Source organism: Burkholderia sp. AW49-1 (genome assembly GCF_053427845.1).
In genome coordinates this window covers 1-229917 of sequence record NZ_JBSAXF010000006.1, presented here as the reverse complement: position 1 = coordinate 229917, position 229917 = coordinate 1, and the positions used below count along the sequence as shown (strand labels likewise).

Annotated in this window: 195 protein-coding genes and 4 pseudogenes (1 of these 199 only partly in view); 120 read left to right on the top strand and 79 right to left on the bottom strand. The window is 67.4% G+C overall.

Annotated elements, in window-relative coordinates; genetic code table 11:
- The 3 genes from ACV22W_RS12705 to ACV22W_RS12695 form a co-directional block, all read left to right on the top strand.
- Window positions 1–639: the 3' portion of a potassium channel family protein gene (locus ACV22W_RS12705; RefSeq protein ID WP_448019581.1), read on the top strand. 456 nt of this gene lie to the left of the window's left edge; only the last 639 of its 1095 coding nucleotides appear in the window; the start codon falls outside the window, past its left edge; the stop codon is at window positions 637–639.
- Window positions 640–781: 142 nt separating this feature from the next.
- Complete coding sequence (locus tag ACV22W_RS12700) at window positions 782–2260, top strand: sensor domain-containing diguanylate cyclase (protein WP_448019580.1); 1479 nt, start codon at window positions 782–784, stop codon at window positions 2258–2260.
- A gap of 145 nt (window positions 2261–2405) precedes the next feature.
- A complete protein-coding gene (locus ACV22W_RS12695) occupies window positions 2406–2738 on the top strand; it encodes a cupin domain-containing protein (protein ID WP_448019578.1) in 333 nt (110 codons plus the stop codon).
- 18 nt (window positions 2739–2756) lie between these two features.
- Here the strand turns inward: ACV22W_RS12695 and ACV22W_RS12690 are convergent, their stop codons facing one another.
- Window positions 2757–3515, bottom strand: coding sequence for an SDR family oxidoreductase (locus ACV22W_RS12690; protein WP_448019576.1), 759 nt, complete (start codon window positions 3513–3515; stop codon window positions 2757–2759).
- A gap of 79 nt (window positions 3516–3594) precedes the next feature.
- Complete coding sequence (locus ACV22W_RS12685) at window positions 3595–4557, bottom strand: LysR family transcriptional regulator (RefSeq protein WP_448019574.1); 963 nt, start codon at window positions 4555–4557, stop codon at window positions 3595–3597.
- Window positions 4558–4739: 182 nt separating this feature from the next.
- Between ACV22W_RS12685 and ACV22W_RS12680 the strand changes: the two genes are divergently transcribed.
- From ACV22W_RS12680 to ACV22W_RS12665, 4 genes are all read left to right on the top strand, one after another.
- Window positions 4740–5954: an FAD-dependent monooxygenase gene (locus ACV22W_RS12680; RefSeq protein ID WP_448019572.1), complete on the top strand. Its 1215-nt coding sequence runs from the start codon at window positions 4740–4742 to the stop codon at window positions 5952–5954.
- A gap of 394 nt (window positions 5955–6348) precedes the next feature.
- A complete protein-coding gene (locus ACV22W_RS12675) occupies window positions 6349–7635 on the top strand; it encodes a c-type cytochrome (protein ID WP_448019570.1) in 1287 nt (428 codons plus the stop codon).
- Between the two features lie 15 nt (window positions 7636–7650).
- The gene (locus ACV22W_RS12670; RefSeq protein ID WP_448019569.1) at window positions 7651–8184 is read left to right on the top strand and encodes a sugar dehydrogenase complex small subunit; all 534 of its coding nucleotides are present in this window, start codon (window positions 7651–7653) and stop codon (window positions 8182–8184) included.
- Window positions 8185–8211: 27 nt separating this feature from the next.
- Window positions 8212–9813: a GMC family oxidoreductase gene (locus tag ACV22W_RS12665; protein WP_448019567.1), complete on the top strand. Its 1602-nt coding sequence runs from the start codon at window positions 8212–8214 to the stop codon at window positions 9811–9813.
- A 66-nt stretch (window positions 9814–9879) separates the two neighbouring features.
- Here ACV22W_RS12665 and ACV22W_RS12660 read toward each other — a convergent pair whose 3' ends face one another.
- The gene (locus ACV22W_RS12660; protein WP_448019565.1) at window positions 9880–10824 is read right to left on the bottom strand and encodes an alpha/beta hydrolase; all 945 of its coding nucleotides are present in this window, start codon (window positions 10822–10824) and stop codon (window positions 9880–9882) included.
- Between the two features lie 64 nt (window positions 10825–10888).
- Complete coding sequence (locus tag ACV22W_RS12655) at window positions 10889–11989, bottom strand: OpgC domain-containing protein (protein ID WP_448019563.1); 1101 nt, start codon at window positions 11987–11989, stop codon at window positions 10889–10891.
- Window positions 11990–12371: 382 nt separating this feature from the next.
- Here ACV22W_RS12655 and ACV22W_RS12650 point away from each other — a divergent pair, with 382 nt between their 5' ends.
- Complete coding sequence (locus tag ACV22W_RS12650) at window positions 12372–13526, top strand: porin (protein WP_448019561.1); 1155 nt, start codon at window positions 12372–12374, stop codon at window positions 13524–13526.
- Window positions 13527–13574: 48 nt separating this feature from the next.
- Here the strand turns inward: ACV22W_RS12650 and ACV22W_RS12645 are convergent, their stop codons facing one another.
- Window positions 13575–14486, bottom strand: coding sequence for a LysR substrate-binding domain-containing protein (locus ACV22W_RS12645; RefSeq protein WP_448019559.1), 912 nt, complete (start codon window positions 14484–14486; stop codon window positions 13575–13577).
- A gap of 141 nt (window positions 14487–14627) precedes the next feature.
- Between ACV22W_RS12645 and ACV22W_RS12640 the strand changes: the two genes are divergently transcribed.
- Window positions 14628–15644 carry an aldo/keto reductase gene (locus tag ACV22W_RS12640; RefSeq protein ID WP_448019557.1) on the top strand — a complete coding sequence of 339 codons (1017 nt, stop codon included), beginning with the start codon at window positions 14628–14630 and terminating at the stop codon, window positions 15642–15644.
- A 135-nt stretch (window positions 15645–15779) separates the two neighbouring features.
- Window positions 15780–16520: a sulfite exporter TauE/SafE family protein gene (locus tag ACV22W_RS12635; RefSeq protein ID WP_448019555.1), complete on the top strand. Its 741-nt coding sequence runs from the start codon at window positions 15780–15782 to the stop codon at window positions 16518–16520.
- Between the two features lie 102 nt (window positions 16521–16622).
- Here the strand turns inward: ACV22W_RS12635 and ACV22W_RS12630 are convergent, their stop codons facing one another.
- The 3 genes from ACV22W_RS12630 to ACV22W_RS12620 all read right to left on the bottom strand — a co-directional run bounded on the left by ACV22W_RS12630 (window position 16623) and on the right by ACV22W_RS12620 (window position 20517).
- Window positions 16623–18767: a hypothetical protein gene (locus tag ACV22W_RS12630; protein ID WP_448019554.1), complete on the bottom strand. Its 2145-nt coding sequence runs from the start codon at window positions 18765–18767 to the stop codon at window positions 16623–16625.
- Between the two features lie 413 nt (window positions 18768–19180).
- Entirely contained in the window at window positions 19181–19567 is a 387-nt protein-coding gene (locus tag ACV22W_RS12625; protein WP_448019553.1) for an ester cyclase, read from the bottom strand.
- A 53-nt stretch (window positions 19568–19620) separates the two neighbouring features.
- Window positions 19621–20517, bottom strand: a complete 897-nt coding sequence (locus tag ACV22W_RS12620) for a LysR substrate-binding domain-containing protein (protein ID WP_448019551.1) — start codon at window positions 20515–20517, stop codon at window positions 19621–19623.
- 535 nt (window positions 20518–21052) lie between these two features.
- Here ACV22W_RS12620 and ACV22W_RS12615 point away from each other — a divergent pair.
- The 3 genes from ACV22W_RS12615 (at window position 21053) to ACV22W_RS12605 (ending at window position 23995) form a co-directional block, all read left to right on the top strand.
- Window positions 21053–21892, top strand: coding sequence for a peptidoglycan DD-metalloendopeptidase family protein (locus ACV22W_RS12615; protein WP_448019550.1), 840 nt, complete (start codon window positions 21053–21055; stop codon window positions 21890–21892).
- Between the two features lie 207 nt (window positions 21893–22099).
- Window positions 22100–22999, top strand: coding sequence for a class A beta-lactamase (gene bla / locus ACV22W_RS12610; protein ID WP_448019548.1), 900 nt, complete (start codon window positions 22100–22102; stop codon window positions 22997–22999).
- 123 nt (window positions 23000–23122) lie between these two features.
- The gene (locus ACV22W_RS12605; protein ID WP_448019546.1) at window positions 23123–23995 is read left to right on the top strand and encodes a LysR substrate-binding domain-containing protein; all 873 of its coding nucleotides are present in this window, start codon (window positions 23123–23125) and stop codon (window positions 23993–23995) included.
- Between the two features lie 25 nt (window positions 23996–24020).
- On the opposite strand, the gene ACV22W_RS12600 is transcribed toward ACV22W_RS12605, so the two are convergent.
- The 13 genes from ACV22W_RS12600 to ACV22W_RS12540 form a co-directional block, all read right to left on the bottom strand.
- Window positions 24021–24356 (bottom strand): type 1 fimbrial protein, encoded by a 336-nt coding sequence (locus ACV22W_RS12600; RefSeq protein WP_448019545.1) that lies wholly within the window; start codon window positions 24354–24356, stop codon window positions 24021–24023.
- A gap of 362 nt (window positions 24357–24718) precedes the next feature.
- Window positions 24719–24973 (bottom strand): GlsB/YeaQ/YmgE family stress response membrane protein, encoded by a 255-nt coding sequence (locus ACV22W_RS12595; RefSeq protein ID WP_448019543.1) that lies wholly within the window; start codon window positions 24971–24973, stop codon window positions 24719–24721.
- A gap of 145 nt (window positions 24974–25118) precedes the next feature.
- On the bottom strand, window positions 25119–25880 hold the full coding sequence (locus ACV22W_RS12590) for an ABC transporter ATP-binding protein (RefSeq protein ID WP_448019542.1): 762 nt from the start codon (window positions 25878–25880) through the stop codon (window positions 25119–25121).
- Window positions 25877–26791: an ABC transporter ATP-binding protein gene (locus ACV22W_RS12585; RefSeq protein ID WP_448019540.1), complete on the bottom strand. Its 915-nt coding sequence runs from the start codon at window positions 26789–26791 to the stop codon at window positions 25877–25879. The genes ACV22W_RS12590 and ACV22W_RS12585 overlap by 4 nt, the downstream gene beginning before the upstream one ends.
- A gap of 1 nt (window position 26792) precedes the next feature.
- Window positions 26793–27707, bottom strand: coding sequence for a nickel transporter permease (gene nikC, locus ACV22W_RS12580; protein ID WP_448019539.1), 915 nt, complete (start codon window positions 27705–27707; stop codon window positions 26793–26795).
- Window positions 27708–27773: 66 nt separating this feature from the next.
- On the bottom strand, window positions 27774–28844 hold the full coding sequence (locus ACV22W_RS12575; RefSeq protein WP_448019538.1) for an ABC transporter permease: 1071 nt from the start codon (window positions 28842–28844) through the stop codon (window positions 27774–27776).
- Window positions 28845–28854: 10 nt separating this feature from the next.
- Entirely contained in the window at window positions 28855–30456 is a 1602-nt protein-coding gene (locus ACV22W_RS12570) for an ABC transporter substrate-binding protein (RefSeq protein ID WP_448019537.1), read from the bottom strand.
- 64 nt (window positions 30457–30520) lie between these two features.
- Entirely contained in the window at window positions 30521–31084 is a 564-nt protein-coding gene (ddpX, locus tag ACV22W_RS12565) for a D-alanyl-D-alanine dipeptidase (RefSeq protein WP_448019536.1), read from the bottom strand.
- A gap of 15 nt (window positions 31085–31099) precedes the next feature.
- Window positions 31100–31981: a sap1 transcriptional regulator SapR gene (sapR, locus tag ACV22W_RS12560; protein WP_448019534.1), complete on the bottom strand. Its 882-nt coding sequence runs from the start codon at window positions 31979–31981 to the stop codon at window positions 31100–31102.
- Window positions 31982–32237: 256 nt separating this feature from the next.
- Window positions 32238–33827 carry an ABC transporter substrate-binding protein gene (locus ACV22W_RS12555; protein WP_448019532.1) on the bottom strand — a complete coding sequence of 530 codons (1590 nt, stop codon included), beginning with the start codon at window positions 33825–33827 and terminating at the stop codon, window positions 32238–32240.
- Between the two features lie 138 nt (window positions 33828–33965).
- A complete protein-coding gene (locus tag ACV22W_RS12550; protein ID WP_059607188.1) occupies window positions 33966–34298 on the bottom strand; it encodes a hypothetical protein in 333 nt (110 codons plus the stop codon).
- A 247-nt stretch (window positions 34299–34545) separates the two neighbouring features.
- A complete protein-coding gene (locus ACV22W_RS12545) occupies window positions 34546–34875 on the bottom strand; it encodes a hypothetical protein (protein WP_059691307.1) in 330 nt (109 codons plus the stop codon).
- Window positions 34876–35099: 224 nt separating this feature from the next.
- Complete coding sequence (locus tag ACV22W_RS12540) at window positions 35100–37424, bottom strand: FdhF/YdeP family oxidoreductase (protein ID WP_448019530.1); 2325 nt, start codon at window positions 37422–37424, stop codon at window positions 35100–35102.
- Window positions 37425–37576: 152 nt separating this feature from the next.
- On the opposite strand from ACV22W_RS12540, the gene ACV22W_RS12535 reads away from it, so the two are divergent.
- Window positions 37577–38998, top strand: a complete 1422-nt coding sequence (locus tag ACV22W_RS12535) for an aminotransferase-like domain-containing protein (RefSeq protein ID WP_448019529.1) — start codon at window positions 37577–37579, stop codon at window positions 38996–38998.
- 67 nt (window positions 38999–39065) lie between these two features.
- Here the strand turns inward: ACV22W_RS12535 and ACV22W_RS12530 are convergent, their stop codons facing one another.
- Entirely contained in the window at window positions 39066–40307 is a 1242-nt protein-coding gene (locus ACV22W_RS12530; RefSeq protein WP_448019527.1) for a mechanosensitive ion channel family protein, read from the bottom strand.
- Window positions 40308–40592: 285 nt separating this feature from the next.
- Here ACV22W_RS12530 and ACV22W_RS12525 point away from each other — a divergent pair, with 285 nt between their 5' ends.
- Complete coding sequence (locus tag ACV22W_RS12525) at window positions 40593–40775, top strand: hypothetical protein (protein WP_448019525.1); 183 nt, start codon at window positions 40593–40595, stop codon at window positions 40773–40775.
- A 28-nt stretch (window positions 40776–40803) separates the two neighbouring features.
- Here the strand turns inward: ACV22W_RS12525 and ACV22W_RS12520 are convergent, their stop codons facing one another.
- The 6 genes from ACV22W_RS12520 to ACV22W_RS12495 form a co-directional block, all read right to left on the bottom strand.
- Window positions 40804–42258, bottom strand: a complete 1455-nt coding sequence (locus tag ACV22W_RS12520) for a DHA2 family efflux MFS transporter permease subunit (protein WP_448019523.1) — start codon at window positions 42256–42258, stop codon at window positions 40804–40806.
- Complete coding sequence (locus ACV22W_RS12515) at window positions 42255–42818, bottom strand: isochorismatase family protein (RefSeq protein ID WP_448019522.1); 564 nt, start codon at window positions 42816–42818, stop codon at window positions 42255–42257. The genes ACV22W_RS12520 and ACV22W_RS12515 overlap by 4 nt, the downstream gene beginning before the upstream one ends.
- Window positions 42819–42885: 67 nt before the next feature.
- Window positions 42886–43341: a MarR family winged helix-turn-helix transcriptional regulator gene (locus ACV22W_RS12510; protein WP_448019720.1), complete on the bottom strand. Its 456-nt coding sequence runs from the start codon at window positions 43339–43341 to the stop codon at window positions 42886–42888.
- A 152-nt stretch (window positions 43342–43493) separates the two neighbouring features.
- The gene (locus ACV22W_RS12505; protein ID WP_448019521.1) at window positions 43494–43730 is read right to left on the bottom strand and encodes a DUF7661 family protein; all 237 of its coding nucleotides are present in this window, start codon (window positions 43728–43730) and stop codon (window positions 43494–43496) included.
- A gap of 46 nt (window positions 43731–43776) precedes the next feature.
- Entirely contained in the window at window positions 43777–44838 is a 1062-nt protein-coding gene (locus ACV22W_RS12500; protein ID WP_448019519.1) for a serine hydrolase, read from the bottom strand.
- Window positions 44839–45035: 197 nt separating this feature from the next.
- Window positions 45036–45272, bottom strand: a complete 237-nt coding sequence (locus tag ACV22W_RS12495) for a hypothetical protein (protein ID WP_448019518.1) — start codon at window positions 45270–45272, stop codon at window positions 45036–45038.
- Window positions 45273–45365: 93 nt separating this feature from the next.
- Here ACV22W_RS12495 and ACV22W_RS12490 point away from each other — a divergent pair, with 93 nt between their 5' ends.
- Window positions 45366–46241 (top strand): LysR family transcriptional regulator, encoded by an 876-nt coding sequence (locus ACV22W_RS12490; protein WP_448019517.1) that lies wholly within the window; start codon window positions 45366–45368, stop codon window positions 46239–46241.
- A gap of 71 nt (window positions 46242–46312) precedes the next feature.
- Entirely contained in the window at window positions 46313–46597 is a 285-nt protein-coding gene (locus ACV22W_RS12485; RefSeq protein WP_448019515.1) for a transcriptional regulator, read from the top strand.
- 72 nt (window positions 46598–46669) lie between these two features.
- On the opposite strand, the gene ACV22W_RS12480 is transcribed toward ACV22W_RS12485, so the two are convergent.
- The 3 genes from ACV22W_RS12480 to ACV22W_RS12470 all read right to left on the bottom strand — a co-directional run bounded on the left by ACV22W_RS12480 (window position 46670) and on the right by ACV22W_RS12470 (window position 52624).
- Window positions 46670–47416 (bottom strand): transporter, encoded by a 747-nt coding sequence (locus tag ACV22W_RS12480; RefSeq protein ID WP_448019513.1) that lies wholly within the window; start codon window positions 47414–47416, stop codon window positions 46670–46672.
- A 67-nt stretch (window positions 47417–47483) separates the two neighbouring features.
- Window positions 47484–50255, bottom strand: coding sequence for a magnesium-translocating P-type ATPase (mgtA, locus tag ACV22W_RS12475; protein ID WP_448019512.1), 2772 nt, complete (start codon window positions 50253–50255; stop codon window positions 47484–47486).
- A gap of 716 nt (window positions 50256–50971) precedes the next feature.
- Window positions 50972–52624, bottom strand: coding sequence for a S8 family peptidase (locus ACV22W_RS12470; RefSeq protein ID WP_448019511.1), 1653 nt, complete (start codon window positions 52622–52624; stop codon window positions 50972–50974).
- A 413-nt stretch (window positions 52625–53037) separates the two neighbouring features.
- Between ACV22W_RS12470 and ACV22W_RS12465 the strand changes: the two genes are divergently transcribed.
- Window positions 53038–53934 (top strand): glutamate/aspartate ABC transporter substrate-binding protein, encoded by an 897-nt coding sequence (locus ACV22W_RS12465; protein ID WP_448019509.1) that lies wholly within the window; start codon window positions 53038–53040, stop codon window positions 53932–53934.
- A 302-nt stretch (window positions 53935–54236) separates the two neighbouring features.
- Window positions 54237–55484: a multidrug effflux MFS transporter gene (locus ACV22W_RS12460; protein WP_448019507.1), complete on the top strand. Its 1248-nt coding sequence runs from the start codon at window positions 54237–54239 to the stop codon at window positions 55482–55484.
- Window positions 55485–55530: 46 nt separating this feature from the next.
- Here the strand turns inward: ACV22W_RS12460 and ACV22W_RS12455 are convergent, their stop codons facing one another.
- Entirely contained in the window at window positions 55531–56223 is a 693-nt protein-coding gene (locus ACV22W_RS12455) for a hypothetical protein (RefSeq protein ID WP_448019506.1), read from the bottom strand.
- A gap of 88 nt (window positions 56224–56311) precedes the next feature.
- Between ACV22W_RS12455 and ACV22W_RS12450 the strand changes: the two genes are divergently transcribed.
- Together ACV22W_RS12450 and ACV22W_RS12445 are read left to right on the top strand one after the other, a co-directional pair.
- A complete protein-coding gene (locus ACV22W_RS12450; protein ID WP_448019505.1) occupies window positions 56312–57892 on the top strand; it encodes a TPM domain-containing protein in 1581 nt (526 codons plus the stop codon).
- 80 nt (window positions 57893–57972) lie between these two features.
- Complete coding sequence (locus ACV22W_RS12445; RefSeq protein ID WP_448019503.1) at window positions 57973–58593, top strand: LemA family protein; 621 nt, start codon at window positions 57973–57975, stop codon at window positions 58591–58593.
- Window positions 58594–58609: 16 nt separating this feature from the next.
- Here the strand turns inward: ACV22W_RS12445 and pbpC are convergent, their stop codons facing one another.
- Together pbpC and ACV22W_RS12435 are read right to left on the bottom strand one after the other, a co-directional pair.
- Entirely contained in the window at window positions 58610–60847 is a 2238-nt protein-coding gene (pbpC, locus tag ACV22W_RS12440) for a penicillin-binding protein 1C (protein WP_448019502.1), read from the bottom strand.
- A gap of 10 nt (window positions 60848–60857) precedes the next feature.
- Window positions 60858–66890: an alpha-2-macroglobulin family protein gene (locus ACV22W_RS12435; protein ID WP_448019500.1), complete on the bottom strand. Its 6033-nt coding sequence runs from the start codon at window positions 66888–66890 to the stop codon at window positions 60858–60860.
- A 310-nt stretch (window positions 66891–67200) separates the two neighbouring features.
- Between ACV22W_RS12435 and ACV22W_RS12430 the strand changes: the two genes are divergently transcribed.
- The 5 genes from ACV22W_RS12430 to ACV22W_RS12410 all read left to right on the top strand — a co-directional run bounded on the left by ACV22W_RS12430 (window position 67201) and on the right by ACV22W_RS12410 (window position 72361).
- Window positions 67201–67707, top strand: a complete 507-nt coding sequence (locus ACV22W_RS12430; protein ID WP_448019498.1) for a sugar dehydrogenase complex small subunit — start codon at window positions 67201–67203, stop codon at window positions 67705–67707.
- Window positions 67707–69326 carry a GMC family oxidoreductase gene (locus ACV22W_RS12425; protein ID WP_448019496.1) on the top strand — a complete coding sequence of 540 codons (1620 nt, stop codon included), beginning with the start codon at window positions 67707–67709 and terminating at the stop codon, window positions 69324–69326. Before ACV22W_RS12430 ends, ACV22W_RS12425 begins: the two co-directional genes overlap by 1 nt.
- A 2-nt stretch (window positions 69327–69328) precedes the next feature.
- On the top strand, window positions 69329–70606 hold the full coding sequence (locus ACV22W_RS12420) for a c-type cytochrome (RefSeq protein ID WP_448019494.1): 1278 nt from the start codon (window positions 69329–69331) through the stop codon (window positions 70604–70606).
- 168 nt (window positions 70607–70774) lie between these two features.
- The gene (locus tag ACV22W_RS12415) at window positions 70775–71194 is read left to right on the top strand and encodes a DoxX family protein (protein ID WP_059533874.1); all 420 of its coding nucleotides are present in this window, start codon (window positions 70775–70777) and stop codon (window positions 71192–71194) included.
- A 63-nt stretch (window positions 71195–71257) separates the two neighbouring features.
- Window positions 71258–72361 carry a porin gene (locus tag ACV22W_RS12410; RefSeq protein WP_448019493.1) on the top strand — a complete coding sequence of 368 codons (1104 nt, stop codon included), beginning with the start codon at window positions 71258–71260 and terminating at the stop codon, window positions 72359–72361.
- 195 nt (window positions 72362–72556) lie between these two features.
- Here the strand turns inward: ACV22W_RS12410 and ACV22W_RS12405 are convergent, their stop codons facing one another.
- Together ACV22W_RS12405 and ACV22W_RS12400 are read right to left on the bottom strand one after the other, a co-directional pair.
- The gene (locus ACV22W_RS12405; RefSeq protein WP_448019491.1) at window positions 72557–73876 is read right to left on the bottom strand and encodes an MFS transporter; all 1320 of its coding nucleotides are present in this window, start codon (window positions 73874–73876) and stop codon (window positions 72557–72559) included.
- 43 nt (window positions 73877–73919) lie between these two features.
- A complete protein-coding gene (locus ACV22W_RS12400; protein WP_448019489.1) occupies window positions 73920–75104 on the bottom strand; it encodes a M20 aminoacylase family protein in 1185 nt (394 codons plus the stop codon).
- A 181-nt stretch (window positions 75105–75285) separates the two neighbouring features.
- Here ACV22W_RS12400 and ACV22W_RS12395 point away from each other — a divergent pair, with 181 nt between their 5' ends.
- The 4 genes and pseudogenes from ACV22W_RS12395 (at window position 75286) to ACV22W_RS12380 (ending at window position 79514) form a co-directional block, all read left to right on the top strand.
- Window positions 75286–76188, top strand: a complete 903-nt coding sequence (locus ACV22W_RS12395) for a LysR substrate-binding domain-containing protein (RefSeq protein WP_059819254.1) — start codon at window positions 75286–75288, stop codon at window positions 76186–76188.
- Between the two features lie 177 nt (window positions 76189–76365).
- On the top strand, window positions 76366–76686 hold the full coding sequence (gene ppnP / locus ACV22W_RS12390; RefSeq protein WP_448019488.1) for a pyrimidine/purine nucleoside phosphorylase: 321 nt from the start codon (window positions 76366–76368) through the stop codon (window positions 76684–76686).
- A 209-nt stretch (window positions 76687–76895) separates the two neighbouring features.
- Entirely contained in the window at window positions 76896–77921 is a 1026-nt protein-coding gene (locus tag ACV22W_RS12385; protein ID WP_448019486.1) for an IS110 family transposase, read from the top strand.
- Window positions 77922–78192: 271 nt separating this feature from the next.
- A pseudogene (locus tag ACV22W_RS12380) lies at window positions 78193–79514 on the top strand (IS4 family transposase).
- Window positions 79515–79578: 64 nt separating this feature from the next.
- On the opposite strand, the gene ACV22W_RS12375 reads toward ACV22W_RS12380, so the two are convergent.
- On the bottom strand, window positions 79579–79911 hold the full coding sequence (locus ACV22W_RS12375; protein ID WP_448019484.1) for a hypothetical protein: 333 nt from the start codon (window positions 79909–79911) through the stop codon (window positions 79579–79581).
- Between the two features lie 542 nt (window positions 79912–80453).
- Between ACV22W_RS12375 and ACV22W_RS12370 the strand changes: the two genes are divergently transcribed.
- Entirely contained in the window at window positions 80454–81776 is a 1323-nt protein-coding gene (locus tag ACV22W_RS12370; RefSeq protein WP_448019483.1) for an integrase, read from the top strand.
- 193 nt (window positions 81777–81969) lie between these two features.
- On the opposite strand, the gene ACV22W_RS12365 is transcribed toward ACV22W_RS12370, so the two are convergent.
- The 3 genes from ACV22W_RS12365 to ACV22W_RS12355 all read right to left on the bottom strand — a co-directional run bounded on the left by ACV22W_RS12365 (window position 81970) and on the right by ACV22W_RS12355 (window position 85480).
- On the bottom strand, window positions 81970–83757 hold the full coding sequence (locus ACV22W_RS12365; RefSeq protein ID WP_448019481.1) for a chloride channel protein: 1788 nt from the start codon (window positions 83755–83757) through the stop codon (window positions 81970–81972).
- A 30-nt stretch (window positions 83758–83787) separates the two neighbouring features.
- Complete coding sequence (locus ACV22W_RS12360; RefSeq protein WP_448019479.1) at window positions 83788–84201, bottom strand: MarR family winged helix-turn-helix transcriptional regulator; 414 nt, start codon at window positions 84199–84201, stop codon at window positions 83788–83790.
- Between the two features lie 103 nt (window positions 84202–84304).
- Complete coding sequence (locus tag ACV22W_RS12355; RefSeq protein WP_448019477.1) at window positions 84305–85480, bottom strand: HPP family protein; 1176 nt, start codon at window positions 85478–85480, stop codon at window positions 84305–84307.
- A gap of 365 nt (window positions 85481–85845) precedes the next feature.
- On the opposite strand from ACV22W_RS12355, the gene ACV22W_RS12350 reads away from it, so the two are divergent.
- The 10 genes from ACV22W_RS12350 (at window position 85846) to ACV22W_RS12305 (ending at window position 96873) form a co-directional block, all read left to right on the top strand.
- The gene (locus ACV22W_RS12350) at window positions 85846–86814 is read left to right on the top strand and encodes a LysR family transcriptional regulator (protein ID WP_448019475.1); all 969 of its coding nucleotides are present in this window, start codon (window positions 85846–85848) and stop codon (window positions 86812–86814) included.
- A 154-nt stretch (window positions 86815–86968) separates the two neighbouring features.
- Window positions 86969–87259, top strand: a complete 291-nt coding sequence (locus ACV22W_RS12345) for a hypothetical protein (protein ID WP_448019724.1) — start codon at window positions 86969–86971, stop codon at window positions 87257–87259.
- 33 nt (window positions 87260–87292) lie between these two features.
- Window positions 87293–88201, top strand: a complete 909-nt coding sequence (locus ACV22W_RS12340) for a LysR substrate-binding domain-containing protein (protein WP_448019473.1) — start codon at window positions 87293–87295, stop codon at window positions 88199–88201.
- A 241-nt stretch (window positions 88202–88442) separates the two neighbouring features.
- Window positions 88443–89471, top strand: a complete 1029-nt coding sequence (locus tag ACV22W_RS12335) for a TRAP transporter substrate-binding protein (protein WP_448019471.1) — start codon at window positions 88443–88445, stop codon at window positions 89469–89471.
- 3 nt (window positions 89472–89474) lie between these two features.
- Window positions 89475–91361 (top strand): TRAP transporter large permease, encoded by a 1887-nt coding sequence (locus tag ACV22W_RS12330; RefSeq protein ID WP_448019470.1) that lies wholly within the window; start codon window positions 89475–89477, stop codon window positions 91359–91361.
- 8 nt (window positions 91362–91369) lie between these two features.
- Window positions 91370–92446 (top strand): LacI family DNA-binding transcriptional regulator, encoded by a 1077-nt coding sequence (locus ACV22W_RS12325; protein WP_059698418.1) that lies wholly within the window; start codon window positions 91370–91372, stop codon window positions 92444–92446.
- Entirely contained in the window at window positions 92443–93465 is a 1023-nt protein-coding gene (locus ACV22W_RS12320) for an NAD(P)-dependent oxidoreductase (protein ID WP_448019468.1), read from the top strand. Before ACV22W_RS12325 ends, ACV22W_RS12320 begins: the two co-directional genes overlap by 4 nt.
- A complete protein-coding gene (locus ACV22W_RS12315) occupies window positions 93462–94316 on the top strand; it encodes an amidohydrolase family protein (RefSeq protein ID WP_448019466.1) in 855 nt (284 codons plus the stop codon). Before ACV22W_RS12320 ends, ACV22W_RS12315 begins: the two co-directional genes overlap by 4 nt.
- Window positions 94317–94948: 632 nt before the next feature.
- Window positions 94949–95719: a hypothetical protein gene (locus ACV22W_RS12310; RefSeq protein WP_448019464.1), complete on the top strand. Its 771-nt coding sequence runs from the start codon at window positions 94949–94951 to the stop codon at window positions 95717–95719.
- A gap of 20 nt (window positions 95720–95739) precedes the next feature.
- Window positions 95740–96873 (top strand): transporter substrate-binding and LysM peptidoglycan-binding domain-containing protein, encoded by a 1134-nt coding sequence (locus ACV22W_RS12305; protein WP_448019462.1) that lies wholly within the window; start codon window positions 95740–95742, stop codon window positions 96871–96873.
- A 93-nt stretch (window positions 96874–96966) separates the two neighbouring features.
- Here the strand turns inward: ACV22W_RS12305 and ACV22W_RS12300 are convergent, their stop codons facing one another.
- A complete protein-coding gene (locus tag ACV22W_RS12300; RefSeq protein WP_448019461.1) occupies window positions 96967–98055 on the bottom strand; it encodes a calcium:proton antiporter in 1089 nt (362 codons plus the stop codon).
- 546 nt (window positions 98056–98601) lie between these two features.
- Here ACV22W_RS12300 and ACV22W_RS12295 point away from each other — a divergent pair.
- The 4 genes from ACV22W_RS12295 (at window position 98602) to ACV22W_RS12280 (ending at window position 103173) form a co-directional block, all read left to right on the top strand.
- Complete coding sequence (locus tag ACV22W_RS12295; protein WP_448019459.1) at window positions 98602–100155, top strand: 3-hydroxyacyl-CoA dehydrogenase; 1554 nt, start codon at window positions 98602–98604, stop codon at window positions 100153–100155.
- Window positions 100156–100214: 59 nt separating this feature from the next.
- Entirely contained in the window at window positions 100215–101537 is a 1323-nt protein-coding gene (gene paaK, locus ACV22W_RS12290) for a phenylacetate--CoA ligase PaaK (RefSeq protein ID WP_448019457.1), read from the top strand.
- 40 nt (window positions 101538–101577) lie between these two features.
- The gene (locus ACV22W_RS12285) at window positions 101578–102378 is read left to right on the top strand and encodes an enoyl-CoA hydratase-related protein (protein ID WP_448019456.1); all 801 of its coding nucleotides are present in this window, start codon (window positions 101578–101580) and stop codon (window positions 102376–102378) included.
- Window positions 102379–102498: 120 nt separating this feature from the next.
- A complete protein-coding gene (locus ACV22W_RS12280; RefSeq protein ID WP_059819240.1) occupies window positions 102499–103173 on the top strand; it encodes a MarC family protein in 675 nt (224 codons plus the stop codon).
- 195 nt (window positions 103174–103368) lie between these two features.
- On the opposite strand, the gene ACV22W_RS12275 is transcribed toward ACV22W_RS12280, so the two are convergent.
- The 3 genes from ACV22W_RS12275 to ACV22W_RS12265 form a co-directional block, all read right to left on the bottom strand.
- Entirely contained in the window at window positions 103369–104235 is an 867-nt protein-coding gene (locus ACV22W_RS12275; protein ID WP_448019455.1) for a CPBP family intramembrane glutamic endopeptidase, read from the bottom strand.
- 72 nt (window positions 104236–104307) lie between these two features.
- Entirely contained in the window at window positions 104308–104964 is a 657-nt protein-coding gene (locus ACV22W_RS12270; protein ID WP_448019454.1) for a VC0807 family protein, read from the bottom strand.
- Between the two features lie 219 nt (window positions 104965–105183).
- Window positions 105184–106248 carry a 2,3-butanediol dehydrogenase gene (locus ACV22W_RS12265; RefSeq protein ID WP_448019719.1) on the bottom strand — a complete coding sequence of 355 codons (1065 nt, stop codon included), beginning with the start codon at window positions 106246–106248 and terminating at the stop codon, window positions 105184–105186.
- Window positions 106249–106742: 494 nt separating this feature from the next.
- Here ACV22W_RS12265 and ACV22W_RS12260 point away from each other — a divergent pair, with 494 nt between their 5' ends.
- A complete protein-coding gene (locus ACV22W_RS12260) occupies window positions 106743–107225 on the top strand; it encodes a DUF3331 domain-containing protein (RefSeq protein WP_448019718.1) in 483 nt (160 codons plus the stop codon).
- Window positions 107226–107248: 23 nt separating this feature from the next.
- Here ACV22W_RS12260 and ACV22W_RS12255 read toward each other — a convergent pair whose 3' ends face one another.
- Window positions 107249–108448 carry a GNAT family N-acetyltransferase gene (locus ACV22W_RS12255; protein ID WP_448019453.1) on the bottom strand — a complete coding sequence of 400 codons (1200 nt, stop codon included), beginning with the start codon at window positions 108446–108448 and terminating at the stop codon, window positions 107249–107251.
- A gap of 208 nt (window positions 108449–108656) precedes the next feature.
- On the opposite strand from ACV22W_RS12255, the gene pdxR reads away from it, so the two are divergent.
- Window positions 108657–110129, top strand: a complete 1473-nt coding sequence (gene pdxR / locus ACV22W_RS12250) for a MocR-like pyridoxine biosynthesis transcription factor PdxR (RefSeq protein WP_448019452.1) — start codon at window positions 108657–108659, stop codon at window positions 110127–110129.
- A 53-nt stretch (window positions 110130–110182) separates the two neighbouring features.
- Here pdxR and ACV22W_RS12245 read toward each other — a convergent pair whose 3' ends face one another.
- Window positions 110183–111436, bottom strand: a complete 1254-nt coding sequence (locus ACV22W_RS12245) for an MFS transporter (protein WP_448019450.1) — start codon at window positions 111434–111436, stop codon at window positions 110183–110185.
- A 132-nt stretch (window positions 111437–111568) separates the two neighbouring features.
- On the opposite strand from ACV22W_RS12245, the gene ACV22W_RS12240 reads away from it, so the two are divergent.
- Together ACV22W_RS12240 and ACV22W_RS12235 are read left to right on the top strand one after the other, a co-directional pair.
- Window positions 111569–112444, top strand: a complete 876-nt coding sequence (locus tag ACV22W_RS12240; RefSeq protein ID WP_448019448.1) for a LysR family transcriptional regulator — start codon at window positions 111569–111571, stop codon at window positions 112442–112444.
- Window positions 112445–112679: 235 nt separating this feature from the next.
- Window positions 112680–114290: a trypsin-like peptidase domain-containing protein gene (locus tag ACV22W_RS12235; protein WP_448019446.1), complete on the top strand. Its 1611-nt coding sequence runs from the start codon at window positions 112680–112682 to the stop codon at window positions 114288–114290.
- 127 nt (window positions 114291–114417) lie between these two features.
- On the opposite strand, the gene ACV22W_RS12230 is transcribed toward ACV22W_RS12235, so the two are convergent.
- On the bottom strand, window positions 114418–115230 hold the full coding sequence (locus tag ACV22W_RS12230; protein WP_448019717.1) for a DNA-binding transcriptional regulator: 813 nt from the start codon (window positions 115228–115230) through the stop codon (window positions 114418–114420).
- Between the two features lie 164 nt (window positions 115231–115394).
- On the opposite strand from ACV22W_RS12230, the gene ACV22W_RS12225 reads away from it, so the two are divergent.
- The 10 genes from ACV22W_RS12225 to ACV22W_RS12180 all read left to right on the top strand — a co-directional run bounded on the left by ACV22W_RS12225 (window position 115395) and on the right by ACV22W_RS12180 (window position 126812).
- On the top strand, window positions 115395–117242 hold the full coding sequence (locus ACV22W_RS12225) for a bifunctional 3-(3-hydroxy-phenyl)propionate/3-hydroxycinnamic acid hydroxylase (RefSeq protein WP_448019444.1): 1848 nt from the start codon (window positions 115395–115397) through the stop codon (window positions 117240–117242).
- A 1-nt stretch (window position 117243) separates the two neighbouring features.
- Window positions 117244–118197 (top strand): 3-carboxyethylcatechol 2,3-dioxygenase, encoded by a 954-nt coding sequence (locus tag ACV22W_RS12220; protein WP_448019443.1) that lies wholly within the window; start codon window positions 117244–117246, stop codon window positions 118195–118197.
- A gap of 4 nt (window positions 118198–118201) precedes the next feature.
- Window positions 118202–118990: a 2-keto-4-pentenoate hydratase gene (mhpD, locus tag ACV22W_RS12215; protein ID WP_448019441.1), complete on the top strand. Its 789-nt coding sequence runs from the start codon at window positions 118202–118204 to the stop codon at window positions 118988–118990.
- A 17-nt stretch (window positions 118991–119007) separates the two neighbouring features.
- Complete coding sequence (locus ACV22W_RS12210; protein WP_448019440.1) at window positions 119008–119955, top strand: acetaldehyde dehydrogenase (acetylating); 948 nt, start codon at window positions 119008–119010, stop codon at window positions 119953–119955.
- A gap of 15 nt (window positions 119956–119970) precedes the next feature.
- Complete coding sequence (dmpG, locus tag ACV22W_RS12205) at window positions 119971–120993, top strand: 4-hydroxy-2-oxovalerate aldolase (protein WP_448019716.1); 1023 nt, start codon at window positions 119971–119973, stop codon at window positions 120991–120993.
- A 58-nt stretch (window positions 120994–121051) separates the two neighbouring features.
- Window positions 121052–122305, top strand: coding sequence for a 3-(3-hydroxy-phenyl)propionate transporter MhpT (gene mhpT, locus ACV22W_RS12200; RefSeq protein WP_448019439.1), 1254 nt, complete (start codon window positions 121052–121054; stop codon window positions 122303–122305).
- Window positions 122306–122319: 14 nt separating this feature from the next.
- Window positions 122320–123192, top strand: a complete 873-nt coding sequence (locus tag ACV22W_RS12195; RefSeq protein ID WP_448019437.1) for an alpha/beta fold hydrolase — start codon at window positions 122320–122322, stop codon at window positions 123190–123192.
- Window positions 123193–123421: 229 nt separating this feature from the next.
- Complete coding sequence (locus tag ACV22W_RS12190) at window positions 123422–123637, top strand: hypothetical protein (RefSeq protein WP_448019435.1); 216 nt, start codon at window positions 123422–123424, stop codon at window positions 123635–123637.
- Window positions 123638–124044: 407 nt separating this feature from the next.
- Window positions 124045–125451, top strand: coding sequence for a cysteine--tRNA ligase (cysS, locus tag ACV22W_RS12185; protein WP_448019434.1), 1407 nt, complete (start codon window positions 124045–124047; stop codon window positions 125449–125451).
- Between the two features lie 149 nt (window positions 125452–125600).
- Window positions 125601–126812, top strand: a complete 1212-nt coding sequence (locus ACV22W_RS12180) for an MFS transporter (RefSeq protein ID WP_448019432.1) — start codon at window positions 125601–125603, stop codon at window positions 126810–126812.
- A 123-nt stretch (window positions 126813–126935) separates the two neighbouring features.
- Here ACV22W_RS12180 and ACV22W_RS12175 read toward each other — a convergent pair whose 3' ends face one another.
- The 7 genes from ACV22W_RS12175 to cobA all read right to left on the bottom strand — a co-directional run bounded on the left by ACV22W_RS12175 (window position 126936) and on the right by cobA (window position 132950).
- The gene (locus tag ACV22W_RS12175) at window positions 126936–127634 is read right to left on the bottom strand and encodes a fumarylacetoacetate hydrolase family protein (RefSeq protein ID WP_059537530.1); all 699 of its coding nucleotides are present in this window, start codon (window positions 127632–127634) and stop codon (window positions 126936–126938) included.
- Window positions 127635–127763: 129 nt separating this feature from the next.
- Window positions 127764–128705 (bottom strand): helix-turn-helix transcriptional regulator, encoded by a 942-nt coding sequence (locus ACV22W_RS12170; RefSeq protein WP_448019430.1) that lies wholly within the window; start codon window positions 128703–128705, stop codon window positions 127764–127766.
- A 126-nt stretch (window positions 128706–128831) separates the two neighbouring features.
- Window positions 128832–129617, bottom strand: a complete 786-nt coding sequence (locus ACV22W_RS12165) for a YkgJ family cysteine cluster protein (protein ID WP_448019428.1) — start codon at window positions 129615–129617, stop codon at window positions 128832–128834.
- 32 nt (window positions 129618–129649) lie between these two features.
- Window positions 129650–130249, bottom strand: a complete 600-nt coding sequence (locus ACV22W_RS12160; protein ID WP_321849907.1) for a uracil-DNA glycosylase family protein — start codon at window positions 130247–130249, stop codon at window positions 129650–129652.
- A 122-nt stretch (window positions 130250–130371) separates the two neighbouring features.
- Entirely contained in the window at window positions 130372–131415 is a 1044-nt protein-coding gene (locus ACV22W_RS12155) for a CmpA/NrtA family ABC transporter substrate-binding protein (protein ID WP_448019426.1), read from the bottom strand.
- 5 nt (window positions 131416–131420) lie between these two features.
- Entirely contained in the window at window positions 131421–132017 is a 597-nt protein-coding gene (locus ACV22W_RS12150; RefSeq protein ID WP_448019424.1) for an ANTAR domain-containing response regulator, read from the bottom strand.
- Between the two features lie 171 nt (window positions 132018–132188).
- Entirely contained in the window at window positions 132189–132950 is a 762-nt protein-coding gene (cobA, locus tag ACV22W_RS12145) for a uroporphyrinogen-III C-methyltransferase (RefSeq protein ID WP_448019423.1), read from the bottom strand.
- Window positions 132951–133619: 669 nt separating this feature from the next.
- On the opposite strand from cobA, the gene ACV22W_RS12140 reads away from it, so the two are divergent.
- The 7 genes from ACV22W_RS12140 to ACV22W_RS12110 all read left to right on the top strand — a co-directional run bounded on the left by ACV22W_RS12140 (window position 133620) and on the right by ACV22W_RS12110 (window position 147050).
- Complete coding sequence (locus ACV22W_RS12140; protein ID WP_448019422.1) at window positions 133620–134945, top strand: MFS transporter; 1326 nt, start codon at window positions 133620–133622, stop codon at window positions 134943–134945.
- A gap of 21 nt (window positions 134946–134966) precedes the next feature.
- Complete coding sequence (gene nirB, locus ACV22W_RS12135; protein ID WP_448019420.1) at window positions 134967–137540, top strand: nitrite reductase large subunit NirB; 2574 nt, start codon at window positions 134967–134969, stop codon at window positions 137538–137540.
- 37 nt (window positions 137541–137577) lie between these two features.
- A complete protein-coding gene (nirD, locus tag ACV22W_RS12130; RefSeq protein ID WP_057925008.1) occupies window positions 137578–137925 on the top strand; it encodes a nitrite reductase small subunit NirD in 348 nt (115 codons plus the stop codon).
- Window positions 137926–137941: 16 nt separating this feature from the next.
- On the top strand, window positions 137942–142132 hold the full coding sequence (locus tag ACV22W_RS12125) for a molybdopterin-dependent oxidoreductase (protein WP_448019419.1): 4191 nt from the start codon (window positions 137942–137944) through the stop codon (window positions 142130–142132).
- 220 nt (window positions 142133–142352) lie between these two features.
- Window positions 142353–142787: a hypothetical protein gene (locus tag ACV22W_RS12120; protein WP_448019417.1), complete on the top strand. Its 435-nt coding sequence runs from the start codon at window positions 142353–142355 to the stop codon at window positions 142785–142787.
- 391 nt (window positions 142788–143178) lie between these two features.
- Window positions 143179–145773 (top strand): bifunctional lysylphosphatidylglycerol flippase/synthetase MprF, encoded by a 2595-nt coding sequence (gene mprF, locus ACV22W_RS12115; protein WP_448019414.1) that lies wholly within the window; start codon window positions 143179–143181, stop codon window positions 145771–145773.
- Complete coding sequence (locus tag ACV22W_RS12110; protein WP_448019412.1) at window positions 145770–147050, top strand: virulence factor family protein; 1281 nt, start codon at window positions 145770–145772, stop codon at window positions 147048–147050. The genes mprF and ACV22W_RS12110 overlap by 4 nt, the downstream gene beginning before the upstream one ends.
- 70 nt (window positions 147051–147120) lie before the next feature.
- On the opposite strand, the gene ACV22W_RS12105 is transcribed toward ACV22W_RS12110, so the two are convergent.
- From ACV22W_RS12105 to ACV22W_RS12090, 4 genes are all read right to left on the bottom strand, one after another.
- A complete protein-coding gene (locus tag ACV22W_RS12105) occupies window positions 147121–147567 on the bottom strand; it encodes a DUF934 domain-containing protein (RefSeq protein WP_448019410.1) in 447 nt (148 codons plus the stop codon).
- Complete coding sequence (locus ACV22W_RS12100) at window positions 147564–149348, bottom strand: nitrite/sulfite reductase (protein ID WP_448019408.1); 1785 nt, start codon at window positions 149346–149348, stop codon at window positions 147564–147566. Before ACV22W_RS12100 ends, ACV22W_RS12105 begins: the two co-directional genes overlap by 4 nt.
- A gap of 198 nt (window positions 149349–149546) precedes the next feature.
- Window positions 149547–149948 carry a hypothetical protein gene (locus ACV22W_RS12095; protein WP_448019406.1) on the bottom strand — a complete coding sequence of 134 codons (402 nt, stop codon included), beginning with the start codon at window positions 149946–149948 and terminating at the stop codon, window positions 149547–149549.
- Between the two features lie 83 nt (window positions 149949–150031).
- On the bottom strand, window positions 150032–151465 hold the full coding sequence (locus tag ACV22W_RS12090; RefSeq protein ID WP_448019404.1) for an aminotransferase-like domain-containing protein: 1434 nt from the start codon (window positions 151463–151465) through the stop codon (window positions 150032–150034).
- 511 nt (window positions 151466–151976) lie between these two features.
- On the opposite strand from ACV22W_RS12090, the gene ACV22W_RS12085 reads away from it, so the two are divergent.
- Window positions 151977–153101, top strand: coding sequence for an extracellular solute-binding protein (locus ACV22W_RS12085; protein ID WP_448019403.1), 1125 nt, complete (start codon window positions 151977–151979; stop codon window positions 153099–153101).
- The gene (locus tag ACV22W_RS12080; protein ID WP_448019402.1) at window positions 153098–154873 is read left to right on the top strand and encodes a diguanylate cyclase domain-containing protein; all 1776 of its coding nucleotides are present in this window, start codon (window positions 153098–153100) and stop codon (window positions 154871–154873) included. The genes ACV22W_RS12085 and ACV22W_RS12080 overlap by 4 nt, the downstream gene beginning before the upstream one ends.
- Before the next feature lie 102 nt (window positions 154874–154975).
- Here the strand turns inward: ACV22W_RS12080 and ACV22W_RS12075 are convergent, their stop codons facing one another.
- The 3 genes from ACV22W_RS12075 to ACV22W_RS12065 all read right to left on the bottom strand — a co-directional run bounded on the left by ACV22W_RS12075 (window position 154976) and on the right by ACV22W_RS12065 (window position 156708).
- Window positions 154976–155275, bottom strand: coding sequence for a DUF4148 domain-containing protein (locus ACV22W_RS12075; protein ID WP_448019400.1), 300 nt, complete (start codon window positions 155273–155275; stop codon window positions 154976–154978).
- Between the two features lie 247 nt (window positions 155276–155522).
- A complete protein-coding gene (locus tag ACV22W_RS12070) occupies window positions 155523–155783 on the bottom strand; it encodes a hypothetical protein (RefSeq protein WP_006760082.1) in 261 nt (86 codons plus the stop codon).
- Between the two features lie 76 nt (window positions 155784–155859).
- Window positions 155860–156708: a sulfite exporter TauE/SafE family protein gene (locus ACV22W_RS12065; protein WP_448019399.1), complete on the bottom strand. Its 849-nt coding sequence runs from the start codon at window positions 156706–156708 to the stop codon at window positions 155860–155862.
- Window positions 156709–156997: 289 nt separating this feature from the next.
- Here ACV22W_RS12065 and ACV22W_RS12060 point away from each other — a divergent pair, with 289 nt between their 5' ends.
- Together ACV22W_RS12060 and ACV22W_RS12055 are read left to right on the top strand one after the other, a co-directional pair.
- On the top strand, window positions 156998–157894 hold the full coding sequence (locus tag ACV22W_RS12060) for a LysR family transcriptional regulator (protein WP_448019397.1): 897 nt from the start codon (window positions 156998–157000) through the stop codon (window positions 157892–157894).
- A gap of 131 nt (window positions 157895–158025) precedes the next feature.
- Complete coding sequence (locus ACV22W_RS12055; protein WP_448019395.1) at window positions 158026–158658, top strand: LysE family translocator; 633 nt, start codon at window positions 158026–158028, stop codon at window positions 158656–158658.
- Window positions 158659–158868: 210 nt separating this feature from the next.
- On the opposite strand, the gene ACV22W_RS12050 is transcribed toward ACV22W_RS12055, so the two are convergent.
- A complete protein-coding gene (locus tag ACV22W_RS12050) occupies window positions 158869–160554 on the bottom strand; it encodes a purple acid phosphatase family protein (protein WP_448019393.1) in 1686 nt (561 codons plus the stop codon).
- A gap of 296 nt (window positions 160555–160850) precedes the next feature.
- Between ACV22W_RS12050 and ACV22W_RS12045 the strand changes: the two genes are divergently transcribed.
- The 9 genes and pseudogenes from ACV22W_RS12045 (at window position 160851) to ACV22W_RS12005 (ending at window position 167518) form a co-directional block, all read left to right on the top strand.
- Window positions 160851–161150, top strand: a complete 300-nt coding sequence (locus tag ACV22W_RS12045) for a YXWGXW repeat-containing protein (RefSeq protein ID WP_124660376.1) — start codon at window positions 160851–160853, stop codon at window positions 161148–161150.
- 216 nt (window positions 161151–161366) lie between these two features.
- Complete coding sequence (locus ACV22W_RS12040) at window positions 161367–162110, top strand: RNA polymerase sigma factor (RefSeq protein WP_448019392.1); 744 nt, start codon at window positions 161367–161369, stop codon at window positions 162108–162110.
- Window positions 162107–162532, top strand: coding sequence for a hypothetical protein (locus tag ACV22W_RS12035; RefSeq protein ID WP_448019390.1), 426 nt, complete (start codon window positions 162107–162109; stop codon window positions 162530–162532). Before ACV22W_RS12040 ends, ACV22W_RS12035 begins: the two co-directional genes overlap by 4 nt.
- The gene (locus ACV22W_RS12030) at window positions 162529–163032 is read left to right on the top strand and encodes a periplasmic heavy metal sensor (RefSeq protein ID WP_448019389.1); all 504 of its coding nucleotides are present in this window, start codon (window positions 162529–162531) and stop codon (window positions 163030–163032) included. The genes ACV22W_RS12035 and ACV22W_RS12030 overlap by 4 nt, the downstream gene beginning before the upstream one ends.
- A 145-nt stretch (window positions 163033–163177) precedes the next feature.
- Window positions 163178–164023 carry a GNAT family N-acetyltransferase gene (locus ACV22W_RS12025; protein ID WP_448019388.1) on the top strand — a complete coding sequence of 282 codons (846 nt, stop codon included), beginning with the start codon at window positions 163178–163180 and terminating at the stop codon, window positions 164021–164023.
- 562 nt (window positions 164024–164585) lie between these two features.
- A complete protein-coding gene (locus tag ACV22W_RS12020) occupies window positions 164586–165854 on the top strand; it encodes a M20 family metallopeptidase (RefSeq protein ID WP_448019387.1) in 1269 nt (422 codons plus the stop codon).
- Window positions 165851–166345 (top strand): annotated as a pseudogene (locus ACV22W_RS12015) (trimeric intracellular cation channel family protein); the annotation flags it as partial. The gene ACV22W_RS12020 and the pseudogene ACV22W_RS12015, both read left to right, overlap by 4 nt.
- 160 nt (window positions 166346–166505) lie before the next feature.
- The gene (locus ACV22W_RS12010) at window positions 166506–166892 is read left to right on the top strand and encodes a hypothetical protein (RefSeq protein ID WP_240327526.1); all 387 of its coding nucleotides are present in this window, start codon (window positions 166506–166508) and stop codon (window positions 166890–166892) included.
- A gap of 230 nt (window positions 166893–167122) precedes the next feature.
- The gene (locus ACV22W_RS12005; RefSeq protein WP_448019385.1) at window positions 167123–167518 is read left to right on the top strand and encodes a hypothetical protein; all 396 of its coding nucleotides are present in this window, start codon (window positions 167123–167125) and stop codon (window positions 167516–167518) included.
- A gap of 380 nt (window positions 167519–167898) precedes the next feature.
- Here ACV22W_RS12005 and ACV22W_RS12000 read toward each other — a convergent pair whose 3' ends face one another.
- On the bottom strand, window positions 167899–168606 hold the full coding sequence (locus tag ACV22W_RS12000; protein WP_448019384.1) for a succinate dehydrogenase iron-sulfur subunit: 708 nt from the start codon (window positions 168604–168606) through the stop codon (window positions 167899–167901).
- A 409-nt stretch (window positions 168607–169015) separates the two neighbouring features.
- On the opposite strand from ACV22W_RS12000, the gene ACV22W_RS11995 reads away from it, so the two are divergent.
- Together ACV22W_RS11995 and ACV22W_RS11990 are read left to right on the top strand one after the other, a co-directional pair.
- The gene (locus ACV22W_RS11995; RefSeq protein ID WP_448019382.1) at window positions 169016–170101 is read left to right on the top strand and encodes an NAD(P)/FAD-dependent oxidoreductase; all 1086 of its coding nucleotides are present in this window, start codon (window positions 169016–169018) and stop codon (window positions 170099–170101) included.
- 277 nt (window positions 170102–170378) lie between these two features.
- Window positions 170379–171005, top strand: a pseudogene (locus ACV22W_RS11990) (tyrosine-type recombinase/integrase).
- A 99-nt stretch (window positions 171006–171104) separates the two neighbouring features.
- On the opposite strand, the gene ACV22W_RS11985 reads toward ACV22W_RS11990, so the two are convergent.
- The 3 genes from ACV22W_RS11985 to ACV22W_RS11975 all read right to left on the bottom strand — a co-directional run bounded on the left by ACV22W_RS11985 (window position 171105) and on the right by ACV22W_RS11975 (window position 173106).
- On the bottom strand, window positions 171105–171338 hold the full coding sequence (locus ACV22W_RS11985) for a hypothetical protein (protein ID WP_011549124.1): 234 nt from the start codon (window positions 171336–171338) through the stop codon (window positions 171105–171107).
- 371 nt (window positions 171339–171709) lie between these two features.
- Window positions 171710–172366, bottom strand: a complete 657-nt coding sequence (locus tag ACV22W_RS11980) for a DsbA family oxidoreductase (protein WP_448019380.1) — start codon at window positions 172364–172366, stop codon at window positions 171710–171712.
- Between the two features lie 14 nt (window positions 172367–172380).
- Window positions 172381–173106 (bottom strand): SDR family NAD(P)-dependent oxidoreductase, encoded by a 726-nt coding sequence (locus ACV22W_RS11975; RefSeq protein ID WP_448019379.1) that lies wholly within the window; start codon window positions 173104–173106, stop codon window positions 172381–172383.
- Window positions 173107–173194: 88 nt separating this feature from the next.
- Here ACV22W_RS11975 and ACV22W_RS11970 point away from each other — a divergent pair, with 88 nt between their 5' ends.
- The 4 genes from ACV22W_RS11970 to ACV22W_RS11955 all read left to right on the top strand — a co-directional run bounded on the left by ACV22W_RS11970 (window position 173195) and on the right by ACV22W_RS11955 (window position 176643).
- Window positions 173195–173590 carry a winged helix-turn-helix transcriptional regulator gene (locus ACV22W_RS11970; RefSeq protein ID WP_448019377.1) on the top strand — a complete coding sequence of 132 codons (396 nt, stop codon included), beginning with the start codon at window positions 173195–173197 and terminating at the stop codon, window positions 173588–173590.
- 208 nt (window positions 173591–173798) lie between these two features.
- Window positions 173799–175193 (top strand): DUF1800 domain-containing protein, encoded by a 1395-nt coding sequence (locus ACV22W_RS11965; RefSeq protein ID WP_448019375.1) that lies wholly within the window; start codon window positions 173799–173801, stop codon window positions 175191–175193.
- Window positions 175194–175195: 2 nt separating this feature from the next.
- Entirely contained in the window at window positions 175196–176359 is a 1164-nt protein-coding gene (locus tag ACV22W_RS11960; protein ID WP_448019374.1) for a DUF1501 domain-containing protein, read from the top strand.
- A gap of 65 nt (window positions 176360–176424) precedes the next feature.
- The gene (locus ACV22W_RS11955; protein WP_059537645.1) at window positions 176425–176643 is read left to right on the top strand and encodes a YXWGXW repeat-containing protein; all 219 of its coding nucleotides are present in this window, start codon (window positions 176425–176427) and stop codon (window positions 176641–176643) included.
- Window positions 176644–176662: 19 nt separating this feature from the next.
- Here ACV22W_RS11955 and ACV22W_RS11950 read toward each other — a convergent pair whose 3' ends face one another.
- Entirely contained in the window at window positions 176663–177856 is a 1194-nt protein-coding gene (locus ACV22W_RS11950; protein ID WP_448019373.1) for a tyrosine-type recombinase/integrase, read from the bottom strand.
- A 163-nt stretch (window positions 177857–178019) separates the two neighbouring features.
- Window positions 178020–179195 (bottom strand): helix-turn-helix transcriptional regulator, encoded by a 1176-nt coding sequence (locus tag ACV22W_RS11945; RefSeq protein WP_448019371.1) that lies wholly within the window; start codon window positions 179193–179195, stop codon window positions 178020–178022.
- Between the two features lie 241 nt (window positions 179196–179436).
- Between ACV22W_RS11945 and ACV22W_RS11940 the strand changes: the two genes are divergently transcribed.
- A complete protein-coding gene (locus ACV22W_RS11940; protein WP_448019369.1) occupies window positions 179437–179817 on the top strand; it encodes a DUF4377 domain-containing protein in 381 nt (126 codons plus the stop codon).
- Window positions 179818–179842: 25 nt separating this feature from the next.
- Here ACV22W_RS11940 and ACV22W_RS11935 read toward each other — a convergent pair whose 3' ends face one another.
- A complete protein-coding gene (locus ACV22W_RS11935; RefSeq protein ID WP_448019368.1) occupies window positions 179843–181231 on the bottom strand; it encodes a DHA2 family efflux MFS transporter permease subunit in 1389 nt (462 codons plus the stop codon).
- 282 nt (window positions 181232–181513) lie between these two features.
- Window positions 181514–181864, bottom strand: coding sequence for a VOC family protein (locus tag ACV22W_RS11930; protein ID WP_448019366.1), 351 nt, complete (start codon window positions 181862–181864; stop codon window positions 181514–181516).
- Between the two features lie 259 nt (window positions 181865–182123).
- Here ACV22W_RS11930 and ACV22W_RS11925 point away from each other — a divergent pair, with 259 nt between their 5' ends.
- From ACV22W_RS11925 to ACV22W_RS11890, 8 genes are all read left to right on the top strand, one after another.
- Complete coding sequence (locus ACV22W_RS11925) at window positions 182124–183263, top strand: LLM class flavin-dependent oxidoreductase (protein WP_059537661.1); 1140 nt, start codon at window positions 182124–182126, stop codon at window positions 183261–183263.
- Window positions 183264–183434: 171 nt separating this feature from the next.
- Window positions 183435–184628: an acyl-CoA dehydrogenase family protein gene (locus tag ACV22W_RS11920; RefSeq protein WP_448019365.1), complete on the top strand. Its 1194-nt coding sequence runs from the start codon at window positions 183435–183437 to the stop codon at window positions 184626–184628.
- A 10-nt stretch (window positions 184629–184638) separates the two neighbouring features.
- On the top strand, window positions 184639–186396 hold the full coding sequence (locus ACV22W_RS11915; protein WP_448019363.1) for an FAD-dependent oxidoreductase: 1758 nt from the start codon (window positions 184639–184641) through the stop codon (window positions 186394–186396).
- Entirely contained in the window at window positions 186396–186914 is a 519-nt protein-coding gene (locus tag ACV22W_RS11910) for a flavin reductase family protein (protein ID WP_059451250.1), read from the top strand. Before ACV22W_RS11915 ends, ACV22W_RS11910 begins: the two co-directional genes overlap by 1 nt.
- 88 nt (window positions 186915–187002) lie before the next feature.
- Window positions 187003–187143 (top strand): hypothetical protein, encoded by a 141-nt coding sequence (locus ACV22W_RS11905; protein ID WP_448019362.1) that lies wholly within the window; start codon window positions 187003–187005, stop codon window positions 187141–187143.
- A gap of 10 nt (window positions 187144–187153) precedes the next feature.
- Complete coding sequence (locus ACV22W_RS11900; RefSeq protein ID WP_448019360.1) at window positions 187154–188203, top strand: 2Fe-2S iron-sulfur cluster-binding protein; 1050 nt, start codon at window positions 187154–187156, stop codon at window positions 188201–188203.
- Window positions 188204–188249: 46 nt separating this feature from the next.
- Entirely contained in the window at window positions 188250–189836 is a 1587-nt protein-coding gene (locus ACV22W_RS11895) for a FadD3 family acyl-CoA ligase (protein ID WP_448019358.1), read from the top strand.
- A gap of 37 nt (window positions 189837–189873) precedes the next feature.
- Window positions 189874–190524 carry an SDR family NAD(P)-dependent oxidoreductase gene (locus ACV22W_RS11890; protein ID WP_448019357.1) on the top strand — a complete coding sequence of 217 codons (651 nt, stop codon included), beginning with the start codon at window positions 189874–189876 and terminating at the stop codon, window positions 190522–190524.
- Here the strand turns inward: ACV22W_RS11890 and ACV22W_RS11885 are convergent.
- Window positions 190448–191482 carry an acyltransferase family protein gene (locus ACV22W_RS11885; protein WP_448019355.1) on the bottom strand — a complete coding sequence of 345 codons (1035 nt, stop codon included), beginning with the start codon at window positions 191480–191482 and terminating at the stop codon, window positions 190448–190450. The two genes, ACV22W_RS11890 and ACV22W_RS11885, sit on opposite strands and share 77 nt — an antisense overlap.
- An 886-nt stretch (window positions 191483–192368) precedes the next feature.
- Between ACV22W_RS11885 and ACV22W_RS11880 the strand changes: the two are divergent.
- Both ACV22W_RS11880 and ACV22W_RS11875 read left to right on the top strand, forming a co-directional pair.
- Window positions 192369–193055: pseudogene (locus tag ACV22W_RS11880) on the top strand (hypothetical protein).
- A 168-nt stretch (window positions 193056–193223) separates the two neighbouring features.
- The gene (locus ACV22W_RS11875) at window positions 193224–194402 is read left to right on the top strand and encodes a glycosyltransferase family 87 protein (protein WP_448019354.1); all 1179 of its coding nucleotides are present in this window, start codon (window positions 193224–193226) and stop codon (window positions 194400–194402) included.
- Between the two features lie 88 nt (window positions 194403–194490).
- Here the strand turns inward: ACV22W_RS11875 and ACV22W_RS11870 are convergent, their stop codons facing one another.
- The gene (locus ACV22W_RS11870) at window positions 194491–196020 is read right to left on the bottom strand and encodes a hypothetical protein (RefSeq protein ID WP_448019353.1); all 1530 of its coding nucleotides are present in this window, start codon (window positions 196018–196020) and stop codon (window positions 194491–194493) included.
- Between the two features lie 622 nt (window positions 196021–196642).
- Between ACV22W_RS11870 and ACV22W_RS11865 the strand changes: the two genes are divergently transcribed.
- The 22 genes from ACV22W_RS11865 (at window position 196643) to ACV22W_RS11760 (ending at window position 219360) form a co-directional block, all read left to right on the top strand.
- Window positions 196643–197539, top strand: coding sequence for a VOC family protein (locus ACV22W_RS11865; RefSeq protein ID WP_448019351.1), 897 nt, complete (start codon window positions 196643–196645; stop codon window positions 197537–197539).
- Between the two features lie 9 nt (window positions 197540–197548).
- Window positions 197549–198442, top strand: coding sequence for a CoA transferase subunit A (locus tag ACV22W_RS11860; RefSeq protein WP_448019350.1), 894 nt, complete (start codon window positions 197549–197551; stop codon window positions 198440–198442).
- 10 nt (window positions 198443–198452) lie between these two features.
- A complete protein-coding gene (locus ACV22W_RS11855; protein WP_448019349.1) occupies window positions 198453–199250 on the top strand; it encodes a CoA-transferase subunit beta in 798 nt (265 codons plus the stop codon).
- An 8-nt stretch (window positions 199251–199258) separates the two neighbouring features.
- Entirely contained in the window at window positions 199259–200185 is a 927-nt protein-coding gene (locus ACV22W_RS11850) for an enoyl-CoA hydratase (RefSeq protein WP_448019348.1), read from the top strand.
- The gene (locus ACV22W_RS11845) at window positions 200182–201270 is read left to right on the top strand and encodes an NAD(P)H-dependent flavin oxidoreductase (protein ID WP_448019347.1); all 1089 of its coding nucleotides are present in this window, start codon (window positions 200182–200184) and stop codon (window positions 201268–201270) included. The genes ACV22W_RS11850 and ACV22W_RS11845 overlap by 4 nt, the downstream gene beginning before the upstream one ends.
- A gap of 25 nt (window positions 201271–201295) precedes the next feature.
- The gene (locus ACV22W_RS11840) at window positions 201296–202105 is read left to right on the top strand and encodes an enoyl-CoA hydratase family protein (protein ID WP_448019346.1); all 810 of its coding nucleotides are present in this window, start codon (window positions 201296–201298) and stop codon (window positions 202103–202105) included.
- Complete coding sequence (locus ACV22W_RS11835; RefSeq protein WP_448019345.1) at window positions 202102–203271, top strand: acyl-CoA dehydrogenase family protein; 1170 nt, start codon at window positions 202102–202104, stop codon at window positions 203269–203271. The genes ACV22W_RS11840 and ACV22W_RS11835 overlap by 4 nt, the downstream gene beginning before the upstream one ends.
- Window positions 203272–203306: 35 nt before the next feature.
- Window positions 203307–204374, top strand: a complete 1068-nt coding sequence (locus tag ACV22W_RS11830; protein WP_448019344.1) for an acyl-CoA dehydrogenase family protein — start codon at window positions 203307–203309, stop codon at window positions 204372–204374.
- A complete protein-coding gene (locus tag ACV22W_RS11825) occupies window positions 204374–205525 on the top strand; it encodes an acetyl-CoA C-acetyltransferase (protein ID WP_448019343.1) in 1152 nt (383 codons plus the stop codon). The genes ACV22W_RS11830 and ACV22W_RS11825 overlap by 1 nt, the downstream gene beginning before the upstream one ends.
- 41 nt (window positions 205526–205566) lie before the next feature.
- Window positions 205567–206445, top strand: coding sequence for an SDR family oxidoreductase (locus ACV22W_RS11820; protein ID WP_448019342.1), 879 nt, complete (start codon window positions 205567–205569; stop codon window positions 206443–206445).
- Between the two features lie 3 nt (window positions 206446–206448).
- Window positions 206449–207690 (top strand): acyl-CoA dehydrogenase family protein, encoded by a 1242-nt coding sequence (locus tag ACV22W_RS11815; RefSeq protein WP_448019340.1) that lies wholly within the window; start codon window positions 206449–206451, stop codon window positions 207688–207690.
- Window positions 207687–208889 carry an acyl-CoA dehydrogenase family protein gene (locus ACV22W_RS11810; protein ID WP_448019338.1) on the top strand — a complete coding sequence of 401 codons (1203 nt, stop codon included), beginning with the start codon at window positions 207687–207689 and terminating at the stop codon, window positions 208887–208889. Before ACV22W_RS11815 ends, ACV22W_RS11810 begins: the two co-directional genes overlap by 4 nt.
- Window positions 208886–209686 carry an SDR family oxidoreductase gene (locus tag ACV22W_RS11805; RefSeq protein ID WP_448019337.1) on the top strand — a complete coding sequence of 267 codons (801 nt, stop codon included), beginning with the start codon at window positions 208886–208888 and terminating at the stop codon, window positions 209684–209686. Before ACV22W_RS11810 ends, ACV22W_RS11805 begins: the two co-directional genes overlap by 4 nt.
- Complete coding sequence (locus ACV22W_RS11800) at window positions 209686–210171, top strand: MaoC family dehydratase (RefSeq protein WP_448019714.1); 486 nt, start codon at window positions 209686–209688, stop codon at window positions 210169–210171. Before ACV22W_RS11805 ends, ACV22W_RS11800 begins: the two co-directional genes overlap by 1 nt.
- A 23-nt stretch (window positions 210172–210194) precedes the next feature.
- Window positions 210195–211400, top strand: a complete 1206-nt coding sequence (locus ACV22W_RS11795) for an acetyl-CoA C-acyltransferase (RefSeq protein WP_448019335.1) — start codon at window positions 210195–210197, stop codon at window positions 211398–211400.
- A 131-nt stretch (window positions 211401–211531) separates the two neighbouring features.
- Window positions 211532–212491, top strand: coding sequence for a WD40/YVTN/BNR-like repeat-containing protein (locus ACV22W_RS11790; protein WP_448019333.1), 960 nt, complete (start codon window positions 211532–211534; stop codon window positions 212489–212491).
- A 102-nt stretch (window positions 212492–212593) separates the two neighbouring features.
- Window positions 212594–215065: an efflux RND transporter permease subunit gene (locus tag ACV22W_RS11785; RefSeq protein WP_448019331.1), complete on the top strand. Its 2472-nt coding sequence runs from the start codon at window positions 212594–212596 to the stop codon at window positions 215063–215065.
- Window positions 215066–215134: 69 nt separating this feature from the next.
- On the top strand, window positions 215135–216214 hold the full coding sequence (locus ACV22W_RS11780) for a Rieske 2Fe-2S domain-containing protein (protein ID WP_448019329.1): 1080 nt from the start codon (window positions 215135–215137) through the stop codon (window positions 216212–216214).
- A 288-nt stretch (window positions 216215–216502) separates the two neighbouring features.
- A complete protein-coding gene (locus ACV22W_RS11775; protein WP_006483056.1) occupies window positions 216503–216706 on the top strand; it encodes a cold-shock protein in 204 nt (67 codons plus the stop codon).
- A 462-nt stretch (window positions 216707–217168) separates the two neighbouring features.
- Window positions 217169–217432, top strand: coding sequence for a translation initiation factor IF-1 (infA, locus tag ACV22W_RS11770; RefSeq protein ID WP_006483034.1), 264 nt, complete (start codon window positions 217169–217171; stop codon window positions 217430–217432).
- Between the two features lie 417 nt (window positions 217433–217849).
- Window positions 217850–219115 carry an alkaline phosphatase family protein gene (locus ACV22W_RS11765; RefSeq protein WP_448019327.1) on the top strand — a complete coding sequence of 422 codons (1266 nt, stop codon included), beginning with the start codon at window positions 217850–217852 and terminating at the stop codon, window positions 219113–219115.
- Window positions 219112–219360 (top strand): hypothetical protein, encoded by a 249-nt coding sequence (locus tag ACV22W_RS11760; protein WP_059691331.1) that lies wholly within the window; start codon window positions 219112–219114, stop codon window positions 219358–219360. The genes ACV22W_RS11765 and ACV22W_RS11760 overlap by 4 nt, the downstream gene beginning before the upstream one ends.
- Before the next feature lie 216 nt (window positions 219361–219576).
- Here ACV22W_RS11760 and ACV22W_RS11755 read toward each other — a convergent pair whose 3' ends face one another.
- From ACV22W_RS11755 to ACV22W_RS11725, 7 genes are all read right to left on the bottom strand, one after another.
- Entirely contained in the window at window positions 219577–220965 is a 1389-nt protein-coding gene (locus ACV22W_RS11755) for an MFS transporter (protein ID WP_448019325.1), read from the bottom strand.
- Between the two features lie 256 nt (window positions 220966–221221).
- Window positions 221222–222262 (bottom strand): 4-hydroxy-2-oxovalerate aldolase, encoded by a 1041-nt coding sequence (dmpG, locus tag ACV22W_RS11750; protein ID WP_448019323.1) that lies wholly within the window; start codon window positions 222260–222262, stop codon window positions 221222–221224.
- Between the two features lie 16 nt (window positions 222263–222278).
- Window positions 222279–223178 carry an acetaldehyde dehydrogenase (acetylating) gene (locus ACV22W_RS11745; protein ID WP_448019322.1) on the bottom strand — a complete coding sequence of 300 codons (900 nt, stop codon included), beginning with the start codon at window positions 223176–223178 and terminating at the stop codon, window positions 222279–222281.
- 13 nt (window positions 223179–223191) lie between these two features.
- Window positions 223192–223974: a 2-oxopent-4-enoate hydratase gene (gene dmpE / locus ACV22W_RS11740; protein ID WP_448019321.1), complete on the bottom strand. Its 783-nt coding sequence runs from the start codon at window positions 223972–223974 to the stop codon at window positions 223192–223194.
- A 98-nt stretch (window positions 223975–224072) separates the two neighbouring features.
- A complete protein-coding gene (locus tag ACV22W_RS11735) occupies window positions 224073–225455 on the bottom strand; it encodes a DUF1329 domain-containing protein (protein WP_448019319.1) in 1383 nt (460 codons plus the stop codon).
- A gap of 41 nt (window positions 225456–225496) precedes the next feature.
- Window positions 225497–227062, bottom strand: a complete 1566-nt coding sequence (locus ACV22W_RS11730; RefSeq protein ID WP_448019317.1) for a DUF1302 domain-containing protein — start codon at window positions 227060–227062, stop codon at window positions 225497–225499.
- 150 nt (window positions 227063–227212) lie between these two features.
- On the bottom strand, window positions 227213–227992 hold the full coding sequence (locus ACV22W_RS11725) for an SDR family oxidoreductase (protein WP_448019316.1): 780 nt from the start codon (window positions 227990–227992) through the stop codon (window positions 227213–227215).
- Between the two features lie 138 nt (window positions 227993–228130).
- Between ACV22W_RS11725 and ACV22W_RS11720 the strand changes: the two genes are divergently transcribed.
- Together ACV22W_RS11720 and ACV22W_RS11715 are read left to right on the top strand one after the other, a co-directional pair.
- Complete coding sequence (locus tag ACV22W_RS11720) at window positions 228131–228976, top strand: alpha/beta fold hydrolase (RefSeq protein ID WP_448019315.1); 846 nt, start codon at window positions 228131–228133, stop codon at window positions 228974–228976.
- 62 nt (window positions 228977–229038) lie between these two features.
- Entirely contained in the window at window positions 229039–229827 is a 789-nt protein-coding gene (locus ACV22W_RS11715; RefSeq protein ID WP_448019314.1) for an SDR family NAD(P)-dependent oxidoreductase, read from the top strand.
- Window positions 229828–229917: the final 90 nt, after the last annotated feature.

The window sequence follows — 229917 nt, the reverse complement described above, 5'->3', positions numbered from 1 at the left end:
GTCGTATGTGGCTACGGCCTGTCGGGGTCGATCGCCGTGCGCGAGTTGCTCGAAAGCGGCGTCGATCCGTCGACGATCATCGTGATCGATGCGCAGCAGCAGGCGCTCGAGGCCGCGACTTCGCTCGGCGTGACCGGGCTGCTCGGCGATCCCGCGCACGAGGATCTGCTGCAGCAGGCGCAGGTGCGCGCAGCGAAGGCCGTGATCATCTCGGTGACCGACGACCCGACCGCGATCCTGTTGACGCTGTCGGTGCGCAGCATCGCGCCGGAGACGAAGATCGTCGTGCGGATCCAGGAGAACTTGTACCAGCGGCAACTGCGGCAGGCGGGCGCGGACGTGATCGTGTCGTCGACGAAGATCGGCGCGCTGCTGCTCGCGGATGCGGTGCATAGCCGCTACATCGTGCCGTTCGTGAACGACATGCTGTCGACGCGCGGGCGGGCGACGCTGCTGGAGCGCGAGGCATTGCCGCACGAGATCGGCTGCATGACGAACGTCGTGCCGGGTGCGATCGTCGTCGGGCTCGATCGCTGCGGGAAGATCCATTCGTTCTACGAGGATCCGCCTTGCCGGATCGAGGCGGGCGATACGCTGGTCGTGATCCAGTCGGCGAGGATTCCGGACCCGGACGTGTGAAGGACGGATGGGCAACACGCGGCATCGCATGCCACTGGCGCGCCGTGACCGTTGCATCCCCGCTTGATATGCCACCGCGCGTTATTTAGTATGAAGTAATCGCGTCGTGCGCCGCGCATGAGCGTGATCATCGAGGAGACACATGCAATTCAGGTCGGCGGCTCCCCAGACGATCGTCGCGATCGGTATCGTGATCGCCTGCGCGCTCATGGGTCTGTGCGTGCTGCAATTGTTCCAGAGCCGCAACGACGCGCTCGAGCGGGCGAGCGAAACTTCTCGCAATCTGGGACTGATCGCCGAGCGCGACATCGAACGCAATTTCGAACTCTACGACCTGTCGCTGCAGGCGGTCATCGCCCGGCTTCAACGTCACGACGTGATGGCGGCGCCTGCGAGCCTGCGGCGCGCGGTGCTGTTCGATAACGCGATGACGGCACAGTTTCTCGGCTCGATGCTGGTGCTCGACGCCGGCGGCAACATCGTCCTCGATTCGGCCAACGACGTGCCGCGCCACGGCAATTTCGCCGATCGCAAGTACTTCACCGTTCACCGCGACAATCCGGATGCAGGGCTCTATGTCAGCGACCCGTTCACGTCCCGCCTGCGGGGTGGTTCGCCCAGCATCGGGCTCACGCGGCGGATCTCGAACCCCGACGGCTCGTTTGCCGGCATCGTGCTCATCGCGGTCAACCTCGAGTATTTCCATCACCTGTTTGCCGGCCTGTCGCTCGGACAACATGGATCGATCTCGTTGATCGGCAACGACGGCGTGATGGTGATGCGTCAGCCGTACGACGTCCACACCATTGGTCGCAACATCAGCCAGGCCGCGACGTTCAAGCGGTTCCAGGCCGCGCGTGAGGGCGTGTTCTCCGAAACCTCGGTGCTCGACGGCGTGCGTCGTCTCTACTACTTCAGGCACTTGCCGAAGCTGCCGCTGATCATCATGGTCGCGGAAGCGGAGCAGGATATCTATGCGGCATGGCGGCACCGGGCCATGACGATCGGCGCGCTGGTGGCGACGTTCGGCGCCGCGTTCATCGCGGTGTCCTTCATGCTCGGCACGCAGCTCCGGCACCGGATCCGCGCCGAGTCGGAACTCGTGCTGCTCGCCCGCACCGATGGCCTCACCGGCCTGAACAATCGCCGCAGCTTCGCGGAAGTGCTGGATCGCGAATGGCGTCGCGCGCGGCGGGCGCGATCGGTTTTCTCGTTGCTGTTCGTCGATGTCGATCGCTTCAAGGCCTACAACGATACCTACGGCCATCAGGCGGGCGACGACGCGCTGGCTGCGGTGGCACGCTGCATCGGCGACAACATCCGCCGGCCCGCCGATACCGCGGCCCGCTATGGCGGAGAGGAATTCGTCGTGCTGCTCCCCGATACGTCCGAGCCGGGCGCCGCCCAGATTGCCGAGCGGATTCGCGCGGCGATCGACGGGCTGCCGCTCGAACACGCCGGCAGCGAACACGGGCACGTCACGGCCAGTATCGGCCTGGCGAGCTGGACGCCCGAGCACGATGGGGAGGCCGACGCCGTGATCAAGGCTGCCGACGAGGCGTTGTACTACGCGAAAGCGACCGGCCGGAACAAGGTCGTCGCCTTTCAGCCGCCTGCATGACGCGCATCACGACGTGCGGCCGGAAGACTTCGTGACGTACACCAGGCGTTGCCGACGCACGTAAAACAAGTTCGCCGCGATGTCGGCCTTCGCGCTACAGTGGGCGTCATCCGCCTTCCGCCGAAGGCCGACTCGAGGTCGAACGATGCAACTTCAAACCGGCAATCTGTTCAGTGTCGAAGGAACGCGCGGCGACGACGAGCGTGTCGACGTGCTCGTCACCGGCGCGCGCCTGAACGTCGAGCGGATCGTATCGATGGGGCATACGAGCCCCGACGGGTTCTGGTATGACGATTCGCGCGCCGAATGGGTGGTGCTGTTGTCGGGCGCAGCGGTGCTCGAGTTCGAAGCGGACGCGACGCTTCACGACATGCGCCCCGGCGACTACGTGCTGATCGAACCGCATTGCCGGCATCGCGTCGCGTGGACGCACCCCGACGAGCCGAGCGTCTGGCTCGCGATTTATTACGACCGATGAAACGCGCGGGGCGCCGCGTTATCCACGCCCCACGAACGGCATCGTGGTCGCCATGATCGTCATGTTCAGTATGTTCGTATCCAGCGGAAGGTTCGCCATCTGAACGACCGCATTCGCGACATGCGTGACGTCCATCCGCGCCTCGGGCGCCATGCGTCCGTCGGCCTGCAGCACGCCTTCCGTCATGCGATCCGTCAGCGACGTCGCCGCGTTGCCGATGTCGATCTGACTGCACGCGATGCTGTATGCACGGCCGTCGAGCGCGAGCGACTTGGTGATGCCGGCCACCGCGTGCTTGGTGGCCGTGTACGCGATCGTGTTCGGGCGCGGCGTATAGGCGGAGATCGAGCCGTTGTTGATGATCCGGCCACCCTGTGGCGTTTGCGTCTTCATTACGCGCCACGCGGCCCGCGCGCACAGAAAGACGCCCGTCAGATTCGTCGCGACGACGTCGTTCCATACGCCGAAATCGTATTCGTCGAGCGGAACGGCCGGTGCATTGCGGCCGGCATTGTTGAAGAGGACGTCCAGCCGCCCGAACTGCTGCGCGATTTGCGCGAACGCGTGGTCGACCGATGCTTCGTCGGTGACGTCGGCCGGAAAAACATGCGCGTCGCCGCGTGCGGCGACGATCGCCTCCTTCGTCTCACGCAGCGAGGCTTCCTTGCGTCCGATCAGCGCGACGGTATATCCGGCGTTCGCGAGTGCGATTGCCGCGGCGCGACCGATGCCGGATCCGGCGCCCGTGACGGCGGCGAATTTCATCGAGACAGACATGGCTTGATTCCCTGCGGGTTGGATGAGGAAAGCGGCGGCGCGCGCGATGCACTCGCCGTGCGCCGGTCGAAGCGACATGCTACCGCGCACGCCGGACTTCGCGACGCACGCGACTATTTCCTGCGCGCAGGCGCGGCCTTTCGTCCGCGAACAGGCTGACCACGACCTCCCGCAACCAGCGATTGCCTTCGTCCTGATTCACGCGCGCATGCCACAGCATGTGAATCGGCGCGCCCGGCAGCGTGACCGGCAACGCGCGCCAGCCCAGCGAAAACGGCGCCGCGAGCTGCAGTGCAAGATGTTCCGGCACGGTCGCGATCAGGTCGGTGCGCTGCAGGATGTAGCCGACGCTCATGAAATGCGGCACGGTCAGCCGCACGCGGCGTTTCACGCGGCGCCGCTTCAGCCATTCGTCCACCTGCCCGTGACCGGTGCCGGCCGACACCACGACCAGATGCTCGGCGTCCCGCCATGCGTCGACCGTCAGCGGCGCATCTTCGAGCGGATGTCCGCGCCGGAACAGGCACACGTATCGCTGATCGAACAGCCGGCGTTGATAGAACCCGCCCTGAAGCTGCGGCAACAGCCCGATCGCGAGATCGACGCGGCCGTCGGCCATCTCGTCGCTGAGGTTGACGCTCGTGTTGCGCACCGTATTGAGCGCGATGCCCGGCGCTGCGCGCGACAGGCGTTCGAGCAGCGCGGGCAGGAACACGACTTCGCCGATGTCGGTCATCCCGATAGTCATCGTGCGTGACGCGCGCATCGGATCGAAGCCGGTCTCGGGGTTGAGCGCGGCATGCAGCGTCGACAGCGCGTGCGCAACCGGCTCGGCCAGGCGCAATGCGAACGGCGTCGGGACCACACCGCCCGGGCCGCGCACGAAGAGCGGATCGCCGAGCCGGCGGCGCAGCTTCGCGAGCGCGTTGCTGACGCCCGGCTGGCTCATGTTCATCTGCTCGGCGACGCTCGACACGCGCCGCTCCTGCATCAGCCGCTGAAACAGCAGCAACAGATTGAGGTCGATCTCGCTCAGTTCCATGGTTCGGCATGGCCTCCGGTCATTCCGTTCAGTGATGAAACAGATTCCCTGCATTTTATTGTGGGATGACGAGGTGCTGCTGAAAATACCGATACGGCGCGGCATTCGACAGGCGCGCCGGGCAGGTCACGCGCGCCGCGGCCTCGCCCCTTCATTACTTGAATATCGGAGACACGTTCATCATGCAGACGAAACAGAGGATCGCGATCGTCGGCGCCGGAATCGGTGGCCTGACGCTGGCGCTTGCATTGCGCGAGCAGGGCATCGACGCGCAGCTGTACGAGCAGACCGATGCGCTGCGCGAGGTGGGGGCGGCCGTCGCGCTGTCCGCCAACGCGACGCGTTTCTACGAACGGATGGGATTGCGCCCGGCGTTCGACGCGGTGTGTGCCGAGATCCCGGGTCTCGTCTACCGCGACGGACGCAGCGGCGTCGTGATCGGCCATCATCGCGGCGAGCCGGACTATCGCAGGCAATTCGGCGGCTCGTACTGGGGCGTGCACCGCGCGGACCTGCAGGCGATCCTGTCGAAGGCGGTCGGGGGCGAGCAGATTCGTCTCGGCCATCGGCTCGTCGATCTCGCGCAGCATCCGGATCGCGTCACGCTGACCTTTGCCAACGGCGAACGTGTCGACGCCGATCTCGTGATCGGCGCGGACGGCGCGCGTTCGATCACGCGGCGCTGGATGCTCGGCTACGACGACGTGCTGTATTCGGGTTGCTCGGGATTTCGCGGCGTGGTACCGGCCGAGCGGATGGACCTGCTGCCCGATCCCGAAACCATTCAGTTCTGGATCGGGCCGCACGGTCATCTGCTGCATTATCCGATCGGCGGCAACGGCGATCAGAACTTTCTGCTGGTCGAGCGTCATCCGTCGCCGTGGCCGTCGCGCGACTGGGTCATGCCGGCGGAGGAGGGCGAGCAACTGCGACTGTTCGGGAACTGGCATCCGGCGGTGGTGCAGATGATCACCGCCGTGCCGATCAATCAGCGCTGGGGGCTGTTTCACCGGCCGCCGCTCGGCCGCTGGAGCCGCGGGCGCGTGACGCTGATCGGCGACGCCGCGCATGCGCTGGTGCCGCATCACGGGCAGGGCGCGAATCAATCGATCGAGGACGCGATGGTGCTGGCCGCGCAACTGGCGAAGGCGGGGCCAGGCAACTGGCGCGAGGCGCAGAAGGCTTACGAGCGGCTGCGGCGCGGCCGCACGCGCAAGGTGCAGTACGCGTCGATTTCAGCGGCCGACGTGCTGCATCTGCCCGACGGGCCAGCCGCGCAGGCGCGCAATGCACGGCTCGGCGAGCGCGACAGCGTGCTGCATCACCTGGACTGGATTCACGATTTCGATGCGCTCGCCGACGAGCCGAACGAGCGGCAGGGCGGGACGTGGCTTTGACCTGACAGGCGCGGTGCAAGCGACGGCGATGCGCCGGGCGACCGGTGCGGCGCTGACGCGGTCGTCTGTCGGGAATGCGGTACGGCCACATTGCCGTCACGCGTAGTCGGCCACCTGTTCCCGCGGCCACGGCTTGCGCGCGCACGTTGGCGACATGACGCGCAAGTTGCCGCCGCGCCCACGCGGCGTTCGACCGTCCTCCGACATCCAGCGACGCTGATCCGGCATCCACCGATTATTACCCGAATGGTGATTCTGTATCGATTTAGTGTATCGATACAGAAGGTGATATAGTGCGGCCACGCCACGCGAGCGATTCCTCCGCAAGATAGAGGGTTGTATCGCGAGGCCCCCCGAACCGCTTTGCTAACCGGATTCCTCACGGACGATTTCCATGCGCTTACCCGGCCTTTGCGCGCTTGTCGCGCTTTTCCTCATCGCGACGGCCCCCGCATCGGCGGCCGTGCAGGCCGCGGATCGCGTCGCTGCGGGCAAGGCGCTGGCCGTCGCGGCGGACTGCGTCGCATGCCATACGGTGCCGGGCGGCCAGCCGTTCGCGGGCGGCCTCGCGATGCCGTTGCCGATGGGCGACATCTACTCGACCAACATCACGCCGGACAAGCAAACCGGGATCGGCAACTACTCGGCGCAGGATTTCGCGAACGTGCTGCGCAAGGGGCTTCGGCGCGACGGCGGCAACCTGTATCCGGCGATGCCGTATCCGTCGTACACGAAGTTCAGCGATGACGACATCGCGAACCTGTATGCGTATTTCATGCACGGCGTCACACCGGTGCACCAGCCGAACCGCCGGCCGGATTTCCCGTGGCCGCTGACCATGCGCTGGCCGCTGAAGATCTGGAATGCGCTGTATCTGCGCGAAGGCGCGTATGTGCCGAAGCCCGGGCGGGACGCCGAGTGGAATCGCGGCGCCTACCTGGTGCAGGGCGCCGCGCACTGCGGCACCTGTCATACGCCGCGCGGCGTCGGGATGCAGGAGCTGGCCTACGACGAAACCGGCGTCGGCTATCTCGCCGGCGCGACGCTCGCGGGCTGGCAGGCGTTCAACATCACGCGCGACCGCGACGCGGGCATCGGCACGTGGACGACCGCGCAGATCGTCCAGTACCTGCGCACCGGCAACGTGCCGGGCAGGGCGCAGGCGGCCGGCCCGATGGCGGAAGCGGTCGAACACAGCTTCAGCCGCATGAGCGACCGCGATCTGAACGCGATCGCCGCATATCTATCGACCGTGCCGGCGGCCAAGGGCGCCGACACCGCACCGCGTTCCGCGCAGGGGCGCAAGACGGACGACTACGTCGCGGTACGCGCCGCGGCCGCGGCCGGAGGCCCGGCGCCGGCTGGCGCGTCGCTCTATCTCGATCATTGCGCGAGCTGTCACGGGATGACGGGCGCCGGCACCTCGGACGGATTCTTCCCGTCGCTGTTCGCCAACAGCGCGGTCGGCACCGCCACCGTGTCGAACTTGCTGCAGGTGGTCATGCACGGCGCGAGCGTGAACAACGGCGCCGCGCACTATTTCATGCCGCCGTTCCAGACCGAACTCAAGGATGACGAAGTGGTGACCCTGGTGAACTACTTGAGCGACCGGTTCGGCAATGGTCGGACTCGGGTGAGCGCGGCGGATGTCGCGAAGATCCGCACCGCCCCCGCCCGCTGACAGGAGATGCATGCGATGAACGAATTCGACGTGACCGACGACCCGGACGCGCAGCGTCGCCGCTTCGTGAAGCTGTCGGCCGGCGCGGCGCTTGCCGCCGCACTGCCTGCCGGCGTGCTGATCGCACGTGCGGCGGCTGCGCCAGAGGCCGTGCCGCTGCGGGATTTTTCCGGTGTGGCGACCTATCTGACGCGCCGCTCGACGCTTCCGTCACGCTATGTGCAATCCGTCTACGACGGTCTCGTCGCTCAGGACAGCGAATTTCCAGGACGGCTGCGCGCGCTCGCCGTCGCGATCGACATGGGCACGCAGCCGCTCGACGCTTTCGTGCGCACGCTCGGCGTCGCGGCCCCCGAATTGCGCACCGCCGCGCTGGCCATCATCGAGGCCTTCTACACGGGCAGCGTCGGCCATGGCGGGCAGGCGCGCATGGTCGGCTACGAGACCGCGCTGATGTTCGAGCCGACCGCCGACGTCACGGTCATTCCGACCTACATCCGCGCGCGCCCCGAGTACTGGACCGCGCGTCCGACCGCCGACGCCGGCTGACCGGCCTTTCGAACGAGGATCGAAATCATGAGCAGTACCTATGACGCGGACGTCATCGTAATCGGCGCCGGCATCCTGGGCGGCGCCGTTGCACAATCGCTGACGCAGCAACGCAAGTCCGTTATCGTGCTCGAGGCGGGGCCGGAGGTGAAGCGGGCAGAGCTGGTGCGCGCGTTCCGCGACTACGGCAACAAGTCGGACTACAACGGCCCGTATCCGGATCTGCCATGGGCGCCGAAATCGTCCACCGGACGCTACTCCGACCGCTACATCGACAGCATCGGCCCGGTGCCGCAGAAGCCGTCGTTCCTGCGGCTCGTCGGCGGCACGACGTGGCACTGGGGAGGGGCGACGTGGCGCATGCTGCCGAACGATTTCCGGCTGCGCAGCCTGTACGGCCAGGGGCGCGACTGGCCGATCGGTTATGACGAGCTTGAGCCGTGGTACCAGCTCGCCGAAGAGCAGATCGGCGTATCGGGCTCGGATACCGACGACCAGAGCGGCCAGGGCGGCGCGCCGTTCCCGCCGCGCTCGAAGCCGTATCCGATGCGGCAGCAGCCGTGGTCGTACCTGACGCAGCAGGTCGCGGACAAGGTCGCGACGATCGGTCATCGTTTCGTCGACGAACCCAACGCGCGCGCGACGCGGCCCTACGAGGGCCGACCGACCTGCGCCGGCAACAACAACTGCGCGCCGATCTGCCCGATCGGTGCGCAGTTTTCAGGCGATCGCCCGGTGCTGCGCGCCGTCGCGCAAGGCGCGCGGCTGCTGACGAACGCGGTCGTCTACAAGATCGAGCGCGGCGAGAATCGCAAGATCGCCGCGATCCATTACATGACGCCGGACGGCAAAGGCACGCGCCTGACCGCGCGGACCTTCGTGCTCGCGGCGCATGGCGTGGAGATTCCGAAGCTGCTGCTGATGTCGGGTGTCGCGAATTCGTCGGACCAGGTCGGCCGCAACATGATGGGACACACCGGCCGCGCGATCGCGATGCTCGCGCGCGAGCCGGTGTGGGCGGGGCGCGGCCCGACGCAGCAGGGCAGCATCAACACGCGGCGCGACGGCGCGTTTCGTCGCGAACACGGCGCGATCCGGCATTTCCTCGACAACACGGTGCCCAACGAGGTCGTCACGCGGCGGCTGATCGCGCAAGGTGTCGTCGGCGACGCGCTCGATGCGCGGATCCGCCACGACGCGGCGCGCTATCTGAAGATCGCCAGCTACGTTGAGATCCTGCCCGACCCGCGCAACCGCGTGACGCTGAGCGATCGCAAGGATGCGCTCGGGCTGCCGACGCCGCGCACCGATTACGACGTGTACGACTACGCGTTGCGCGCGGCATCGCAAGTGCTCGACGACTATCGCGATTTCCAGCGGGTGTTCGGTGCGACCGAGGTCGTCAACGACATCCATGCGTGGGTGCCGAGTTCGCACATCATGGGCACGACGATCATGGGCAGCGATCCGGCCGATTCCGTCGTCGACCGCGATTGCCGTACGCACGATCACCCGAACCTGTTCATCGCGAGCACGGCCGTGCATCCGAGTTCGTCGGTGGTCAATCCGACGCTGACCGGATATGCGCTGGCGCTGCGGATGGCAAGGACGATCGCCGCGGAAGTCTGACGCGAGCAAGGCGGCCGGCGGCGCGCGCATACCGCCCGCCATGGTGGGGCCGTGCTCAGGCCCGCATCATTTCACGCATTCCAGTGCGTACTTCAACCCCTGTCCGAGCAGCCCGCGCCACACTTCCCACGTGTGCCCGCCGTCGACGATGCGCAGTTCCGCCGGGTTCTGCGCGCGGCGCAGATGCGTGTACAGCACGCTCGATTCGGCCTGGATCGTCAGGTCGTCGTCGCCCGCCGCGATGAACATCGGCACGCGCCAGTTGCGCGCGAAATAGCCGCGCAGCAGTGCCGGGTAGTTCAGCTCGTGCCATACGCGCGGGTCGAACTGCCGGTCGCCGAATACGCCGACGTAACGCGCGGCGGAATTGAGCGGCGGCTCGTTTGCGTAGATCGCGGGGCTCAGCAGCATCGCGCCGCAGAACAGGCCCGGCTCGAGCAGCGAGAAACGCAGCGCGCCGAAGCCGCCCATCGACACGCCCCCGATCGCGCGGCCCGCGCGCTGGTTCGACACCGCGAAGTGCGCTTCGACTTCGGGCAGCAGGTCGTTGAGGAACGCGCTCTGCATCTTCTCCTTGCGGTCGACGTACCAGTCGGTGCCGCCTTGCGGCATCACGATCACGACGGGCGGGATCTCGTGGTGCTCGATCAGCGTGTCGGCGGTGGCCTGCAGCCGGCCCTGGGTGATCCAGTCGTTTGCGTTGCCGGCGTTGCCGTGCAGCAGGTATAGCACCGGATAGCGCGCGCCTTCCGGGTTGTAGCCGGGCGGCAGGTAGACCGTGTAGGACCAGTCGCGCTTCAGCGACGCCGACCGGAAGGTGCGCAGCGCGACGCTGCTGCCCGGATTGACCGGCGGTTCCTGGGCGGCCTGCGCGATCGTTGCGGGCGGGACGGTCGCGGCCGCGGGCGCGGACGACGCCGTTGAAACCGCGGGCCCGCCCGGCGTGGCGTGGGCAGTGGCGATGGCGCCGGCGATCAGGGCGGCGGCGAACGGAAGGGCGAGTCGGCGCATGGTGAATCGTTTCAGGAGAGGCGCCCGCTATCGTAGCAGCGGTGCATGACGGCGCGGCGCATCATCACCGCGAACGGAACGGGAACGGCAGCCGCGACACGAGCGGCGCGTAGAGCTTCGCGACGAGGTACAGCAAGCCCATCGCGACGGCGTCGGCGGCCAGGCCGAGCGGCACGTTCAGATAGCCCTCGGTCGCCTGGTAAAGCAGCGAGTCGACCGCGAGCGAGATGCCGGTGCCGGCGACGAAGCACAGCAGCCCCTGGCGGCCGATCGTGCCGATCCACGGCATCGCGTGCGCGACCTTCTTCATCCATCCGAGGTGCACGAGCTTGGCCGCGAGCCACGCGATCGCGAGGAAGTTCGCGAGCCGCAGCGCGCCGAGATTTTGCTTGATCGACGGATCGGTCGGGAACGGCTCGATGCGCAGCCGGTAATACGCGCCGGCCGCGACGATCGCGAGCGACACGGCCGTCAGCAGCCAGCCCTGCGGTTTCGGCGCGAGCGTCTGGTAGACGGGCTGGCAGCGCGCGATCACGCCGAGCACGAACAGGAACTGCCACGCGAACGGATTGAAGTCCCACGGCGCGCCTTCGACGGTCGGCAAGAAGCGCGCGATGTGCGGCGCCGCATACCAGAGCGAGCCGCTGAACGCGAGCATCAGCCACGGCTGCGTGCGCGCGAGCGGCAGCGCGAGCGGCACCAGCAGCGCGAAGAACGCATACATCGGCAGCACCGACGCGAGATACGGCTGGCGACGGAACAGCAGGATGTCGCGCAGCGCGGCGAGCGGCTTGTGGAGCAGGCCGTCGAGATCGTTGGTCGGCATGTTCGGGCCGTCGATCGAGAATGCGTTCAGCACGGCGGTGATGAGCAGCATCAGGCCGGCCGTCACGAGGAAAGCACGGTAGATCTCGAAGGCACGGCGGATGAAGCGCTGGCGCGCGGCAGCCTCGTCGTGGCGCTCGGCGAGCGAGTTGTACGCGATGGCGGTCGCGAAACCGCCGAGGAACACGAACACCTCGGCCGCATCGCACAGCGCGTACGCATGCAGCGTCACGCGCGACAGGATGCTGCCGCCGATGTGGTCGACGACGATCACCAGCAGCACGAGGCCGCGGAAGAAATCGAGCTCGGCGTAGCGGCCGGCCCGGGCGGCGGCGGTCATCGGGCCGCCTCCGGGCGCGCGCCGCGTGCGCGGCCGGCACCGGCCGTGCATGAATCGGGGTGAAGCATGACTTCGTGAAGAAATGACGAACGGATGCGCATTGTGCCACCGATGTGACGCCGTCCGGGTTTACGCGGATGGCGGGCCCGCCAGCCGTTGCAGGCAAGCCTGATCGGGCCATGGTGAGAACCGGGGCAGTTGGACGAGCGCAACGCTTTGCGCGCCGTGCCCATGCCCCGATGGACGGGCGATTTGCGACGTGACACCATTTTGTCCTCGCGGCCGCACACCGCGCAGTCCGCCCTGCGGGCCACCTCTATAAAACAGTTCAAACAATCGCCGGGCGCATGGCCTGCCCGGCACCCGGCTCCGGAGATCCGTCATGAAGAAGCACGTCATTATTGCCGCCGCGCTGGCCGCTTTTGCCGCGCCGGCCTTCGCGCAGGACAGCGTGACGCTGTACGGCCTGATCGACGAGGGCTTCAACTACACGAACAACGTCAACGTAAACGGGGTCGGAAAAACGAATTACCAGCTCGCGAGCGGCTACGCGCAGGGCAGCCGTTGGGGCCTGAAGGGCAGCGAGGACCTGGGCGGCGGCCTGAAGGCGATCTTCACGCTGGAAAGCGGCTTCGACGTGAACAACGGCCGGCTCAACCAGGGCGGCCGGATGTTCGGCCGCCAGGCGTTCGTCGGGCTGAGCGCGTCGCGCTTCGGCACGTTGACCTTCGGTCGCCAGTACGATTCCGTCGTCGACTATCTCGCGCCGCTCACCGCGAACGGCAACTGGGGCGGCACGCTGTTCTCGCACCCGTTCGACAACGACAACACGGACAACTCGTTCCGCGTCAACAACACGGTCAAGTACGCGAGCCCCGACTGGAACGGGCTGTCGTTCGGCGGCACCTACAGCTTCAGCAACAGCACCGGCTTCGCGACCAACCGCCAGTACAGTATCGGCGCGCAGTATTCGCTGGCCGGCCTGCAGGTCGCGGCGGCATACCTGCAGGCGAACAGCCCGGGCGTCGGCAACGCGGGCGCGATCGCGGCCGACGATGCGAACTTCGTCGCCGACCGCCTGCGCATCTTCGGCGGCGGCATCAACTACACGTTCGGCCCGGCGACGGTCGGCTTCGTCTATACGAAGACCGACGTGAAGAACCCGGTGTCGACCGTCTACCTGCCGGCGTCGACGTTCTCCGGCCTCGGGCTGAGCGCGACCAAGTTCCAGAACTTCGAGATCAACGGCAAGTACCAGCTCACGTCCGATTTCTATCTCGGCGCGCAGTACGTGTACACGGACGGCAAGTTCGACGCCGCGGCCGGTTCGTTCAAGCCGAAGTACCACACCGTCGGACTGATGGCCGACTACAGCCTGTCCAAGCGCACCGACGTCTACCTGCAGGGCGCATGGCAGAAGGTCGCCGGCGACAAGACCGGCACTGCGGCCGATGGCGGCTACGTGGTCGGGACGGACGGTCCGTCGTCGTCCTCGAACCAGTTCGCGGTGCGCGCCGCGATCCGCCACAAGTTCTGATATTGACCTGCCGGTGCCCGGGGCGAGTTGCCCCGGCGCCGGCCTTCGTCATGCCGGTCGGTGCGCGTCGTCGAGCGTTTGCGCGAGCCAGTCGACGAAGATCCGCACGCGCGGCGCCAGATGCCGGCCGTTCGGAAACACGACCGACACCGGCAGCGGCGCGGCATGCCACTCCGGCAGCACCTCGACCAGCGAGCCGTCCTCGAGCAGCGGCGCGAGCCCGTCGCGCGGCGCCTGGATCAGCCCGAGGCCCGCGATGCAGCACGCGAGATATGCCTGCGAGCTGTTCACCGCGACCACGCTGCGCATCTTCACCGTCTGCAGCGCGCCCGAATCCATGTCCGCATATTCCCAGTCCAGCTCGCGGCCCGTGCGGCTCGAGAAATAGCCGACCGCGACGTGGTCGGGCAGATCGTCCGGCGAGCGCGGCGTGCCGTATCGCGCGAGATACGCGGGCGACGCGCAGTTGATCTGCGCCATCTCGCCGACGCGGCGCGCGACCAGCGACGTGTCGGACAGCACGCCGACCCGCACCGCGCAGTCGATGCCGTCGGCGACGAGATCGACGAAGCGGTCGGTCGTGCTCAGCACGACGCGCAGGTCGGGATAGCGCGCGTGGAAATCCGGCAGCGCCGGAATCACCTTGTTCAGCGCGAAGCGTTCGGGCAGGTCGACGCGGATCACGCCGCGCGGCGCGGCGCCGGCGTCGTCGAACAGCGTCTCGGCATCGTCCAGATCGGCCAGCAGCCGGATGCAGCGCTCGAAGTAGGTGGCGCCCTCGGCGGTGAGCGCGACGCGCCGGGTGGTTCGCTGCAGCAGGCGCACCCTCAGGTGTCTTTCCAGATACTGGACGGCATTGCTGACCGTCGGGCGCGGCAATTGCAACTGCTCGGCCGCTTTCGTGAAGCTGCCGAGGTGAGCGACGCGCGCAAAGATGCGCATTGCATGCAGATGGTCCATGCGGGGCGGGAGCGTGGGCGAATTGGGACAGGCTCCATTGTTAATCAGCGTCGAATGAATTGGTTGGGCGTTTCGCGTTTATCGCGCGCCGCGATGCGCCCAGAATCCGGTTCATTCACTCACCACCGCGAGGAAACGGACATGGACAAGCGTCAACTGGGCCGCACGGGCCCACAGGTGTCGGCGATCGGGCTCGGCTGCATGGGGATGTCGGATCTGTACGGGCCGGCGGATCGCGACGAAAGCATCGCGACGCTCCACGCGGCGCTCGACAACGGGATCACGCTGCTGGACACGGGCGACTTCTACGGGATGGGCGACAACGAGATGCTGATCCGCGACGCGCTGCGCGGCCGCACGCGCGACCAGGTGCTGATCAGCGTGAAATTCGGCGCGCTGCGCGACCCGGCCGGCGCGTTCGTCGGCTACGACGCGCGGCCGCAGGCGATCCGCAATTTCGTCGCGTATTCGCTGAAGCGGCTCGGCACCGACCACATCGACATCTACCGGCCGGCGCGCGTCGATCCGACGGTGCCGATCGAGGAGACGGTCGGCGCGATCGCCGATCTCGTGAAGGCCGGCCATGTGCGCCATATCGGCCTGTCGGAGGTGGGGGCCGACACGATTCGCCGCGCGGCGGCCGTCGCGCCGATCGCCGACCTGCAGATCGAATACTCGCTGCTGTCGCGCGGGATCGAGGCGGACATCCTGCCCGTGTGCCGCGAACTCGGGATCGGCGTGACCGCCTACGGCGTGTTGTCGCGCGGGTTGCTCGGCGGCGGCTGGAGCGCGGCGCGGCAGGGCGAGCGCGACTTCCGCGCGGCCAGCCCGCGCTTCCAGGGCGAGAACCTCGCGCACAATCTCGCGCTGGTCGACGCGCTGCGTGCGATTGCCGGCGAGAAGGGCAGCAACCCGCCGCAGATCGCGATCGCATGGGCGCTGTCGCGCGGCGACGACATCGTGCCGCTGATCGGCGCGCGCAAGCGCACGCAACTCCAGGACGCATTGCAGGCGTCCAAGTTGCAACTAACGGTCGAAGATCTGGCGCACATCGAAACGGCGGTTCCCGCCGGGGCGGCGGCGGGCGAGCGTTATCCGGCACCCCAGATGGCGCACCTCGACAGCGAGCAGGGCCGGGGGCCGGCGCACGGAGCCTGAACGGTGGGCATGGCGGGATGACGAGCAACGAGCCCCGCCGGACGGGCCCGAGCCAGCCTCAGGCAAAGCCAGATGGCCCGCGGCGCGACGGTGGTTCATCATCGGCGCCGTCTTCAACCGGACGGAACGCGCTCCATGCAAACCGATACGCTGATCGTCATCGTGCTGGTCTTTCTGCTGGCCGGCGCGGTCAAGGGCATGATCGGCCTGGGGCTGCCGACGATCGCGATGGGGCTCTTGACGCTCGCGATGCCGCCGTCAGCCGCCGCGAGCCTGCTGCTCGTGCCGTCGTTCATCACCAATGTGTGGCAGCTGTGGCTCGGCCCGTCGTTCGGGCCGCTGCTGCGGCGTCTGTGGCCGCTGCTCGCCGGGCTGACGATCGGCACGCTGACGGGCGGGCTGCCCGCGCTTGCCGCCGGCAGTGCGTGGACCCACGCGTCACTCGGCGTCGTGCTGGCCGCATACGGCTGCTGGGGGCTCGCCGGCGCGCGATTACCCGCGCCGGGCCGATACGAGAAGTGGCTGTCGGCCGCGGTCGGCTATCTGACGGGCGTCGTGACGGCCGCGACCGGCGTGTTCGTCGTGCCGGCGGTGCCGTACCTGCAGGCGCTGCGGCTGTCGAAGGACGACCTGATCCAGGCGCTCGGGCTGTCGTTTACCGCGTCGACGATCGCGCTCGGGCTGCAGTTGCGCGTGACGGGCGCGCTGCAGGCGGTCGATCTCGGCGTATCGGCGCTGGCGCTCGTGCCGGCACTCGCGGGGATGATCGGCGGGCAATATGCGCGGCGCGTGATGAGCGAGAAGGCGTTCAAGCGCTGCTTCTTCGTCGGGATGATCGCGCTCGGCGCCTACATGGCCGCTTCGGCGTGGTTGTGAACGGGCATCGCCGACACGTGCGCCGCGCGCCCGGCGTGAATGCCCCGAAGCCGGTTTCGAGTGTCGGCGTCGAGGACGCTCACGGAGCGGCGGCCATGCCGCTCAGGCCGGGTCGGCGTACTTCAGCGTCCACCCGAACGTGCGGGTGACGCCCGCACCGAGCGCGAACGGACTGGTCTTGCACGCGAAGTTCGAATGCAACTGGCCGATCGGCGTCGTCGACAGCGGGTTCGCCGTGCCGTTGACCGTGTCGAAGGCGGACAGCGCGCAGGTGTCGAACCCGGACGCCGCATAGCCGGTCGCGGTGCTGTTCGCGTACGTCACCGACGTGCCGTCGCCGTTTGCTTGCGCGGACGCGAAGTCCGCGAACGATGCGAAGTCCGTCTCGACCGACAGGTTGCCGGCGAGCGTGCCCGAGGCAAGCGTGTCGCTGCGCGAGATCGTGCCGTGCGCGAACGTCAGCACGGTATGCACCTGCAGGTCGAGATCCGTCGTGTACGCCGCGTTCTTCGACGCGAGACGGAACTTCGCCGTGTCGAACGACACGACCACCTGCCCGTTGGCCTGCTGCACGTCGAGGTTCTTGTAGTACGTGACGGGAACGTAGGTCTTCCCGTTGTACGACACTTGCGGCACCAGCAATGCGTAGCCCAGATCGGTCGTCCCGTAGATCAGTTTGTCGGAGAACGGCACCGGGTAGTACGGCGTGAACGAGTTGTAGTCGGGCGCCTGGCTGAGATTCAGGTTGATCGCGCGGCGGCCGTCGCGCACGGTGAGCAGCGCCGCGTTGTACGGATGCGCCGTATCGCCGGGCTGGTTGTACCAGGTGAGCGTATAGCGCGGCAGCGCGTCGAGCCACGCATCGTAGGCCGCATCGTCCATCGGCGCCTTGCCGCCGAAGCCGAGCTTGTTCCACCACGCGTTCACGTACAGGTACTGATGCAGCAGGCTGAAATTCTCGCCCATCACGCGCGGCTTGCCGCGATAGGCGTCCGTGCCGCGACCCTTGACCCACATGTTCACCGACGGCGTCGGCAGCGACGGGTCGTACCAGTACGTGTCGAAGCGCCGCGCGGCCCGGTAGATGAACGCGTACGCGACCTGCTTTTCCTGATCGGTCAGCACGCCCGCGTTGGCGGCCGCCGTCAGCACCTCCATGAATGCGGAATCGCCGTACGGGCCGATCGAGCGGCCGTAGTTGAAGCCCTGGCCGTCGGCGTTCAGCTGCGGCAGGATCAGGTCGACCGACTTGCGCAGGTAGCCCTTCAGTTCCGGCGTGAGGTTCGCCTCGTTGTCCATCTCGAACGTGCGCTCGGCCACTTCGCCGATCAGCAGCGTGCTGTAGCGGTCGTAGCGCGCCTGGTCGTAATAGGTCGTGTGCGTGTTCGACGCTTCGTCGGAGAACCCGCCCGACGAATCCTTGCGGATGTGCTTCGTCACCGTGTAGAGCAGCGCATCGCGCGCGCCCATCGTCGCGACGGCCGGATCGGTAGCCGACGAGAACGACGGATTGCTCCAGCCGAGTTTTTGCCGCAGCCCGGCAATTCCGTAGGACACCGCATAATAATTCTGCGCGGTATTGAGCGACGCAATGTCGATCGGCGTGCCCGCGGCCGGGCAGGTGCTGGTCTTGCCGCTTCCATCGGGGCCGAACATGTCGCAGAAGGTGAGCCGTTGCTGCAGCGTCGCGAGCATCGCGTCGCTGAAGACCTCGTTGAGCATGCCGTGCGCCTTCAGGTTGTTCAGCGCGACGAGGTAGTAATACTCGCCCCACGACGTATTCGCATACGTATAGTTGCTGCCTGACTGCGCCATCATCGCGGTCGTGATCGTCTGGTACGTCGCGAGATAGCTCGCGTATTGCGGGTCGCCCTTCGACTTCATGTCGATCAGGATGTACGACAGGCCGAGCGCGAGCTTGCCGGGCAGGAATTTGTCGCCGGTGTTCGTGTCGAGCACGTGAACCGGCGAACCGTCGCCGAGATCCATGACGACCTGCGTGAAGTCGGGTGACTTCCGGATCAGGTCGAACAGCGCGCTCATCTGGCCCATCATCGTGACCGGAATGCGCGTGCCCGCCGGCACGCTGGTGTCGGGTGCGCCGTAGACGAGCGCCTGCAGCGAGTTCGGCGCGAGCGCGGGGGTAGGCGGCGGGGAACTCACGTCGTTGCCGCCGCATGCGCTGACGAACAGGACGGAAAGGGCGCTGAACGTTGCGCCGAGCGCGAATCTGCTGCGCATATGCATCGTGTCTCCAGGTTCGAATAGTGATGAAGGCTTGAATCGCAACTCGAGCAGGCAAGCGTTCTCCCTGCGCGGGCCATGGTCGCGTCGCGCTGACAATGCTGGAAAACGTTTTCCAAATTTAGGCATCGATTGCTTCGATGTCAATGCGCTTTCACGCCGGATGCGACGGTGAAAACCCGGATGGTCAAAGCAGGAGGTGCGATGGAGATGGGCTATGCGTGCGGGAATTTCCGCGATTTATGATTATTTTCGCTGCGGCGCAGCGTGGCATATCGGCAGTGACGGCATGCATCGGAAAGGCGTCCGTGCGGCGTGCCTTCCGGTGAGATACGCGAGAAAACGTTACCCTGGAAAATCGAATCAAGCCGGATATCGACTCGTCGATCCCGTCCGATGGCCGTCCCGCGGCGATGCTAAAGCTGCGCTTCGATCGCGGCCTTGTCGATCACCGACCACACCTGCCGGATCTTGTCGTCGTGAAATTCGTAGAACACGTTCTCGGCGAACGTGACGCGCGTGCCGTCGACGGCGAGCCCCATGAACGTCCCGCTCGGCGCACATGCGAAGCGCAGCCGGCATGCGATGCGCGGCGGTTCGCACACCAGCAGCCGGATCTCGAAATGGAGATCCGGAATGTCGCGGAAATCCTGCTCCAGCATCGCGCGGTAGCCGGCCAGGCCGAGCGGCCGGTCATTGTGGATCACGTTGTCGGCGACGTACTGGCCGAGCGCCGGCCAGTCCTGGCGGTTCAGGCAGTCGATGTAGGCGCGGTAGTGCGTGGCGAGATCGGGTGTCGTCATGGCGGCGGTGCCTCCTCGTGTATCGCCCGGCCGTTTCGGATGGCGCGCGGCGTTCAGCGCGATGGCGTTTCGCCCGACAGATACGACACGAACGCCTGCGTATATCTGGGCAGCGCATCGAACGATCGCGCGCAGAGCGTCAGCTTGCGGTGGCTCCACGCGTCGGACAGCTCGACGAGCCGCACGTCCATCGTCTGCATCGCGCGCTCGGCCGCGTGGCGCGACACGATGCCGATCCCCACGCCGCTTTCGATCACGCGGCAGATTGCATCGAAACTCTTCAGCTGCACACGGTAGCGGATCCGCTTGCCGAGCGCACGTGCCTGGTCGCCGAGATGGACCTGCAGCGCGCTGCCGTCGGTCAGCCCGATGAAATCCGCGTCGGCGATCTCGTCGAATGCGACCTTGTTGCGCACGGCGAGCGGATGCCCGGCCGGCACGACCGCGATCAGCCAATCCTCGCGGAACGGCTTCTGCTCGAGTCCGCCGAGCCCGACCGAATCGGCGACGATGCCGACCTCGGCCGTCTTGTTGCGGATCGCGTGCACGATTTCCTGGCTCGAGCGCTCCTCGACGCTGATCGACAGTTTCGGATGATGCGGCAGATACGCGGCGAGCGCGTCGGGCAGGTATTCGCTCAGCGACGCCGTGTTGCAGAGCAGCCGGATATGCCCGCGCAGCCCCTGGCCGTATTGCTGCAGTTCGCCGCGCATGTGGTCGATCTGCTGCAACACCGTGCGCGCGTGGTGCTCGAGCGCGCGGCCGGCGTCGGTCACCTGCGCGCCGGACTTGGTCCGGTGCAGCAGCGGCACGCCGAGTTCGTCTTCCATCCCGCGAATGCGCTCGCTTGCTGCCTGCAGCGTGATGTGTGTGCGCTCGGCGCCGCCCGTGATCGTGCCGGCCTCGCAGATGTTCAGGAAGAGCCGCAGGTCGGTCAGGTCGAAGCGCATGGCGGGGTGAGGGCGCGTAAGAATGGATATGGCCGATAAGTTAGCAGGAACCGCCGCGCCGGTCTCAGGCTGCGCCTGAGACCCCGTTCGCCGGTTCCGCATTTTCGGGGCGGGATCGATGCCGGATCATGGCCGCATATCAACCGGGGGAGATTGTCATGCGGGTCGATTCGTCGTGGGGCGTGTCGTTCAAGATCGCGTTGCACCTGCTGTTCCTGTGCATCGGCGTCGCGTGGGCCTGCGCGGAGCTGGTCGACTGGCTGCGCTGAGCGGGCGGCCGTCGCAGGCCGCCTCGGCTGTCCGGCGCGGCCATGGGAGATTGAAAGCCATTCGAAATACCGGCAGATCCTGAAATTTCTTCCGCATCTCGCGTCCAAAACCGTCAAGTTTTTCCGAAATCGACCGTATTACCGGTAACGAGTGTCCGCCGGCGCCCGGTTCGTGATCGTTTGTCATCATTGTTTGCATCCGGTTACACGTCGGCCGTTCCGTTTTTGAGATGCTTGAAAGATTGTCAAACCGGAGTCGATCGTCCATGAATCAGCGCGAGATTTGCCGCAAGTCGGCGTGGCTGTCCGGCCTGGCCGCGGTGCTCGTCATGGCCGGTTGTGCCAGTACGCCGCCCGTCCCGCCGAGCGACACGCTGGCGGGCTCGCCGTCGGGCCAGCCCGCCGCAACGCCCGCGACGCCGCCGCCCGCACCCATTCTCGTCGCGCAGAAGTACGTGGTGAAACGTGGCGACACGCTGTCGGGCATCGCGTCCGCGAACGACTGCAGCGTCGCCGACCTGCGCACCTGGAACAAGCTCGATGGGCGCGGCAGGCTGCGCATGGGACAGGTGCTGCGCATCGTCCGCCAGCAGCCGTTGCAGGCATCGGGCGGGAATGGCAGTGCGCAGGCCGCCGCGCCGGCCGCCGCGAGCAATGCGGCGGGCGCTTCGCAGGCGAGCGCGTCGACGGCGAGCGACCGGCAGGTCGTGAAGGAAACCAGGCGGCATGCGGGTGGTGTGGCGCTCACGTGGCCTGCGCGCGGCAAGATCGTCGACGCGTTCCGGCCGGGGCAGAACCGCGGCATCCAGATCGCCGGCCGGCCCGGCGACCCGGTTCGCGCGGCGGCCGACGGCCGCGTGATGTACGCGGGTAGCGGCCTGAACGATTACGGCACCCTGATCATCGTTCAGCACAACGCGGACTTCATCACCGCCTATGCCCACAACCGCAAGGTGCTCGTGAAGACGGGCGACATCGTGCGCCGGGGCGACGAGATCGCCGAGATGGGCGACCTCGACAACTCGCGTGTCGCGCTGCTGTTCGAAGTGCGGCGCGACGGCAAGCCCGTCAATCCGATGCCGTACCTGCCTTCGTCGCAAGGCTGACGCGGGCCGCGCCGCTGGAACGCGGGCGCGCTCGCTGCTACGCTAGGGTCTGTTCACGTGCGTCCCGCCGCATGCGGGGCCGACGGGCGTCTTCGGGGATGCGCGGCGTATGCCGTCGCGAGCCGGCCGTCGGCATGAATGCGTGTGCATGTCGATGCGCACGTGTGTTGCTCCATGCCACCGTTTCCGACAGAACACCCTTCATCCATGGAACATTCTCCGACACGCCGCTCGCTGTTGCTCGCCGCCGTCGCCGCGCCGTTCGTCGCCGCGTGCTCGTCGGCACCCGTCGCCGACCAGGGGCGCGCACATGCCGCCCAGACCGAACTCACCGCACTCGAAAAAGCGTCGAACGGCCGGCTCGGCGTCGCCGCACTCGATACGTCGAGCGGCACGCGCATCGCGCATCACGCGCGCGAACGCTTCCCGCTGTGCGGCACCTATGCGGTCGTCGCCGCCGCCGCGATACTCGCGCGCGGCTCGCTCGACGCGTCGCTGTTGCCGCGCCGCATCCTGTATCGCCGCTATGAAGTCGTGGCCGGCTCGCCGGTGACGGAAAGCCACGTCGACACGGGGATGACGATCGCGCAGCTCTGTGCGGCGATGCTGCAGTCGGGTGACAAGGGCGCCGGGAACCTGCTGATGGGCGTGCTCGGCGGTCCGCAGGCCGTCACGTCGTTCGCACACGAAAGCGGCGACACCGTGTTCCGGCTCGACCGCTGGGAACCCGAACTGAACCAGGCGGCGCCTCGCGACGAGCGTGATACGTCGACACCGGTCGCGATGGTCGACACGCTGCAGCGGTTGCTGCTCGGCGATACGCTGCGCGAACCGCAGCGTGCGCAACTCACGGAATGGATGGCCGGCGGCGCGCGCGGCGCGACCGGGATCGCGGCCGGCGTGCCGCCCGGCTGGCGCATCGCGGACAAGACCAGCACCGGCGGCTACGGCACGACGACCGACGTCGCGGTGCTGTGGCCGCCGTCTCGCGCGCCGATCGTGCTGGCCGTGTCGTTCACGCAGCCGCGTGCCGACGCGGCCGCACGCGCGGATGTCGTCGCGTCGGCGGCGCGCATCGCGACGGGCGCGTTCGCCGCCACGGCCTGAGCGCGCGACGCACCTCGCGTAAAGCCGGCGTTTGGCTTATCGTGTCGATCAGCGCGCGCCGGTGTCGGCGCGCGGCCTTGCCGCGCCGTCGTTCGGTGCGGTCGATCCGTCTACCCCTTCGTCATGCGCCGACTTCCGCCCCTGCACGCGCTGCAGATCTTCTCGACGGTGGCCCGCCACCGCAGCTTCACGCGCGCGGCCGAGCAGCTGTGCCTCACCCAGGGCGCGGTGAGCCGACAGATCCAGACACTCGAGGCGCACTACGGCTTTCCGCTGTTCAAACGGCACGCGAAGGGCCTCACGCTGACGGCGGAGGGCGAGCAATTGCTGCCGGTGGTCAACGAGAGCTTCGCGCGGATCGAGGACATCTCGATGAAGCTCACACGTCAGCGCACCGATCTCGCGTTGAAGGTGCCGACCTGCGTGATGCGCTGGATGCTGCCGCGCATCATGCGCTTCCAGGGCGAGCATCCCGAGCTCCACGTGCAGATCACGACCGCATGGCAACACGTCGTCGATTTCTCGACCGAGCCGTTCGATGCGGCGATCGTCTACGGTACGTCGCCGGGCGCGGGCGTATTCGCGCTGCCGCTGTTCGACGAACGCTTGACGCCGGTGTGCGCGCCCGAACTGCGGCAGGCCGCGCCGCTCGATGCGGTCGGCGATCTCGCGCACCATACGCTGCTGCATCCGACGCGCGACCACCGCGACTGGCGCGCGTGGCTCGATCACGCGGGCGAGCGTGCCGTCGACGCGGAGCGCGGGCCGACCTTCGACACGCTCGATCTCGCGACGAACGCGGCGATGCAGGGATTCGGCGTCGCGATCGGCGACGTGACGCTCGTCGACGACGACGTCAGCGCGCGCCGGCTCGAGCGGCCGTTCGACATCGTGCTCGAGACCGGCGCCCGATATTTCTTCGTCTACCCGGAGAGCATCGGCAGCCAGCAGAAGATCCGCGCGTTCAGCGACTGGATCGCCTGCCATCGCGACTGACGCGCGACGCCTCCGGCAGCGGACGCTATTGGTACGTCACGACGGCGATGATCGGCGCGTGCGCGTTACCCGCACGATCAGGCAAAACGATTGCGCGCGAGGCCTGAGTAAAGGTCGTGGTCTTGATCGTGCGCAGGCTGGCGGCGTCGACGAACGCGACTTGCCCGCTCGCCGGGCGCGGGCAGTCGGGGCGCACGTGTGCGTGCGCGGCGTCGGCCGTGTCGAGCACGAACGAGCACGGCGGCTCGACGATCATGCCGGTGAAGTGGATGACGCCGGACGCGCCGGCGGCAAAAGATGAGGACGACGCCAGAAGCGAGGCAGCCAGGGCAAACGAGGCGGCAAACAGGCGATGCTTCATGACAGGCTCCAGAGAGGAAGCGCGTCGCAGCGGGGCCGCTCGAATGGCAGTCCGTCAACGCTGCAATGCTGTATGCGTAAACGGCAATTCCATTGGACCTCTTGAATGAAAAACGGGAAATAACGGCAACGATCAAATGAAGTCGTATTCCTCCAATCAATTTATCTCAAATTTGTGCGACCGCAAGTCAGGGTATTGCCGATGGCGTAAGGGCGCGGCAATCCGGCCAGTGAACCGGGGTTTTGCGAGTGAATCGTTGAGGACTCAACGATTCGACGAAGATGCGAATTGCGGCGTGCATAAAGAAAACGGCCGCTCGTGTGACGAGCGGCCGTTCCGTATCGACGCGGGTGATGCGGCGGTCAGCCCGCGCGCTTGCGCACCGCGCCGACGACCACGAGCAGCACGATCGCGCCGATGATCGACGCGATCCAGCCGGCGCCCTGGCCCGGCGCATACCAGCCAGCGGCGCGGCCGACGTAGCCCGCGATGAGCGAGCCGACGACGCCGAGCACGACGGTCATCAGGATGCCCATCTTGTCGTCGCCGGGCTTGAGCGCACGGGCGAGGAGGCCGACGATGAGCCCGACCACCAGGGTTTCGATGAATTGCAGCATGAACGCCTCCCTATTGCTGTTGAGCTGTTGACGAAAGGAAATGGACCCGCGCGGCGCGCGAGGGTTCCATTCTGCGGCGCGCCGGTGCACTGGCGCGCCGACGCACGGGGTGCCGAGTATCGCACGCCCGCGCGTCGCGCACATGTCAGGCAACCGGATCGAGGCGTCGGTAGCCTTCGGTCGCGCGCAGCAGCGTGCGCGTGTAGTCGCGTGCGACCTGCCCGGAGCGAACGTCCTCGATCCGCAGCTGTTCGACGATCTCGCCATGCTGCATCACCGCGACGCGCTGGCACAGGAAGCCGATCACCGCGAGGTTGTGGCTCACGACGATCATGGTCAGGTTGCGTTCGCGATGCAGGCGGCGCAGCAGGTTCAGGATCTCGGCCTGCACCGATACGTCGAGCGCGGAGGTCGGCTCGTCGAGCAGCAGCACGCGCGGCTCGACGATCAGCGCGCGCGCGATCGCGACACGCTGGCGCTGGCCGCCCGACAACTGGTGCGGATAGCGGAAGCGGAACGCCGGGCCGAGCCCGACTTCGGACAGTGCGCGCGCGATGCGCGCCTCGGCGTCGTCGATCCGATGGATCGACAGCGGCTCGCGCAGCGTCTGGTCGACCGTGAAGCGCGGATGCAGCGACGCGTACGGATCCTGGAACACCATCTGCACGTGGCGGCGGAATGCGCGGTCGGGCGTGCCGCCGACGGGCCGGCCGTCGATCGACAGGCTGCCGCCCGCGAGCGGCACGAGGCCGGTCAGCGCGCGCAGCAGCGTCGACTTGCCGGAGCCCGATTCGCCGACGAGCCCGAAGACTTCGCCGTCGCGTACCGCGAAGCTGGCATCGCGCACGGCGTCGACATGGCCGGTGCGGGTCGGAAAGCGGATCGAGGCGTGATCGACGTCGATCATCGTGCGGCCTCCCTGGGTTCTGCAGATGACGATGCGGGCGACGCGGCGTCGAGCCACGCCGGGTCGCGCCGCAGCACCGGCAGTTCGTCGGGCGGGTTCGCGAGCGGCGGATTCGCCGCGAGCAGCCCGCGGGTGTATGGATGCGTCGCGTCGCGCAGGTCGCGCGCGGCGCAGGTTTCGACGACGCGGCCCGCATACATCACCGCGACGCGATCGCAGAACGACATCACGAGCGGCAGGTCGTGGCTGATGAACATCAGGCCCGTGCCGTGCCGCGCGATCATCGCGTCGAGCACCGCGAGCACCTGCATCGACACCGCGACGTCGAGCGCGGACGTCGGCTCGTCGGCGATCAGCAGGCGCGGGCCGGTCGACACCATCATCGCGATCATCACGCGCTGGCCCATGCCGCCCGACAGCTCGTGGGGATACGCATCGGCGACGCGCGCCGGATCGCGAATCTGCACGGCCGCGAGCGCATCGACGATCCGCTCGCGCAGCGCGCGGCCGCGCAACCCCGGCTCGTGCAGCCGGAAGGCTTCGCCCATCTGCTTCGCGACGGTCATCACTGGGTTCAGCGAATATTTCGGGTCCTGCAGGATCATTCCCATCTGGCTGCCGCACAGGCGCCGGCGTTCGCTCGCCGACATCGCGAGCAGGTCGCGGCCGGCGAAGCGCATCGTGCGGGCCGACCAGCGCGCGGCTTCGGGCAGCAGGCCGAGCAGCGCGCGGCCCGTCAGCGATTTGCCGGAGCCCGATTCGCCGACGATGCCGAGCCGTTCGCCGGGCGCGAGCGTCAGCGACAGGTCGCGCACCGCGTCGGACACGACGCCGTCGTGCCCGCGAAACCCGATCTTCAGGCCGTCGATCTCGCAGAGCGGCGCCGGTGCGTTGACGGAATTCAGTGGCATGTCACGCTCCATGACGCGGATCGAAGACGTCGCGCAGCCCGTCGCCGAGCAGGTTGAACGCGAGGCTGACGAGCAGGATCGCCGCCCCGGGCAGCGTCGCGACCCACCACGCGTCGAGCAGCACGTTACGGCCCGACGCGACCATGAAGCCCCATTCGGGGCTCGGCGGCTGCGCGCCGAGGCCGAGGAAGCCGAGGCCCGCGACGGTCAGGATGATGCCGGCCATGTCGAGCGTCGCACGCACGATCACCGACGACATGCACAGCGGCACGATGTAGCGCAGCAAGATTCGCGGGCCCGATGCGCCTTGCAGGCGCGCCGCGTGGATGTAATCGGCCTGCGCGATCCGGATCGTCTCCGCGCGCGCGAGCCGCGCGTACGCGGGCCATGCGGTGATCGAGATCGCGACGACCGCGTTGATCACGCCGGGCCCGAGCGCGGCCGCGAATGCGAGCGCGAGCACGATCTTCGGGAACGCGAGCGCGATGTCGGTGATGCGCATCAGCACGCTGTCGACGAAACTGCCGCAATAGCCGGCCGTCGTGCCGATCAGGAGTCCGATCGGCACGACGATCACGACGACGAGCATCGCGATGCCGAGCGTGAGGCGCGAGCCTTCGATCAGCCGCGAGAGGATGTCGCGGCCGAGCTGGTCGGTGCCGAGCCAGTGCGACGGCGAGCCGGGCGGCAGCAGGCGGTCGGACAGCACCTGGCGCAGCGGATCGTGCGGCATGACAAGCGGGCCGACGAGGGCGACGACGATCAGCGCGACCAGGATCGCGAGCCCGAACAGGTTGAGCGGATTGGCGGCGAAGCGGCGCCAGCGGCGATATGCGAGGCCGAACGCGGCCTGCGAGCGCGACGCGGGCGCATCGGAAAGCAGCCACGCGCGCAGCGTGAGACGCTCGGCATTCATGATCGGACGACCTTCGGCATGGACGGTGAAAGAAGCAGGGTGGAAGCGGTCATGTCGCGGCGGCCCTCAGCGCGCACGCGGATCGAACACGCGGTACAGCGCGTCGGTCAGCAGGTTGACGGTGATGAACATCGCGCCGATCACGAGCGTCGCGCCGAGCACCGCGTTCATGTCGGCGTTCAGCAGCGCACCCGTCAGGTACGAGCCGAGCCCGGGCCACGCGAACACGATCTCGGTCAGCACCGAGCCCTCGAGCAGGTTGCTGTACGTGAGCGCGATCACGGTCAGGAGCGGCACCGCGATGTTGCCGAACGCATGCCGCCAGATCACGCGGCGCTCGGACAGGCCCTTCGCGCGCGCGGTGACGATGTATTCCTGGCTCAGCTGGTCGAGCATGAACGAGCGCGTCATCCGGCTCAGGTATGCGACCGAGTAGTAACCGAGGATCGCGGCCGGCAGCGCGATGTGCGACACCGCGTTGCGGAACACGTCCCACTCGCCCGCGAGCGCCGAGTCGATCAGCAGGCTGCCCGTGCGCGGGTCGACCATGCCGTCGTATACGGGATCGAGCCGGCCGGGGCCACCGACCCAGTGCAGCCGCGCATAGAACAGCAGCAGCCCCATCAGCCCGAGCCAGAACACCGGCACCGAATTGCCGATCAGGCCGACGAAGCGCGCGATGTGGTCGATCGGCCGGTTGTGCTTCACCGCGGCCGCGACGCCGAGCGGCACGCCGATCGCGATGCCGATCAACGTCGCGATCGTCGCGAGTTCGAGCGTGGCGGGGAACACGCGTCGGATGTCATCGAGCACCGGGTTCGACGTCAGCAGCGACATCCCGAGATTGCCGTGCAGCACGTCACGCGCGTAGATCAGGAATTGCGTGGCGAGCGGCTTGTCGAGGCCGAGCGCGATGCGCTCGGCCGCGTACGCCTCGGCCGACGCGCGATCGCCGAGGATCGCGAGCACGGGATCGATCGGCACCTTGCGGCCGATCACGAACGTCAGCGCGAGCAGGCCCGCGAACGTGACGGCGAGCGTGAGCGCCCAGCGCAGCACGCGCAGTGCCCAGCGTACGGCCGGGCGCCGCGCGGGCAGCGTGCGCAGCGTTTCGAGGGAGGAGGCGGGAGTCGACATGCGGCGAATCTTATTGCTTCTTCAGGTTACGGTACGACACGAGATCGTTGATCGGTCCGACTTCGAGTCCGCTCACGCCGGGCCGCGTCGCGACCTGCGCGACCTTCTCGAACATGATCACGAACGGCGAACGTGCGAGCACGTCCTTCTGCATCGCCTGATACCGTTGCGCGCGTTGCGCGGCGGTCGGCTCGGCGAGCGCGGTGTCGGTCTCCTTCGTCAGTTGCGGAATGTCCCAGCTGTTGCGCCAGGCCAGCATTTTATAGCTCGACTTGTCGGAGTTGTCGGGGTTCCATGCAAAACCCTGCGCGTTGCTGTGCGGGTCGATGTAATCGGCCGACCATTCGCCGATGTAGATGTCGTGCTGACGCGCACGGTATTTCGCGAGCGTCTGCTTGTTGTCGCCGGGGATCAACTGCACCTTGACGCCCGCCTGCGCGAAGTTCGCCTGTACGGCCTGCGCGATCTCCGTGTACGGATAGTCGTTGCGCACGTCCATCGTCACCGTGAAGCCGTTCGGCACGCCCGCCTTCGCGAGCAGCGCCTTTGCCTTCGCGACGTCGAGCTTGTAGGGATTCGCATTCAGCGTGCCGAGGAAGCCTTCGGGCAGGAAGGTCTGGTGAACCTTGTAGGTCGTCTTCACGACGTTGGTCTGGATTCCGGAATAGTCGACCAGCCACTTCAGTGCTTCCTGCACGTCGGGCTTCGCGAGCGTCGGGTTCTTCGTATTCAGGCCGAGATACAGCAACGTCGCCTGCGGCGATGCCGCGACCTTCGCCTTGCCGGATTTCACGACCGACGCGAGATCGTCCGGGCTCAGGTCGCGCGCCGCGTCGACGTCGCCGTTTTCCAGCAGCAGGCGCTGGCTTGCCGCTTCGGGCACGTGGCGCAGCACGATGCGCTTCATCGCGAGCGGCAGACGGTAGCCGTCGAAACGCTGCAGCACGATGCTGTCGCCGGCCGCCCACTTGACCAGCTTGTACGCGCCGGAGCCGGCCTCGTTGGTCTTCAGCCACGCGTTGCCGAAGTCGTTGCCTTGCTGGTGCGACAGCAGCAGCTTCCTGTCGAGCACCGACGCGGGCCATGAGCCGAGCACGTTCAGCACGAAGGTCGGCGCGTATTTGTGGTCGGTCGTGATCGACACCGTCTGATCGTCGAGCTTCTTCACATTCGCGGCGACGTTCGCCTTCGTGAGGCCGATGCCGGTCAGGACGGCGGCCGGACCCTTGTCGAGCAGCACCGCGCGCTGGATCGACCATGCGACGTCGTCGGCCGTCAGCGGGTTGCCCGAGTGGAACTTGAGGCCCGAGCGCAGCTTGAACGTATAGGTCAGCCCGTCGGCGCTCACCGTCCACGACTGCGCGACGTCGCCGTTGAATTTCGATGGATCGCGCAGGTCGACGCGTACGAGCCGGTCGTACGTGTTCGCGACGTATTCCTCCGGCACCAGCTCGTAGATCTCGCCGGGATCGAGCGTCGTGAATTCGTCGAGCAGCGTGGCCATCACGAACATGTCCTTCGGCGTTTCCGCGCGTGCGGCGGAAAGCGGAACGGCGGCGAGCACGGATGCGGCGGCGAGTGCCGCGACGAGCCGGGAGATCAGGGGTTGCATGTGCGCTTCTCCATGTGTCGTTGAAGTCGTTGAACGGGAACGGTGAAAGAAACGTGCATCGTCGTTACATCAGGCGCCACGGGCCGCTCGCCGCGTTGTCGATCTGCGGCAAGGCGTGCGAACCGGGCAGTTCGTAGTGCCACCATTCGCTGTCGATATGCGCGAAGCCGGCCGCCTGCATGACGCCGAGCAGCAGCAGCCGGTTGCGTTGCACGGCTTCGGGCAGCCCCGCGTGGAAGTGGCCCGACGCGGCCACCATCTCGTCGAAGCCGGTGCCCATGTCGAGCGGCTCGCCGTTCGCGCCGACGAGCGTCAGGTCGAGCGCGGTGCCGCGGCTGTGGTTCGAGCCGCGGCCGAGATCGGCGACGAAGTTCGGATCGGGCAGGAAATCCCACAGCACCTGTTGCGCCTGCGGCGGCCGGTACGCGTCGTAGATGCGCAGCGTGAAGCCGGCCTGCGCGGCGACGTCGACCGCGCGGCGCAGCGCGGCTTCGGCCGGCTCGAGCAGCAGGCAGTGCGCGCGGCGGTAGATCGGCTTGCCGGTCAGGTTGCGCTCGGTCGCGTAGACGAGATCGATCTCGACGCGATGCGTGGCGGGCGTGATTTCGACGAGGCGGCGAGACGGCATCGGCATTCGGGGCGCTCAGGATTCGAATTGGTCGAAGGTGCGCTGCAGTTCGCGGTTGCGCGCGACGCGCCGGTCGATCGCGGGACCGAGGCGGTCGACCACGGCGGTGATCAGCAGGTTGAACAGGCACGTGAGCGGCGCGAGCGAATCCCAGAACTGGCCGACGTCGGTCTTCACCTGCAGCAGGTCGGCCGGCCATTCGCGCGCCCACGGGCAATAGAGATCGGTGACCAGCGCGAACGGCTGGCCGCGTTCGGCGGCTGCCTGGCAATAGCGGCGCGCACTGCGCGAATAGGCACGCGTATCGGTGACGATGCAGTACGGCCGCTCGAACTCGGAATTCAGCGAATCGACGTACGAGCCCGACTGGCCGTCGGAATAGAACACGCGCGGGCGCAGGTATTCCAGATAACTGCTGAACGCGTTGCTGATGCCGCGGGTCGACTGGATGCCGAGGATGAATACGGCGTCGGCATGCGCGATCCGGTCCGCGACCTGCGCGAAGACGGGTTCTTCCGCGAGCCGGTAGACGTGGCGGATCGCATCGAGCTCGCGATCGAGCGACGATGCAAGCGTGCCGTCGCCATGGTCGCTGTCGCCGGTGGTCGCATGCGCGCCGGCGGTGCGGCGGTATTCGTCGAGGCGATCGGTGATCATCCACGGGCGGTCGCTGCCGCCGCGCAGCTCGCGTTTCAGGTCGTCGAGGTTCCGGTAGCCGATGCTGCGCAGGAAGCGACCGACGGAGATGCCGCTGGTGCCGGTCTGCTGCGCGATCTGGTCGGCCGTTTCGAGCCCGAGACGGTCGAGGTTCGCGAGCATGTAGCTCGCGATGCGCTTCGCGGTCGGCGTCAGGTCGGCAAAGCGGGATTCGACGGTATGGGCGAACGCGCAGGTCATCGGACTGTTAGATATTTGTCATTGGATGATTCGGTGTCATCCATCTAACAAAGCCAAAATCATTCGCGCCAGCGGATAAAAACTATGGGTTGCCAGGGGGTGATAGGGGAAGGTGTGCGCGCCCGACGACAGGATCGCGATGGGCGGCAGAGAAATTTACCCCTGTCACGCACATTTCGCATTCGTGCATGACAGGGATAATTTGCGGGGTGTTTCGCCGCGCAGCACGTCGACGAAATGCCGCGCACAGCCGGCCTTACTTTGCCAGCGTCCGGTACGACACGAGGTCGTTGATCGGCCCGATCTCCGGCCCCGTCGTGCCGGGGCGCGTCGCGACCTGCACGACCTTCTCGAACATGATGACGAACGGCGAATTCGCGAGCACGGCCTTCTGCAGCGCCTCGTAACGCTGCGCGCGCTTCGCGGGCGACGGCTCGACGAGCGCGGCCTCGGTGTCCTTCGTCAGTTGCGGGATGTCCCAGCTGTTGCGCCATGCGAGCATCTTCGTCTTCGACTGGTCGGAATTGTCAGGATTCCAGGCGAAGCCGCGCGCGTTGCTGTTCGGGTCCATGTAGTCGGGCGACCATTCGCCGATGAAGATGTCGTGCTGGCGCGCGCGGTACTTGCCGATCGCCTGCTTCGCATCGCCCGGAATCAGCTTCACGCGGATGCCGCCCTGCGCGAAGTTCGCCTGCAGTGCCTGTGCGATCTCGAGGTACGGATAATCGTTCGGCATGTCCATCGTCACGTCGAAGCCGTTCGGCAAGCCGGCCTTTGCGAGCAGCGCCTTCGCCTTCGCGACGTTGAGCTTGTACGGATTCGAATTCAGCGTGCCGAGGAAGCCTTCGGGCAGGAAGGTCTCGTGCACTTTGTACGTCGTGCTGACGATGTTGCGCTGGATGCCGTCGTAGTCGACCAGCCACTTCATCGCCTGTTGCACGTCGGGTTTCGCGAGATTCGGGTTCTTCGTATTCAGGCTCAGGTACAGCAGCGCGGACACCGGCCACGACGCGACCTTGATCTTGCCGGCCTTGGTCAGCGAGGCGAGGCTGTCGGGGCTCAGGTTGCGCGCGGCGTCGACGTCGCCGTTTTCCAGCAGCAACCGCTGCGCGGAGGCCTCGGGCACGTGGCGCAGCACGACGCGTTTCATCGGGTACGGCGTGCGGTACTTGTCGAAACGCTGCAGCACGATGCTTTCGTTCGGCGTCCACTTGACGAGCTGGTACGGGCCCGAGCCCGCGTCGTTGGTCTTCAGCCAGGCGCTGCCGAAATCGCTGCCCTGCTGGTGCGACATCAGCAGCTTCTTGTCGAGCACCGACGCCGGGCACGCGCTCAGCACGTTGAGCACGAAGCTCGGCGCGTACTTGTGGTCGGTTTCGAGCACGAAGGTCTGCGGGTCGACCGCGCGCACCTTCTGCATCACGTTCGCCTTCGTGAGGCCGAGATCGGCGAGCACGCCGGCCGGGCCCTTGTCGAGCAGGATGGTGCGCTGCAGTGACCACGCGACGTCGTCGGCGGTGACCGGGTTGCCGGAATGGAACGTGAGGCCGGGGCGCAGCTTGAACGTGTAAGTGATGCCATCGGCGCCGACCGACCAGGATTGCGCGATCTGCCCGTCGAAGCGCGTCGGGTCCTTCAGGTCGACCCGCACGAGCCGTTCGTAGGTGTTCGCGACGTACTCGGACGGCACGAGCTCGTAGATTTCGCTCGGGTCGAGAGTCGTGAATTCGCCGAGCTGGGTGGCGACGACGAAGATGCCGGGCGGCGTCGCGGCCTGCGCCGGCAGCGCCGGAACAAGCGCGACGAGCGCGGTGCTGACGAACAGCCGGGACAGCAGGTGCTTCATGCGGGCTCCGTGGAAAGGGAATCGTGGTGCGATTCTCTCATCGACGGCGGCCCGGATGAAAAAATTCGACGGGCGCGCATGACGGCGCCCGGATGACGCGGCTTGCGGGCCGGGCGGGGTGCCCGGCACCGGCGGCGGTCAGATCACGCAGCGCGCGATCGCGAAGCGCATCGCTTCCTCGGCCGGCTCGCTGCCCGAGCCGCGCACGACCTTGACGACCGACCCGTTACCCGACGGCGTGAGCGTGACGAAGTACGAGCGCGACCCGACGGTGATGTCGGTCACGCCGTTGTGCTGCGACTGCGCCGTGCCCGACAGGCGGCTGTCGAGGCAGTTGGCGATCGCGTGGGCCGGGCGCGCGGACGACACGTAGATCATCGGTGCCGAGCCGGACGCTGCGGAATCGGACGAGGGCGCCGAGCCGCAGGCGGCGAGCAGGGCGGCGGGAAGGAGCAGCAGGAATCGTTTCATGATCGGGATCGTCGTGTGTCTCGTGTCGAGGCTGGGGCGCGGGGTACGCGAAACGCGGAGCTTCGCGACGAAACCGCCGGAATCGTGCCGTTCTTGACGGTCGATGCGGGTGGCGGCTGACGTCGGAGTATACCCGCGGCACTTGACGCGAACGGCCTGCTGAAACGATTCGATACAACAACAAGCGCCCGCTGTCGCACGGCGGCAGCGGGCGTTTCAAGCGATGGCGAATCGACGCTTGCCGGCGTTACTGGCCGATCTTGTGGCTGACCGCGTTTTCCTGCTGGTTCAGCACGTGCTTTTCGCTCTGCGTAATGTGGCCGTGATCCTGCGCGGCCATGTCCCGCTCTTCCTGGCGGATCTTGCGGTCGTCGCGGTGCAGGCGCGCGGCCTGGGCGTGCGACATCTCGCCTTCCTTCACTTCGTGATGGATCCGGCGATTCTGGTTGGCGAGACGCTGGTTGACCTCTTCGCGGCGCGGATGCGCTTGCTGCCACGGCGTTTCGGCGAACGCGGTGCCGGTCAGTACCGACATCAGGGTGGCGGCGATCGCGAGATGGCGGGTAAGGGCTCGCATGACGTTTTCTCCTGTCGTTGCGCGCCCGAATCGTGGGCGCTTGTCGAAAAAACGCTGCTGGGGCCCCGGCTGTTGACGTTTCCGGCTGTATCGATTGCAAGTCTTTATTACGGCGTCGATGCGATGCGCTCGCAGCCGCTCACCATCGACACGAGATCGTCGAGGCGCGCGTCGAGTATCCGCAACCAGTGCTCGCGCGGCCGAACGATCATCGCGGCGCTCCGTCAGGCGGCGGCCGACGCCGGCGCGGCCGCGCGATGCAGCAGCACGGGCACCGACTTCGACGTCGGCGTGTTGCACACGTCACCGACGCTGTCGAGCGGCACCAGCGGGTTCGTTTCCGGGTAGTACGCACCGATGCAGCCGCGCGGGATGTCGTATTCGACGAGCAGGAAACCGTCCGCGCGCCGTACGATGCCGTCGTGCCACACGGTTTCCATGTCGACCCATTCACCGGCCTTCAGGCCGAGCATCGCGAGGTCGTCGCGGTTGACGAACACCACGCGGCGCTGGCCGAACACGCCGCGATAGCGGTCGTCGAGCCCGTAGACGGTCGTGTTGTACTGGTCGTGCGAACGCGTCGTCATCAGCGTCATCAGGCGCTCGCCGTGCAGCGCGCGGGCGCGCTGGATCGGCGTGTCGGTCGGCAGCGCGTGCGCGATGAAGTTCGCCTTGCCCGTCGGCGTCAGCCATTCGCGGTCGCGCGACGCGACGCGCAGGTGGAAGCCGCCCGGCCGCGCGATGCGCGTGTTGTAGTCGTAGAAGCCGTCGACGGTCGCCTCGATCGCGTCGCGGATCTTCGCGTAGTCGTCCTTGTACGCGAGCCAGTCGATCTTGCCGCTGCCGAACAGCGCATGGCCGATGTGCGCGACGATCGCGGGCTCCGACATCAGGTTCGGCGACGCCGGCTTGTTCATCCCGTACGATACGTGGACCATGCTCATCGAATCCTCGACCGTCACGCCCTGCGCGACGTTGTCCTGCAGGTCGATCTCGGTGCGACCGAGCGTCGGCAGGATCAGCGCATCGCGGCCGTGGATCAGGTGGCTGCGGTTCAGCTTCGTCGTGATGTGCACGGAGAGATCGCAGCGGCGCATGCCTTCCCACGTGCGCGGCGTGTCGGGCGTCGCCATCGCGAAGTTTCCGCCGAGACCGATCAGCACCTTCACGTGGCCTTCGAGCATGCCTTCGATGGTTTCGACGACGTCGTAGCCGTGGCGGCGCGGCGGCTCGAAGTCGAACACGTGGCCGAGCCGATCGAGGAACGCCTGCGACGGTTTTTCCTCGATACCGACCGTGCGGTTGCCCTGCACGTTCGAGTGGCCGCGCACCGGGCACAGGCCCGCACCGGGGCGGCCGATGTTGCCGCGCATCAGCATCAGGTTCGTCAGCATCTGCACGGTCGCGACCGAATGCTTGTGCTGGGTGATGCCCATCCCCCAGGTCGCGATCACGCGCTCGCTGCGTGCATAGCGTTGCGCGAGGCCGTCGATCTGCTCGTACGACACGCCGCTTTCGGCCGTCAGCGCGGACCAGCTTTCGTTGCGCAGATCGTCGGCGAACGCATCGAAGCCGGCCGTGTGCTCGCCGATGAACGCCATGTCGAGCACGCGTGGCGCACCGGTGGCGCGCGCGGCGTCGTCGAGTTCGAGCACGCGCTTCGCCATTCCCTTGATCAGCGCGAAATCGCCGCCGATCGTCGGCTGGATGAAGGTCGATGCGATGTTGGTGCCCGACATCGTCAGCATCTCGAGCGGGCTTTGCGGATCGGCGAAGCGCTCGAGCCCGCGTTCCTTCAGCGGGTTGATCGACACGATCGTCGCGCCGCGCTTCGCGCATTCGCGCAGCTCGCCCATCATCCGCGGATGGTTGGTCGCCGGGTTCTGGCCGAAGATCAGCAGCAGGTCCGCGTGCTCGAAATCGTCGAGCGTGACGGTGCCCTTGCCGACGCCGACCGAGGCCGGCAGCCCGCGGCTCGTCGCCTCGTGGCACATGTTCGAGCAGTCGGGGAAGTTGTTGGTGCCGTACCGCCGCACCAGCAGCTGGTACAGGAACGCCGCCTCGTTGCTCGCGCGGCCGGACGTGTAGAACGCCGCCTGGTTCGGGTCCGGCAGCGCGCGCAGGTGGCGTGCGATCAGCTCGAACGCGTCGTCCCACGCGATCGGCACGTAGCGGTCGGTCCGCGCGTCGTACGCCATCGGGTCGGTCAGGCGGCCGTGCTGTTCGAGTTCGAAATCCGTCTGTTCGAGCAGCTCGGCGACGGTGTGCGCGGCGAAGAATTCGGGCGTCACGCGCTTGCTCGTCGCCTCGGCGGCGACGGCCTTCACGCCGTTCTCGCAGAATTCGAACGTCGATGCGTGCTGGCGGTCGGGCCACGCGCAGCCCGGGCAGTCGAAGCCGTCCGGCTGGTTCTGGCGCAGCAGCGTGCGGTAGTTGCCGCCGGCGACCTTTTCCTTGATCAGGTTGATCGTGACGGCTTTCAGTGCGCCCCAACCGGCGGCCGGATGGGTGTACGGTTCGATGCGCGCGGCAGCGGATTTCTTTTTCATGATGCGTGTGTCGGAGGCGATGCACGGAGAGTACGCGCGGTGCGGCGGCCGCTGTGTATACACCTTTCGTCTTCAAAAAAGAGTACAGTTGCGGCCAGTCAGGTGGTGGCGGTCGCAACTGTGTTGTCGAAGGGATGTTGAAAGGGAGGCGCGTGAAGCGTTACGAACAACTGGCCGACGATCTTCAGGCGCAGATCGAGCGCGGCGTGTACCGGCCCGGCGAGCGGATTCCGTCGGTGCGCCAGGCGAGCCGGCAGCAGCAGCTCAGCGTCACGACCGTGCTGCGCGCGTATCTCGTGCTCGAGAGCCGCGGGCTGATCGAGAGCCGGCCGCAGTCGGGCTACTTCGTGCGGGCGCGGACCACGGTGCCGGCGCAGGCCGAGCTGCACGTGTCGGCGCCGGCCGCCGAGCCGTCGGCGGTGGATGTGAGCCGGCTCGTGCTGTCGACGCTGCGCTCGATCGCGCGCGACGACGCGGTGCCGCTCGGTTCGCCGTATCCCGATGCGTCGCAGTTCCCGGTGCAGCGTCTTGCGCGCTACGCGCAGGCGATCGGCCGGCGCCGCACGCGCTGGGGCGTGATCGACGACCTGCCGCCCGGCAATCAGGAGCTGATCCGCCAGATCGCGCGGCGCTACGCGGAGCGCGGGATCCCGGTCGAGCCGGGCGAGATCGTGATGACGATCGGCGCGACGGAGGCGATCAACCTGTGCTTGCAGGCCGTCGCAAAGCCCGGCGACACGATCGCGGTGGAGTCGCCGACGTTCTACGCGATGCTGCATGCGATCGAGCGGATGGGCATGCGCGCGCTCGAGGTGGCGACCCATCCGGGCGACGGTATCGATCTCGACGCGCTCGAACGGATTCTCGCGCGCGAGCGCATCGCCGCATGCATGGTGATGCCGAATTTCCACAATCCGCTCGGCTTCCAGATGCCCGATGCGCGCAAGCGCGCGCTCGTCGAGCTGCTCGCGAAGCATGACGTGCCCGCGATCGAGAGTGACGTCTATCACGAGCTGCATTACGGCGACACGACGCCGAGCGCGTTGAAGTCGTACGACCGCGATGGGCTCGTGCTGCATTGCGCGTCGTTCACGAAGAGCCTGTCGCCGCGCTACCGGATCGGCTGGGCGATGCCCGGCCGCTACCGCGACCAGGTCGAGAAGCTGAAATTCCTGAACACGCTCGCCACGCCCGCGATCGAGCAGCTCGCGATCGCCGAATACCTGAAGCACGACGGCTACGATTTCCACCTGCGGCGGATGCGCAAGCAGTATGCGCAGCAGGCGAGCCTGATGAGCGCGATGGTGCGGCGCTTCTTCCCGGAAGGCACGCGATTGTCGCAGCCGCAGGGCGGGTACGTGCTGTGGGTCGAGCTGCCGCCGCAGGTCGACGCGATGAAGCTGTATGCGCTCGCGCTCGCGCAGGGGATCACGATCGGGCCCGGCCACATGTTCTCGGCGACCGCCGATTACCGGCACTTCATCCGGCTCAACTACAGCTATCCGTGGTCGCGTCAGATCGAGGACGCGTTGAAGGTGGTGGGGCGGCTCGCGGCCGAGTGCGCGGGGCGGTGAGCGGCGCCACGCGCGCCGCGATGCCGCGCTGCCGGCGGCGACCCGTTGCAGGCCGCCGCGGCGAGCCCTAGCGCGCGTGCGGCGCCGACAGTTCGGCTTGCGCCGCGCCGGCCATCCGGCGCATGTCGAAGCCCGACGGATGCTGGTACACGCGCAGCCCGAACTCGGGCAGCACCGCGATCAGGTGATCGAACAGATCGGACTGGATCGCCTCGTAGTCGACCCAGGTCGTCGTGTCGGTGAAGCAGTACAGTTCGAGCGGAATGCCCTCCGCCGTCAGCGGCAGCTGGCGCGCCATGCACGTCATGTCGCGGCGGATCCGCGGATGGCTCTTCAGGTAGTTCGCGACGTACGCGCGGAACGTGCCGAGATTCGTCAGCTGGCGGCGGTTCGCCTGGCATTCGCCGGCCGCGCCGAGCGTGCCGTTCCATTGCGCGATCGCGTCGACCTTGTCTTCCAGGTAGTCCTTCAGGAGCGTCAGGCGTTCGAGCCGTTCGATCTCGTCCTCGCCCAGAAAGCGCACGCTCGTCGCGTCGACGAACAGCGCGCGCTTGATGCGGCGCCCGCCGGCCTCGGTCATCCCGCGCCAGTTCTGGTAGCTCTCGGTGATCAGCTTCCAGGTCGGCACCGTGATGATCGTGTGATCGAAGTTCGCGACCTTGACCGTGTTCAACGTGATGTCGATGACGGTGCCGTCCGCGCCGGCCGATGGCATCGTGATCCAGTCGCCGATCCGCAGCATGTCGTTCGACGACAGCTGCACGCCGGCGACGAGGCCGAGCAGCGTGTCCTTGAAGATCAGCATCAGCACCGCCGACATCGCGCCGATGCCCGACAGCAGCAGGCCGATCTGCTTGCCCGTCGCGTCGCCGATCACGACGAGCGCGGCCGTGATGAACATCACGAGCTTGACGAGCTGCATCGCGCCTTTCAGCGACAGGCGCGGCTGGTCGCGCCGGCTCGTGCGATGCGCGTGCTCGAGCGCGGACAGCGTCGCGCTGATCGTCATCGACACCAGGAACACGATCAGCGCGAACAGCACCTTGTCGGCGGCTTGCGCGGCCACGGCGGGGATGCCGGGCACCGCGCCGAGGCCGAGCTTGATCACGACGAACGGCACGATGCGGTTCAGCCACTTGAATGCGCCGAATTCGAACAGCGCGTCGTCGATGCGGGTGGCCGACAGCCGCGCAAGCCGCGCGACCACGCGAAACAGCAGGAAATGGGCCGTGGCCGTGATCGCGCCGGCGGCGGCGACCAGGATGAGGATGCCGACGAGCGGCGCAAACCAGGATTCGTTCAGGGTCATAAGGTCAGGCAGGGTCCTTCTCGTGTGTTGAATCTGCGCCGCGATGCGGCGTGCGCCCGGTGAAGGGCACATGTAAGGGACCGTGATTGTGCCATCGGGTTCCTGCCGGATGTCGCGAACGCATGACGTAGGGCTCCGGAACATTTTCAGCGTTACGTCGCACTGCGTTGTTTTCATGCCGCGCAACACATTGCGCGTTTGCCATGCAGTGCCCGCGCGGGGCACGTGTCGCGTGGCGGTTAGCGGGGAAAAAGGCTAGGCGGCCGCGCGCTGGCGTCCGGCCCCGTGCGGCTCGGTGCACTGCTCGGGCCGGCATCCGGCGTGGCGGCGATGGCGTCGCTGTCGCTCTGGTGTTGTGCCGGGCCGCTGTTCGCGCGCGTGCTGCGCACGGAGCGTCAGTGGCGTTGCGTGAACGGCGAGCTGGACATCCTGCTCGGGGCGTCGATCGTGTCGATGTGGTTGCAGTAGCGGCGTCGCGAGCGGTGCGGCACGGCATTCAGCGCGAACCGGCCCGCGCGGCCCCCGCCGGCCGTCCGCCCGCGCCGCTCGACCATCGCGGCAGCCGCAGCGTCGTCACGAAGCTCGCCGCATGCAGTGCGCAAAGCATGCCGAACGCCCACGCGTAGGCGGCCCCGTGCGTGCCGCCCGTCGACGCGGATTCGGCCTGCAGCCGCCATGCGAGAAACAGCGTGCACATCGTCGTGAACGTCGGGCCGCCGAGGCGCTGGACGATATTGAGCGACGTCGTCGCCATCGGCAGGTTGCGCCGCTCGACCGACGCATACGCGGCAGAAATCGACGGTGCGCCGATCGCGCTCTGGCCCATCCCGCGCAGAAACAGCGCGGGCACCAGCACGTAGGGATCGTAGCCGGCCAGCGCCAGATGCACGAACGGCAGCGTCGCGGCGAGCGCGAGCAGCGCGCCGGCGGCGGCCAGCCGGCGCACGCCGAACCGGCTGGTCAGCGCGCCCATCGACGGATAGGTGACGAGCATGCCGAGCCCGAGCGGCGCCAGCAGCCAGCCCATCTCGCCGGGCGAGCGGCCGCACGCTTCGATCAGGAACACCGGAATCAGCATCTGGCCCGCGTAGATCGCGCCGTTCGACAGAAACTGCGTGGCAGCGGCCGCGCCGAATACGCGCGAGCGAAACAGCGCGAGATCGATCAGCGCATGCTCGCCTTTGCGCCGCTCGACGCGCAGGAACGCGGCGAGCAGCAGCACCGAACCCGCGATCGCGGCGATGCCGGGCACCGCGTCGATGCGCTCGGCGCCATACAGGAACAGCACGAGCGCAGGCGACAGCAGCGCGAGGCCGACCCAGTCGAGTTCGCGCCGCTGCGTTTCGTCGCGGTCGCCGGGCAGGAACCACACGGCCAGCGCAAGCGCCAATGCACCGACCGGCAGATTCACGAGAAACAGCCAGCGCCACGATGCGTGCTGCAGGATCGCACCGGCGACGACCGGCCCGAGGATCGGCGCGATCAGCACGGGCACCGCCGCATAACCGATCACGCGCGCCATCTGCTGGCCGGCGACGCGCGCGATCATCATCTGCGCCATCGGCGCGAGCAGCCCGCCGCTGACGCCCTGCAGCACGCGGAACGCGATCAGCGATGGCGCGGACCACGCGAGCCCGCACAGCGCCGACGTCAGCGTGAACGCGGAGAAACACCACAGGTACAGCGCCTTCGCGCCGATGCGGTCGACCAGCCAGCCGTTCAGCGGCAACACCAGCGTGAGGGCGAGCAGGTAGCCGCTCGTCACCCACTGGATCGTCGACAGGCTTGCGTGCAGGTCGGTCGCGAGGCTCGCCAGCGATACGTTGACGATCGTCGCGTCGAGTTGCGACAGCAGCGAGCCGAGCGTCGCGACGGCGCTGACTTTCCAGATCGACGGATCGAGCCGGCCGGCCGCATGGCCCGGCACCGGCTGAGCGCGTTTGTCGCTCACGCGATGCGCCGGTCGAGCAGCGCGAGAATTTCTTGCGTCGAGCCCGTTTCACCCAGACGCGGGAACAGCCGTTCGACGCTGTTCGTATGCGCGTCCGCGTTGAGATCGGTCATCGCGTCGACCGCGAGCGTCACGTTGTAGCCGAGCTCGTGCGCCTGACGGGCCGTCGATTCGACGCCGATGCTCGTCGCGACGCCGGCAAGCACGATCTGCGTGACGCCGGCCGCTTTCAGGTGCGCGTCGAGACCGGTGCCGGTAAATGCGCCCCAGGTTTTCTTCGTCACGACATGGTCGTCCGGCTGGCGGTTCAGTTCGGGCAGAAGATCGGCCCAGTCGTCGGGAAGGGCATCCAGGCGCACCTGCTGCTGCGTGCGGCCCGGCGCGCCGCCGGCGACGTTGACGAGCACGACCGGCAGGCCGCGGCTACGGAAGGCGTCGAGCAGCTCGCGCGTACGCTCGATCACGGGTGCGACCGGGTGGGCGGTGGGCAGCGCGACGATACCCTTCTGCAGGTCGATGACGACGAGTGCCGTTTGCGTGTCGAGACGGGTCGTGCTCATGGCGTGATGCTCCGTGAAGTGGGCGAAGGAAAGCGTGCGCGCGGATGCCGCGCGGCACGCATGCGGGTCATTGCTCGCCGATGCGCCGGATCAGCGGAATCGCGGCGGCGAGCGTGCGGATGTCTTCGGGGGCGAGCTTCTCGATCGCGGCACCGAGCCACTTGTGCTTCGCGGTGTCGCGCTTGCGACGTGCCGCGAGGCCGGCTGCGGTCAGCATGAAGAGGATCTGGCGGCCGTCGGTCGGATGAGGCTCGCGTTCGACGAGCCCGTCTTCCTCGAGGCTCGCGAGAATTGCCTTCATCGACTGCGGCTTCATCGCCTCGGCGCGGGCGAGATCGGCGGTCGTCATCGGACCTTGTCGTTCGAGCCGCGCGAGCGCGCTCGTCTGCGACATGCCGAGTCCTTCGGATTCGATCTCGGAACGCAGCCGGCGGATCAACTGGCCGACCGCGAGGGTCAGATCGGCGGCGACGATATCGGCGGAAACGCCGGGTGTGCGTGGCGGTGTCATGCGGCGGATCATAGAACACGACAGTTCAACTTGCAAGTTTGACTGTCGAATTTGGCGGGCGTGCGAGATGTGCGGAGTGTCGGTGCGGCGGGAGTGGTCGGAGCGGCCGGGGGGGGGCGCGGCAACCACCGGTGGGAGGGATGTCGGCGGTGGGTGGCAGCGCGTTACGCGCGGCGCGGCAACGGAATCGGCACGACGGCGTTGTACTTCGGCGATGCATTCTCGTGCAGCAGGTCGCCGAGATATTGCGCGAGTTCGTCCGCGGCGAGCGCGGACGGAATCTGCAGGTTGGCTGGCCGTCGCTTGCCTTCGGTGCCGAGATCGAACACGGCCCAGCGGCCGTTCGAACGCACGACGGCGAGCAGGCGTCCGAATGCATTGAAACGGTATTCGTCCTGCATGGCATCGCTCCTTCGCGGATGAGCGCGCCGGCCGCGCGCGTCGTGCTTACTGGATCGAGCAAGCCAGCCAGCGATGGATCTTCAGGGCATCGCTCGAGACACCGGCGCGCGTCGGCGCGCCGAGCAGCACGACCGTTTCGCGGCGGCCCTTCACGTGCATGCGCATGACGACGCCGTGCCCCGATTCGTTGATGAAGCCGGTTTTCTGCAACCGGATCGGCAGGCGGCCGTAGCGGACGAGCGGATCGGAGTTCACGTACAGCAGTTCGCCGTCGCCGGCCGGCACGGTGGTCGACGCGTCGGTCGAGAAATAGCGGATCAGCGGATCCTGCGCGGCCGCGCCGACGAGCCGCGCGAGATCCTCGGCGGTCGACACGTTGTGCGGCGACAGGCCGGTCGGTTCGCGGAAATGCGTATGGCGCATCCCGAGTCGGCGCGCCTCGCGGTTCATTGCCTTCACGAACGCGGCGCGGCCGCCCGGATAGTCGCGGCTCAGCGCGGCGGCCGCGCGATTTTCCGACGACATCAGCGCGATATGAAACATCTGGCGGCGCGACAGTTCGGCGCCGATCGGCAGCCGCGAACCGGTGAACTTGATCGTGTCGCGGTCGCGCGAGGTGACGCGCAGCACGCCGTTGAGCGGCCGGTCCGCATCACGCGCGACGACGGCGGTCATCAGCTTCGAGATCGACGCGATCGGCCGCACCGTGCGTGCGTTGCGGGCCAGCAGCGGCGTGCCGGAGTCGACGTCGAGCACGTAGGCCGCGCGCGAGTGCAGCGAGCGGACCGCGCGCGGGCTATAGCCGCAGCTTGCGAGCAGGCGCGGTTTCGCGGCGGGGCGAGGGCGATCCACATTCGTGCGTTTCGCGCGCCGCTGCGGTGCGGGCGCCGCGTGACGCTTGACCGCATGATGCTTCACGCGCGGGCGGCGATGCTTGACGGCCTTGTGCTTGCGGGGAGCGGGCTTTTTCTTGACGACTTTCGCATGCGGCGACGCGGTGCGATGCGACTGCGCGGACGCGTTCGTCGCGAACGCGAGTGTCAGGAACGAGAGGGCGATGATCAGGGTGGTCCGTGCGCGAGGCAGGCGCGCGATGAGGCCGGTCAAGCGAAAGTCTCCTTTTCACGCGCGTTGCGGCGGCGCGAAATGCGTGTGTGGTCAGCGGGTGCGGGAAATTATAAGGTCGATCGCGTCGCGATGACGATGGATGTATGCGCAATGATGCGCGATGCGCGCGGACTTCTGCTGTTTTTTTGTGGAGGATCGAACGCGTGTGTTCGGCGGCGGGCGCCTGGTGTCCCGATTCAACGCGGCCAGTTCCGCCGCGACACGACCGCGAAGCTGATCGCGATCGAACCGGTGACGGCACGCGGCGGCACGTCGTCCAGCGCATCGCCGAAGCGCAGGCGGCGGTTGCGGCCCTCGGCGCGTGCGGCGCGACGCTCGGACGCCGGCGCGTCAGGGGCGGCATCGCTTGCGTCGGCGACGATCGTGTCGCACGACATGTCGGTCAGGCACTCGGCCGCATGATCGAAAGGCATGGTGGGTAACTCCGAAAGGGGCGTTTCCGTATTGAACGTCACGCCATTCGATCAGTAAAATGAATGTTTTGATCGTCAAGATTCCTTTAAAGAATGGAATTGAAACTGCTGCGTACCTTCCTGACGGTCACCGAGCTCAGCCATTTCAGCCGCGCGGCCGACACGCTGCACATGAGCCAGCCGGCGCTGAGCAAGCAGATCGGCGCGCTCGAGGCGAGCCTCGGCGGCAAGCTGTTCGAGCGCGGGCGGCACGGCGCGGAGCTGACGCCGTTCGGTGAACGCTTCCTGCCCGACGCGCAGGCGCTCGTGCGCGATGCCGACGAGATTCTCGCGCGTGCGCGCGAGGCGACCAGCGGGCAACGCGGGCATTTGCGGCTCGGCATCTGCCTGTCCGTGCTGACGCTCGTGCCGAAACTCGTCGCGGAATTCCGGCGCAGCAATCCGGGCATCGCGGTCACGCTGAGCGACCTGTCGTCGTCCGAGCAAACTCGTCGGCTCCGCGCGGGCAAGCTCGACGCGGGGTTCCTGCGGTTGCCGTCGGATGAAGGATTGTCGTCGTTCAAGGTGATCGACGAGGGGCTTGCGCTCGCGGTGCCGCCGCACCTCGGCTTCAAGCGCGTTCCGGCCGATCTCGACGTGCTCAACGAGATCGGCTTCATCGCGCTGCAGCGCGCACGCGGTCCCGGGCTCGCCGCACAGATCGACCGGTGGTGCGTCGAGCGGCGCTTCGTGCCGCAGGTCATGCAGCAGGCGGAGGACGTGCAATCGGTGCTTACGTCGGTCGCGGCCGGGGTCGGCGTCGCGTTCATTCCTTCGCGTGCGCAGTATCTGCTGCGCGACGCGACCGTATTGCCGCTCGCCGGCAGGGACGCGAAATGGCGCGTCGGGCTGGCGTGGCTGTCCGGCCGCGACGATCCCGTGACCACGCGTTTCGTGTCGTTCATGCGCGCCGCGATCAAGGGCGCGTAACCGGGCGTATAGTGTCCGCGATCGCATCCTTCCTGAATGCCGGTCCCGCGCCGGCCCGCGAACCCGAACCGATGACTTTAGAATCCGACGACGCCCCGCTCGATCCCGCACTCGTTGCGACGCTCGCGACGCTGCACGACGCCGCGATCGATCCGTCCGGCAAAACGTGGTCGCTGCCGAAAATCGCGAAGCGCACGCAATTGCCGATGAGCACGCTGCGCCGCATGCTGACGCAACTCGACGCCGCCGGCCTGAGTGCGACGACGCTGAACGACGACGGCACCGGCAGCGCCGCATTGACCGAAGCGGGGCGCGCCGTGTGCGCGCAACTGTTCGGCGCGAACGACGGCAAATGAGAAAACGGGCCGCCCGAAGGCGGCCCGTCGTAATGCGGTCAGACATGCGGCGTCGGCCGCGTAGTCACGGCATCACCACCGCGCCGTTACCCCACCCATGACGGAATGACGGTAGGTCTGGTCGTTCAGCCCGTGCCGGTAGCCGATGTCGAGATCGAGCCAGCGCCTCGGCGAGTAGATCGCGCCCGCGATCACGAACGCCGGATTCGCGCCGGCCTTGCTCTCGGTGTTGCGCGACAGGTCGATGTCCGCCACGAACTGCAGCTTGTCGGTTGCCTTGCAGAGCGCCGCGGCCGACACGGCCCAGATCGAGCGCAGATCGCCCTGGCGATTCGGCTGGTAGGCGAGGCCCGCATTCGCGAGCAGCGAGACGCGCGCGATGTCGGCTTGCGCGAGCAGCGTCGCGCCGGTGCCGACTCGGCCCGTGCCGAGCCCGCGACCGTCGTTGCCGGTCGGCATCGTCACCTTCGGTTTCAGCGCAAGCGACAGTGGCCCGCGTTCGACGAAACGCCATTTCATGCCGATCTCGACATCGCCGATGCCCGCGCCGTTGTCGTCGGTGCGCGTTTGCAGATGTGTGTAAGGCGCGCTCACGTAGAGATCGACGTGCTCGCCGAACCCGCGCGTGAGCGTCGCGTTCCACAACTGATGGCGGCCGTTCTCGTCCTGTTTCGAGGTTTCCTCGCCGTTGAATTCGAACTGCCAGTTCGCATCGCCCTGCGTGCCCGTGTCGTCGCTGACGAGCGGATGCGCCGCGTAGGCGTCCAGCGGCGCGAGGAGGGCGCTCGCGGCCGCGAGCGGAAGCACTCTTCTTTTCATCACGTCACCTGTAGTGCGTCGTGGGCGTGCCGCCCATGCGGGCCGGCACGTCGTCGTTCGGAGGAAATCAGAACCACTGCTTGTAGCGACGCACATAGATCGTCTTGACGATCTGCGCGAGCAGGATGTAGCCGACCATCGTCGCGGCGAGCCACAGCCAGTAGGTGCCCGGCAGGTGCATGAAGCCGAGCGAATCCGCGAACGGCGAGAACGGCAGCCAGCAGCCGATCGCGATCGCGGTGAACGTCGAGAGCAGCACCGGCAGCGCGGCCGTGCTCTGCAGGAACGGAATCTTCTGCGTGCGCAGCAGGTGCACGACGAGCGTCTGCGACACGAGGCTCTCGATGAACCAGCCCGAGTTCATCACGATCTGGCCGCCCGAGCCGCCGTGCAGGTGATACATCGCGCCCGCGCCGAACACGGTCCACATCAGCACGTAGGTCGTGATGTCGAACACCGAGGACGTCGGCCCGACCCACAGCATGAAGCGGCCGATGTTGCCGGCTTCCCACTTGCGCGGCTTCTTCAGGAACTCCGGATCCATCTTGTCCCACGGCAGCAGCATCTGCGACGTGTCGTAGATCAGGTTCAGCACGAGCAGCTGAGTCGCGAGCATCGGCTCCCACGGCAGGAACGCGCTGGCGACGAGCACCGAGAACACGTTGCCGAAGTTCGAGCTGGCCGTCATGTTCAGGTACTTCAGGATGTTGCCGAACGTCTCGCGGCCCTTGATCACGCCTTCCTCGAGCACCATCAGGCTCTTTTCGAGCAGGATGATGTCGGCGGTTTCCTTCGCGATGTCGGCGCCGCTGTCGACCGAAATGCCGACGTCGGCGTCGCGCAGCGCGGGTGCGTCGTTGATGCCGTCGCCGAGGAAGCCGACCGTGTGGCCGTTCGCCTGCAGCGCCTTCACGATGCGCGCCTTCTGCAGCGGCGTGAGCTTCGCGAACACCGTCGTGCGTTCGACGACCCGCGCGAGCGTCGCGTCGTCGAGCGCCTCGATTTCGGCGCCGAGCACCGGCTTGCCCGGTTCGAGGCCGACCTGGCGGCACACCTTCATCGTGACGGTCGGATTGTCGCCCGTCAGCACCTTCACCGACACGCCGTTCTCGCGCAGTGCGGCGAGCGCCGGTGCGGCCGATTCCTTCGGCGGATCGAGGAAGGTCAGGAAGCCGCGCACGACGAGGTCGCGCTCGTCGGCGGTGCGGTACTGTTCGCGTTCGTCGCCGCGCGGGATCGCGCGCGTCGCGAGCACCAGCACGCGGAAGCCGTCCTCGTTGTAGGCGTTTGCCTGTTCGAGCAGCCGCTTGCGCGCGACGAAGTCGAGCGGACGCACGCCATGCTCGTCCTGCACGTGGGTCGATACCGCGAGCATTTCCTCCACCGCGCCCTTGCAGATCAGCAGGTGCGCGCCGTGCGTGTCCTCGACGACGACCGACAGGCGGCGGCGCACGAAGTCGAACGGCAGCTCGTCGATCTTCCTGTAGCCCTGCGGCTTCACGCGCTCGCCGATCTCGTCGGCGCGCGCGACCACCGCGATGTCGATCAGGTTCTTCTGGCCGCTCTGATGGAAGCTGTTCAGCCAGCCGAGCCGCAGGATGTCCTCGTTCCGGTGGCCGGACAAGTCGAGATGATGTTCGAGGATGATCTTGTCCTGCGTGAGCGTGCCGGTCTTGTCGGTGCACAGCACGTCCATCGCGCCGAAGTTCTGCACGGAGTTCAGCCGCTTCACGACGACCTTGCGGCGCGCCATCGCGATCGCGCCGCGCGCGAGGTTCGCGCTGACGATCATCGGCAGCATCTCGGGCGTGAGGCCGACGGCCACCGCGAGCGCGAACGTGAGCGCGCTCAGCCAGTCACCCTTGGTCAGGCCGTTGATCATGAACACGATCGGCACCATCACGAACATGAACCTGATCAGCAGCCAGCTCACGCTCGCTACGCCGCGGTCAAAGCTCGTCTCGATGCGCTTGTGGCTCACCACGTTGCGCGCGAGCGATCCGAAATACGTGTCCTCGCCGGTCGCGACGACCACGGCTGTCGCGGTGCCGCTGACCACGTTGGTTCCCATGAAGCACACGTTCTCGAGATCGAGCAGCGACGTGGACGCGTCGTTCGCCGCGCCCGGCGCGCCCGCCATGCCCCCGTGGGCCGACTTGCCTGCGACCGCGCCGAGCGTGTCGTACTTCTCGACCGGCAGCGCCTCGCCGGTCAGCACGGCCTGGCTGATGAACAGGTCGCGCGACGCGAGCAGGCGCACGTCGGCGGGGATCATGTCGCCGGCCGACAGATGCACGATGTCGCCGACCACCACTTCGCGCATCGGCACCTCGCGGCGCGCCGGCTCGGATGTGTCGGTCACCGCGCGCTGCACGGTCGCCGTCGTGCGGACCATCGCCTTGAGCTTTTCGGCCGCGCGCAGCGACCGGAATTCCTGCACGAAGCGCAGCAACGCGCTGATCATGACCATCGCCAGCAGGATCGTCATGCCGACGTAGTCGCGATCGTCAGGTGCGGCGAAATAGACGTCGGTGAAGAAGCTGATCGCGGCCAGCACCAGCAGCACGTAGACGAACGGATTGTGGAACGCATGCAGCAACTGGCGCGTCCAGTGCGGCGGCTTGTCGTGCGCGATTTCGTTCGGGCCGTCGTGCTGCAGACGGTCGGCGGCCTGGGCGTAGGTGAGGCCGCGCATGCTGGTATGCAGCGACTTGAAGGTTTCTTCGAGCGGGCGCGCCGCTTCCTGCGCGGCGCGCATGATACGCGGTTCGTTCTGCTGGCCGGGGCCGGCGTTGATGAAGCCGCGCTGTTTCTTTTGCGAGGTGTTTCGTTGTGTCATGAGTCGCTCCTTGCGCACGCGGCGGCGGGCAGGAAGCGACCGTGACGTTATCGACGCACGAACGCTCCCCGCCGCGTCGCGCCGGGCGCGATCGGCTGTTGATCGGTGAAGGGGGGAAGGCTCGCCGGCGCGCGGAGTGCGGTCCGGGGGACGAAGCGCGGCGTCGCACCGGCGAGCGGTAATCGACTACTGTCGTCTGAGTTCATCTGCACTCCTGTCGGTTGCGGGTGGGCGGCACGGGCGATCGGTAGCCGCGCACGCGTGAGGGCGCGCGGCCGGACGGCACGCGAACGGAACACGCACGCAGCGTGCGCTGCGTGCGGCGCGAACGTATGCGCGCGGCAACGCACGGTTGCGCAGCGCGGACATTCGGCGATATCGAAAAAATCGGCGGGGGATTCTGGCCGGTCAGGCCGGAAGGGCGCCGCATCCTGCTTCCCGGGATGCGGCAGAAGACGAGGCTCTGCGCGGTTTCCTCAGGCAGCAGTCAAGTTGGTCGAGGACCAACTACAACTCGCATCGGTGTTCACAGAACACTCCATGTAATCAGACGGGGGCGATGGTAATGGGTCGTCGTGCGAAGCGTCAACCCTTTTTCCGCCCTTTTTTCAGGCAATTCCTGCAATACGCCGGTGCGACGACGCTGGCTCCGCGGACGAAAAAAAGCGCGCATGCCAGGCAGGCATGCGCGCGGTTGCGGCGAGGCGACGTATCGGTTACTGCGTGGACGCCGTGACCGCAGCGCCTGCGTCCGCGATACCGGAACCGGCCGGCAGTGCGGTGCATGACGTACTGGCCGGCAGCATTGCCGCACGCGCGCCGCCTTGCAGCTTCTGCTGGATCTGCGCGGGCGTGAGGTTGCCGTTCACCGACAGCATCAGCCCGACGATGCCCGTCACCTGCGGTGTCGCGAGGCTCGTGCCGCTCGCGGTGCCGTACGTGTCCGTGCCCGGTGTCGTCGTACCGCTATTGGCCGTCGAGAGGATGTTGACGCCTGGTGCGCTCAGCGCGACGTCAGAGCCGAAGTTGCTGAACGAAGCCCGGCGCCCGGTCGCGTCGGTCGCGGCGACGGTGATCACGCCGCGGCAGTTCGCCGGCTGGTCGAACGCGGTCGACAGGCCATCGTTGCCGGCGGCGACGACGACGGTCACGCCCTTCGCGTTCACATCGTCGATCGCCTGCTGGAACGTCGCGCTGCACGCGCCGACGCCCCCCAGGCTCAGGTTGATGATCTTCGCTGGATTCGGGTTCGTCGGCACGCCGGCGACCGGGATGCCGGCTGCCCAGCGCATTGCGTCCGCGATGTCGCTCGTCACGCCGCCGCACTTGCCGAGCACGCGCACCGGCAGAATCCGGCCGAGCCACGACACGCCGGCGACGCCGATGCCGTTGTTGGCGGCGGCGCCTATCACGCCCATCACGCGCGTGCCGTGCCAGCTGCTGGTGCTCGGTTCGCTCGTGCAGTGATAGTACGGGCCGCTGGCGTCGTCCAGTTCCTGCTGCGTGACCCAGTCGCCGGGATCGGTTGCATCGGTGCCGCGCGTCTGGCCGTTGTTGCTGGTGTTGGCGTTCGAGATGAAGCTGTAGCCGGGCAGCAGATTGCCGACGAGGTCGGGGTGCGGCCGGTAGCCGGTGTCGAGCACGGCCGTGACGACGGTCGGCGCACCCTTGGTCCGCGTCCACGCGGGCGGCGCGTTGATGCCGACGCTGGCGTCGGACAGATACCACTGCTGGCCATATGCGGGGTCGCTGGGCGTGTCGCGGATTCGCATCGGGTGATCGGGTTCCGCGTAGTCGACATCACCGTCGGCCGCGAACGCCTGCGCGAGCGCCGCCGCGTCGTCGGATGCGATGCGCTGTCCGATGGACAGCACGGCCGCGCCGTCCGACAGGGTTCGCTCGACTTGCACGTTCAGCGGTGCCTGCGATGTCGTCACGGCGGCATACGTCCGTGCGGCGCCGCTCGTCGTCGGCGCTGTCCAGCGCGTCATCGAGCGCTGGATCACCGCGTCGAGCCGCGTGCCGGTGTCGAGGGCCGCCATCGCGCGCGTGGCAGTCGGCGTCTTCAGCCGGACGATCAGGTGATCGACCGGCGGCTCGATGGGCCCGGTCGTCCGGGCGGCCATCTGCACGGCGGCCTGCTGCGTCGTGCATGCATTGTTGCCGTTGGTCGCGGGCGGGGTCGTCGGGGTTGGGGAGGGCGCCGGCGAGGGGGCCGGCGCTGCATTGGAAGAAGACGGACTGCTGCCGTCGCCGCCACCGCCGCCGCAACCGGCGATCGGAAGCAGGGCCGCGGCAGACAGCATGCCGGCGAGCATGCGCGAATGAGCGGAGCGGGCCAGCGCGAAATTGAATCGTTTGGCTCTCATGGTGAAACGCGATCCTCGTAGATGACCGTCGTGCTGGCGGTCGTGCCTGTCCGGCGCACACCGGACTGTTTTTTATCGGGCACGCGCAGGACTGCTGCGACGCGCCATGCACTGGGTAACGGCCGATGAGGCGGCTTCTTGAGTATGTTTTGTATGAAAAAAGTGCGACACGCAAACGGTTGCCTTGCTGTATCGCAGCATGAACGCGCGTTTGGAACGGATGATCTGTTCACACTGTGCAAGATCGCAGGCGGGTGACCGGGCGAAACGTGCGGTGTGAGCGCTTTGGCGCGCCACGGAAACGACTGTTCGCGGGGGGGCTCGACGGATGGGCTTTACGCTTTCCCCGATGAGGTGCGAATTTTGTCGGGCGTACGATCGCGATTCGATCAACGTTTCGTCAGGAGAAAAGCATGGATCGCCGCTTCCGTTGGCTGGCCGTCGCACTGACCTGCGCGCTGGCGGGCACCGCGCACGCGCAGGCGCTCACCGGCACGCTGAAGAAGATCAAGGACACGGGCGTCGTGTCACTGGGTATCCGCGAATCGTCGGTGCCGTTCTCGTATTCGGACAACCAGCAGAAGAACATCGGTTACTCGCGCGACATCGCGGCGCGCATCATCGACGCGCTCAAGGCCGAGCTGAAGGCGCCGAACCTGACGGTGAAGGAAATCCCGATCACGTCGCAGAACCGGATTCCGCTGCTGCAGAACGGCACGATCGATTTCGAATGCGGGTCGACGACCAACACGCTGGAGCGGCAGAAGCAGGCAGCGTTCTCGAACAGTATTTTTTTGTACGGAATCCGCTTCAGCACGCGCAAGGATTCGGGCGTGAAGGACTTCTCGGACCTGGCCGGCAAGACGGTCGCGACGACGGCCGGCACGTCGGACGAACGACTGCTGCGCAAGCTCAATGAGGAGAAGGGGATGAACATGACGATCATCAGCGCGAAGGATCACGCCGAAGCGTTCATGAACGTCACGACGGGGCGCGCGGTCGCGTTCGTGATGGACGAACCGCTGCTGTACGGCGAGATCGCGAAGGACCGCAATCCGGGTGCGTACACGGTGACGGGCACGCCGCTCGTTCATGAAAACTACGCGTGCATGATGCGCAAGGACGATCCGGCGTTCAAGCACGTGGTCGATGGCGTGATCGCGAAGATGCAGACCTCCGGCGCGGCCGAGAAGCTCTACGACCAGTGGTTCATGCAGCCGATTCCGCCGAAGGGCGTGAGCCTCAATTATCCGCTGTCGCCGGAGATGAAGCAGCTGTTCAGGAATCCGACGGATCAGGCGCAGTACTGATCGACGCGTCGTCGGGGAATCGCACCGCAAATAAAAAGACCGCCGGCACCTGCCGGCGGCTTCCGTTTCTGGCCCGGTCCCTGGCGCGGCGCAAGCGTGCGTGAGACCTTGATTTTCGGCCGGCGCGCTGCCGGTCCGTCAGGCGCCGACTGTGCCGAAATCGGCATTCAACCGTGTCCGCGCCATGGGATTCCTGTCGCGCTGCGCAACAACAGGCACAATACGCACTTCGCCGCGCACCGTTGTTCGTCGTTCGAACAGCACGGCGCGTGTCGCCGCCGTCCGAATCTTTCCCGGTTGTCATGAACGCCTCGCTCAGCCCCGCGCGCGAATCGAACTCGCCGCGCTTCCTGTTGTTCCTGATCTGCCTGTTTGCCTCCGCCGGCCAACTCGCGATCGACATCTACGTGCCCGCGCTGCCCGACATGGCGCGCTCGTTCGCGACCACGCCGCAGGCGATCCAGTCGAGCGTATCCGGCTACATGGCCGCCTATGCGCTCGGCCAGCTGATCTTCGGCCCCGTCGCCGATGCGTACGGTCGCAAGCGCGTGCTCGCGTTCGGGCTCGTCATCTACACGATCGGCTGCCTGCTGTCGCTCGGCGCGCCGAACCTGGAGACGTTCGTGCTCGCGCGCTGCCTGCAGGGCTTCGGGATCGCGACCACGAACCTGCTCGCGAAGGCGATCATCACCGACTCGTTCTCGGGCCAGGCGCTGATGCACGCGTTTACGTACATGTCGATCGCGTGGGGGCTTGCACCGATCATCGCGCCGGTGATCGGCGCGCACCTGCAGGAATGGTTCGGCTGGCGCGCGTGCCTCGTGTTCCTGCTGGTGTACTCGCTGGTGATGTGGGCACTGCTGTGGCGCTATCGCGAAACCTTGCCGAAGCCGGTCCATCTCGAGCCGCGTACGCTGATGGCGAACGCGGGCAAGGTGCTCGCGAGCCCGGTGTTCCAGAGCTGCTTCCTCGCGCAGGGGCTGTGCTACAGCATCCTGCTGGTGTTCAACATCGTCGGGCCGTTCATGGTGCAGACCACGCTGCACAAGCCGCCGACCTACTTCGGCTATCTCGCGCTCGGAATCGGGCTGATGTATTTCCTCGGCGGGCTGTCGAACCGGATTCACGGGCGCGGGCTGCCGAGTGCCGAGCAGCGGCTGCGCATCGGCGCCCGCGTGATGGCGGGCGCCGCGGTCGCGATGCTCGTGCTGGCGCTTTCCGTCGGCCTGCGCGTGTGGACGCTCGCGACGCCGGTGCTCGTGATGGGCTTCTGCGCGGGCGCGATGTATCCAACGCTGATGGCCAAGGGCAATTCGCTGTTTCCGCATATCGCGGGGCTGACGAGCGCGATCCTCGGATGCGCGCTGCTGCTCGTGTCGTCCGCGATGATGGGCCTCGCCGGCTTCGTGTCGGTGCAGGTGCTGACGCCGCTCGCGGTGTTCTTCGTCGCGCTGTCGTTCATCGTCGTGTGGATGGTGACGAAGCTGCTGCGCTACCTCACGCAGCAGCAGGCGGCGAGCGTTGCTTGCGGGAGCGGGGAAGCCGCGTAAGCCGTAGAGGCTGCGCAAGCGCGTGCCGCAACGGCACGCCGGCCGCTCACAACGGGTGCCCCGCGCCCGCCTGCGCCAGCAGCGAAACCGCGGCCGGATCCGGCATTCCGTTCGAATCGATCGCGCCGGCCTTGGCCAGCGCGTCGAGATCGCTGTCGACGCCCGGTTGACCCACCACGAACGGCGTCGTCAGGAAGGCCGGCGTCGACAGCGTGACCGAATAGCGCTGCTGGAGATTCGTCACGACCGCCGATTGCGCGGCCTGCACCGTGTTCGGGCTGCCCATCGCCTGCTGGAAGTGCGCATTCCCCTGAAAATTGCCGATCAGCGCGGCCGTGTTCGTACCGAGTTGCGCGGCGAGATAGACGAGCATCAGCTCGGTCTCGGCCGTCGTATTGAAGGTGCCGCCCGCGTAAGCGAGCGAATGCAGGCTCGTGCCGCTCGACGCGACGGTGATCACGCACGGCAGCACGGCGTTCACCGTCACGCGGTAGTTGCCGCCGCCGTCGGTCAGTGTCGTCGCCGAGCCTTGCGTGCAACTGACCGTGACCGACGCGCTCGCGAGCGCGGAGCCCGTGGCGGCCGTGCCGGACAGCGCGACGGTCTGCGTGTTGTTGCCGTTGAAGCAGACATCGACGCCGAAGCAGGCGTCGCCGTTGCAGCCGGCCAGTGCCGCGAGGGCGGCGAGGCAGGCGGTGCCCAGCGCGGGGCGGAGAAAGCGCGGATGGCGAAGGTTCATGGTCGCGGGCATATGGGCAAGTGTGGCAACCGGTGGACGCCGGATAGGCGGTGTCGCTCATATTCTAGGTCTCGGATTCCGGCGCTGCATGCTCGCTTTCTCGACAGAGCGCGGGGAGCGCGTGCCGACAGGCGAGTCTTGTCAAACCTGCTCGCGCGAGCAGCACGTTGCACCGGCGCGATCGGCAACCGCCCGGGTCCGGAACCTTTCGATTCCCTTCGCAATTGGTTATGCTGCGGGACGATCAAAAAACGACGAGAGAACGCGCCATTCCCGATGGAACCGGCGCGCCGTTTCCGACATGAACCTGAAACGACTGACGCGGCGGTCACGCCTCCCGGATTGCGAGGGCGATCCGGCATCGATGGCATGCACGACCCGCAACGCGGCGCGGCCCGCCCGCATCCGCGCCAAGGCCTGCACTGGCAAGGCGGTGGCGGCTGCGCTGCTGGCCGGGGCGATGTTTCTTTGCAGCACGGCCTTCGCCGCGCCGGCGGCTGACGCCAGCGCGATTCCGTTGGCGGCCGGTGCGCCGTCGGCCTGCACGAATGTCGCTACCGCAGCCGCCTATCCCGTCGCCAACGACCCCGAAGCCGCGCCGCCGCTGACAGGCCGCGTGACCGACATGACGGGCGTACTCAGTGTCGCATGTGCGTCCGAGCTGACCGACCGTCTCGCTGATCTCGAGCGCCGGCTCGGCGTGCAGATGGCGATCCTGCTGGTCGGGTCGACCGGCCACGCGACCATCGAGCAGTTCGCGACGACGGTGTTCGAGAAATGGCGTCTCGGTGCGAGCAAGATCGACAACGGTCTGCTGCTGGTCGCCGCACTGAACGATCGCGCCGTGCGGATCGAGGTCGGATACGGCTTGGAAGACGCGGTTCCGGACATCGTCGCGGGGCGAATCATCCGTGAACGCATCGTGCCGGCGTTTCGCGAGAAGCGTATCGAAGCCGGCGTGAGCGATGCGGTCGATGCGCTGGTGCGCGAGATGACGCCGCCTGAAATGGCGGCGTCGGATAGCGCACTGCCCGACGAGGACGCGCAGCGCGCGACGTCCGGCGATGCGAAGCGGTTGTCGAACGGCTTGCGGGAGAAAACCTCAGCCGACGTCGGGAGCTTCCTTTTCTGGTTACTGCTCGGGCTGACCGGTGTCGCGCTGGGTGTCGTCACCGAATGGCGCAGACTGCGTTGGCAGGTGATGTTGCCGGCCAGCTTTCTCGTCGCGACGATCGTGCCGGTTGCGATGTTGCCGGTCGGCGCGATTTTCGAAGGCAATCTGGTCGCGATGCTGGGTGGGCTGGGGATCGTCGCGACGAGCATGGGTTTCTGTGCGTGGCTCCTCGGCATCGGTCTCGTTCGATCCGCACGCGTTCGGAAGAGTACGACGATCATCAGCGTGACGTTGCTGGCGTTGATCTGGATCGGGCATCTGATGGGATATTCGCCCGGTGAGGTTCTGCTGACGGTCTTCTGCGTGGTGATGGGGATCCTGTTGATCGTCGAAAAACTGACGGGCAGCGATTGGTCGTCATCCCGCTCCACGTCCTCGTCTTCGTCCTTCAAATGGCCATCGTCCGGCTCGGATTCGTCCAGCTCCAGTTCGTCCGATTCATTCACCGGCGGTGGCGGCTCGAGCGGCGGCGGCGGGGCATCGGGCCGCTGGTAGCCGCCGTGCGCGGTGCGAGGGCGAACGTTTCTTTTCAACTTACCGCTCCAGCCGGAGCGTTCAACCGGAAGTCACAAACAATGAAATGGTTTCGAATCCTGCTCGTATGCTGCGTGCTCGCGCCGCTCGCCGGTTGCGGCTACAACGCGATCCAGTCGTCGGATGAAGACGTCAACGCGGCGTGGTCGGAGGTACTGAACCAGTATCAGCGTCGTGCGGACCTCGTGCCGAACCTTGCCGCGTCGGTGAAGGGCTACGCGTCGCACGAGGAACGTGTGCTGACCGAGGTCGCGTCGGCGCGCGCGCGCGTGGGCAGCGTGCAGATGACGCCGGAGATGGCAAAGGATCCCGCCGCATTGGCGGCGTTCGATCAGCGGCAGGGCGAACTGTCGGGCGCGCTGAGCCGGCTGATGGTGGTGTCGGAGCGTTATCCGGAACTGAAGGCGAACGAGGCGTTTCGCGATCTGCAGACGCAGCTCGAAGGCACCGAAAACCGCATCGCGGTCGCGCGCGGCCGTTACATCAAGACGGTGCAGCAGTACAACGTGCAGATCCGCCAGTTCCCGGGCGTCGTGATCGCGCGGATCTTCGGCTACCAGTCGCGTCCGAACTTCAGCGTCGCGAACGAAGCCGCGATCTCGACCGCGCCCGTCATCGACTTCTCCAATCAGCCGCCGAAGGCGAACGCGGCAGGCCAGTAAGCGGCGGCACGGGCGCTCAGGGCTTGCGCCCAGCCGGCTTCGCGAACGCGCCGCGCACCTCGAAGCCGATCGCATCCGCCACGTTGCCGCGCGCGTCGACGAGTTCCAGCCGGTGCCTCCCCGGCCACGGCATCCAAGCGACGCGGTCGGCGTGCCCGATCACCTTGTCGTCGAGCCGCCACGCGAACCGCGCGGCATGCCCGGACGACCGCTCGAACCAGATCCGCTGGTTCTTCGGCGGAATGTCCGGATCGATCGCGAAGATCGTGCCGTCGGTCGGCGCGCCGATCGTCAGCGGTGCGCGCGCGCCGTCCTTGCCCGGCGTCACGGGTGCCGCGAGCCGGATCGTGTCGAGCGCCGTGCCCGCGACGAACCACTCGTCGCGCGACGGCTCGACGTCGCGCTCGAACGTGATGCGGCGTGTTTCGACACCGGCCGGCGGCCGTGGCGCCCGGCTCGGCAGGTCGCGGTGCAGGTAGCCGACGACGGCCGACCACACCGGCGACGCGCCCGTCACCCCCGACACGTCCCACATCGGCGAGCCGTCCGCATTGCCGACCCACACGCCGACCGTATAGCGCGACGTGAAGCCGACCGTCCAGTTGTCGCGCATGTCCTTGCTCGTGCCGGTCTTCACCGCCGAGAAGAAACGCGTGGCGAGCGGATTGTCGAAGCCGAACGTGCGCACGCGCGCGTTGTTGTCGTAGAGGATGTCGGTGACGACGAAGCTGGCCGCTTCGCTGAACACGCGCGTGCCGTTGTCCGCGCGCTCCGATGCCGATGCGCCGGAAGCGGGCGACGGTGCGGGCAGGTCGACGATCTTGCGCGCGACGCCGCCGTTCGCGAGCGCGCGATACGCGTTGGTCAACGACAGCAGCGTGACGTCCGCGCTGCCGAGCGCAAGGCTGAAGCCGTAGTAGTCGCCTTCCTGGGCGAGCGGCAGGCCGAGCGCGGTCAGCGTGCGCGCGAAGCGGTGCGGCGTGACGAGCACGAGCGTGCGCACGGCCGGCACGTTCAGCGAGCCGCCGAGCGCGCTGCGCACGCTCACCCAGCCCTTGAAATCCTTGTCGTAGTTCTGCGGAATGTAAAGTCCGCCACCGGCCGCGAGGTTGATCGGTGCGTCGTCGAGCAGCGATGCGGCGGTCAGCCGTTTCTCGTCGATCGCCTGCGCATAGAGGAACGGCTTGAGCGTCGAGCCGGCCTGGCGCGGCGCGAGCACGGCGTCGACGTCGCGCGCGCCCGACAATGCCCCCGACGAACCGACCCACGCGCGAATCTCGCCGGTCGCGTTGTCGATCACGACCACCGCGCCGTCCTGCACGTTGCGCCGGTGCGCGGGCGCGTTGAGCTCGGTCAGCGCGCGCGTCAGCGTGTCGCGCGCGAAGCGCTGCAGCGGCGCATCGAGCGTCGTGCGCACCTGCGCGCCGGCCGCAGGTCTGACCTCGGCCGCGATGCGGCGCGCGAAGTGCGGGGCGAGCGCGGCGCCGTCGTCGCGCACGGCGTTGGCCGGGCGGGCGATCACGAGCTGCACGTAGCCGTCGAGCGACGCGCACGCCTGTTCCGCGTGCATGTCGCGCAGGATCCGGCACGCACGCTCGGCGACCTTCGCGCTTGCCGCGTTGGGTGCACGCACCAGCGCGGCCGCGATCGCGGCTTCACGCGCGTCGAGGCCGGACGGCGCCTTGCCGAACAGCACCTGCGACAGCGCTGCGAGCCCGATCGTCTCGCCGCGGAACGGCACGAGATTCAGGTAGGCCTCGAGGATCTGGTCCTTGCGCCAGCCGCGCTCGAGCAGCAGCGCGTTCATCGCCTGGGTGGCCTTCTGCGGCAACGAGCGTTGGCCCGAGCGGCGCGGCGAATCGCTGAGCAACCCGGCGAGCTGCATCGTCACGGTCGACGCGCCGCGCGTGCGCTCGTTCCACAGATTGCCCCACGCCGCGCCGGCGATGCCGCGCCAGTCGACGCCGCTGTGCGCATAGAACCGCTTGTCCTCGGACATGACGATCGCCTCGCGGAACGCGGGCGACACGTCGGCGAGCGAGACCCAGTCGCCGCGCCGTTCGGTGAGGTCGACTCGCATGCGTTGCAGCGGCGTGCCGTCGCGCGCGAGCAGCACCCAGTCGGAACTGCGCCAGTTGCGGCGCACGTCGTCGTAGCCGGGCAGCGCGTGCGCGACCAGCGGCGCGGCCAGCACGACGGCGACGAATATGCAGCCGGCAAAACGCACCGGCCGCGGCGATACACGATCGATCATCACGTACTCGTTACTTGCCCGCGTCGGCCGGCTTCACGGTCATCGGCGGGTTCGGCCACAGGCCATACACGGACGGCGCGTACAGCGCCTCGACGCGCGTCGGCGGCAGCCCGAAGGTGCCGACGTTGTTCAGCCGCACCGTGTATTCGACCGAGAGTTTGCCCTTCGGCAGATAGTCGTAATACGCGCGGTAGCCGTCGAAGTCGCGTTCGATGAACGCCGGCCATGCACCGTCCGGCGATTTCTCGCCCTGCGTCGCGGCTTCGGAGTCGCGGCCGAGGCCGGAGCCGAGGATCGTCGCGCCGGACGGGATCGGATCGTTGACGACGACCCAGGTCATGTCGCTCTGCGCATCGATGTCGAGATGCACGCGCACCACGTCGCCGCGCGTCAGCACGCCCTTGACGGCGGGCGACACGGGCGTGACGGTCTTCGTGATCCGGTAGCCGGCCGCGAACGGCGAGCGCAGCGGCACGGCCGCGAGGCTTTCGACGGTGGCCCACGGGCGGCCCGTGCCGTCCTGGGTGACGGACAGCGTGGCCGGTGCCTGCGCCGCACGTGGCCACGGCATCAGCACGCTACGCGCGGCGGCGGCGCGGGTCGCGGCGGTGGCCGATGCGGGTGCGTCGGCGGGTGCCGGCGCCTGCGACCACGAGATTGCGCGCTCGTTGCCGCCGAGCGCAATTTTCGTCGTGCCCGCCACAGGCGTGCTCTCGTAGGTGCGCGAGAAGCGCTCGATCGCAAGCTGGCCGAGCGCGTTCGACGTCGTCGTCTGCCATGCGCCCTGACGTTGCAGCGCGAGCAGGCCGGTCGCGATGCGCGGCATCTCGTCCTTCCACGCGGGGTCGCCCGCGAATTCGAGCGCGAGACGCGCGGCGTTGCTCTCGTTGCTCGTCATCAGCCACCACAGATCGTCGTCGCGCGCGGTCGAGAACACGAGCTGCGTGCCCTGATACGTGAGGCGCGCACGCAGGATCTGCTCGACCTGCGCGCGTTTCTCGTCACGCTGCGGAATGTCCTTCACGCGCGTGAGGATCGCGTGATAGTCGATCACCGCCGACGTCGGCCACTGGTTCGGCGCGATCTCGATCGAACCGAGCATGCGGCCCTGCGCTGCGCCGTAACGCGACAGCGCCTCGATCGCGGCGAGCTTGCGCAGATCGCGATCCTGGCGCGGCGCCCACGCGTTGCGCTCGATGCGGCCGTCGACGAAGCGCGCGAGCCCGGCCTCAAGCTGCGTGCGCAGGTCTTCCGGCAGTGCGAAGCGCGGGTCGAGGCGGCCGGCCTCGTCGGCGACCACGAGCAGGTACGACGACAGCGTCGGGCTGCCGTAGTGCGCATCGTCGGACGACGGCGGGAAGTAGCTCGCGAGGCCATCGCTGTCGAGGTACACGGGCATGCGCGCCACCAGCGCCTGCCATTGTGCGGCGTCGTGCAGGCCGATCGCACGCGACGTCTGCTGTTCGAGGCAGCGGTACGGATAGCGCTCGAACCAGCGCCGCACGCCGGGCAGGCCGTCGGCGAGCTTTGACTGCAGCGACACGGCGATGCCGCCGCGCGGCGCGCCCTGTGCGTTGTTGACGGCGCCGGCCGGGGCCGATACGGGCACCGTCAGCGTGCCGTCGACCTGCGTGAGCGTGGCTTGCTGCACGGTCACCGGCAGCGCGGGCACGACCTTCTGCGCGACGGCCAGCGCGTCGGACGCGCGCTTGCCGCCTTGCTCGGCCGCCTCGATGCGCCAGTTCAGCGCGCCGGCCGCGTCGAGCGCCTGCTCGGGCACCGTGATCGTCCATGCCACCTCCGTCGCCGCATTGGCCGCGAGCGACACGGTTTGCGGCGCGACGTCGAGGCCCGTCACGCGCGGCGTCACGATGACCTGCATCGCGCGGTCGGTCGTGTTGCGCAGCGTGACCTGCGCGCGGAACGCATCGCCTTCGCGCACGAGCGGCGGCAGCCCGGAGATCAGCTGCAGATCCTGCGTGCTGCGAATCGACGTGCTGCCGGTGCCGAAGCGGTCGGGGCCGACCGCCGCGATCGCGACGATCCGGAAGCGCGTGAGCGCGTCGTTCAGCGGCACTTCGACGGTCGCGCTGCCGTTCGCGTCGAGCGTCACGCGAGGATTCCACAGCAGCAGCGTGTCGAACAGCTCGCGTGTCGGCGCGCTGCCGCCGCCACCGCCGGCCGGCACGGCCTTGCGGCCGAAGTGGCGGCGACCGACGATTTCCATCTGCGCGGTGGCCGTCTCGACGCCGTACGCGCGTCGCTGCAGCATCGCGTCGAGCAGGTCCCAGCTGTCGTTCGGCATCAGCTCGAGCAGCGCCTCGTCGACGGCCGCGACCGCGATCTGCGTGCCGGCGGGTGCCGGCTGGCCGTTCGGCAGCGTGACCTTCACGTGCGCCTGCGCCTTGCCGCGCACCGTGTAACGCGTCGCGTCGGTCGTTACGGACACGCCGAGACGATGCACGCCCGTGCCGACCTTGATCTCGCCGAGGCCATAGCGGAACGCGGGCTTCGACAGATCGACGAACGCGGTCGGCGCTTCATAGTGACGGCCTTCGCGCCAGAACGCGCGGGCCCATTCGACCGGCGCCTTCCAGCCCCAGGTGAAGAACGAGTACCACGGCACTTCGCGAATCCGGCCGCGCAACGCGAGCACCGACACGTACACGTTCGGCCCCCACGATTCGCCGACCTTCAGGTCGACGGTCGGGTTCTTGCCGTTGAGTTCGACGACGTGCGTTTCCATCACACCGCCGCGTTCGACCGCGACGAGCGCGGTTGCGTAACGGAACGGCATGCGAACCTGGAAGCGGGCCGTTTCGCCCGCCTCGTAGGACGTCTTTTCCGGGATCACGTCGATCCGGTCGGTGTTGTCGCCGCCGAACCAGAGTTCGTCCTCGCGCGTGACCCAGACGGACGTCGACGCGTTCGACGAGCGGCCGTCGCCGTCCTTCGCGACCGCGATCAACTGGATGTTGCCGGCCTGTTCGAGCGTCGCGTCGCAGGCCATGCGGCCCTTGTCGTCGGTCTTGCCCGAGCACAGCACGCCGAGGTCGCGCGTGTCGCTCTTGTTGTCGTATGCGTAGAAGCCGCCGACCATCCGCTTGCGCGACGACGTCGTGATGTGCGCGACGCCCTTGATCTCGACCGGCACCGATGCGCGCGGCTTGCCCTGCAGGTCGACCGCGAGCGCCTGCACCGGCACGCGCTGGCCGACCGACACCCAGCGGCCGGCCTTGATGCCGGCCACTACCGCGGCCGGCCACAGGATCGTGTCGCCGCGGATCGTCTGCACTTCGCCGTTCGGGTCCGCGAACGTCGCCTCGAGCGCGATGCGCTTCGGCGCGTCGACGTCGGGCAGGCCCTTGAGCGTGACGGTGCCTGCGCCGTTGCGGTCGAGCGTCAGCGGCAGCTTGTCCGCGATCAGCCGGGTCGAGTCAGGATCGTTGTTCGCGGCCGATGCGCTGTCGCCGTCCTGCGCATCGTCGTCGGCATTGCCGTCGCTGCGCTCGGGACGATACGGCGTGAAGCTGAAGTCCTCGAAGCGATCCGCGAACGGCGGCGACGCCCATTTCATCAGCGCCGACACCTGCACGGGCAGGTTCGATGCGCCGCCGCCCGACACGTAGTCGATCTGCACCGCGAGCGGCGCTTCCTTGGCCGCGACGAGCGGGCTCTTCTGCGCGTCGCGCGCGCCGATCGTCCCCTTGAGCACCGGCAGGCGGAACGCCTCGACACGGAAGCTGCCGCTGTAGTAGCTGGCGGTCGGCGCATCGTCCGGGCCGCCTTCGAGCGACACGCTGTACTCGCCAAGCTTCGCCGCGGGCGGCAGCGTGAACTGCGTATCGGCGCTGTGGTCGGCCGACCACGTGAGCGGCAGCTTGTAGGTCTGGTCGGAGCCGAGATGGCGGATCGTCACGCGCGTCGGGTATTGCGCCGGGAACGCGAGGCTCTGCAGCGTCTCGGTGCGCAGGAAGTGCTTCATCGACACGGTTTCGCCGGCACGCAGCAGCGTGCGGTCGAATACCGTATGCGCGCGCACGGTCGGCGCGCTGGCGGTGTCGGTCGGCACGTTGAAGCGCCACGATTCGATCCCGCGGTTCCAGTTCGAGCTGACGAACGCCATGTCCGGGCCCGTCTTGGGATCGTCGACGCGCGCCGACACGAAGTAGTCGTCGAAGCGTTCCGACTGGCTGCATTCATGCTTCGGCTCGAATGCACCGTCGATCTTCAGCAGGCCTTGTGCATCGGTCTTGCCGGACGCGATTTCGTCGCCGTTGCAATCCGACACGCGGATTCGCGCGTTCGGCACGGGCTTGCCCTTGTCGAGCGTCGTGACCCATACGAGGTTGTTCTCGCGGCCCTGTTTCAGATGCACGCCGAGGTTCGTGACGAGCACGGTGGTACGCACATACATGCTCGACGGCTTCGCGAGCAGCGAGCGGCCGAGCGCGGGCGACGCGAGTTCGAGCACGTAGAAGCCGGGTTTTTCGATCGGCACGCCGACGACCTCGAACGGACGCAGCGCCTTCGGATCGGCCTTCGGCAGCGTCAGTGCCTGCGCGCCCGGTTCGCCGGCGAGCAGCGACAGCGAGCGCACGTCGATGCGGCGGTTCTGCGGCGCGGGCATTTTCTCGCCGGCCTGGAGCGGCACGTAGACGGGGTGCTGGCCCTTGCGCCGGAGCAGGCCCGGGATGCGCTCGTCGATCGTGCCGGCCGTCATCGACCAGTTGTCGAAGCGCTCGACGGTGCGCATCCATTGACGGATCGCGGTGTCGTCGTCGACCTTCAGGTTCGAGAATTGCGCGCCGCTCGTGTTGAGGCCCGCGATATGCAGGTCGGCCTCGACGTTGCGCAGCGTGACCGGCACGAGCGCGGGCGTATCCGGTTCGGCGAATCGCTCGACGATCCCGAAGGTGCCCGACGAGAATTTCGCGAGCGGCGGCATCGGCGCGGTGCGCGTCGCGAGCGGGAACAGGTCGGCGTTCGCGAGCGGGCGGTCCGTCACGTCGCGCAGGCCGGACGGCAGCTCGATCGTCAGGTTCGCCTGCGCGGGCAGCGGCGGGTTGAACGTGACGGTGGTCACTTCGTCGCTGTGATCGTCGGCCGCGAAGGTCGGCGAAAGCGAGCCGTCAGGGCCGCGCAGCTTGATCGCCTCGGCGTTCTTGCGCGAGATCGGCGCATTGAACGACAACGTCAGCGGACGCAGCGGCGTGCAGGGCGCCTTCGCGTTTTCGCGCTCGCACGAGAAGCTTGCGGCGAACGGTGCGCGCACGGTGAAGTCGAAGCGGCGTTCGGTGTCGTTCGCGATGCCGCTCGGGCTCGCGACGCCCTTGCCGTAGACGAGCTGCATCTTCGCGCTCGCGGGCAGCGCCTGCGCGCACGACAGCGTCAGCACGCGCGCGGCGTCCTTCTTCAGCCCGAAGTGATCGAGCAGTGCGTTGCGGGTATCGTCGTCGGCGGCCGTGACGGGGATGCGGTTGCCGATGCCGACCGCTTCGCACCAGATGTTCGCGAGCGCGGAGCGCGGCTCGGCCGGGCCGTTCAGCTTTAGCACGAATACCTGGCGTTCCTCGATCTCGCGCGTGCCGGGGCGCACCGTCACCGGGAACGGGCCGCCGGTTTGAAACGTGAAGCGGCGCGGGCCGCTGACTGCGTTGCCGGCGACCGAGCGCAGCGTGTCGTTGAGCGCGACGGAGCAGCGCACGCCGGGCGGCAGGTCGTTCTCGAAATCGTAGACCCAGGTTTTGTCGTCGAGCCAGTGCCCCTGGCCGCGTGCGGCGGTGGAGTCGTTGCAGGTCATGCGCGCGGGACTCGGCGCGGACGCCGAACCGAACGCGACCATCGGCTCGTCGAACTTGACGACGCTTTGCCGGGCTTCGGTGACGGTGCCTTGCGGCGACACGCTCACCGTGCGGGCGGCGCCCGCATGCAGCGACAGTGCCGCGGCAGCGCCGAGCGCCGTGACCGCGCCGATGCGCCAGAGCAGCCGTGTGGTGTGACGGGTTGAATTCGCGTTGTTGTGTTTGTTGTGCTGCTTCATCGCTCGATGCCCTCGGAGGGAAGCTTTCTGTTTGATTGCACGCGATTCTAACCGACGCGCATGTGAGCGGATGAAGGGAGGGGGAGGCGGCGTGTCGCCGGTTTGCGACACACCGGCATCCGGAAGCAGAATTGTCGCGTCGACGACACAAAAATGCAGCGAAATGTCGATTGTCTCGGATTGCGGAACATTTATTGGTCTATAAAAGCATTGTCCAATTCGAATTGTGCGCGTACATTTCAGGGCCGCGCGAAAGTTTGAGAAATATCAAGCGTGGTTTTCCCGAATCCGGTGTTCGAGAGAAGGAAACATGCACAACGACAACACCCCCCACTCGCGTCGCGATCGCGACGCAGCCGCAACTGGCATCACGCGGCGTCAATGGCTGCAGGGCGCACTGGCGCTGACGGCGGCAGGCCTCACCGGCTCGCTGGCGTTGCGGGCCCTGGCCGATAATCCCGGCTCCGCGCCGCTCGATACATTCATGACGCTCTCCGAAGCACTGACAGGCAAGAAAGGGCTGAGCCGCGTGCTCGGCGACCGCTTCCTGCAGGCCTTGCAGAGGGGCTCGTTCAAGACCGCCGACGGTCTGTCGCAACTCGCGGGCGCGCTCGCGTCCGGTTCATTGAATCCCGATCAGCAGGCCTCCGCGCTATCGATTCTCGAAGCGTGGTATCTCGGCATCGTCGACAACGTCGTGATTACTTACGAAGAAGCGTTAATGTTCAGCGTCGTGTCCGATACGCTCGTGATTCCTTCGTATTGCCCCAACAAACCCGGCTTCTGGGCCGAAAAACCGATCGAGAGGCAAGCCTGATGGCCGATACCGATACGCAAAAAGCCGACGTCGTGGTCGTCGGGTCCGGTGTCGCAGGCGCGATCGTCGCGCATCAGCTCGCGATGGCCGGCAAGTCGGTGATCCTGCTCGAGGCGGGCCCGCGCATGCCGCGCTGGGAAATCGTCGAACGCTTCCGCAACCAGCCCGACAAGACGGACTTCATGGCGCCGTACCCGTCGAGCCCATGGGCGCCGCATCCGGAATACGGCCCGCCGAACGACTACCTGGTCCTGAAGGGCGAGCACAAGTTCAACTCGCAGTACATCCGCGCGGTGGGCGGCACGACGTGGCACTGGGCCGCGTCGGCGTGGCGCTTCATCCCGAACGACTTCAAGATGAAGACCGTATACGGCGTCGGCCGCGACTGGCCGATCCAGTACGACGACCTCGAGCATTATTACCAGCGCGCGGAGGAAGAGCTCGGCGTGTGGGGCCCCGGCCCCGAGGAAGATCTGTACTCGCCGCGCAAGCAGCCGTACCCGATGCCGCCGCTGCCGTTGTCGTTCAACGAGCAGACGATCAAGAGCGCGCTCAACGGCCATGACCCGAAGTTCCACGTGGTGACCGAGCCGGTCGCGCGCAACAGCCGTCCGTACGACGGCCGGCCAACCTGTTGCGGAAACAACAACTGCATGCCGATCTGCCCGATCGGTGCGATGTACAACGGCATCGTGCACGTCGAGAAGGCCGAGCAGGCCGGCGCGAAGCTGATCGACAGCGCCGTGGTCTACAAGCTCGAGACGGGGCCGGACAAGCGCATCGTCGCCGCGATCTACAAGGACAAGACGGGCGCCGACCATCGCGTCGAGGGCAAGTACTTCGTGGTCGCCGCGAACGGTATCGAGACGCCGAAGATCCTGCTGATGTCGGCGAACCGCGACTTCCCGAACGGCGTCGCGAACAGCTCCGACATGGTCGGGCGCAACCTGATGGATCATCCGGGCACGGGCGTGTCGTTCTACGCGAGCGAGAAGCTGTGGCCGGGCCGCGGCCCGCAGGAAATGACGTCGCTGATCGGTTTCCGCGACGGCCCGTTCCGTGCGACCGAAGCCGCGAAGAAGATCCACCTGTCGAACATGTCGCGCATCAACCAGGAGACGCAGAAGATCTTCAAGGCCGGCAAGCTGATGAAGGCCGACGAGATCGACGCGCAGATCCGCGATCGTTCGGCCCGCTACGTGCAGTTCGACTGCTTCCACGAAATCCTGCCGCAGCCCGAGAACCGCATCGTGCCGAGCAAGACGGCCACCGACGCGATCGGCATTCCGCGCCCGGAAATCACCTATGCGATCGACGACTACGTCAAGCGCGGCGCCGTGCACACGCGCGAAGTCTATGCGACCGCGGCGCAGGTGCTGGGCGGCACGGACGTCGTGTTCAACGACGAGTTCGCGCCGAACAACCACATCACGGGCGCGACGATCATGGGCGCGGATGCGCGCGACTCGGTCGTCGACAAGGACTGCCGCACGTTCGACCATCCGAACCTGTTCATCTCGAGCAGCTCGACGATGCCGACCGTCGGTACGGTGAACGTGACGCTGACGATCGCGGCGCTGGCGCTGCGGATGTCGGACACGCTGAAGAAGGAAGTCTGACCGTGCGGAAATCTACTCTCACCTTCCTCCTCGCCGGCTGCCTCGCGCTGCCGGGCCTCGTGCGCGCGGCCGACTCGGCCGATCCCGCGCAGATCAAGCGCGGCGAATATCTGGCGGTCGCGGGCGACTGCATGGCCTGCCACACCGCAAAGGGCGGCAAGCCGTTCGCCGGCGGCCTCGGGATGCCGGTGCCTATGCTCGGCAAGATCTATACGAGCAACATCACGCCCGACCCGGACACCGGCATCGGCAACTGGACGTTCGACGACTTCGAGCGCGCCGTGCGTCACGGCGTGTCGAAGAACGGCGGCAACCTGTATCCGGCGATGCCGTACGTGTCGTACGCGAAGATCAACGACGACGACGTGCAGGCGCTGTATGCGTATTTCATGCACGGTGTCGAACCGGTCAAGCAGACGCCACCGAAGAACGAGATTCCCGCACTGCTGAGCATGCGCTGGCCGCTGAAGATCTGGAACTGGCTGTTCCTGAAGGACGGCGCGTACCAGCCGAAGCCGGCGCAGAGCGCCGAGTGGAACCGCGGCGCGTATCTGGTGCAGGGCCTCGCGCACTGCAGCACGTGTCACACGCCGCGCGGCATCGCAATGCAGGAGAAGTCGCTCGACGAGACGGGCGGCAGCTTCCTGTCGGGTTCGGTGCTGGCGGGCTGGGACGGCTACAACATCACGTCCGACCCGAACGCGGGGATCGGCGGCTGGACGCAGCAGCAGCTCGTCCAGTACCTGCGCACCGGCAGCGTGCCGGGTGTCGCGCAGGCGGCCGGCCCGATGGCCGAGGCGGTCGAGCACAGCTTCTCGAAGATGACCGACGCCGACATCGGCGCGATCGCGACGTATATCCGCACGGTGCCGGCCGTCGCCAGCGGCGACGCGAAGCAGTCGCGCTCGTCGTGGGGCAAGCCGGCGGAAGACGGCCTGAAGCTGCGCGGCGTGGCGCTCGCAGCGTCGGGCATCGATCCGGCGCGGCTGTATCTCGGCAACTGCGCGACGTGCCACCAGATGCAGGGCAAGGGCACGCCGGACGGCTATTACCCGTCGCTGTTCCACAACTCGACGGTGGGTGCGTCGAATCCGGCGAACCTGGTGCAGGTGATCCTGAACGGCGTGCAGCGCAAGGCCGGCAGCGAGGACGTCGGGATGCCCGCGTTCCGCAACGAGCTGTCGGATGCGCAGATCGCCGCGCTGGCGAACTACCTGACCGGCCAGTTCGGCAATCCGGCCGCGAAGGTGACCGAGCAGGACGTCGCGAAGGCGCGTTGACGCCAGGCGGCACGAAGTGGAGCAACACTGACGAGAGGAGGAGCACAGCACATCGGGCGGACCCCGATGCCGGTTGTTGCAGAGCGGGGTGGGCGGCTGGCGGTCGCCCGCCCCGATTCACAGGCAATCCGGTGCGCGCGTTCGCGTACCGCTTTCGTTGATCACACCATGACACCGAATCAACCGTTTCTCGCGTCCCAGCGCGATGTGCTGCTGCTGCTGTCCCGAATCCTGCTCGTGATCCTGTTCGTGATGTTCGGCTGGAAGAAGATCGTCGACTTCTCCGGCACGATCGCGTTCATGGGAAGCGAGGGTGCGCCCGCGCCGATCGTTTCGGCGGCCATCTCAGTCGTGATGGAGCTGTTCGCCGGCATCGCGATTCTCGTCGGTTTCCAGACGCGGCCACTCGCGCTGCTGCTTGCGCTATATACGATCGGCACCGGCTTCATCGGCCATCACTACTGGACGATGTCGGGCGGCGAGCAGATCGACAACATGATTCATTTCTACAAGAACATCGCGATCTCGGGCGGCTTGCTCGCGCTTTGCGCGGCGGGCCCCGGGCGTTTTTCGATCGATCGCGGGTGAACGGACCGCCGGCGCGTGCATGGGGCGCGTGCCGGACGGTCGAGACTCCGAGGGGGCATCATTTTGCGACTCAAACATTTCGCATGGCTGATCGTGGCCGCCACGCCGGCGGCCGCTTTCGCACAGACGAGCGTGACGCTGTACGGCCGTATCGACGGCGGCGTCGAGTACCTGAATCACATCGCGACGCCCAACGGCAGCTCGACGCGCTGGAGCGCGGAGGGCGGCGACTGGGGCACCAGCATGTTCGGCCTGAAAGGCGTCGAGGATCTCGGCGGCGGGATGTCGACGGTCTTCAACCTGGAAACCGCGTTCCAGGTGATGAACGGCACGACGGGCGGCGGACGCATGTGGTCGCGCCGCGCGTATGTCGGATTGAAGAGCGACACGTGGGGCCAGCTGCAGGCCGGCCGCAACCTGTTCATCGACAGCGACGGCGTGTGGGAATTCGATCCGTTCGTGCAGCAGGCGTTTTCGTCCGCATCGCTCGTGCGCGGCCGCAACTGGCAGCAGAGCAGCAACAACATCGAATATCACAGCCCGGTGATCGGCGGCTTCGACGTGCAGGCGCAATATGCGTTCGGCAACCAGTCGCGCGGCTTCAACTACGGAGCGGCCGACGACTTCGGCCGCTCGGACGGGATCATGATCTCGTATCACTCTCCGGTGCTCGACGTGCGCGGCATCTACGACGAGCTGCGCGACAACAACGGCAAGTTCAGCAACATCTTCACCGCGTCGCGCGAGTATTTCGTCGGCGCGAACGTGAAGGTGTCGAAGTTCAAGATCCAGGGCGCCTATACGCACTACCAGGCGCCGGACAGCCCGGCGGGCGTCGCCGATCGCGCCGATCACTACTGGCTCGGCGCGACCTACACGGCAACCCCGCAGTGGGCCGTGACGGGCGGCGGGTACTACGTGAAGGTCGGTGATGGCGGCGGCGATGCGTCGCACGATCCGTCGGGGCACGCGATCATGTACGTGCTCGGTACGACGTACAACCTGTCGAAGCGCACGTTCCTGTACGGGACGGTCGCGTACGTGCGCAACGGCGGCAACTCGAATTTCTCGCTGCTCGCGTCACCGCGCGACGCGACGTCGGGCACGAGCCCGCTGACGGGCGAGTCGCAGACGGGCGCGTATGTGGGGATGATGCATACGTTCTGAGCGGGGCGTAGCGCACGCATGGCACGGGTGACGGTGGCCCGTGCCTTGCTGCGTTTACGGCGACGGACGGGCCTCCGGCGCTGCTGGCTCATGCGAGCGGTGTCGATCGGGCAAAAGGAAAGACCCCGCCGAAACCGGCGGGGTCAGTGGATCGACGACGTTGCGGCCGCGCACGTGCCGCGCATCGACCGTCAGTCAGTCGAGGAGCTTGCCGGCCTTCTCGTCCATGCAACGAATGGCGAGCAGCGTCAACACGCCACAGCCGATCGCATACCATGCGGGCGCGTTCGGATTGCCGGTCGCCGCGATCAGCCAGGTCACGAAGAACTGCGCGAAGCCGCCGAAGATCGCGACGCCGACGCTGTAGACGAGTGCGCCGCCGGTCGCCCGCACCGCACGCGGGAACAGCTCGCCGAGCATCGCACCGGTCGCGCCGATGTTGATCGCGTGCACGACCGAGAGCGCGGCGATGATCGACAGCAGCGACGTAGCGCCCGGCCATCGGTTCAGCGCGATGAACGCGGGGTAGATCGCGGCCATCAGCACGATGCGCGTCCACCAGACGATCCGGTTGCGCCCGTAGACGTCGGACAGGTGACCGCCGATCGGTGTCACGAGCATCAGGATCGCGCCCGCGACGCAGCCGGCCGTCATGGACAGCCAGGTCGGCAGGTGCAGCACCTGCACGCCGTAGATCGCCATGTAGAACACGATGATGTAGTGGATCGACGTGCCGCCGATCGTCACGCCGAGGCCCGCGAACACGGCTTTGCCGTGGTGGCGCAGCACGTCGGCGAGCGGCAGTGACGCGACCGGTTCGTCGTGCGCGGCGGCCGGGCTGGCGGCTGGCACTTCCTCGACGGTGCGGCGCAACCAGTAACCGAGCGGCACGAACAGCGTGCCGATGATGAACGGCACGCGCCAGCCCCAGCTTTCGAGCTGCGCGGCATTGAGCGTCGACGTGAGCGCAACGCCGGTGAGCGCCCCGGCGAGCGCGGCAAGCCCCTGGCTCGAGAACTGGAACGACGCGTAGAAGCCACGGCGGTGCTGTGGTGCCTGTTCGAGCAGCAGCGTCGTCGACGCGCCGACTTCGCCGCCCGATGCGAACCCCTGCAGCAGCCGTGCGAGCACGAGCAGCAGCGGCGCGGCGATGCCGACCTGCGCGAAGGTCGGCGCGACCGCGATCGTTGCCGTGCCGAGCGCCATCAGCAGCAGCGTCAGGATCATCGCCTTCTTGCGGCCGGCGCGGTCGGCGTACATGCCGATCACGAGCCCGCCGAGCGGACGCGTGACGAAGCCGACGCCGAAGCTCGCGACCGCGAGCATCAGTTGCCCGAACGACGAGTGGACTGGAAAGAACAGCTTGCCGATCAGGATTGCGAAGAAACTGTAGACCGTGAAGTCGTAGAATTCGAGCGCGTTGCCGACCGCGGCGGCCGCGATCAGGCGGCGTTTCTTCGCGGCGGCGCGGGCATCGGCCGGCGAGCCGGCGAACGAAAGGGCAGACGTTTCCATGGGGTTCCCCTGCTAAAGCGCGGAACTGCGTGATGAAGGGCCGTCAGGCCGTGAGCCAGGCTTCGGCGACGCGAACCCAGTAGCTCGCGCCAATCGCGAGAATGTCGTCATTGAAGTCGTAGCCTGGGTTGTGCACCATGCAGCCGCCCTTGCTGCCGACCCCGTTGCCGATGAACGCATAGCAGCCGGGGCGCGCCTCGAGCATGAACGCGAAGTCCTCGCTGCCCATCAGCGGCGCGGCTTCGGTCTCGACACGCTCGGCACCGAGCATCCGGCGTGCGATGTCGGCCGCGAACGCGGTCGGTTCGGGATGATTGACGAGCACCGGATAGCCGTAGTCGTAATCCACGTCCGCGGCGACGCCGAAGCTTTCCGCCTGGCCTTTCGCGAGCGCTTCGATGCGGCGGGCGAGCAGCGCTCGCACGTCGGCGTTCAGCGCGCGCACCGACAGTTTCATCACGACGGTTTCCGGAATGATGTTGAACGTCTCGCCGGCCTGCACGCTGCCGACCGTGATCACGGCCGCATGCTGCGCATCGACCTCGCGTGCGACGATCGTCTGCAGCGCGACCATGATGCTGCCCGCGGCCGACATCGGATCGCGCGCGAAGTGCGGCATCGCGCCGTGACCGCCAACGCCGCGCAGCGTGATCGTCACGCGGTCGGCCGACGCCATCGCGGCGCCGGTGCGGAATGCCATGTCGCCGGCGGCGCGGCCCGGCATGTTGTGGATCGCGAAGATCGCGTCGCACGGGAAGCGGTCGAACAGGCCGTCGTCCATCATCGCTTTCGCGCCGCCGAAATTCTCCTCGGCCGGCTGGAAGATCAGGTTCAGCGTGCCGGAGAACTGGCGCGTCGCGGCCAGGTGCCGTGCCGCGCACAGCAGCATCGCGGTGTGGCCGTCGTGACCGCATGCATGCATCTTGTTCGCATGGCGGCTCGCGTAGGGCAGGCCGGTGGCCTCGGCGAGCGGCAGCGCGTCCATGTCGGCGCGCAGGCCGACGGTGCGCGTGCCTTGTCCTTCGCGCAGCACGCCGACGACGCCCGTCTTGCCGATGCCGCGATGCACGTCGTAGCCCCAGCCAGTGAGCAGTTCGGCGACGAGATCGCTCGTCAGCGTTTCCTCGAACGCGAGTTCCGGGTGCGCATGGATGCGGCGGCGCACTTCGATGAGGTCGGGGGCGATCGCGGCGATGCCGGGGATGACGGGGTTCGCGGCTTGCAGCATGGGGTCTCCTGTGGGGGCCGGTGGACGTTTGACGCACATATGACGTGCAAGCATATAAATTTCTTTTGCGCACCAGAAGCTGCTAAATTGCTTTGGTGCACACCACCGGTTGCCGCTCGGGAATACCCTGAGCCTGCATGCGCCGCGCTGCACGGGGTTTCCACGAATCACGCATGCCGCCATGAAATACCATCAGCTGAAAGCGTTCGTCACCGTCGCGGACGAAGGGAGCATCCGCGCGGCCGCGCGGCGCCTGAACGTGTCGCCGGCGGCGTTGACGAAGGCGGTCAAGGAACTGGAGATAGCGCTCGGCGTGTCGCTCGTCGTGCGCACCGCGCGCGGCGTGCAGCTCACGGCGTTCGGCCAGCAACTGCAGGTGCGCGCGCGGCTGATCGTCGCCGAGATGCAGCGTGCGCGCGACGACATCGAGCAGGCGCAGGGCGCGATGACGGGCTCGGTCGCGGCGGCGATCACGCCGGCTGCCGCGGTGACGATCCTGCCCGACGCATTTCGCGCGTTCCGGCGGCGCTTTCCGGTCGCGCGCGTCAGTCTGATCGAAGGGTTTCCGGGCGTCGCGCTGCCGCGCCTGCACGACGGCTCGCTCGATTTCGCGGTGGCCGTCGTCGTGCCCGAACTGCTGGCGGCCGAGTTCGATCACGCGGAACTCTACGCGAGCCGATCATTGATCGTCGCGCGCAAGGGGCATCCGCTCGCGTCGGCCACGTCGCTCGCCGATCTCGTCGAGGCCGACTGGCTGATGAATCCGTCGCCGGAAAGCTCGACCCAGGTGCTGTTCAACTCGTTCATCGCATACGGGCTGCCGGTGCCGCAGCGGGTCGTCGAATGCCCGAGCTTCGGCCTCGCGCACAGCCTGATGACGGGCTGCGACCTGATCGCGTCGATGCCCGAACAGCTGCTGCAAGGGGAGTGGGCGCGCGACCAGCTGGCCGTGCTGCCGATCCGCGAGCGGCTGCCCGGTGTGTCCGTGCAGGTCGTCACGCGCCGCGACAGTCCGCTCACGCCGGCCGCGGCAATGCTGCTCGACTGCCTGCGCGATTCCGCGCGACGAAAGGGGCTGCGATGAGCTGCTGCATGGGGGCCACGCAATGCCTCGAGTAGTGGTCCTGATTATTGATTGCATGCCTCCGGTCAGTCCCGCGCGCGGCGCGCCCGCCGCGAGCCGGTATCATAGCGGCCGGCCTGCCACCCCGGCCGGCTTCCGACAACACGCCATCCGGCATCCAGCAATCAGAGGCAACACATGACCAGTGCAACCCAATTCGACAACGTATCGGTCGTCAAGCGCGCGAACGTCTATTTCGACGGCAAGTGCGTGTCGCATACCGTGCTTTTCCCGGACGGCACGCGCAAGACGCTCGGCGTGATCCTGCCGTGCGCGCTCAACTTCGGCACGGACGCGCCCGAATTGATGGAAGTGCAGGCCGGCAAGTGTCGCGTGAAGCCCGACGGCAGCAGCGAATGGCAAACCTACGGCGCTGGCGAATCGTTCTCGGTCCCCGGCAAGAGCCGCTTCGACATCGAGGTGCTCGAGACGCTCGACTACGTCTGCAGCTACCTGTAAGCGCGCAAACATGGTCGCGGCGCGTGCGCGCGGCCCGTGCGCCCAAATAGAAAAGCCCGCTTGCGCGGTAATGCCGTTCAGTTAAGAACTGAACGGCATTTTTGTTTTTAGGGTTGGAGTTGTAAACAGAGCGGCAAGCTGTAATGGGATGGTCACCCCCACCTCTCAGCGAGTAGGCTGCTGAGAACTTTCCCCGGGAGGTCGTTGCCATGGACAGCGTCACAATGATTGGAATTGATTTGGGCAAGCATTCTTTCCACCTGCATGGACAGGATCGTGCTGGCAAAGCCGTGCTTCGCAAGAAAGTCTCACGCAAACAGCTACTCGAGTTTTTTGCGACGTTCCACTCTTGTACTGTCGTGATGGAGGCCTGCGCAGGTGCGCATTGGATGGCGCGCAAGCTCAGCGAGTTGGGACACACCGTCAAGCTGATCTCTCCGCAATTCGTGCGCCCGTTCGTCAAGAGCAACAAGAACGACTTCGTTGATGCCGAGGCTATATGCGAAGCAGCGTCTCGACCATCGATGCGATTCGTGACGCCAAAGACGGAATCGCAGCAAACACTTTCCGCGCTCCATCGAGTTCGCCAGGCTCTGGTGCGCGATCGGGTATGCACGACCAACCAGATGCATGGATTCCTGCTTGAGTTCGGAATCAGCCTCCCCGTCGGCCACGCCGTCGTAAGGCGCCTGCCTGCAGTACTGGCCGAGTATCGGCTGCCGCCGCGTCTCGTCGCGATCCTTGATCGATTGCATGAGCACTTCAAATATCTTTGTGAGCAGATTCGCGATATCGAGAAAGAACTCGAGCGACAACTCGCCGATGACTCCCTTGGTGGGCGTCTGATGACGATTCCCGGCATTGGAACGATCACTGCCAGTCTACTTGCCTCGGAGCTCGGTGATGGTAAGCAATACCGATGCAGCCGTGATTTCGCCGCTGCGGTCGGGCTGGTGCCAAGGCAATACAGTACTGGTGGGAAGTCAAACCTGCTCGGAATTTCCAAGAGAGGTGACAGGAATATTCGCCACTTGCTGGTCCAGTGTGCTCGAGCATTTATGCTCCGACTGGACAAGCAGTCGGGCCGTATGGCCGACTGGGTCCGCTCGCTGCTTGCGCGACGACATTCCAGCGTGGTCGCTTGTGCCCTAGCGAGCAAGCTTGCCCGAATCGCATGGGCGATCGTGAGCCACAACACTGTATTCGAGCAACGAGCGACCGTCACGGCTGCATGACGAGATCTCATCATTCTGTTACCGAGTCAACTCATCTGGTTTTGCGACTGCTGATTATTGATGACGTGAACGGCAAACCGGCCTGGCGGACACCCTGAAAGGTTAACGAGCTTCCCGAAGCTGCAGCTGTTATCAGGACCGCCCGGCGCGATTCTCATCGTGGCGCGAGGAGCATTCCTCACAACGACGCCGGATAGATTGGTGCAAAGCCACCACACATCAACGTCAGCGTTGCAAAAACGGGGGTGACCATAGATTAACTTGGTCAGCGATGCTGAACGACCACCTGACCTTTCTGCTGGATGCAGCACCTGCCGACCTGAGTCGGCTCGGCGAGCATCTGCCACATAACTGGATCGAACAGGCCATCGAAGCGACGGGCACGGCCAGCATTCGCCGGCGGCGCTTACCAGCCGAGCAGGTGGTATGGCTGGTCATCGCGCTGGCAATCTACCGACACTGCTCTATCAGCGAGGTAGTCGATAGCCTCGATCTGGTCTTGCCCAACGAGGCCTCATTCGTCAGCAAGAGCGCCGTCGCTCAAGCGCGGCAGAGGCTCGGCGATGCGCCCATGGCCTGGCTATTTGAACGCACCGCTCAAGCCTGGTGCCAGCAAGATGGTGCGCGCCACGCCTTCAAAGGGTTGAGCTTGTGGGCCATGGATGGCACCACGCTGCGCACTCCGGACAGCCCCGCCAATCGTGAGCACTTCGGCGCTCAGGGCTATGCCAGCGGTAAGGTGGCCAGCTACCCGCAGGTGCGGGCCGTGACGCTGACCTCGATTCCGACCCATCTCGTCGCCAACATCGCCTTCGGCCGTTACGACACGAATGAGATGCTCTATGCCAAGCAACTGCTGGAGCAGATCCCGGATCACTCGTTGACGGTATTCGACAAGGGCTTTCTGTGCGCCGAAATTCTGTGCGGCCTGAGTTCGGGTGAGCGCAATCGCCACTTCCTGATTCCGGCCAAGTCCAATACACGTTGGGAGGTGATATCGGGCAAGCCTGACGATGCCTTGGTGCGCATGCGCGTGTCACCACAAGCACGGAAGAAGTGCCCTGAATTGCCCGACTGGTGGACGGCTCGCGCGATCCGCGTGCTGGATGCAGCAGGCCGCGAGCGGGTGCTGCTGACTTCACTGACTGACCGCCGCCGCTTCAAGATGGCCGATCTGGACGCCTGCTATGAGCGCCGCTGGCAGGTTGAAACCAGCTACCGCGAGCTCAAGCAATCCATGCTCGGGCGCGAGCTGACGCTGCGCAGCCGAACGGTTGAAGGCATTTACCAGGAAATCTGGGGGGCATTGATCGCCTATAACCTGATTCGCCGCGAGATGGCCTGCGCGGCCTTTGAGGCCAAATGCGAACGACCGAACTGAGCTTCATTCGGTCGTTCCATCTCATCCAGCACGAGATGATGTGGGCCGCACGCACACCTGCCTTTGCCAAACTGCCCGCCGTTCTCAAGCGACTTCGCGAGCACCTCAAGCTACTCATCAATGTAAAACGGCCCGATCGCAAATGCGATCGGGCCGTCAAGTCCCGTCCTGCTCGCTATCCCGATCGATATCTTCGGAAAAACCTTAACTGAACGGCATTACCGCCGAAGCGGGGCTTGTTGCATGCGGGCGGCGCAATGCCGCCGGCAGCAGTGCTTACAGGCAGGCGTTGATGTCGCCGGCGGCAGCCGCGTCGCCGCGCACGGCGACCCACGTCTTCACGCCCGGCTTCGACGACGGACGAACCATCGCGGCCGCGCCGTTCGGCGGTTGCTGGCCCGGTGCGTAGACATCGGTTGCGAGGCCGTTGGCGAGCACGTTCTGCGAGATGACCTGTTGTTGCGACTTGTCGGCCCAGGTCTTGGCGATGCACGCCGAGACTTCTGGGGCGGCTTTCTGGCTTTGTCCCACGTTCTGCATGGCCGGATCGGCCGCATGAGCAGAAATTGCCACGGTCAATGCGATGAGCGGTAAGTATTTCACGTTCACGTTTTATCTCCCTCGAGTCGTGATTGATTGAGTGGGATGCGCAGCAGAACTGCGTGCTTGTGAGATTGCATCGGACAAATGCGGTTCCGGCGATTCCGAAACAAGTTGTTAACGCACTTGCCAAACGGCAATCCGGATGCTGTGCATTCTGCCGCGCGGCGGCATGCGTCGTGCGTGGTCCGTATGGAGACGCGGCGACGACGTCATGCGTCGTGAGGTCGGCTCGCTGCCCTGACGTGTGGCGGATTGACGGTCGCGGCGTGCTGCATGTGTCTGCATGTCATGCCGCGACGCTTCTTTATTGGATGACGATGTGGAACGGCTGAATGATGGCCCCGTCGCATGAGCACCATGATGACAAACTTTCGTCCAATCAATTGTCAACGAAGTTTAAACGCCGATGCGAGCGCTCCAATGGAACATGAGCCTGGGCGGGGGGCTGCGCTGGCTCTTGCGTAGCGCCTTTGGCGCGTTTCCAATGCAAATGAGCCTGTTGTTGGCCCGACACGTATGAGTTGACCGACGTCGGAGCACCGGGATGGATGATCATTTACCGGATGATCATCAGTTTGAACGAATCGCAAATCCGCGCCCTGGACCAAGTGCGCGCCGTCCTCGACTGCACACAGACGCTCGACTTTGCACCCGCCGCGTGCCCTCACGAACGTCGCGAATGGGTCGCGTCCGTGCTACGGCGCTTTCGCTACGACCAGCTCAAGCGAGCTCACCGGGGGCTCGTGCTGCGCTATCTGCGACGCTTTAGCGGCTTCAGCCGCGCTCACATGACACGGCTGGTACAACGCTGGGTGCAAGGGCAAAGGCTCGCATGGCTGAAGGGCTCCCCCGAGAATGCCTTCGCCTGCCGCTATACCGATGAGGACATCTTCACGCTCGCCGAGACCGAGCGCGAGTACGGCAGGCTTTCCGGCCCGGCGATGGTCATCGTGCTGCGCCGGATGTATCAGGTCTACAACGATGAGCGCTACGTACGCCTGCAGCACCTTTCAGCGTCTCATCTGTACAACCTGCGACGTTCGCAGACCTATCGCCTGCATCACACGGTCTACACGAAGACTCAGACCAACCCCAGAGGCGCGGCAATCGCCGTGCGCCGGGCTCCCGCACCAGAGAACCGCCCCGGATTTATCCGCATCGACAGCGTTCATCAGGGCAACATCGAGGAACAGCGCGGCGTGTATCACATCAATGCCGTCGACTGCGTCACCCAGTGGGAAGTCGTTGCGACCGTGCCGACGCTGGAGCGAGAACACATGCTGCCGGTACTGCGCGGCATGATTGACCAGTTTCCATTCCGTGTTCTTGGCTTTCACAGCGATGGCGGTTCGGAGTACATCAACCATGAGGTCGCAAAGATGCTCAAGGAACAACTCATCGAGTTCACCCGCTCACGTCCACGACGCTGTAACGACAATGCCCTGGCTGAATCCAAGAACGGCAATGTGGTACGCAGGCAATTTGGCTACGCGCACATACCGGCCGAGTGGGCCAAGCAGGTCAATGCCTTTTGCGTAGATCTGCTTAATCCGTTTTTGAACATGCACCGACCCTGTCTTTTCGGCATCGAAGTTCCTGATCCCAAGAAGCCGGGCCGAACGCGACGCGCCCACCGCGCCGACGATGTGATGACGCCGCTTGAGAAGCTAGCCAGCCTGCCAAACGTGGATGATTTCCTGCGCAAGGGCATCACGCTCGATCAACTGAAGCAGCAGGCGCGCAGCCAGACGGATGTCGAAGCCGCCCGTCAGGTCCGCTTGGCGCGGGAACGCCTGATGGGCAAAGTCGCCGCCCAAACCCGGCCTCGGTACCCCGATGTATGGAGTTTGGCTCGGGCACGCAGCGCCTAGCCCGCGAAGGGGAAGCCGCTACGGGCTACGCCCTTCACGGCTTCCCCTTCGCAACCGAGACTCCCCGCACCCTAAAATGCAGCTTCCTTTAACGACCATCCAGCCTCAAGTACTCCGCTCCCGCCAGGCTCCTTTCGGTTTTGGAAAGTACTTGCGGTGGCGCGCGGCCGCCGCGCCGCGCGGGCGTTACGTGTCAGCCGGCCTTGCGTACACCTGCGTCGCGCAGGTTGACGGGTACGACCGGACGGAAGCGTTCGCGCTTCTGTTCGTCGTCGAAGTGCTGGAGCGCGGGCTTGATCAAGTCGCTGCGCGACACGATGCCGATGATGCGCAGCGATTGCGGATCGTCGACGACCGGCAGGCGTTCCAGGCCGAGCATCGCGAGCCGCGATGCGACCACGCGGCACGTTTCGTGCGACTGCGCGACGGCCGGCACGCGCTCGGCGAACGCGCTCGCGAGCACGGCGCCGGGACCGGCCTGCGCGCGCTGCGCGTCGAGCGTCGCGCGATCGACGACGCCGAGCAGGCGGCCGTTCTGCACGACCGGGTATGCACGGTGCGTCTGCTTCGCGCCGAAGTACTGCGACTCGACCGCGTCGAGCGTCGTGGCGCCGTCGATCGCGACGAGCGCGTCGGCCGGCGTCATCACTTCAGCCACGTCGTGGCGCTCGAGCGGATCGACGCCATATTCGCGATAGATGTGATACCCGCGGCGCGCGATCTTTTCCGTCATGATCGAACGCTTCATCACGACGGTCGCGAAGCCGTGCGCGACGAGCGTCGCGGCGAGCAGCGGCAGCAGTGCGTTCGCATCGTGCGTGAGGCCGAACGCGAACACGATCGCGGTCAGCGGCGCGCCGAGCGTGGCGCCGAGCGTCGCGGCCATGCAGACGAGCGGCCACAGCGCCGGATCGCCGCCGGGCAGGACCGGCGACAGCACGGTGCCGAGGCCGGCGCCGAGCATCAGCAGCGGGGCCAGCACGCCTCCCGACGTGCCGGAGCCGAGCGCGATCACCCACATCACGGCCTTCACGATCAGCAGCGCGAGCGCGATCTTCAGCGCGATGTGCTGGTGCAGCAGGTCGCCGATCACGTCGTAGCCGACGCCGAGCGCGCGCGGCTCGAGCCAGCCGCCGATGCCGATCACGATCGCGCCGAGCGCCGGCCACCACATCCAGTGCACAGGCAGCTTCGCGAAGGCGTCCTCGACGCGGTACAGCGCCGCCGACAGGCCGCACGCGAGCATGCCCGACAGCAGGCCCGCGACGATGCACGACAGCAGCGCGACGGGCGTCGGCGATGCGGTGGTCAGCGGAAACAGCGGGTCGACGCCGAAGAACACGGCGCGCGCGAAACCGGCCACCGCGCAGGCGAGCGCGACCGGCAGGAAACTGCGCGGACGCCATTCGAACAGCAGCAGTTCGACCGCGAGCAGCACGGCGGCGACCGGCGTACCGAACACGGCGGTCATGCCCGCAGCCGCACCGGCGACGAGCAGCGTCTTGCGTTCGGCCGCGGTCACGTGCACGCATTGCGCGATCAACGAGCCGAGCGCGCCGCCCGTCATGATGATCGGGCCTTCGGCACCGAACGGGCCGCCGCTGCCGATCACGACGCCGGACGACAGCGGCTTGAGGATCGCAACCTTCGGCGACATGCGGCTCTTGCCGAACAGGATCGCCTCGATCGCTTCGGGAATGCCGTGGCCGCGGATCTTCTCCGAACCGAAGCGCGCCATCAGACCGACGATCAGCCCGCCGATCACCGGCACGACGATCACCCACGCGCCGAGCGTGTTGTGGGCGGGCGAACGGTCGGCGAACGAGAACTGCTGGAAGAAGAACAGGTTCGTGAACAGGTGGATCAGGCTCAACAGCACGAATGCCGCCAGCGTGCTGAGCACGCCGATCCCGGCAGCCAGCAACGCGATCCTGGGCAGGCGTTCGTTGGTCGAGAAATCGCGTTTGTGTGGTGCGTTCATCGGAGTAGGGAAAGGTCGGTAAAGCCTGGGTCAGTAATCGATCTGCGGAACCTGGAACGTGCCCTTGAGCGATTTCAGTTCCGTGCGGTGCATGGCTGCGAGGCGGGCGAGCAGCGTCTCGCCGGCTTCCTCGAGATGGACCTCGACCTGCCGGCGATCCGCTTCGCTGGTCTTGCGCTTCACGAGCCCGAGCGCCTCGCAGCGCGTCACCAGCGCGACGACGCCGTGATGCTGCGCCTGCAGGCGTTCGGCGAGTTCGCCGATGGTGGCCCATTCGCGATGCGGGTAGCCCTTGATGTGCAGCAGGAGCAGATATTGAAGTGGCGTCACGCCTTCGCTTTGCGCGGCGCGTTCGGAGAAACGCTCGAAGCGCCGCATCTGGTAGCGGAACTCGGACAGTTGCTGGAAATCGCCTTTGGTCAGCGCGCGTCGGGTATCGGTCATTGCGGTCGGTCGGGCAGCAGTTTCGGTAACGCGAAATATATCACAACATGATATAAATGGACGATTTTCAGCGAAATGGAGCACATTTTTCTATTCGTCGGCGTTACGCGGCTTCGAGCATCCGCGTCTGCTGGTACAGGCCCGTGACGAGATCCGTCTGCGTAATGATGCCGACGAGCCGTCGCGATGCGTCGACGACCGGGATGTGGTGGTGGCCCGAATGCGTAAACAGCGGCACCAGCGCCGTGATCGGCAGGGTCTGCGGCACGGACGCGACGTCGCGGGTCATCACGGTGGCGACGCTGGGCGGCTGGCCGCCGAACGACTGCGGCAGGCGCGCGGCCAGCCGTTGCCACAGCGGGGCCGGGCGGCGCAGCTGGCGCGTGAGGTCGGCGCGCGTGACGATGCCGATCAGGCGATCGTCGCCGTCCACGACGGGCAGCGCCTTTACGCGATGGCGGTCGAGCAGTGTCAGCGCGGCCGTGACCGACGTCGACGGTGCGACTTCGATCGCATTCTTCGTCATCAGGTCGGCGCACGTGAGCTGGCCGAACGTGCGCGCATACGCCTGCATCTCCGTCTCGCGCAGCAGCATTTCGAGGTCGTCCGGATCGACGTCGAGCCATTCGCCACGGCGCTTCAGCACGGCGTCGAGATCGGCGCGCGTGAAGCCGCCGCGTGCCGGCGCGGCACTGCCGCCTTGCGGCTTCGCGTCGGGACGCACGCCACCGTGCGGATAGCGGTGGCCCGTCAGCGCGTGATACACGAGCGCGGCCGACAGCAGGATCGCCGATTGCAGCGCGATCGGCTCGACCACGAAGCCGAAGCCGAGTGAGTGGATCGCGGGGCCGCCGAGCACGGCCGTCAGCGCGACCGCGCCCGACGGCGGGTGCACGCAGCGCAGTACGAACATGCCACCGATCGCGAGGGCGACCGCAACCGCGGCGGCCGTGATCGGATCGGCGATCGACTGCGCGCAGGCGACGCCGACGGTCGCCGCCACCAGATTGCCGCCGATGATCGACCATGGCTGCGCGAGCGGACTCGCGGGCACCGCGAACAGCAACACTGCCGACGCCCCCATCGGCGCGACGAGCAGTGGCACGAGGCCCGGTACGCCGGGCAGCAGCCGCATCGTGACGCCGACCGTCGCGATGCCGACGAGCGCGCCCATGCACGAGCGCATGCGCTCGCGCCAGCCGAGCGTCATCGGATGGGGAATGAAGCTGTGCAGCCATTGGCTGAACGTGCGGCGCGACGGGCGGGAACCTGACGACATGGACGATAAGCGGTAAAAATGACGACGCGGATGACGCAGCGCAAGGAAGGCGCAGATTATATCGCGTTGTGATACAAATTGTCGCGCTGCATCAATACGTTGCAGGCGCGCGACGTGTCCGTCTTGCACGAACCTTTCATCGGATGAAAGGCTGGCGCGGCTGTGATCGCGCAAATTTGTCTGCGGCGGCGTACAATTCGGGCCACCGAATCCCCCGATATGCCACAACCACGCACGCGATGCCCGCTCTCCCGCCCGTTCCCCGGCATGGTCATCGCTTGCGCGTGGTTCGCGCGCACGCCCCGATTTCCGTCTGACGCGAGCGCCGCCGACGTTTCCCCACCGATACTCCCCAAGCCAATTCAATGGACATGCTCGAAAACATGCGCCTGTTCGTGCGCGTCGTCGAAGCCGGCAGTTTCACCGCGGTCGCCAAGGAAATCGATGCGACCACCGCGCAGGTATCGCGCGCGGTGTCGAATCTCGAAGCTCACGTACAGACGCGGCTGCTGCATCGCACGACGCGCCATCTCGGCCTCACCGAAAGCGGCGAGCGCTATTTCGAGCGTGCGAAATCGATCCTCGCCGAATTCGACTACGCGAACGCCGAGGCGCGCAACGCGCTGCTGCGGCCGAGCGGCAAGATGCGCATCCATGCGATGACGGGGCTCGGGCAGAGTCATGTCGTATCGTCGATCGTGCGCTACCAGGAAGACAACCCGGACGTGTCGATCGAACTGACGCTCGCGCAGCGGATGCCGAACCTCGTCGAGGAAGGCTACGACGTGTCGATCGTGACCGCGTCACAACTGCCCGATTCCGGCTACGTCGCGCAGACTTGCGGAACGAGTTGCAGCGTGCTGGTTGCATCGCGCGAATACCTGGCGCGGCATGGCACGCCGACGACACCCGATGATCTGCCGAACCACGTGTGCCTGCGCCTCGATACGCCCGCATCGCCGGCCAGCGAGTGGCGGCTAGAGCGCGGCGACGACGAGGAGACGGTGTACGAGCTGCAGCCGGCGCCGTTCCAGGTCAACGTGCCGGATGCGTTGTGCGTCGCTGTGCGGGCAGGGCGCGGCATCGCGTGCGTCGCGCTGTACACCGTGCTCGACGACATCCGCGAAGGGCGGCTGATTCGCGTGCTGCCAGAGTACCGGCTGCAGACGGTCAGCGTGTATGCCGTCTATGCGACGCGCCGCTATCTCGACGCGAAGATCCGCACCTTCCTCGATCATCTGCGCACGACGCTCACGCCGGCGTTGGAGAACGACCTGCGCGAACTCGACCGGCTCGCGGTCGCGCCGACGCCGGACAGCCGCCAGCGCGCGTGATGCCGCCGCCGGGCGTCATGCGTGCGGCATGACGCGAATCCGTTCGAAGCGGCCGGCGAGCCACGCGTAGGCGGCGACGCCGATCAGCCCGTGCGCGGCGACGACCACAGCGCGCCCGCGAACGAGCCCGTGTGTCTCCAGCGCGATCAGGACGGTGTTCGACGCCGCGTTCGAGTTCGAGCAGCGCGGCCGGCACGTGCGGTTCGCCTGCAAACTCGTCGAGGCCCGCGCCGGCGATCGTGCCGTTCGCGAGCACGCGCACGCGCTGCTTCGTCGACGAGCTGTCGCGCGCGACTTTGATCAGGAATCCTTGGTGGCCGAGCGCGGCGAGCACGTTGCCGTGATTGGCCGATGTCACGAGCACGAGCACGTCGCTATCGCAATGTTCGCGCGAGCCGCGCATCAGGTGCAACCGAGTATGGGAATCGTATCGATATCGGTCTAACATCGGGAGGCTATCGATTGATTCAAGATTTGGATGATTGAACTGAACCAGCTTCGTTGCTTCGTCGCGGTGGCCGAGGAATTGCATTTCGGTCGTGCGGCCAGACGGCTCTTCATGACGCAGCCGCCGCTCAGCCGGCAGATCCAGTTGCTCGAACATGCGCTCGGCATCGCGCTGCTCGAACGCAGCAGCCGGCAGGTCAGACTGACCGCGGCCGGCGAGCGCTTCCTGCGCGATGCACGGCACATCCTCGAGTTTTCCGCGCGGGCCGAGCAGGCCGCGCAGCGCGTCGCGCACGGCGGGGCTGGCCGCATCACGCTCGGCTTCACGGCCGTCAGCGCATACCGGATGATTCCGGAACTGCTCGCGCACGCGGCGCACGCGCTGCCGGACGTCGACGTCGAGCTGCGCGAAATGGTGTCGACCGTGCAGATCGACGCGCTCGCGTCGCGCATGCTCGACGCGGGCTTCGTGCGCCAGCGCGCGGCGCGCCATCCGCTCGAATACCGGCTCGTGCAGCGCGAGCCGATGCTCGTCGCGGTCGCGCAGGGCGCGCCGCTGGCCGCGTACGAGCAGATCGGCCCGGACGAACTCGACCGTCAGCCTTTCATCGCGTATTCGCCGAACGAGGGCAAATACTTCCACGACATGATCTCGGGGATGTTCGCCAGCGCGGGGCGTTTGCCGAACTACCTGCATTACGTCGGGCAGACGCATACGATCCTCGGCCTGGTGCGTGCCGGGCTGGGTGCCGCGCTGGTGCCGGCGTCGGCGCGCGAGCTGCATGTCGACGGCGTGGTGTTCCGGCCGCTCGCGGGCGTCGACGTCGCGGCAGAGCTGTATCTCGCCTGGCGCGCGGACAACGACAATCCGGCCCTGCCGGTGTTCAAGGCGATGGTCGGGCAGTTTCTGACGGAAGGGGCGGACGGCGCAGTCCTCTAGAAAAAGTCAGTTGTCTGATGATATTCGCCGACACGCTCGACGCGCGTCAGGGGCCCTGAAAGGCCGAAATGCGCCGGCTCCCCGTGATGTTTCGGCCCGAAATTGCCACCAACAATCCGCTGTCCTTTCGTGCTCGTCGCGGGAAAACCCCCATTTCGTGCTCATCGGTCGTCGTATTACTGTATCGATACACTAAATCGATACAGTCGTGTCTGGAGATGCGATTGGAAAGGAGACGGCCATGACTACCTTCACCCGGCGGCGCTTTCTGCAAACGGCGTCCGCCGCCACGCTCGCGGTCGCGGGCGGCTTGCCGGAAATCGGGCGCGCGGCGCAGACCGTGACGCTGCGCTGCTCGTCGTCGATGCCTGCCGACCAGAACGCCGCGCACTACGTGTGGTACGAGCGCCTCGCGGCGAACCTGAAGGCGAGTGTCGGCGACGCGATCCGGGTCGACTACTTTCCGAACAGCCAGCTCGGCAAGGAGAGCGATGTCGCGCAGCAGGTGAAGATCGGCGCGATCGACATGATGATCGCCGGCTCGTCGATCTGGGCGACGGTCGCGCCGGAACTCGGCATGCTCGATCTCGGCTATCTGTTCGACAGCTATGCGCACGTCGCGAAGGTGCTCGACGGTCAGGTCGGCACCAGCCTGAACGCGCTGCTGCAAAAGCGCGCGGGCTGCTCCGTGCTGACGTGGGGTTCGCACTTCGGCGGGCGCTGCGTGTTCACGAAGCAGCCGGTGACGGCGCTGCAGGGCGTGAAGGGCACGAAGCTGCGCGTGCTGCCGACGCCGGCATTCATGGACACCTTCAAGGTGATGGGCGCGGTGCCGACGCCGATTCCGTTCGGCGAGCTGTACATGGCCGTGCAGACGGGCGTCGTCGACGGGCTCGAGCACGATCCGGCCACCGTGCTCGCGAGCCGCTTCGACGAGATCGTCAAGTCGTGCTGGCAATCGCACCACGTGTTCGCGGCGATGACCGTCGTGATGGGGCGGCGCGCGCTCGAGCGGATTCCGGCGAACCTGCGCCCGGCGTTCGACCGCGCAGTGGCCGACGCGACCGCGCAGCAGCGCGCGATCGCGACGCAGAAGGCCGAGCAGGCGGAGGCGGCGCTGAAGCAGCACGGGATGACGTTTCATCCGATGGCGGATGCCGAGCGCGCGGCGCTGCGGCAGGCGATGCACGACCGCCTCTACATGGCATTCGCGAAGCAGTATCCGGCTACCGCGCCGCTGTTTCCGGCGATCGCCGCCGCGCGGGGTTGAGCGATGGATACCGGTTCCGTTTCGAGCGTCGTGCCGGCCGTCGCCCCAGGCCGTCCCGTGCGCGCCGCCGCTCGTGCGCTGGAGGCGGCGATGCGCTGGATCGAATACGTGTCGGCCGCGGTGCTGGCCGCCGACGTGCTGGTCGTATTCGTATCGGTCGTTTTTCGCTATTTCCTGCACGATCCGGTCGACTGGGCCGAGGAGGTCGCGAGCGCGCTGATGATCGTGCTGGTGTTCTTCGGCGCGGCGACGGTGCTCGGCCGCAGCCAGCACGTCGGCATCGACCTGTTCCGCGGCTGGCTGCCGGCGCGCTGGCAGGGCGCGCTCGTGCAGATCGGGCACTGGATCGTCGCGGCGGTGTCGCTGAACCTGCTGGCGTCGTCGTGGCAGTTGCTCGGCGACTCGTACGATCAGTTGACGACCGGCGGCCTGCCGGGCTGGATCAACGTGTATCCGATGATGTTCGGCGCGCTGTTCATGAGCGTGTTCGCGCTCGCGAACGCGCTGAACGCGCCGCGCCGCCGCGTGCTCGGCACGCTGGCCTGCTGCGCGGTGCTCGCGGGTGCCGTGTGCGGCTGGAACGCGCTGCGGCCCGAACACGCGATCGCGCCGGGGGCGCTGCTGGTCGCCGGCTTCGTCGGCGGGCTCGTGCTGGGCGTGCCGATCGGCTTCGTGCTCGCGTTTTCGGCATTGCTGTACTTCCTCGCCGATCCGACGCTGCCGTTGCTCGTCTACTCGCAGCAGGTGATGGCCGGCGCCGATCACTTCGTGCTGCTCGCCGTGCCGTTCTTCGTGCTGGCCGGCTTGCTGATGGAGTCGAACGGGATGTCCGCGCGGCTCGTCGAATTGTTGCTGCGGATTTTCGGGCGCGTGCGCGGCGGGCTCGGGCTGATCGTGATCTTCGCGACGGCGTGCTTTTCCGGCGTGTCGGGTTCGAAGCTGGCCGACATCGCGGCGGTGGGCGGCGTCGTGATGCCGGCCGTGCGCCGCGCGCGGCAGGATCCCGACGAAACCGCGGCGCTGCTCGCGTGCAGCGCGGTGATGGCCGAGACGATCCCACCGTGCGTGAACATGATCATCATGGGCTTCGTCGCGAACATCTCGATCGCGGGGCTGTTCGTCGCGGGGATCGTGCCGGCGGCCGTGCTCGCCGTGTCGCTGGCGGTCGTGACCGTGATCTGCGGACGCCGGATCGACGTCGACGCGGTGTTCATCGAACGCCGCGCGTGGCTGCCGCTCGCGGGCGGTGCGCTCGTCGCGCTGATCATGGTCGCGATGATCGGCAAGGGCGTGACCTCGGGCATCGCGACGTCGACGGAAGTCTCGGCATTCGCGGTGGTCTATGCGCTGGTGGTCGGCTGGGCGGCGTTCCGCGAGCTGACCTGGCGCTCGGTCGGCCGCGTGTTCGTCCGTGCGGCGTCGATGGCGAGCGGTATCCTGTTCATCGTCGCGGCGGCGTCGAGCGTGTCGTTCGCGCTGTCGATCGAGCAGATTCCGGCGCTCGTCTCGGGCACAATGACGGCGTTTGCCCATCAGTACGGCTCGACCGCGTTCCTGTTGCTGGCGGCGTTGCTGATGATCGTGTTCGGCGCCGTGCTCGAAGGCGCGCCCGCGCTGATCATCTTCGGGCCGCTCCTCGCGCCGATCGCGCTGCAGCTCGGCATCAACCCGCTGCATTTCGGCACGGTCGTGGTGGTGGCGATGGGGCTCGGCTTGTTCGCGCCGCCCGTCGGGCTCGGGCTGTTCACGACCTGCGCGATCACGGGGACCGAGGTCGCGCGCGTGGCGCGGCCGATGGTGAAATACCTGCTGGTGCTGTCGGTCGCCCTCGTGGCGCTGATCTTCGCACCGGCGTTTTCGTTGTGGCTGCCGGCCCGTTTCGGCCTGTAGCCCGTTCATTGCAAGACGACATGAGTACGATTCAGGACGTGGCCCGTCATGCGGCCGTTTCGGTCAGCACGGTTTCGAACGTGCTCAACGGCCGCACCGATCAGATGAAGCCGGAGACGCTCGAACGCGTGAAGGCGTCGATGGATGCGCTGCAGTACCGGCCGAGCACGCTCGCGCGCCAGCTCAAGACGGGGCAGACGCCGCTCGTCGGGCTGCTGGTGCCGTCGATGGCGAATCCGATGTACGGCTACATCGCGCGCGAGATCGAGGCTTGCGCGCAGGAGCAGTACGGCCATCGCGTGCTGATCGGCAACACGTACCGCGACGCGGGCAAGGAGGCGTCGTTCTTCGACGACCTGTTCGCGCACGGCGTGCGGCGCGTGATCGTGATCTCGTCGCTCGCCGACGAAAGCCACCTCGAACGCGCGGCCGAACGCGGGATGACGGTCGTCAGCTACGACCGCCGCGCGACGCCCGGCGAGCAATCGAAGGTCGATCACGTGACGGCCGACAACGAGGCGGCCGCGCGGCTCGCGACCGCCTGTCTCGTCGCCGCGGGCCATACGCGGCTCGCGTTCGCGACGGTGGCCGGCGTCACCGTGAGCCGCAGCGACAAGATCCGCGGCTTTCTCGCGGCTGCGCGCGACGCGGGCGCCGATGCGCAAGTGCTCGACGGCGGTCCGGCGAACGAATACGGCGACGCGGTGATCGTCGAGGTCGGGCGCGCGCTCGGCGCCGCGCTCGCGGCCGATCCGGCGCGGCCGACCGGCATCGTCGCGGTCAACGACCTGTTCGCGCTGGGCCTGATGGCCGGGCTGCGCGACGGCGGATTGCGCGTGCCGGACGACGTATCGGTCGTCGGGATGGATGGTCACTTCCTGTCGGCGATCTCGTGGCCCGCGCTGACCACGGTGCAGCTGCCCGTCACGGACATGGCCGCGGAAATGGTGCGGCGCGTGATGCGGCACGACGGCGACCCGTCGGAGCCCGGGCAGTGCGTGTTCCCGGGCGTCACGCTCGTCGAGCGCGCGTCGGTCGCACCGCCGCCGCCACGTGCGGTCGAATCGGACGGAGCCCCCGCATGACGCGCGTCTACGTGACCCATCCGTCCGGGATGCTCGATTACTACTTCGGTGCGAAGGCGCTGCGCGCGCTGCGGGCGATCGCGGACGTCACGTGCAATCCGCTCGATCGCGAGCTCGGCACGGACGAACTGATCGCCGCCGCCCAGGGGTGCGACGCGATGATCGCGTACCGGCAGACGCCGGCGCCGCGCGCGCTGTTCGCGGGGCTGCCCGCGCTCGCCGCGTTCCTGCGTTGCGCGGTCGACATTCGTACCGTCGACGTCGACGCGGCGAGCGAATTCGGCGTGCTGGTCACGCAGGCGAGCCCCGGTTTCGGGCCGGCCGTCGCCGAGTGGGTGATCGGCGCGATGATCGACCTCGCGCGCGGTATCGGCGCGTACGCCGATGCGTACCACCGCGGCACGCCGCCGCTGCCGCGGATGGGCCGCGAATTGCGCGGCGGCACGCTGGGCGTGGTCGGCTATGGACAGATCGCGCGCCATCTCGCGCCGATCGCGACGGCGTTCGGGATGCGCGTGCTCGTCTGCGATCCGTACGTGCGGGTCGACACGCCGTCGATCGAACAGGTCGATCGCGCGACCTTGCTGCGCGGCGCGGATTATGTCGTGTGCCTCGCGCCGGCGACGCCCGCTACCGCGAACCTGTTCGATGCCGGTGCGTTCGCCGCGATGAAGCCGGGCGCGTGCTTCGTCAATGCGTCGCGCGGCGAGCTCGTCGACGAGCAGGCGCTGGCCGACGCGCTCGACAGCGGCCGGCTGGCCGGTTGCGCGCTCGATGTCGGCCGCGCGACCGACCAGATGCCGACGCCCGCGCTCGCCGCGCATCCGCGCGTGATCGCCACGCCGCATATCGGCGGACTGACGCGGCCGGCGGTCGAGCATCAGGCGCTGGAGACGGTCGAACAACTCGCCGCGCTGCTCGACGCACGCGTGCCGGACGGCGCGGTCAACGCCGTGCACGCGATGCGGCTCACACGCTGGCGGTCGGCCGATGCATCGGCCGCGCCGGGCGCACGATGACGCACGGCCGCACCGGCGCGCGGCCGTCGCCCGCATGCGATTGCCATATTCATATTTACGACGATGCATATCCGCTCGCGCCGACGGCGACGTTCCGGCCGCCGCATGCACCGGTGGAGGCGTATCGCCGCGTGCAACGGGCGCTCGGCCTTGCGCGCGTGGTCGTCGTGCAGCCGACCGGATACGGGTTCGACAACCGCTGCACGCTCGATGCGCTGGCCGCGCTCGGCCCGCAGGCGCGTGGCGTCGCGACGTTGCCGGTCGACGTGCCGGACGCCGAACTCGAGCGGCTGCACGCAGGCGGCATCCGCGGCGTGCGGTTCATGACGCTGTCGGGTGGCGTCGCGCGATGGGACGAGCTCGAGCGGATGGCCGCGCGGATCGCGCCGCTCGGCTGGCACATCGACGTGCAGCTCGATGGCCGGACGCTGCCCGACGTCGAATCGATGCTGACGTCGTTGCCGGCGCGTGTCGTGATCGATCACACGGGCAAGTTCCTGACGCCGGTGACGCCGGATGCGCCGGCGTTCGTCGCATTGCGGCGCCTGCTGGATTGCGGCCACGTTTGGGTGAAGCTGTCCGCGCCTTACGAGACTTCGCGATCCGGTGCGCCCGGTTACGACGACGTCGCACGCCTTGCCACCGTGCTCGCGCGCGAGCATTCGGCGCGCTGCGTGTGGGGTAGCAACTGGCCGCATCCGAACGCGTCGCCGGTGCCCGACGACGCGAACCTGCTCGGCTGGATGCGCGCCTGTGCGGCGGACGAGGCGGTCGGCCGCGCGTTGCTCGTCGACAATCCGGCCGTGCTGTACGGGTTCGATGCGGACGCCTCGATCGGCGCCGAGACGTAAGCTCACGGCGGCCGGCCGCGGGCCGCGCTTCGATGGAAATCGATCCCGACCGAGCGCGCCGAGTCGCGGCGTCGGCAACATCCTTACTGTTCGGAAAGCTGACGTGCCGCGCACGCTTTCGATCGAGAAAGGGCAACGCGCCGCGCCGACCGCTTGACGCTGCATGCCGGTCGGCGCAGGATACGTGCGTGCATTTGGAGCGGGGTGCGCTGGCCGCGCGTTCCCGCATCAGCGACGCGCACAAGAACAACGATGAGCCTTCACGCACTCGTACCGGAATCCCGGCGCAGCAGCCACTGGCCCGCCGGAATCACGATTTCCCCGACGCCCGTCGCGTCACGTATCCGTCATCCCGTTTCGTACCGTGCATCGGTACACTTTCCCGTCCGCGCGCCGTCCGCGACGATGAGCTGTGCCGATCGGCGCTGCCGCGTCGCACGCCAGCCTGTCGCGCCCGAATACCGTATCGCGCATGACGCTTACACCGGCGCCTCGTGACGCCGCCGCCACGCGTCCACGCATGGTGCCGTCGACCGTCCCGCGCGCGCGGCGGCACCGGAGTCCGAAGCATTTCGATTGAGCAGACGCAGCTTACGCACGCAGTTCAGTTCGAGGTTCAAGGAGAAAAACTCATGTCGCAGCTTTCGAATGAAGCAAACGGCAGTTCGGGGAGTGGCAAGGCAAAGCTGATCAAATGGGCGATCATCATCGCCGGCGTCGCGATCGCGGCACCGGCCGCGCTGTTCATCCTGAAGGGGATGATCGCGCTGATCACGGCGGCCGTGATCGGCCTCGGGGCGATCTATTTCGCGCCGGTCGTCGCGATGAAGTTCGCGAACCAGAAGGTGAAGATGATCGTCGAGGAAGCGCAGTCGAATCCGATCGAGACGCTCATCAACCAGCTCGCGGAAAAGCGCCAGGCAGCGCAGAAATTCGCGGACAGCATCACTGCGTTCCGCACCGAAGTGAAGAACTTCGAGAACAAGACCGAGCTGTTCGAGAAGCAGTATCCGGAGGACGCGCCGCGCTTTCGCGCGCAGCTCGACACGATGAAGCAGCTGCTCGCGTTTCGCGAAAGCCGCTACAAGCAGGTGCAGGCGGAACTGAAGAATTTCGCGTCCGCGATCGATCGCGCGAAGGCGATGTGGGACATGTCGCAGGCGGCGCAGCACATGAACAAGCTCGCTGGCCGGCAGACCGCCGATACGTTCGAGCAGATCAAGACCGACGTGGCCGTCGATTCGGTGATGCGCTCGGTGAACAAGGCATTTTCCGAAATGGAGACGTCGCTGCTGGACAATCCCGAGGTCAAGCAGGCGCAACAGCAGGCGGTGATGAGCGGCACGCCCGTGCCCGGCCCCGATGCGGCACAGGCCGCTGCATTGCCGTCGAAACAACAATAACCTCCCGCAGGCACGCAACCATGAAAAAACTTCTCGGTGCAGTCGTGTTTCTGGTGGTGCTCGTCGGCGTATGGATCGTCCATCAGGGCGGCCTGTCGACACTGATTCCCGCGCACGATGCGGCGCCCGGCGCGACGTCCGCGCAGGCAGGCGACGCAGGCCAGCCCGCGCCGCCGTCGACGTCGGGCAACGTGCTGCCGGCCGGCTTCACGCCGCAGGCGAGCACGCTGAAATCGATCGCCGAAAACGGCGTCGTGCGAGTCTCGGTGCAGAACCCGAGCGAGCCGTTCTTCGGCGAGGACAAGGGCGCGCCGCACGGCTTCAACGTCGAATTCGCGCGGCTGCTGTTCTCGGATCCGTCGTTCTCGCACGGCGGCAAGCCGGTCGTCGTCGATACGCGTCACGAAGTCGACACGTACCCGGGCGTGCCCAAGCAACTGCTCGACACCGACGCGAAGGGCAACCATGTCGTCGACGTCGCGATGGACGGGCTGACCTTCCCGGACAACACGCCGGCGGGCGTCGTCTACTCGGTGCCGTACGTCGACGATTTCGGCTATTCGCTGATCGTGCGGCAAGGCTCCGCGATCCGCTCGGCCGACGATCTGGCCGGCAAGACGGTCGGTATCCTGAAGGGCGACCCGGACGTGCGTGCATTCGTCACGCGCCAGTATCCGAACGTCCGGTTCGTCGAGGTTGACGATTCCGACCCGGCGTTCATCGCGAAGAGCCTCGACGGCCATGCGGTCGACGCGTTCATCTACGACTATCCGTTCGCGGTCAGCTCGATCAAGGGCACCGACCTGAAGTTCGCGGTGACCAAGCTCGACGGCTCGAACATCGCGTACAAGATCGGCGTGCGTGCCGACGACCAGGACCTGCTGATCTACCTGAACGCCGCGATCGCGAAGCTCAAGCAGTCGCCGCAGTATCTGGACTTGCTGCGCAAGTACTTCGTCAGCGACCAGGCGATGACGACCGCGGCCGCGTCGGGCGAAAAGACGTATGTGGTGAAGGCGGGCGACACGCTGAACATGATCGCGGCGAGCAAGCTCGGCAGCGGCCAGCGCTATCGCGAGATCCAGCGCCGCAACAACCTCGCGAACCCGAACCTGATCCTGGCTGGCCAGCATCTCGTGATTCCGGTCCGGTAGGCGCGGCGTGAAGCGAAGAAGGTGAAGCGGGGAAGATGAAGCACGGCGCGCGGCAAGGCGACTCGTTTTCGCCGTGCCGCGCGCCGTTTTGCGTCAGTGCGTGATCGACAGGAACAGGTAGGCCGCGAACAGCGACAAATGCACGACACCGTGCAGCACCGTCGTGCGTCCCTGGCTGAGCGTCAGCGTGCTGACCAGCAGCGTCAGCGACAGCAGCACGGTTTCCATCGCGCCGATGCCGAGCGTGAGCGGCTGGCCGACCCAGATGAACACGGCCGCGACGGTCGGAATCGTGAGCCCGATGCTCGCGAGCGCCGAGCCGAGCGCGAGGTTCATGCTGGTCTGCAAACGATTCGCGCGGGCGGCGGTGACGGCCGCGAGCCCTTCGGGCAGCAGCACGAGCGCGGCGATCACGATGCCGACCGCCGCTTCCGGCGCGCCGAGTTTCATCACCGCATGCTCGACGGCCGGCGACAGCAGCTTAGCGAGCAGCACGACCGCGACGAGGCTCGCGAACAGCAGCACGAGGCTGATCAGCGCGGTACGGCTGCTCGGCGGCGCCGCGTGCACCGATTCGTTCGCGCTGTCATGCTCGGTGAGGAAGTAATCGCGGTGGCGGACGGTCTGCACGAATACGAATGCGCCGTACAGCACGAGCGACGATACGCCGGCAAACGCAAGTTGCGATTTCGAAAAGAACGGGCCCGGCGCGGCGTTCAGGTAGTTCGGCATCACGAGCGACAGCACCGACAGCGACGCGAGCACCGCGAGCGCCTTGCTGGCGCCGCGTCCCTGGAAATCCTGTTCGCCGTGCTTCCACGCACCGACCAGCAGGCAGAGGCCGACGATGCCGTTGCAGATGATCATGACGGCGGCGAACACGGTGTCGCGCGCGAGGCCCGATTTCTCGGGGCCCGCGCCGAGCATCACCGACACGATCAGCGCGACTTCGATGACGGTCACGGCGACCGCGAGCACGAGCGTGCCGAACGGCTCGCCGACGCGGTGCGCGACGACTTCGGCATGGTGGACGGCGGCGAACACGGCGCCGGCGAGCGCGGCGGCGAACACGGCGATGACGAGGCCTTCGGCCGGCACGACGCGCGACAGCGCGAGTACCAGCCATGCGGCAAGCGGAGCCCAGAGGGTCCAGCGCGGGAGCTGGTTGGACGAAAGCGGCATGGACGGTTTCCTATGCGAGTGGCGGCACGCGATGCGCCGTCACGGGTTGACGAAGCCCGGCCGGATGATCCGCCGAACGAGGACGATGAAGCTGATGCACGGCAACACGGAGCTGCGCTGCCTCGGGTTCGCCGCCGTGAGGCGACGAGGGGCGCGGGCGGGCCGAGGCCCGTCGCTGGATGAAACGGTTCGATGCGACCGAGTGCCGAAGGCGGGGCGCTTGCACGTAACGACAGGCGTGCCGGCGGGACTGAACCAACCCCGAAAGGGTGCGGACGATGGACGGCAACGGCGTGACACGCGGTTTCCCCCTGAATTCCGGCGAATTGTCGAATTTTATCAGGCGTTCGGGGGGCGCTATCTCATATTCGAACGCTTTCATTGACCTTTCGGTTCGAAAAAAGTGCCCGGATTTTCGATTTTTTTGGGTTTTACAGTTTCCGTAACGGTCTCTTGCACGACAAATTCGGGCTCGCCCTGACATAAATCTACCGACCGGTCGGTTTATAATCGCTCGCACTTCCACTTCATGACGGATCGCAAGCGATGGCTGTTTCTTCTGCACATTCGGTGAATTCGGGCGCGTTGGCGCAATCGGCGGTCGTCGGCGTGATCGGTGCGGGCGCGATGGGCGCGGGCATCGCGCAGGTTGCCGCGGCGGCCGGCCATGCGGTGCTGCTGTACGACCTGAACGAAGCCGCGTGCGACAAGGCGCTGGCCGGCATCCGCGCGCAGTTCGCGCGGCTCGCGGAGAAGGGCCGTCTCGAGCCGGCGCAAGCGGAGGCGGCCGGCAGCCGGATTCGCGCGGTGCGCGCGCTCGACGAGTTCGCCGGCGCGGCGCTCATCGTCGAGGCGGCGGCCGAGCGGCTCGACGTGAAGCGCGAGATCTTCGCGACGCTCGAGCGCCATGTCGACGATCGCTGCGTGCTGGCGACCAACACGTCGTCGATCTCGATCACGTCGATCGCGGCCGGGCTGCGCGCGCCGCAGCGCGTGGCCGGCCTGCATTTCTTCAATCCGGCGCCGCTGATGGCGCTCGTCGAGGTGGTCAGCGGGCTCGCGACCGCGCCGGAAGTCGCGCGGGCGCTGTACGACACGGCCGCCGCGTGGGGCAAGCGGCCGGTGCTGGCGAAGTCGACGCCGGGCTTCATCGTGAACCGCGTCGCGCGGCCGTATTACGCGGAGGCGCTGCGCGTGCTGAACGAGCAGGGCGGCACGCCGGCCTCGATCGATGCCGTGATGCGCGAAGCCGGCGGCTTCCGGATGGGGCCGTTCGAGCTGATGGACCTGATCGGCCACGACGTGAACTTCGCGGTGACCGAGTCGGTGTTTCGCGCTTACTTCAATGACCCGCGCTACACGCCGTCGCTGATCCAGCAGGAACTCGTGAACGCAGGCTTCCTCGGACGCAAGTCGGGCCGCGGCTTCTATTCATATGCCGACGGCGCGACGCCGCCCGCGCCCGAGCTCGAAGCGCAGCGCGATGCGCCGGCCGACGTCGCGCTGTTCGCGCAGGACGGCCCCGCCGCCGCGCTGCACGCACGCTTTGCCGAACGTATCGCGGGCGCGCGGCAGAGCGGCGCGCATGCCGACGAACTGCTGGCCGTGGCCGGCCGCGCGTCGATCGCGCTGACCGACGGCCGCACCGCGACGGTGCGCGCCGCGCAAACGGGCGTGGCCGACCTCGTGCTCGTCGATCTCGCGCGCGATTACGCGCAGGCCGGGCTGGTCGCGCTGACGCGCGCGCTGCAGTGCAGCGACGCGGCCTATGCGGATGCGGTCGGGCTGTTCCAGCAAGCGGGTTTTCGCGTCGTCGGCGTCGCCGACGTGCCGGGCATGGTCGCGATGCGCACCGTCGCGATGCTCGCGAACGAGGCGGCCGACACGGTGAACCAGGGCGTGTGCTCGCCCGCCGATCTCGATCTCGCGATGGAGAAGGGCGTGAACTACCCGTGCGGCCCGCTCGCGTGGGCCGATGCGATCGGCATCGGCCGCGTGCATCGCGTGCTGTCGAACCTCGCGGCGAGCTACGGCGAGGACCGCTATCGCGTGTCGCCGCGCATCGCCGCGCTGCGCGCGGCCGGCCGCACGTTCCGCTAGCCGCCGGCAGCCGCATCCCGATCACGATAACGACATCACTCCATTGGAGGAGCACCCTGATGACTCACCCGACGCATCCCGCCGCCGCCCTCGAGCCGATCGAGACCGCCAGCCGCGACGAATTGCAGGCGCTGCAGCTCGAGCGCCTCAAGTGGTCGCTGCGCCACGCGTACGACAACGTCCCGCACTATCGCCGCACGTTCGACGCGGCCGGCGTGCATCCGGACGACCTGAAGACGCTCGCCGACCTCGCGAAATTCCCGTTCTCGACCAAGCACGACCTGCGCGACAACTATCCGTTCGGGCTGTTCGCGGTGCCGCGCGAGCAGGTCGTGCGCGTGCATGCGTCGAGCGGCACGACCGGCAAGCCGACGGTGGTCGGCTACACCGCGCGCGACATCGACACCTGGGCGAACGTGACCGCGCGTTCGATCCGCGCGGCCGGCGGCCGCCCGGGCGACACGCTGCACAACGCGTTCGGCTACGGGCTCTTCACGGGCGGCCTCGGGATTCACTACGGCGCGGAGCGGCTCGGCTGCATGGTCGTGCCGATGTCGGGCGGGCAGACCGAGAAACAGGTGCAGCTGATCCGCGATTTCGAGCCGAAGATCATCCTCGTCACGCCGTCGTACATGCTGAACCTGATCGACGAGATGGTGCGGCAGGGCATGGACCCGGCCGAGTCGTCGCTGAAGATCGGCATCTTCGGCGCGGAGCCGTGGACGCAGGCGCTGCGCGAGGAGGTGGAGACGCGTGTGGGCATCGACGCGCTCGACATCTACGGGCTGTCGGAAGTGATGGGGCCGGGCGTCGCGTGTGAATGCGTGGAGACGAAGGACGGCCCGGTGATCTGGGAAGACCATTTCTATCCGGAGATCATCGATCCCGTGACCGGCGAAGTGCTGCCGGACGGCAGCGAGGGCGAGCTCGTGTTCACGTCGCTGACGAAGGAAGCGATGCCGGTGATCCGCTATCGCACGCGCGACCTCACCACGCTGCTGCCGCCGACCGCGCGCGCGATGCGCCGGCTCGCGAAGATCACGGGCCGCTCCGACGACATGCTGATCGTGCGCGGGGTGAACGTGTTCCCGAGCCAGATCGAGGAAATCGTCGTCGCGCAGACGAAGCTGTCGGGCCAGTTCCAGATCACGATCTCGCGCGACGGCCACATGGACCGGCTCGATCTCGCGGTCGAGCTGCGCTCCGAGGCCGCCGCGTGCGTGACCGACGGCGACCGCGCGGCGATCGCGCGCGAACTGCAGCACCGGATCAAGACGATGGTCGGCGTGTCGGCGGGCGTGACGGTGCTCGGCGCGGGCGGCATTCCCGCAAGCGCGACCGGCAAGGCCCGGCGCGTGATCGACCGCCGGCAGGCCGCCTGAGTTTCGCCGTTCCCTGTTCTACCCCGAGGAAACCTGTTCGATGGATGGATTGAAGACCCTGGCCGTCGCCGTCGATGCGCGCGGCATCGCGACCGTCGCGCTGCAGCGCGGCGACGTGCTCAACGCGTTCGACGAGACGATGATCGCCGAGCTGACCGACGCGTTCACGACGCTCGGCGGGCGCGACGACGTGCGCGCGATCGTATTGCGTTCGGACGGCCGCGCGTTCTGCGCGGGCGCCGACCTGCAGTGGATGCAGCGCGCGAGCGCGAACGACGCGGCCGCGAATTTGCGCGATGCCGAGCGGTTCGCCGCGATGATGCGGGCGATCCGGCAGTGCCCGAAGCCGACGGTCGCCCGCGTGCAGGGGCACGCGTTCGGCGGCGGCGTCGGCCTGTGCGCGGCGTGCGACATCGTGATCGCGAGCGATCACGCGCGCTTCTCGGTCAGCGAGGCCCGTTTCGGGATCCTGCCGTCGGTGATCGGCCCGTATCTGGTCGAGGCGGTCGGCCAGCGCCAGGCGCGCCGGCTCGCGCTGACCGCGACGCAGATCGCGGCCGGCGAGGCCGTCGCGATCGGGCTGATCCACCAGGCCGTGCCGCCCGACGCACTCGACGCGGCGCTCGACAAGACGCTCGCCGAACTGGGCCGCAATGGCCCGAACGCGCTGATGGAGATCAAGCGCTTTTTCGACGCGATCGGCGAGTATCCGCCGTCGGACGAACGCGCGGCGTTCACCGCACAGACGATCTCCCGCGTGCGGGCGACGCCGGAAGCGAAGGAAGGCTTCGCCGCGTTCTTCGCGAAGCGGCCGCCGGCGTGGGAGCCGGTCGCCGAGTAAGGGCGTGGCGCGGCCCGTCGGGACCGGGGCGCGATTTGCGTCGCGGGCGCGGGCGCGTGCTCTACAATGCGTGACCCCCGGCGCGCCGCCGGCCCAGCCCCGACCGTTTCCTCGCTTCCGATGATCGTCAACCGCCTTATCTCCGAGATCCTGTTCGGCTTCACCGGCCTGATCGGCATCATCAATCCGATCGGCATCGCGTTCCTGTTTCTCGAACGCACCGAGGCGCTGACCGAGCACGAGCGGAACCTGCTGGCGAAGAAGGTGGCGTTCAACGCGTTCATCGTGTTGCTGGTCGCGTTCTTCGCCGGCACGCCGGTGCTGCATTTCTTCGGGATTTCGATGGAAGCGCTGCGGATCGGCGGCGGTTTCGCGGTCGCCGTCGCGGGCTGGCAGATGCTGAACGAGCCTGACGGCCCGGCGGGCGGCGGCGATACGCCGATCAAGCCGATCAATGCGAACGCGATCATGACCCGCGCGTTCTTTCCGCTGACCGTGCCGCTGACGGTCGGCCCCGGCTCGATCGCCACCGCGATCGCGCTGAACGCGAACCGCACGCACAAGCTGTCGGAATTCATGCTGTCGAGCATCGTGTCGATCGCGGTTTCCGCGCTCGTCGCGGTCGTGATCTGGCTGACCTACAGCCGTGCCGCGCTGCTGTCGCGTTATCTCGGCACCGAAGGCACCAAGGTCGCGAAGCGCGTGTCGGCGTTCCTGCTGCTGTGCATCGGCGTGCAGATCATGCTGACGGGCTTCTCCGAATTCCTGCAGCCGCTCGCCGACCAGATCAAGTAACTCCGTTCGTCATTCGACGCGCAACCCGGACCCGAGCAATGCATCCGGGCCGCGTGGGCGCGTTCGTCCGTCCGGCCTTGGCGGGTAGCGCGCGAGTGCACCGCGACGCGTTTGCGCGCCGCGGGATACCATGCGACGTCCGGCGGAAGCGTGCCCCGGCGTTCGTGCCCGGCGCGGCGCCGCCGCGCACGGCGTTCAGCGCGCGGCGGCGAGCATCGGGTAGGTGAACAGCCCGAAGTGGATCGCGTTCAGCCCCGCATGCGCGAGCGCGGACGCGAGCAGCCCGCCGCGCCGCCAGGCGAGGCCATAGCCGATGCCGGCCACCGTGCCGAGCACGATCCAGGGCCAGCCGCCGGCCGCGTGCGCGGCGCCGAACAGCACCGCGCCGATCGCAAGCGCGGCCCATGGCCCCCAGCCGAACCGGCCGAGCACGCGCGTGAGTCCACCCTGCACGTAACCGCGGAACAGCGCTTCCTCGGCGAGCGTGACGAGCAGCACGTTGTTGACGAGCCACATCCAGCCCGACGCCGGCCATTTCGGTGCCCAGCCGACCATCCCGAAGGCGAGCGCGCCGGCCAGGCAGGCCGCCGCCGTCGCGATGGCCGCCACGGCACCGGTGCGCAGCGCGCGCGCCGGCGGGACGTCGGGCGCGATCCACGGCAGCGCCCATAGCAGCCACAGGCCGACGAGCGGCTTGTCGAAATTCAGGTACATCGTGAACGGCACGGCATCCGGCGTGAAACGTGTCGGCTCGATCACGCGCGGATTGTGGAAGCCGGGAATCAGGTGCAGGCTCAGCGCGATCGCGAGCGCGGCAAACGCGACGTGCGCGACGATCCGCACCGCGAACGGACGGCCCGGCGCGACGCCCCAGGCCGCGGCCACGAGCAGCGCGAGCGGCGCCAGCACGATCGGCTCGAGCTTGCCGAACGCCAGCGCAGCGGCATAGCCGAGCGCGGCAAGGGCGATGCTCAGGCTGTGCAGCGGGCGCTGCCACGCGAATGCGGCGGCCGCGAAGAGCGCGAGCCAGATCGTGGCACACGGGAGAAGCGAGAGAGACATGGGGCGATGCAGGGTCGGACGAAACGCCGCGCATCATACCCCAGCGGCCGTGACATGCCGCGGGTTGGGCGGTCAGCGACCGGCGATTTCGGTGATGCCGTCTCGGCCAGGGATGTCGACGCGGTTGCGCTCGCGCATTCGCCGCCGGTACCAGAAGGTCCACAGCAGCAGCGTGCCGAACACCGTGTAGCCCATGATCGGCGACACGACGAGCACGCGCTCGACGGGCCAGGTGACGACCATCCACAGGCGCAGCAGCATCTCGAGCGTCATGCACGCGCCCCACACGAAGGTCATCAGCCGCAGCATCTGGCGCAGCCCCGGCTGCTCGGCCCAGACCGTCTCGAAACGCGCGGCGCCGCCGGCCATCTCGCGGGCCACCGTCGCGCGCGCGAGATAGAAGATCAGCGGACGATCGCGGAACAACGACAGCAGGAACACGACGCCGATCGTGCCGGACGCGAGCGATTCGCGCATCAGCAGCGTGCGCGCGCTGCCGCCGAGCGCCATGCCGGCGAGCGACAGCGCGATGCCGAGCAGCACGATGGCGGCCACCGCATCGATGCGGCGGGAGCGGATGAATTCGACGATGGACCAGACGATGGGTGGAATCGCCGACGCATACAGCGCGCCGGTTTCGCCGAAATATGGATGTGCTACCCGGTATGCGACCCAGGGCAGCAGCAGGTTGACGACGAGTTCGAGGATCAGGCCGGCTCGTGGTTTCACGGAAGCGGGCGCGCGGGCGGCGCGCGGGGCGGTGATGTCGCTTCGAGTATATCGAAGTCCGACCCCGCGCGCCCGCGCCGGTGCCGTTGTGCGCGCACCGAAAACGGGCGGGAACATGTGCCGGTCGGCCGGCCGTTTCGGCCGCGGCAGGGCTGCCCCGGCCCCGTTCGACGCCGCGTCCGTCCGGCACGCGGCAGTCGCCGGCCGGTCCCCGGTTCGTCAGGCGGTCGCGGGCTGGACGATGATCTTCACGTTCCGGTCCTTGTGGTTGACCAGTTCCTCGAAGCCGTGCGTGACGATGTCGCCGAGATTGATGCGTCCGGTGATCAGCGGCTGCACGTCGATGCGGCCGTCCGCGATGAAGCGGATCACGTCCGCGAATTCGCCGTTGTACGCGAGCGAGCCGATCACTTCCTTCTCGGTCGACACGATGTCGAAGAAGTTGAACGACGTCGGCTCCTCGAAGATGCCGACCATCACCGATTTGCCGGCCTTGCGGATCACGTCGATCGCGAGCTGCGCGGTGGCCGTGTGGCCGATGCACTCGAACGACACGTCGGCACCGTAGCCGCCCGTCAGCGCCTTGACTTCCGCGATCGCGTCGGACGCCTTCGGGTCGATCACGACCGTCGCGCCGACTTCCAGCGCCTTCTGCTTGCGCGCGGCCGACATTTCCAGCGCGATCACGCGTCCGGCGCCCGCGGCCTTCGCGCACATGATCGTGCAGAGACCGATCGTGCCGGCGCCGACCACGACGACGGTCTGGCCGACGATGTTGCCGGCCTTCTTCACCGCATGCAGCCCGACCGCAAGCGGCTCGATCAGCGCGCCGGCCTCGGTCGGGAAGTCGTCGGGCAGCTTGTACAGCAGTTCGGCCGGCACGTTGACGAATTCGGCGAATGCGCCGTTGTTCATCAGCCCGGTGAATGCCAGGTTCTCGCAGATGTTGTACAACCCGTGCCGGCAATACCAGCAGGTGCCGCAATGCTGGCACGCGTCGGCCGTCACGCGCTCGCCGACCGCGAAGCCCGACACGCCGGCGCCGAGCGCCGCGATTTCGCCGCTGAATTCGTGGCCGAGGATGCACTGGCCCTTCAGGCCCGTCAGCGGGTGCGGCGCGTCCACGGGGATGAACACGGGCCCGGCGACATACTCGTGCAGGTCGGAGCCGCAGATCCCGCACCAGTGCACGCGGATCTGGACCCAGCCGGCCGGCGGATGCGCCGGAACGGGAACCTCCTCGACGCGGATGTCGTTGCGGCCGTGCCAGACGGCGGCCTTCATGCTGGGAGCGGTGTTCGGTGCCGGTGTACTCACGTTGCTGTCTCCGTCAGGTTGTCGTCGGACGCGCGGCAGGGGGCCGGCGCGTCCGTCGCGCGATTGCGCGAGCGATCGACATGCAGGAATGGGGCCAGCCCGAATCGGTGGTCGGGGGGTGACGGAGCGGGAGGGGCGGTGTGCGGTGCAGCAGCGGGTCCTGCGCCAATATCAGGGCGTGCAGAACGAATCGCGCGTGAAATTTGCTGCGCGTGCAACGATTGGGACGGGTGAGACGCCGGGACATTCGTCTCAGCCGGTTGAGACGAAACGCGAGACGCGTGGCTGGGTCGATGCCGCCGCCACCGCCGTCGTGCCGGTCCATTGTGCCGATCAGCGAAACGCATCGTTGCGCGCGCCACCCCTTTACTTGAAGTTAACTTCAATTTGTATCATCTGCGGCAATTCGAACGGCCGAGCGCGGCGCGGCTCGTTTCAATCTTCACGGAATGTCGTCCAGCATGCCAAACCTCATCGAAAGCCTGATCTGCGAGTACGTGTCGTACCACATGCTGGTAGCCGACGAGCGGGACGCGATGCCGTTGCCGGCAGCGGTCGGGACGGCCCGGCAGTCGGAGCGCGCCGCTCGAGCGCCGTCTGCGGAGCCTGTCGCACCTGGCGCTTCACCGTTGCGGCCGCAACTGTTCGTGTCGGTTCTGGAAGCTGGCGACGACGGTTTGCTGGTGCGCTGGAGCGAAAGCGGGCGCTGCCATTACGGCGAGCAACGCTGGCGCTTGCGTGTCGCGTTGCAGGCGGGCCGCTGCGCGATCTCCGGCCAGGCGATCGAGCCGGGCGAACCGGTGTATCGCCCGGTGCGGCGGCCGGTGCCCGTCAACGGCGACGAGATGATCCACCCCGCGTCGGTGCCGCCCGCGGCCAGCGCCGCGTGTCACGTTGCGCCAGCCTGCGCGGAGGCGACGGATCCGGTCGACGCCCTGGGCTGAGCGCGACCGGTTGCATCCGCGCGTTACTTGAGATCCTTCCGGTACTGAATGAACCCCGCGTTGGTCGCGAGCTTGTCGTACAGCGCGCGCGCGGTCGTATTGGTTTCGTGCGTGAGCCAGTACACGCGGCTCGCGCCGGCTTCGCGGGCCCGCTCGTACACGGCCTCGATCAGCGCACCGCCCGCGCCTTGTCCGCGGGCGTCGGCCGCCGTGAACAGGTCCTGCAGATAGCAGTACGGCCCTTCGGTCCAGCATGAGCGGTGATAGATCGCGTGCACGATGCCGACCAACGTGCCTGACGCATCGAAGGCGCCGAGCACGAACATCGGTTCGGCGGGATCCATCAGGCGTGCCCACGTCGTCGCGAACACGGCGTCGCTCAGCGCGGTCTCGTAGAACCTCTGGTAGCCCTGCCACAGCGGGCGCCACGCGGCTTCGTCGGCGGCGACGAGCGGGCGGACCGTGACGCGCGTCGCGTCGTTCGCGCGGCCGGCTGCGTCGCGCGCACGAGCCCGCGCGTGGCGGATCGCAACGAGCGACTCGCGCTGCGCACCGTTGGCGTCGAAGTTCTCCGGCGCGAGCCAGGTTTCGAACGAGGCGCGCACGTCCGGCCATTCGCCGTCGACGATGGAGAACCACGCCGTGTCGCGATTGCGGCCCTTGTAGATGATCGCCTGCCGGAACGTGCCCTCGTAACGGAAGCCGAGCCGCGCGGCCGCCTTGCGCGACGGCTCGTTGAGATCGTCGCACTTCCATTCGTAGCGCCGGTAGCCGAGCGTGTCGAACGCGTATTTCATCAGCAGGTACTGCGCTTCCGTCGAAATCGGCGTGCGCTTGAGCAGCGGCGAGAAGGTGACGGAGCCGACCTCGATCACGCCGTTGGCCGGGTCGATGCGCATCAGCGCGAGCGTGCCGACCGCTCGGTTCGTCGCGCGGTCGATCACCGTGTAGTGCAGCGGATCGGCGCTTGCCGCCGCGCCGCGCGCGTAGTCGCGGTAGCTCGACTCGTCGGCGTACGGCCCGTGCGCGAGATAGGTCCAGTCGCCGCCGTCGGGCGCCTGCGCATACGCGGCGTACAGGTCGGCGGCATGGCGGTCGGCGTCGAGCGGTTCGAGGCGGCAGAAGCGGCCCTCGAGCACGATGCGCTCCGGGCGCGGGCGCGCGGACCAGTCGCGAACGGGGTGGCCGATGGGCTGCTGGAAGTCGTTGGTGAGCGTGGACAAGGTCGATCTCGCTTCGGTTGGCGGCCGGCGACATGCCGGCATGCAGACGATCGTAGTCCCGTCGAGGTACCATGAGAAGCGCCAGACGATGGCAAATTTATGGTGCCACGAAGGTGCTGCCAAGGCGCCGTGAAGGCGCGGTGCCGGTGCCATGCCGGTGCCGCGATCGACGCGCCATGCACCGAGACTTCCACGCCGCGATATTCCGATGACGACCGCCATTCCTTCCGGCGCCGCGCCGCTGCTGCCGCTCGACGCGCCGCTCGCGCGCACGGCCGGCGCGCCTTCCTTGCAGCGGCAGTTGCTGCGTCGTGTGCGCGACGCGATTCTCGGCGGCGCGATGCCGGCCGGCACGCGGCTGCCCGGCACGCGCGCGCTGGCCGAGACGCTCGGCGTGTCGCGCAACACGACCGCGGCCGTCTACGAACAACTCGTCGCCGAAGGCTTCCTGCAATCCGATCGCCGTGGCACGCGCGTGGTCGGCCTGTCGCGGCCGGCCGCACCGCGTCGGCGGGTGGCGCCCCCGGCCGTCGCGGAGCGGCTGGGCCGCATCCGTCCGAGCCTGATCGGCACCGGCGAGTCGGAAGGTTTCCGGCCGGGCGTCCCCGCTTTGTCGCATTTCCCGGTCGATGCGTGGCGACACGCGATCGACCGCGCGTTGCGCCGCGCCGGCCGCGACCTGCTCGCGTATGGCGACCCGCTTGGCGAACCCACGCTGCGCGAATCGATCGCGCGCCATCTGGCCGTGACGCGCGGCGTGCGTTGCGATCCCGAGCAGATCGTGATCACCGAGGGCGCGCAGGGGGCGATCGCGTTGTGCGCGCAACTGCTGACCAACCCGGGCGACACGGTCTGGGTGGAGGAGCCCGGCTATCGCGGCGCGCGCACCGCGATGCAGGCGGCCGATCTCGGCGTCGTGCCGATGCCAGTGGACGCGGAGGGGCTGCGTGCGGAGGAGGCGGACTGGCGCGAGCGGCCGCCCCGGCTCGTCTACACCACGCCGTCGAACCAGTTCCCGACCGGCGCGGTGCTGTCGATCTCGCGCCGGCTCGCGCTGATCGACGCCGCACGCCGGCATCGCGCGTGGATCATCGAGGACGACTACGACAGCGAATTTCGTCACACCGGCGAGCCGATCGGCGCGTTGCACGGGCTCGCGGCCGATTCACCGGTCGTCTATCTCGGCTCGTTCAGCAAGACGATGTTTCCGGCGTTGCGGATCGGCTTTCTCGTGCTGCCCGACGCGTTGCTGGCCGCGGTGCGGCAGGCGTTGCCGGAGATGCTGCGCGGCGGGACGCGCCACGTGCAGCTTGCACTCGCCGATTTCATCGAGTCGGGGGAGTACGGGCGGCATCTCGGGCGGATGCGCCGGCTGTATCGCGACCGGCGGCGCTTGCTGCTCGCCGCGCTGGACGACGCGTTCGCCGTGCCGCATCGGATCGAGGGCGGACCGTGCGGGCTGCATCTGGCGCTGCGGCTGCCGGCACGCTATCGCGACCGCGCGATCGTCGAGGCGGCACGCGCGCACGGGATCGGGCCGTTTCCGCTGTCGGGGTTCTCGATCCACGCGATGTCGGCGGCCAACGGGCTCGTGCTGGGATTCGGCAACACGTCGGCCGATGCGTTCGCGCCGATGCTGCGGACGTTGTCGACGATCGCGCACCGGGTCGCGGGAGCGTGAACCGCAGCCGCGTCGCTGCGAATCGCGGGGAGGCGAAGCGGGAGAATGGGAATCTACCGAACGCGTTCCCCGCGCATGATCGGGCGGGCAGCCGCCAGGCTGAGCACGAGCAGCACCGCGACATACGCAGCAACCGCGCCCCACGCTCCGTGTTGCCAGAACGTGCCGCCGACCGAGCCCAGCACGCTCGATCCGAGGTAGTAGGCCAGCAGGTAGAGCGACGCGGCGTGCCCCTTCGCGGAACCGGCGAGATGCCCGACCCACCCGCTCGCGACCGCATGCGCGACGAAGAAGCCGATCGTGATCATCACGATCCCGACGATGATCGCGACGAGCGAATGCGACAGCGTCAGTGCGAGGCCGGCCGCGAACACGAGAATGCCGCTGACGAGGACGGGCGCGCGCCCGAGACGATCGGCCAGCGCACCGGCGCTCGACGACGACACCATCCCGAACAGATAGGCGCCGAAGATCAACCCGCATGCGGTCGCGCTCAGGTTGAACGGCGCGGCCGTCAGCCGGAACCCGGCGTAGTTGTACACGGTCACGAACGCGCCCATCACGAGGAAACCGATCGCGAACACGAACGGCAGGCGCGCGTGACGCAACTGCGCGTTCCACAGCCGCAGGTGGTGACGCAGCGTCAGGTCGGTTCGCTTCACGAAGCGTCGCGACTGCGGCAGCAGCATCACGAACGCGATCGCCGCGACCAGGTCGACGACGCCGATCGTCAGCATCGCGGTGCGCCAGGAGAAATACTCCTCGAGCGCGCTCATCCCGATTCGCCCGATCATGCCGCCGAACGCGGTGCCGCCGACATAGAGCCCCATCGACAGGCCCAGCCCGTCGGCGGCGATTTCCTCGGCGAGATAGGCCATCGCCACTGCCGGGACGCCGCCGAGCGCGAAACCTTCGAGCGCGCGCCAGATCAGCAGCAGGTTCCAGTTCGGCGCGATCGCCGAGAGCACGTTGAACAGCGCCGCGAGCGTCATCGACGCGAACATCAGCCCGCGTCGGCCGAAGCGTTCGGACAGCGCGCCGGCGCACAGGATGGAGACCGCCAGCATCCCCGTCGACAGTGACAGGGACAGCGAGCTCGATGCCGCGCCCAAGTTGAACTCGCGCGCGAACGCGGGCAGCAACGGCTGCACGCAGTACAACAGCGAGAAGGTGGAAAAGCCGGCCAGGAAGAGTGCCAGTGCGATGCGTTTGTAGGCCGCCGAGCGCGGCGACACACCGGCGGGCAGCGCATCCGGCGCGGCGCTCGGGGCGCGAGTCGCGGTGGACGAAATCGCGGGATTCGACATGCTGTGTACCCGATGGGCTGGAGAATATCCGAATTCTTGCGCACGATCATATATATGTCCAATATATGAAAGAAACCGCAGCGATACATTTTACGAATGGCTTGATCGCCATTTCCGTCTACCCGAGATCACATGGAACTTCGACATCTCCGATACTTCCTGGCCGTGGCGGCCACGTCGAACTTCACGAAGGCTGCGGAAGCGCTCGGCATGGGGCAGCCGCCGCTGAGCCAGCAGATCAAGGCGCTCGAGAACGAACTCGGCGTGGAACTGTTCAAGCGGACCGCACGCGGTGCCGAGTTGACCGTCGCGGGAGAGGTGTTCGCGGAGGAGGCACGGCGTGTGCTCGACGATGCGGAGCGCGCGGCGCGGGCGGCAAAACGGGCCGCGCGTGGCGAAATCGGACAGCTGCGGGTCGGTTTCACCGGGACGGCGGCCTTCAATTCGAAAGTGGCCGACCTGATTCGCCGCTTTCGCGAAGCGTTTCCGGATACGGACCTGACGTTGCAGGAGGCGACCTCCGGCGTGCTGCTCGAGGCGCTGGACGCCGGGCGTCTCGATGTCGCGATCGTGCGGCCGGAGCGTCGCATCGCGGACACGTTGCTGGCCGCGGATTGGGACGAGGAGCCGATGTTCGTCGCAATGCCGGTCGCGCATCGGCTCGCGCAGCGGCGTCGGATCGACCTGGCGGAACTGGCCGACGAGGCGTTCGTGCAGGTGCCGCGCGAAGCGGGCAGTGCGCTGTTCGACGACATCGTCGCGGCGTGCAATGCCGCCGGGTTCCAGCCGCGCATGGCGCAGCCCGCGCCGCAAATCGCGTCGGCGGTGACGCTCGTCGCGGCCGGGCTCGGCGTGTCGATCGTGCCGAAGGCGATCACGCAGGTGCAGGTCGCGGGTGTCGTGTATCGGCCGGTCGCGGGCAACGGGCTGCGCGCGAGGCTCGCGATTGCGTCTCGACGCGACGATCCGTCGGCGGTGGTACGCAACTTTCTGCTGCTGGCCTGGTAGCGCGGGACGTACTTCGCCGCGTGCATCGTCGCGATGGCGGGTGAATGTTCCGATTGACGAACCGTGAACTTTGCCCGGAACGAACGCTGACGCGGCTCCGACGCCGCGCGCCGACCTGGGATGCGGGTTTCGATTCGTATGTTCCGCATGCTGCGTGGACTATAAATGGAGGGGTGTACCGGTGCTTGTCGGCGCCCGCGCGGGGCGGGGCCGCGACTGCCGGGGGAGGTGCACCGTGGTTCGCCAGACGCTTGCTCGCGCCGTGCTTCGCACCGCGTTGATCGGGGGCGTATTCGCCTCGTTGCTGTCGCCGTCGCCAGCCGTTGCCGGAACCGCCACACCGCCCGTCATGAAGAGCCGGCTTGCCGCATCACCTCGCTCGATGCCGGTCGACTTCCCCGCGATCGTCGACCGATACGGCCCGGCGGTCGTGACCATCATGACCGCCGCGCCCGACCAGCAGGCCGGTGGCCCGTCCTTCGCGATTCTCGATTCCGACGATCCGCTCGCCGCGTTCTTCCGCCGGGGCGGTCCGCCGGCGTCCGCACAGGTTCCACCGGCGCCGGCGCCCGATACCGCGCCGCGCACGCTGTCGGGCAGCGGCTCGGGTTTCATCGTCAGCGCCGACGGGCTGATCCTCACGTCCGCGCATGTCGTCGACGATGCAACCGACGTCACGGTGCGACTCGCCGATCATCGCGACCTGAAGGCGACGGTGCTGGTCGTCGATCCGCAAAGCGACGTCGCCGTGCTGCACGTCGACGCGACGAAGCTGCCGGTCGTGCGCATCGGCGATTCGTCGCGGGTGCGCGCCGGCGAACCAGTGATGACGATGGGCGCGCCGGACGGCTCGGGCAACACGGTCACGGCCGGCATCGTCAGCGCGACATCGCATGCGCTGCCGGACGGTAGCGCGTTTCCGTTCTTCCAGACCGACATCGCGGTGAATCCCGACAACTCGGGCGGCCCCGTGTTCAACCGCGCGGGCGACGTGATCGGCATTGTGGTGCAGGTCTATACGGGCGCCGACCGCTACGCGAGCACGACGTTCGCGATTCCGATCGCGCTCGCCGTGAAGGTGCGTGCGCAAGTGCAGGCGCAGATGCGGGCCAGTGCGCAGACGCAGCGCGCGTCGTCCGGCAACGCGTTGGGTGTCGACGTGCAGGACGTCGGTGCCGGGCTGGCTGCAGCGTTCGGCCTGCCTCGTCCGGCCGGCGCACTCGTGAACGGCGTCGATCCCGGCTCGCCCGCCGCCGCGGCCGGCGTGAGGCCCGGCGACGTGATCGTGAAGTTCGGCGGCAAGCCGATCGGCCAGTCGGCCGAACTGAACGACCTGGCCGCCGAATTGCCGCCAGGCGCGAAGGCGCCGCTACGGGTGATCCGCAACCGCGTGCCGATGATGCTGACGGTCACCGGCGTGGGGACCGGCGATGCGATCGACAGCGCGGGAGTGACGGGGAGCGGGGGCAATGCGGGCAGCGCGGGCAATGCGGGCGGCGCGGGCGGCGCGGGCAGCGCGGGCACGGTCGGCGCGGGCGGTGCCGCCGGCGTGGCGATGGCGGCCGCACGGCCGGCTGACAGCGGCGATCGGCTCGGGCTGACGATGCATCCGCTGAGCGACGCCGAACGGCGTTCGACCGGGCTCGCGGTCGGGATGATGGTCGATGCGGTGCACGGGCCGGCCGCGAACGCGGGAATCCGGCCCGGCGACGTCGTGCTCGAACTCAACGATACGCTGCTCGAAACGCCGGACGACGTGCAGTCGCTCGAAGCGAAAGGCGGTGTGATCGCGGTGCTGATCCAGCGGGAGAATGCGCGGAAGTTCGTGTCGGTGCGGGCGCGGTAGGGGTGTTGATGGGGGCGGGGGGAAGGGCGTCGGCGTGCGGCCATTCTCAGCGGTCCGGTGCAGTCGGCACATAGTCATTCGCGTGACCGTTCGGTTCCCGTTCACGACATTCAGCCGGTCCAGGTGCCTACATCGATGGACGGGGACGAGTCGCTGGTTCCTGCCTCAATGCTTCGGCAATATCCAATGCGGCTTTTTGCAGCTCGGGCACATAGCGGCGAGCGGCATCTTCGAGACTTACCGCGCGTGACAGGAAGACGACATTGAGACTGGCGATCACGCGTTCGTCCGCGCTGATCGCGACCGCCACCGCACCGATTTTCGCCTGCGCGGTCCAGTCGCCGTGATTCGATCCGAAACCATCCGCGCGCACACGCTGGATCAGCTTGCGCACGAGCGTATCGTTTCTCGCGAACGCCTGTTGTTCTTCACCGCCCGCACCGGAGCGCAACAGTTCCAGAATATCCTCGCGCTCCTCATCGGGGCACATTGAGAAGTAAGCGCGGCCCGCAGCCGTCAGCAACATCGGCAAACGCCGCCCTACCATCGCGCGGTGAAACGATAGCCGGCTGAAGCGGTGCGTCGTCTCGCGGATGATCATCGCGTCGCCATCAGGGGTGGTCAGATCGGATGGCCACGCGACGCGCTGCAATAGCTGCCCCATGATCGGCGGCGCCACGGTGGCGATGCGCTCGGTATCGGTGAAGCCCTCGCTCAAAGAACGCACGGCAAGCGTCAGGCGGAAGCTGTCGTCCGACGTGCTGCGGCGCACGAATCCTTCCTCCATCAACGTTTCGAGCAGGCGGCGCACCGTTGTGCGATGCAGGCCGGTCAGATCGGCAATCTGCTGACTCGTTGCACGTCCGTCTTCCATCGCATTCAGAGCCCGCAGTACCTGGAGGCCGCGCGCCAGTCCGCGCACGTTCGTGTAGGTTGTCACGTAAAAAATCTCATTGGAATCAATCATGTGCATTCTATGCACATTCCGGAGATTTTGTTGAGGGTGTTTTCCACCCTCCATAAACTGCGTTCATAAGCTGAACGATCGAGAGCCAGGCGCTTCGTCGGTTCAGCACATCGGACAAGCCCAGTCAGGAGACAAGCATGCGCCCCGCCTTTGAACCGGCGGCCGGCAACGGCCGCGCTCATCCTCACGAAACGACACATCGTTCGATCGACGCAGATGTCGCCATCATCGGCGCGGGCCCGGTCGGCCTGATGATTGCGAACATTCTCGGCCTGCAGGGCGTACGCGTTGTCCTTATCGAGAAGCTCGCGCAGATCATCGACTATCCGCGCGCCATCGGCCTCGACGATGAAGCGCTGCGCGTATTCCAGTCGGTCGGCCTTGTCGACGCCCTGCTGCCGCACACCACACCGAATCACTGGATGCGCTTCACGCTGAAAGGGAAGTGCTTCGCGTCGATCGAGCCGCGCACCGACGAGTTCGGCTGGCCACGCCGCAATGCCTTCATCCAGCCGCTCGCCGATCAGATTCTGTACAGCGGTCTCGGGCGTTTCGAGAATGTGTCGACGCTGCTTGGCCACAGCGTCGACAGCTTCGCGCAGGACGAGTGCGGTGTGACCATAGAGGCGACGGACGCGCACGGTGCGCAGACAACGATCCGCGCCGCGTACATGGTCGGCGCGGACGGCGGCAACAGTTTTGTGCGGCGCACGCTCGACGTGCCGTTCGAAGGCCGCACGAAGCCGAATCAATGGATCGTGATCGACGTGCGCAACGACCCGATCGGCTCTCCGCATGTCTATCTGCATTGCGACGCGCGGCGTCCCTACGTTTCGGCGGCGCTGCCGCACGGCATCCGGCGCTTCGAATTCATGGTGATGCCGGGCGAGACGGAGGAGGAACTGTCGAAGCCCGAGAACATGGCGGCGTTGGTGCGCGGGGTTGTCGACGATCCTGACAAGGTCGACTACATTCGTCGGCGGGTCTATACGCACAATGCGCGGCTCGCGAGCACGTTCCGCGTGAAACGCATCCTGCTCGCGGGGGACGCCGCGCACATCATGCCGGTGTGGCAGGGGCAGGGGTATAACAGCGGCATTCGCGACGCGAGCAATCTCGGCTGGAAGCTTGCGATGGTCGTGAAAGGCACGGCGCGCGACGCGCTGCTCGATACCTACACGGTGGAGCGGCGCGCCCATGCGCGCTCGATGATCCACCTCTCGGAAGTCGCGGGCGATATCTTCGCGCCGACGAGCTTCTTCGGATCGAAGGTGCGTGACGCGTTCGTGCTCTGCTTCGATGTGCTGCCCTCCATGAAACGCTATTTCGTCGAGATGCGCTTCAAGCCGATGCCGCGCTACGAAGAGGGCGTGGTGCTTCTGGCGCGACGCGCGCGGTCCGAAGGGCCGCTCGCGCGCATGATCGCGAAGCGCGGACACGGCGCGTTCGGGCGGCTGGTCGGTTTGATGAGCGAGAAACGTGAATCGCTGATCGGGCGGATGGTGCACGGCCGCGATGCGCTGGCTGGCACTCCCGTGGGCCGCATGTTCATCCAGCCGCGCGTGCGTCTCGTGGATGGCAGCATCGTCCGGCTCGACGATGCGATCGGCAACCGCTTCGCGATCGTGGGGTGGGGCACGGACCCGACTTTCGGCTTGACTCCCGAGGCGCGCCGCATCTGGACCGCGCTTGGGGGGTGTTTCGTGATCGCGAAGCCCGACCCGCAGCTCGCCTTCCACGATGACGTGCCTGACGACGTGATCGCCATTGGCGATGTCGACTCGCGCCTGCGCGACTGGTTCGCGCGCGTGCCGGAATCGGTCGTGCTGTTGCGGCCCGACCGCTTCGTGGCCGGCATGTGCTCGCCGCAATGTGTATCGGGTTGCGTGTCGCAGCTTGCGCAACGGCTGTCGCTTGCCATGGCACCGGGCGCGACGACCAACGGCGCGACGTTCGCGCACGCCGCCAACCTGGTGGGGGCCTGAGATGCCGATTCATCTCGAATGCATGTCGCACACGCCCTTGCACGGGTATTTCGACCCCAGGCCGGAAGTCGTCGCGGAGGTCGAACGGGTGCAGCGCGCGGCGCGCGAGCGGGTCGATGCATTCGATCCGGAGTTGGTGATCGTGTTCGCGCCGGACCACTACAACGGATTTTTCTACGACGTGATGCCGCAGTTCTGCATTGGCGTGAGTGCGACGGCAATCGGCGATTTCGGCAGTGCGGCCGGCCCGTTGCCCGTCGCGCGCGATGTGGCGCTCGCGCTCGCCGATGCCGCACTCGCGAGCGATATCGACGTAGCCGTTTCGTATCGCATGCAGGTCGATCACGGCTGCGCGCAGGCACTCGAGGTACTCACGGGCGGCATCGACCGCTATCCAGTGGTGCCCGTTTTCATCAACTCGGTTGCGCCGCCGATGGCGTCGTGCCGCCGCGCCCGGCTGCTCGGCGATGCGATTGGCCGTGCCGTCGCGCGCATGACCCGGCGCGTGTTGCTGATCGGCTCGGGCGGTATTTCGCATGAGCCGCCGGTGCCGGAAATCGCGGGCGCGGACGATGTCGTCGCGGAACGGTTGATCGCGGGGCGCAACCCGTCGGCGGAGTCGCGCGATGCGCGGCAGTCGCGCACCGTCGCGGCGGCCAAGGCATTCGCTGCGGGTGACAGCCGACTGCATCCGCTCAATCCCACATGGGACCGCACGTTTCTCGAACTGCTCGAACGCGGTGAACTCACCGCCGCCGATGGCCTCACGAACGAAGCGATCACGCGTGAGGCAGGCAAGTCCGCACACGAGATCCGCACGTGGGTCGCCGCATTCGGTGCGCTTGCGGCGAGCGGTCGTTACGAGGCATCGATCGATTACTACCGTGCGATTCCGGAATGGATCGCGGGCTTCGGCGCGATGCACGCGCGAGAACGGACTCTTTCCAGGAGATAGAACCATGTCGGATGACAGCAACATTCTTTCGATGGCCGCGCGCCTGCGCGAGGCGCAGTCCTTGCGTCAGACGATCGCGCCGCTGCGCGATACGTGTCCCGAAGGCGACCCGGCACTCGCCTACGCGATCCAGCAGATCAACAACGACTTGCGCGCGGCGAACGGCGAGCGCGTCGTCGGCAGGAAGATCGGCCTGACTTCGCCCGCGGTGCAGAAGCAACTCGGCGTCGATCAACCCGACTTCGGCGCGTTGTTCGCGTCGATGGCTTACGGCGACAGCCAGCCGATGCCGCTCGCCTCGTTGATTCAGCCGAAGGTCGAAGCGGAGATTGCACTCGTGCTCGAACGCGACCTGACCGCCGAAAAGCACACCTTCGCGGATCTGATCTCCGCGACTGCATATGCAGTGGCCGCGATCGAGGTCGTCGACAGCCGCATCCGCGACTGGGACATCCGGTTTTTCGACACCGTCGCGGACAACGCGTCGAGCGCGCTGTTCGTGCTCGGCAGCCGGCCGGTCCTGCTGCGCGATATCGAGCTGACCGCTTGCGCGATGACGCTCACGCAGGACGGCGAGGTCCTTTCACGTGGCAACGGCGGCGCGTGCCTCGGCAATCCACTGAACGCGGCTGCGTGGCTCGCGGATCGGATGGTTCGACTCGGCTCGCCGCTGCGCGCGGGCGACATCGTGCTGACGGGCGCGCTTGGCCCGATGGTCGCGGTGAAGGCGGCCGGCACTTATGCGGCGCACATCGAAGGGCTCGGCAGTGTGCGCGCCAGTTTCAGCGAATGATGGACGGAGACATTTCCATGGCAACAGACAACACCAGGTGCAAAGCCGCGATCATCGGATCAGGCAACATCGGCACCGACCTCATGATCAAGCTCATGCGCCGCAGCAAGCATCTGGAAGTCGCGGCGATGGTCGGCATCGATCCGGCCTCGGACGGCCTCGCGCGCGCCGCGAGGCTTGGCGTGGCGACGACTCATGAAGGCGTGGAAGGGCTGGCGCGCCTGCCCGTGTTCGACGAGATCGACTTCGTGTTCGATGCGACGTCCGCCGGCGCACATGTGAAGAATGACGCGTTCCTGCGTACGCTCAAGCCCGGCATTCGCGTGATCGATCTGACGCCGGCCGCCATCGGCCCGTACTGTGTGCCGGTGGTGAATCTCGACGCGCATCTCGATGCGCCGAACGTGAACATGGTCACGTGCGGCGGACAGGCGACAATCCCGATGGTCGCCGCAGTGTCGCGGGTCGCAAAGGTGCATTACGCGGAGATCGTCGCATCGATCAGCAGCAAGTCGGCAGGACCCGGCACGCGCGCCAACATCGACGAGTTCACGGAGACGACGTCGAAGGCGATTGAAGCGGTCGGCGGCGCTGGCAAGGGCAAGGCGATCATCGTGCTCAATCCGGCCGAGCCGCCGCTCATGATGCGCGACACGGTCTATGTGCTGTCCGAAGCGGCAGACCGGACACTGATCGAAACGTCGGTCAGCCAGATGGCCTCTGCGGTCCAGGCCTATGTGCCCGGCTACCGCGTGAAGCAATCCGTGCAGTTCGACGACATCCCCTCCGATGCGCCGTTGCATATTCCAGGACTCGGCCATTTCAGCGGACTGAAGACCTCGATCTTCATCGAAGTGGAAGGCGCGGCACATTATCTGCCGGCCTACGCGGGCAATCTCGACATCATGACTTCCGCCGCGCTGGCAACGGCCGAGCGCATGGCCGCCTCGCTTGTGAATGCCTGAATCAAGGAGCCCTCGATCATGGACAAGAAACTCTATATCTCCGATGTGACGCTGCGCGACGGCATGCACGCGATCCGTCATCAGTATTCGATTCAAAACGTGCAGGACATTGCTCGCGCGCTGGACGAGGCGAAGGTCGACAGCATCGAGGTCGCGCATGGCGACGGCCTGCAGGGCTCGAGCTTCAACTATGGCTTCGGCGCGCACAGCGATCTGGAATGGATCGAGGCGGTAGCCGATGTGGTGACGCACGCGAAAATCGCGACACTGCTGCTGCCCGGCATCGGCACGATTCACGACCTGAAGGCCGCGTACGACGCGGGCGCGCGTGTCGTACGCGTCGCGACCCATTGCACGGAAGCCGACATTTCGAAGCAGCACATCGAATATGCGCGCAGCCTCGGCATGGATCCCGTCGGCTTTCTGATGATGAGCCACATGACCACGCCTGACCACCTCGCTATCGAGGCGAAGAAGATGGAAAGCTACGGCGCGACCTGCGTGTACGTGGTCGATTCCGGCGGCGCGATGAACATGCACGACATCCGTGCGCGCTTCCGGGCGCTCAAGGCCGTGCTTCGCCCCGAGACTCACACGGGCATGCATGCCCATCACAACCTGAGCCTCGGAGTGGCCAACTCGATCGTTGCGGTCGAGGAGGGCTGCGACCGGATCGATGCGAGCCTGGCGGGCATGGGTGCGGGAGCGGGCAATGCCCCGCTCGAAGTGTTCGTCGCGGCGGCTGATCGCCTTGGCTGGCATCACGGCACCGACCTCTATCGCCTGCTCGATGCGGCCGACGATATCGTCCGCCCGTTGCAGGACCGGCCGGTGCGCGTGGATCGCGAAACGCTCGCGCTCGGCTATGCGGGCGTGTATTCGAGCTTCCTGCGGCATTCTGAAATCGCGGCGAAGAAGTACGGCCTGAAAGCCGTCGACATTCTCGTCGAGCTGGGCAAGCGACGCATGGTGGGCGGTCAGGAAGACATGATCGTCGACGTCGCGCTCGATCTGCAGAAGCGCGAAGCACGCGCCTGAACCATTCGGAATGCCATGCGCCATGAAGAGCGCCGCATCGTTCAACTTGGAGACATCAATGAATACGTCAACGGCTTTCCCCCCGCGCGCCGGCGGCGCTATCACCATCGGCCTGTGCTTCGCAGTCGCGCTCCTCGAAGGGCTCGACCTGCAATCCACCGGTATCGCCGCACCGCGCATGGCACGCGAGTTTCATCTCGCTGCCGCGCAGCTCGGCTGGGCATTCGGCATCGGCGCGCTCGGTCTGTTGCCGGGCGCGGCGATTGGCGGCAGGCTCGCGGATCGCATCGGCCGCAAGCGCGTGCTGATGATGTCGGTCGCGCTGTTCGGGATATTTTCGATTGCAACGACCCAAGTGTGGGATCTGCATAGCCTGCTCGTCGCGCGCTTTCTCACGGGCCTCGGTCTCGGCGCTGCGATGCCGAACCTGATCGCGCTGTGTGCGGAGGCGGCAGCGCCCGGACAACGCAGCACGGCGGTCGGCGCGATGTACTGTGGCATGCCCTTCGGAGCGGCGCTCGCGGCGGTAATCGGCATCGTCAGCCCGAGCGTTGAGGCCTGGCGGCATATCTTCTATGTCGGCGGGATCGGGCCGCTGCTGACCTTGCCGCTGCTGGCGCTTTTCATAAAGGAGTCGGCGCACTTCGTCTCGGCAAGCCAGGGTGCGACCCATGAGTCGAAGGACGGCATCGCGAGCGCGCTCTTCAGTGACGGGCGTGCGGTTACGACCGTCGCGTTGTGGATCAGCTATTTGGGGACGCTGATCGTGCTGTACTTCTTGATGAACTGGTTGCCGTCGATGGTGCTCTCGCGTGGCCTCACGCCGGTACAGGCAAGCATCGTGCAGATGATGTTCAACATCGGCGGCGGCGTCGGGGCGATCGTGATCGCGGGCCTGATGGATCACATCGGCAAGCGGATGGTCGTGGTCGGCATGTATACGGGCATCGCGACTGCGTTGCTTGCGCTCGCCAGCGCGAACGGCAGCATGTCGATGGCATTGGGCGGCCTGCTGGCGGGCCTGTTTCTCGTCGGCACGCAGTCAGTGCTGTACGCGCTCGCCGGGGCAACGTATCCGACGCAGGTTCGCGGCACCGGCGTCGGCGCGGCGGTGGCCGTCGGCCGCGTTGGTTCGATGGTAGGCCCGCTGATCGCTGGGCAACTGTTTGCGCTCGGCCAGAGCGCGTCGATGCTCGTGATCTCCAGCATTCCGATCATCGTGATCGCGGCGCTCGGCGCGCTCGCGGTGGTCAAGAAATTTCCGTGCGAGCCGGCCGCCGGCTCGCACACGTTCGGAACCGAAGCGATCTGATGAAGGATATCGACATGACTGACACTGTGACTCATAGCGAAGCCGCGACCAGCAAGTACTTGAACGTGGTGGAAGGCGACACGGAACTGCGCGTGCACTACAACGACACCGGCGCGGGCAAGGAAACGCTCGTTCTGCTGCACGGCTCCGGTCCGGGCGCGAGCGGCTGGGCGAACTTCTATCGCAATGTGGACGCGTTCGCGAACGCGGGTTATCGCGTGATCCTCGTCGACTGTCCGGGCTGGGGCAAGAGCGATTCGATCGTCTGCACCGGCTCGCGCTCCGACCTTAACGCGCGCGTGCTGAAGGGTGTGCTGGATACGCTCGGCATCGAGCGCGCGCATCTCGTCGGCAACTCGATGGGCGGGCATAGCGCGGTGGCCTTCGCGCTGTCGTATCCGGAGCGCGTCGGCCAGCTGGTGCTGATGGGCGGCGGCACGGGCGGTCCGAGCCAGTTTGTGCCGATGCCGACCGAAGGCATCAAGCTCCTGCAGGGGCTGTATCGCAACCCAACGCTGGAGAACCTGAAGAAGATGCTCAATGTGTTCGTCTACGATGCGAGCACGATAACGGAAGAGCTGATGCAGACGCGGCTCGATAACATGCTGGCGCGGCGCGATCATCTCGAGAACTTCGTGAAGAGTCTGGCGGCCAATCCGAAGCAATTTCCGGACTACGGACACCGGCTGAACGAGATCAAGGCGCCCACGCTCGTGATTTGGGGGCGCGATGATCGTTTCGTGCCGATGGATGTCGGCCTGCGGCTCGTTTGGAGTATGCCGCACGCCGATCTGCATGTGTTCGGGCGCTGCGGGCATTGGGCGCAATGGGAGCACGCGGAGCGATTCAACCGAATGGTGCTGGAGTTCCTGCGCCAACAACAATAGGTTGCATCGGTGGTGGTGGTTTGGTCTGCTTTTCGCAATCCTTCCACGGGCGGCTTCTGTGCTTCGAAAGCGGCCGTCGACGGGCACCGGCGTCGTACGACCGAGATGGGTCGGCTATGGCCGACCGCGTCGGGCGGCAGCCGGCCAGAAGCGGTCGTTGGAAATTAGTCGAAAATAGCGTTCTTCTGTGCGTGTGTTTCACGTCACATTTGGTCTTTTGGAGGCAGGCATGGATGGAGTAGCCAAGGCACTTGTACTCGCCGTTAGGTACATCGATCAGCGGAGCAACTTGCACACAGAGGACGACGACGTAAACGCGCTTGAGGAGATCGCATCTGCACTTGCGGTCGCATCGACAGCAGAGCGCAACGCCTTTGCCCGGGTGGCAACGTCGCTTGGCTTCCCTGAGCTAGTCGAGAAGTTCGGCTTGGATTTGCCGCAATGACCGCCTTCATCTGAGCCGACGTTGAGGGTTGACGTGGTTCAGTCTGGCGTTAGACGACGTGTCTGGGTGATCAGCGTCCGCTCGTGAGCATTCCCACTGATCGTTCAGGGTCGATCTGCGCTGAGCGCGTCGGGCGGTCATCGGCCATGAACGGCCGTCCAGAAGTCCTGACTGAAAGCAGCCGTTCGCCGGTGTTGACCTGCGCAGCCAACAGACGCTAGGATCACCTCATGCGTGATCTAACCAAATTCCTTTCTTTGCTGGTCCGTGCATGTTGTCAGAACGTGCCAGGGGGAAGATGCGTCTAGCGATCTAGCTACACGTTAATTCAATCGCCGTCTGGCCGCCCGTTGTGAAACAGGCGGCCTTTTTGTTTTGGCCCGACACATTCGGAGCGAAGAAACTCGATGCCAATTGCGCTGTATGACACCTGGTCCCGTACCGTGCGCCCGTTTACGCCGATCCACACTGGTCAGGTCGGCATGTATTGCTGCGGCCCCACAGTCTACGACCATGCGCATATCGGCAATCTGAGAACTTATGTGTTCGAGGACATCCTGCGCCGCGCGCTGATGCGCAACGGATATGAGGTCCGGCACGTCGTCAATATCACCGACGTCGGACATCTGACTTCGGATGCCGATGAAGGCGAAGACAAGATGGAAAAAGGCAGCCGACGGACCGGAGAATCAGCATGGGTCATCGCTCGGCGCTACACCGAGGCCTTCGCCGCGGACTGGCGCGCCCTTCACCTTCTGGAGCCAACGGTATGGTGCCGTGCCACCGATCACATCGCCGAACAGATTGCGTTTATCGACGAATTGGACCGAGCCGGCTATGCGTATCGGACCGGTGACGGCCTATATTTCGACACGGGCAAGCAGGACGACTATGGCTTTCTGGCCAGACTCAACGATGCCGGCCTGCAGGCGGGCAAGCGCGTCGCGATGGGCGCCAAGAAGAACATCACGGATTTCGCTTTATGGAAGTTCAGTCCGGCTGGCATTACTCGGCAGATGGAATGGGATAGCCCGTGGGGGCGCGGATTTCCGGGCTGGCATATCGAGTGCTCGGCCATGTCAGCGAAGCATCTCGGCATCTGGTTCGACATTCATTGTGGCGGCGAAGATCATATCGCCGTGCATCACAGCAACGAGATTGCGCAGACGCAGGCGGCCTACGGCACGCGGCTCGCGAACTTCTGGATGCATGGCCACTTTCTTACGCTCGACGCCGACACGAAGATGTCAAAGTCGAGCGGTGAGTTCATTCGACTGCAGACCTTGCAAAGTCGGAACATCGATCCAGTCGCGTTCCGCTACCTGTGCCTCACGGCCCATTACCGAAGCAAGCTGCATTTCAGTTGGGCGTCTCTCGACGCAGCTCAGACAGCCTTGAACCGGCTGCGGCATCTCTATTCCGGTTGGCCCGACGGAGGCCTCGTCGATCGGGATTTTGCCGCACGATTCGACGCCGAAGTGAACGAGGACCTGAATCTGCCCAGGGCTGTGGCCGTGCTGTGGGAACTCGTCAAGAGTAACCTGCCTCCCGCGACCTTGAGAGCGACCGTGGACAACTTTGATGCTTTGTTGGGTCTGGGGTTGCGCGATTGGAAGCCAGTTGCGTCCAGCATTCCGGAAAACATCCGGGTGCTACTCCGTGAACGCGAGCAGGCCAGAGCGGAAAGGGACTGGGCCAAAGCCGATAGCATACGGGAGACGTTGAACGCACAGGGCTGGAGAGTCGAGGATGGCAAAGAAGGACAACGCCTGGTCGGAATCGCTACGCGCTCGACAGAGTTTGGGGATGGGTGACAACCGCATTGGTGTCAAACTGAGTGTCCGTTCTGCACATGCTGAACTAACCGTTCAGGGTCGACAAGCGACGGACCACGGAAACCCACAAAAGAACGTATCTTTTGCATTGCACACGACCACGCAACCCGCGCACGGAGGTCACCTGCTTGCAACCGAACCCGCCGATCGCTTCCGAACGAGCCGCACCGCGACCCGCAACGCTGATCCTGCTATGCGCGTTCTCGGTGCTGCCGTTGAGCCTGTTTCTACCGTCACTGCCCGCGATCGCGCTTGACCTGCGCGCCGACTACGCACTCGTCGCACTGTCTCTCGGCGGCTACGCAGCAGTCGCCGCGTCGCTCGAGTTCGTGATGGGGCCGCTGTCGGACCGATTCGGGCGGCGGCCGATCATCCTGACGAGCCTCGGCGTCTTCACGCTCGGGTCGCTGGGCTGCGCGATGGCGACCGACATCCGCGCGTTCCTCGCGTGCCGGTTGATGCAGGCTGCGATCACGTCGGTCTATCCGGTGTCGATGGCGACGCTGCGCGACACTGCCGGCCGCGCGCGCGCAGCAAGCCGGATCGGCTATGCAGCGATGGCGGCCGCGTTCGCACCGATGATCGGGCCGACGCTCGGCGGCGTGCTCGATCAGACGGTCGGCTGGCGCGCGAGCTTCTGGCTGCTCGGGGCGGGCGGTATCGTGCTGCTCGGCTGGTGCGCGTTCGATCTCGCGGAGACGCATACGAAGCGCGCCGCGACGCTTGCCCAGCAGCTTCGCGCATATCCCGCGCTGCTCCGGGCGCGCCGCTTCTGGGCCTATGCGCTTTGCATGGCGTTTTCGACCGGCGCGTTCTACGCGTTTCTGGCCGGCGCGCCGCTCGCCGCCCAGGCTGTGTTCCGTGTCCCGCCGGCGGAAATCGGCTTCTACATGGGGACGATCACGGCCGGCTTCGTATGCGGCAGCTTTCTGGCCGCGCGTCACGCGCATCGCTATCCGCTCGCCACGACGATTCTGTGTGGGCGCATGGTCGCGTGCATGGGGCCGGCGATCGGGCTCGCGCTGTTTTTCGGAGGGGCGACGCACGCGATCGCATGGTTCGGGCCGTGCGTGCTGATCGGCATTGGCAACGGACTGTCGAATCCGGGCGCGCATGCGGGTCTGATGTCGGTGCGGCCGGAACTGGCCGGTAGCGCATCGGGGCTGGCCGGGGCGATGACGATCGCGGGCGGGGCGGCGCTATCGTCGCTGACGGGCGCTGTGCTGACCGTCGGCAACGCCGGTCATGCGCCGCTGGTCATGATGCTGCTGTCCGCGGCGATCGCGCTGGCGGCTGCGGTGTGCATACGAATTTTCGACGCACGCGAACGGGGTGCGTAATCGATGTGACACGAACGGGGCATGTCGATCCGGCGCGATGCGATCGCCGCCCGGATCGGCAGGGAGCGACACGACGCGACGTCCGTCGGACGAACGCCACGTCACATGCCCCCGCACGCTGCGTTACGGCTTCGCCCCCATCACGAACTCGAACGTCGCGACGCCGTCGACGCCACCCGTCACGCGGTCGCCCGGTTGCAGCGCACCGACGCCGGCTGGTGTGCCGGTGAAGATCAGGTCGCCGGCCTTCAGCTCGACCGAGCGTGACACGTACGCGATCACGTCCGGCACGGCCCAGATCATGTCCGCGAGATCGCCTTGCTGGCGCGTTTCGCCGTTGACCGCGAGCCAGATTCGGCCACTGGCAGGATGGCCGGTCGCGGTCGCCGCGCGCAGCGCGGTCACGGGGCCGGACGCATCGAAGCCCTTCGCCCAGTCCCACGGCCGGCTCAGCTTCTTCGCCTCGGCCTGCAGGTCGCGGCGAGTGAGGTCGACGCCGACGCCGTAACCCCACACATGCGACAGCGCCTCGGCCGGGTCGATCGACCGCCCGTCCTTGCCGATCGCGACGACCAGCTCGATTTCGTGATGGAGGTCGCCAGTCAGCGGCGGATACGGGACGGTGCCGGCGGCCGGGACGATCGCGTCGGCCGGTTTCGTGAAGAAGAACGGCGGTTCGCGATCGGGATCGGCGCCCATTTCTCGCGCGTGGTCGGCGTAGTTGCGGCCGACACAGAACACGCGGCGCACCGGAAAGCGCGCGGACGACTGTTCGACTTCGACGGAAGGACGCTCGGAAGCGTCGATGACGTATGCGGACATCGGATGGCCTCGTTCGATGGAAAGACGGATGCCGTCGCCCGCACAATCCACCACGGGCCGGCATGCATGGAACGATACCCGACGCATGCGCGCCCGGATGCGACGCAACTGCGCTTTAACCGGACAAATCTACGCGTCGCCGGCCACCGGCGTGTCGTCGGCGTCCGGCAGCGCGGCGTTCGCGTCGCGGTACGCCTTCGGCGACACGCCGACCCGCGCGCGGAAGCGCCGCGCGAAATACCCTTCGTCACGGAAACCGACGGAACGCGCGATGTCGGCGATGCGCCGGCTCGTATGCGCGAGCAGCGATTGCGCGAGCGCGATCCGGCGCTCGGTCACGAGATCGGTGAAGGTGCTGCCGGTTTCCTTGCGCACCAGGTGTGCGAGGTAGTTCGGCGACAGGAAGGCGGCCTCGGCGGTGGCCGCGAGCGTCAGGTCCTCGCGGGTCAGGTTCGCGCGCACGTGGCGCAGCACGCGCGCGAGCGCGTCGCGCCGGCCCGCGCGCTGGGCGCCGCGCTGCGCGAGCTTGTCGAGCGCGCCCGCGTATTGCGTGCAGACGAGCCCGATCAGCTGCAGCAGGTAGCCGCGCAGCAACGTGGTCGAGCCGAAGGTGCGCACGCGGTCGGCATCGAGCATGCACAGCGCGAGGCGGCGCGCCTCGTCGAAGGCGTCGCCGGTCAGGATGAAGTCGAGATGTTCCTGGAAGCGGAACGGCGTCAGCTCGGGAAAGCGGTGCGCGGGCACATCCTCGAGATCGAGCGGATCGACGTCGAGATCGGCGCGCAGGAACGCCTGGCTGAAGTTGATCACGATGAAGTGCGCGCCTTCCGGATGCGGAATCAGGTGCTCGCGGTGCGGCAGCACGAACGCGAGCGCGCCGCGCGGAAACGGCCGCGTGACGCCGCCGATCCGCTGTTCGGTGTCGCCGCCGAGGTTGAACTGGATCTGGAAATACGCGTGCCGGTGTGGCTCGGTGATCGCCTGGCGCGACGCCTGGTCGCGGATGTAGAAATCGAGCCGGTCGCTGCGTTCGGGCATCCCGTACAGGCGCGGCGGGGCGGTGGAGGGCATGAAGGATTCTGCTGTTCGTGACGCGGTTGAGCCGCGATGGTACAGCGAACCGGGCGCGGCCGGAATCCGCGGGCGCGATCCGCACCGGCCGGCCGGGCGGCGGGCACCCGCGGTGCGACAAGCCAATCAGGCGGCCGGGTGAAAGCCCAGGTAGCGGCAGCGCGCGCCGGCCTCGTCGGATGCGGCAAGCCGGCTGGATGCGCCGACCGAGCGGAGCGTGTCGGCCGTCGCGCTGCGATTCGTGAGTAGCGTCCATGCCGTCGGGGCGGCCTCGGCGGCGGCCGTCGCGCGTGCATCGTCGAGCATGCTCAGCGCGGCCAGCAGCAGGTCGGCGGGCGGCGCATGAATCGCGAAGCCTTCGTTCGCGACGGCTGCCGTATCGATGCCGAGCGCCGCGCACAGGCGCGCGCGCAGTGGCGCCTCGGCCGCGCTTGCTTCCCGCGCGCGCACGATGTTCTCACGCGTGAGCGCGTCGACGATCGTGCCGCCGCGGGTGAGCGGCGCTTGCTGCCAAGCGTCGGACGGGCACTGCTTGCCGTCCGGCACCAGCGGCACGAACGGATTGACCTCGGCCGGGTAGATCCGGCAGACCAGCGGCCGTTCTTCATAGATGCCGCAGCGCAAATCGTCGAGCAGGTTCGGGCATGGCCCGGCATGGGATGCCGTGAGCAGGGTGGTGACGCGTACCGGCAGCGTGCCGCTGAGCGCGGGCGACGAACGTGCGCGCTTGTACGCGGCGAACGCGTCGTCGGGCGCTGGCTCGACGGGCCATGGCATGGCGTCGCACAACAGTTCCACGTGGCCGCCGCGCCGCAGCCAGGCGGTGGCCTCGGCGACGGTCAGCGGAATGCGCAGGTCGTGGCAGCAACGGCCGCAGCCGGTGCATGAAAAGTCGATGTCGTTCTGATTCATTTCGGTAGGGTGCGGGGCACGGCCGGCTCGTGTCAGCCGGCGATCAGCGGCGCGACGCGCCGGCGCAGTTCGGGCACGATCTCGGCGTCGAACCACGGATGATGCTTGAACCACGCCTGATTGCGCGGCGACGGATGCGGCAGCGGCAGCACACCGGGGCCGTAGTCGCGCCACGCGTGCACGGTGTCGGTCAGCGTCGCCTTGCGCGTGTCGCGCAGAAAGTGCCGCTGCGCGTACTGGCCGACCAGCAGCGTCAGCCGGATCGACGGCAATCCGGCGAGCAGCCGGTCGAGCCACAGTCGCGCGCATTCGGGGCGCGGCGGGTTGTCGCCGCTCGCCCCGCGGCCCGGGTAGCAGAAGCCCATCGGCACGATCGCGAAGCGTGTCTCGTCGTAGAACGTGTCGGGGTCGACGCCGAGCCAGTCACGCAGCCGCTTGCCGCTCGCATCGTCCCACGGGATGCCGCTCGCGTGGACGCGGGCGCCGGGCGCCTGCCCGACGATCAGGATGCGGGCGTCGCGATGGGCGCGCACGACGGGGCGCGGGCCGAGCGGCAGGTCGGCTTCGCAGGCGCGGCACGCGCGGATTTCGGTGAGCAGCACGTCGAGCGGCGTGCGCGTTCGTTTCGGCATCGATTCTGAACGGGGACGGAGTGGCGGCACGGATGCCAATGCGTCCGTGCGGCGCATCGCGTCGGGCGTTTCGCCGGGCGTGACACGGCGCTGCGCGGCGGCCACGGGATCCCGGGGCGGGATCACTGGCCCGCCGCACCGCCTTCGGCGACCGCAGCATCATACAACGCCGTCTGCGCGATTGCCGCGGCGATCGCCGCGTCGTCCTGCGTGCCGTCGAGCATGCCCCAGCGCCGGTATTGCAGCAGGAACCAGCGTCCTTCCTGCGGATCCGGCCGGTTCACGGCACCGCCGTCGTGGAAGCGGATCGGCAGCGGCGGCTCCGCGAACGGCCCCGCGCCGTAGTCGCCGAGCAGGCGCGGCGCGATCAGCCGGGCCGGCACGCCGAGCGCGTCGGGCGACGCGAGCCAGTCGGCCGCGTCGCGACGATGCGCGGCGTTGTCGAGCCACGCGCACGCATCGACGAGCGTGCGGATCAGCGCACGCGCGGTGGCCGGATAAAGCGCGACGAAATCGCGCCGGGCCGCGAGCACTTTCTCCGGATGATCGGGCCAGATCTCGCTGGTGACGGCGACGGTCCGGCCCGCGCCGCAGGCTTCGGCCACGGCGTGCCATGGCTCGCCTGCGCAGAAGCCGTCGAGCTCGCCGCTCGCGAGCGCCGCGACCATCTCGGGCGGCGGGATCACGACGCTGCGCACGTCGCGCAGCGGATCGACACCGTGCGACGCGAGCCAGTGGTTCAGCCACATCGCATGCGTGCCGGTCGGGAAGGTCTGCGCGAGCAGCGGCTTGCGGCCGAGCGTCGCGAGCGCCGCGCGGACGTCGCCGCTTGCGCGGTACGCGTCGGCGAGGCCGCGGGCGAACGTGATCGCCTGGCCGTTGCGGTTCAGCACCATCAGCGCGGCCATGTCGGCCTGCGGGCCGCCGATGCCGACCTGCAGCCCGCAGACGAGCCCGTACAGCGCGTGCGCGGCGTCGAGTTCGCCGCTCAGCAGCTTGTCGCGCACGGCGGCCCAGGATGGCTGGCGGCACAGCTCCAGCGTCAGGCCGTGGCGCGCGCCGAGATTCAGGTGCTGCGCGACGATCAGCGGGGCAGCGTCGCTGAGCGCGACGAACCCGAGACGAAGATGCGCGCGTTCCGGCGCGGCGGGAGGCGAAGGTTTCATGGCATTCAAGACGGGTGGGTCGCATCGAGCAGTTGGCGCGCGACGTCGACGATGCGCTGGCCCTGATCCATCGCGCGCTTGCGCAGCATCGCATACGCATCGTGCTCGGACAGCCTGCGCTGATCCATCAGCAGGCGCTTCGCGCGATCGATCAGCTTGCGTTCGGCGAGCTCGCGCTCGACGTCGGCGAGCCGGCGGCGCAATGCATCGTCGTGCGAGAAGCGCGCGAGCGCGACTTCGAGGATCGGCGCGAGGCGCTCGGCCGACAGCCCTTCGACCAGATACGCGCTGACGCCCGCGCCGACCGCCGCGTGAATCAGCGCCTGGTCGGCATCGTGGCTGAACATCAGCACGGGGCGCGGCGCGGTCGCGTGCATCACGGCCAGTTGCTCGAGCGTGTCGCGCGACGGCGAATCGGTATCGATGATCACGACGTCGGGGCGCTGCTCCTCGACGGCGGCGGGCAGGCGCGCGGGCGTCGCGACGTCGTTGAGCATCTCGTAGCCGAGGCGCGCGAGCGCGTCGCCGAGTTCGCCGATCGGCTTGTCGGTGTCGGTGACGAGCAGCACGCGCAGGCGTGCGGGCGGGACGGACGAACTCATGACGCGAACGGGGACGGACGAGCTTCGGTGCAAGGGTTGAAAGAGGGCTGCGGGGTGCGGGCGGAAGTCGATGTGCTCGGAACCTCGCGCATGCATTCGCGGCAGCCGCCGCGAACGCGGCTGCCGTGAGCGGAACGGGCGTGCGGATGTTGCCGCTTGACGTAACCCATGCTACGCCGCTCGAGACAGGACTGCCTCGCTGGCGGCATCGGTGCACTGCACGGCGGCTTCGCCGATCGCCGCGCCGACGAGCATCACGGCCGGGCTGCCCAGCCCGGCTGCCGCGACGCCGCGCGCGAGGCCGCCGAGCGTGCCGGTCCAGCGGCGCTCGTGCGGCGTGCCGGCCCATTGCACGGCGGCGGCCGGCGTTGACGCCGGCAACGCGGCGAGCAGGCCTGCCGCGATGCTGTCGACACGGCTCATGCCCATGTAGATTGCGAGCGTGGTGCCGGTCGCCGCGAGCGTCGCCCAGTCGGGTTCACCGTGGTCCTGGCGGTGTGCGGTGACGAACGTGACGCCCTGGCAGTGCTCGCGGTGCGTAAGCGAGATGCCGAGGCTCGCGGCAGCCGCGAAGCCCGACGAGATGCCGTTGACGATGTTCACCGGAATCCCGGCGGCGCGCAGCGTCGCGAGCTCTTCGCCGGCGCGGCCGAACAGCAGCGCGTCGCCACCCTTGACGCGCACGACGTGTGCGCCGCGCAGCGCATGGCGGCGCATCAGTTTCTCGATGAATGCCTGCGGCGTGGAGCGGCAGCCGCCGCGCTTGCCGACGCGGATCACGCGCGCGTGCGGCGCGAGTTCGACGATGCCGGGCGCGACGAGATCGTCGAGCAGCAGCACGTCGGCGGCCGCCAGCGCTTTCACGGCCTTCAGCGTGAGGAGATCGGGATCGCCGGGGCCGGCGCCCAGCAGCGTGACTTTTCCAGTCGTCATGTCGTGTTCCATTGCCGCGTTCGTGCGGCGGTCGATAACGCGTTGTTGCTCGCGGCGGCGGCGGGCGGTCGAAGCGACCACGGCATCCGGCCGTGCCGAGCACGGGGGGACGTCGTTGTCCTGATCTGCTGCGCCCGCCTGCGAAGGCGGGCCGACTTGCGGGGACTGCCCACCGGCGCCGTTGCCGGTGTGTGGACAGGATTCAGCAATATCCGGGCCAACCTGAGCGGGCGCGGCGACATACGAGGCGACATGCGAGGCGCGACGCCCACGGCGGATGCCGGCACGCATGCGTGCGGGGTGGGGCGCAACGCACGCGATGCCGCATCGACGTGCATCGCGCCCCGACATCGCGCACCGCGATGTCGCACGGCGACAGTGCTGCAGCGCACCACATCTGTGCCTGGCTGCATCCCGACGCATCGCGCGCCGCGCACCGCAGGCATGCGTGCGACAGCCCGCGAGCCTTGTGTGACGGGGCTGCCGGTGCGATTCGGGCCAACATGGCATGGCGTTTGCGTAAGCTCGTCCGGGCGGATCAACGGCGATTCGTCCGCAGTACCGATTACCGACGCGCCCGGAAACGGGCTTCATGGGCAACGGCGTCCTACACATCGGGTCTCGACGAGACCGGGTGTGCAGGACGCCGTTTTTCGTTTGGCGGATGACATGACCGACAAAGCTACCCGTATCGATCTCTTCAGCTTCCGCACCGCGCCGATGCGCGCGTTCCACATGACGTGGATGGCGTTCTTCGTATGCTTCTTCGCGTGGTTCGCGTGTGCGCCGCTGATGCCGCTGATTGCGCGCGAATTCCACCTCACCGCGGCACAGGTCGCGAACATCAACATCGCCGCGGTGGCCGCGACGATCGCCGTGCGGCTGCTGGTCGGCCCGTTGTGCGACCGCTTCGGCCCACGCCGCGTGTATGTCGGGCTGCTCGTGCTCGGTGCGATTCCCGTGTTCGCGGTGTCGTTCTCGCACGACTACCTGACGTTCCTGATCTGCCGGCTCGGCATCGGCGCGATCGGCGCGGGCTTCGTGATCACGCAGTACCACACGTCGGTGATGTTCGCGCCGAACGTGGTCGGCACCGCGAACGCGACGACGGCCGGCTGGGGCAACGCGGGCGCGGGCGCGACGCAGGCGATGATGCCGCTGCTGGTCGCCGCCGGCCTGATGCTCGGCTTCGGCGACGACGCGTCGTGGCGCATCGCGCTCGTCGTGCCGGGCGTCGCGATGCTCGCGATGGCCTGGGCGTACTGGCGCTTCACGCAGGACTGCCCGCAAGGCGATTTCGTCGCGCTGCGCAAGCAGGGCGTAACGGTCGACAGCGGCAAGAAGGGCGGCTGGGCGAGCTTCTTCACCGCATGCGGCAACTATCGCGTGTGGATGCTGTTCGTCACGTACGGCGCGTGCTTCGGCGTCGAGGTGTTCATCCACAACATCGCGGCGCTGTACTACGTCGATCACTTCAAGCTGTCGCTGAAGGACGCCGGCTTCGCGGTCGGGATGTTCGGGCTGCTCGCGCTGTTCGCCCGCGCGCTCGGCGGCTGGCTGTCGGACAAGATCGCCGCGCGCCGGAGCCTCGACGTGCGCGCGACGCTGCTGTGCGCGCTGATCGTCGGCGAGGGGCTCGGGCTGATCTGGTTCTCGCATGCGCAAGGCATCGGCATGGCGCTCGTCGCGATGCTGACCTTCGGCCTCTTCACGCACATGGCCTGCGGCGCGACGTATGCGCTCGTGCCGTTCATCGATCGCAAGGCGCTCGGCGGCGTCGCGGGGATCGTCGGCGCGGGCGGCAACGTGGGCGCAGTGGCCGCTGCGTTCCTGCTGAAGGGCGTCGGCGACGTGCAGCACACGCTGAGCCTGCTCGGGCTCGCCGTCACGGCGACCGCATTGTGCGCGATGGCCGTGCGCTTCAGCGAAGAACACAAGGCACGCGAGGCCGAGCTGCGCGATCGCGCGCTGGCTGCCGCCAGCGCCGCGAACTGATCGACCGAAGGAAACATCATCATGAAACTCATCGTCATCGGCCACGGGATGGTCGGCCACAAGCTCCTCGAATGCGTCGCCGCGCAAGCCGGCGCGGCGGGCACGCTGCAGGTCACGGTGCTCGGCGAGGAGCCGCGCCCGGCGTACGACCGCGTGCACCTGTCGGAATTCTTCGCGGGCAAGTCGGCGGACGATCTGTCGCTCGTCGAACCCGGCTTTTTCGAGCGTCATCCGCAGTTCGATCTGCGCCTGAACGCCCAGGTCGCATCGATCGACCGTGCCGCGCACACGGTCACGCTCGCGTCCGGCGAAACGCTCGCGTACGACAAGCTGGTGCTCGCGACGGGCTCGCGTCCGTTCGTGCCGCCGGTGCCGGGCCGCGATCGCGCCGGTTGCTTCGTGTACCGAACGATCGAGGATCTCGAAGCGATGCAGGCGTGCGGCTCGCACGCGAAGCGCGGCGTGGTGATCGGCGGCGGGCTGCTCGGCCTCGAATGCGCGAAGGCGCTGCGCGACATGGGGCTCGACACGCACGTCGTCGAATTCGCGCCGCGGCTGATGGCGGTGCAGGTCGACGACGGCGGCGGCCGGATGCTGCGCGCGAAGATCGAGGCGCTCGGCGTGACCGTGCATACGGGCAAGAACACGCTCGAGATCGTCGACGGCGACGAAGGCACGCACCGGATGGCGTTCGCCGACGGCTCGCATCTCGACACCGACATGATCGTGTTCTCGGCCGGCATCCGCGCCCGCGACGAACTGGCGCGTGCGTGCGGTCTGGACATCGGCCCGCGCGGCGGCGTCGCGATCGACGACGCGTGCCGCACGAGCGATGCGGACATCTATGCGATCGGCGAATGCGCGGCCTGGAACGGGATGGTGTACGGCCTCGTCGCACCGGGCTACGACATGGCGCGCGTGGTCGCGAAGCAGCTCGGCGGCGACACGGAAGAAGCGGCCGAAGCCGCATTCGCCGGTGCCGACATGAGCACCAAGCTGAAGCTGATGGGCGTCGACGTCGCGAGCATCGGCGACGCGCACGGCGCGACGGCCGGCAGCCGCACCTACCAGTACGCGGACGAGCGCCGCCAGGTCTACAAGAAGCTGGTGGTGTCGGACTGCGGCAAGTTCCTGCACGGCGCGGTGATGGTCGGCGACGCGGCCGAATACGGCACGCTGCTGCAGATGATGCTGAACCGCATCGAGCTGCCCGAGTCGCCGGAATTCCTGATCCTGCCGTCGTCGGACGGTGCGGCGAAGCCGGCGATCGGCGTCGACGCGCTGCCGGAAGGCGCGCAGATCTGCTCGTGCAACAACGTGTCGAAGTCGCAGATCTGCGCGGCGGTGGCGGATGGCGCGACGAGCCTCGGCGCACTGAAGTCGTGCACGGGGGCGGGCACGTCGTGCGGCGGCTGCGTGCCGCTCGTCACGCAGATCATGAAGGCCGAGATGAAGAAGCAAGGTCTCGCGGTCAACAACCATCTGTGCGAGCACTTCCCGCATTCGCGCCAGGAATTGTTCCACCTGATCCGCGTCGAGCGCATCACGACGTTCGACGAACTGCTCGCGAAGCACGGCCACGGGCTCGGCTGCGACGTGTGCAAGCCGGCGGTGGCGGGCATCCTCGCGTCGTGCTTCAACGAGTTCGTGCTGAAGAAGGAGCATGCGGGGCTGCAGGATTCGAACGACTACTACCTCGCGAACATCCAGCGCGACGGCACGTACTCGGTCGTGCCGCGCATGCCGGGCGGCGAGGTGACGCCGGAAGGGCTGATCGCGGTCGGCCAGGTCGCGAAGAAGTACGGGCTCTACACGAAGATCACGGGCGGCCAGCGCGTCGACCTGTTCGGCGCGCGCGTCGAGCAGCTGCCGTCGATCTGGGAAGAGCTGATCGCGGCCGGTTTCGAATCGGGGCATGCGTACGGCAAGTCGGTGCGCACCGTGAAGTCGTGCGTCGGTTCGACGTGGTGCCGCTACGGCGTCGACGATTCGGTCGGCCTCGCGATCGACATCGAGAACCGCTACAAGGGCTTGCGCGCGCCGCACAAGATCAAGTTCGGCGTGTCGGGCTGCACGCGCGAGTGCGCGGAAGCGCAAGGCAAGGACATCGGCATCATCGCGACCGAGAAGGGCTGGAACCTGTACGTGTGCGGCAACGGCGGGATGAAGCCGCGCCATGCGGAACTGCTCGCGTCCGACCTCGACCGCGACACGCTGATCCGCTACATCGATCGTTTCCTGATGTTCTACGTGCGCACCGCCGACCGGCTGCAGCGCACCAGCGTGTGGCGCGACAACCTCGAAGGCGGGCTCGACTACCTGACCGACGTCGTCGTGCACGACAAGCTCGGGATCGCGGCCGAACTCGAGGCCGACATGCAGCACGTGGTCGATACGTACGAATGCGAATGGAAGAAGGCCGTCACCGATCCGGAAACGCGCAAGCGCTTCCGCCACTTCGTGAACAGCGACGCGCCGGACGCGACCATCGCGTTCGTCGAGACGCGCGGCCAGATCCGTCCTGCCACGCCCGACGAGCGCACGGGCGGCAAGCCCGTCTCGATTCCCGTCGTCGCCGAACCCGCAACCGTCTGACCCTGCCGACACCCGCATCTTTTTCAAGGAGCCCATCATGAACGACCGTCTTCCCCTGTCCTGGACCCGTGTGTGCCCGCTCGACGACATCGTGCCGAACACCGGCGTGTGCGCGCTCGTCAACGGCGAGCAGGTCGCGGTGTTTCATGTCGCGCATGCCGAAGAAGGTGGTGTGTTCGCGATCGACAACGTCGATCCGGTCTCGCAGGCGGCCGTGATGTCGCGCGGGCTGATCGGCAGCCTCGGCGAGCGCGTGGTCGTCGCGTCGCCGCTGTACAAGCAGCATTTCGACCTGCGGACCGGCGAATGCCTCGAGTCCCCCGAGAAATCGGTGAGCGCGTATCCGTCGCGGGTCGAGGACGGTTTCGTGTGGATCGCCGCCTGAACGCCCCGGAGCACGCATGACTGCCACCCCCGTCAAGAGCGTGTGCCCGTACTGCGGCGTCGGCTGCGGGATGGTGCTGCACGTCGAGGATGACGAAGTCGTCAAGGTGTCCGGCGACTCCGATCATCCGACCAACTTCGGGCGGCTGTGCACGAAGGGCTCGTCGGCGCACGTCGCGTTGCGTCGTTCCGGGCGGCTCGACCGCGCGTTCGTGCGGCGCGCGCGCGAGGACGACCTCGTGCCGCTGCCGGCCCGCGACGCGATCGCCGAGACCGCGCGGCGGCTGCGCGCGGTGCTCGACGCGCACGGGCCCGATGCGTTGTCGTTCTACGTGTCGGGGCAGATGTCGATCGAGGCGCAATACCTCGTGAACAAGCTCGCGAAGGGCTTCGTCGGCACCAACAACATCGAGTCGAATTCGCGCCTCTGCATGGCGAGCGCGAGCACGGGCTACAAGCAGTCGCTCGGCGCGGACGGCCCGCCCGGGTCGTACCAGGACTTCGATCGCGCGAACCTGTTCTTCGTGATCGGCGCGAACATGGCCGACTGCCACCCGATCCTGTTCCTGCGAATGATGGATCGCGTGAAGGCCGGCGCGAAGCTGATCGTCGTCGATCCGCGCCGCACCGGCACCGCCGACAAGGCCGACCTGTTCCTGCAGATCCGGCCCGGCACCGATCTGGCGCTTACCAACGGATTGCTGCATCTGCTGCACGCGAACGGCCGCACCGATGCCGCGTTCATCGATGCGTACACCGAAGGCTGGGACGCGATGCCCGCGTTCCTCGCCGACTACACGCCCGAGCGTGTCGCAGCGATCACCGGTCTCGCGGAAGCCGACATTCGCACGGCCGCGCAATGGATCGGCGACGCGCAGGAATGGATGAGCTGCTGGACGATGGGCCTCAACCAGAGCACGCACGGCGTGTGGAACACCAACGCGATCTGCAACCTGCATCTCGCGACGGGCAGGATCTGCCGCCCGGGCAGCGGGCCGTTCTCGCTGACCGGCCAGCCGAACGCGATGGGCGGGCGCGAGATGGGCTACATGGGCCCCGGCCTGCCGGGCCAGCGCTCGGTGCAGTCCGACGACGACCGGCGCTTCGTCGAGAACCTGTGGCGCGTGCCGGCCGGCACGCTGCGCAAGGACGCCGGCCGCGGCACGGTCGACCTGTTCGAACGGATGGCGGCCGGCGACATCAAGGCGTGCTGGATCGTCTGCACGAATCCGGTCGCGACCGTGCCGAACCGGCAGAACGTGATCGCGGGGCTGCAGGCCGCGGAGCTCGTGATCGCGCAGGACGCGTTTCTCGACACCGAGACCAACCGCTACGCGGATATCTTGCTGCCCGGCGCGCTGTGGGCCGAGGGCGACGGCGTGATGGTCAACTCCGAGCGCAACATGACGCTGATGCGTGCCGCGGTCGCGCCGCCCGGCGACGCGCTGCCGGACTGGCGCATCGTCGCGGAAGTCGCGCGTGCGATGGGCTTCGGCGACGCGTTCGACTATGCGTCGGCGGCCGACGTGTTCGACGAGATCGTGCGCTTTTCGAATCCGGCGACCGGCTACGATCTGCGCGGCGCGAGCCATGCGGCGCTGCGCGACGGTCCCGTGCAATGGCCGGTCGCGCCGGGCACCGCGCGCGAGCGTCATCCGATCCGCTACCTGAACGACGGCGTGAGTCAGACGCCGCGCCCGGCGGCCGACGGGCACGACGCGCCGCGCATTGTGTTTCCGACCGCGTCTGGCAAGGCACGCTTCTTCGCGCGGCCGCACGTGGCGCCGGCCGAACTGCCCGACGACACGTTCCCGATCGTGCTGAACACCGGCCGGCTGCAGCATCAGTGGCACACGATGACGAAGACGGGCAAGGTCGCGATGCTGAACAAGCTCAATCCGCGCCCGTTCGTCGAGCTGCATCCGGACGACGCGAGCGCGCTCGGCATCGCCGCGAAGGACAGCGTCGAGATTCGCTCGGCGCGCGGCCGCGCGGTGCTGCCGGCCGTCGTGACCGAGCGCGTGCGGCCTGGCAACTGCTTCGCGCCGATGCACTGGAACGACGTGTACGGCGACGACCTGTGCATCAATGCGGTGACGAACGACGCGATCGACCCGGAATCTCAGCAACCCGAACTGAAATATTGCGCGGTCGCGCTCACGCGCGTCGAGACGGACGCGTTCGCGTCCGCTGACGACGACACGGCGCGGCCCGATGCCGCCGCCGGCGCGCGGCCCACGCCGGCGACGGCAACGGCGCAGATCACGGCTTCACAGGAATCCGACATGGCAGACCTCGACACTTTCGCGGCCGCGCTCGGCGTGGCCGATCTCGCGCCGCCGCCGCTCTCCGATGCGGAGCGCCTGTACGTGGCCGGCCTCGTCAGCGGGCTGAAGGCGACCGCCGGGCGGCGCGAAGGCAGCGTGCCGGTGCTGCCGGCCGGCGCGCCGCTCGCGCCGCCGGTGCGGTTCTGGCTCGACGGGATGCTCGCGGGGCTGTTCAGCCGCTCGGTGCCCGCCCCCGCGGCGGACGGTGCCGCGGCCGCGCTGCCGGCCGAAGCCGCCGCGCCCGGCGGCGTGCGGATCGTGCGTACGCGGCCGAAGGTCGTGCTGCTGTGGGCATCGCAGACGGGCAACATCGAGTCGCTGACCGAGGATTACGCGACGCAGCTGATGAATGCCGGCTTCGAGATCCGCACCGCGTGCATGTCCGACTATCCGGTCGCGTCGCTTGCCGGTGCGCAATACGTGCTGCTGATGACGAGCACGTTCGGCGACGGCGATGCGCCCGACAACGGCAGCGAGTTCTGGGATGCGCTGCAGGCCGGCAATGCCGCGCGTCTCGATGGCGTGCACTTCGCGGTGCTCGCGTTCGGCGATCGCAACTACGACCAGTTTTGCGGGCACGGCCGCCGGCTCGATGCGCGGCTCGCGGAACTCGGCGCGGCGCGCCTGTGCGCGCGCGTCGACTGCGATGTCGAGTTCCAGCGCGATGCGGACCAGTGGCTCGAACGCGTGGTCGCCCGGATCAAGGAAGCGGATGCCGCGCTGCACGCGGTGCCGGCCGCCGGGATGAGCGCGTCGGGGCTGCTGCCGACCAAGGCGCATCCGGCGCCGTCCAAGCTCGTCGCGAACCTGCGTCTCAACCGGCCAGGCGCCGCGAAGGACACACGCTATGTATCGCTGTCGACCGAAGGCGCGAACCTCGAATACGAAACCGGCGACGCGCTCGGCGTGTGGCCGACCAACTGCCCGGAGCTGGTCGACGAGCTGCTGTCGGTCACCGCGCTGAAGGCCGATGCACCCGTGTCGGTCGCGGGCATTGGCGACGTGCGTCTCGGCGATGCGCTGGCGCGCCACTTCGACATCACGCGCCCGCATCCGGACACGCTCGCGTTCATCGCGTCGCGCAGCGCGAACGGCGCGCTGAAGGCGTTGCTCGGCGACGATCGCAAGGCCGACCTGAAGCAATGGTTGTGGGGGCAACAACTTGCGGACGTGCTGCACGAGTTCCCGGTCGATCTGTCGGGCGCGGAGCTGATCGGAATGCTGAAGCGGCTGCAGCCGCGCCTGTATTCGATCGCGTCGAGCCCGAGCGCGCACCGGGGCGAGATTCACCTGACCGTGTCCGCCGTGCGCTATCACAACGGCCGGCGCGCACGCAAAGGCGTCGCCTCGACGTTTCTCGCCGATCGCGCGGACGACGGCCGCGTGCCGGTGTTCGTGCAGAAGTCCGCGCATTTCCGGCCGCCGGTGAACGGCGACGTGCCCGTCGTGATGGTCGGACCCGGCACCGGCGTCGCGCCGTTCCGCGGCTTCCTGCACGAGCGGCAGGCGCGTGGCGCGCGCGGACGCAACTGGCTCTTCTTCGGCGAGCAGCATGCGCAGACCGACTTCTACTACGGCGACGAACTGAGCGCGATGCGCGACAGCGGTTTCCTCACGCGGCTCGATCTCGCGTTCTCGCGCGACCAGGCCGACAAGATCTACGTGCAGGACCGCATGCGCGAGCAGGGCGCCGAGCTGTACAAGTGGCTGGAGGAGGGCGCGCACTTCTACGTGTGCGGCGACGCCGCACGCATGGCCAAGGACGTCGATACCGCGCTGAAGGCGGTCGTCGCCGAGCACGGCGGGATGTCGGACGAAGCCGCGAACGACTACGTCGCGCGGCTTTCGAAGTCGCGGCGCTACATGCGGGACGTGTACTGAGCGCGGGCGGCGCGAGTGGGCGCGGCCGTGCGGGCTGGCCGGCCCGACACGGCGGCCGGCGAGCCGAAAACGCCCGCGGTTCGGCCTGCCGACATGGCATCTTCGCGATCGTTTTCTCCGGGTGTGCTGCGCGAGCGGGCCGGCGCGGACTAACGCGCTGCAACGATGCGCGGGACGGCGCATGATGGCGGCTTCACCCATGCAGCCACGGAGTCGCGTCATGACGGCACGCCGGATTTTCCCGCTTCGAACCCTTGCGATCGTCGCATCGCTGGCCGCTGCCGCATTCTGCGGCGCGCCGGCCTTCGGGCAGACGTCGACGGTACCGGCCGGCACGGCTGCCGCGACGCCCGACAACGCGGTGCTCTTGACGGTCTTCCTGAAGCACGACCAGTCGCGCCCGCTTGCCGAGCTGAACGCGCAACTGGCGAAACAGGGGTTCTACAAGGCGTTTCCGCCGCCTGGCGTCGAGGTGGTGAGCTGGACGGTGACGATGGGGATCGGGCAGATCGTCGTGCTGCGGTTGCCGGCGTCGCGGGTGCGGGAGGTCAATCGCGTGCTCGAGGACACGGCATGGGGCGCGTACCGGACGGAGTTCTATCCGACTTACGACTACAAGGCGATCGGGCTTGCGGCGCACGAGCGCGCGAAGTGACGAAGGGGCGGGCGACAATCTGTCCCTATTCGCGGAAACCCGCGCCCGGTCGCGGTTTTGCCCTCGCGCCTCCGGCCGGGCCGGAGAATTTCTCCCAAATGCATCACAAGTCATTCATCCGATGAGAAAACCCCGCCGGTTCCCGGTATGATGCGCACCGTGCGTTCGTCGGGCGCACGATTTTGATGCGGTATTGACGCGTCCCGCGTGCCACAAAACCGCACAATCCGAAATTGAAAGATTCTGTAATATAAATTCCGTATACTCGTAAGTTCTGATCCAGGCGCCGCCTGCCTCCGTCGTCGGCGGACCGCCCACGCAGAACAACCAGATATGTCGCCGCCGGGCCAACCCGCGCCGCGACTCGCTATGCACCACCACTGAACAACCTATGTCTTCCCGCCACCCTGGTTCGCCCGGCCGCGCCGCGGCGGTGATCGCCCGTGTCCGGGCGCTGATCCGCAACGAACGCCTGCTGTCGCCGCTGCTCGCGCTCGGCATCGGGCTGCTGCTGATCGTGGTTTTCCAGCATCTGTCGGAATCCGTCGACTACCGGTCGGTGATCCGCGAGTTGCGTCACATGTCCGCCCGCGAGTGGGGCGCGTCGCTGGCCGCGACGGCCCTCAGCTATCTCGCGCTCGTCGCCCGCGACGCGGTCGGCCTGCGCTATGTCGCCGCGAAGGTGCCGCGCGTCGCGTTGTGGATCGGCGCGATCGCCGGGTCCGCGCTCGGTAACGCGACCGGCTTCGGCGCGCTGACGGGCGGCGCGGTGCGCGCGCGCGTGTACGGCGTGTCGGGCGTCACGCCGGCCCAGATCGGCCGCATGACGATATTCACGAGTGGCACGCTCGCGCTCGCGCTGGTGCTGATGACCGCGGTCGGCATGGTCTGCGTGCCGCAGACGCTCGCCGCGATGCTGCATGTCGCGCCCGGCGTGCTCACGTGGAGCGGCGCCGCGCTGCTCGTCGTGCTGGCCGTGCTGACGATGATGTGCGGCAACACCGCGCGCCCGGTCGTCACGCGCTTCAAATGGCTCGCGTTCGACGTGCCGGCGCGGCGCGATCTCGTCGCACAGGTCGTCTATGCGGTGCTCGACGTCGTGGCCGCCGGCCTGACGCTGTGGGTGCTGCTGCCGGCCGCGCCGGTCGGCCTCCCGACCTTCATCACCGTGTACGCGGCCGCGCTGCTGCTCGGGATGATCGGCCATACGCCGGGCGGGATCGGCGTGTTCGAAGCGGCAATGGTCTTCACGCTGGGCCGCGAAGTGCCCGCGCATGCCATGGTCGCCGCGCTGATCGCCTATCGCGCGATCTACTTCGGCGTGCCGCTCGTGCTGTCGGCCGGCCTGCTGGCCGGTTTCGAGGGCCGCGCGCTGCGCCGCCGGCTCGTGTCGCGGCAGGCCGCGCGCGTGTCGCAGCTGGCGCCGCTGTTCCTGAGCCTGGTGACCTTCGCGGTCGGCAGCATGCTGGTGATTTCGAGCGCGACACCTGCGTTCTGGTACCGGATCGCGATCCTGCGCAACATCGTCCCGCTGTGGGTGCTCGAAGGCTCGCAGGTGATCTGCAGCGTGCTGGGCGTCGCATTGCTGTTCGTCGCGCGCGGGCTGCTGCGCCGGCTCGACGGCGCATGGTGGATGACCTTCGCGCTGACGCTCGCGAGCCTCGCGCTGTCGCTGGCGAAGGGCCTCGCGTTCGTCGAGGCCGGCGTGCTCGGCACGCTGCTGGTGCTGCTGCTCGTCAGCCGCCGCCGCTTCAACCGGCATTCGTCGCTGCTCGCCGAGCGCTTCACGGTGAGCTGGTTCGTGTCGGTGACGATGGTGCTGATCCTCGCGGTGTGGGTGCTGTGCTTCGCGTTCCGCGACGTGCCTTACACGCGCGATCTGTGGTCGCATTTCTCGTTCGACGCACGCGCGCCGCGCGCGCTGCGCGCGACGCTCGCGGCCGGCGTGTTCGTCGCGATGTTCGCGCTGTGGCAACTGCTGCGGCCGGCGCCCGGGCGTTTCGTGAAGCCCGCCGAGCAGGACCTGGTCGACGCGGAGCAGATCATCCGCGCACAGGAATGCAGCGATGCGGGTCTCGCGCTGATGGGCGACAAGTCGTTCCTGTTTTCCGAATCGCGCCGCGCGTTCCTGATGTACGCGAAAAACGGCCGCACGTGGGCCGCGCTGCACGACCCCGTCGGGCCGCGCGAGGAATGGCCGGCGCTGATCAGCAAGTTCATCGCGCTGGCGCACGCGCACAGCGGCCGCGCGGCGTTCTACCAGGTGCGTGCGAACGCGCTGCCGTTGTATCTCGACGCCGGGCTCACGTTGATGAAGCTCGGCGAGGAAGCCCACATCGCGCTCGAGCGGTTCGACCTGAAGGGTTCGAACCGCTCGCACCTGCGCTATGCGCTGCGCCGTGGCGACAAGGACGCGCTGACGGTCGAGGTGATCGCGCCGTGTGACGTGCCGGCCGCGCTGCCGTCGCTGCGCGACATCTCCGATGGCTGGCTCGACAGCCGCGACGCGCGCGAGAAGAGTTTCTCGGTGGCCGCGTTCCACGACGGCTATCTCGCGACGCAGTCGGTGATGCTCGTGCGCCAGGCCGACAAGCCGATCGCCTTCGTCACCTTCATGACGACCGACCTCAACACCGAGGCGACGGTCGGCGTGATGCGCCATCTGCCGGACGCGTCGCCGTATGCGATGGAGTATCTGTTCACGCAGCTCGCGCTGCATCTGAAGGAAGCGGGGTTCCGCAAGCTGAGCCTGGGCATCGCGCCGTTCTCGGGGATGGGGGCGGCGAAGATGCCGTCGCCGTGGCACCGGTTCGGGCTGATGGTCTGGCGCTTCGGCGGCCGCTTCTACAACTTCCGTGGCTTGCGTGCATTCAAGAGCAAGTTCGAGCCGCACTGGGAGCCGCGCTATCTCGCGGCCTCGGGCTCGGTCGGCGTATTCGTCACGCTCGCGGATCTGTCCCTGCTGGCTGGAGGTCGGCGTTCATGATGTTGAAGAAAGGTATCGCGCAGGCGGCGCTCGCCTGCGCGGGAATGATGTTGGCCGGCGCCGCGCTCGCGGCGCAGCCGGCGGCGGCGCAACCGGAAACCGTGTCGGGCGGCCGCTACGGCCCCGTGACCGTGACGAAGCCAGGCGGCCCGCTGCGCGGCTTCGTCGTGCTGTTCTCGCGTGATCGGGGCTGGGGCGCCGCCGACCAGCAGGCGGCCGACGCACTCGCGAAAGCGGGCGCGATGACCGTCGGCGTGGATTCGGAACGCTATGCGGCAAGCCTCGCCGCGAAGCAGGAAACCTGTCACCACCTCGACGGCGACGCCGAGGCGGTCAGTCACCAGCTCGAACGCCTCGCGCAATCGGCGCGCTATTACACGCCGATCGTCGCGGGCGTGGGCCAGGGCGGCGCGATCGCGAAGCAGATCCTGTCGATGGCGCCGGAGAACACCATCGCCGGCGTCGTGTCGGTCGCACCGGCGGCGAAGCTCGATGCGCGCTTCAAGCCGTGCCCGCCCGATCCGACGATCGTGCGCCGCGCGATGCCGGGCTTCGTCGAAACGGCCGCAGCCGGCGACACCGCGAAGCTCGTGTCGCTCGTCACGTCGCACCTGCACGACACCAGCAGCAGCGACGAGCTCGACGTGTCGGACCTGCCGCTCGTCGAGCTGCCGGCCAAGGGTGGCAGCGACCGCCTCGCGATCGTGATCTCGGGCGACGGCGGCTGGCGCGATCTCGACAAGACGATTGCCGAGGCGCTGCAGCGCGACGGCGTGTCGGTGGTCGGCATCGACAGCTTGCGCTATTTCTGGAGCGAGAAGCCGCCCGTGCAGGTGAGCCGCGACCTGGCGCGCGTGATGCACACGTACATGGCGCGCTGGCATGCGAATCGCGTGGCGCTGGTCGGCTACTCGTTCGGCGCGGACGTGATGCCGTTCGCATACAACCGGCTGCCGGCCGACCTGCGCGACAAGGTCGCGGTGATGTCACTGCTCGGCTTCGCGCCGGCGGCGGACTTCCAGATCCGCGTGACGGGCTGGCTCGGCATGCCGGCGAGCGACAAGGCGATGAAGGTCGCGCCGGAAATCGCGAAGGTGCCGCCGCAGCTCATGCAGTGCTTCTACGGCGCGGAAGAGAAGGACACGATGTGTCCGGCGCTCGCGAATACCGGCGCCGACGTGATCAAGACGGGCGGCGACCACCACTTCGGCCACGACTACATCGCGCTCGAGAAGAAGATCCTCGGCGCGTTCGGCAAGCCGGTGGCGGCGCGCTGAACGCCGGCGCCCGCTTCGCGGCGGGCGCGGTTGTCGTTCATCGGACGGGCGGCCTGCGGGCCGCCCGTTTTCATTGCGCCGTCTGCGTCGCCGCATCCTGCCGCGGCGCTACCGTTCTCGCGTCGCGCTGATAGAAGCCGGGAAACCGGTCGAGCTGCCGGCGCGCGGCCGCGAGATCGGCATCGGCGCCGAGCACCGCGCTCGAAAACCCGGTGCGTTCCATCAGCAGCAACTGGTCGATCAGTACGTCGCCCGTCGCGCGCAGGTCGCCGGCGAAGCCTAAGCGCTTGCGCAACAGATACGCCTGGCTGTACGCGCGGCCGTCGGTGAAGGACGGGAAGTGCAGGTCGATGCGCGCGGCCTGCGCGATCCGCTCCGCGAGCGGCGCCAGTTCCTCGTCGTTGCCGATCGTCAGGGTCGTGCGCGTCGCCGAGTCGGGCGAGTGCGTGTCGTTGGCGTGTTCGGCCGGTGTCAGCAGCCGGATGCGTGCGTTCGTATTTTCGTGGGTCGGGTTCATGCGTGCTCCGCGTGGTGACGTGCGTCGTTCGCCGCGGTCTTGAAGGGCTCGACGCCGATGCGGCGCACCGTGTCGATGAATCGTTCGCCGCGGCCGTCGGCGTCGAGCCGCGCGTCGAGATAGACGTTGACGAGCGCGTCCACGACATCGACGATCTCGTCCGCCGAGAACGACGGGCCGATCGCCTTGCCCGGCCGCGCGGGGCCGCTCGCGCTCGAACCGTCCGAGCCGCCGAGCGTCACCTGGTACCACTCGGCGCCGTCCTTGTCGACGCCGAGGATGCCGATGTGCCCGCTGTGATGGTGGCCGCACGAGTTGATGCAGCCGCTGATGTGCAGGTCGATGTCGCCGACGTCGTGCAGCATGTCGAGATCCTGGAACCGTTCGGCGATCGCGTCGGCAATCGGAATCGAGCGCGCATTCGCGAGCGCGCAGAAATCGCCGCCCGGGCACGCGATCATGTCGGTCAGGAGTCCGACGTTCGCGCTGGCGAGACCGATCGCGCGCGCGTGCTCCCACAGCAGGAACAGGTCGTCGACGTGCACCCACGGCAGTACCACGTTCTGCGCATGCGTGACACGCGCCTCGCCGGCCGAGAAGCGGTCGGCGAGTTCGGCGAGCGCGTCGAGCTGCTCGGGCGACGCGTCGCCAGGCGCCTGCAGGCGGCGCTTGAACGACAGCGTGACGATCCTCAGCGCCGGGTCGCGGTGCGAGGCGACGTTGCGCGCGAGCCACCGCGCGAAGGCCGGATGGCGACTGGCGTGCGCGGCCATGCGTGCTTCGGCATCCTGCACGTCGAGCGTACGCGGCGCGATGCGCGGCCGCACGAACGATGCCGCGATGCGGTCGAATTCGGCCTGCGGGATCGTGTGCGGGCCGCCGTCATGCTCGACGATCTGGCGAAACTCTTCCTCGACGTCGTCGATGTAGCGCTGGCCCTCGCTCTTCACGAGGATCTTGATGCGTGCCTTGTACTTGTTGTCGCGCCGTCCGTAGCGGTTGTACACGCGGACGATCGCCTCGATGTAGTTCATCACGTGCCGCCACGGCAGGAACGCGCGCAGCAGCGTCGCGATCAGCGGCGTGCGGCCCATGCCGCCGCCGGCGCTCACGCGAAAGCCGAGTTCGCCCGCGTCGTTGCGCACGAGCTTCAGCCCGACGTCGTGCCAGTCGGTTGCCGCACGGTCCTCGGCCGCACCCATGATCGCGATTTTGAACTTGCGCGGCAGGAACGCGAATTCCGGATGCAGCGTCGTCCACTGGCGCATCACTTCGGCGAACGGACGCGGATCGGCGATCTCGTCCGGCGCGACGCCCGCGCGCTCGTCGCACGAAATGTTGCGGATGCAATTACCGCTCGTCTGGATCCCGTGCATGTCGACGGTCGCCAGCAGGTCCATCACGTCGGCCGCCTTCGCGAGCGGAATCCAGTTGAACTGCACGTTGGTGCGGGTCGTGAAGTGCGCGTTGCGGGTCGGCAGTCGCAGCGTGCCGAGCAGCGACTGCGCGTCGCGGGCGGCGCGATAGGTGGCGTCGTCGGGCACGTCATAGTCGCGTGCGATCCGGGCGAGCACGCGAAGCTGCGCGCTCGACAGTTCGCCGTACGGCACGGCCACGCGCAGCATCGGCGCGTGGCGCTGCACGTACCAGCCGTTCTGCAGGCGCAACGGCCGGAACGCGTCCTCGCTCAGCGTGCCGTGCTGCCAGCGTTCGAGCTGGTCGCGGAACTGGGCGGCGCGGCTGTGCACGAGCGCCCGGTCGAAATCGGTATATCGGTACATGACGTGATACGCGAGAGGAGCGACGGTGCAGGGCGCGCGCCGCTCGGAAGGGGACGTTGCGACGGGTGTCGGGCAACCGGAGACAGCGTAGGGAACGCGGGGCGGCGGGACAAGCAGCAGATCGGGACGAAAAGGGCGCAGCAGATCAGCAAAGCGCCGGCGGCGGTCGGGCTTGCGTTGCGCATGCCCGCGTCGGGTTCAGGCTTGCGCTTGCGCGTCGACGATCAAGGCCGGATCGAGCGCGCGGATGCGCTGGTCGATGAAGTAGCCGCCGCCTTCCTGGTAGCGCAGGAACAGCCGGCCGCACGATACGCAGCGGCTGACGTTGCAGCGGTTGTACGGAAAGTGGCGCGGCGCGATCGGCGCGTGGTCGGACCAGTAGCGCGTGCCGCCCGGATGGAATTCGTCGTAGGTGGGATCGGGGTCGTCGGGCGGCGCGAGCGTCGCCACTTCGACGAGCTGCGTGTCCCGCAGCGACAGCGGCAGGCTCGTCCAGCCGGCAAGCGGGGTCTTCGTGCAGGTGCACGGCTGCGTGACGCCGGCGGCTTCGGCGGCGAGCGTCAGCAGCGCGGCGTGATCGAGGTACGGCAATGCGCGCATGAGATGGGTCGAGGGAGCGAAGAGAGGTGCACTGTAACCCGTGCGTGCGTCGGCTGCACGGCGGCGGCCGCCCGCGTGCGGGCTCAACCGGCCTTGCGTACCGCCGGCTCGGCGACCAGTTCGCCAAGCACGCGGATCGCGCGTTCGATGTCGCGGCTCCACGGATGGCCGAAGTTCACGCGCACGCAGCGCTCGAAGCCGTGCGCGGCCGAGAACAGCGGCCCCGGCGCGAAGCTGATGCCGCGCGCGATCGCCTGGCGATGCAGTTCCATCGCGTCGATCGCATCGGGAAACGACAGCCACAGGAAATATCCGCCGTCCGGCCGCACCCATTCGACGCCGTCCGGCAGCCAGCGCCGCAGCGCGTCGTCCATGCGCGCGAGCTGCGTCTGCAGTGCGCCGCGAAGCTTGCGCAGATGACGATCGTAGCCGCCGTGCTCCAGATAGTTCGCGATGCCGGCTTGCGCGGGGATGCTCGCCGACAGCGTGGTCATCAGCTTGAGCCGCTGCACTTTTTCCGCGAACCGGCCGGCGGCGGCCCAGCCGATCCGGTAGCCCGGCGCGAGCGTCTTCGAGAACGAACTGCAGTGCATCACGAGACCGTGCCGGTCGAAGGCGCGCGCGGGCAGCGGGTAGTCGGGGCCGAAATGCAGCTCGCCGTACACGTCGTCCTCGATCAGTGGCACCTCGCGCGCGGCAAGCATCGCCACGAGCGCGCGCTTCTTGTCGAGCGACAGCGTGACACCGGTCGGATTCTGAAAATTGGTCATGAACCAGCACGCACGGATGTCGTGCCGGTCGAGCGCGTTCGCGAGCGCATCGAGATCGAGGCCCGTGCGCGGATCGACGGGAATCTCGACCGCACGCAGGTCGAGCCGCTCGATCGCCTGCAGCGCCGCGTAGAAGCCGGGCGATTCGACCGCGACGACGTCGCCGGGCCGCGTGACGGCCATCAGGCACAGGTTCAGCGCTTCCAGTGCGCCGTTCGTGACGACGATCTCGTCGACGGGTTGCGCGACGCCGGTTGCCAGATAGCGCCGCGCGATCTGCTGGCGCAGCGCCTCGTTGCCCGGCGGCAGGTCGACGACCGTGCTCCACGGGCTGACGAGCCGCGTCGCCTGCGCGAGCGATTTCGCGAGGCGCGGCAGCGGAAACAGCTGCGGCGAGGGGAACGCGGAACCGAGCGGCACGATGCCGGGTTGCGTCGCGGCGTCGAGCACGGAGAACACGAGATCGCTGATGTCGACCTTGCGCGTGGCGCCGGTGCGGCTCGCGCGGCGTTTCGCGGGCGGGTGCGCCGCCGGGCCCGCGCCCGGCGCGACGTAATAGCCGGAGCGTTCGCGTGCGCGGATCAGCCCCCACTGTTCGAGCAGGTAGTACGCGCGAAACACCGTCGACTGGCTCACGCCATGCTGCGCGATGATCTGGCGCAGCGACGGCAGGCGCGTGCCGACCGCGAGGTTGCCGTTGCGGATTTCGTCGGCGATCGTATGGGCGAGGGTTTCGTAGCGTTTCATCGGCACGGATGGAGCATGCTTGCGCCGCGCGCGGGCCGGTGCGGCGCCGCGCCGGCGGGGGCGCGTCATTGTCCGACGAGCGGACCGAAAAGAAAAGTGCGACGGGCGGGGCCGGTTGCGCCTTCGTGGCGATGCGGATGCGAGCGCATCCGTCACACGTGAGCGCGTCGTTCAGTCGTGCGTGACGTATGCGGATGATGGCGACACCGCGCAACGACTGCGCAGCGTCGCGCGATCGCGCCGAGCGCACCGAATGCATGCGCGGTGCGTGCAACATGCCGTGCGGTTGCAACCGGAACCGGCATGCATCGAGTCATGCCTTTCACCTGATGATTCTTCGCTCGCGGGGGCGGGTTCGCACGCGTGCGAAGACATGCGATCGAACGCGAACACGCATGACGCGCTCCGGATGGAGCGGACTCGGCGTGCGTACGGCTTGTTCCAATTGCGCGGCGATATTTTTTATGGTCTTGTTGCAAGCTCAAGCATCGACTCGAAAAAGGATAGTCGAATGCATACGGGGAATTCGGGCGAGGACCGATTGATCAGGGGAATCGGCGCGCGCCGGCGTGCGCGCCGGGCCGTATGCCGGTGGCTTGTCATCCTGACGCTGGGCATGCAGGGGCTGCCTGCGTGTGCGGCTTCTCCCGAGACCGTCAGCGACAACGTACTGCGCGTCCTTGCATGGCCCGGCTACGCGGACAACGATGTCGTCAATGCATTTGAGACGCAATTCCACGTACGCGTCGAAGTGACGTTCGTCGATTCCGACGAAGCGTTGTGGACGCGAATGCACAGCGCGTCGCCGCCGCCGTTCGACGTGCTCGCGGCCAACACGGCGGAGATCCAGCGCTATGCGCGCGACGGGCTGCTCACGCCGATCGACCTGTCACAGGTCCCCAACCGCCGGCGGCAACGACCGAATTTCCAGCAGCTCGCTGCGATCGGCGGACTCGTGCACAACGGCTCGGCCTACGCGATTCCGTTCACGTATTCGTCGATGGGACTGATCTACGATCGCAAGCAGGTGCCGGCCGCGCCGCGCTCGATGCTGGAACTGTGGAATCCGCGCTACCGCGGCAAGGTGCTCGACTTCAACAGCGCGCAGCATAATTTCTCATTCACCGCACTGGCGCTCCGCTATCCCGACCCGTTTCACCTGTCGCCCGCGCAAACGCTTGCCGTCGCGCACAAGCTGGTCGACCTGCGACGCAACCTGCTGACGTATTACACGCTTCCTGAAGAGGCGACCGCGCTGTTCGTCCAGCATCATGCGGCGCTGATGTTCGGCAACTACGGCACGCAGCAGGTCGAACAACTGCGTCGCGCCGGTGCGGATGTCGGCTATGTGATTCCGGACGAAGGCGCACTTGCGTGGCTCGACTGCTGGGGCGTCACGCGCGGCGCGGAGCATCGCGAGGTCGCGTTCGCGTGGATCAATTACATGCTCGAACCGGCCATCGGCGCGCTGCTGACCGAACGCCAGGGGCTCGCGAATACACTCGAGCCGCCACCCGGTCTCGAGTCCGGCAACCAGCACCTCGTTTGGCTCCGGCCGGTCGAGGACATCGCGCGGCGCGAGTCGCTGTGGAGCCGCATCGTATCGGGCGACCGGCCGGAGCGGTTCGACAAATGATCAAGCTCGGGCTCACGTCGAAGCTGTCGGTGCTGTTCGCGTGCATCGGCGTGATCGCGTCCGGCACGACCGGCTACTCCACCTACCGCGCGAACCGGACGATGCTCGTGCAGGAAGCACAGCACAGCCTGCTGATGTCGACGCAATTGCTCGGGCAGCGCTTCACGACCGCGCTGTCCGACGTGGCCGACGACGCGCTCGTGCTCGCGCAATTGCCGTCGTCGGCGCTCGTCGCGAGCGGTGACGGTACCGATCGCGAGCCGCGCTCCCGGCTCGAGCAGGTGTATTTCAGCTTCATGAAAAACCACCCCGAGTACCTGCAGATCCGGCTGATCGCGCGCGGCGATTTCGGCCTCGAGCGGATTCGCGTCGATCGCGACGCGCGGGGCATCGTCGTGCTGCCGGAGAGTGCATTCCAGGAGAAAGGACAGTTTTCCTATGTATTCGATACGCTTGCGACGGCACCCGGCCACATCTACCTGTCGCCGATCGTGATCAATCACGAAACCGGCGCGCATGCGGCCGAGGGGCTGCCGATCTTGCGCGTGGGCACGCCGGTCGTCGATCAGGCCGGCGTGGTCGTCGGCGCGATGGTCGTCGACATCGAGCTGTCACGCATGTTCGATCGGCTCGAGCGCGACCTGCCGCAGGACTACGCGGTGTTCCTCGCGAACGAGTGGGGCGACTTCCTCGTGCATCCCGATCCTTCGCAGACCTTCGGCTTCGATCGCGGCCGGCGTGTGCTGATGCAGGACCGCTTTCCCGACACGCGGCTGCTCTTCGTCGGGGCACGCACGAACGTGACGCTCAACGGTCTCGCGCAGCCCGACGACGTACCGGGCGAGATGCTCGCGTTCGTGCGCACGCCGTTCGGCAACAACGAGGGCAACCGCTTCGTCGTGCTCGGCATGGCGCGTCCGCTCACGGACGTGCTGGCGCCGGCCGGGATGCTCGGTGAGCGGATCATCCGCATGGTGTTCTTGATGAGCCTGGCGGCGGTGATTCTCGCGATCCTGTTCGCGCGTGCGATCACGCGTCCGTTGCAGATGCTCGCGCGCGCGGCGACCCACGTGTTCGACGATCCGGCATCCGAACGGTTGCCCGTTGCTCGGGCCGACGAGATTGGCGTGCTGGCACGCTGTTTCGACAGCATGCGCGTCGAGATCCGCACGCAGGTCGCGATGCTGCGCGCGAAGCAACTGGAGCTCACGCACCTCGCCGGTCACGATCCGTTGACCGGGCTGCCGAACCGCCTGTTGTTCATGGAGCATCTCGAGGCCGCGATCCGGCATGCGGCCGCGGTGCGCGAGGGGCTGGCGCTGATGTTCGTCGATCTCGACCGCTTCAAGCAGATCAACGACCAGCACGGACATGCGGCCGGCGATCGCACGCTCGTCGCGGTCGCGAAACGGCTGAGCCTCGTGCTGCGCAGCGGCGACATGGCCGCGCGGCTCGGCGGCGACGAATTCATCGTGCTGATTTCGGACGTGCGGTCGCCCGAGGTGATCGGCGATATCGCGTCGCGTATCCAGATCGTGATGGCGGAGGAAATGGAGTTCGGCGAACGTCACCTGGCCGTGGGCGCGAGCATCGGCGTCAGCGAATATCCGGCCGATGGTGCGTCGGCCGAGGAGCTGCTGGTCAAGGCCGACGCGGCGATGTATGCGGCGAAGGCGTCCGCGCAATGCGCGTGTGTGCGTTATCAGGAATTGCTGGGCGGCGGCATCGGCGCGGATGCGGGCGCCCGCGTGGCGGCGGGCGGCGGCCGCTGACGGGCGGCCGGCCCGCTGCGTGCCGCGCAAACGCGGCGAGCCCGTCACGGGACGGGCTCGCCGGATCCGGGCCGACCGCGCGCGATGCGCGCAGCGGCGGGCTTAGTGGCCGAAGTAGACCGAGTCGCGCGCGTTGCGCACCTTGACCGCCGGTGCGCCGCCCTGGACGACCGGGGCCGGTTGGGCGCCGTAGCCGCTGGCGTCGGCGGCGTGCACGCGGGCTTGCGCGGCCTGGATGTCGGCGGGGTAGTACGGGCTCGACTGGCTCGGCTTGTAGCCGGCGCTTTCGAGCTGGACGAGTTCGTTGCGCACTTGTGCGCGGGTCACGGTGCTTTGGGCGAATGCGCCGAACGAAGCGGACAGGGCAACAGCGGCGACGACTGCGGAAACGAGCGATTTCATGATGACCTCCGATGTTTTATTGAGTTCGCCCGCGACACCATGTCGTAAGCGATTGATTACATCGTAGGCGTCAGCCGGTTCAGGGTAAACGTGGATTCCGACGAAAGATCATTGCGACCGAGGTAATAATCGCCGCGGAAGTTCGATCCGTCCCCGCCCGGCATTGCGGGAATGGCAAACCGACGGCGGGCGGATGACACGATGCGCGGCGCACGGCCGGCGGGGCGGGATCGGGGGGCTTGCGCGATCAGACGCCGTCGGCGTCGTCGATTTCCTTGCGCTCGCGGCGTTCCTCGTTGCCGCGGCGGGCCCGCAGGCGCTGGCGCGACAGGACGGCGATCACCTGCTGGGTCGGCGCGCCGGACGGCAGCTCGTTGCGGATGCGATCGGGCACCATCGGCAGACCCGCGCGCTGCCGGCGCAGGGCCTTCGCGATTGCCCGGCGGCATTCGTCCCCGTGGCAATCCCATTCATCGCGGATTCTCTGGCAATAACGGCATTGTTCCATCGGGACAGTCTAACGCGTCTTGGGGATCGGGGCCGAAGGGGGAACAGACCGTGACCGGGCCGGCGGGCTGCCGACGTCATTTCGCGTTCGCGTGCGGGCTGGCGACCTGCGCGACGGGCGAGGCCGCATGCCGTAAGACGCCCGACTTCCAGATCATCTGGGACGCGGCCACGAGCACGAACAGCAGGACGACCATTCGGAACACGCGCGGCGACATCTTGTCCCGCAGCGGGCGCACGAGCCACATGCCGGCGATGGCGGGCAGGCTCGCCGCGGCGGAAATCGCGAGGTCGGCGGCGCTCGCGTGCGCAGCGCCGCTGAACGTCGTGATCAGCGTGACGATCGACACCACGAGGATGATCGCGATCTGCTTCGTGAACGCGCGACCGGTCGCGCCGGATGAGATCAGGTAGGTGGCGAGCAGCGGCCCCGGCACCGACGCGATGCTCTCCATCAGCGCCGCGCCGAACCCGAGCGCGAACCCGACCGGCTTTTGCCATGCTTCCGGCAGGTTCAGCTTCGGCGCACTCAGCATCAGTGCCGCGGCGACGATCAGCAGCGCGCCCGACGCGGCCTGTGCGTGGCCCGCGTTCAGCGACAGGAGAATCGCGACGCCGACGACGTTGCCGAGCACGGTGCCCGCGATCGGTGCGGCGATCTTGCGCGCGGTCGCCAGTACCTCGCCGCCTTCCAGCGCCTGCGGGATGTTGCCGAGGATGATCGGCATCGACAGCAGCAACACCGCGTGCCGGATCGGCAGGAACTGGCTCAGGATCGGCATCGCCACCAGCGGAACGCCGATGCCCGTGATTCCCTTGACCATCCCGCCGAGCAGCAGTGCGACGGCGATGCCGATCAGGTCGAGCAGCGCGAGCCCGTGCAGACTGGACACCAATACACCTTCAGTGAGATCGAGATGAGTCATCGGGAGCAGATTGGGACATGAGCGGCGGCGGGGTGGCCGACGGCACCCGTTGCCGGTGCGTGCGATTGCGCACGCCGTTGTATGGTTTGGGTCGAACCGGTCGCCCCGTTGCATCGTCCGCCGTCGGCATTCGACACGGTTCGAGGCTGAATCTTACCCGAGCGCGGCGCGGGGCATCGGGCGTGGTTGGGGGCGCGCGTTCGTCGAATGTCGTTGAGGCGATTCGATACCATTCATGATGCGCGGCCCTATCATGCGAAAAATACATGGACCGAAACAAGGAGGCGAGATGACGCTTGCGCAGTTGCAGGCCCTGGCGGCCGTGGTCGAACTCGGCTCGCTGACGGCCGCGGCCGAGCGGCTCAGTCGCAGTCAATCCGCGATCAGTCATGCGTTGACCGAACTGGAAGACATCACCGAGGTCAAGCTGCTGTTGCGCGATCGCCAGCCGGTCGTCCTGACCGCCGCCGGCGAACGCCTGTGGCCGTACGTGCAGAACGTGGTTCGCGAGGCACGGACGCTGCGCCAGCAGTTCGGCCTGTCGCGCGGCAAGCTCGAAGGGCGGCTGGTGGTCGCGTCGCTGCCGAGCGTTTCGCTCGCATTCGTCGTGCCCGCGCTCGAGGCGTTGAAGGCGGCGCATGAGGGCGTGACGGCGGTACTGCTCGAAGGCACCGACGCGGAGGTCGAAGGATGGCTCGACGACGGCACTGCCGACGTCGGCGTGGTCGCCGGCACGAAGACCTTCGCGAACAATCTGCCGCTGCTCGACGAGGATTTCGTCGCGGTGGCGGCGGACGGCATGTTCGACGGCCGCAAGAGCGTGTCCGCGAAACTGTTGTCCGCGATGCCGTTCATTTTCTCGCAGGCGGGATGCGGGCCCGTCATCGCGGACTACTTCGCGCGTAACGGTGCGTCGCTTCGCGCCGCGTTCAACGTGGTCGAGATGCGGACCATCCTGTCGATGGCGGAGGCGGGAATGGGCGTGTCGATCGTCCCGCGCATCACGCTCACCTACACCCGGTTCGGCGGCCGGGTGCTGGCGTTGTCGCCCGGGCTGCACCGTTCCGTGCGGCTGTCGTGGAACGCGACCGGCAATGCGGTCGCAGACGCCTTCGTGAAGCTGGTCGACGCCCAGCGCGCGAAGGCGGGAAAGGCGATTCAGGCGCGAACGAAAAAGGGAAAGTAGCGCATCGGCAGCGCGATGAGGCGATGAAGCGCGCTCATGGGCGACTTGCAGTTTATTCATGCCGGAAGCCGTCGACATGCAATACATTGTGGGTCACCCGCCCTGACTTCATCGCCTCGAAGGAGACCGCCGTGCCGGCCTTGCCCACCCTGATCGCTTTCGGACTCGTGTCGCTCGGCATGGTCCTGACGCCCGGCCCCAACATGATCTACCTGATCTCGCGCTCGATCTGCCAGGGCCGCCGCGCGGGGCTGGTGTCGCTCGGCGGCGTCTCGCTGGGGTTCGTGTTCTACATGTTCTGCGCGGCATTCGGCATCACCGCGCTGGTGCTGACCGTGCCGTACGCGTATGACGCGCTGCGTTTCTCCGGTGCGCTGTACCTGTCGTATCTCGCGTGGCAGGCGCTCAAGCCGGGCGGGCGCTCGGCGTTTCAGGTCCGGCAATTGCCGCACGACAGCGGCGCGCGGCTCTTCACGATGGGCTTCGTCACCAACCTCGCGAACCCGAAGATCGCGGTGATGTATCTGTCGCTGCTGCCGCAGTTCATTTCACCGGGGCATGGCAGCGTGCTCGCGCAATCGCTGGCACTGGGCTGCGTGCAGATCGCGGTCAGCGTCAGCGTCAACGCGCTGATCGCGAGCATGGCTGGTGCGATCGCTGCGTTTCTTGCCGGTCGGCCGGTCTGGGCGCGCGTGCAGCGCTGGTTGATGGGGACCGTGCTGGCCGGACTGGCCGTGCGTATCGCGCTGGAATCGCGCGGCTAGCCGGTTGAACGGCTTGCAGAGGAAGTCGACATACCGATGCGCATGCAACGTTCGGATGGCGAACGGATACAGCCGATCCGCGTGAAGCAGACCGTCGCCCATTCGCCATACCGGTAAGCGGGCGGCGCGCGTTGCGCGCGATGTCCTGCAGGAGCCGACCCGAACCTCGACCGCCCGCCGCGCGATCGCGCGCCGCGGGCGGCCGCCGCATCAGCGCTCGCGGCGCTTCTTGCTCAGCTCGATCGTCTCGAACAGCTCGTACTGCGCGGTCGGATGCTGATCCGCGCCCGGCGCGTGGTAATAGCGCATCGTGATCGTCGTGTGGCCGCCCGGCTGGCCCGGATCGTGGTCGAACACGGCGATCCCGTAGCCCGTGCCCGTATCGCGGCGTGCGGACCAGATCGCATCCTCGAGCGCGTCGGCCGGCTTGCGCACGAACGTGTTCGGCGCGGTGCCCGGCACCGGCCGGTTCGGCTTCGTGAAGACCTTGGCCTGTGCAAAGCCGGTCGCCGGATTTTCGCCGTACACGTCGAGCGGCGCACTGGTGCCGCCGCCGCCGAGAATCAGGTGGATCGTGCCGTGGCTCGTGTCGAACGTCGTGCCGTTCGGATCGGTCGATCCGACCGGACGCGGCTGCAGCGTCTCGACGACTTCGCCGGTCGAGGCATCGACGCCCGCGCGGTGATTGCAGCCGCGCACCGGGTAGCTGCGCTCGTAGTCGTGATCGTGACCGCACAGCACGAGGTCGACGCCATAGCGGTCGAACAGCGGCAGCCATGCCTCGCGAATGCCCTTGTCCGAGCCGTTGCCCGTCTTCGACGAGCTCAGCGCGTCCTGGTGCATCTGCACGACGATCCAGTCGATGTCGTCATCGTGCGACGCGTGACGCAACGTGTGCTCGAGCCAGCGCGTCTGCTCGCCGTTGCTGTAGCCGCGTACGTAGAACGACGTGCCCGGTTCGATCGGCGCGCGGCCGGTGCTCGCGGCCGGCACGAGCGGATTCGGGCCGCCGACGAATGCGGCCGCATCCTGGTAGACGACGTCGTCGGCGTCGAGCGAGATGAACAGCACCGAGCTCACGCGGAAGCTGTACCAGCGGCCCGGAAAGCGCGTGCCGTTCTCCGGGAGCGTGTAGCGCGCGAGATACGAGTCGAGCCCCTGCGGGCCATTGTTGAATTCGATTTCGTGATTGCCGGGGCATGGCATCCACGGGCGGTTCGCGGCCGACGTCTGGTTGTTGTTGCCGAAGTCGCGCCACACCTCCGGCTGATGCGCGGGGTTCAGGTTCGCGTAGCAGAGGTCGCCGTTCAGCAGGTGGAACAGCGGCTGGAACTGCTCGACGGCCTGCACCGCGAAGCGGCTTTGCGGCGACGACAGCACCCATGCGCCGTTCGGCGTCGCGAGGTCGCCGTAGCTCGTGAAGCGGAACGGCGCGCGCCCGCGCGGCGCGGTCGTGAAGGTCGCGGCAAACGGCTGTGCGGCGTTGCTGTCGTTGTCGGCCGTCAGTTCATAGCGGTAGCGCGTGTTCGGCTTCAGGCCGTGCACGCGTGCGTGGTACGTGAACACGGTTTCGCCGTTCAGGCCGTCGGTGTAAAGGCGCTGCACGCCGTGCACGGTGCGTGCCGGTTCGCCGTCGGCGACGATCCGCGCGCGCGGATTGACGGCCGGTGCGAGCGACGCCCACGAGATCGCGACTTCCGATGTCGGGTCGCTGCCCCACGTCAGGTGCACCTGCTCGGGCGTGCCGTCCGGGTTCGACGCGGCGGCGCGGGCGGCCGCGAGCCCGCCCGCGGCGGTGGCGAGGCCGGAAACGCCGGCCAGTTTCAGGAAGCCGCGACGCGATACGGAAGCGGCCGGCTCGTTCGACTCGGCGGGGAGGTTTTCCTGGTTCGACATGATCGTATTTTCGTTGAATGACTCGCGAGATGCGGAGCTGCCCGGCCGTGCGCGAGCGCGTCGGGGGCGTGGGCCGGAAACGAGCGGGATCCCGGTGACACGCATTGTCGAAGGGCAGTTTTGCCGGGTTGTGACAGACGGTAATCGATGCGTGGGCCCGATGCGTCGAAGGCACGCGCGGCGTTGCCGGCGCGGCAGAAATTTATTTGCGAGTGTCGCGACGGATTTTTTTCGCATGCGTCGTTTAACGAACGAACGGCCACCTTCGGCCGGGAAACGATGCTTCGGAGTCTTGCATGAAACTTTCCATTTCATTACGGTTTGCCGCGGGATGCGTGGCCGCGCTGGCGACGTCCGCCGCATTCGCGCAGGCAGTCATCGTCGCACCGGTCGCACCGCCGCCGCCGCGTGTCGAAGTGATGCCGGCGCCGCGCGCGGGCTACGTCTGGGATCAGGGCCACTGGCACTGGCGGCAGGGCCGCTACGTATGGATTCCGGGCCACTGGCAAGTGGTACGTGCCGGCTATCACTGGGTGCCCGGACACTGGGCCGCGCGCGGCCCCAACTGGCGCTGGGTGCCGGGCCACTGGGCGTGACGCGCAAGGCGCCGCGCGGCGCGCCGGCCCATGCGGCGGGATTTCCACACAACCTCATCGGCTGAGCCATGCCTTTTCGAACCATACTTGTCCTGACAGCCGCGGCCGTCGTGCTGGCCGGCTGCGTCGTGGTGCCGGCGCGCCCGGTGTATTACCGGCCCGCGCCGGTCGTCGTATATTGATCGCGCCGGCCGGCGGGCGATCGACAGAATTGATATGCCGTTCGAACCGGATCTCGATGAAATCGCCCGGGCCGATCCCGGGCGCGGCGCACCATGTGTCGCCGATGCGCCGTACCGATGCATGCAAGGAGAGCACGACGATGAGCTTGAGCCGGACAACGGGCGCGACCGCAGGCAGCATGCGGCATTCGCACAGCGCATCGCGGAGCGGCCTGCGTTGAGCGACGCCGATCCGGATGCGGAACTCGTCGCTCGGGTTGGCAAGCGCGACGCGTCGGCCGTGCGTGTGCTCGTCGCACGCAAGCTGCCGCGCTTGCTCGCGCTCGCGACGCGCATGCTCGGCGACCGGACCGAAGCCGAAGACGTTGCGCAGGAAACCTTCCTGCGGATCTGGAATCATGCCCCTCGCTGGCGGGATGGCGAAGCGCGCTTCGACACGTGGCTGCATCGCGTCGTGCTGAACCTGTGCTACGACCGTTTGCGCGGACGGCGCGAGGAGCCGGTCGACGCGGTGCCCGACGTGCCCGACCCGCAACCCGAGCCGGCCGCGCACGCGGAGTTGCGCTCGCGCGACGCGCGCGTGCGCGAGGCGCTAGCCGCGTTGCCGCCGAGGCAGCGCGAAGCGCTCGTGCTCCAGTACTATCAGGACATGTCGAACGTTGAAGCGGCCAGCCTGATGGGCATCACCGTCGATGCGCTGGAAAGCCTGCTCGCGCGCGCAAGGCGCAACCTGCGCGCGCAACTGGCCGGCGACCCACCTAGCGAGGACAAGCGATGACACCCGAACGATTCCGTACCATCGTCGCCGCGTACGGCTCGGATGCGCGGCGCTGGCCGCAAGACGAACGCGCGGCGGCCGAAGCGTGGGCGCAAGCGCATCCGCGCGACGCGCTGGAGGCGCTCGACGATGCCGCCGAGCTCGATGCCTGGCTCATGCAGGACACGGTAGCCCCACCGACGCCGGCGCTAGTCGAACGCATCGTCGCGTCGGCGCCGGCGCCGCAACGTGCGCGGCGCCGGGGCCGGGGCCGGGTGTGGTGGTCGGGCGCGGCGTTCGCGGGTGTCGGGCTGGCCGGCGCGCTGGCGGGCGCGGTGGCCGTGTCGATGCTGATGCTCGGCAGCGCGCCGATCGCGCAACACGAACCGGGCTACCTGACGACGACGTTCGGCGGCCCGGGCATCGACGGAGGCGACGAATGAGCGAACGCAGCTGGAAATTCGTGCTCGTCGGGTCGGTCGTGCTGAACGTGTTCATGCTCGGCGCGATTGGCGGCGGCGCGTATCAGTGGTTCTCGACGCATCGTGAACTGCATGGAACGGGGATGCCCGGACAGCGCACGGCGTTGCGGTTCGCCGCGGACGGATTGTCCGATGCGCGTCAGCGGGCGTTCGCGGCGGCGCTGAAGGCGGCACGCAAGGACGCTCGGGATTTCGCGCGGGAAGGGCGTGACGGGCGGATCACGGTGCTCGATCTGCTGGCCGCACCGCAGCTTGATCGGCCGGAGATCGATGCGGCGCTCGAACGGACGCGTGCGGCCGATAGCGCGTTGCGAGGGCAAGTCGAGCGCAGTGTCGTCGATTTCGCGGCGACGCTGACGCCGGACGAGCGCGCCAAGTTCGTCGACGGGTTGCGGCGTAGCGGGAACTGGCGCTTGCCGGCGAGATTGCAGAAGCAGCAGGGGCCGGCGGGAAGCGAGTAAGCCGGTCGTCGCCCTGTGAGGGCACGGAATGACCGTTCACGCCGATAGCCGTCCCGGGATTATGATGGCCCGATCGACAGCATCTTCCCGATGATTTCACCGCAACGCGAGGCGGCCATCTCGAGCGCCGCGGCAAGGACGAACCATGGATCGAAGCGAAGACTTTAGCGTGCGCACCATGTCGGCCGGTGAAGTGGCCATGTCGGTCGAATGGGCGGCCGCGGAAGGGTGGAATCCCGGCCGGCACGACGCGCATTGTTTCAGGGAAGTGGACCCGGCCGGTTTCTTCGTCGGCATCTGGCGCGGCGAGCCGGTCGCTTGCCTTTCGGCGGTTGCTTATGACGAACACTTCGGCTTCATCGGTCTCTACATCGTGAAACCGGCGTTTCGCGGCAAGGGTTTCGGCATGCGCATCTGGCAGCACGGCATGCGTTACCTTGGAGAACGAAACATCGGCCTGGACGGTGTCGTTGCGCAGCAGGCGAATTACAGGAAGTCGGGGTTTCGGCTCGCGTATCGCAACATCCGCTATCGGGGGCGCGTGGGCGGCATCGGGTGCACGCATGTGGCGGCAGCGGCCGATGTGCCGTTCGAGCAGTTGATCGCCTACGATCGTCAGTGTTTCCCGGCGGCGCGCGAGCGTTTCATCTCCGTCTGGATCGCGCAGCCGGATACGGTTGCGCTCGCAACGATCGACGCGGGCCGTGTTGTCGGTTACGGTGTCGTGCGTCGCTGCCATGCGGGCTGCAAGATCGGCCCGCTCTTTGCCGATGACGCCGACGTCGCGACGGGGCTGTTTCGTGCGCTGGCGTCGCGCGTGCCCGGCGAGGTGATCGTGCTCGACGTGCCGGAAACGAACCCCGCGGCCGTCGCGCTGGCGGAACGTCACGGCATGTCGAGCGTGTTCGAGACCGCGCGGATGTATACGAAGGAAGCGCCCGCGATTGCGATCGACCGCGTGTTCGGAGTGACGTCTTTCGAGCTGGGGTGACCGTCGCGAGCATGACCGGTCCGGGCCGGAAGCCGGATGTGCCCATGTGTTCGCCGACGTGACGCCAGTTCTGGCAGGTTCTTGAGCCGGCTGCCGTTCGGCAGTTTGTGGTTGAGGAGCAAGACGCGGCAGATTCGGCATCTACGAGCCGAAGCCGAAATATTTGGTTCTTCGTGGAATTCCGGGGGGAACTCCGGCGTTCGGCCAGAAGGACTCATACGCCGTCTCGCCGAGCCGGACGTGCGGGCGACCGCTTTGTCTTATGAATCGACAGGAACTTCCGGATTGCCGCTATCGAGACTATGGTTCTCTTCTAGTCCTGTCCCGCTTCGGACAGTGGGCGACTTGACGGAAACGTAATACGAAGTGCCAGAGTAGAGCGGGCTCGCCCGGATGTTCCGTGTTTCCCACTGTCCCATGCATCGGACTAGTCGGTGGATTGCGTACCGCGCTCCTGCCGTCGCGTCGCCCGATCGGGCGCAAGCGCTGCCACGCTTCAACGACGGCCGACGCGTGCGATGCGACATCGGCCACCGCAACGAACCATTTGAAAGGATCGACCATGCCTGCATTGGTGGAAGCGACCAAGGACGCCATCGAAAGCCTCCTGCCTGAGCTCGAAGCGATCTACAAGGACCTGCACGAGCATCCCGAGCTGTCGATGCAGGAAGTGCGTACCGCACGTATTGCAGCCGATTATCTCGAGAATGTCGGCTATGACGTTACGCGGGCTGTCGGTGTGACCGGCGTCGTGGCGGTGTTACGCAACGGCGACGGTCCGACTGTAATGTTGCGCGCGGACATGGATGCGCTTCCGATGGCAGAAGCGACCGGATTGCCGTATGCCAGCACGGCGAGGGCGAAGGACGAGGATGGCCTCGAAGTGGGCATCGCGCACTCGTGCGGCCACGACATGCACGTGACCTGGCTGATGGGTGTGGCGCACCTGATGGCTGCGCACCGGGACGCCTGGCGCGGAACGCTGATGGCGGTCTTTCAGCCGGGCGAGGAAGTGGCGCGCGGCGCCCGCAGCATGATTGACGACGGCATGGCCGAACGCTTCCCGAAGCCGGACGTGATCCTTGGCCAGCACGTCATGGTTGGCGCGGCGGGCACGGTCGGCTATCGAAGCGGCACGATTCTTTCGGCGGGCGACAGTTTGAAGGTGAGGCTGTTTGGACGCGGTTCGCACGGATCGCAGCCACAAACCTCGATCGACCCGGTCATCATGGCGGCTTCTACGACGCTCCGTCTGCAGACGATCGTATCGCGCGAAATCTCCCCGCGCGATAGTGCGGTGCTGACGATTGGTGCGCTGCAGGCGGGAACGAAAGAGAACATTATCCCCGACGACGCGACGCTCAAGCTCAACATGCGCACATTCGACGAGGACGTGCGCGAATACATGCTGCGTGCGATTCGTCGCATCTGTTGCGCGGAATGCATGGCTTCCAATGCGCCACGCGAGCCGGAATTCACGACGCTCTCGAGCTATCCGCTGACCATCAACGACGCGCCGACAAGCGAGCGTGTGTGGGCGGCTTTCGAAGCGCACTTTGGAGAGCGCGCCTACGAAACGCCCCCGGCAGCGGCGAGCGAGGACTTCAGCGTATTCGGACGCGAATGGGGCGTGCCATATGTGTTCTGGTTCATCGGCGGAACCGATCCGGACACGTTTGGAAAGGCGTTGGCAGAGAAAAAACTAAACGAGATTCCCAGCAACCATTCGCCGAAGTTCGCGCCGGTACTCGCCCCGACGCTGCGTACGGGGCTGGAAGCGATGCTATGCGCGGCCGGGGCGTGGCTCGACAAGCGAGATACATCGGCGTGAATTCGCACGCGGCCTACTTCGCCCTCGATCTGGTCGGGACTTTCGTATTCGCCATGAGCGGCGCTGTTGCCGCTCGCCAAAAGCGGCTGGACCTCTTCGGCATCTTGTCCATCGCGTTCATGGTGGCATGAGGCGGCGGAATTGTGCGTGACGTCTGCATTGGCGCGATCCCGCCGGCGGGGCTTTCAAACTGGAGATATCTGGCGGCTTCCGTGCTCGCGACCGCGGTCGCGATTTTCGCGTTTGCGCCGGTATGCCGTCTACGGTAGCCCGTTCTCTTCTTCGATGCGATTGGCCTCCGCCTGTTTGCCGTTACGGGTGTGCAAAAGGCGCTGAGTTTCGGACACAATGCGGAACTTGCCATTTTGCTCGGCATCGTGACTGCGGTCGGCGGCGGTGTCATGTGCGACGTCGTGCTTTCGCGCCTGCCGGCCATTTTGGACCGCGAGGTCTATGCGACGGCTGCGCTCGCCGGTGCGGCGACAACGATTTCTCATCACCAGCATCAACCTGACTTCACCGTACCGTACTAGCGCCCGGAGCCGTCGGACAGACGAGCTCTGCAGAGTCCCCGGAAAGATCGAATGGAACGCCAACGTTGAGCTATCTCAAGGGCTTGGAAAGACAGCCTCCTAGCATGGACGAGGCGGTGTGCGCGACATCCCGATGATGCGCTGCCGCAGCCGCGCCGCATCAGTTGCGTCGCGTCAGGTTGATGAACGTTTTGGGAGAGCGAATATGTACAGATTCATCCGCACGGCAACGGTCAAGAACGCTGCGGCGCTACCGTCGGCATTGGCTTTCGCATCAGAAGTCACCGCCCACCTCAACAAGAGCTACGCGCTCGACATGAGCTTCGGCGCCGAACAATTCGGTTGCTCCAATATTCACTGGCATTTCGATTCGGAGAGCCTCGACAAGATGCAGCAGGTCAACGAAAAGTTGATGGGAGATCGCGACTACGCCGCGCTACTCGACAAGTACCAGGACATCTGGGCGGAAGGTTCCATGCACGACACGGTCGTTCGGCTGATCTGACGCTAAAGCGGAGGCTGATGCGTATGCATGAATTTGAACCAACCAGCCTCCTCGACTCCCGGCGCGGTTCACGGGAACGGTGTAACGAGTGGCTACTCATCCAATGATCAGCCGCGCGTTGCGTCTGCAAGGGTTTTGACGGCAAATGCCCGGTACGGGTGATTCGCTCTGGTCGCATGACCGGCCGCCCGCGGAAGCAGTATGAGAAGGGGTAACTGACGGAGATTGCAATGCGAGTCTGGCTGATCCCAATTATCGTCGCTGTGATGCTAAGCGGCTGCGCGTCCACCGAATCGGTCAAGGCGTCACAGGAAAAAGGTGTGCATCGGGTCTACACGGCGCCCTACAACTCCGTGTACGCTGCCACGCTTGCTGCCGTGAAGGTAAAAGAACTTGAACTCGTGGAAAGTGATCCGGCGGCCGGACGCATCGTTGTCTCCCACGGTATTTCCTTGTTAAGCTGGGGCGAACGCATCGCGATATGGTTGCGGCCGCTGAACGAGTCGAACACGGACGTGGCGATTGTGAGCAAACCGATCCTCGCGCCACTCAACTTTCCACCGGACTGGACATCGAAACTGTTCGAACAGATTGCGACCGAGCTAGGAACTCCGAAAACCAAGTAAGTTCGCGTAGCCTTTGAAGAACGAATCCCTGGGGCAGGCGCACGTCAATTCAAAATTGTGCGACGTCGCTGGCGGGATGTCGAAAGTGCTGCGATTTGATGATCGGGCCGCACGCCAAAGCTGTCGCTCGATTGGCTTGCGACGGATTGCGAACGACCATATGCATCCAGGAACCGATCTCGCCGCCGGGCCGCCACCATAGTCCGCTCCGGGTCGGGTTGAGCCGGTCACGGGCCGCAGGGACCGTGGCTTGCCGAGTCTGGCTGCAGATTCAACCGGTCAACGCAACAGCGTGATGGAATGCGGTCGAACGTCGATCAATTCCCCCGGTGTCGCCCGTGGCAGTGCCATAACTGTATTCCAGTGTCAGGTTGCGTCACTCAGATCATCCGGCGCGCGAGCATGGTGCGAATCTCCCCGATTGCCTTGGCCGGATTCAGTCCTTTGGGGCAGACGTCCGTACAGTTCAGTATCGTCCGACACCGGAAGAGGCGATACGGATCGTCAAGATGGTCCAGCCGCTCACCCGTACCCTCGTCGCGGGAATCGACCAGAAAGCGATAGGCCTGCAGGAGCCCGGCAGGACCGACATATTTATCGGGATTCCACCAGTACGAGGGACATGCGCTGGAACAGCACGCGCACAAGATGCACTCGTACAGACCGTCCAACTGATCGCGTTCCTCGTGCGTCTGGCGCCTTTCCCGCTCCGGCGGGGGCGTGTCGTTGATCAGGTAGGGCTTGATCGAGTGGTATTGCTTGAAGAACGCGGTCATGTCCACGATCAGGTCGCGAACGACCGGCAACCCGGGCAGCGGACGCAGGACCGTGTGACGGGGAAGGTCGTTGAGATTGGCGATGCAGGCGAGCCCGTTCTTGCGGTTAATGTTCATTGCATCCGAGCCGCACACGCCTTCACGGCACGAACGCCGAAAGCTGAGCGTCTCGTCCCGTGCCTTGAGCCGGACAAGGACATCCAGCAACATCTTGTCAGTAGAGGGCACCTCGATCTCGTACGTTTGCATGTACGGCTTGGGATCCCGGTCTGGATCGTAGCGGAATATTTCAAACGTCCTTGTTTCACTCACGATGTTCCTCCTTTGTGGAACGGAACGCGTATCCGGCGCGCGCGCGCTATCTCCCCATCACTTCGTTCCTGTCGATTGAAGACCTGCGGCATTCCAGACGGAGCATCCGGTCACCCGCGCGCCCCATTCATTGTTCGTCGTGGTCGGGCGCCCCCAACACTAGCAACCATGGCCGTTCTGCGAAAAATTGGGCGCAATGTGGAAAACGGGTCGGATCTATTTCGCCGGAGGTGCTGCGGCAGTCACATCGCGTCATAGATCATTCGCTCTCGCTGTATCGAGAGGAAATCGGAGGGGTTTGCTCCACGTCGACATACTTCTATATATCACGTCATGATATAAATGGATACTTGCGATGATGGCTTGGAGCCGGCAGTGCCGTCCCGCATGACATTCACGAGGAGGACACGTGACATCACCGGAAAATTCCTCGCTTGCGAGTCCTTTAAGAACCGACGTGCTGATTGTCGGTGCAGGTCCCGTGGGCCTTTTCGCCGCGTTCGAGGCAGGCGTGATCGGCCTCACGTGCCGGATCGTTGACGGGATCGAGCGTCCCGGTGGCCAGTGCATCGCACTATATCCGGACAAGCCGATCTACGATATTCCCGGCATACCATCGTGCACTGCACGCGATCTTGTCGATCGCCTCGTCGAGCAATGCCGGCCCTTCGATCCTCCGATGCATCTCGGTCAGCGTATTGAGACGCTGGATCCGCTCGAGGGCGGTCGATGGCTTGCTCGCACCGACAAAGGGGATGCGTTTGACACCGCGGCGATCTTGATTGCTGCAGGCAACGGAGCGTTTGTGCCGCAACGGTTGGCGCTCGCTGAGGCGGCGTTCCTTGAAGGCCGGTACATCCATTACAGCGTTTCCGACGTGAACGGCTTTGCCGGAAAAGCCGTCGTGGTCGCGGGCGGTGGCGACTCGGCGCTCGACTGGGCGCTGGCGCTGCGCTCGGTCGCGCGGCGCGTCACGCTCGTTCATCGACGGAACGGCTTCAGCGCGACGGACTCGAGCATCGCCCGGTTACAGCAGGCGGTCGCGGCGGGCGAGATGGATTTCGTGGTTGGCACGATTGCTGGGCTGAATGCGCCAGGGGGGACACTCGAGTCGATCGAGATTCGCAAGATTGGTGGCTCGGTGTGCCTCGACGCAGATCAATTGCTCGTGCTCTACGGACTTGTCGCGGATCTCGGTCCGATCGCGAACTGGGGGATCGCCGTACAGGCCGGACGGATCGTCGTTGATACGTCGTACTACGAAAGCTCACGGCCAGGCATCTTCGCGGCAGGCGACATCGCCAGCTACCCGAACAAGCAGAAGTTGATCCTGTCCGGGTTTCATGAGGCATCGCTCGCGCTGCGCAAAGCATACGTCTATGCGTTTCCCGACAAGAAGCGTGTGCATGTGCACTCGAGTTACGATGCAAAGCTCGCCGAGCGTGTGGCCGCCGTTCATCCCTCGCGGGGCGCCCGGGATTTCACCGCGCTTTAGAGACATGGATCGACCTAGGCGCGACGGGGAAGGCGACGAATAAAGCATCGTGTCGGCGGTGTTAAACGCGTCGTCACTCGTCCAATGCAGGACGATAGGCCTCGAATGACAACAACAGTGCGAAGCCGCCGCAGCTATTTTGCTTGGTTGAGCGAGAGGCCGGAGTACCTTGGAAGTTGCCGTTGAGGTTTCGCCGGGGCGAGGGGCTGAAATGGGTCGGATAGCGCCCGCCGGTAGAAGTGCACACTCAATCTCCCTTTGCTGAAAGGAGATTGTCATGGAAGCCGAGAATGTCTTCGTTGGCCACCGTGTGCCATGGAACAAGAGCAAGCTCACCGGGCAGAAGCCGCCGTTCAAGCTCCGAGAAATCTGGGCGATTCGGACGAGACTTCAGATGACGTCGAACCTTCGTGATCTCGCGATGTTCAATCTCGCAATTGATAGCAAGCTCCGAGCGTGCGATCTTACGCGGTTGCAGGTTCAGGATGTCCGCCACGGAAGCCACGTGGCGTCTAGGGCGACGATCATGCAGCAGAAGACCCAGCGGCCCGTGCAATTCGAGATCACGGAACAGACTCGTGAGAGCCTCGAAGCCTGGATCGAAGCGCGGAGACTGAAGGCGGAGGATTTTCTGTTCTCGAGCCGGTTGCATACGTCACCGCATCTGTCGACGCGCCAATATGCCAGGCTGGTGCATCGCTGAATTGCGGCGATTGGACTTGACGATACAGCGTATGGTACCCACTCGATGCGCCGCACAAAAGCTTCGCTGATCTACCGGCGGACGAAGAACCTTCGGGCGGTGCAGTTGCTGCTCGGACATACCAAGCTGGAAAGCACGGTTCGCTATCTCGGCATTGAGGTCGACGATGCCCTTGAGATAGCGGAGCAGACCGAGGTTTGATGGCATCGCTGCCGGCGAGCGGTCGCTTGCCGGCCACAAACGGCCGTTCGACACAGCTTTTTAGATCGTCGACAATCGGCGCAGATAAGGGCGTAGCCTTTAGCGGTTACCGTCGATCAGATCGTTCAGCAGCGCATCGAACGCGGCCTGTGCGTCTTCAAGTTCCTGCAGGGCGGCATCAAAGGTTTGCAGCGCGAACGGCGAAGGCTCGCCGCTGCCTTGCGGCGGAAATTGCTTCTGCATCGAGGCGAACGTACTCTGCACGCGCAGCGTGGCGGCCACCATGCGCTCCATCGCCTGGGTTTCTTCGGCTCGTGCCTGTTCCGGATTCATTCCACTCTCCTTGAATGGTTTTCTTGAAGACCAGATCGTACACGCTGTGTCCGTTCTTGCCGCCCTTGGCAGAACGACCCGGTTGAAGGTTCCAACGGCACGCTGCGCGAGAAGCGATTTAATCGGGAGTGATTCCGCAGTCGCGCCGAGGCCAAGATACTCATCGAGCGTGGCTACAAAATCCCGCCGCAGGTCACAACGATTGGCCGCTTTGGATGAATCTGAAGGGCCGCTTCGGGTCGGCTTGAGCCCGTCGCGGGTCGCCGGGACGGCAACCGGCTGGGTTCCGCCATTGACCACCATTCGAATCGAGTCAGTTGCCGACCGTTTACTGGGTCACATCACTCATGCGTTGCACCCCGCCAGAACAGTTATCCTTGTTCTACGCAGTTTGAAGCGATGAATCTCGCGGCTTCCTGCAGCGACCATGCGATTTCGTCTTCGCTACGGCCGCCGTTGATCGCGATGCGTCCCCCGAATATGAAGTGAGGAACCGAGCGCACCCCTTCGACGGCGGAGTTTGCCGCCTCCTGCTCGACGCGCCTGTACTCGGCCGGGTCATGTGCAATGGCGCGGGCTTCGGCGTACTCGAATCCATGTCCGGAGGCGATGTCTGCCAGCACGTCAGCGCTTCCGATATTCTTCGCGTCAAGAAAATAGGCGTTCGTGATCGCTACGGCGAGCCGGTGCTGTGTACTGCGTTCGCGTGCGGCCAGAATGAGCGCGTGGGCTGCTTGCGTGGGATAAGCCATAGGCTGGCGACCAAGGTCAAGGGGTAGACCCGAAGCGCGAGCCTCGGCCTCCGGCCGCGCAAATGCCACCTTCGGGTCGGTTATGCCGTAACGAATGCGAAGCAGGTCTGGAATGTAAAGTCCGCTCGCGGGCGCGTCCGGAAGCAGCAAGACCGGGTGGTGGTGAATGTCCACGGCGAGTTCGGGAAAGCGCTCGGCCAGCACTTTGTCGAGGCGATGCTGGCCAACGAGACACCATGGGCAGGTGATTTCCGTATAAAGGTCGATTCTCAGCATAGTGCCGTCCCGGATCACGACTGGGGCAGGGGCGGAAGAATGGACTCGACCCGATCGCGACTCGCGATGAGGGTCTGAATTTCTTCAGCAATTGTGTCCGGGTCGATGACCGGAAGATTCGGGTCGAGCCGTGCGCCACTGGCGGTCATGGCACGCAAGCCCGTCGAGCGATCAATGACCGCACCGATGTTCACCGTCCCCGCATAAACGCCCCTGGACGCCACCTCTGCATTGAGCGTAAGCACATAGTTGCGCGTGGCCGCCATCAGGGGGCCAACACCACTCATGCCAGGCCTCGTCACCACGGCCGTCAGCCCGCCGACGATCACGATCGCGCCATCGCCACGTGCGAGCATGCCCGGAAGCACCGCATGCGATACCTCGACAGGCGCGAACGTGAAAATGTTGGCCATGCACTGTAGTGTCGACGCATCGAGGTCCACTGCTGGGACAAAGCTCGCATCGGATGGGGCTGGCGCAAAGACGGCCACATCGATGGCGCCGAGCCGATCCTCGATCGAATGGACGAGCGCGGGAATACCCTCGAGATCGGTGAGATCGGCAGGAAAGGCGACCGCCTCGATACCGGCGACAGCGAGTTCGGCTACTCGCTCCTCTAGTGACGCGGCATGCCGCGCGACGAGCGCAACGCGATACCCTGCGCCTCCGAACCGGTGCGCAAGGGAAGCTCCGAGGCCGGTGCCGGCGCCGAACAGAGCGATGGTTTTCTTGCTGGTCATTGCGAACTCCATGGGGGCGGTATGTTTCAATGACTATGCTTGATAGACTGACTGCTCACAAGAACGCATAGCTTCGAGGCCTAGTCACATGCGTATGCCTGCTACCGCTCCGAGCGAACCTGGCGCGAACCCGTCCTGCCAGAAGGTCAACCAGATCCTTGCCCGAATGGGTGACAAGTGGACCATTCTCACCATCACAATGCTGGCGCAGCAGCCACGGCGCTTTAACGAGCTGAAACGCTTGATCGGTGGAATTTCCCAGCAGATGCTGACCCGCACGTTGAAGGCGTTGGAACGCGACGGAATGGTGACGCGAACCGTCTATCCGACTGTCCCGCCGCAAGTCGAGTACGCGCTGACCGAACTCGGCGGGTCGTTATCCTTGCCGCTGATGCAACTCGCAACGTGGGTTCTGGATCATCTCGACCAGATTGAAATGCATCGCGCCTTGCACGATCACGTAGCGGACCGACCGCGTGCTTGATCCGGTGCGACGTGTTTGCTTGCGCGTCGGTTCAGTTGACGGCGGTTCTCGCGAAAGCGGTCATCCGTTTGGCTTATTCATCGGGCCGATTCGGGTCGACAAGCGACCACCACGCAAATCCACGAAGAGCCAAATATTTCGCTCATCCCGCGACGGATTTCCCGCTGGCGACCGTTAAACACGGGTACGCATCGCGAGAGCCCCCGTCATGGACCATCCGAACGACATCTCACCGGCCGCCATCGCGCTGAACCGTTTCGGTCTCGGCGCGCGCCCCGACGAAGCGCCGCCTGTCGATCCGAAGGCCGCGCTGGTCGCCCAGTTCGAGCGTTACGACCTGGGGCCGGCCGCATGGGCCGGCGAACCCGACGCGGTCACGCTCGCCACGCGCTTCGCGACGACCCGCAACGCGATGACGAGCGACGACGCGGCGGCCAGGCGTGCGACCGAGCAGTCGATCCGCCGCGACGGCTACGACGCATATCGCAGCGCGGTCGCCGCACGACTGAACGGCGCGCTCGTCACGCCCGCGCCGTTCGTCGAGCGTCTGGTGCATTTCTGGGCGAACCATTTCGCGGTGTCGGTCGACAAGGGGCAGGTGGCCGCGTATGCGGGCGCATTCGAGCGCGATGCGATCCGCCCGCACGTGCTCGGCCGCTTCGAGGACATGCTCGTCGCCGTCGAGCAGCATCCCGCGATGCAACTGTTCCTCGACCAGGCGCGCTCGGTCGGCCCCGACAGCCCGGCCGCGCTGCGCGCCGAAGCTCGCAATCCGGCGGCGCGACGCGGCCTCAACGAGAACCTCGCCCGCGAAATCATGGAACTGCATACGCTCGGCGTACGGACCGGCTACACCCAGGCGGACGTGACGGAATTCGCGCGTGCGCTGACCGGCTGGAGCATCGCGGGCGGACGCGGGCCGCAGCCCGGCGATGCGGCGCCGGGCGCTTTCGTGTTCCGCCCGAAGCTGCACGAACCGGGCGCACGCACGGTGATGGGACGCACGTACGACCAGCATGGCGAAGCGCAGGCGCGCGCGATCCTGGCCGACCTGGCACGTTCGCCGGCGACGGGCCGGCATATCGCGTTCCAGCTCGCCCGCCATTTCGTCGCCGACAATCCGCCGCCCGCGCTCACCGACCGGCTCGCCCGCGCATTCGAGACGAGCGGCGGCGACTTGCCGACCGTCTATCGCGCGCTGATCGATGCGCCCGATGCGTGGTCGCCGGTCAATCGCAAGTTCAAGACGCCGTGGGAGTGGGCCGTGTCGTCGCTGCGCGGGCTCGGTTGGCGCGACACGGGCGACCTGAAGGCCGCGCCGCTGCTCGCGCAGCTCGGCCAGCCGGTATGGCGGCCCGGGTCGCCGGCAGGTTACGACGACGTTGCCGCGAGCTGGGCCGCGCCCGACGCGCTGGTGCGCCGCGTCGAGATCGCGCAGCGGCTGGCTGCACGCACGGGCGACCGGCTCGACCCGCGCACGCTCGGCAATACGCTGCTGGCCGGCTCGCTGAGCGCGCCGACGGCGACCGCGCTGTCGCGTGCCGAAAGCGCGACCACGTCGCTCGCGCTGCTGCTCGTGTCGCCCGATTTCCAACGGAGATGAACATGGCCCGATCCTTGACCCGTCGACATTTCCTGAGCGTCGCCGCGGCCGGTGCGGGCGCGATCCTGGTCGCGCCGCGCATCGTGTTCGCGAACGTCGAAACCGACCGGCGCTTCGTATTCGTGATCCAGCGCGGCGCCGCCGACGGACTGAACATCGTCGTCCCGTATGCGGAACCGGCGTATGCGTCGCTGCGCGGCCCGCTGGCGATCGACGCCGCAGCGGCGACACGCATCGACGGCACGTTCGCGCTCCATCCGTCGCTCGTGCAGACGGCGCAGATGTTTCGCGACAAGCAGGCGCTGTTCGTCCACGCGATCGCGTCGCCGTATCGCGACCGCTCGCATTTCGACGGACAGAACGTGCTGGAGACGGGCGGGCGCGCGCCGTACCAGGTGAGGGACGGCTGGCTGAACCGGCTCGCCGCGATGTTGCCGGCGACGCGCGACCGCGCGATCGCGTTCGCCCCGACGGTGCCGCTCGCGTTGCGCGGCAGCGTGCAGGCCGCGTCGTATGCGGCGTCCGGTTTGCCGGCCGCGCCGGACGATCTGCTCGCGCGCGTATCGGCGCTTTACGAGGCCGACGCGCAGCTCGGGCCGCTGTGGCAGTCGGCGATGGCCGCGCGGGGCCTCGCCGGCGATGCGCATGCGCGCCAGGATCCGGCGGGCGTCGGCAAGCTTGCGGCGACGTTTCTCGCGCGCGACGACGGCCCGCGGATCGCGATGATCGAGACGGGCGGCTGGGACACGCACAGCGCGCAGAACGCGCGGCTCGCGAATCAGCTGAAGGCACTCGACACGATGCTCGCCGCATTGCGCGACGGACTCGGGCCCGTGTGGCAGCAGACCACGGTGCTCGTCGCGACCGAGTTCGGCCGCACCGCCGCCGCGAACGGTACGGGCGGCACCGATCACGGGCAGGCGTCGGTCGCGATGCTGGCGGGCGGGGCGGTCGCGGGCGGGCGCGTGATCGCCGACTGGCCCGGCTTGCGGCCGGGTGACCTGTACGAAGGGCGCGACCTGAAGCCGACCGCGTCGCTCGATGCGCTGATCGCGGGCGCGGCCGCCGAAAGCCTGCGGCTCGATCCCGGCCATACCGCGGCCACGCTGTTCACGCAAAGCGGCGCGACGCGGCCGATGACGGGCCTCGTTCGCGGAACCGCGTGACGCGCAGCAGGCGAGCGCCCGCATCCGCCAACCGATGACATATGACACAACAGGGAGAATCGATGATGAAGATCCGATCCGTATCGCTTGCCGTGGTGGCGACGATGAGTGCCGTGCTGATGTCCGCATGCGTGGTGGAACCGGCGCGGCCGCCGCAGCCCGCGCCGGTCGTCGAGGTGGCGCCGCCGCCGCCCGCGCCCGGTTATCGCTGGGCGAAGGGCCATTACCGCTGGGCCGGCAACCACTGGGCGTGGGTGCCCGGACATTGGGTGGCCGTGTATTGAAGCGCGCGCACGGCGCCGCTCACCACCCGATCCGATGCTTCTCTTCGGTTTCGCTGTGCCGCCAGTCGTCGTCCGCATGCAGATACTGGCTCGTCGTCGTCAGCGACACGTGCCCGAGGTTGTCGCGCACGAGCCGCAGGTCGACGCGGCCATCGGCCATGTGCGAGCCCGCACTGTGGCGCAGCCAGTGCGCGGATGCCTGTTCGAGCACGCGCGCCTGTTCCTCGCCTCCATTCCCTTGCGCACGCAACCGATCGGCCGCGAACCGGAACACCTGCTTCACGATCCGGTGCAGCGCCGCGCGCGTGAGCGGCTTGCGCGTGCGATTGGCCGGCAGCACGAGCGGCGTGGGTTCGCCGTCGGCCGGCTGCGCGGGCAGGCCATGCGCGCGCCGGTAGCGCGCGAGCTCGGCCATCATCTCGGCGGTGGCCGGCACGAGCCGCTGCCGGCCGCCTTTGCCGGTCACGTCGAGCCACCAGCGGTCGCGCCCGTTCGCATCGCGCCGTGCAAAGAAGTGTCCCATCGTGGTGTCGGCTGCTTCGGTGATGCGCAGCCCGCCGAGATACAGCAGCGTGAACACCCAGCGCGCGCGATCCGCATGGAGGGCGGCGCGCGCGTCGTCGCGCGGCATCGCGGCGATCGCATCCTTGACCGCCTGCCACAGCGGCGGCCCGAGATGGCGCGTGACGCGCGGCGCGGGCCGTCGTTGCCGCTGCCGGGACAGCGCGAGCGGATTGCCGGCGAGATAGCCGGCCTGCACGAGCCACGAGAACATCACGTTCAGGATCACCATCGCCTGCCGCTGGCTGGCCGCCGACAGCGGGCCGTAGAACGGCCGCCAGCGCGGGTCGCCGCGCGGATGCTTGCGGCCGCCGTTCGCGCACCAGAGTTCGGCCGGCGCGGGTGCGAGCAGGAACTGCCGGTAGCCGACGAGATCCTCGTGCGTGAGCGACGACAGCGGCTTGCCGCATGCGATCACGGCCCACAGCAGCAGCCGTTCGGCTTCCTTGCGGTAATTCTGGAACGTGGTGGGCGTATCGACGAAGCGTGCGAGCCACGCGCGTACGGCGTCGAGATCATGCGCCGCGGCGATCTGCGGATGCGCGCTGGTCGATCGGTTGGTGCCCGCGCGTCCGTCGAGCGCGGCCGGCACGGTCAGCGTATCGATCGGTTGCGGCCGCAGCGCGACGCCGGACGGAACGGGTGAGGTCATGCGAAGAGGGGCGCGGCTCGCCGATGACCGGGCGGGCGCACGCGGCGCGACGAAGCGTACGAGGAAGCGCCGATGGTAATACACGATCGTCATGCGGTGAAGCCGCCGTCGATCGCGATTGTCTGGCCGGTGACGAAGCGCGTGGCGGACGCGCACGGCCACCTCACCCCAGCGACAACACGCTGTTCAGCAACATCCGCACGAGCGTCGCCTGCCGCGTGACGCCCGTCTTCGAAAAGATCGCGCTCAGATGCGAGCGCGCGGTGTTCTTGCTGATGTCGAGCTCGTCGGCTGCCTCCTCGAGCGTCGATCCGTTGACGAGCGCGAGCGCCAGGGCGGTCTCGGCCGGCGTGAGGTCGAACAGCTTGCGCACGATGTCGTGCGACGCCTGCGACTTGCGTTCGCCATCGCGGATGAAGATCGCACACGCGGGCCGGCGCGGATTGTCCTCCGACCATTCGCTGAGCGGGATCGTGCGGATCAGCACGCCGAGCGGCGGCTTGCCGGACGGACGCGGCACGGCGATCGCCTGCGCGACCGTCGGCGCGCCGCCCGCGCGCTCCGCGAGCACCTGCCGGATCAGCTTCTGCAGCTTGCGGTTCTCCAGCGGATACGCGGCCTCGAGCGCGCCGCCGCGCACGCGCAGGCCGTCGCATTCCGCGAAGATCTCGTCCGCGACGGAGTTGGTCTTCATGATCGTGCCGCGCTCGTCGAGGATCGCGGTCGCGACGAGCATGCGGTCGATCGTGCTCGCGTACAGCATGCGTTCCGATTCGACCATCCCGAACTTCGCATGCAGGCGCACCGCGCGCTTCAGGTGCGGCAGCAGCGCGTTGCAGACGGTCTTGTCGGTCACCGAGAACGCGCGGCCATGATGCGAGCGGCACACGCGGAACCGGCATTCGATCCCGGCGGGCGTGCGCAGGTCCGCGCCCATCAGGTAGCCGACGTCGAACGGCTCGAGAAACTCGCGATACATCGCGCTGCCGCGCCACACGCCGACGCCGAGCAGCTCGTCGACGGTGACGACTCGATCGCTCGGCAGGTTCACGAACGGATCGAGCGCGTAATAGTAGTTGTTGTACGAGGCGACGCCCGGCAGCGGCGCGCCCTGCCCGGACGCATTGATCATCAGCCCCGTGTGGCCGCTGGCCGGCCAGCGCAGGATCATCGTCACGTAGTTCGCGTCCAGGTGCGCGCGGATCCGTTCGAGGGCGCCGCCCCATGGCACGTCCTCCAGCGGGCCTTCGTAGATGGTCGCGAGCAGCGTATCGAACTGCTCGAGCGTCAGGCTCGATCGGGCAACGCTCGGGGGAAGGGCCGGGGGCGCCGTGGTCATCGGGGGTGTCTCCTGTTGCCGCCGCCGGGTCGCGGTGCGCCGGGCGTGCGGGTGCGTGCACGGGCGTATCCGGACCGCCGGCGGCGGCGCGCAGCGGCCTGCACCGGAATACGGTAGCGCGCCGGCGCACGCGCGACATCGCACGAATGAGGGTGGCGGCACGCCGTTGTAAGCAATTCGTGAACTTTCCCGAAACGCCGTTCGTCTAATCGGCCCGCCAACGCTTCCCGAGGAACACCCGATGATTCGCAAGACCAGAACGCTGCTCGGCGCGGCCATGATCGCAGGCAGCATGCTGCTCGCCGGATGCCAGACCGACGCGGCCGCGACGGACGCGCGCGCGGTCCGCCCGGCCGACGGCCGGCCCGTGACCCGGACCGTGTATGTCGCGCCGCAGGCGGCGCGCTGCACGGGCGTCGCGCCGATGGACTGCCTGCAGGTGCGCAGCAGCCCGGCGGAGCCGTGGAGCGTGTGGTACGCCGGTATCGAGGGCTTTGCGTACCAGCCCGGCTATCAATATGTGCTGGAAGTCGACGAATACCGCGTCGCGCAGCCGCCGGCCGACGGTTCGTCGATCCGCTGGGTGCTCAAGCGGGTCGTCGAGCGCCGCCAGGGGAACTGACGAACGCGCCCGCCCGCGGTGCCGTTTACGCGGACGGGCGCGGCGCGACCGGCCTCGGCGGCGCGGCGGCATCGATCCGTCGGAACACGACGGACGACAGCAGCGTGACCGAGCCCATGCAGACGAACGACAGCATGAAGCCGTTCGCCATCGAGCCCCAATGCGCGGCGAACAGGTTCACGAGGCCGCCGCCGATCGACACGCCGAGCCCCATCGCCAGCATCTGCATCATCGTGAACAGGCTGTTGCCGCTGCCGGCGTCGGCGTGCGACAGGCCCTTCAGCGTCACGGCGTTCATCGCGGCGAACTGCATCGAGTTCGCGGCGCCGAACACGATCAGCAACGCAATCTCCAGCGCCGGCGCGGGCCGTGCCGAGACCAGCGCGAACCCCGCGATCGCGCAGCCGACGATCCCCGTGTTCACGACCAGGAACGTCGCATAGCCGAAGCGTTTCGCGAGCGGCGCGATCCAGCGCTTCGCGATCACGCCGGCAATCGCGGCCGGCAGCATCATCATCCCCGACCGCAGCGGCGTATAGCCGAGCTGCACCTGCATCAGCAGCGGCAGCATGAACGGCACGGCGCTCGTGCCGATCCGGCACAGCAGGTTGCCGAGCAGCCCCGCACCGAAGTTCGGCTCGCGGAACAATCCGAGCCGGAACAGCGGCTGCGCACGGCGCCGCGCATGGGGCAGGTACGCGAGCGCGCTCGCCACGCCCAGCACGGCGAGCCCGATGGCCCAGCCGCTGCGGTGCGCGGGTATCGGCGGATCGATCGCGAGCGACAGCGCGATCATCGCGACCGACAGCAGCGCGCAGCCGACGAAGTCGAACGGCGGCGGCTGCATCGCCTGATCGTGCGGCAGGAAGCGCTGCACCGCGAGGAAGCCGACCATGCCGACCGGCACGTTGACGATGAACACCCAGTGCCAGGAAATCGCCTGCGTGAGCCAGCCGCCGAGCGTCGGCCCGACGATCGGGCCAAGCTGCGCGGCGATCGACACGAACGCGATCGCCGCGACGTACCGTTCGCCCGGCACGCGGCGCAACACCGCGAGCCGCCCGATCGGCAGCAGCATCGAGCCGCCGATGCCCTGCACGGCGCGCCCGACGACGAGCTGGCCGAGCGTGTGCGACGCCGCGCAGCCGATCGACGCGAGCGAGAACACCAGGATGGCGAGCGAGAACACATGGCGCGTGCCGAACCGGTCGGCGAGCCAGCCGGACGCCGGCGTGAGCATCGCCATCGTCAGCGTGTAGACGACCACGACCGGCTGCATCGCGAGCGGCGACGCGTGCAGGCTTTGCGCGATCGACGGTAGCGCGGTGTTGACGATCGTCGTGTCGAGCGACTGCATGAAGAACGCGGCGGCGACGATCCACAGCAGCGCGGAGTGTGAGGGTTCGCGGGACATGACGAAACGGGAAGTGCGGCGACCGGCGCGGAGGCGACGTGACGGGCGACGCGGACCGGCAGGCTCGCGCCGGCGCACGGCCGGTCTTCAAGCGTTCGATGGTACCGATTCCGGTGGCCATCGGGAAGCTGCTCGAGGGCATCGACCGTCATCGAACCTGCCGATGACGGCGCCGGACGCTCGATCCCGGGCGGTTCATTACCCGACACCGACCGTTCCCGCGGCGTCCGGCCGGGTTCCCGCCGGCCGGATCGCGTGGCATGCGCGCCACGCGTGGCCGCGTCATGCGGCGCGTTTCTGGGAAATGACCAGCAGCGCGCCGTTCCGGTCCTCCAGCACCGCGCGGTATTCGTGCGGCCCCGCCTGCACCGGCACGCGCACCGACGCGCCGGCCTTCACGACCCGCGCCATCGCCGCGTAAAGGTCGTCGCCCTCGTCCACGCGCAGCGTGAGCGCCGCGCGTTCGACGATCTGCTCGTCGCCGGCCACCAGCGCGATCGTCAGCGGGCCGCCGTCGAGCGCGCAATAGCGGTCGCCGTCGCGGAACTTCACGTTCAGGCCGAGCCCGTCGACGAACAGCGGCAAGGCCTTGTCGATGTCGTCGACCGGGTACAGCAGCATCGATACCTTCATTCCCTCTCTCCCTCGTCGTAGTGTGTACGGTCCGCACCGGGCCGTCGTTCGATGCTAGCGCGCGGTGCCGGCCGCAACGCAGTCTGTTCGGATGACGGTGAAACCCCTCTGTCCCCGCATGCATGCCGTTACTCCAAACAGACGATGCCCGTGCGGGCCCGCGCGCCGACACTCCCATCCGTGGACCGTCGCTATTCGTCCGTATCGTGCGGGCGGCTGCACGACCCCGACTCGTCCAACATACATGGAGACGCACGCAATGAAGTTTTCCCTCATCTACGAAGCCCAGACCACCGACGCATCGCGCGAGGGCGACCACCGGGTGTTCAAGGAGACGGTCGAGCAGGCGCTGCTGGCCGAGCAGGTCGGCTTCGACACGATCTGGTGCGTGGAGCACACGTCGCTGACCAACTATGCGCACATGAGCGCGCCGGAAACCTTCCTTGCGTACCTGGCCGGCCGCACGACACGCATCGGCCTCGGTCACGGCGTCGTGTGCCTGCCGCCGGCGATGAACCATCCGATCAAGGTCGCCGAGCGCGTCGCGCTGCTCGACATCCTGTCGGGCGGCCGCGTGCATTTCGGCGTAGGCAAGGGCGGCAGCCAGCAGGAAGCGGGCGCGTTCGGCTACGACCTCAACGAACTGCAGCCGATGATCGACGAGTCGATGTACCTGGTGCCGAAGATGTTCGTGCAGGACGAGATCGAGCACGACGGCACGTACATCAAGATTCCGAAGCGTCCGATCCACCCGAAGCCGTTCCAGGATCCGCATCCGCCGATGTACCTCGCCTGTACGAACACCGACGCGCTGCTGCGTGCCGGCCAGCGCGGGATGGGCGCGCTGGTGCTCGGCTTCGGCGGCCCCGACGAAGTCGCGAAGAAGAACGCCATCTATCGCGAGGCATGGGCGAACCGCAAGCCGGAAGACCAGGTCGGCTTCCGCCCGACCCAGCACCTCGCGGCGCTGTGCCCGACGGTCGTGATGGCCGACGGCCAGAAGGCCCGCAAGATCGGCATCCGCGGCCAGCGCTACTTCATGGAATCGCTCGCGTACTGGTACACGGGCGGCGAGCGTCCGGACCCGGCGAAGTGGGGCGACGACCTCGTGCAGGCCGACACCGGCGAAATGGTGATTCGTTCGCGATTCGCGTCGGAGGAAGTCGTCGTGAACTTCGCCGATCCGGCCCTCGCGATGATGAACCCGAACCACGCGTACGGCACGGTGGACGACTGCATCGGCTACGTGGGCCGCCTGCAGGAAGCGGGCGTCGACGAAGTGCTGTTCCTCTGCCAGATGGGCACGGTGCCGCACGACGCGCAGATGGAGACGATCCGCAACATCGGCGAGCACGTGATCCCGTTCTTCAACAAGGAGAAGGAGCGCGCCTGCGCGTAAGGCGGGTGGGACCGCGCCGCGCCCGTCGTCCCTTCGGACGATGCGGCGCGGCCGCGCGAGCCCGAGCAACGTCGGCAGGAGCCCTCGCTCGCGGCGCCGGCCGCGACGAACCACTTAGAGAGAGACCGGGACGAGCGCCGCCGCGCGCGCCCCGTATCACAGGAGACATTCGTGCACCGCGACAACGATTCGAACGCACTGGCCGCCACCCTGATCGCCCGGGCCGAGGCGCTGGCGCCGACGCTTGCCGGCCGCGCCGCGCAGGCGGAAGCGCAGGGCCGCATCCCGGCCGAGACGATCGCCGACATGCAGGCCGCCGGCTTCTTCAAGGTGCTGCAGCCGAAGCGCTACGGCGGCTACGAGCTCGATCCGCAGACCTTCTTCGACATCCAGATGGCGCTCGCGCGCGGCTGCATGTCGACGGCATGGGTGTACGGCGTCGTCGGCGTGCACAACTGGCAGCTCGCGCTGTTCGACGAACGCGCGCAGCAGGACGTATGGGGCAAGGATCCCGCGACGCTGATCGCGTCGACCTACATGCCGGTCGGCCGCGTGACGCCGGTCGAAGGCGGCTTCCGCCTGTCCGGCCACTGGAAGTTCTCGAGCGGCAGCGAACTGTGCGAATGGGTGTTCCTCGGTGCGCTGGTGCCGGCAGCCGCTGCCGGCCAGCCGCCGGAATACCGCACGTTCCTGCTGCCGAAATCCGACTACCGGATCCAGCAGGACTGGGACGTGCTCGGCCTGCGCGCGACCGGCAGCCACGACATCGTCGTCGACGACGTGTTCGTGCCCGCGTATCGCACGCACAAGGCGCTCGACGGGATGATGGGCACGAGCCCGGGCCTGGCCGTCAACGACGCGCCGCTGTTCAAGCTGCCGTTCGCGCAGATCTTCGTGCGCGCGGTGTGCACGTCGTGCATCGGCGCGCTGCAGGGCGCGCTCGACGATTTCACCGGCTATGCGGCCACACGCGTGTCGGCCAACAGCGGCGCGAAGACGACCGACGATCCGGGCGCGCAGAACGCGTGCGCGAACGCGGCCGTCGCGATCGACGAGATGAAGGTGCTCCTCAAGCGCAATTTCACAGAACTGATGGCATCGGTGACGGGCGGCCCGGCCGTGTCGATCGAGCGCCGCGTGCATTTTCGCTACCAGTCCGCGCAGGTCGCCGAGCGCTGCGCGCAGGCCGCGAACGCGCTGCTGCGCTATGCGGGCGGCAACGGCATCTATCACCGCAATCCGCTGGTGCGCCGCTTCCTCGACCTGCACGCGGCCCGCGCGCACTACGCGAACAACGTGGACCGCTTCGGCCAGAACCTCGGTGCCGTGATGCTCGGCCGCGAGAACACGGACTACTTCATCTGACGAGGCCGCGATGAACGACACGCAAGCGCAGCAATACGTGTTCGACGTCGTGGTCGTCGGCTCGGGCGCGGGTGCGCTGCTCGCTGCATGCCGCGCGGCCGACCGCGGGCTGTCCGTCGTCGTGATCGAGAAGACGGCGCTGTACGGCGGCACGTCGGCAATCTCCGGCGGCGGCATCTGGATACCGTGCAACCATCACCTCGCGGAACTCGGCGCGACCGATACGCGCGAGGCCGCGCGCCGCTATCTCGACGCATGCACGGCCGGCGCATCGTCGCGCGAGCGGCTCGACGCGTATCTCGACCAGGCGCCCGCGATGTTGCGTTACCTCGAAACCAAGACGCCGGTGCGCTACCAGGCGCTGCCGAAGTACGCGGACTATTTCCAGAAGCTGCCCGGCGCAATGCCGGGTTATCGCGCGCTCGATCCGCTGCCGTTCGACGGTGCGCTGCTCGGCGACGAGCTCGACCGGCTGCGTCCGCCATCGCCCGGTACGCTGATCGGCGGCCGGGTGGCCGTGACGTCGAAGGAGGCGCACACGCTGTTCTCGCGCGGGGCGGGCTTCATGAAGCTCGCTATCACGCAATTCGGCCGCTACTGGCTCGATGTCGGCGTGCGTCGCCGCACGCGGCGCGATCGGCGCCTGACGCTCGGCAATGCGTTGATCGGCGGGCTGCGCCGCGCGCTGCTCGAGCGCAACGTGCCCGTCTGGCTCGACACGCCGATGCGCGACCTGCTCGACGTCGACGGTCGCGTGACGGGCGTGCGCGCGCAGCGCTTCGGGCAGCCGGTGACGATCGTCGCGCGGCGCGGCGTGATCCTCGGCGCGGGCGGTTTCGAGCGCAACCAGCCGATGCGCGAACGCTACCTGCCGCAACCGACGCAGATGCAATGGAGCGCGACACCGCCGGCCAACACCGGCGATGCGATCGCCGAAGGCCATCGGGTCGGCGGCGCGCTCGCGCTGATGGAACACGTATGGGGCGCGCCGACGGTCGGCGTCGCGGGCGAGGAGAAGCAGCGCGCGCTGTTCGTCGAACGCAACCTGCCGGGCTGCGTGATCGTCAATGGCCTCGGCCAGCGCTTCGTCAACGAAGCCGCGCCGTATTCCGAATTCGTGCCGGCGATGTATCGCGACCATGCGCGCACCGGCGCGTGCGTGCCGGCGTGGATGGTGTTCGACGCCCGCTTTCGCCGCAAGTATCCGTGTGGTCCGATCATGCCGGCGCCGATGATGCCCGATTCCCGCATTCCGGACGCGTTTCGAGACGTGCTCGTGAAGGCCGACACGATCGATGCGCTCGCCGCGCGGATCGGCGTCGATGCGGCCGGGCTGCACGACACGTTGCGCGACATGGCGCGTTACGCGGCAACCGGCATCGACGAAGCGTTCGGCAAGGGCGACAACCTGTTCGACACGTATTACGGCGATCCGAGGAACCAGCCGAATCCGTGTCTCGGCCCGGTCGACGAGGCGCCGTTCTATGCGGTGCGGATCGATGCGGGCGACATCGGCACGAAAGGCGGCCTCGTCACCGACGCGCACGCGCGCGTGCTGCGCGCCGACGGTGCGCCGGTCGATGGCCTGTACGCGATCGGCAACACCAGTGCATCGGTGATGGGCGCGAGCTACCCCGGCGCGGGCTCGACGCTCGGTCCGGCGATGACCTTCGGGTTCATCGCCGCCGACCACCTGGCCGCGCAGGCGGCCGACGCCGGCGGCCGGTCAGACCGGCCGTCCACGACTGAACTTGACGGAGTCCAATGATGAGCGATCTCACTACCCATCCGCTGCGCACTGACATGCTGCTGGCGATGCGCCGCCTCGCGCGCTCCGTCACGGTCATCAGCAGCGCGCACGACGGCCGGCGCTACTCGATGTCCGCGACGGCGGTCGATTCGCTGTCGACCGATCCGCCGTCGCTGCTGATCTGCATCAACCGCAATGCGTCGCTGTATCCGCCGCTCGACGCGGGCGCGCCGTTCTGCGTGAACGTGCTGTCGGCACGCCATGAAGGCATCGCGATCGACTGCAGCGGCCGCCTGAAGGGCGAGGCGCGCTTCACGACGGGCGAGTGGCGCACGTCGCCGCTCGGCGTCCCGTATCTGCACGATTCGCAGGCGAGCCTCGTGTGCGAGCAGGACGGCCGTTTCGAATACGGCACGCACACGGTGTTCATCGGACGAATCCGCGAAGTGTTGATGAGCGGCGACGTCGATCCGCTCGTCTACCTCGACGGCGCATATACGACGCCTGGTGCGCCCGCGAACCGCGCGGCCGCGTGACGGCCGCATGCTTTACCGCATCGGAAAGAGACGACTCATGACACGCAGACTGAACCGCAATATCGCAAACGATGCGGACACAACGATCATGCGAGCGCTTGTGCCGTTGATCGGCGCTGCGGCAACGCAAGTGCTGAACGCGTTCGCATGCATTGCGCCGGCGCTCGCGTCGAACCCGGCACGGATCCGCGCGGGCGAAACCGGCCGGCATGCGGCCGGTGCGGCATGAGGAGCCGGCGATGAGCGATTCCCGTTTTCACCGGCTGACCGTTGCCGACGTCATCGCCGAAAGCGACGACGCATGCTCGTTCGTGTTCGACGTGCCCGCCGCATTGCGCGATGCGTTCGCATACCGGCCCGGCCAGTTCCTGACGCTGAATGTGCCGTGTGCCGACGCGACCGTCGCACGCTGTTACTCGCTGTCGAGCGCGCCGGGCATCGACGTGGCACCGAAGATCACCGTCAAGCGCGTGCGCGACGGTCGCGCGTCGAACTGGCTGTGCGACCGCATTCGCGCGGGCGATGCGCTCGATGTGCTGCCGCCTGCCGGCGTCTTCACGCCGCGCGCGCTCGACGGCGACCTGCTGCTGTTCGCGGGCGGCAGCGGCATCACGCCGGTGCTGTCGATCCTGAAATCGGCGCTCGTGCACGGCCGCGGGATGCTGACGCTGATCTATGCGAACCGCGACGAGCGTTCGGTGATTTTCCGTGACGAACTGCAGCAGCTCGCACACCGCCATCCGGGCCGCCTGCGTGTGATCCACTGGCTCGACAGCGTGCAGGGCGTGCCGCAGCAGCGGCATCTCGAGGAACTCGCGCGGCCGTTCAGCCAACAGGAGACGTTCATCTGCGGGCCGGCGATGTTCATGGAGAACGCGCTCGCCGCGATGCTCGGCCTCGGGCTGCCGCGCGCGCGCGCGCATGTCGAGCGCTTCGCGTCGCTGCCCGATGCGCCGGCGCAGGGCGATCCGGCGGCATCGTCCGCAACGACCGCCGCGGCCGTCTCCGGCGACGGCGCGGCGATCGAGACGGTGCTCGACGGCGAGGCGTTCGCGTTCGACAGCGCGCCCGGCGAGACGCTGCTCGACGCGATGCTGCGCGCCGGCCTGCCCGCGCCGAATTCCTGCCGGATGGGGCAGTGCGGCGCGTGCATGTGCCGCGTCGAATGCGGAGAGGTGGCGCTCGACGATAACCACGTGCTCGACGACGACGAGATCGCGGCCGGCTGGACGCTCGCCTGCCGCGCGCGGCCCGCGAGCGACGCGCTGCGCGTGGTGTTCCCCGATTGAGCCGCGACGCGCCGGCGGCGCGCGCGGCAACCCTGTTGCGATGCCTATGACGATGGACAACGAAATCCTCACCACACCCGCGCTGATCGCGCGGGCCGCCGCGCGCCACGGCGCGCATCCGGCGATCGAGTCGGAGCACGGCCGGTTGACCTATGCGGAACTCGACGCGGCGCGTCTCGAGGCGGCGCGCGCACTGCTCGCGAGCGGCATCGACGCGGGCGACCGGATCGCCGTATGGGCACCGAACCTGCCGCAATGGATCGTCGCGGCGCTGGCGATCCACACCGTCGGCGCGATTCTCGTGCCGGTCAACACGCGGATGAAGGGCATGGAGGTGGGCGGCATCCTGCACGACGGCGGCGCGCGGCTGCTGTTCTGCTGCGGCACCTTCCTCGGCGAATCCTATCCGGTGATGCTCGCGCCGCACCGGCCCGCGACGCTCGAACGCGTCGTCGTGTTCGATGGCGAACCGCCGTCCGGCGCGCGCGACGAAACCTGGAACGCGTTCCTCGCGCGCGGCGCGGCGGTGCCGCTCGCCGCGGTGCGCGAGCGGGAGGCGCAGGTGACACCGGATACCGTGATGGACCTGATGTTCACGTCCGGGACGACGGGCCGCCCGAAGGGCGTGATGACCGCGCACGGCCAGAACCTGCGGGCCGCACAGGCATGGGCCACGATCGCCGGCGTGTGCCAGGACGACCGCTACCTGATCGTCAATCCGTTTTTCCATACGTTCGGTTACAAGGCGGGCTGGCTCGCCGCACTGTCGAGCGGCGCGACCGTGCTGCCGCATCTCGTGTTCCAGCCCGCCGACGTCTTGCGGCGCATCGCCGACGAACGGGTGTCGGTGCTGCCCGGCCCGCCGACGCTGTATTACGCGCTGCTCGATGCGCCCGATCGCGCGACGCGCGACCTGTCGTCGCTGCGGATCGCGGTGACGGGCGCGGCCGCGATCGCGCCGAGCCTGATCGAGCGGATGCGCGCCGAGCTCGGCTTCGAGACCGTGCTGACCGGCTACGGGCTGACCGAATCGTGCGGGTTCGCGACGCTGTGCCGTCATGGCGACGACGCGGAGACGGTCGCCTTTACATCGGGCCGGCCGATGCCGGGCGTCGAATTGCGCATCGCGGGGCAGGACGGCGCGGCGCTTGGGCCGGACGAGACCGGCGAGATCTGGGTGCGCGGCTACAACGTGATGCGCGGCTATTTCAACCAGCCGGACGCGACGCGCGAAACCGTCGACGCGAACGGCTGGCTGCATACCGGCGATCTCGGCTGCGTCGACGCGAACGGCAACCTGAAGATCACCGACCGGATCAAGGACATGTTCATCGTCGGCGGCTTCAACTGCTATCCGGCGGAGATCGAGCGGCTGCTGGCCGCGCACCCGGCGATCGCGCAGGTGGCGCTGGTCGGCGTGCCCGATACGCGGCTCGGCGAAGTCGGGCATGCATACGTCGTGCTGCGTCCCGGCGCGCACACCGACGCCACCGCGCTGAACGACTGGGCGCGCAGCAACATGGCGAACTACAAGGTGCCACGGCACTTCACGTTCGTCGAGCAACTTCCGACGAGCGCGGCCGGCAAGGTGCTGAAGTACCGGCTGCGCGCGGGCACCGAAGCGGCGGCCTGACCGCCGGCGCGCGATACGTCACGAACGGGATGAACGCATGAACGACAAGGGATTTCCGCAGGGCGCGGTGCTCGTGTTCGCGGCAGCGGCGGGATCAGGCAGGGCGTCGCGCTGGAATTTGCGCGCGCCGGGCGGCGGATCGTTCGTGACGCTCGGCTCGGCAGGGCATCTGCGGTGGCCGGATCGCGATGGATTGTCGGTCGCGCCGAACGCGGCGAACGAGGCGCTCGTGAAGGGGCTCGCGCGCGAGGAGGGCCGTCGCGAGATCCGCGCGAATTCGATCCTGGTCGGCGCGATCGAGGCCGGGATGTTTCCGTTGCAGTTCGAACAAGGGCAGTTCGATCAGGCGTGGATCGACGAGACGCAGAACATGCTCGCGCTCAAGCGCTGGGGGAAGACGCACGATATCGGGTGCGCGGCTGTGCCCCTTGCGTCGGACCGCGCGAATTACATCACGGGGCAGCAGTTGAATGTGTCGGGTGGGTACGCTCGTTACTCCTGTCGTGCGAGTGTCGCTAGCATCCACGACGACGGTCTATCTGGTTGCCAGCTCTGGCGTTGCCACGAGCAACGCGACTTGCAACGGCCGGGATCGGCGGCCGCCGGGTCCGCTAAACGATCTGAGTATTCTTTCTCCGAAAGCCGACGAATCCGTTCTTTAGAGCGAGCGCCGGTTTTTCCACGATGAACCACGAAGCCGTAGCGATCGGCGTTACGATGAGAATGGTGATGATCGATAGGGTGATTGGTCTGATCCCGATTCCGAAATGCCACACCATCATCTGCTGCACGAGAAACGCGTAGATGTACACGCCGTATGAAATGTCGAAGCGGTTCAGGAACGCGAGCTTTGGCAGTCGTTCAGCCGCGAAGATCACGATGAACGGTAGCAGAAGATAGTATTCAAACTCCCGGATCTTCCAGTCAGGCCCGGGCGGGAACAGATAGAACGGCAGTAGCGCGATCACCACCGCGACCGCCCAAACAGCCCAACTCCTCGGCATTCTGATAGTTGCGAGAAACGCTCCACCCCAGAAGAACACGCCGAGTCGTGCAAGCTGGAAAGTGTTGACGTCCAACACCGTCCCTCGATCCCATAGGATTCCTCCCATCAGCGCGAAGAAGCACCCCACCAAGATCAACAGGAGTCCCTTCCAGTTCAATGCGCCGGCCCACGAAACGCCGAGCAACATCAGGTAGCACGTCACCTCAAGCGGCAGCGTCCAGAGCGAACCATTAACCGCCGGAATCGGATTGGTTGGGAAGAAGTGCGGAAGCGTCGGGACGACCCAGTAGAGCGACAGGTTCGTCAGATAGTCGAGCCACTCCGGGAACCATGTCCGAGTCATGATCGGGCCGGCGATGAAGATCGTCAGCAGCAAGAGGACGAGCAGCCCTGGGAAGATCCGCAACGCACGGTTACGAAGGTAGATGATTGGGTTCGAGTTGCGCTGAAGAGACTTGCAGACCAAGTATCCGCTGATCGCGAAGAACGTGCTCACGCCGAACTCGCTGAACTGCGGCAAGCCATGCGACTCGAGCCAGTCGTGGGGCAGGCCGAGCACGACGTTGCTATGACTGACGATGACCGCGTAAGCTGCGAGCAAGCGCATGGCGGTGAATGCGTTCTGGCTATTTGGTGCCATGTTAGATTCCTGTCTCTCCGCGCGAGATGGTAGCAGAACGGCGCGCTGATGGCGTTCATGACGCTCCTCCAACTCATTGATTTCATTGCGTGCAATGTCGATGAATTTCCATGCTTATGCACACTGCTAAAACGAGTTTCTCATCAAAAGGCAACGCTATAGATTGATTCTGAAGGACATGCCAGGCGGCTACGGGTTGTAATGGATGGGCCTGGCCCGCTCGGGCGAGCTGATTTGGCCGCCAAACGCGCCACTTGCTCTCGGCGCCGAATCCGCCGAATTTTCACACCGGCGGCGAACAAGATCGTTGGCCCGCATTGCATGCATCGAGGCGCATGATCGGCCGTCTCTCCAGCGACTGGTTGCGCACGCACCGTCCTCGGTATTCACCCTGACCCGTAGCGCACGATCGCGCATCTGAGACCACGCGTGGCTCGCTTGAGGTCACGTCGATGAAACATTTTCTTCTCTGCGTGGCGTCATACGCACTTGCCGGCTGTCGCGACTTCGCATGTGCCGAGGGCCGCGCACGCTTGGCCGGCGCTGACGCCCCGAAAACCGATGCGTTCCTGAAACATTTCCGTCGATTCCCTCCCGCGTACCCCCCGACACCCGGCCGCGACGCTTGTCCCGCGCCGGTCCGCGCCGCATGGCACACGCCTTGCGGTTAGGCCGGAGCCGCTCGACACAACCGCGACTGATGGCAATGACAAATCGCGGGAGCGGCGTGCAACGACATCGAAATATCGGGGATCGGATCGAGCCGCGGGGTGGCGACCGGTCGTGTCGGACGCGCAATGCGTCGTATCGGCGACACGAACGGACACCGCACGTGCGATCCGTCAAACAGCAAGCTTGCTTGCAAGATGTCGTGCCGGGGGACCCGCTGCGCGTGGCGGCACGCGCTGCACGCGGCGGGTCGGCGCGCCCGGCACATGTCGGGGAGACGCCCGTGAAAATGACAGTGAACCAATGGGCAGCGCTGGCGATGGTGTTCGCGGCTGGCGCGCACGCGCAGGAAATCTACCTGCAGGGCGGCACGCAAGGCGTCGGCATCGGCGCGGCCGTGAGCTTCAACTCGGTGCTGGGCGCACACGCGGATTTCAATGCGATCAACCTGACGCATGACTTCACCGTGGCCGGCAATCGCTATCAGGACGACATCAAGCTGCGGCAAGGCGGCCTGTACGCGGACATCTTTCCATGGCGCGGCAGCGGCTTTCGCGCGACGATCGGATTGCGCTTCAACGACGACGAAATCCGCGGCGTATCGGTGCCGACCAACGGCACCTACGTGTTCGCCGGCAAGCGATACCCGGCGCTGCCCGGGATGTACGCGGTCGCGGAGGCGCGCTATCCGACCGTGATGCCGTATGTCGGGATCGGCTACGGGCACCGGCCGGCGTCGAAAGGGCTCGGTTTCGTCGCCGACATTGGCGTCGCATACGGAATCCCGCGCTGCTCGTACACGCTGTCGCCGGCACTCGCCGCCGCGGCCGGACCGCAGAAGAGCCAGGTCCTGGCCTCCAGCGGCCTCGATGAACTGAACCGGATGATGTCGCGGTATCGGTGATATCCGGTCCTGCAGATCGGGGTCTCGTCTCGGTTCTGAGCCCGACGCTTCGTCGCGGCACGGCGGTCCGCCGCGCACGTGCGGGCTCGATCGTCCGGCGGGCAGGGCGTCACCTATACTTCACCGGAACGAAAAGCGGCGGGGTGACCGATGGAGACGGTACGCGGATTGGACGATCGTGCAAGCGATGCTCGGCGGCTCGGAACCTATGCTGCCGCGGCTCTCGCGCTGCAGATCGTCTTCCTCGTCGTCTGGGCGATCCGCTATTACCTGTTGCACGACCGGTCCGCGCCGATGATCGGTTCGGACTTCGCGATATTCTGGGCGACGGCGCGGGTCGCACTCGAGCACGGCCCGACGGCGATCTTCTCGCCGCAATGGATTCAGCCGATCGAGGCCGCGCTCCGGCCGTTCGACGACTTCGCGCCGTGGCCGTATCCGCCGACCTTTCTGCTCGTCGTCGTCCCGTTCGGCTTGATGCCGTTCACGAGCGCGGTCGTTCTGTTCGGCGTGCTGGCGATCGCCTGCTATGCGGCGGTCGTCGCACGACTGACCCGGGCGCTCGACGGTCAGCGGCGACTGGCGGTCGCCGCGTTTCCGGGCCTGATCGGCGCCGCCCTCACGATGCAGAATGCGTTCCTGACCGTCGCGGCGGCCGGCACTGCGTTGCTGCTGCTCCGGTCGCGTCCGGTCGTCGCAGGGGCGTGCATTGCGATGCTGATGATGAAGCCGCAATACGGCGTGCTGTTCCCGCTGGCGCTGATCTGCGGGCGGCACTGGAAAGCGCTCGTCTCTGCGGGCATGTTCAGTGCGGCGATCGTCGCGGCTTCGGTGGCCGTATTTGGATGGCGGGCTTGGAGTGCGTTCTTCGCGTTCCTGCCGACCTTCAATCTCGGCGTGGTCGAGTACGGCGAGACGATCTGGCGCGGCATGCCGTCGGTGGTCGGGTTCGCGCGGGCCGCGGGCCTGCCGGTCCGGATCGCGTACGGTCTGCAAATGTGCGTCGCGGTGGCAGCCGCCGCGGCGGTCGCATACGTGTGGATTCGCGCGACGCGCTTCGAATTGCGTGCGGCCGCACTGACGGCGGCGACGCTGGTCGTTCAGCCCTACTACATGTACTACGACCTGCTGTGGGTGGTGCTGCCGGTCATCTTCCTGCTGCTCGACTGCCGGAACGCGCGGCCGGGCCGAATCGAGGCGGCCGTCATGGTGCTCGCCTGGATCGCGCCGGCCCAGGCGTTCGTGGCGGTCATTACCGGTACGATGTGGCCGGTCGCGTCCGCCATTCTGGCCGCGGTGCTGGCAATGGCCGTACGGCGCAGCGCGCTGTCGGCCGCGGCGTCGTGACGATCGTCGCGTGTGCTGGAGACCGGGCCGGGCCAATCGACGGGGTCGCTCGGCCGGATGCCGCGACGCCGTCGCCCGCGGACGGGTGCTACTGGATGCGAATCAGCGCGGCGCTCACCGGTGCCACCTTCACGGCCACCTGCTGTTTCGCCACGGCAAGCGTCTGCTGCGGCGTGCCGTTCCATGCGCCATTCAGCGCGACTGCCTGCCCGCCGAACGTGATCGGTGTCCCGCCGTTGTAAATGCCCGGATTGGCGAGCTGGGCACCCGTTGCGTCACCTGACGAAGCGAGCGTCATCACTGTCGCGCGCGACGCCTGCGAGTCGAGCGTGACGGTAACGTTTGCGGCGCTGGCCGTATCCTTGTTGTTGATGATGACGTAGGTCGCGCCCTGACTGGTCGCGACCGCGAATGCGCTCACGGCCGCCGTGCTCGCGCTCAGCGTCGTATTCAGGAGTTGACCGGCGCCGCCGCCCGCGAAGATTTGCGAAAAGAACAGCAGTGCGTAATAGAGCGGCTGCACGGCCGTGACTTCGCCTTGCGAATCGGCGATCGCGGTATAGCTCGTGATCGATCCATTGTTGTGGAAATTCAGGCCGCCCGCGCCGTACTGTGCATGCGTGAAGATGAAATCGATCGCCCACAGCGCGCTCGCGAACACGTTGCTGACGCCGGCCGGCTTCGTGCTGTTGAAATACGAATTGGTCTCGTCCATCCGGAACGGCATGCCGGCCTTCTGCGCGGCGGAGCGAATGTTTTGCAGGGCCGCCACGAGCTTCGTATCGGGATAGGCGAGCATCCCGGTGATCGAGGGTGCGTTGTCGGTGTAGTTGCTGATGTAGTAGTGCTCGGTCAGCAGTGCGATGTTCCTGCCCTGGCTCGCCGCGAACGATTCCGCCCAGCCCGGCGTGTCGCCGGCGGCGGCCGGCCCGCTGAACACGGCGCCGCTGACGGCACCCGCGATCGCCTGCGCGAACTGGTTCCATCCCGCGATCGCGCCCTGGGCGACCGTGCCGCCGTTCACGAAGATGTCGTAGGTGATGCCGGCCAGGTTCGGTGTCCGGGTGCCGCCGTACTGATCGGGTTCGTTGCCGATCTCGAACGCGAGCAACTGGCCGCCGAGCTGTTGCGACACATACAGCGCTTCGTCGGCCGCTTGCACCGGCGACGTCACCGAGCCGCGCGCACCGGCGAAATTGATCCCGTAGATCACTTTCCATGCGGGACATTGCTTGAGGCACGCGACGAATCGCGCCACGTCGATACGCGAGATCTGCCCGCGAATCTGCCCCGGCCCGTTCGGCGCCCACGTCATGCGGTCGACGCTGTTCCCGCCGATGCGCAGCACGCCGCCGCCGAGCGCGTTGAGCAGACCGATCAGGTTTGCGTTGTCGGCGCGGAAGTAGTTGTTGTTGATGTCTGCTTTCTCGAAGCTGAGGCCTGCGAACTGGGCATCGAGCGCGGCGGTGCCGGACGCGGCCTGCTGCACGGCGAGCGTCAGCGAGACGCCGTCAGGGGGCGGGTCCGGCGGTGGTGCGTCGGATCCGCCGCCGCCGCAGGCGGCCACCATCGACACGGCTGCATACGCGCCTAGGCGAATGAAGCCGCGCCGGTTCATCGCCGCCGACGCCTCGTACAGGTCGGACAGCGAAAGCGGGTTCTTTGTGGGTTTTCAATTGGTGATCCTCGTAGGCCGTTATTGATATTTATGAAAGACATTAAACGCCGCCTGCGTAACATACCCGCTACAAGGATCGAAGTCCATGAGGCACGTGTCGAAGTTTGTCTCGGCGTTTCGCGGTCCGTTTTCACAAAGCCGGCAGAAGCCCGCAGCGCTTGTCCCGGCTGGGCAGACGCGATGGCGGCGCCTTGTCGACGACGATTCCCGGCGAGTGGGCAAATGGTTGATTTCTACGCAGAAGAAATAAGCATTCCGGCCGATTTTTTCAGGCATTCCTGACGTTTGGACCGTAAGAAAGATAATCCGCCAGACCGGTTATTCCGGATGAGCCGCACGCATGTCGTCGGCGTTGTCGCCGATGCCCGCGCGTCGTTGCGGCCACGCTCTGCAGACGTCCTTTGCGGCGCCGCAGCAAAGTGGCATCGTTTCGCTGCGCGCACCCGCCGCGCCACGCGCCCGCCTTCCCGCCGGCTCTCGTCCCAACAGACGATGTGACGCCATTCCCGACCGGCCAGAATCCTTTCACGAACAACGGAATCTGAACCTGGAGGAGGCCGACATGATCGATGTCCGTGCGCTCGGCTACGTCGTCGTCGAGGCGACCCGTGTCGATGCGTGGCGCCGCTACGCGGAAGACGTGCTGGGCATGCAGGCGCTCGACGCACCCGACGGCGCGCTGTACCTGAAGATGGACGAGCGCGATTTCCGCTACGTGATCGTCCCCGGCGCGACCGACCGCTATTTCGCGTCGGGCTGGGAACTGCCCGACGGCGCCGCGTTCGACGCCGCGCTCGCGGCATTGCAACGTGCGGGCGTCGAAGCCGTGCGCGCCACGCGCGACGAAGCCGCGCTGCGCCGCGTGCAGGCCATGGCTTGGTGCACCGACCCGTCCGGCAATCGTCACGAGCTGTACTGGGGCGCGCGCTGCGACTTCCGCCGCTTCGTGTCGCCGCTCGGCGTCGGGCGCTTCGTCACCGGCGACATGGGGCTCGGCCACGCGGTGCTGCCCGCGCCGCAGTTCGACGCGACCGACGCATTCGTGCGCGGCGTGCTCGGCTTCGAACTGTCCGACATCTACCGCGTGAAGTTCACGCCGGACCCCGTCGAACCCGAGAAGCGCATTCACTTCATGCACTGCCGCAATGCGCGCCATCACAGCCTCGCGCTGTTCGAGATGGCCGTGCCGTCGGGTTGCGTGCACGTGATGGCCGAGGTCGACTCGATGGACGAAGTCGGCCGCGCGCTCGATCGGGTCGCCGCACACGACGTGAAGATGTCGGCGACGCTCGGCCGGCACTGCAACGACCAGATGATTTCTTTCTACATGAAGACCCCCGGCGGCTTCGATCTCGAATACGGCTTCGGCGGTCTCACGGTCGACTGGTCGAAGCATGCGGTGTTCGAGGCCACCAAGGTGAGCCAGTGGGGCCACGATTTCAGCATCGGATACCGGTAAGCCAGCACGATGACGATGAAACCTCTCGACAAGACGATGTCCGCGCGCGACGTGGTCGCGCAACTCGCCGACGGCATGACTATCGGGATCGGCGGATGGGGGCCGCGGCGCAAGCCGATGGCGCTGGTGCGCGAGATCGCGCGCTCGAACCTGAAGGACCTGACGGTCGTCGCCTACGGCGGTGCCGACGTCGGACTGCTGTGCGCGGCGGGCAAGGTGCGCAAGGTGGTGTTCGGCTTCGTGTCGCTGGACGTGATCCCGCTCGAACCGCATTTCCGCCGCGCCCGCGAACAGGGCCGTGTCGACGTGCTCGAACTCGACGAAGGGATGCTGCAGCTCGGCCTGCGCGCGGCCGCCGCGCGCCTGCCGTTCCTGCCGACGCGCGCCGGACTCGGCACAGCGCTGCTCGATCACGCGCCGGAGCTGCGCACGGTCACGTCGCCGTACGACGACGGCGAGACGCTGCTCGCGATGCCGGCGCTCGAACTCGACGTCGCGCTGCTGCACGTGAATGCGGCCGACCGGATGGGCAACACGCGCATCGACGGCCCCGATCCCTTCTTCGACGCGTGGATGGCGCGCGCCGCGCGACGCTGCTACGTGTCGGCGGAAACGGTCGACGCGACGCTCGCGACCGAAGACCTCGATGCCGCGAAACGCAACCCGTTCGAGCGTTCGCTCGTCACCGGCGTCGTGCCTGCGCCGGGCGGCGCGCACCCGACGTCGTGCGGGCTGGCCTACGGCTGGGACTTGCCGCACCTGCGCGCGTACTGCGCAAGCGCGGAAGACGATGCGAAGACGGCGGCGTACCTGCGCGACGTGGTCGGCCAGGACGAACGCCAGTATCTCGAAGGCGTCGGCGGCCTGCCGCATGTGACGACGCTGCCGTTGCCGATTCTGTAAAGGAGCGCCTGTGAGCGAATCTCTCGACCATTCCCTCGCGGAACTGATGATCGTCGCGTCCGCGCGACTCTGGCGCGACGACGGCGAAGTGCTGGCGACCGGCATCGGCACGGGCCCGCGGCTCGCGGCCGGCCTCGCGCGGCTCGCCTACAACAACGGGCTGATGCTGACCGACGGCGAGGCGTATCTCGTCGAGGAGCCGGTCCCGCTTGGCCCCCGTCCAGACGGCTATCGCGTGAAGGCGAGCGGCTGGATGACCTACGAACGCGTGTTCGACTGCCTGTGGCACGGCCGACGCCACGCGCTGGTGATGCCGACGCAGATCGACTGCTTCGGCCAGGCGAACATCTCGTGGCTCGGCGACGACTACGCGCGTCCGAAGACGCAGCTGCTCGGCGCGCGCGGCTTCCCCGGCAACTCGACGAATCATGCGAATTCGTTCTTCGTCAGCGGCCACGGCAAGCGCACGTTCGTCGAAGGCGAAGTCGACATGGTCTGCACGGTCGGCTACAACCCGGCGCGCCGGCTGCCCGGCATGAAGACCTTCGTCGACCTGCGCAGCATCGTCACCGACCTGTGCGTGATGGATTTCGGCGGCCCCGATCACGCGATTCGCGTGCGTTCGCTGCATCCGGGCGTGAGCTTCGACGAGGTGCAGGATGCGACCGGCTTCCCGCTGGTTGCCGCACCGGAACTCGGCACGACGGCCGCGCCGAGCGCGGAAGACTTGCGCATCGTGCGTGCGCTCGACCCTCACAACCTGCGCGCGACGATCATGCGCAACAATCCGGCGCCGCGCCGCGGATGAGGTCCGACATGGAAGCGACCCAGATGACGTTCGGCGACGGTGTCGTCGACTACGCGGTCGAGGACGGCATCGCGACGATCACGATGAACCGTCCCGAGTATCACAACGCGCAGAACTCGAAGATGACGTACGCGCTCGACGCGGCGTTCCGGCACGCGTCGCACGACGACGCGGTGAAGGCGATCGTGCTCGCGGGCGCCGGCAAGCATTTTTCGGCGGGACACGACATCGGTACGCCGGGCCGCGACATTCACGAGTCCTTCGACCGCGCGTCGCTGTGGTACGACCACGTCGACAAGGAGGGCGGCGAGTTCCTCTATGCGCGCGAACAGGAGGTGTACCTCGGGATGTGCCGGCGGTGGCGCGACCTGCCGAAGCCGACCATCGCGATGGTGCACGGCGCATGCATCGCGGGCGGGCTGATGCTCGCGTGGGTATGCGACCTGATCGTCGCATCGGAGGACGCGTTCTTCGCGGATCCGGTCGTGCGGATGGGCATTCCGGGCGTCGAGTATTTCGCGCATGCGTACGAGCTGAACCCGCGCATTGCCAAGGAGTTCCTGTTTCTCGGCGAGCGGATGCCGGCCGAGCGCGCGTATCAGATGGGCATGGTCAACCGTGTGGTGCCGCGCGAGCGGCTGCGCGACGCGACCTACGCGATCGCCGCGAAGATCGCGACGATGCCGCGGCTCGGCCTCGCGCTGACCAAGCAGGCGCTGAACCACGTCGAGGAGCTGCAGGGCAAGCGCGCGGCGATGGACGCGGCCTTCGCATGGCATCACTTCGCGCATGCGCACAACGAGCTCGTCAGCGGCGACCGCCTCGGCGGCTACGACGCACGCAAGATGGCCAGCTCGCAGCGCAGGCCGGAGCAGGCGGAAGGCGAAGGGCGGACCGATACGGCAGCGGCCGCCGTCAACGGAGCCGCCGCATGAGCACGACGCTGCATACCCCGTTGTGCGACCTGCTCGGCTGCCGCTACCCGATCGTGCAGACCGCGATGGGCTGGGTAGCCGACGCGCGGCTCGTCGCGGCCACCGCCAACGCCGGCGGCTTCGGCTTCCTGGCCGGCGCGACGCTCGAACCGGAGCAGGTCGAGGCCGAGATCCTGAAGGTGAAGGCGCTGACCGACAAGCCGTTCGGCATCAACTTCCACATGTTTCAGAAGAACGCCGCGCAGGTGGTAGATCTCGCGATCGAGCATCGGCTGCGCGCGGTCAGCTACGGGCGCGGGCCGGACGCGAAAACGATCCGCCGCTTCAAGGACGCCGGCATCGTCTGCATGCCGACCGTCGGCGCTCCGAAGCACGCGGCGAAGGCGGTCGAGCTCGGCGCGGACATCGTGACGGTGCAGGGCGCGGAAGGCGGCGGCCATACGGGCTCGGTGCCGACCACGCTGCTGTTGCCGAAGGTGCTCGACGCGGTGCGGGTGCCGGTCGTCGCGGCCGGCGGGTTCTTCGACGGGCGCGGGCTGGCTGCCGCGCTCGCGTACGGCGCGGCCGGCATCGCGATGGGCACGCGCTTCCTGATGAGCGCCGAATCGCCGGTGCCGCGCGGGACGCTCGAGCGCTACGTCGCGGTGGGCGATCCGGCGCGGATCCGCGTGTCGGACGCGCTCGACGGGCTGCCGCAACGCATGATCGACAACCCGTATCTGCTGAAGCTCGAACGCTTCGGCCCGCTGCGCCGCACGCTGTTCGCGCTGAAGACGGCCGAAGCGTGGCGCCGTCAGAACGGGCTGCGCACGACCGACATGCTGGGCCTCGCGATCAAGGCGCTGCGCTCGCACGACTATACGGCGAGCCAGACGCTGATGGCCGCGAACGCGCCGTTCCTGATTCAGCGCGCGATCGTCCAGGGGCGGCCGGACGAGGGCGTGCTGCCGAGCGGCCAGGCGGCCGCGATGATCGGCGCGATCGAATCGTGCGACGCGCTGATCGCGCGGATCGTCGCGGAGGCCGGCGAGCGGCTCGACGCGCTGGCCGCGTTGCGCGGCGTGGCGGCGGCCCACGCGGCTTGAAAGACATCACAGGGAGGCAGTGGAGATGACTACATCCAAACAACCGGGCGGCGCGATGCCGTTCCGGATCGAGCGCGCCGACGGCATCGCCGAACTGGTGATCGCCCATCCGCCCGTGAACGCACTCGATGCGCAGGGCTGGCACGCGCTCGCGCGGGCGCTCGACGCGCTCGGCGAGGACGACGACGTGCGCGTGATCGTCGTGCGCGGCGAAGGCCGCGGCTTCTGCGCGGGCGTCGACATCAAGGAGCTGGCCGCGCATCCGGAACGGATCGTGTCGGTCAACGCAGGCAACTACGAGACGTTCCGCGCGGTGCACCGCAACCCGAAGCCGGTGATTGCGGCCGTACACGGTTTCGTGCTCGGCGGCGGGATCGGCATCTGCGGCGCGGCGGATATCGTCGTCGCGGCCGACTGCGCGCGCTTCGGCGTGCCGGAGATCGACCGGGGCGCGATGGGCGGCGGCGCGCATCTGCAACGACTGTTCGGTATGCAGAAGGTCCGCGCGATGTACTTCACGGGCGAGATGATCGACGCGGCCGAGGCGTACCGGCTCGGTGCGGTCGAGCAAGTCGTCGCGCGCGATGCGCTGCGCGACGCGGCGCTCGCGATCGCCCGCAAGATCGCGGAAAAGAGCCCGGCGATGGTGCGGCTCGCGAAGGAGGCGTTGAACGGCGTCGAGGACGGCGATCTCGAGGACAAGTACCGCTGGGAGCAGGGCTTCACGCTGCAGGCGTACATGACCAACGACTCGACGGAGGCGCGTGCCGCGTTCGTCGAGAAGCGCGACGCGCGGTTCGACGCAGGGACCAGCGTCGAGGAGGTACGCGCATGAACCTGGCCTATACGCCGCAACAGCAGGCGTTCCGCGCGGAAATCCGCGAATGGCTCGCCGCGCACGTGCCGCGCGAGCGGCTGCCGAGCTTCGACACCGAGGAAGGCTTCGTCGCGCACCGCGAGTGGGAGCGCACGCTGCATTCGGGCCGCTGGAGCATGGTCACGTGGCCGCGCGAGCTGGGCGGTCGCGGTTGCGACCTGATCGAGTGGCTGATCTTCGAGGAAGAGTACTGGCGCGCCGACGCACCGATGCGCGTGAACCAGAACGGCATCTTCCTGCTCGGCCCGACGCTGATGGATTTCGGCACGGCGCAGCAGAAGGCGCGCTTCCTGCCGGCGATGGCCGCAGGCGAGCACGTGTGGGCGCAGGGCTGGTCGGAGCCGAACGCGGGCTCGGACATGGCCGCGATCCGCACGACGGCGATCCGCATCGACGACGAATACGTGCTCAACGGCCAGAAGATCTGGTCGACCCGCGCGGTGTGGGCCGACTGGCTGTTCGGGCTGTTCCGCAGCGATCCCGAGTCGTCGCGTCACCACGGGCTCACGTTCCTGATGGTGCCGCTGTCGACCCCGGGCATCACCGTGCGCCCGATCCGCCAGCTGAACGGGCAGACGGGCTTCGCGGAAATCTTCTTCGACGACGTGCGCGTGCCGGTCGAGAACCGCCTCGCGGCCGAGGGCGCGGGCTGGCAGGTCGCGATGGCGACGGCCGGCTTCGAGCGCGGGTTGATGCTGCGTTCGCCAGCCCGTTTCCAGCGCACCGCGCAGGCGCTGCGAGACCTGTATCTCGCGCACCGCGACAGCGCGGATCGCGACCCCACGCTGCGCGAACGCGTGGTGTCTGCGTGGATGGATGCGCAGGCGTACGCGCTGTCGACCTACGCGACCGCGAGCCGGCTGCTGAAGGGCGGCCATATCGGCGCAGAGTCGAGCACCAACAAGGTCTTCTGGTCGGAGCTCGACCTGCGGATGCACCAGACCGCGCTCGACATCCTCGGCGCGCACGGCGAGGTCGTCCCGCAGACGGCAGCGCAGCACGCGACGCTCGGCCACTGGCTCGACGGCTTCCTGTTCGCGCAGGCCGGCCCGATCTATGCGGGCACCAACGAGATCCAGCGCAACATCGTCGCCGAACGGATGCTCGGCATGCCGCGCGCGTAAGCGCGCCGGCGCCACCCTCACTGAACGGACATCGTATGGATTTCGTATTCGATGAAGACCAGGAGGCGCTCGCGGACAGCGTGAAGCGCCTCCTGATGACCGAGATGACCCCGGAGTTGATCCGCGAGCTGTGGGCCACGCCGACGGGCCGCTCCGACGCACTGTGGTCGCTGTTCGCGTCGCAGGGGCTGACCGCCGTGTCGGTGCCCGAGGCACACGGCGGTCTCGGCCTGACCGAAGTGGAATGGGTACTGCTCGCACAGACCTACGGCTACTTCGGCAGCCCCGAGCCGCTGCTCGACACGGCACTCGTGTCGGCTGGCGTGCTCGCGCAGCTGCCCGCCAGCGGCTGGCGCGACGCGCTGCTGCGCGACATCGCCGAAGGGCGCGCGCGTGTGGCGCTCGTGCATCCGGTGAACCCGTATGCGGCCGACGTGCACGTCGCGCAAGCGCTGCTGTGCGAGCACCGCGGCGAGCTGCACCGCGTGAATCCCGCGCAGTGCGCGTGGCGCGCGGTCGACAGTGTCGACCCGTCGCGGCGCCTGTTCACGCTCGACTGGGAGCCGTCGGCGGTCACGCGCATCGCGAGCGCCGACGAAGCCGCGCCGTTGCTCGATCGCGCGCTCGACCACGGCGCGTTCGCCGTCGCGGCGCAACTGCTCGGTCTCACGCAGCGCGTGCTCGACGTCGCGATCGACTACAGCGCGCAGCGCAAGCAGTTCGGCAAGGCCATCGGTTCATACCAGGCGCTCAAGCATCTGCTCGCCGACGTCGCGATTCGCTACGAGTTCGCGCGGCCGGTAGTCGCACGCGCAGCGCAGGCGATCGCCGACGATCACCCGCAGCGCGCGGTGCTGGTGTCGCACGCGAAGCTCGCGGCGACCGCCGCCGCGCAACTGGCCGCACGCCACACGATGCAGGTGCACGGGGCGATCGGCTACACGTGGGAGCTCGACCTGCAGATCTTCATGAAGCGGATCTGGGCGCTCTCCGGCAGCTGGGGCGACAACGCATTCCACAAGGCCCGCGTGGCCGACGCGATCCTCTGCGACGCATTGCCGATCGGCCCCGCGCAGACCTTCGATTTCGAGGAAACCCACTGATGAAACAAGCCTATATCGTCGACGCGCTGCGCACGCCGACCGGCCGCCGCAAGGGCGGGCTCGCGCACGTGCATGCGGCGGACCTCGGCGGCTTCGTGCTGAAGACGCTCGTCGAGCGCAACGCGATTCCGGCCGACGAATACGACGACGTGGTATTCGGCTGCGTCGACACGATCGGCCCGCTCGCCGGCAACATCGCGCGCACCTGCTGGCTCGCGGCCGGGCTGCCGCTGCAGGTGCCGGGCGTGACGGTCGATCGCCAGTGCGGCTCGTCGCAGCAGGCCGTGCACTTCGCCGCGCAGGCCGTGATGTGCGGCGTGCAGGACGTGGTGGTCGCGGGCGGCGTGCAGACGATGTCGCAGATCCCGATCTCGTCCGCGATGACGAGCGCGGCGCCGCTCGGCTTCAACGACCCGTTCTCGGGCAGCGCCGGCTGGCGCGCGCGCTTCGGCGACGCGCCGGTGTCGCAGTTCGTCGCCGCGCAGCGGATAGCCGATCACTGGAACCTGTCGCGCGAGGCGATGGAGCGCTACGCGCTGGAAAGCCACCGCCGCGCCGTGGCGGCGATCGAGGCCGGCCATTTCAAGCGGGAAATCGTGCCGCTCGAAGGCGTGCAGCACGACGAGACGCCGCGCCCCGACACGTCGCTCGAAAAGATGGCGACGCTCGAACCGCTGATGCCGGGCGGCTCGCTGACGGCCGCCGTCGCGAGCCAGACCTGCGATGCGGCCGCCGCGTTGCTGATCGTGTCGGAGGATGCGCTGAAGCGCTACGGGCTCACGCCGCGCGCACGCATTCACCACCTGAGCGTGCTCGGCGACGATCCGCTGTGGATGCTCACCGCGCCGATCCCGGCGACCCAGGCCGCGTTGAAGAAGAGCGGGCTCGACTGGTCGCGGATCGACGTCGTCGAGATGAACGAGGCGTTCGCGTCGGTCGCGCAGGCGTGGCTCGCGGACACGCGCTTCCCGCACGAGAAGACCAACCCGAACGGCGGCGGCATCGCGCTCGGCCACCCGCTCGGTGCGACCGGCGCACGACTGATGACGACGCTGCTGCACGAACTGGAACGCACCGGCGGTCGTTATGGATTGCAGACGATGTGCGAAGGCGGCGGCCTCGCGAACGTCACGATCATCGAGCGCCTGTGAGCGCGGCACTTTCACGATCCCTCGATCCAGGAGGCACAAGCATGGGAATCTGTAACGGACGCACCGCCATCATCACCGGCGCGGGCGGCGGCCTCGGGCGCGAATACGCGCTCGCGTTCGCGGCCGAAGGCGCGGCGGTCGTCGTCAACGACATCCGTCACGAGGCCGCGCAGGCCGTGTGCGACGAGATCGCACGACGCGGCGGCCGCGCGCTCGCGAATGCCGACGACATCACGCGGATCGACACCGCGCAGCGGATCGTCGATGCCGCGCGCGAAGCGTTCGGCGACGTGCATGTGCTGGTGAACAACGCGGGCATCTGCCGCGACAAGATGTTCACCAGCATGACCGAAACCGACTGGGACGACGTGATGCGCGTGCATCTGCGCGGCCACTTCTGCCTGTCGAGCGTGCTGGCGCGCGTGTGGCGCGACGCCGCGAAGGCCGGCGATCCGGTCGACGCGCGAATCGTCAACACGAGTTCCGGCGCCGGGCTGCAAGGGTCGATCGGTCAGTCGAACTATGGCGCGGCGAAGGCCGGCATCGCGGCGCTCACGCTGATGCAGGCGGCCGAGCTGCAGCGCTACGGCGTGCGCGTGAACGCGCTCGCGCCGGCCGCGCGCACGTCGATGACCGAAGGCGTATTCGCCGACATGATGAAGAAGCCCGAGGACGGCGGCTTCGACTATTTCGATCCGGCCAACGTCGCGCCGCTCGTCGTGTGGCTCGGCAGCGCGCTGTCGGCCGATGTGACGGGCCGGGTGTTCGAGGTCGCGGGCGGGATGATCGCGGTCGCCGAAGGCTGGCGCACCGGCCCGAGCGTCGATCGCGGCGAGCGCTGGGCGCCGGCCGAGGTCGGCCCGGCGGTCGCGCGGCTGCTCGCCGACGCGCGTCCCGCGCAGCGCGTGTACGGGAGCTGACGCATGGATCTGGCGCTCACCGACGAACAGGCGATGATCCGCGACACGGCGGCCGACGTGCTCGCCGAACGCAGCGCGTCCGCCGACGTGCGACGCGCGCTCGAGCAATCGGCCGGCCGCGACGACACGCTGTGGGCCGCGCTCGCGGGCGAGCTCGGCTGGAACGCGCTGTCGCTGCCGGAGGCGGCAGGCGGGATGGGGCTCGGCGCGGTCGAGCAGACGTTGTTGATGGAGCAGCTCGGCCGGCGCGTCGCGTGCGTGCCGTATTTCTCGACCGCGTGCCTGGCCGCGACGGCGCTGGCGAGCTGCTCCGACGTGCCGCTCGCGACGGGCTGGCTCGCGAAGATTGCGGAAGGTGCATGCAGCGCGACGCTGGCCTTGCCGTTCGAGCTGCCCGCAGGTTCATGGCAGTTGCCGGTCGTCGCGGAAGAAGCAGCGGGCGGCTATGCGTTGTCCGGCACGATCGAACAGGTGATCGACGGCGCGCGCGCCGATCTGCTGCTCATTCCCGCGCGGATCGCGAACGAGGGGCAGTCGATCGGCCTGTTCGCGATCGACGTCGCGACGGCGCCCGGCCTGAGCATCGCGCCGCTCGACACGCTCGACGCGACGCGGCCGATCGCGCGCATCGTCCTCGACGAAATCCGCGTGAACCGCGACGCGCTGTTCGCCGGCGGCGCCGTTGCGTCGCAGGTGCTCGAGCGCGCCGCATGGTTCGCGGCGCTCGCGCTGGCCGCCGAACAGCTCGGCGGCGCACAGCACTGCCTCGACCTGACGCTCGACTACACGGGCCAGCGCGTGCAGTTCGGCCGCGCGATCGCGTCGTTCCAGGCCGTCAAGCATCGCTGCGCGCAGATGATGGTGCTGATCGAATCCGCACGCTCGGCGGTGCTCGGCGCGGCGCACGCATGGGATGCGGAAGCGGGCGGGGCGGCGCCGGGCGCGGCGTTGCGCGCCGACGTCGCGGCCGCGAAAGCCGCCGCGAACGACGCGTATGCGTTCTGCGCGCAGGAAGCGATCCAGCTGCACGGCGGTGTCGGCTTCACGTGGGAATACGACCCGCATCTCTACTTCAAGCGCGCGCAGGCGTCGGGCACGCAGTTCGGCAGCACGCCGCAACTGCTCGAATGGATCGCACATCATGCGATCGACGGCGACACGTCGCGGCGCGAGGCGGCACTGGCGTCGCCACAGGCGTCGATCGCCACGCGTCCGTCCGCCGCGCGCACCGGAGCACTCCAATGAACGGCGAAACGCGCGAACAGCAATTGCGGCACGACGTCGCCGACTGGGTGCAGTCGCACCTGACCGGCGAATTCGCGTGCCTGAAATACCGCGGCGGCCCCGGCGACGAGGAAGCGTTTCCGGAACTGCGCAAGGCGTGGGAACGGGAACTGGCGCACGGCGGCTGGACCGGCCTCGGCTGGCCGACCGACGCGGGCGGCCGCGGCTTCACGGTCGCCGAGCAGGTGATCTTCCACGAGGAATATGCGCGTGCCGGCGGCCCGGGCCGGATGGGCCATATCGGCGAAGGGCTGCTCGGGCCGACGCTCGTCGCGTGCGGCACCGACGATCAGCGCGGGCGCTTCCTGCCCGGGATTCTCGCCGGCACGCAGTTCTGGTGCCAGGGCTACTCGGAGCCGGGCGCGGGCTCCGATCTCGCGAACGTGCGCACGCGTGCCGAGCAGGACGTCGACGGCAGCTGGCGCGTGTTCGGCCAGAAGGTGTGGACATCGCTCGCGCACGATTCCGACTGGATCTTCGTGCTCGCCCGTACCGATCCCGCATCGAAGGGCAACAAGGGGCTGTCGTTCCTGCTGCTGCCGCTCGACCAGCCGGGCATCGAGATCCGCCCGATCAGGCAGCTCAACGGCGGCGCCGAATTCAACGAAGTGTTCTTCGACGGCGCGCGCGCGGCAGCACGCGACCTGGTCGGCGCGCCGGGCGACGGCTGGCGCATCGCGATGACGCTGCTCGGCTTCGAGCGCGGGATGTCGACGCTCGGCCAGCAGATGCAGTTCGTCCGCGAGCTCGAATGGGTGATCGACGCCGCGCGCGAGTCGGGCGCCGATCGCGACTCGGTGCTGCGCCAGCGGATCGGCCGCGCGTGGGCCGGGCTGCGCGTGATGCGCTACAACGCGCTGCGGATGCTGTCGGGCGCGGACGACGCGAACGGCGGCACCACCGCGCCGCTGCGCCGCGAGGCGCTGATCTACAAGTATTTCTGGTCGAACTGGCACCGCGACCTCGGCCAGCTCGCGATGGACGCGCTCGGGCCCCGCGCGAACGTGATCGATCCGGCCGACGACAAGCTCAGCCATCTGCAGCGCGTATTCCTGTTCTCCCGTGCGGACACGATCTACGCCGGCACCAACGAAATCCAGCTCAACATCATGGCCGAGCGCGGGCTCGGCATGCCCAGGGAACCACGAGGCACAGCATGACCGAACCCCAGATCCAGAAAGCGCCGGCCTACGTGCCGGGCCACCAGCTGCTCGCCGGCAAATCGGTGCTGATCACGGCCGCCGCCGGCGCAGGCATCGGCTTCGCGGCCGCGCGCCGCTGCGCGGAGGAAGGCTGCCGCGCGCTGTTCATCTCCGACATCCACGAGAAGCGCCTCGAACAGGCCGTGGAGACGCTGCGCGCCGAAACGGGGCTGCAGCAGATCTACGGCCGCCTGTGCAACGTCGCGGTCGAGGACGACGTGCAGGCGCTCGTGGCCGATGCGCAGGACAGGCTCGACGGCGTCGACGTGCTGATCAACAACGCCGGGCTCGGCGGCGCCAGACGCATCGTCGAAATGGACGATGCCGAATGGTCGCGGGTGATCGACATTAGCCTCACCGGGACGTTCCGGATGACGCGCGCGATGCTGCCGCACATGCAGGCCCGCGGCCGCGGCGCGATCGTCAACAACGCATCGGTGCTCGGCTGGCGTGCGCAGGCGGAGCAGGCGCACTACGCGGCGGCGAAGGCGGGCGTGATGGCGCTCACGCGCTGCGCGGCGCTCGAGGCGTCGCCTTACGGGGTGCGCATCAACGCGGTCGCGCCGAGCATCGCGATGCACGATTTTCTGAAGAAGTCGGCCCCGGCCGACTTGCTGAATCAACTGGCGTCGCGCGAAGCCTTCGGGCGCGCCGCCGAAGTCTGGGAGGTCGCGAACGTGATGGTGTTCCTTGCAAGCGATTACGCGTCGTACATGACGGGCGAAGTGCTGTCGGTCAGCAGCCAGCACGCATGATGGAGACGACCCTCGACCCCGTGCGCGCGACGCCCCGCGTGTTCGCGCATCCCGATGAACTCGCGGCGGCCGTCGGCGACACGCTCGGCGCGAGCGCGTGGCTCGCGATCGACCAGATCCGCATCGACGGCTTCGCAGACGCGACGGGCGACCACCAGTGGGTGCACGTCGACCCGGTGCGCGCGAAGGACGGACCGTTCGGCGCGTGCATCGCGCACGGCTACCTGACGCTGTCGCTCGTCAACCATTTCCTGCCGCAGATCATGCGCATCGACGGCGCGCGGCTCGGCGTCAACTACGGCTGCGACAGGATCCGCTTCCCGGCGCCGGTGAAGGTCGGCGCGCGCGTGCGCGGCGTCGGCGAGCTGCTGCGCGTCGAGCCGCTCGACGGCGGCGTGCAGGCGTGGATCCGCGTGACCGTCGAGATCGAAGGCGAAGGCAAGCCCGGCTGTGTTGCCGACACCATCAGCCGTTACTACTTCTAGATTCGGATTCAGAGAGCCAGCTCATGGAAGACGCAGTCATCGTTTCCGTCGCACGCACGCCGATCGGCAAGGCGTTTCGCGGCATGTTCAACGACACCGAGGCGCCCGCGCTGGGCGGCCACGTCGTGCGCACCGCGCTCGAACGCGCGGGCGTCGCGCCGGCCGACGTCGACGACGTGCTGATCGGCTGCGCCGCGCAGCAGGGCACGCAGGGCTACAACATCGGTCGCCTGTCGGCGGCGGCGGCGGGGCTGCCGGCGTCGGTGCCCGGCATGTCGATCGACCGCATGTGTTCGTCGGGCCTGATGTCGATCGCGAGCGCCGCGCGCAGCATCGGCGCGGGCGACGCGCGGATCGTCGTCGCGGGCGGCGTCGAATCGATCTCGCTCACGCAGAACAAGCACAAGAACGGCTACCGAGCGCGTTCGCAGGCCGTGCTCGACCACCAGCCGGCCGCATACATGGCGATGATGGAAACCGCCGAGATCGTGTCGCGCCGCTACGGGATCTCGCGGGCGGCGCAGGACGAATTCGCGTTGCAGAGCCACCAGCGCACGGCCGACGCACAAGCGGCCGGCCGCTTCGACGCTGAAATCGCGCCGCTCGACGTGACGCGCGCGCTGTTCGACAAGGAAGGCAACCCGACCGGTCACGAGGCCGTGCACGCCGCGCGCGATGAAGGCGTGCGCGCCGATACGACGGCCGAGCGGCTCGCGGGGCTCAAGCCGTCGTGGAGCGGCGGCAAGGTCGTCGAGCAGGGCGAGTTCGTGACGGCCGGCAACGCGTCGCAGTTGTCGGACGGCGCGGCGGCGGTGGTCGTGATGTCGCGCGCCGAGGCCGCGCATCGCGGGCTCGCGCTGCTCGGCACGTTCCGCGGGCTGGCCGTGGCCGGCTGCGAGCCGGACGAGATGGGCATCGGCCCGGTGTTCGCGATTCCGAAGCTGCTGGCGCGCTTCGGGATGAGCGTGCGCGACGTCGGGCTGTGGGAGCTGAACGAGGCGTTCGCGTGCCAGGCGCTGTATTGCCGCGACACGCTCGGCATCCCCGACGAACGGCTGAACGTCGACGGCGGTGCGATCGCGCTCGGCCATCCGTTCGGGATGTCGGGCACGCGGATGACGATGCATGCGCTGCTCGAAGGCGCGCGCCGCGGCGTGCGGCATGCGGTCGTGACGATGTGCATCGGCGGCGGGATGGGTGCCGCCGCACTGTTCGAAGTCGGCGCGTAACGGCGTTCGACGAAGCCATCCATCCGGAACCATGCGAGGCCGCGGCAACGACCGGCGGCCCGGAGACTTGCAGCGGCAGGGCGAGCGCGTCGGCGCGGGCCCGGGCCGCTTGCCAGGACAGGAGACAACCGATGAAACGTACCTTGCCAGGACTCGCGATGTCGACGCTCGTGCTCGGCGCCGCGCTGTTCGCGTTCTCGCCGCGCCCGCTGCCGGCGTTCCCGGTCACCGCGATCCATGCGGACCGCCTGCAGATCAACGGGCTCGCCCGCGCCGGCACACGCATCGTCGCGGTCGGCGAGCGCGGCGTGATTCTGCTCAGCGACGATGCGGGCCGCCGCTGGCGGCCGGCGTCGGCCACGCCCGATCAGGGCTCGACGCTCACGCAGGTGAGCTTCGTCACGCCGACGCTCGGCATCGCGGTCGGCCACGACGGCCGGATCGTGCGCAGCGACGATGCGGGCGTGCACTGGCGCGAGGTCCACGGCGACAACGCGCATTCCGATCCGCTGCTGTCCGTCTGGGGCAGCGCGAACGGCCCGCTGTTCGCGGCCGGCAGTTTCGGCCAGTTGCTGCGCTCGGACGACGCCGGGCTCACGTGGCAGCCGCTGAAGACGCCGGCGGGCGACCGCCACCTGAACGCGATCGTCGGCGACGGCCACGGCAATTTGCTGATCGCAGGCGAGAGCGGCACGCTGCTGCGCTCGACTGACAAGGGCGCGACCTGGGACAAGCTCCCGTCGCCGTACGCAGGCTCGCTGTTCGGCGCGCTGATGCTCGCGAACGGCGACTGGATCGCGTACGGCATGCGCGGCAACGTGCTGCGCAGCACCGATCGCGGCGCGACCTGGACGCACGTCGACAGCCACGTGCCGGTGTCGTACTTCGGTGCGACCCAGCTTGCCGACGGCGAACTCGTGCTGGTCGGCCAGGGCGGCGCGATCGTCGCGTCGCGCGACGGCGGCCTGAGCTTCGACGTGCGCAAGCTCGGCGGCGTGCAGAGCCTCGCGGCCGTGCTCGACATGGGCCGCGGCGCGCTGCTGCTCGGCGGCGAGGCCGGCGTCGCGCCGCTCGCCGCGTCGCCGTCCTGATGCGCGGCGGCGGCGCTTGCCGCCGCCCGCATCCGTTCGCGTCGCCGCGCCGACCCGCATCGTCCGCATCGTCCGTCCCGTCCGTTCCGACCCGAGAAATCCATGAACGACCTGTCACGCTCCACCGAAGCCGTTCCCGCATCGCGCCTCGCCGCGTTCGTCGAGCGCTGCGCCGACACGATCATCCGGCAGCGCCGGCTGCTGATGCTGCTGTGCATCGCGGCGACGCTCGCGCTCGGCCTGTCCGCGACGCGCCTGAAGCTCGATCCGGGCTTCAACAAGATGATCCCGATGCAGCACCCGTACATGCAGGTGTTCGAGCGTTACGCCGGCGCGTTCCCCGGCGCGAACACGATCCTCGTCAGCCTGCGCTGGAAGGGCGACGGCGACATCTACAACCAGACGTTCATGGACGCGCTGCGCCACGCGACCGACGACGTGTTCTTCATCCCCGGCGTGAACCGCTCGCGCGTGTTCTCGCTGTTCACGCCGAACGTCCATTACACGGAAGTGACCGAAGCCGGCTTTCGCGGCGACGTGGTCGTGCCCGGGCAGTTCTCGAGCGCGAACCCGGACGATCTCGCGAAGGTGCGCCGCAACGTCGCGCGCTCCGGGCAGATCGGCCGGTTGGTCGGCAACGACCTGAAGTCGGCGCTGATCCGCGCGGAACTGCGCGAGACCGATCCGGGCACCGGCAAGCGGCTCGACTACAGCGCGGTCGCGCGCCAGCTCGAGGAAATCCGCGCGCGCTACGCAAGGCAGGGCATCGACGTCAACATCATCGGCTTCGCGAAGCTGGTCGGCGACGTCGAGGCCGGAATCGCCGGCGTGATGGCGTTCTTCGCGCTGGCGTTCCTCGTGACGGCCGCGCTGCTGTTCGCCTATACGCGCTCGCTGAAGACCACCGTGCTCGCGCTCGTCGTCGCGCTGCTGCCCGTCGTCTGGCTGCTCGGCGCGCTGCCGCTGCTCGGGCTCGGCATCGACCCGATGTCGATCCTCGTGCCGTTCCTGATCTTCTCGATCGGCGTGTCGCACGCGGTGCAGATGACCAATGCATGGAAGCAGGCGCTGGTGCGCGGCGCGTCGTCGGTCGAGGCCGCGCGCGACGCGTTCCGCAAGCTGTTCGTGCCGGGCACGGTCGCGCTGCTGACCAACGCGCTCGGCTTCATGGTGATCATGCGGATCAAGATCGACATCGTGCGCGAACTCGGCATCACCGCGTGCCTCGGCGTGCTGCTGATGATCGTCACCAACAAAATATTCCTGCCGATCCTGTTGTCGTACACGCGCCTCGAGCGCGGCACGCTCGCGCGTGCCCAGCGCACGGCGGCGGCCGGCGGCAGCGTGATGTGGTCGCGCTTCGCGGTGTTCGCGCGGCCGGCGCCGGCGCTCGGCGTGTTCGCGGTGGCGCTCGCGCTGCTCGCATACGGCACGCTCGAGTCGCGCAAGCTGGAGATCGGCGACATCGGCACCGGCGCGCCGGAACTGCGTGCGAACTCGCGCTACAACATCGACAACGCGGCCATCACGCACCAGTACAACATCGGTGTCGACGTGCTGTCGGTGATCGTCGAGACGACCGGCTTCGACGATGCATGCCTGCATTACCCGGTGATGAGCGCGATCGAGAAGTTCGAGATGAACATGCGCGGCGTGGCCGGCGTGCAGTCGGTGACGAGCGTGTCGTCGCAGGGCAAGGTGTTCATCGCCGCGTTCAACGAAGGCAACCCGCGCTGGGCCGCGCTGCCGCGCTCCAGCGACGGGCTCACGCAGGGCTCCAATGCGTTCGATCCCGACAACGGGATGAACACCGCGAACTGCAAGGCGATCCAGGTGCTGATCTACACGCAGAACCACGAAGGCACGACCATCGCGCACATCGTCGACGAGATCAAGCGCTTCGCGGCCGACAACCCGACGCCGAACGTCGCGTTCCGGCTCGCGGGCGGCAACGTCGGCGTGATGGCCGCGACCAACGAGGCGGTCGGCGACGCGGAGATCGCGATGCTGCTGTCGATCTTCGGCGCGATCGCGCTGCTCTGCGCGGTCACGTTCCGCTCGTGGCGCGCGGTGCTGTGCATCATCGTGCCGCTCACGCTGGTGTCGATCCTGTGCAACGCGGTGATGGCGCGGCTCGGCATCGGGTTGAAGGTCGCGACGCTGCCGGTGATCACGCTCGGCGTGGGCGTGGGCGTCGACTACGGGATCTACCTGTACGAACGCCTGCAGCACGACATTCGCCACGGCGCGACGCTGCCCGACGCATTCGCCGACGCGATGCGCCAGCGCGGCACCGCGGCGCTGTTCACGGCTGTCACGATGTTCATCGGCGTCGGCACCTGGTCGTTCTCCGCGCTGAAGTTCCAGGTCGACATGGGCGTGCTGCTCGCGTTCATGTTCCTCGTGAACCTGTTCGGCGCGGTGTTCCTGCTGCCCGCGCTGGCCGCATGGCTCGGCGTCGAGCGGGCGGAGCGCCGCGTGTCGCGCGAGCCGCAGCTGGCATCGCCGCCGGCCGCGCCGGCCCCCGCGCTCAAGCCGACGCGCGCGCTCGAACCCGGCAATCCGGTGCGCTGAGCGACGCAACCCCGTTACCCCGGTGCGCGGCGGGCCGCCGCGCGTCCCCCAAAAGAGGAGTCAACCCACATGTCCGCACGCCCTTACAAGATCGAAGCCCAGCCGCTCGCGCAGCGCTATGCGCGCGGCTGGCACTGCCTCGGGCTCGCCCGCGACTACAAGGACGGCAAGCCGCACACGCTGAACGTCTTCGGCCGCAAGCTCGCCGCGTTCGCCGACTCGACCGGCAAGATCAACGTCGTCGACGCGTATTGCCCGCACATGGGCGCCGACCTGAGCCTCGGCACGGTCGAAGGCGACAATCTCGTCTGCCCGTTCCACGGCTGGGCGTGGAACGGCGACGGGCAGTGCGCGTCGATCCCGTACTGCAAGCGGATTCCGCCGAAGGCGCGCATCGGCGCGTGGCCGACCTGCGAGGAAAACAACCTGCTGTTCGTGTGGAACGATCCGGAAGGCAATGCGCCGCCGCCGGAAGTCGCGATTCCGCGCCTCGACGTGTGCTTCTCCGACGAATGGTCGGACTGGGTCGTCGACAAGATGGTGATCCAGGCGAACTGCCGCGAGTTGGTCGACAACATCTCGGACGTCGCGCACTTCGCGACCGTGCACCACGCGCCGATCGACTATTTCGCGAACCTGTTCGAGGATCACAAGGCGACGCAGCTGATGGTCGGCCGCAGCGAGAAGCTCGGCGGCGACAGCCTGACCGCGTTGTCGACGTATTTCGGGCCGGCCGTGCACATCACGCAGATGACGGGGCAGAGCGGCGGGCAGCCGATCCATTCGGTGCTGCTGAACTGCCACGTGCCGATCGACATGAACAGCTTCGAGCTGCGCTACGGCGTGATCGTGAAGAAGGTGGCCGGCCTGAGCGACGCGCAGAACATGGAGATCGCGAACGCATACGTGAAGGAAGCGCAGCGCGCGTTCTACGAGGACGTCGACATCTGGCACAGCAAGACGCGCATCGACAACCCGCTGCTGTGCGAAGGCGACGGGCCGCTGTACCAGATGCGCGACTGGTATTCGCAGTTCTACCTGGACGCGGCCGACGTGCGGCCGTCGAGCGTCGCGCGCAAGACGTTCGAGATGAAGGTCCGCGACGGTGCGGCGCCGCCGGCGTTGCATCACGTGTTCGAGCCGCGGTGACGGGCAGTAACGGCGAAGCGCGGCGAAAATAGGTGCGCATCGTTTCGTGTTCCGATCGCCGCCGACGCCCGTCAGGCAAAGCGCGCGCGCTGCCGCGCGCCTGCGTCGCATCGAAAGAGCTTGACGGATCGGCCTGCACCGCGTAGTGTCCGAGACCGAAGTCTTCAAGAAGTTCGATTGCTCATCATTGGCCGCACGGCGTGCGGCAGTCGTTGGTCTCTCCCTCTTTTGATTCTTTCTGTGCCCGTCACGGGCGCATGTTCAATTATTCGTATTAAGGAAGTATTTGTGGATACCGGTACCGTCAAGTGGTTCAACGAAACCAAGGGCTTTGGTTTCATTTCCCCGGACAACGGCGGCGACGATCTGTTCGCCCATTTCTCGGAAATTCGCGGCACGGGCTTCAAGACCCTGGCCGAAGGCCAGAAGGTCAGCTTCGAAGTGAAGCGTGGCCCGAAGGGTCTGCAAGCGTCGAACATCACGCCGCAGTAAGCCGCGTCGGTACCGGCCGTCGAATGACGGCCGCTGCCGGTCGGATTTCGCGCGGAGGCCGGCCCGAGCCGGCGTCCTGCGCGTTTCGACGCACACGACCGATGCATCGCGGAATTCACGATGCATCGGTCGTGTGCTTCCCTCATCCATCGCAGGTCCGTACGACGTGCGATCCAACGCCCTCGCGACGCGCTCGCCGCATCGCCAGCGGCCCATGCTTCAACCCGAGTAGACCGTCGCCATGCCGCACGCGGCGCGGTCCCGACTTTGCGCGGTGCCGATCGCACCGCCGCCACCGACCGCCCGACCGCCGCATTGCGCCGGGCTCCGATTGCAAGACGGGCGCGTCGTCCGTCTGAATGAATTGATCCCCGGCATCCCGCCGGCCGCCGTCCCGTTGCGGGGCACGGCGCCGGTGAGTTCGCCGCGGCCGCGGTCATCACCTTGTCTGGAGGAATTGGTTTGGCAAAAGAAGAACTGCTGGAACTGGACGGAATCGTCGACGAAGTGCTGCCGGACAGCAAATACCGTGTCACGCTGGAAAACGGCGTCGTGGTCGGCGCGTATGCGTCGGGCCGCATGCGCAAGAACCACATCCGCATTCTCGCGGGTGACCGTGTGACGCTGGAACTGTCGGTGTACGACCTGACGAAGGGGCGCATCAACTTCCGTCACAAGGACGCGAATTCGCCGCGTCCGCCGCGCAGCGGGCAGCCGCGTCGCTAAAGCAAAGCAGTAGCGATCGGGCAGCGCAACGCCGCACCGATCGAAACCCGTCCGGCCCGTTCATGCGGCCGGGCACACCGGATGGACGGCGCGGTTCGCGCCGTTCGGCGGTCGCCGGCGGCGGGGCAGTGCCGCGGCGGCCGAGGCCGCATCCTCTCCGGTCGAATCACCCGATTCGGCTCGTTTTCCCCGCACTCGTCGATTCACCGCGCATCGCTTTCCGCGGCCACGCCGGTCGTCGGCTGATGCCCGCGTCTTGTCGCGTGCCGTCCCCGGCTTTACGCGCGGGCCGGCGTAGCCGTACACTCGTCGGCAATTCGCGGCCCGAGCACGTTGCAGCGCCTTTCCTTTCGGTTTCTTTTCGTGCCGCCGCGATCGTGCCAGCCGGATATTCGTCGCGCGACGCCAGGAGGCGCCATGAGTGCAGACGCAACCCCCGCAGCTCCTTCCGTTCCCGCAGTTCAGTCGGTTCAGGACCGCATCCGGCACGTGTTCGTGCTGATGCTCGAGAACCGCTCGTTCGACCATCTGTTCGCGCTCTCGGGCATCGCCGGCATCACTGCCGCGACGCCGGGCGACAGCAACGCATACGGCGGCACCGTCCATCCGTTCGGCGGCGGCGCGCCGGACCGGATGCCGACCGATCCGTGCCACGAATTCACCGACGTGCTCGAACAGTTGTGCGGCGCGGGCGTGCCGTTCGTCAAAGGGCGGCCTTATCCGAGCGTCGACAATTCGGGATTCGTGTCGAATTACGCGACGTCGCATTCCGAAGGCACGCCGCCGCAACCGGGCAGCGTTGGCGCGATCATGCAGGGTGTGGATGTGCGCACGCAGGCGCCGTCGCTGCATGCGCTCGCGAACGCATTCGTGCTGTGCGACCGCTGGCACGCGTCGATGCCGGGGCCGACCTGGCCGAACCGCTTCTTCCTGCACGGCGCGTCGTCCGCCGGCCTCGACCATTCGCCGACCCGCGAAGAAATGGCCGGATGGGATACGTTCGACGGCTTTCCCTATCCGAAAGGCTCGATCTTCGCCGCACTCGGCGACGACAACTGGCGCATCTACCAGGACCAGTCGGGCGATCCGCTCGGCCATGTGCCGCAGGTGGCCTCGCTGAAGGGCGTGAGCTTCTTCGACGTCGACGATCTGGCCCACTTCGAAGCCGATCTCGCGGCCGGCTATACCGCGCGCTACACGTTCATCGAGCCCGGTTACGGCGACATCGTGCACGGCACCTACCAGAACGGCAGCTCGCAACATCCGATGGACGGCCTTGCCGGCGGCGACCAGCTCGCTGCGCGCGTGTACGACGCGATCCGCAATTCGCCGGTGTGGGAGCGCAGCCTGCTCGTGATCGTCTACGACGAGCACGGCGGCTTCTACGATTCGGTCCGCCCGGGCGCGGCGCCCCCGCCGAACGATGGCGCGGCCGCGACGCTGAACGCGAGCGGTTTCGGCTTCGACGTGTATGGCGTGCGTGTGCCCGCGATCGTCGTGTCGCCGTGGGTTGCGGCAGGGCACGTCGATCACACGACGTACGATCACAGCTCGGTGGTCGCGACGCTCGGACGCCTGTTCGGTCTCGCGCCGCTGACCGATCGCGATCGCGCCGCGAACGACCTGCTGTCGCTTGTGACAGCTACCTGCCGCACCGACTGCCCGGCGAGGATCGGCTCATGAACACGACTTCGGCGACGGACCCGCGCGACGCGCTGCCCGTGCGTGACGGCACCAGCCTGATCGCGTATCTGCACATCCTGAAGAAGGCGCATGCGGCGCTGGTCGGGCACGACCACGCGCATCGGCGGTTCAGCGAGATCGTCACGCGCGGACAGGCGCGGCAGTACATCGAGGAGCTGATGCCGACGCTGCTGCAGGCGCGCGCGGCGCATCGGCGACGCAGGCATGGCGGAAAGCACCGTTGACGCGGTGCGTGGTTGACGCCTGACGGCTCGTGCCGACACGCTACGGGCGAACGGCGAACGGCGAACGGCGAACGGCGAACGGCGAACGGCGAACGGCGAACGGCGAACGGCGAACGGCGAACGGCGAACGGCGAACGGCGAACGGCGAACGGCGAACGGCGAACGGCGAACGGCGAATGCGTTACGCGCCGCGCGTGAGCGATGAGCCACGCTGCATCACGCCGGCTGCCGCGCGCGCCGCAGGCTGACCGCCGCCCCGGCCGCTCCCGCCAGCTGCACCGCCGCGCCGGCGAACATTGCCGCGCGCAAGCCCGCCGTGCCGCCGTGCACGGCTGCGAACAACGTGCCGAGCACCGCGATCCCGAGCGTCGCGCCGGTCATCCGCGCGACGTTGACGAGCGCGCTCGCGGTACCCGAACGCGCGGCATCCACCGCGCCGACGGCGACGGTCATCAGCGGCCCCGTCGCGATCCCCATCCCGAGCCCCGTCAACGCGAGGCCGATCTCGGCGCCGAGCAGGCCCGGCGATGCGGCGGACGCGCCGATCGCCGCGAGCCCGCTCGCGATCACGGCGACGCCGCCCGCCGTCGTCACGCGCGTGCCGACGCGTTCTGACAACGGCCCCGAGCACGGCGACACGGCGACGAACACGAGCGCCATCGGCAGCAGCGCGAGGCCCGCACCGGTCGAGTCGAGGCGGCCGATGCTCTGCCATGCGAGCGGCAGCAGGAACAGCACGCCGTACATCCCGAACGTCATGCCGGTGGTCGCGGCGATCGCGCCGCGAAACGCGCCGAGCCGGAAGATGTCGAGCGGCACCAGCGCGGCCTCGCCGTGGCGCCGTTCGATCGAGACGAAGGCGACGAACGACGCGATCGCGACACAGCCAGCGATCGCACTGGCGACCGGCGCCTCGCGGAACACGATCGCCGCATACGCGAGCGTGCCGAGCGCGAGCGCGCCCGCGATTTGCGCACCGCCGTCGACATGCCGGCCGTGCGGATCGGACGACTCGGGCACGGCGGGAATCGCGAGCAGCATCGCCGCGATGCTCAGCGGCACGACCACGAAGAAAATGCTGCGCCAGCCGAAGTGCCGGATCAGCACGCCGCCGAGGGTCGGGCCGATCGCCATCGCGACGCCGTTGCACGCGGCCCAGATGCCGAGCGCGCGGCCGCGCTCGCCCGGGTCGCACCACATGACGCGCACGATCGCGAGCGACGCGGGCAGCAGCAGTGCCGCGCCGACACCGGCCAGCGCGCGTGCGCCGATCAGCACCGACACCGACGGCGCGAGCGCGCACAGCAGCGACGCGACGGTAAACACGGCCGTGCCGGCCATGAAGATGCGGCGCCGGCCGTAGAGGTCGGCGCACAGCCCGCCGGTCAGCAGGAGCACCGCGTAGGTGAGGTTGTAGCTGTCGACGACCCATTGCAATGCGCCCACGCCTGCGTGGAAATAGTCGCCGATCGCACGTGTCGCGAGATTGACGACGGCCGTGTCGACCTGCGCGACGAGCACGGCGAGGCAGAGGGTCAGAAGCGTGATGCTGCGCCTTCCGGCGATTGCGACGGCGGCCGGGGCGCGATGTCCCGAATTCGGCAAAATGGGTCGCTCCGTGAAGAATGTTCAATCGATACTGCACAGCGTCGGCTGAGGATGCATGCGCGCATCCTCCGTGCCGGCGCGCTCGCCACGTTGGCCATGCTGCCGCAGTGTGTGCACGCCGAGGAGCTGGCTGGCACATGCCGCAAGGAACATTCGCGATATCGTCGGCCGAACCTGCGCGGTAACGGGGCGCATCGCGCCCCGTTCCGCAGATTCGCCGGCGTATCGGGCGATGGCGGCCCGATATCGTCGATCACGCCGGTTGCGCCGCCACCTCCCGCGCGCGAACCATCGTCAGCGCCGCATCCTCGATCATGTCCTCCTGTCCGCCGACGAGCCGCTGGCGACCCAGTTCGACGAGGATGTCACGCGCGGGAATCCCGTATTTCGCTTCCGCACGCTTCGCGAACAGCAGGAACGACGAGTAGACGCCCGCATAGCCGAGCGTCAGCGCATCGCGGTCGAGGCGGATCGGCGCGTCCATGATAGGCACGACGAGATCCTCGGCCACGTCGGAAATCGCGAACACGTCGACGCCCGTTTCGATCCCCATCCGGTCGCACACGGCGACGAACACTTCCATCGGCGTATTGCCCGCGCCCGCGCCGAGGCCGGCCGCGGCCGCGTCGATCCGGTTCGCGCCGGCGGCGACCGCCGCGACCGAGTTCGCGACGCCCATCGCGAGGTTGTGGTGGCCGTGGAAGCCGAGTTCCGTCTCCGGCTTCAACGCGGCGCGCACCTGGCCGATCCGAGCGGTCACGTCGTCGGGCAGCATGTGGCCGGCCGAATCGGTGATGTAGATGCAGTTCGCGCCGTACGACTCCATCAGCTTCGCCTGCACGACGAGCTGCTCGGGTGACGACATGTGCGCCATCATCAGGAATCCGACCGTATCGAGTCCTAGCGTGCGCGCCAGGCCGATGTGCTGTTCCGACACGTCCGCTTCGGTGCAGTGCGTGGCCACGCGGATCGTGCCGACGCCGAGTTCGTGCGCCATGCGCAAGTGCTCGACGGTCCCGATGCCCGGCAGCAGCAGCGCCGACACCTTCGCCTGCTTCAGCTCCGGGATCACGGCGCTCAGGTACGCCTCGTCGGTATGCGCGGGAAAACCGTAGTTGACCGATGCGCCGCCGAGCCCGTCGCCGTGCGTGACCTCGATCAGCGGCACGCCGGCCGCATCGAGCCCGCGCGCGATGTCGCGCATCTGGTCGAGCGTGATCTGATGACGTTTCGGGTGCATCCCGTCGCGCAACGACATGTCGTGGACGGTGATCTTCTTGCCTGCAAGTGACATCGTGTGACTCCTCGACTCAAGCGGTGGCGGCCGTCGCGGCCAGCATCTGTTCGGCGAAACGCTCGGCCGTGGCGGCCGCGGCGGCGGTCATGATGTCGAGGTTGCCCGCGTACTTCGGCAGGTAGTCGCCGAGCCCCTCGACTTCCATGAACACCGACACGCGGTTGCCGTCGAACACCGGGCCGTTCTTCAGCGTGTAGCCGGGCACGTAGCGCTGCACTTCCTTGACCATCGCGTGCACCGACGCCGTGATTGCGTCGACGTCGGGCGGGCCGTCGGTCAGGCAGTGGATCGTGTCGCGCATGATCAGCGGCGGTTCGGCCGGATTGATCACGATGATCGCCTTGCCCTTGCGTGCGCCGCCGACCTGTTCGATCGCGCCGGACGTCGTGCGCGTGAATTCGTCGATGTTCTTGCGCGTGCCGGGGCCGACCGAGCGCGACGATACCGTTGCGACGATCTCGCCGTACACGACCGGCTGCACGCGCGACACCGCGTACACCATCGGGATCGTCGCCTGGCCACCGCAGGTCACCATGTTCACGTTCATCTGCGCGCTGTCGAGGTGCGCGTCGAGGTTCACCGGCGGCACGCAATACGGCCCGATCGCGGCGGGCGTCAGGTCGATCATCTTCACGCCGAGCGCGGTGAGCTTGTCGGAGTTGTCGCGGTGCACGTACGCGGAGGTCGCGTCGAATGCGATGCGGATGTCGTCGGCGGCGACGTGCGGCAGCAGCCCGTCGACGCCCTGGTCGGTGGTCTTCAGGCCGAATTCGCGGGCACGCGCGAGGCCGTCGGATGCCGGGTCGACGCCGACCATCCACACGGGTTCGAGCACCGTCGAGCGGCGCAGCTTGTACAGCAGGTCGGTGCCGATGTTGCCGGGCCCGATCAGTGCGCATTTGATTTTCTTCATCAGGTTCGTTCCTTTAGATAAAGCGGACGTCGCAACTGCCGATGCCGGAGATGTGCATCGACAGCGCGTCGCCGGCCGTGACCGGAATCAGTTTCGCGAGCGAGCCGGACAGCACGATCTCGCCGGCAAGCAGCGGCACGTCGTATTCGGCGAGGGTGTTCGCGAGCCACGCGACGGCGTCGGCAGGATGGCCGAGCGCCGCGTCGCCACGGCCTTGCGCGACGCGCTCGCCGTTCTTCTCGATCGTCATCTCGCACGCGGCGAGGTCGAGCGTGCGCGGGTCGACGCGCGCATCGCCGAGCACGTACACGCCGCACGACGCGTTGTCGGCGACGGTGTCCTCGATACGGATCGCCCAGTCGCGGATGCGCGAATCGACGATCTCGAAGCAGGGCGCGACGGCGGCCGTCGCGGCGATCACGTCGGTGCGGTCGATGCCGGGGCCGCGCAGGTCGCGCGCGAGGATGAACGCGATTTCGCCTTCGGCGCGCGGCGCGATCAGCGATTCGGTGGCGATCGCCTCGCCCCCCGCGTAGTGCATGCCCGACAGCAGGATGCCGAAATCGGGCTGGCGCACGTTCAGCATGTCCTGCACGGCCTGGCTCGTCACGCCGATCTTCTTGCCGACCACCGATTCGCCGCGCTCGACGCGGCGTTCGATGAAGCGTTGCTGGATGCGGTACGCATCGTCGAGGGACAGCCGGCGCGGGCGGCGCGACAGCGGCGCGACCGGTGCGCGTGCGTGCCACGCGGCGTACAGCTCGTCGCCGAGCGTCGTATGCAAGCGGGAAGACATCAAAGGGCCCTCGAATGGAAAAGGCCGCCGTCCCGGGCGGCGTCGGGCGCCGGAGCGAGGCTCCGGCGCGTGGGGCGCGGGCGTGCCGCGCCGGATGCTTAGTTACCCGAACTGCGGATCGCGTCGGGCGAGAAGTACGCCTCGCTGAACTGCGGGCTGCTGTCGAGTTTCGGCATCGGCCCTTCGTTGGTCAGGCGGTCGGCCATGTACGCGCCGGAGATCAGGTCGTGGAAGAACACGACGCCGGGGTAGAACGTCTTCGCGTCGTACGCGTACAGCGTCGTCGCGACGTTGGTGCGCCACAGCTGGCCGCGTGCGTCGTAGTTGTCGGCGAGCAGCGTCATCCACGAATCCTCGTCGATGTACAGCACGCGCTTCGCGTACTGGTGGCGATAGCCGCTCTTCAGCGTCGCCTGCAGCACCCATACGCGATGCAGCTCGTAGCGGATGTACGACGGGTTCTCGTGGCCCTTGGTCAGCAGGTCCGCATACTTGACCGAGCTGTCCATCGCCTTGTAGTTGTCGTACGGCACGTAGATTTCGCGCTTGCCGGCGATCTTCCAGTCGTAGCGGTCGCCGGGGCCGTTGTACAGGCGGTCGTCGTCGACGGTGCGGAAGCCGCCTGGGCCTTGCGGCTGGTCATAGCCGTATTCGGGCGCCTGGCGCACGCGCCGCGTGCCGGGGTTGTACATCCACGTGCGCGACGAGTTGTCGGCGCCGGCCTTGTCCCAGTTCGTGAAGCCGACAATCAGCGAGCCGCGGTCCGACAGCGGCAGCTCCGTCGCGTTGCGGTAGAACGTGCGGTTGTTCAGGTCACTTTTCACGTCATACTTGCCGACGTTGCGCGGCGAGTAGATGTCGTAGCGCACCTTGCCCCACGCAATGTTGCCGTCGGAGTACACGACCGCCTGATCGTAGGTCGCCTGCTCGGTGCCGATCGCCGACGAGAAGCGCTGGTTCCACAGCAGCTCGGCGGCCGTCTTCGGAATCGGGTAGGGCACTTGCGGCGGCGCGTTGGTCAGCCCGTTCGCGTCGGACGTCATCGTCGAGTCGGGCGCGTACGTGCGGATGTCCTTGTAGACGGAATCCGCGTAGCGGAAGTCGCGATGGCTCGGGTAGACGTTGATCTTGAACGTGGCCGGGTAGCGCTTGAACATCGCCTTCTGGCCGTCGGTCAGGTGCTCCGCGTACTGCGCCATGTTCTCCGCGGTGATCGTCGCGACCGGCTTCTCGCTCGCGAACGGATCGGGGTAGCGGCCGCCGCGCTTGTACTGCACGTCGGGCGGCGTGCCGAGCCACTTGCCCGACCACTCCGGCACGCCGCTGTCCTTGCTCGCGGCGCGCACCGCACCCATCGGCGTGAGCGGGCCGTCGAGTGCCTTCAGGTCGTCCGGCGTGACCCTCGGGAACGATGCCGTCGCGACGAGCGCGCACGCGGCCATCACCGACGCGCGCAGGATAGGGAGACGAGTTCGTTTCATGACAAATCCTCTTCTTGCTGAGTGACGAGCGGGCGGGCCGCTCAGAAGTGGTAGGTCGCCGTGGCCAGCACGTAGTCGCGATCGGCGAGCGGACGCGTGACGGGGTTCGGCGAACCGAGGAACTTCGCGTAGACGAGCGACAGCGACAGGTTGCTCAGGCGCGTGAACGTGACGCCGGCGGTCACCCGGTGGTCGCCCTGGCCCGTCAGCGAGCCGAGCGCGCCGGCCAGCGGCGACGTACCCGCCAGGTCATGCGTGTACGTGAGCGGCACGTCGAGATCCCAGCCGTTGAACACGTTCTTGTAGCTGAGCGTCCAGGCCAACTCGAGGGCGAGCGCGTTGCGCGAGTTCGTGAGGGTGGTCGAGCCGTCGACGGCCGAGATGCCGCCCGCGTGCACGTACGTGATTTCGCCGACCAGCGACTGCGAATTCGCGAGGAAGCTCGGCCCGATCGAGTAGATGCCGGACAGGTTGAGCTGCGTGACGTTCGCGCGCGTCGCTTGCGCGCCGGTCGGCGTGTTGACGAGCACGGCCGCGCCCTGGCGGTATGACGCTTCGCCCGCGACGTTGACCGGACCGACCTGCGTCGAGAAGCTCGCGCCGGTCAGCTTGATGTTGTTGAAATAGGTCTGCCGGTACTGGAGCACGGGATAGAACGACGTGACGACGCTCGGGTTCATGTCGTTGTAATGCAGGTGATACACGCCGAGCTCGGTGTCGCCGAACACGCGCAGGCGTGCGCCGATACCCCACTGGTTGTGCGCGCTCGGCTTTTCGTCGGCGCCGCGCGGAATGATCATCCCGCCCGGGCCGATGATGAACTGCGCACCGGGGCCGACCACGTCCGAATAGCTCCAGTACGTGCCGGGCGCGGTCAGGCGGTTCTGCTGGAACGAGAACTGGTAGTAGCCGAGCAGGCTGAAGTTCGGTGTGATCTGCCACTGCGTCGAGATCTGCGGCACGGGCAGCAGGATGTCCTTCACCTGAGCGCCCGCGACATAGGACTTGGTGGCGTCGGCCGGGCCTTGCGCGCCCGCGATGTTCGGGAAGAACAGGCTTTCGCCCCACGCGACCACCTGGTCGCCAACCTTCACGTTCAGGCTCGTCGCGCCGATCTTGAAGGTGTTGTACGCGTAGGCGGCGAGCAGCGTCGTGTGGCCGCCCGACCAGTAGCGGGCATCGCTCGTGAAGTTGTTGTACCGGCCCGACTGGTTCACGGTGCCCGGCGCGTCGTTGTAGTTCGGGCGGTGATAGGCCTGATCGTAGAACGTGCTCGCGCGGACGAACACACCCCAGTCGTCGTGCTTCAGGTTCACTTCACCGAGCACGCTGACCTGATTCTCGATCAGCTTGTTCTTCGCGAAGTTGCGATCGCCGTCGTCGGCATTGATGTTCGCGGGCGTCAGCAGATTGCCACTCGGCGCACGCGTGCGCATGCCGAGGCCGTAACTCAGCGTGAACGTGTAGTCCAGCGTCGTGTCGGCGCCAAGCTCGATCGTGCTGCCCGCGTGCGCGTTGGGAACGGCGCACGTCAGCAGCGCGGCGGCCAGCGTCGACAGCGTGGCGGTGGCCCGCTTGTCGGTACGGCGCGAAATCCGTTGATGCATGGTGTCTCCTCTGGGGTATCGACGACGGTCGACTGTGGTTGTCGTGAGAGGCAGAGTAGGGAGATCGCGGTAGCAGGGAATCGTCGAAATGAACTAGATGACTTCCCTAGGACTGGAAACGATCGGGGCGCGCCGGTCGTGTTGCGCGCGTCAGCGTGGTTCCGTTTTTGCCGCCGCGAGGAACGCCGGCCGTTCGCCGCCGCCGTCGAGCCGCAGGTTCGCGCCGGACGTGTACGACGCATCGGGCGACGCGAGGAACAGGCACGCCGACGCGACGTCGTCGGGCGTCGCGAGCCGTCCGGCGGGAATCGTCGCGCGGATCGCGTCGAGCGCGGCATCGTCGCCGTAGTGGCCTTCGGTCGCGGATTCCGTCTGGACGAGGCTCGGGCTGATCGCGCACACGCGCACGCGCGGCGCCCATTCGACCGCGAGCGACGTGACCGCGTTGACGAGGCCCGCCTTCGCGGCGCCATAGGCGGCGGTGCCGGGCGAGGGGCGCGATGCGCTGACGCTCGCGATGAACAGCATTACGCCGCCGTGCGCTTGCGGCTGCATGATCGCGTTCACGCGCTGTGCGAGCTGCAGCGGCGCGATCAGGTTGAGCCGCACGATCGATTCGGTGAAGCGCGGCGACGCGTCGGCCGCGAGCACGAACGGCGAGCCGCCCGCGTTGTTGATCAACACGTCGAGGCAGCCGGTGGCGTCGCGGATCGCCGCGAGCATCGCGTCGACCTGCTCGATGTCGCGCAGGTCGGCCGCGATGAAGGTGGCCGTGCGGCCGCCGGCCGAAGGCGGTGTGTCGGGCACGCTGCGCCCGCACACGAACACGCGCGCACCCGCCGCGAGAAACCGCTCGGCGATGCGCCGCCCGATTCCCTTGGTGCCGCCCGTCACGAGCACCGTCCTGCCGCTGTAGTCGAATCCGTTCATCGTCTGCCTCCGTTTCGGTGGCCCGATGATAGGAACAAGCGCGCACGGTTTCGTAGTCTGAAAGGATGATGCCGGCCGGCGCCGGCGGCGCAATCATCGTGGCAGGCATCCATCGACCGACGAAGGAGACAACCCGCGATGACGACCCCCACGACGCCGCCGGCCGGCATCTTCACCGACGTACCGGGCGGCCTGCGCCTGCATCACTTCGAGGCGGGCGATGGCCGCCCGGTGGTGTTCATCCACGGCAGCGGCCCGGGCGCCAGCGGTTTCAGCAACTTCAAGCACAACTACCCGGCATTCGCGGCTGCCGGCCATCGTGCGATCGTCGTCGACCTGCCGGGTTACGGGCAGTCGTCGAAGCCGTCCGACGTCGCCTACACGCTCGATTTCTTCGTCGATGCGCTGCACGCGCAGCTGTCCGCGCTCGGCATCGGGCCGGCCGTGCTGCTCGGCAATTCGCTGGGCGGCGCGATCGCGCTGAAATACGCGCTCGATTATCCCGACGAAGTCGACGGGCTGATCATGATGGCGCCCGGCGGCGTCGAGGATCGCGACACCTATTTCCGGATGGAAGGGATCCAGCGAATGGTGAAGCTGTTCACCAATCGCCAGATGAATGACGACACCATGCGCGAGCTGCTGACACTGCTGGTGCACGATCCGGCGATCGTCACCGACGCGCTCGTCGCCGAGCGGATGAAGGTGTGCGTCGAGCAGCCGACCGAAGTGCTGTCGACGATGAGCGTGCCGAACCTGACGGGGGCGCTCGGCGACCTGCGCTGCCCGGTGCTCGGCTTCTGGGGCACGGACGATCGCTTCAATCCGGTTGGCGGCGCGCTGACGTTCCTCGAACGCTGCCGCGACGCGCGCTTCGCGCTGCTGAACCGCTGCGGCCACTGGGTCATGGTGGAACACGCGGCGTATTTCAATCGCGAATGTCTTGATTTCCTGGCGGTGCCTGCCGCGATCGCCTCACGATAACGCCCGATGCCCCTGATGACCGGCCCGTTCGAGGCCGGTTCGCCTGACTACACGGAGACACAATGAAACTCATCGAAGACCTGTTCGACCTGTGCGGCAAGGTGGCCGCGATCACCGGCGGCGCACGTGGCATCGGCGCGGAAACGGCACGCACGCTGGCCGCGGCCGGCGCGAGCGTGGCGATCCTCGACGTGCTGTCGCAACCGGCGGAAGCGCTCGTCGAGGAGATCCGCGCGCAAGGCGGCCAGGCCGCGTTCTGGTCGCTCGACGTGACGCGCGAGGCCGACGTGGCGCGCGTGTTCGACGAGATCGTCGCGCGCTTCGGGCGCCTCGACGTGCTCGTGAACAACGCGGGCATCGAAGGGCACAACGTGCCGACGCACGAACTCACGCTCGCGCAATGGCAGCGCGTGCAGGACGTGAACGTCAACGGCGTGTTCCTGTGCACGCGCGCCGCGATTCCGCACCTCGAGGCGGCCGGCGGCGGCTCGATCGTGAACCTGTCGTCGATGTACGGGATCGTCGGCGGTCCCGACGTGCCCGCGTATCACGCGTCCAAGGCGGCGGTGCGGATGATGGCGAAGGTCGACGCGATGCTGTATGCGGCGAAGAACATCCGCGCGAACTCGGTGCATCCGGGCTATATCCGCACGCCGATGCTCGAGGACGCGTTCCGCCAGATGGGCCAGGATCCGGACCGCGCGTTCGAATACATGCAGACGCACGTGCCGATGGCGAAGATCGGCAGCCCGCGCGACATCGCGGCCGGCATCCTGTATCTCGTGTCGCCGGCGGGGCGCTACGTGACGGGTGCGGAGCTGGTGATCGACGGCGGATACACCGCGCGCTGACGCGCCGCGGCGGTCGAAACGAAACAGGAGACACGCAGTTGAAAGCGCTCGTGGCAGTGAAGCGCGTGGTCGACGCGAACGTGAAGGTCG

Bases quoted from the DNA above. Each gene is read 5' to 3' on its own strand.
- ACV22W_RS12555 (WP_448019532.1), bottom strand. From the start codon at position 33,827: ATGAAGCACCTGCTGTCCCGGCTGTTCGTCAGCACCGCGCTCGTCGCG.
- ACV22W_RS12585 (WP_448019540.1), bottom strand. From the start codon at position 26,791: ATGCCACTGAATTCCGTCAACGCACCGGCGCCGCTCTGCGAGATCGAC.
- pbpC (WP_448019502.1), bottom strand. From the start codon at position 60,847: ATGATCGATCGTGTATCGCCGCGGCCGGTGCGTTTTGCCGGCTGCATA.
- ACV22W_RS12195 (WP_448019437.1), top strand. From the start codon at position 122,320: ATGACTGACACTGTGACTCATAGCGAAGCCGCGACCAGCAAGTACTTG.
- ACV22W_RS11805 (WP_448019337.1), top strand. From the start codon at position 208,886: ATGACCGAACCCCAGATCCAGAAAGCGCCGGCCTACGTGCCGGGCCAC.
- ACV22W_RS12460 (WP_448019507.1), top strand. From the start codon at position 54,237: ATGAACGCCTCGCTCAGCCCCGCGCGCGAATCGAACTCGCCGCGCTTC.
- paaK (WP_448019457.1), top strand. From the start codon at position 100,215: ATGACTCACCCGACGCATCCCGCCGCCGCCCTCGAGCCGATCGAGACC.
- ACV22W_RS11800 (WP_448019714.1), top strand. From the start codon at position 209,686: ATGGAGACGACCCTCGACCCCGTGCGCGCGACGCCCCGCGTGTTCGCG.
- ACV22W_RS12035 (WP_448019390.1), top strand. From the start codon at position 162,107: ATGACACCCGAACGATTCCGTACCATCGTCGCCGCGTACGGCTCGGAT.
- ACV22W_RS11830 (WP_448019344.1), top strand. From the start codon at position 203,307: ATGGATTTCGTATTCGATGAAGACCAGGAGGCGCTCGCGGACAGCGTG.
- ACV22W_RS11815 (WP_448019340.1), top strand. From the start codon at position 206,449: ATGGATCTGGCGCTCACCGACGAACAGGCGATGATCCGCGACACGGCG.
- ACV22W_RS12495 (WP_448019518.1), bottom strand. From the start codon at position 45,272: ATGCCTTTCGATCATGCGGCCGAGTGCCTGACCGACATGTCGTGCGAC.
- ACV22W_RS12105 (WP_448019410.1), bottom strand. From the start codon at position 147,567: ATGAACCCGACCCACGAAAATACGAACGCACGCATCCGGCTGCTGACA.
- ACV22W_RS12550 (WP_059607188.1), bottom strand. From the start codon at position 34,298: ATGAAACGATTCCTGCTGCTCCTTCCCGCCGCCCTGCTCGCCGCCTGC.
- ACV22W_RS12515 (WP_448019522.1), bottom strand. From the start codon at position 42,818: ATGAGCACGACCCGTCTCGACACGCAAACGGCACTCGTCGTCATCGAC.
- ACV22W_RS12260 (WP_448019718.1), top strand. From the start codon at position 106,743: ATGCCAAACCTCATCGAAAGCCTGATCTGCGAGTACGTGTCGTACCAC.
- ACV22W_RS11925 (WP_059537661.1), top strand. From the start codon at position 182,124: ATGAAGTTTTCCCTCATCTACGAAGCCCAGACCACCGACGCATCGCGC.
- ACV22W_RS12095 (WP_448019406.1), bottom strand. From the start codon at position 149,948: ATGCGCGCATTGCCGTACCTCGATCACGCCGCGCTGCTGACGCTCGCC.
- ACV22W_RS12300 (WP_448019461.1), bottom strand. From the start codon at position 98,055: ATGCCGCTTTCGTCCAACCAGCTCCCGCGCTGGACCCTCTGGGCTCCG.
- ACV22W_RS11715 (WP_448019314.1), top strand. From the start codon at position 229,039: ATGAAACTCATCGAAGACCTGTTCGACCTGTGCGGCAAGGTGGCCGCG.
- ACV22W_RS12090 (WP_448019404.1), bottom strand. From the start codon at position 151,465: ATGAAACGCTACGAAACCCTCGCCCATACGATCGCCGACGAAATCCGC.
- ACV22W_RS11730 (WP_448019317.1), bottom strand. From the start codon at position 227,062: ATGCATCAACGGATTTCGCGCCGTACCGACAAGCGGGCCACCGCCACG.
- ACV22W_RS11965 (WP_448019375.1), top strand. From the start codon at position 173,799: ATGGACCATCCGAACGACATCTCACCGGCCGCCATCGCGCTGAACCGT.
- ACV22W_RS12330 (WP_448019470.1), top strand. From the start codon at position 89,475: ATGGATACCGGTTCCGTTTCGAGCGTCGTGCCGGCCGTCGCCCCAGGC.
- ACV22W_RS11945 (WP_448019371.1), bottom strand. From the start codon at position 179,195: ATGACCACGGCGCCCCCGGCCCTTCCCCCGAGCGTTGCCCGATCGAGC.
- ACV22W_RS12665 (WP_448019567.1), top strand. From the start codon at position 8,212: ATGAGCAGTACCTATGACGCGGACGTCATCGTAATCGGCGCCGGCATC.
- ACV22W_RS12005 (WP_448019385.1), top strand. From the start codon at position 167,123: ATGCGAGTCTGGCTGATCCCAATTATCGTCGCTGTGATGCTAAGCGGC.
- ACV22W_RS12470 (WP_448019511.1), bottom strand. From the start codon at position 52,624: ATGAGAGCCAAACGATTCAATTTCGCGCTGGCCCGCTCCGCTCATTCG.
- ACV22W_RS12085 (WP_448019403.1), top strand. From the start codon at position 151,977: ATGCATACGGGGAATTCGGGCGAGGACCGATTGATCAGGGGAATCGGC.
- ddpX (WP_448019536.1), bottom strand. From the start codon at position 31,084: ATGCCGTCTCGCCGCCTCGTCGAAATCACGCCCGCCACGCATCGCGTC.
- ACV22W_RS12350 (WP_448019475.1), top strand. From the start codon at position 85,846: ATGGACATGCTCGAAAACATGCGCCTGTTCGTGCGCGTCGTCGAAGCC.
- dmpG (WP_448019323.1), bottom strand. From the start codon at position 222,262: ATGTCACTTGCAGGCAAGAAGATCACCGTCCACGACATGTCGTTGCGC.
- pdxR (WP_448019452.1), top strand. From the start codon at position 108,657: ATGACGACCGCCATTCCTTCCGGCGCCGCGCCGCTGCTGCCGCTCGAC.
- ACV22W_RS11970 (WP_448019377.1), top strand. From the start codon at position 173,195: ATGCGTATGCCTGCTACCGCTCCGAGCGAACCTGGCGCGAACCCGTCC.
- ACV22W_RS11820 (WP_448019342.1), top strand. From the start codon at position 205,567: ATGGGAATCTGTAACGGACGCACCGCCATCATCACCGGCGCGGGCGGC.
- ACV22W_RS11975 (WP_448019379.1), bottom strand. From the start codon at position 173,106: ATGACCAGCAAGAAAACCATCGCTCTGTTCGGCGCCGGCACCGGCCTC.
- ACV22W_RS12635 (WP_448019555.1), top strand. From the start codon at position 15,780: ATGCAAACCGATACGCTGATCGTCATCGTGCTGGTCTTTCTGCTGGCC.
- nirD (WP_057925008.1), top strand. From the start codon at position 137,578: ATGAACGACCGTCTTCCCCTGTCCTGGACCCGTGTGTGCCCGCTCGAC.
- cysS (WP_448019434.1), top strand. From the start codon at position 124,045: ATGCCAATTGCGCTGTATGACACCTGGTCCCGTACCGTGCGCCCGTTT.
- ACV22W_RS12340 (WP_448019473.1), top strand. From the start codon at position 87,293: ATGATTGAACTGAACCAGCTTCGTTGCTTCGTCGCGGTGGCCGAGGAA.
- ACV22W_RS12395 (WP_059819254.1), top strand. From the start codon at position 75,286: ATGAAATACCATCAGCTGAAAGCGTTCGTCACCGTCGCGGACGAAGGG.
- ACV22W_RS12160 (WP_321849907.1), bottom strand. From the start codon at position 130,249: ATGCCGAAACGAACGCGCACGCCGCTCGACGTGCTGCTCACCGAAATC.
- ACV22W_RS11910 (WP_059451250.1), top strand. From the start codon at position 186,396: ATGAGCGATCTCACTACCCATCCGCTGCGCACTGACATGCTGCTGGCG.
- ACV22W_RS11985 (WP_011549124.1), bottom strand. From the start codon at position 171,338: ATGAATCCGGAACAGGCACGAGCCGAAGAAACCCAGGCGATGGAGCGC.
- ACV22W_RS11745 (WP_448019322.1), bottom strand. From the start codon at position 223,178: ATGAAGAAAATCAAATGCGCACTGATCGGGCCCGGCAACATCGGCACC.
- ACV22W_RS12615 (WP_448019550.1), top strand. From the start codon at position 21,053: ATGAATCAGCGCGAGATTTGCCGCAAGTCGGCGTGGCTGTCCGGCCTG.
- ACV22W_RS12645 (WP_448019559.1), bottom strand. From the start codon at position 14,486: ATGGACCATCTGCATGCAATGCGCATCTTTGCGCGCGTCGCTCACCTC.
- ACV22W_RS12285 (WP_448019456.1), top strand. From the start codon at position 101,578: ATGGATGGATTGAAGACCCTGGCCGTCGCCGTCGATGCGCGCGGCATC.
- ACV22W_RS12305 (WP_448019462.1), top strand. From the start codon at position 95,740: ATGAAAAAACTTCTCGGTGCAGTCGTGTTTCTGGTGGTGCTCGTCGGC.
- ACV22W_RS12385 (WP_448019486.1), top strand. From the start codon at position 76,896: ATGGACAGCGTCACAATGATTGGAATTGATTTGGGCAAGCATTCTTTC.
- mgtA (WP_448019512.1), bottom strand. From the start codon at position 50,255: ATGACACAACGAAACACCTCGCAAAAGAAACAGCGCGGCTTCATCAAC.
- ACV22W_RS12655 (WP_448019563.1), bottom strand. From the start codon at position 11,989: ATGACCGCCGCCGCCCGGGCCGGCCGCTACGCCGAGCTCGATTTCTTC.
- ACV22W_RS12060 (WP_448019397.1), top strand. From the start codon at position 156,998: ATGACGCTTGCGCAGTTGCAGGCCCTGGCGGCCGTGGTCGAACTCGGC.
- ACV22W_RS11935 (WP_448019368.1), bottom strand. From the start codon at position 181,231: ATGTCCCGCGAACCCTCACACTCCGCGCTGCTGTGGATCGTCGCCGCC.
- ACV22W_RS11980 (WP_448019380.1), bottom strand. From the start codon at position 172,366: ATGCTGAGAATCGACCTTTATACGGAAATCACCTGCCCATGGTGTCTC.
- ACV22W_RS12025 (WP_448019388.1), top strand. From the start codon at position 163,178: ATGGATCGAAGCGAAGACTTTAGCGTGCGCACCATGTCGGCCGGTGAA.
- ACV22W_RS12065 (WP_448019399.1), bottom strand. From the start codon at position 156,708: ATGACTCATCTCGATCTCACTGAAGGTGTATTGGTGTCCAGTCTGCAC.
- ACV22W_RS12675 (WP_448019570.1), top strand. From the start codon at position 6,349: ATGCGCTTACCCGGCCTTTGCGCGCTTGTCGCGCTTTTCCTCATCGCG.
- ACV22W_RS12190 (WP_448019435.1), top strand. From the start codon at position 123,422: ATGGATGGAGTAGCCAAGGCACTTGTACTCGCCGTTAGGTACATCGAT.
- dmpE (WP_448019321.1), bottom strand. From the start codon at position 223,974: ATGTCTTCCCGCTTGCATACGACGCTCGGCGACGAGCTGTACGCCGCG.
- ACV22W_RS12430 (WP_448019498.1), top strand. From the start codon at position 67,201: ATGCACAACGACAACACCCCCCACTCGCGTCGCGATCGCGACGCAGCC.
- ACV22W_RS12140 (WP_448019422.1), top strand. From the start codon at position 133,620: ATGACCGACAAAGCTACCCGTATCGATCTCTTCAGCTTCCGCACCGCG.
- ACV22W_RS12620 (WP_448019551.1), bottom strand. From the start codon at position 20,517: ATGCGCTTCGACCTGACCGACCTGCGGCTCTTCCTGAACATCTGCGAG.
- mhpT (WP_448019439.1), top strand. From the start codon at position 121,052: ATGAATACGTCAACGGCTTTCCCCCCGCGCGCCGGCGGCGCTATCACC.
- ACV22W_RS12040 (WP_448019392.1), top strand. From the start codon at position 161,367: ATGCCGTTCGAACCGGATCTCGATGAAATCGCCCGGGCCGATCCCGGG.
- ACV22W_RS11835 (WP_448019345.1), top strand. From the start codon at position 202,102: ATGAACCTGGCCTATACGCCGCAACAGCAGGCGTTCCGCGCGGAAATC.
- ACV22W_RS12685 (WP_448019574.1), bottom strand. From the start codon at position 4,557: ATGGAACTGAGCGAGATCGACCTCAATCTGTTGCTGCTGTTTCAGCGG.
- ACV22W_RS12630 (WP_448019554.1), bottom strand. From the start codon at position 18,767: ATGCATATGCGCAGCAGATTCGCGCTCGGCGCAACGTTCAGCGCCCTT.
- ACV22W_RS12405 (WP_448019491.1), bottom strand. From the start codon at position 73,876: ATGGAAACGTCTGCCCTTTCGTTCGCCGGCTCGCCGGCCGATGCCCGC.
- ACV22W_RS11940 (WP_448019369.1), top strand. From the start codon at position 179,437: ATGATTCGCAAGACCAGAACGCTGCTCGGCGCGGCCATGATCGCAGGC.
- ACV22W_RS12435 (WP_448019500.1), bottom strand. From the start codon at position 66,890: ATGAAGCAGCACAACAAACACAACAACGCGAATTCAACCCGTCACACC.
- ACV22W_RS11845 (WP_448019347.1), top strand. From the start codon at position 200,182: ATGAGCACGACGCTGCATACCCCGTTGTGCGACCTGCTCGGCTGCCGC.
- ACV22W_RS11725 (WP_448019316.1), bottom strand. From the start codon at position 227,992: ATGAACGGATTCGACTACAGCGGCAGGACGGTGCTCGTGACGGGCGGC.
- mhpD (WP_448019441.1), top strand. From the start codon at position 118,202: ATGTCGGATGACAGCAACATTCTTTCGATGGCCGCGCGCCTGCGCGAG.
- ACV22W_RS12335 (WP_448019471.1), top strand. From the start codon at position 88,443: ATGACTACCTTCACCCGGCGGCGCTTTCTGCAAACGGCGTCCGCCGCC.
- ACV22W_RS12365 (WP_448019481.1), bottom strand. From the start codon at position 83,757: ATGAACGCACCACACAAACGCGATTTCTCGACCAACGAACGCCTGCCC.
- ACV22W_RS12240 (WP_448019448.1), top strand. From the start codon at position 111,569: ATGGAACTTCGACATCTCCGATACTTCCTGGCCGTGGCGGCCACGTCG.
- ACV22W_RS12120 (WP_448019417.1), top strand. From the start codon at position 142,353: ATGACGGCACGCCGGATTTTCCCGCTTCGAACCCTTGCGATCGTCGCA.
- ACV22W_RS12695 (WP_448019578.1), top strand. From the start codon at position 2,406: ATGCAACTTCAAACCGGCAATCTGTTCAGTGTCGAAGGAACGCGCGGC.
- ACV22W_RS12020 (WP_448019387.1), top strand. From the start codon at position 164,586: ATGCCTGCATTGGTGGAAGCGACCAAGGACGCCATCGAAAGCCTCCTG.
- ACV22W_RS12425 (WP_448019496.1), top strand. From the start codon at position 67,707: ATGGCCGATACCGATACGCAAAAAGCCGACGTCGTGGTCGTCGGGTCC.
- ACV22W_RS12450 (WP_448019505.1), top strand. From the start codon at position 56,312: ATGCTCGCTTTCTCGACAGAGCGCGGGGAGCGCGTGCCGACAGGCGAG.
- ACV22W_RS12225 (WP_448019444.1), top strand. From the start codon at position 115,395: ATGCGCCCCGCCTTTGAACCGGCGGCCGGCAACGGCCGCGCTCATCCT.
- ACV22W_RS11780 (WP_448019329.1), top strand. From the start codon at position 215,135: ATGTCCGCACGCCCTTACAAGATCGAAGCCCAGCCGCTCGCGCAGCGC.
- ACV22W_RS11960 (WP_448019374.1), top strand. From the start codon at position 175,196: ATGGCCCGATCCTTGACCCGTCGACATTTCCTGAGCGTCGCCGCGGCC.
- ACV22W_RS12700 (WP_448019580.1), top strand. From the start codon at position 782: ATGCAATTCAGGTCGGCGGCTCCCCAGACGATCGTCGCGATCGGTATC.
- ACV22W_RS11955 (WP_059537645.1), top strand. From the start codon at position 176,425: ATGAAGATCCGATCCGTATCGCTTGCCGTGGTGGCGACGATGAGTGCC.
- ACV22W_RS12070 (WP_006760082.1), bottom strand. From the start codon at position 155,783: ATGGAACAATGCCGTTATTGCCAGAGAATCCGCGATGAATGGGATTGC.
- ACV22W_RS12295 (WP_448019459.1), top strand. From the start codon at position 98,602: ATGGCTGTTTCTTCTGCACATTCGGTGAATTCGGGCGCGTTGGCGCAA.
- ACV22W_RS11795 (WP_448019335.1), top strand. From the start codon at position 210,195: ATGGAAGACGCAGTCATCGTTTCCGTCGCACGCACGCCGATCGGCAAG.
- ACV22W_RS11915 (WP_448019363.1), top strand. From the start codon at position 184,639: ATGAACGACACGCAAGCGCAGCAATACGTGTTCGACGTCGTGGTCGTC.
- ACV22W_RS12485 (WP_448019515.1), top strand. From the start codon at position 46,313: ATGACTTTAGAATCCGACGACGCCCCGCTCGATCCCGCACTCGTTGCG.
- ACV22W_RS12490 (WP_448019517.1), top strand. From the start codon at position 45,366: ATGGAATTGAAACTGCTGCGTACCTTCCTGACGGTCACCGAGCTCAGC.
- ACV22W_RS12625 (WP_448019553.1), bottom strand. From the start codon at position 19,567: ATGACGACACCCGATCTCGCCACGCACTACCGCGCCTACATCGACTGC.
- ACV22W_RS12315 (WP_448019466.1), top strand. From the start codon at position 93,462: ATGACGCACGGCCGCACCGGCGCGCGGCCGTCGCCCGCATGCGATTGC.
- ACV22W_RS12045 (WP_124660376.1), top strand. From the start codon at position 160,851: ATGAAACTTTCCATTTCATTACGGTTTGCCGCGGGATGCGTGGCCGCG.
- bla (WP_448019548.1), top strand. From the start codon at position 22,100: ATGGAACATTCTCCGACACGCCGCTCGCTGTTGCTCGCCGCCGTCGCC.
- ACV22W_RS12670 (WP_448019569.1), top strand. From the start codon at position 7,651: ATGAACGAATTCGACGTGACCGACGACCCGGACGCGCAGCGTCGCCGC.
- ACV22W_RS11735 (WP_448019319.1), bottom strand. From the start codon at position 225,455: ATGAAACGAACTCGTCTCCCTATCCTGCGCGCGTCGGTGATGGCCGCG.
- ACV22W_RS11810 (WP_448019338.1), top strand. From the start codon at position 207,687: ATGAACGGCGAAACGCGCGAACAGCAATTGCGGCACGACGTCGCCGAC.
- ACV22W_RS12510 (WP_448019720.1), bottom strand. From the start codon at position 43,341: ATGATCCGCCGCATGACACCGCCACGCACACCCGGCGTTTCCGCCGAT.
- cobA (WP_448019423.1), bottom strand. From the start codon at position 132,950: ATGACGACTGGAAAAGTCACGCTGCTGGGCGCCGGCCCCGGCGATCCC.
- ACV22W_RS11865 (WP_448019351.1), top strand. From the start codon at position 196,643: ATGATCGATGTCCGTGCGCTCGGCTACGTCGTCGTCGAGGCGACCCGT.
- ACV22W_RS12480 (WP_448019513.1), bottom strand. From the start codon at position 47,416: ATGAAAAGAAGAGTGCTTCCGCTCGCGGCCGCGAGCGCCCTCCTCGCG.
- ACV22W_RS11765 (WP_448019327.1), top strand. From the start codon at position 217,850: ATGAGTGCAGACGCAACCCCCGCAGCTCCTTCCGTTCCCGCAGTTCAG.
- ACV22W_RS11760 (WP_059691331.1), top strand. From the start codon at position 219,112: ATGAACACGACTTCGGCGACGGACCCGCGCGACGCGCTGCCCGTGCGT.
- ACV22W_RS12320 (WP_448019468.1), top strand. From the start codon at position 92,443: ATGACGCGCGTCTACGTGACCCATCCGTCCGGGATGCTCGATTACTAC.
- nirB (WP_448019420.1), top strand. From the start codon at position 134,967: ATGAAACTCATCGTCATCGGCCACGGGATGGTCGGCCACAAGCTCCTC.
- ACV22W_RS12110 (WP_448019412.1), top strand. From the start codon at position 145,770: ATGATGTTGAAGAAAGGTATCGCGCAGGCGGCGCTCGCCTGCGCGGGA.
- ACV22W_RS11825 (WP_448019343.1), top strand. From the start codon at position 204,374: ATGAAACAAGCCTATATCGTCGACGCGCTGCGCACGCCGACCGGCCGC.
- ACV22W_RS12030 (WP_448019389.1), top strand. From the start codon at position 162,529: ATGAGCGAACGCAGCTGGAAATTCGTGCTCGTCGGGTCGGTCGTGCTG.
- ACV22W_RS12575 (WP_448019538.1), bottom strand. From the start codon at position 28,844: ATGTCGACTCCCGCCTCCTCCCTCGAAACGCTGCGCACGCTGCCCGCG.
- ACV22W_RS12415 (WP_059533874.1), top strand. From the start codon at position 70,775: ATGACACCGAATCAACCGTTTCTCGCGTCCCAGCGCGATGTGCTGCTG.
- ACV22W_RS12175 (WP_059537530.1), bottom strand. From the start codon at position 127,634: ATGTCCGCATACGTCATCGACGCTTCCGAGCGTCCTTCCGTCGAAGTC.
- ACV22W_RS12100 (WP_448019408.1), bottom strand. From the start codon at position 149,348: ATGTACCGATATACCGATTTCGACCGGGCGCTCGTGCACAGCCGCGCC.
- ACV22W_RS11790 (WP_448019333.1), top strand. From the start codon at position 211,532: ATGAAACGTACCTTGCCAGGACTCGCGATGTCGACGCTCGTGCTCGGC.
- ACV22W_RS11930 (WP_448019366.1), bottom strand. From the start codon at position 181,864: ATGAAGGTATCGATGCTGCTGTACCCGGTCGACGACATCGACAAGGCC.
- ppnP (WP_448019488.1), top strand. From the start codon at position 76,366: ATGACCAGTGCAACCCAATTCGACAACGTATCGGTCGTCAAGCGCGCG.
- ACV22W_RS11900 (WP_448019360.1), top strand. From the start codon at position 187,154: ATGAGCGATTCCCGTTTTCACCGGCTGACCGTTGCCGACGTCATCGCC.
- ACV22W_RS12370 (WP_448019483.1), top strand. From the start codon at position 80,454: ATGATCATTTACCGGATGATCATCAGTTTGAACGAATCGCAAATCCGC.
- ACV22W_RS12545 (WP_059691307.1), bottom strand. From the start codon at position 34,875: ATGCGAGCCCTTACCCGCCATCTCGCGATCGCCGCCACCCTGATGTCG.
- ACV22W_RS12690 (WP_448019576.1), bottom strand. From the start codon at position 3,515: ATGTCTGTCTCGATGAAATTCGCCGCCGTCACGGGCGCCGGATCCGGC.
- ACV22W_RS12680 (WP_448019572.1), top strand. From the start codon at position 4,740: ATGCAGACGAAACAGAGGATCGCGATCGTCGGCGCCGGAATCGGTGGC.
- sapR (WP_448019534.1), bottom strand. From the start codon at position 31,981: ATGACCTGCGCGTTCGCCCATACCGTCGAATCCCGCTTTGCCGACCTG.
- ACV22W_RS12355 (WP_448019477.1), bottom strand. From the start codon at position 85,480: ATGTCGTCAGGTTCCCGCCCGTCGCGCCGCACGTTCAGCCAATGGCTG.
- ACV22W_RS11840 (WP_448019346.1), top strand. From the start codon at position 201,296: ATGACTACATCCAAACAACCGGGCGGCGCGATGCCGTTCCGGATCGAG.
- ACV22W_RS12605 (WP_448019546.1), top strand. From the start codon at position 23,123: ATGCGCCGACTTCCGCCCCTGCACGCGCTGCAGATCTTCTCGACGGTG.
- ACV22W_RS11860 (WP_448019350.1), top strand. From the start codon at position 197,549: ATGACGATGAAACCTCTCGACAAGACGATGTCCGCGCGCGACGTGGTC.
- ACV22W_RS11905 (WP_448019362.1), top strand. From the start codon at position 187,003: ATGCGAGCGCTTGTGCCGTTGATCGGCGCTGCGGCAACGCAAGTGCTG.
- ACV22W_RS12220 (WP_448019443.1), top strand. From the start codon at position 117,244: ATGCCGATTCATCTCGAATGCATGTCGCACACGCCCTTGCACGGGTAT.
- ACV22W_RS11850 (WP_448019348.1), top strand. From the start codon at position 199,259: ATGGAAGCGACCCAGATGACGTTCGGCGACGGTGTCGTCGACTACGCG.
- ACV22W_RS11870 (WP_448019353.1), bottom strand. From the start codon at position 196,020: ATGAACCGGCGCGGCTTCATTCGCCTAGGCGCGTATGCAGCCGTGTCG.
- ACV22W_RS12170 (WP_448019430.1), bottom strand. From the start codon at position 128,705: ATGCCCTCCACCGCCCCGCCGCGCCTGTACGGGATGCCCGAACGCAGC.
- ACV22W_RS12455 (WP_448019506.1), bottom strand. From the start codon at position 56,223: ATGAACCTTCGCCATCCGCGCTTTCTCCGCCCCGCGCTGGGCACCGCC.
- ACV22W_RS12125 (WP_448019419.1), top strand. From the start codon at position 137,942: ATGACTGCCACCCCCGTCAAGAGCGTGTGCCCGTACTGCGGCGTCGGC.
- ACV22W_RS12245 (WP_448019450.1), bottom strand. From the start codon at position 111,436: ATGTCGAATCCCGCGATTTCGTCCACCGCGACTCGCGCCCCGAGCGCC.
- ACV22W_RS12150 (WP_448019424.1), bottom strand. From the start codon at position 132,017: ATGAGTTCGTCCGTCCCGCCCGCACGCCTGCGCGTGCTGCTCGTCACC.
- ACV22W_RS11785 (WP_448019331.1), top strand. From the start codon at position 212,594: ATGAACGACCTGTCACGCTCCACCGAAGCCGTTCCCGCATCGCGCCTC.
- ACV22W_RS12075 (WP_448019400.1), bottom strand. From the start codon at position 155,275: ATGAAATCGCTCGTTTCCGCAGTCGTCGCCGCTGTTGCCCTGTCCGCT.
- ACV22W_RS12600 (WP_448019545.1), bottom strand. From the start codon at position 24,356: ATGAAGCATCGCCTGTTTGCCGCCTCGTTTGCCCTGGCTGCCTCGCTT.
- ACV22W_RS11890 (WP_448019357.1), top strand. From the start codon at position 189,874: ATGAACGACAAGGGATTTCCGCAGGGCGCGGTGCTCGTGTTCGCGGCA.
- ACV22W_RS12650 (WP_448019561.1), top strand. From the start codon at position 12,372: ATGAAGAAGCACGTCATTATTGCCGCCGCGCTGGCCGCTTTTGCCGCG.
- ACV22W_RS12400 (WP_448019489.1), bottom strand. From the start codon at position 75,104: ATGCTGCAAGCCGCGAACCCCGTCATCCCCGGCATCGCCGCGATCGCC.
- ACV22W_RS11950 (WP_448019373.1), bottom strand. From the start codon at position 177,856: ATGACCTCACCCGTTCCGTCCGGCGTCGCGCTGCGGCCGCAACCGATC.
- ACV22W_RS12640 (WP_448019557.1), top strand. From the start codon at position 14,628: ATGGACAAGCGTCAACTGGGCCGCACGGGCCCACAGGTGTCGGCGATC.
- ACV22W_RS12360 (WP_448019479.1), bottom strand. From the start codon at position 84,201: ATGACCGATACCCGACGCGCGCTGACCAAAGGCGATTTCCAGCAACTG.
- ACV22W_RS12530 (WP_448019527.1), bottom strand. From the start codon at position 40,307: ATGACCCTGAACGAATCCTGGTTTGCGCCGCTCGTCGGCATCCTCATC.
- ACV22W_RS12280 (WP_059819240.1), top strand. From the start codon at position 102,499: ATGATCGTCAACCGCCTTATCTCCGAGATCCTGTTCGGCTTCACCGGC.
- ACV22W_RS12275 (WP_448019455.1), bottom strand. From the start codon at position 104,235: ATGTCTCTCTCGCTTCTCCCGTGTGCCACGATCTGGCTCGCGCTCTTC.
- ACV22W_RS11720 (WP_448019315.1), top strand. From the start codon at position 228,131: ATGACGACCCCCACGACGCCGCCGGCCGGCATCTTCACCGACGTACCG.
- ACV22W_RS12445 (WP_448019503.1), top strand. From the start codon at position 57,973: ATGAAATGGTTTCGAATCCTGCTCGTATGCTGCGTGCTCGCGCCGCTC.
- ACV22W_RS12265 (WP_448019719.1), bottom strand. From the start codon at position 106,248: ATGAAGGCCGCCGTCTGGCACGGCCGCAACGACATCCGCGTCGAGGAG.
- ACV22W_RS12310 (WP_448019464.1), top strand. From the start codon at position 94,949: ATGTCGCAGCTTTCGAATGAAGCAAACGGCAGTTCGGGGAGTGGCAAG.
- ACV22W_RS12660 (WP_448019565.1), bottom strand. From the start codon at position 10,824: ATGCGCCGACTCGCCCTTCCGTTCGCCGCCGCCCTGATCGCCGGCGCC.
- ACV22W_RS12210 (WP_448019440.1), top strand. From the start codon at position 119,008: ATGGCAACAGACAACACCAGGTGCAAAGCCGCGATCATCGGATCAGGC.
- ACV22W_RS11895 (WP_448019358.1), top strand. From the start codon at position 188,250: ATGACGATGGACAACGAAATCCTCACCACACCCGCGCTGATCGCGCGG.
- ACV22W_RS11885 (WP_448019355.1), bottom strand. From the start codon at position 191,482: ATGGCACCAAATAGCCAGAACGCATTCACCGCCATGCGCTTGCTCGCA.
- ACV22W_RS12165 (WP_448019428.1), bottom strand. From the start codon at position 129,617: ATGAATCAGAACGACATCGACTTTTCATGCACCGGCTGCGGCCGTTGC.
- ACV22W_RS12465 (WP_448019509.1), top strand. From the start codon at position 53,038: ATGGATCGCCGCTTCCGTTGGCTGGCCGTCGCACTGACCTGCGCGCTG.
- mprF (WP_448019414.1), top strand. From the start codon at position 143,179: ATGTCTTCCCGCCACCCTGGTTCGCCCGGCCGCGCCGCGGCGGTGATC.
- ACV22W_RS12050 (WP_448019393.1), bottom strand. From the start codon at position 160,554: ATGTCGAACCAGGAAAACCTCCCCGCCGAGTCGAACGAGCCGGCCGCT.
- ACV22W_RS12595 (WP_448019543.1), bottom strand. From the start codon at position 24,973: ATGCTGCAATTCATCGAAACCCTGGTGGTCGGGCTCATCGTCGGCCTC.
- ACV22W_RS12540 (WP_448019530.1), bottom strand. From the start codon at position 37,424: ATGAAAAAGAAATCCGCTGCCGCGCGCATCGAACCGTACACCCATCCG.
- nikC (WP_448019539.1), bottom strand. From the start codon at position 27,707: ATGAATGCCGAGCGTCTCACGCTGCGCGCGTGGCTGCTTTCCGATGCG.
- ACV22W_RS12590 (WP_448019542.1), bottom strand. From the start codon at position 25,880: ATGATCGACGTCGATCACGCCTCGATCCGCTTTCCGACCCGCACCGGC.
- ACV22W_RS12155 (WP_448019426.1), bottom strand. From the start codon at position 131,415: ATGAAACCTTCGCCTCCCGCCGCGCCGGAACGCGCGCATCTTCGTCTC.
- ACV22W_RS12505 (WP_448019521.1), bottom strand. From the start codon at position 43,730: ATGCAGGACGAATACCGTTTCAATGCATTCGGACGCCTGCTCGCCGTC.
- ACV22W_RS12080 (WP_448019402.1), top strand. From the start codon at position 153,098: ATGATCAAGCTCGGGCTCACGTCGAAGCTGTCGGTGCTGTTCGCGTGC.
- ACV22W_RS12570 (WP_448019537.1), bottom strand. From the start codon at position 30,456: ATGCAACCCCTGATCTCCCGGCTCGTCGCGGCACTCGCCGCCGCATCC.